Source organism: Streptomyces sp. NPDC024698 (assembly GCF_055559015.1).
Map to the genome: position 1 here is coordinate 340,069 of NZ_JBVHLK010000001.1, position 228,152 is coordinate 568,220.

A 228,152-nucleotide genomic window follows, 5' to 3' on the forward strand; every position below is an offset into this window, starting at 1 on the left:
ACAGCGGCAGCAGGAGGGCGGAGAGGGTGATCGCGCCCACGACGGAACAACCGCGGCTTAAGTTCTTCGGTGTCACTGGTGATTCTCCTTGCTCCCCGGTCGGACTCCAGGGAAGAGAATCTTTACATGTCCCACTCAACTGTGCGGAATCCGGGGGGAGTTCGCGACGGGTGCAACCAAGTCCTTTATGTCGCAGGTAAGTTGATCTCAACGCGCGGTCGCGGGGCCGACGGAGCGGCGTCGAGCCCCTACTTCACCACGGTCGACCAGTCCGGTGACTGGGCGGGGTCCAGGCCGCGCAGGCGTTCCAGGGTCTCGGGCTTCTGCACGTCGAGCCAGTTGGTCAGCTCTTGGAAGGACACACAGCGAACGCCCTTCTTCGTGCACACGTTCTTGATGACCTGGTCGATGGCCTTCATGTAGATGCCGCCGTTCCAGTCCTCGAAGTGGTTGCCGATGAACAGCGGTGCCCGGCTGCCGTAGTAGACACGGTTGAAACCGGCCATGTACGAGTTGACGGTCTCCCCCTGCCACTGCGGGTACTGGGCCGGATTTCCCTCGGTCTCACCGTCGGACTGGTTGTAGAGGAAGTTGAAGTCCATGGACAGGCCTTGGTACTTGCCGTTCTCGTAGGGGAGCATCTGGAGCGGGAAGTCCCACACGCCCTCCTTCTTCTTCGGCCAGATCTGGAAGTCGCCCGCGGAGCTGGCGTCGTAGCGCCAGTTGTACTTCTTGGCGGTGGCCTTCATGGCCAGGAGCAGGTTCTTCTGGCCTTCGAGGCAGGGCGCGCGTCCGCCGCTGATGGCACGGGTCGCGTCGAAGGGGAGCGGCGGCAGGTCGGTGTAGCCGGTGTTGGTCTTCCACTTCTCCACGAAGGAGAAGAACTGGTCGATCTCGCTCTCCCACTCCGTGACGCTCCAGTCCCCGCCGCCCTTGTCGCCGCAGAAGTGGCCGTTGAAGTGGGTGCCGATCTCGTTGCCCTGCTTCCACGCCTTGCCGAGTTCCGCCAGCGTGGTGCGGATGTGCTCGTCGGTGGCGTAGCTGATGGCCGCCGATCCCGGCGCGTGCATGGGCGGTTCGTAGAGGTCCTTCTTGTCCTTGGGCAGCAGATAGATGCCGGTCAGGAAGAAGGTCATGTGGGCGTTGTACTGCTGGGCCAGCTCCCGGTAGTGCGAGAAGAGCTGGTCGTCGCCCTGGAGGGCGCCGTCCCAGGAGAAGACGACGAACTGGGGCGGCTTCTCACCGGGCTTGAGCGGTACGGCCTTCAACTCGCCCTGCTGCGGGCCCGTGTAGGACGTGGAGCCGTCGCCCAGCACATGGGTCTTGCCGTCCCACGCGGGTTCCTTCTTCACCTTGGCGGCGCCGGGACCGTGCGCGCGGGCCGACGCGGCCGGCGCGGTGTGGTCGGTGTTGAGCGCCAGGTAGGTGGCGGCCATGGACGTGACGACCAGGAAGGCCGTCATGGCCGCGAAGCCCTGGCGCGCGGAAGCGGCGGCGGACACGGGTTCGGACTCACGGCGTCGGCGCCGGCTGTGCTTCGAGTTCATACGGGGCACATTCTGCGAGGAGGACGGAAGGAGCGTGGCGCGGCCACCGGGTGGCCGTCGGCGGGGGCCGGACCGTACGGCCGGCCGACGGGATCAGCGAAGCGGGCTCATCGCACCGGACCAGATGCCGTACGGCACGTCGGCGACGGGCGCGCCGGCGATCCCCTTGAGCGGCAGCGGTTCCAGGCTCTTGGTCAGGTCGATGCGGTACAGGACCACGGCCGTCGACACGGAGTTGTTGGAGCCCACGAACCAGGCGGCCTTGTCGTCCAGCGTGGCGCCCCGCTTGGCGGCGACCTTCGCCGTCAGGGGGGCCGCGCCCGGGTGTCCGGTGCGGAAGGAGTCGGAGAGCGCGTCGGTGACCTGGCGGGCCACTTCGGCGCTCATCGCGTGGTGGGGCGCGGGCATGTCGAGCCGGACGGCGGAGCCGTTGCGGGTGATGCGGTGGACCGAGTACGGCTCGTAGTGCGTTCCGTCGGCGTCGAAGGTCGCGTAGGCGCTGGCCATGCGGATCGCGCTGGGTGTGGCGGCGCCGAGGGACATGTTCGGCACCTGCGGTCCGATGCTGGAGGAGAGCAGGCCCGACGCCTCGGCGGTCTCGCGGACCTTGTCCAGGCCGGCGTCCATGCCGAGCTGCATGAACGGGGTGTTCACGTTCGAGGCGAGGGCCGAACGCAGGCTGATCTGGCCGTAGTTCTTGTTGCCCTCGTTGTGGGCGGCGACCTTCTTGCCGCCGCGGTCCCAGTAGGGGCCCTCGGGTGTGCTGACCGGGACGCCGTCGTTGCCGTCGTACAGGGACTCGGGGGTGACCGGTGTGGCCGGGCCCTCGCGGGTCTTGTGGACGCCGTTCTCCAGGGCGGCCGCGTACACGAAGGGCAGGAAGGCCGAACCGGCCGGGACGGTGGTCGCGTTGGACTCGTTGTACCCCTGTCGGCGGTGGTCGGGGCCGCCGTAGACGGCGAGGATGCGGCCGTCGTCGGCGATCGAGGCGGCGCCGTAGTGGGCGGCCTTCGCGTTGGCCGGGTCCTTCTTCGCCGCCGCCTTGCGGGCCTTGGTCACGGCGTCGGTGAGCGCGGTCTCGCGGTCACGGTCGAAGGTCGTGTAGATCTGGTAGCCGCCGAGGTCGAAGTCGCGGTCGGAGATGTGTCCGGCCTTCTTGGCGTACTGGGTCGCCAGCTGGACCAGATAGTCGCTCTGCTTACCGGTGTCGTAGCTGCCGGACTGCTTGATCGGCTCGGGGAACTTCGTGTACGTGGCCCGCTCGGAGGCCGAGAGCTTGCCGGTCTTGACCATGCGGTCGAGGATCCAGGACCAGCGTTCCACGGCGCGCTTGTGGTTGGCCTTGCTCAGGGTGGGGTCGTACAGGCCCGCGCCCTTGAGGAGCGAGGCGAGGAAGGCGCCCTCGCTGGCGTTGAGCTTGCTGACGTCCTTTCCGTAGTAGGCCTGCGAGGCGCGCTGGAGGCCGTAGGTGCCCCGGCCGAACCAGCTGGTGTTGAGATAGCCCTCAAGGATCTTGTCCTTGCTCATCCTGTTGTCGAGCTTGAGGGCGATCATGGCCTCGGTGAACTTACGGGTCACCGAACGGTTCTGGGTCAGGTAGACGTTCTTGACGTACTGCTGTGTGATCGTGGAGCCGCCCTGGGTGTCCCCCTCGCCTACCGTCTTCACGAGGGCGCGGGCCAGACCCTTGGCGGAGATGCCGGGGTCGCTGTAGAAGCTCTCGTTCTCCGCCGCGAGGACGGCCGAACGCACGTCCACGGGTATGTCCTTCAGCGGCATGGCCTGGCGCCGCACCCAGCCGGTACGGGCCATCGGGGTGCCGTCGGACCAGAAGTAGACGTTGTCCTGCTGTGTGGCATACGTGTTGAGGTTCTGGGGTATGTCCGTTGCGGCGTAGGCGATGACGAGCAGCGAGCCGCTCAAGCCGATGGACAGCGCGAAGGCGCCGAGCCACTGCCGCCAGGAGGGGATCCAGCGCCGCGCACCGGTGCGTCCCGGGCGCGGGTAGGCGGGTTTGAGGCGGCGGGCGAACGGCGCGAGCCTTGTGGCCAGCCGGGACAGCTTGGAGGGCTCCGCGGGCTTGCGGCGGCTGCCGCGACCGCGCTGCGGTCCGGATATGTCAGCCACGGCGCGCCCCCGCGCACGGGCGGCCCAACGACAGGGGATTCGGGGCACCGATGCGATGCCAAGTCCTGGTCACGACTGCGTCTCCCTCCGCACTTCAAAATTGCGCGCGCGGGTAGTTGCAGCGGCCGCTTTCGCGGCTGCGAGCCCCCCTCCCCGACCTTGCGGCTCGTCGCGGCCCTACTAAATTATCAGCGACCAATGCAATCCCTTCGATCAGCAACGAGACAAAAAAGCTCAGAGGTCAACGACCGCCCCTCACCTGCCCTCTTGGAGCGCCCGTCACCCCCGCCCCGGCGGCCCCACCGCGCCACGTCGGGCGAAGGCGCCGGAGCCCTCCGGACGGCAGCACGTTCCGGCTAACCTGTGCGCATGCCTCGCTACGAGTACCGCTGCCGGACCTGCGGCGACACCTTCGAACTGAGCCGTCCCATGGCCGAATCGGCCGCTCCCGCGGCCTGCCCCGCCGGGCACGGGGACACCGTCAAACTGCTGTCGACGGTCGCCGTCGCCCGGGGCGGTTCCGCCTCCGCGCCGGCCCCCGCGCCGCGTTCGAGCGGCGGCGGAGGCGGGTGCTGCGGCGGCGGCTGCTGCGGCTGACGGCGGGGATTTCTTACCAACTCTTCAGCCGTGCACGCCTCGGACCCGGCGTGTCGCGACAGAACGGCCCCGGCCGTCCCCAACGGGACCGCACCGGGGCCAAGTCACCCACATCCCCCAAACCGCACCGAGCCGGGTGCCGGGGTCGTTCAGGTCTGTACCTGAACGACCTCGATTCCGGCTTCGGTCCCGGTACCGGATCGGGTACCGGCACTGACGAACTCGCGCAGGATCCGCTCCCCGGCCAGGACGCCCCGCTCCGGCAGCGCGGTGATCGCCGGTGCCGTCCAGTCCGCCTCGGCGAGTTCACCGTGGCCCGGACGCCAACCGCGGTCGGCGGCGAGCAGCAGGTCGGCGTCGAGGAGCGAGTCCCCCGCGGCGAGGGTGAGGACGGCCCCGGTGCGGCGGGCGACCTCGCGCACGGCCGAGCTCTTGGTGAGCGGCCTCGGCACGGCGTAGATCTTGCGGCCCTGCAACGAGACGGTCCAGCCGCGGCTCTCCGCCCACACGGCCAGGTTCTTGACCCACTCCTCGGGGAGCAGTTCCCGCTCCACCACCAGATAGACGAACAGGTCCTCGGCGACGCGGTGTTTGCGCACCCAGGCCGGGTCCGCGGTCCGCTCCAGGTGCTCCCGCACCTCGTCGAGCGGCGCGCACTCGGAGGCGAGCCGCTCCTTGACGCCCTCGTGCCAGTCCAGGTCGGAGACACCGTCGACGAGCAGGTGCCCGCCGTTGGCGCAGATCGCGTACTCGGGGGCCGGACCGGGCAGGTTGATGCGCTGGTACTGCTTGCGGGTGCGGGTCGTGGTCGGCACGAAGTACGCGATGTCACCGAGTTCGGTGAGCAGCGCGCCGGCCCGCTCCGTCATGTAGGAGAGCGGTTTGTTCTCGTGCACCTCGACGCAGAGCAGCCGGGGCGCGCGTGCGTCCGGCATGGTGAGCGCGAGGGCTGCGGCGGAGTAGATGAGGGTGCGGTCGAGGTCGCTGGCGACGAGGGTCTTGGGCACGGACATCAGAGGGTCACCGCCTTGCCGTCGGCACCGGTCGCGCCCCGCGTGTACTTCGGGTGGATCAACCCCACGCAGGTGTACGGGAGTTCCTCGACCTCCTCGACGGGTACCCCGCGCTGCCCGGCGAGCAGCCGGACGTGGTCGAGGTCGGCGCCCGCTCCGGCGCGCGCCAGGATCTTCCAGGGGACCCTGCGCAGCAGCACCCGGGTGGTCTCGCCGACGCCCGGCTTGACGAGGTTCACGTCGTGGATCTCGTACTCCTCGCTGATGCGCTCGACCGCGGCCCAGCCCTCCCAGGTGGGGGTCCGGTCGGCCGCGAGGAGTTCCTTCGCGCGGTCGCGGGCCGACTCGGCGACCTCGGGGAAGTGGGCGGCGACGGCGTCCAGGAACTCGACGGAGACGTCGGAGCCGGCGAGCTCGCGGTAGAACTTCGCGCCGTGGAAGTCGTGTTCGCCGACCAGGTCGGAGCGCAGGACCGTCCGCGAGATCAGGCCGGAGACGGTCGAGTTGAGGCAGGCCGAGGGGATGAGGAAGTCCTCGCGGGTGCCGTAGGTGCGCACGCAGGAGCCCGGGTCGGCGAGCACCGCTATCTCCGGGTCGAAGCCGGTGATGCCCTCGGCCTCCTCGAACTCCGCTATGGCGTCGGCGAGTTCGCGGGTGATGGCGCCCTTGCCCGTCCAGCCGTCGACGAAGACGACGTCGGCCGGGTCGTGGTGGGCGGCGAGCCAGCGCAGCGCGTTGGCGTCGATGCCGCGGCCGCGGACGATGGAGACGGCGTAGTGCGGCAGGTCGAGGCCGTGCTGGTGCTGGGCCCAGCGGCGCATCAGGACGCCGACGGGGGTGCCGGCGCGGGCCAGGGACACCAGGACGGGGCGCGGGGAGCGGTCGGCGAGCACGAGCTCGGTCACGGCGCCGACGGCCTCGGCGATCCGGGCGGCGGAGGCGGTGAGGGCCGCCTGGAAGAGCTCCTGGTACTCGGGGCTCGGCTGGTACTCGACCGGCAGCGACTCGGCGTAGTGGGCGCCGCCGCTCTGGATGGCCTCCTCGCGCTCCTCGGTGGGCGCCTCCAGCGTCACGTCCGACAGGTCCCGCAACAGCCAGCCGACCTCGTCGGGGGCGTACGAGGAGAAGGCGGGGCCGCGGAGGGGCTCGGGCAGCATGGAGGGCCTTTCGGTGGACGGCCGTGCGGGCGCGTACGAGGGCACGACGGCGATCAGGACATGCGGGGTGTGTGCCGCCAATTGTGCCAACAGGCCTTCGGGGGCGTGCAGTTCGGAGGTGTCGGCGGTGGAGTCGACCACCGCCACGACGGCGTCGAAGCCGGCGCCCGCGACGTTGTAGGCGTAGCGCTCCCCCGGCCCGTCGTCCGGGTCGTCGTGGGCGGGGAAGGCGATGCGGCTGCGGATGGCGTAGCCGGGGTCGTCGAGGGCGAGCACCGGGGAGCGGGTCGTGGTGGAGAAGCGCACCTCGGCGGGGAGCGTCCGCTCCAGTTCCAGGGCCAGGCGCAGCGGCGCGTACATCAGCTCCTCGAAGCCGAGGACCAGGACGCGCCCCGCAGCGTCGGGCAGGGCGTCGGCGAGGCGCCCCGCCATGGCGGGCAGGGCCGCCTCCAGGCGTATTCGGTCTCCGGGCGTGAACCCGTGCCGCCCCCCGTCGGGCAGCCCGTGCGGCCAGCCGAGACCGACACGGACGGCCGCACCGGTGTCCGGGGCGGCGGGGGTGCCGGGCGCCGCCGTCTCGTGGCGGGCGACCAGGGCCGTTCCCTTGGCCAGGACGTCCTCGGGCAGGCGCACCGTGCCCGAGGCGGCCGCGACCAGGTCCACGCGGGCGCCGATGTCCCCCGCGAACTTCTCGAAGCGGGCGTGGTCGGCCGGTGAGCGCATGTCGACCAGCGCCACGACGACGTACCGCTCGCGCGGATAGCGCCGGTGCAGGTCGCGGATCGTGTTGAGGACGGTGTTGCCGGTGGAGAACTCGTCGTCGACGAGGACCAGCGGGCCGGAGCCCGCGAGCAGTCCCGGGTCCTCGGGAAGCAGGAGGTGCGAGGTGGCGTGCGAGTGGGACTCCTCGAAGCCGCCCGCCGGCCGGACCCCGAGGACCGGGCGGCGGGTGGAGTGGAGGTAGGGGGCGACGCCGATCCCGTCCGCGACCGAGTGGCCGAGCCCGGTGGCCGTCTCGGCGTACCCGAGGACGACGGCCGCGCGGGCGTCCTCGGTACCCAGCAGTTCCCGCACCCGGCGCCCGAGCTCGACGCCGTACCCGTGGACGACCGCGGGCGACTGCGGCACGTGCTTGCCGAGGACGTTCGAGACGAGCAGGTGGGCCCGCTTGGGGTTGCGCCGCAGCGCGAGCCCCAGCAGGCCGCTCAGGCCCTCGTCTCCGAGGAGCTCGACGCCGAGCCGCTCGGCGACCCAGGTCCCCGTCCACACCGGCTCCTGCGCGGCCTCGGCGTGATCAGGGCCGATCACGCCGTCCGGGCCGCTTCCGCCGCCGGAGTGGTTCGGGTCGTGTGCTGGGGTGTTCATCGGTTCCTTGCTGTCGGGGGTGCGCTTCGCTCGGCCGGGCCGGCTCACGCCAGGATTCCGGCGGTGAGCAGCTCGACGAAGCCGATGTCCTCGTGGGCGACCCCGAAGACCTCGGCGCGCAGCAGGGTGCGCTCGGCCCAGGCGCGATGCGGCTTCACCTCGTTCATTTTGTTCGTGTACGCCGATCTCAGTACACCCCCGCCGCCGCGCTCCGGCCTCAGGATGTCCTGGGCGTCGCTGTACTCCTCGTGGCTGACCACGGACAGTGCGTGGACGGGCGGCACGTGCGAGGGGTGGATGCAGGTCTTGCCCATGAGCCCGTTGGCCTGGTCGAGCGCGATCTCGCGCAGCAGGCCGTCCATGGCGTGTTCGAGCAGCTTCTCGCGCAGTTTCTCCGCCTCGCCCTCCAGGAAGGGGCTGCGGCGCAGCTGGGGCTTGAACATGCGCTCCTGGACGCGGAAGTACTCCCACACGGGACCGGTGACGGTGAAGCCGGTGCCGTCGGCCCGCCCGAGCATGTTCACCACGTCGGCGATCACGGAGGCGACCACCTGGACGTCGTAGGCGGTCATGTCGGGGGCGCGGCGCAGCCCGTAGGAGGAGCAGAAGTCCGTCACGCCGAGGCGCAGCGCGAGCACGCGGTCGCGGTACTTGTCGACGGCGCGGGAGATGCCCTCCAGGGTCTCCACGCGCGATTCGCGGTAGAGCAGTTCGGGCGACTCCAGGACGGGCATGGCGAAGAGCCGTCTGCCGCTCTCCGCCTCCGCGGTGGTGAGGGCCTCCAGGAAGGGGGTGCCGCGTTCCTCGGTGAACTTCGGCATGACGAATCCGGACAGCAGCCGGACGGCGGGGCCCAGACGTCGTACGAGGTCGGGGATCTGCTCGGGGAAGCGGACCCGTACGAACAGCAGGGGCAGTTCACCGGTGTCCGGGCGGGCGGCGAGCTCCTCGAACTGGCGGACCAGGTTCGCCTCGGCGCCCACGACCTCGGCGTCGTCGATCGAGTCCTCCAGGCACAGGACCATCGAGACGACACCGCGTGTGGTCTGTTTGACGATGTCGGCGGCCAGGGTGGGCCGGGTCGCCGGGCTGTAGAGCGTCGCCCCGAGGGCCGCGGCCAGCACTCTGGCCGGAGAGTCGGACGTGAAGACGCCGGGCTCCCGGTGGAAGAGGCGCTGCCGCTCCTCAGGGGTGACGTGACCGAAATGACGCATGGGACTCCCCCGCGGCGGCTAGGTGGCCGAATGTGATGTGGCCGGTAATAGTACGTACGGATCCATGTCCGGGATTCCCACCGGGCGTGAAGTTCAGGTAACTCCACCATGTCCATCACCGGCCGGTTCCGGAACGACCCCACATTGTCGTGACCAGGACCGACAGGGCAGGATGACCGCATGACGCACGCGATGCTGAAAGGGTCGAACGTCCCGCTGGACGCTACAGCGGTGCGCGCCGTCCTGCGCTGGACGCCCGGTCAGGGTGTCCCCGATGTCGATGCCTCGGCGCTGCTCCTCGGTCCCGACGGTCGTGTGCGATCCGACGAGGACTTCGTCTTCTACAACCAGCCCCGCCATCCGTCGGGCAAGGTGTGGCGGCTCGGCAAGAAGCGCGGCGCCGAAGGCCTCACCGACACGATCCAGACGGATCTGACCGGTGTCGAGCCCGGCGTCGGACAGATTCTCCTGGTCGCATCGGCCGACGACGTCACCTTCGATCACGTACGCGATCTGCGCATTCTGCTGTATGACGCGGCCGTCGCGGACGGTGAACCTCTGGCGTACTTCGACATCAAGCCGGAGACCGGCGCGGAGACCGCGCTGATCTGCGGCGAGCTGTACCGGCGCGGTGACGGCTGGAAGTTCCGGGCGCTCGGCGAGGGCTACTCCAACGGTCTGGTGGGCCTCGCGACCGATTTCGGGATCTCGGTGGACGAGTCCGAGGGCGCCGCCGCCGTGCCGGCTTCGGGTACCGCGCCCGACCAGGCCGCCTGGGCCTCGCCGGCCACGGCTCCGGAGACCTCGCAGCCGCTGCCGCCGGAGCATTCCGCCCCGGTCACGCAGCAGGCGCCCGTCCCGCAGCAGCCCGCGTACGGCTATCCGGGGCCCGCCGCGGCCGCGACCGGCCCCGCGTACGGCTATCCGCAGCCCGCCGGGCGGCAGGCGGATCCTTCCGCCTACGGCTATCCGCAGCCGCAGAGCGCCCCGGCCACGCAGCCCGCGTACGGCTTCCCGCAGGCGGTGGGCACCGGACCGGACCCGGACTTCCGGCTGCCGCCGCAGGGACCGCAGTTCATCGGCCGCTGAGGCCAACGGGACCGGCTGGGCCGGCTGGGCCGCTGAGGCTGCCAGGGCCGGTGCGGCCGGTGGCTCCGGCGGGGCCGCCGGGACGGTCGAGGCCCGGGGCTCCGGTAAGCGCGCGCACCGGTGGCCGGGCGGGCCCGGGCGGGCGCTAACGGTCGGCCTTCGACTTGTATCCGCGGCCCCACTGGAGTCCCCAGCCGTAGAGCCGGTCGAGTTCGGCCTGGAAGCCGTACACGAACCTGACCTCGCGGCGCACGGTCACCTCGCCCTTGTTGCACTCGATCATGACGACGGCGCAGGAACGGGCCTGCGGATGGCGTTCCTCCAGGCCGATCTCGATGCGCGGGCCGTTGCTCGGGTAGAGCGTGATGACGGCGTGCGTACGGTCGAAGGCCGGGGTCGCGTCGTAGATGTAGACGAAGACCAGCAGGCGTTTGATGTCGTCGCGGTGGTCGAGGTTGACGTAGGCCGTCTCACCCGAGCCGGAGCCGAAGCGGTCGTCGCCGCTGAGCTTGACGAACGGCGGGGCGTTGAGCTCCCCGAAGAAGCTGCCGAGCGGCTGGACGACGCCCTTGGTGCCGTCCGTCAGCTCGTACATGACACCGAGGTCGAGGTCGACGTTGACCATGCTCTGGGTGTGCGCCTGGACCACTTCGGGCTTGAAGGTGCGGAACGGGTGGCGCAGCAGGCTGCCGCGCTGCGGGCCGCCGATGTCGGAGGTGCGCATCCGCCAGGACAGGTTGATGCGCAGGTTGCCGCTGGCGGCGCCCTGTTTGGTGAGCGAGACCGTGTGGTTGCGCTTGGTCATTTCGATGGAGTTGGACGCCGCGCTGCCGGAGTCGAAATCCGCCGAGCGGCCGCGCCACAGGTCCTGCCAGATGCCCATTCGGCCCCCCACGTCTGTCGGTGTGCGGCGGGGCGGCCGCGGAGGACTCGTCCTCGGCGACCGCCCCGCTCAGAGCGTTCCTCAGTCGGAGGGGTGTCACACCCCGGACGAGACCTCAGCCTTCTCGTCCGAGGCCGGGGCTTTTCCCTCGGCCTCGGCGAGTGTCTTGTTGCGGCGCACGGAGGACCAGAAGGACAGGGCGATCAGGACGACGCCGACGAGTCCGGTGATGACCTCGTTGATCTCGTACTGGATGGTGACCATGAGGATCACGGCCAGGGCGCCGATCGCGTAGTGGGCGCCGTGCTCCAGGTAGACGTAGTCGTCGAGGGTGCCCTGGCGGACCAGGTAGACGGTGAGCGAGCGGACGTACATGGCCCCGATGCCCAGGCCGAGCGCCATCAGCACGATGTCGTTGGTGATGGCGAAGGCGCCGATGACTCCGTCGAAGGAGAACGAGGCGTCCAGGACCTCCAGGTAGAGGAACATGAAGAACGCGGCCTGGCCGGCGAGGACGACGGCCGGCTTCTTCTTGCCGGTGCGCTCCGCCTCCTCCTCGGCCTCGTGCTCCCGCTCCTCGTCTTCCTCGAGCCTGTCCTCGAAGTAGCCGGAGAGTCCGCCGACGATCATGTACGTGATCAGGCCGGCGATGCCGGAGACCAGAACCGTCTGTGCCTTGTCGACGTGGCCGCCGCCGTGCTGGTGGGCGTGGACCGCGAAGGTCATGGAGGTGATCAGCAGGACGATCAGGGCGACGCAGACGGACAGCATGTCGACCTTGCCGAGCTTGGCCAGCGGCCGCTCGATCCAGCGCAGCCACTGGATGTCCCGGTCCTCGAAGATGAAGTCGAGGAAGATCATGAGCAGGAACATGCCACCGAAGGCGGCGATCGACGGGTGGGCGTCGGTCACCAGCTGCTGGTACTTGTCCTTGTCGTTCAGCGCCAGATCGACCGCGTCGATCGGGCCGATCTTGGCGCTGATGGCGACGATCACGACCGGGAAGACCAGGCGCATGCCGAAGACGGCGATCAGCACGCCGACCGTGAGGAAGATCTTCTGCCAGAAGGCACTCATCTTCTTCAGGATTCCGGCGTTGACCACCGCGTTGTCGAAGGACAGCGAGATCTCCAGGACGGCCAGGATCGCCACGATGCCGAAGGCGGTCCACCCCCCGTAGACGGCCGCCGCGGCCAGACCTAGCGCGGTGATCGCGAACGACCAGCCGAAGGTTTTCAGAAGCACTGGCTACCCAATCATCGTGTGGTGGGGGCACCCCCAAGCGCAGACTCGGGGGGTGTGCAACCCCCGCGCCGTACTCGGCTTTACCTACTGTTGACCACGAAGTCTAAGGGGCCGCCTTCGGCCGATACAGGTGGGTCTAGGAAACATTGACCCCGAAGTCGAGTGCGATGCCCCGCAGTCCCGACGCGTACCCCTGGCCGACCGCACGGAACTTCCATTCCGCGTTGTAGCGGTAGACCTCGCCGAAGATCATCGCCGTCTCGGTGGAGGCGTCCTCGGAAAGGTCATAACGGGCGAGTTCCTGGCCGTCGGCCTGGTTGACGACCCGGATGTAGGCGTTGCTGACCTGGCCGAAGGTCTGGCCCCGGTTGTCCGCGTCATGGATGGAGACCGGAAAGACGATCTTGTCGACCACGGCGGGGACCTTGGCGAGGTCGATCAGGATCGACTCGTCGTCGCCCTCGCCCTCACCCGTGAGGTTGTCGCCGGTGTGCTCCACGGAGCCGTCCGGGCTCGTGAGCTGGTTGTAGAAGATGAACCACTCGTCCCCGAGCACCCGGCCGCCGCTGCACAGCAGCGCGCTGGCGTCGAGGTCGAAGTCGGCTCCGGTGGTGGAGCGCGCGTCCCAGCCGAGCCCGATCATGACGTTCGTGAGGTTCGGTGCGGCCTTCGAGAGGGAGACATTGCCCCCCTTGGCGAGCGTGACGCCCATGATGCTGGTCCTCCCCGAGGTTCGATCTTCACTTGGTACGGCCGGTCCGGTGCCGCACCGAGGCGGTGCGGCACCGGACCGGGATGCCCGAGGGCTGCGGCTCAGACGTTGACGCCGAAGTCCTGCGCGATGCCGCGCAGGCCCGAGGCGTAGCCCTGGCCGATGGCGCGGAACTTCCACTCGGCGCCGTTGCGGTAGAGCTCGCCGAAGACCATCGCGGTCTCCGTCGAGGCGTCCTCAGAGAGGTCGTAGCGCGCGATCTCCGCCTCGCCGGCCTGGTTCACCACGCGGATGTACGCGTTGCGGACCTGTCCGAAGGACTGCTGGCGGCCCTCGGCCTCGTAGATGGAGACCGGGAACACGATCTTCGTGACGTCGGCGGGGACGGCGGCGAGGTTGACCTTGATCTGCTCGTCGTCGCCCTCGCCCTCACCGGTGATGTTGTCGCCGGTGTGCTCCACCGAGCCGTCCGGGCTCTTCAGGTTGTTGAAGAACACGAAGTTCTGGTCGGAGCTGACCTTGCCGTCCGCGTTCGTGAGGATGGCGCTGGCGTCGAGGTCGAAGTCCACGCCGGTGGTGGTACGGGCGTCCCATCCCAGGCCGACGATGACCGCGGTCAGTCCCGGGGCCTCCTTCGACAGCGATACGTTGCCGCCCTTGCTGAGGCTGACTCCCACGAGTCCTCCCAATGGTGTTCAGGGGCGGGGAGCCCCGTAGGTGCGTTGGTATCGGATCAACGGTTCGATCCTAGTGACGGGTTCCCGTGCCTCGCAGGGCTTGGAACCGAAGAATCACAGGGTGTCGAGCGCCTTGACGTACTCGTTCAGGTCACGCGCGTCCGGCAGCGCGTTGACGACGGTCCAGCGGACGACGCCCTCCTTGTCGATGATGAACGTGCCGCGCACGGCGCAGCCCTTGTCCTCGTCGAAGACGCCGTAGGCGCGCGAAATGTTGCCGTGCGGCCAGAAGTCGGAGAGCAGCGGGTACTCCAGGCCCTCCTGCTCGGCGAAGACGCGCAGGGTGTGGATGGAGTCGTTGGAGACCGCGAGGAGCTGGGTGTCGCGGTCGGCGAACTGCGGCAGGTTGTCGCGCAGGGAGCACAGCTCGCCGGTGCACACGCCGGTGAAGGCGAAGGGGTAGAAGAGCAGGACGACGTTCTTCTCGCCACGGAAGTCGGACAGCTTCACGGTGGCGCCGTGGTTGTCCTTCAGCTCGAAGTCCGGGGCCTTGGTGCCGACCTCGACGGCCATAGTCACTCGCTTCCCTTCCAAGGGTCTGTTCGGGTGACGACCAGCGTACGCAGTGATCGCCTTCCGGCGGCCGCGCGACCCCCGCGAGGTCCGCCGGCGCGGCTCGGGGCATGCGTGAGGCCCCCGCCGAGGTGGCTCGGCGGGGGCCTCACGGATTGTTCTGGCTGGCAGACGGGGCGCAGCTCAGCGCTTCGACTTGGGGGTGGCCAGGCGGGTGCCCGACCACTCCTTGGCGACGGAGATGCTCTTCGTCTGGGAGAGGCCGGCTGTCTGTGCGGCATCGCTGATGTCGCTGGGCTCGACGTAACCGTCCCTGCCGGTCTTCGGGGTCAGCAGCCAGATGTTGCCGCCGTCCTCAAGGAAACCGATGACGTCCACCAGCGCGTCCGTGAGATCGCCGTCCTCGTCCCGGAACCACAACAGCACCACGTCGGCGACGTCGTCGTAGTCCTCGTCGACCAGATCCTGGCCGATCAGAGATTCGATGCTTTCACGGAGCTCGTGGTCAACGTCGTCGTCGAAGCCGATCTCCTGGACCACCTGTCCGGGCTCGAACCCCAGCCTGGCGGCCGGGTTGGTCCGCTCCTCCGCGTGGTCCGCGGTCGCGCTCACGGCTTGCCTCCTGATCATGTTTCGGAATGGGGGTCTCCCTCTGCTCGTCCAGAGCCGGGGGATGTCAGCCACGCGCGTACGCGAAGCGTTGGCCGTAGTCCACACGGGCGGAGCGGATCGCGCAAGTACCCGGCCGTCGAGACCGCCGAAACGGTGACGATCCTGGCAGTGCCGACGCAACTCCCGGCGGGCCATCATGACGCCGCGTGACGGGCACCACACACTTCTGCCCCATTTATCCACTTCGGAACCCTTGGGGCGTGCGAAAGCCGAACGGCTTTGCGGAACGCGTCACGCCCTGAGCGTATCGTTACGTTTTGGTCGAGACCGCCCCAACGGTCCGGACGAGCGTCTCGGTTACCCCCAGGTAGAGATGACGAAGGCGTTCGCGGGGTACACGATGGGGATCGGTGCAGACGCGGGGAAAACCCACCGAAGACAGCCCTCTGACAGTGAAGGAACAGCGTGGCTCCCGGATCCGATCGCAACCCGATCATCATTGGCGGCCTTCCCAGCCAGGTCCCGGACTTCGATCCTGAGGAGACTCAGGAGTGGCTCGACTCCCTCGACGCCGCCGTCGACGAGCGCGGCCGCGAGCGGGCCCGCTATCTGATGCTGCGGCTGATCGAGCGGGCCCGTGAGAAGCGCGTGGCCGTACCCGAGATGCGCAGCACGGACTACGTCAACACGATCGCCACCAAGGACGAGCCGTTCTTCCCCGGCAACGAGGAGATCGAGCGCAAGGTCCTCAACGCGACCCGCTGGAACGCGGCCGTGATGGTCTCCAGGGCGCAGCGCCCCGGGATCGGCGTCGGCGGCCACATCGCGACCTTCGCCTCCTCGGCCTCTCTTTACGACGTCGGCTTCAACCACTTCTTCCGCGGCAAGGACGAGGGCGACGGCGGCGACCAGATCTTCTTCCAGGGGCACGCCTCGCCGGGCATCTACGCCCGCGCCTTCCTCCTGGACCGGCTCTCCGAGCAGCAGCTCGACGCGTTCCGCCAGGAGAAGTCGAAGGCGCCCCACGGACTGTCCTCGTACCCGCACCCGCGGCTGATGCCGGACTTCTGGGAGTTCCCGACCGTCTCGATGGGCCTCGGCCCGCTCGGCGCGATCTTCCAGGCGCGGATGAACCGCTACATGGAGGCGCGCGGGATCGCGGACACCTCCAAGTCCCACGTCTGGGCATTCCTCGGCGACGGCGAGATGGACGAGCCGGAGTCGCTCGGCCAGCTGTCGATCGCCGCGCGCGAGGGCCTGGACAACCTGACCTTCGTCGTGAACTGCAACCTCCAGCGCCTCGACGGCCCGGTGCGCGGCAACGGGAAGATCATCCAGGAGCTGGAGTCGCAGTTCCGGGGCGCCGGCTGGAACGTGATCAAGCTGGTCTGGGACCGCACCTGGGACCCGCTGCTCGCGCAGGACCGCGACGGGGTGCTCGTCAACCGGCTGAACACCACGCCCGACGGCCAGTTCCAGACGTACGCCACGGAGACGGGCGCGTACATCCGCGACCACTTCTTCGGCGACGACCACCGGCTGCGGGCGATGGTCGAAGGCATGAGCGACGACCAGATCCTGCACCTGGGGCGCGGCGGCCACGACCACAAGAAGATCTTCGCGGCGTTCTCGGCGGCCAAGGCGCACGCGGGCCAGCCGACGGTGATCCTGGCGCAGACGGTCAAGGGCTGGACGCTCGGCCCGAACTTCGAGGGCCGCAACGCCACGCACCAGATGAAGAAGCTGACGGTCGCCGACCTCAAGGGGTTCCGCGACCGGCTGCACCTGCCGATCACGGACCGGGAGCTGGAGGACGGCGCGCCGCCGTACTACCACCCGGGCCGGAACTCGGAGGAGATCCAGTACATGCACGACCGCCGCAAGGGCCTCGGCGGGTACGTCCCCACGCGTGTCGTGCGGTCCAAGCCGCTGGTCCTGCCCGAGGACAAGACGTACGCGAGTGTGAAGAAGGGTTCGGGTCAGCAGTCCATCGCCACGACCATGGCGTTCGTCCGGCTGCTGAAGGACCTCATGCGGGACAAGGAGATCGGCAAGCGGTTCGTGCTGATCGCGCCGGACGAGTACCGCACGTTCGGCATGGACTCGTTCTTCCCGAGCGCGAAGATCTACAACCCGCTCGGCCAGCAGTACGAGTCGGTGGACCGGGAACTGCTGCTCGCGTACAAGGAGTCGCCGACCGGGCAGATGCTGCACGACGGCATCTCCGAGGCGGGCTGCACGGCCTCGCTGATCGCCGCGGGTTCGGCGTACGCCACGCACGGCGAGCCGCTGATCCCGGTCTACGTCTTCTACTCGATGTTCGGTTTCCAGCGAACGGGTGACCAGTTCTGGCAGATGGCCGACCAGCTGGCGCGCGGTTTCGTGCTGGGCGCGACCGCCGGGCGGACGACGCTGACCGGTGAGGGTCTCCAGCACGCGGACGGCCACTCGCAGCTGCTCGCCTCCACGAACCCGGGCTGTGTCGCCTACGACCCGGCGTTCGGCTTCGAGATCGCGCACATCGTCCAGGACGGTCTGCGCCGTATGTACGGCTCGTCCGAGGAGCACCCGCACGGCGAGGACGTCTTCTACTACCTCACCGTCTACAACGAGCCGCTCCAGCACCCGGCGGAGCCGGAGAACGTGGACGCCGAGGGCATCCTGAAGGGCCTCTACCGCTTCAGCGAGGGCACCTCGGGCACGATCCCCGCGCAGATCATGGCGTCCGGCATCGGCGTCACCTGGGCGCTGGAGGCGCAGCGGATCCTCGCCGAGGAGTGGAACGTACGGGCCGACGTCTGGTCGGCGACCTCCTGGAACGAGCTGCGGCGCGAGGCCGTCGAGGTGGAGCGGCACAACCTGCTGCACCCGGAGGAGGAACAGCGCGTCCCGTACGTGACGCGGAAACTGTCCTCCGCCAAGGGTCCGTTCGTGGCCGTGTCCGACTGGATGCGATCGGTTCCCGACCAGATCTCCCGGTGGGTGCCCGGCACCTACCAGTCGCTCGGGGCGGACGGCTTCGGCTTCGCGGACACGCGGGGCGCGGCCCGGCGCTTCTTCCACATCGACGCGCAGTCGATCGTGGTCGCGGTGCTGACCGAGCTGGCCCGCGAGGGCAAGGTGGACCGGTCGGTGCTGAAGCAGGCGGTCGACCGCTACCAGCTGCTCGACGTGCGGGCGGCCGACCCGGGCGCGGCGGGCGGCGACGCGTAGGGCCCCTCCGGCGGATCGGGCCGCGGGAGATCCACGGTGCCGTGCGGCCCGCCTCTCCGGCGCGATCCGGCGGGAGGGCCCCGGGCGAGAGCGGGAAGGGCAGGGGGCGGTGGGCCGTGGGCCCGCCGCCCCCTCGCCGTTTTCTTTCTACGATGCGGACATGAGCGATGAATCGGCGCAGGCCCGTTGGGAGCTGGTGACGCAGCGGCCCCTGCTCGTCCTCGCGGTGGCGTTCGCCCTCGGGTACGCCGTGCCGATCGTGGACAGCGACGCCGGCCGTCCGGTGACCCTGACCTGCACGCTGGTGGAGTGGGTCGTGTGGGGGGCCTTCGCCATCGACTATCTGGTGCGGTTCGCCCTGGCCCGGGAGCGGCGCGTCTTCGTCCGCGGCCACTGGCTGGACCTGTGCGCCGTGATCCTGCCGATCCTTCAGCCGCTGCGGCTGCTGCGGCTGGTCTCCACCTTGATGCTGGTGGGGCGGCGCGCCCGGATGGCCTCGCAGATCCGGCTGACGACGTACGTCGGCGGCGCGGTCGTCGGTCTGCTGATGTTCGGCTCGCTCGCCGTGCTGTCGGTGGAACGCGACTCGCCGAACGGGAACATCAAGACGCTGGGTGACGCGGTGTGGTGGTCGTTCACGACGATGACGACCGTGGGGTACGGCGATCACGCCCCGACGACGGGGATGGGCCGCGTCATCGCGGTCGGCCTGATGCTGTCGGGGATCGCCCTCCTCGGCGTGGTCACCGCGAACATCGCCGCCTGGTTCATCTCCCGGTTCGAGAAGGACGACGTGGAGGAGCGGCGGCAGACCGCGGCGATCGAGGAGCTCGCGGCGCAGGTGCAGGCACTGCGGGCCGAGGTCGCCGCGCTCGCCTGCGGCCCGGGAATCCTGCCGCACCCGCTGTCGGCGGGGTCGGAGGAACACTCCCCCACCTGACAGCCGGAGGAACACTCCCCCTCCTGACGGCCGTGGGCCCGCGCACCGCTCGGAGCGGCGCGCGGGCCCACGGGTGCCGGCCTCGGCGACGGGTCGGCGTCACGGCCGGTGTCAGAGCAGGCCGTTGCCCGGTCCGCCACCCAGCCAGATGACCGCCAGGAGGGTGTCGATCGCTCCCAGCACGAGGGCTATCAGGGCCGGCACCGGCCCCGACCCGGTCCAGCGGCGGCCCATGGAGAGCCATCCGCAGACCATCGCGGCCGGTCCGAGAACGATGCCCAGCGTGAAGAAGCCGGCCACCGCGCACACCACACCGATGATCCCCAGGGTCGCGCTGTCCGGCCCGGTCCGTGATCCGCTACGGCCACGTGAACGGGGGTACCTGCGCGTACCGTTTCCGAAGCCCGCCATCATCAACTCCTGAACTCCCGTGACCTGTCGGTCGGTTCGGGTCGATGGACCGGGTACCCCCGTTTCACGCCGGCAGACCCGCCCGTGCTCGGGCGGGTCTGCCGGAGGCGAGAGGGTCAGATGTGACCGACGCCCGCGCCGGCTTCGGCGTTCTCACCGCGCTTGGTGAGCAGCGCGACGAAGACGGCGACCACGGCGACCACGGCGGCGACGAGGCACGCGAGGCTCATGCCGGAGATGAACGTGTCGTGCGCGACCACGGAGATCTTCGCCGCGATGGCCTCCGGGGTGCCCTTGGCCACCGGCGCCGCGCCCTGCTGCACGGCCTGCGAGGCCAGGGCCTCCTGCGCGCCGGTGAGCTTGGGCAGACCGGCCGCGACCCAGTTGCCCGCGAGGTCGTTGTCGACCTTGGAGGCCATCACGGCGCCCAGGACGGCCGTGCCGAGGCTGCCGCCGATCTGCATGGCCGCCTGCTGGAGACCGCCGGCGACACCGGAGAGCTCCATCGGGGCGTTGCCGACGATGACCTCGGTGGCACCGACCATGACCGGCGCGAGGCCGAAGCCGAGGAGGGCGAACCAGATGGACATCAGACCGCTGGAGGTGTCGGCCTTCAGCGTCGACATGCCGTACATGGCGATCGCGGTGGCCGCCATGCCGCTGGCGAGCGGGATGCGCGGGCCGAGCTTGGTGATGGCCAGACCCGCGAGCGGGGAGCCGACGATCATCATGCCGGTGAGCGGGAGCAGGTGCAGGCCCGCGTCGACCGGGCTCATGCCGTGCACGTTCTGGAGGTAGAACGTCACGAAGAACAGGCCGCCCATGAAGGCGATGGCCATGAGCACCATCAGCACCACACCCGCGGAGAGCGGGACGGAGCGGAAGAGGCCGAGCGGGATCAGCGGTTCCTTCACGCGGGTCTCCCAGAAGGAGAACAGCGCGAAGCCGAGGACGGACAGACCGAGGAAGAGCCAGGTCTTGCCGTCGCCCCAGCCCCAGGCCGGGGCCTTGATCAGGGCCCACACCAGGCAGAACATCGCGCCGGACAGCAGCACGATGCCGAGGATGTCGAAGGAGCGCGGGGCGTTCTCGGCGCGGTGGTCGAGCAGGATCAGGATGCCCAGGGTGAGGGCGATCAGGCCGACCGGCACGTTGATGAAGAACACCGACTGCCAGCTGACGTGCTGGACGAGCAGACCACCGAGGATCGGGCCGCCCGCCGTGGAGGCGCCGATGACCATGCCCCAGATGCCGATCGCCATGTTCAGCTTCTCGGCCGGGAAGGTCGCGCGCAGCAGGCCGAGCGCGGCCGGCATCAGCAGCGCGCCGAACAGGCCCTGGAAGACACGGAAGGTGACCACCAGGGCGATGCTGTGCGACAGGCCGATCGCGCCGGACGCGGCGGCGAAGCCGGTCACGCCGATGAGGAAGGTCTGGCGGTGGCCGAAGCGGTCGCCGAGCTTGCCCGCGGTGATGAGGGAGACCGCGAGGGCGAGGAAGTAGGCGTTGGTGATCCACTGGACGTCGGCGAAGGTCGCGCCGAGGTCCTTGGCGATGGCCGGGTTGGCGATGGCCACGATGGTGCCGTCCAGGGCCACCATCATGACCCCGACGGCCACGGTGATGAGGGTGAACCACGGATGGCCGCGCAGGCCCGTGGACGGAGCCTGGTCGGACGGGGAGTCCGGAGTCTTGTCCTCCGGGCCCGTCTTCTCGATGGTGGTCTGACTAGTCATTTTTCGAGGCTAGTGACAGCGGCTGACAATTGACAAACCGATTCACAAGTCGGTAACTGTCACGTCACTCACAGATAGGCTGAACTGGGCGAACTGTTGGCGAAGGAGAGCGCGGCACCATGACAGACACGGTCCCCCCGGCGCACGCGCCACGCCCCGGGCTGCGGGAGCGCAAGAAACAGCGCACCCGGGACGCGCTGCTGCGGGCCGCCCTCGAACTGTTCACCTCGCAGGGGTACGAGCGGACCACCGTCGACGAGATCGCCGAGGCCGTCGACGTCTCCCAGCGCACCTTCTTCCGCTACTTCGCCGGCAAGGAGGACGCCGCCCTGTTCCTCCAGCGGCTCACCGAGTCGCATTTCATCGCCGCGGTGCGCGAACGACCGGCCCACGAGGCTCCGTTGGAGGCGCTGCGCCGTGCGGTCCTGGAGAGCTGGGACACCATCGGCGAGGCGATCGAAGAGGTGGTGCCCATCGAACTGCACATGCGCACCTACCGATTGATCGAGTCGACGCCCGCGCTGCTCGCCGTGCATCTGCGCCGCTCGGAGGAGATCGAGGAGGAGATCGCGCGGCTCATCGCCGAGCGCGAGGGCCTCGACGTGGACACCGATCCGCGCCCGCGCATCGCGGTCGCCGTGTTCGGCGGGGTGATGCGGGTCACGGGCCGGATGTGGGGCGCGGGCGAGGACACCAGCGTCGAGGCGATCCGCGAGCTGACCGCGACCTATCTCGACCATGTGGGGCCCGCGTTGGCGGAGAAGTGGGGCAGCGCGCCGCGGTGACAACAGGTGACGTCTCGTGACGTCACGTCACCGTCAGGGACTTCCGCGGCTCCCGCATGGAACCCCGTACCCGCCCGCGCCCGTTGTTACCGATGACACCCGGCGGACCCTTCCGCGAAAGACGTCAGGGAATCACAACACCCCCATACGCAGCGTCACATATCGCACACGCGTAGCGGGAATGTCCGTACAGAGTGTCACCATTTAACTCAAACTGAACCCGGTTTGCCCCAATCACCCCATCAGAAACGTGATCCCAGTCACTCGTTTAACGGGAGGCTCCCCACTTCTCCTAGGGTGTCCTCTCAGTGACTTCCTTCGACACCACCCCCCAACTCAACGTCTGGCGCGCACTGCTCGCGCTGGCCGTGGTGTTCGTGATGCTGGCCACCAGTGGCTGGACCGCGATCCACAGCCACCGTGCGGCCTCGGCGCTCCAGGCGTCCCGCTCCGCGTGGGCGCACGGCAGCCTGGCCGGACACAGACTGCCCGCCCCCGACTCCGATCCCGGTCTGCTGTCCCAGTTCTTCAGCACGCTCGATGCGCAGCAGCGTTCACGGCTCGTCCACCGTTATCCGCTCGCGGTCGGCAACATGAACGGTGCGCCGGTGACCCTGCGCTACGCGGCGAACCGTGTCGCGCTCCGACACGAGCGCACGGTCGAGCGCGAGCGCATGCACGACGACCGGCTCTCCTCCGCGGGCCACTACGACGCTGGCCGCCGGATGCACCGCTACGAAGCGCTGCTGGACAAGGGCCGCGAGATCCTCGCCTTCGACCCCAACGGCTCGGGCCGGGTCGCCGAGGTCTTCGGCGACCTCGACACGGCCCGCCGTGTCTCGGTCGTGGTCCCCGGTGTCGACACCGACCTGCTCACCTTCCAGCGCACGTACAAGCAGTACTCGGCGCCCGTGGGCATGGCCGACGCGCTGTACAAGGAGGAGCGCTCGGCGGACCCGGCCGCGCGGACGGCCGTGATCGCGTGGGCGGACTACACCGCGCCCAGCGGACTCGGCATCGACTCGGCCACCGCCATGCGGGCCGAGGAGGGCGCGGTGCGGCTGAACGCGCTGGTACGGGCGCTGCCGGGCGGCTCGCAGGTGGCGCTGTACTGCCACAGCTACGGCTCGGTCCTGTGCGGGGTGGCCGCTTCCTCACTGCCCTCGCGGGTCTCCGACATAGCCGTGGCGGGCAGCCCCGGCATGCGGGCGGCGAACGCGGCGAACCTGCACACCACCGCCCGGGTCTGGGCGATGCGTGACGCGGACGACTGGATCCAGGACGTGCCGCACCTGGAGGTCGGAGGCCTCGGGCACGGAGCGGACCCGGTCTCGAAGGGGTTCGGGGCACGCCTGCTGTCCGCCGAGGGGGCGAAGGGCCACGCCGGCTACTTCCAGCCGGGCACGGAGAGTCTCCGCAACTTCGCGGAGATCGGGATCGGCGCGTACCGCTCCGTCAGCTGCGCGCGCGACGACGACGCCTGCCGGACGGGTTTGTCCGCCGGTACGTCGGCCTGACGCGCGTAGAGGACGAAAAACTGCGGTCCGCCCAGAGAGGCGACGGAGGCTTGCGTGCCGCATACGATGGCCCGCATGGGTGACGTACTGGCCGGTTTTCATGCCGCCTGGGAGTTCGAGTCCGACTCCGTGCTCATCCGCTTCGAACGGGGGATCCGTACACCGAAGCTGTTCCAGGCGCTCGGTGAACGCCGTATCCCCCTGGCGGCGATCGCGGCGGTGACGCTGACGCCCGGGAAGCGAGGCACGGTCGTTCTGCGTGTGGTGCCGAGGCCCGGCGCCGATCCGCTGATGGAGGCGGCCGCGGGACAGCTCAAGGAGGGGTGCGACCCGTACCGGCTGGTGCTGCCGGCCGACCGCGAGACGCTCGCGGAGTACTACGCGGACGAGCTGCGCGGCCGGCTCACGGCGGACGACGAGCCCGCCGAGCGTTTTCTCGTGAAGCCGCCCGAGGGGCCGCTGGTCTTCAAGGCCTACGACGGGAAGGCGTCCTTCGACGGCAAGACGGTGTCCTTCCGGTGGTTCTGGACGGGCGCGTCCTCGGCGAAGTGGAAGGCCGGCGACCAGACCTTCCCCGTCTCCGCGCTGTGCGGGGTCGAGTGGCGCTCCCCCGAGGTGTTCGAGGGCCATCTGCGGCTGCTGCGCCGGGATCCCGCGCCGGCGCATCCCGCCCAGGCGGACCAGGACCCCGCGGCGGTCGTCTTCGGGCTCGGGTACGGGCCCGTCCACGAGTCGCTGCCGTTCGCGGCGGCCGTGCTCGCCGCCACGCGCTCCGGGAGTCCCGCGCCCGTCGTCGCGGCTCCCGCGCCGCACCGCGACCCGGCCGACATCGCCGACCGGATCCGGCATCTCGGCGAACTGCACGAGGCCGGGCTGGTCACGGACGAGGAGTTCTCGGTCAAGAAGGCGGAACTGCTCGCCCAGCTGTAGCGGGCCGGCACCCCTGGGGTGCCGGCCACACCCGTCCGCCGGCCGGACCGCCCCTGTCAGGGCTGTCCGCCGTCAGGGATCCGCCGTCAGGAACGCTCCGAGGCGAGGGCGCGGCTCGCGTCCCCGTAGAAGCCGATCTTCCGGTCCAGCACGGCCAGCGTGTCCTGGAGCTCCGCGATCCGGGCCCTGACGTCGCGGCGCGTGGCCTCCAGGAGCTCGTAGCGGTCCGTGTACGTGTGATCGCCGGCGCGCACCATCTCCGCGTAGCGGACCATGTCGGCGACCGGCATCCCGGTGAGCCGGAGCTTGCCGACGAGGCCGAGCCAGTCCAGGTCGCGGTTGCTGTAGCGGCGCTGGCCGGTGTGCGAGCGGTCGATGTGCGGCATGAGCCCGATGCGCTCGTACCAGCGCAGGGTGTGCGCGCTGAGGCCGGTGAAGGCGACGACCTCGCTGATCGTGTAGTTGTCGCGGCCGTCGGGGCGCCGCGGCTCCCGCTCGGGGGGCTCGGCGCAGCTGTCGGTCCCGGTGGCCTCGGCTGTGGTCTCCATCACCGTCATGCCCCCACGCTAAAACCTTCGAGCGCACTCCAGGCAAGCCGAACCGGCGGAAAATGCCAGGACATGGCCGGGAGGTGGTGGATACCGTGCCGATCATGAGTCTCGTACGCCGTGCCACGCCCGAGGACGGCCCGGAAGTGCTGCGCCTGCGCCAGGTGATGATCCACGCGCTGTTCGACGCCGGCTCGTCCAGTTCCTGGCACGCCGCCTCGCTGCCGACCGTCCGCGCGAAGCTCGCCGACACCGAGGGCTCCTTCGCCGCGTTCGTGATCGACCACCCGGACCGGCCGGGAGCCCTCGCGTCCCTCGTCGCGGGGACGATCGACTACCGGATCGGGCGGGAGGACAATCCGCACGGCGCGGTCGGGCACGTCTTCAGCGTCGCCACCGATCCGGACGCCCGGCACCGCGGCTATGCCCGCGCCTGCATGGAGGCCCTGCTCGACTGGTTCCGCGCGCGCGGGGTCGCCCAGGTCGACCTGAACGCCTCCGCCGAGGCCGAGCCGCTCTACACGGCCCTCGGCTTCGTCCACAAGCGCGACCCCTCGATGCGGCTGACGCTCTGACCGCCTTAGGCTCGGGGCATGTCCTTGCAGAGTCTGGCGCTGATCTCGAACTGGCCCGTTCCCACCGCCGCCGCGGCGGTCGTCCGCGCGGACGGCACCGTGGCCGGATCGCACGGGCCCGGCGGGCACCGGTTCGCGCTGGCCTCCGTCACCAAGCCGCTCGCCGCCTACGCCGCGCTCGTCGCGTACGAGGAGGGGGCCATCGAGCTCGACGAACCCGCCGGTCCCGCCGGTTCGACCGTCCGCCATCTGCTCGCGCACACCTCGGGCCTGGCCTTCGACGAGCACCGGGCGACCTTCACCCCCGGGCAGCGGCGGCTGTACTCCAACGCCGGCTTCGAGGTGCTCGGGGACCACATCGCCAAGGCGGCGGACATGCCCTTCGCGGAGTATCTGCGCCAGGCGGTCCTCGAACCGCTCGGCATGACCGGCACGACGCTGGACGGCTCTCCCGCCAGGGACGGTGTCTCGACCGTGGACGACCTCGTGCGCTTCGCCGCCGAGCTCCAGGCGCCGCGCCTCCTCGACCCGCGCACGCTCGCGGAGGCGATGACCGTGCAGTACCCCGGGACCAAGGGCGTGCTGCCCGGCTACGGCCACCAGAACCCCAACGACTGGGGGCTCGGCTTCGAGATCCGCGACTCCAAGTCGCCCCACTGGACGGGGAGTTCGTCCTCGCCGCGCACCTTCGGCCACTTCGGTCAGGCCGGTACGTTCCTGTGGGTCGACCCGGCCGCGGGCGCCGCCTGCGTCGCGCTGACCGACCGGAACTTCGGTCCCTGGGCGATCGAGGCGTGGACGCCGTTCACGGACGCGGTGCTGGCCGAACTCGCCTCCTGACCCGGGCCGGGCGCCGGCCCCGGCGACCGCAGGGGCCGGATGCCGCGCCCCGGCGTCAGCCGAGCGTCATCTCCCACACCAGCAGCTCCGCCGGTGCACCCGCGACCAGTTCCAGGTCCTTGGCGTCGGTGATCCGGGCCGCGTCCCCCTCCCCCAGCTCCACGCCGTCCAGCCGGACCTCGCCGCGCACGACGTGCACGTAGACGCAGGGCGCGTCGGGGACGGCCGTGCGCTCGCCCGCCGTCAGCCGGCGCACATGGAGCATGGCCCCCGCCTCGGGGACGGCGTACGGGGTGGAGTCGGCGATGCCGCGGACGGTCTCGTACGCCGGGTCGCCGCCCGGCTCGATCGGCGCGAGCCACATCTGGACGAAGACCAGCGGCAGTTCGCCGTCGTTGCGCTCGACGTGGCGGACGCCGCCCGCGGAGCTGAGCCGCTGGACGTCGCCGTGCCGCAGCACCGACTCGTTCCCCGACGAGTCGCGGTGGGTCAGCTCGCCCTCCACCACCCAGGTGACGATCTCGGTGTGGCTGTGCGGGTGCTCGTCGAAGCCTGCGCCGGGGGCCAGCCGCTCCTCGTTGCAGGCGATCACCGCGCCGAAGCGGAGGTTGTCGGGGTCGTAGTGCGGGCCGAAGGAAAAGGCGTGGAGCGAGGAGATCCCGGCCGCCGGGTCCCCTCCGCGGTAGCGCTCGTCGGCGCGGCGGACGTCCATCACCCCACCACGGTAGCTCCGGCCCGGCACACACCCCCGCTTACTTGCGACCCGCCGCCGCACGGCTCCGTCCGGATAAGGCAGTCTTGTCCCGTGCCCGAACCCGAAGCCAGCAACACCGAGCGCCCAGCCCACGACGTCGACGCGCACACCGCGACCCTCAAGCGGCTGGAGAAGTCGGCCGGCAGTCTCGCCGCCCAGGCCATCACGAGGATGGACGAGACGCTGCCGTGGTACCGGGCCATGCCACCGGAGAACCGGTCGTGGATCGGTCTGGTGGCCCAGGCCGGTATCGCGGCCTTCACCGAGTGGTTCCGTCATCCGGACGCCCCGCAGGCCATCTCCACCGATGTCTTCGGCACCGCGCCACGCGAGCTGACCAGGGCCATCACGCTGCGCCAGACGGTGGAGATGGTGCGGACGACAATCGAGGTCATGGAATCGGCCATCGACGAGGTGGCGGCCCCCGGCGACGAGTCCGTGCTGCGCGAGGCGCTGCTGGTCTACGCCCGCGAGATCGCCTTCGCCACCGCCCAGGTGTACGCGCAGGCGGCGGAGGCGCGCGGCGCGTGGGACGCCCGCCTGGAGTCGCTCGTGGTGAACGCGGTTCTCTCCGGCGAGGCCGACGAGGGCGCCGTCTCCCGGGCCGCCGCGCTCGGGTGGAACTCGCCCGAACATGTCTGCGTGGTGCTGGGCACGGCACCCGACGGTGACAGTGAGCTGACGGTCGAGGCGATCCGGCGGGCGGCACGGCACGCCAAGCTCCAGGTGCTGACGGGGGTGCTCGGGGACCGGCTGGTCGTCATCGCGGGCGGCAGCGACAACCCGCTCGCCGTCGCCAAGTCGCTGATCGGTCCGTACGCCGCCGGATCGGTCGTCGCCGGGCCGATCGTGCCCGACCTGCTGGCCGCGACCCGGTCCGCGCAGGCCGCCGCGGCGGGACTCAAGGCCTGTTTCGCCTGGCAGGACGCCCCGCGTCCGGTTCTGGCGGACGATCTGCTGCCGGAGCGCGCGATCGCCGGAGACCCGGCTGCCCGCGACCAGTTGGTGGAGGAGATCTACAGACCGCTGGAGGAGGCGGGCTCGGCGCTCCTGGAGACGCTCAGCGTCTATCTGGAGCAGGCGAGCAGCCTCGAAGGCGCGGCCCGGATGCTGTTCGTCCATCCCAACACCGTGCGCTACCGGCTGCGACGTGTGACTGACGTCACCGGCTGGTCGCCCTCGGATGTTCGGTCGGCGTTCACGCTGCGGATCGCGCTGATCCTGGGGCGTCTGGCCGATGGAGATCCACAAACCTAGGCTTTTGTCGGGGCCCTACAATTCCCCCTCGTGTTCTTCGTCCCTGTCCCCACGGGCGGTCGTGGCCGTCCACAAGAGAGAGTGTGAGAGTGCTCGTACTCGTCGCTCCCGGCCAGGGCGCTCAGACGCCCGGCTTCCTGACTCCTTGGCTCGACCTCCCCGGCGCCGCCGAACGCCTCGCCGCGTGGTCGGACGCCATCGAGCTGGACCTTGCCCACTACGGCACGCAGGCCGACGCGGACGCGATCCGTGACACGGCCGTCGCGCAGCCGCTCCTGGTCGCCGCCGGGCTGCTGTCCGCCGCCGCGCTCGGTGACGTCACCCCCGGAGCCGTCGCCGGCCACAGCGTCGGCGAGATCACCGCCGCCGCGTTCGCGGGAGTGCTCGACGACACCGCCGCGCTGACCCTCGTGCGCAGGCGCGGCCTCGCGATGGCCGAGGCCGCCGCCATCACACGGACCGGCATGTCGGCGCTGCTCGGCGGGGACCCCGACACGACGGTCGCGCACCTGGAGAAGCTGGGGCTGACCCCGGCGAACGTGAACGGCGCCGGCCAGATCGTGGCCGCGGGCACGCTGGAGCAGCTGGCCGCGCTGGAGGCGGACAAGCCCGAGGGTGTCCGGCGGGTCGTGGCCCTGAAGGTGGCGGGCGCGTTCCACACGCACCACATGGCCCCCGCGGTCGACGCGCTGGCGAAGGCCGCCGAGGAACTGACTCCGGCCGACCCGCGGGTCACGTACGTCTCGAACCGTGACGGCCAGGCAGTGGCCTCCGGTACCGAGGTCGTCTCCCGCCTGGTCGGCCAGGTCGCCAACCCGGTCCGCTGGGACCTGTGCATGGAGACCTTCCGGGAACTCGGCGCGACCGCGCTGATCGAGGTGTGCCCCGGCGGCACGCTGACCGGTCTGGCCAAGCGCGCGCTGCCCGGCGTCCCGACGCTGGCATTGAAGACCCCCGACGACCTGGACGCGGCTCGCGAACTCATCGCCGAGCACGGCGCCGGCTGAGGAGCCCGAGAGCATGTCGAAGATCAAGGCACCCAAGGGCGCTCCGTTCGCGCGCATCCTCGGCGTCGGCGGTTACCGTCCCGTCCGGGTGGTGCCCAACGAGGTGATCCTGGAGACGATCGACTCGTCCGACGAGTGGATCCGTTCGCGCTCGGGCATCGAGACGCGGCACTGGGCCTCCGACGAGGAGACCGTCGCCGCGATGTCGATCGAGGCGTCCGGCAAGGCCATCGCCGACGCCGGGATCAACGCCGACCAGATCGGCGCCGTGGTGGTCTCCACCGTGTCGCACTTCTCCCAGACCCCGGCCATCGCCACCGAGATCGCCGACAAGCTCGGCACGAACAAGGCCGCGGCCTTCGACATCTCGGCCGGCTGTGCGGGCTTCGGCTACGGTCTGACCCTCGCCAAGGGCATGATCGTCGAGGGTTCGGCGGAGTACGTCCTCGTCATCGGCGTGGAGCGGCTGTCCGACCTGACCGACCTGGAGGACCGTGCGACGGCCTTCCTGTTCGGCGACGGCGCGGGCGCGGTCGTCGTGGGCCCCTCCGAGGAGCCGCACATCGGCCCCACCGTCTGGGGCAGCGAGGGCGACAAGGCCGGCACGATCAAGCAGACCGTGCCGTGGGACCGCTTCAAGGTCGGCGACGTCTCCAACCTCCCGCTCGACTCCAAGGGCGAGATCAAGTTCCCTGCCATCACGCAGGAGGGCCAGGCGGTCTTCCGCTGGGCCGTGTTCGAGATGGCGAAGGTCGCACAGCAGGCGCTGGACGCGGCCGGGATCAGCTCGGACGACCTGGATGTCTTCATTCCCCACCAGGCCAACGAGCGGATCATCGACTCGATGGTGAAGACGCTGAAACTGCCGGGACACGTCACGGTCGCGCGTGATGTGCGCACCACCGGCAACACCTCGGCCGCCTCGATCCCGCTCGCGATGGAGCGGCTCCTGGCGACCGGTGAGGCGAAGAGCGGCGACACCGCGCTCGTCATCGGCTTCGGGGCGGGTCTCGTGTACGCCGCGACCGTCGTTACCCTCCCCTAGGCACTCCGTACCGGATCATCCGGTCCGTACGGAACATCGCCACCCCTCTGGAAACACACCGAAGGAGCGCCTGACATGGCCGCCACTCAGGAAGAGATCGTCGAAGGTCTCGCCGAGATCGTCAACGAGATCGCCGGGATCCCCACCGAGGACGTCCAGCTGGACAAGTCCTTCACCGACGACCTGGACGTCGACTCGCTGTCCATGGTCGAGGTCGTCGTCGCCGCCGAAGAGCGCTTCGACGTCAAGATCCCGGACGACGACGTCAAGAACCTCAAGACCGTCGGCGACGCGACCGCCTACATCCTCGAGCACCAGGCCTGACCTTCCGGTCACCTGGGCCGACCGTCCGGGTGACCGGGGCCGCGTGCCCCGGTTCGCCCTGGCTGATGCCCCGCCACCCGGCGGTGGCGCCGCTGAATCCTCGTATCCGTTGGAGAAAGAATTCCCGTGAGCCCGACCAATCGCACCGTGGTCGTCACCGGTATCGGCGCAACCACACCGCTGGGTGGCGACGCAGCCTCTACCTGGGAGGGCCTGATCGCCGGACGTTCCGGCGTCCGCCCCCTCGAACAGGAGTGGGCCGCCGACCAGGCCGTCCGTATCGCGGCGCAGATCGCCGTGGAGCCGGGCGAGGTCATCCCCCGCCCGCAGGCCCGCCGTCTCGACCGCTCGGCGCAGTTCGCGCTGATCGCGGCCAAGGAGGCCTGGGCCGACGCCGGTTTCACCGACAAGGCGGGCGAGGACCCGAGTGTCGACCCCGACCGGCTGGGCACGGTCATCGCCTCCGGCATCGGTGGTGTGACCACTCTGCTCGACCAGTACGACGTGCTGAAGGAGAAGGGCGTTCGCCGCGTCTCCCCGCACACCGTTCCGATGCTGATGCCGAACGGTCCCTCCGCCAACGTGGGTCTCGCCGTGGGCGCCCGCGCCGGTGTGCACACCCCGGTCTCCGCCTGCGCCTCCGGCGCCGAGGCCATCGGCTACGCCATCGAGATGATCCGCACGGGCCGCGCCGACGTCGTCGTCGCCGGTGGCACCGAGGCGGCCATCCACCCGCTTCCCATCGCCGCGTTCGGCAACATGATGGCGATGTCCAAGAACAACGACGACCCCGAGGGTGCCTCGCGCCCCTACGACGTCGCCCGTGACGGCTTCGTCCTCGGCGAGGGCGCAGGCGTCATCGTCCTGGAGTCCGCCGAGCACGCCGCCAAGCGCGGCGCCCGCGTCTACGCGGAGGCGGTCGGCCAGGGCATCTCGGCCGACAGCCACGACATCGTGCAGCCGGAGCCGGAGGGCCGCGGCATCGCGCACGCCCTCCAGAGCCTGCTCGACAACACCGACCTGGACCCGGCCGAGATCGTGCACGTGAACGCGCACGCCACCTCGACGCCCGCCGGTGACGTGGCCGAGCTCAAGGCGCTGCGCAAGGTGTTCGGCGACCACGCGGACCACTTCGCGGTCTCCGCCACCAAGTCGATGACCGGTCACCTCCTCGGTGGCGCCGGCGGTGTCGAGTCGGTCGCGGCCGTGCTCGCCCTGTACCACCGGCTCGCCCCGCCGACCATCAACGTCGAGAACCTCGACCCCGAGGCCGAGGCCGCCGCCGACATCGTGCGCGGCGAGGCCCGCAAGCTGCCCGTCGAGGGCCGTATCGCCGCGCTGAACGACTCGTTCGGCTTCGGCGGGCACAACGTGGTCCTGGCGTTCCGCTCCGTCTGACGCCGGTTGCGCGGCTCCGTACGGCGTGTGGCCCGTACCCCTGGTTCACGGGGTACGGGCCACACGCCGTACGTGTTTGCTGTTCGCGTTCGGGCGCCCTTGACGGAGCGTCACGTCGCGGGGTCACACCACCTGGTGCAGCCAGCGGACCGGGGCGCCCTCGCCCGCGTAGCGGAAGGGCTCCAGCTCGTCGTCCCAGGGCTTGCCGAGAAGCTTGGCGAGGTCGGCCTCCAGGTCGCTCTCGCCGCGCTGGGAGCGCAGCAGCGCGGCGCGCAGCCGGTCCTCGGGGATGAGGATGTCGCCGTGGATCCCGGTGACCGCGTGGAAGATGCCGAGCTGAGGGGTGCAGCTGTAGCGCTCGCCCTCGGCGGTGGGGCAGGGCTCGGCGGTGACCTCGAAGCGCAGCAGGTGCCAGCCGCGCAGCGCGGAGGCGAGCTTGGAGGCGGTGCCGGCCTCGGCCTTCCAGGAGAACTCGGATCTCCAGGTGCCCGGCGCGGCGGGCTGCCGGATCCAGTCGAGGTTGACGCGTGTGCCGAGCACCCCGGCGACCGCCCACTCGACATGCGGACACAACGCGCGGGGCGCGGAGTGCACGTAGAGAACTCCACGTGTCGTCACTGGGGCCTCCGGACAGAGCGAGACATCTTGTAACTTAGCGGAACGGCAGTGGCAGGGCGGCCACGTGGCGAGGCTACCCTGCGGCGGCGCAAGGAGTGTGACGTACCGTCGGTCCAAGCGCCGTGAACCGCCGAGGTTTCACCCGGCGGGACGTGTCCGGACTCCCCTGCCGGGGATCCGGGTCCGCCTCCCGGGTGGAGACGGCCGCACCAGGGAAACGCGGCGCGACCGACCGTGTACGACGTGGTGCGACCGACCGCGCGGAGCGGATGCCGACCAACCCTGTACAACGAACGAGGAGACCAGGGGATGCGGAATCGCAGCCACCGTTCGCGGGCCGTCCTCGCCGTCGCCGCGGCGGCGGCTCTCCTGGGCACCGCCGCCTGCGACTCCTCGGCTCCCCGCGGGACCGCGAAGCCGCGGCCTTCGGCGAAGCCCACGCCGGTCTGGGACCGCAGCCCGGACTCCATGGCCGCGGTCGGCGACTCGATCACGCGCGGTTTCGACGCGTGCAGCGTGCTGTCCGACTGCCCCGAGGTGTCGTGGGCGACGGGCAGCGATCCGCGGGTCGACTCGCTCGCCGTACGGCTGCTCGGCCCCACCGGCGCGGCCGAGCGGAGCTGGAACTACGCGGTGACCGGCGCACGGATGGCCGACCTCCCCGGCCAGATGGAACAGGCGGCGGCGCGCGGCCCCGAGCTGGTGACGGTGATGGCGGGCGCGAACGACGCCTGCCGCTCCTCCGCCTCGGCGATGACGCCCGTCGCCGACTTCCGCGGCGAGTTCCAGGAGGCGATGAGCACGCTGCGCCGGGCCCTGCCCAAGACCCAGGTGTACGTGTCGAGCGTGCCGGATCTGAAGCGGCTCTGGTCCGAGGGGCGCGGCAATCCGCTGGGCAAGCAGGTGTGGAAACTGGGCATCTGCCCGTCGATGCTCGGTGACGCGGACTCGCTGGGCTCGGCGGCGACGCTGCGGCGCGGCCAGGTGTGGGACCGGGTGAAGGAGTACAACCAGGTGCTGCGCGAGGTGTGCGCCAAGGACCGGCGCTGCCGCTTCGACGGGAACGCGGTCTTCGACTACCGCTTCGGCACCGACCAGCTGAGCCACTGGGACTGGTTCCACCCGAGCAGGGACGGCCAGGCCCGACTCGCGGAGATCGCCTACCGCACAGTCACGTCACGCGAACCCGTCACCTAGGTCCTGTCGTCAAATCCCCGCCTGCGCGGGGACGCCATGCACGCTCCCCCAAGCTCTTCGAGCAGGGGGCACCCCCACTCGGCGCACCGGCCCCAAACCCGAGTACGTCCCGTACGCAGGCCTGGGGCCGGCACGCCGAGAGCACGCACTTGACGCCACCGCGCCCGCCCTTCGGGCGGACGACGGGGATTTGACGACAGGACCTAGGGTTTCTCCCATGAGCGAACTTTTCGGCACACTTTCCGACGGCACCCCGGTCCACCGCTGGACGCTGGAGCGCGGTGGAGTCCGGGTGCGTGTGCTCACGTACGGCGGGATCGTGCAGTCGGCCGAGGTGCCGGACCGGGACGGGCGGGCCGTGGACGTGACCCTGGGCTTCCCGGCCCTTGAGGGGTACACGGCCCATCCCGAGCCGTACCTCGGCGCGCTGGTCGGACGGTACGCGAACCGCATCGGCGGAGCGCGTTTCCCGCTGGACGGGGTGACGTACCGCCTGGAGGCGAACAACGGGCCCAACTCGCTGCACGGCGGCGACGGCGGTTTCGACAAGCGCGTGTGGGACGCGGAGCCGCTCGAACACGGGCTCAGGCTCTCCCGGGTCAGCCCGGACGGCGAGGAGGGCTTCCCGGGCCGTCTGGAGGTCTCGGCGACGTACACGCTGGACGAGCGGGGCGCGCTGCGGATCGCCTACGAGGCGGTCACCGACGCGCCGACCGTGGTGAACCTGACGAACCACACGTACTGGAACCTCGGCGGCTCCGGCAGCGCGCTCGGGCACGAACTCCGGCTCGACGCCTCGCGGTTGACGCGGGTGGACGGGACCCTGATCCCGACCGGGGAGCTCGACCCGGTCGAGGGCACCCGCTTCGACTTCCGCGAACCCCGCAAGACCGGAGCGGGCTACGACCACAACTACGTCCTGGACAAGGGGACCACCGGCGCTCCCGTGGAGGTCGCCGAGCTGTACCACCCGGAGTCCGGGCGGGTGCTGACGGTCGCGACCACCGAACCCGGCCTCCAGCTCTACACCGCCGACCACCTGAGCGACCCCTTCGCCCCGAACGACGGCATCGCGCTGGAGACCCAGCACTTCCCCGACTCCCCGAACCGGCCGGACTTCCCGAGCACCGAGCTGCGGCCGGGCGGGGTGTACCGCTCCGAGACGGTGTACGGGTTCTCGGTGCGGTCCTAGGTCGTATCCGCGGGGCAAACGGCGGGCCCCGGGCCGGAGGTCAGGTTCCGGGCCGGGGCCGGCCGAAGGCGGGCGCGTTGTTCACGCCTCGATGATCGTGCGCAGGCGAGGGTCCGTGAGGGAACGGCCTGCCTGAATCTCGTACGAACCCTTCACAAACGCCCACGTGTCCGTGGCCGTGTCCCAGATCTCGAAAGCGCGGCGCGGGAGTTCCACGACGGCCTCGACGCTCTCGCCCGGCGCGGCCTCGACACCGGCGAATCCGGCGAGCGCCCGGACGGGCCGCTCGGTGCCCGCTCCGGCGGGGGCGAGGTAGACCTGGACGACCTCGCGCCCGGCGCGCTCACCGCGGTTGCGGACCCGGACGGTGACTCTCGTGCCCTCGACCTCGATGGACTCGTACGCCCAGTCGGTGTAGCCGAGGCCGTGCCCGAAGGCGTACGAGGGGGTCCTGCCCTCCTTCTCCCAGGCGCGGTAGCCGATGAAGAGGTCCTCGGTGTACGGGAGTTCGCCGCCCTCGGGGCGTACCCGGGTGACCGGGGCGTCGGCGAGGGAGCCCCAGGTGGTGGGGAGCCGGCCGCCCGGCTCGTGGGCGCCGGTGAGGACGTCGGCGAGGGCCGCGCCGCCCTCCTGGCCCGGGAACCAGCTCAGGAGCACGGCGGCGACCTCGTCGCGCCACGGGAGTTCCACCGGGGAGCCGGAGTTGACGACCACGACGGTGTTCGGGTTGGCGGCGGCGACGGCGTGGACCAGCTCGTCCTGACGGCCGGGGAGCCCGAGATCCGCGCGGTCGAAGCCCTCGGACTCGACGCGTTCGGTGGTGGCGACCACGACGACGGCGGTGTCGGCGGCGCGGGCCGCCGCGACCGCCTCGGCGATCAGTTCGTCCGCGTCGCGCACGGGCTCCTGGTGGGCGAGCGAGAAGCCGACGACCCTCATCGGGACGTCCTCGGGGAACACGACGACGTGGGTGAGGGAGACCTCCACCGGTTCTCCCGCGGCGAGTTCGGCCCGGCCGCGGGCGACGGGGGCGCCGAAGAACGTCACGAAGGGGTCGTCCTTGGGGGCGCCCTGGACGTCGTCGAAGTACGTCGTGCCGTCGACGGTGAGGGTGAACGCGCCCAGGCCCTTGATGCCGAAGGTGTGCGTTCCCGACGCCCGCGGGGTGAAGGTGCCGGTGAGTTCGACGCTGTGCAGGTTCGTGGGGGTACCCCCTGCTCGAGCGGAGTCGGGAGCTTGGGGGAGGGTGACCCCCTCGGGCAGGTCGTCGCCCATCCACTGGATCTGGCCGTTCGGGGCGGAGGCGGTGGCGATGACCCGGCCGGAGCTGTCGCGGCAGACCGCGCGCAGCTCGAACCCCTTGTCGGCGACGGGGAGTTCGACGGCGAGGTCGGCGCCCACGGCGTAGGTCACCGCGCCCTCGGGCAGTGCGGCGGTGAGGCCGTCGAGGGGCGAGACGATCGAGGCGGGGAACACGGTCGCGGAACCGCCGCCGAGCACGCGCGCGTCGCGGGCCGCGGCGCCGATGAGGGCGACCCGATGCCCCTCGGGGAGCGGCAGGGCGCCTTCGTTGCGGACGAGGACGAAGCCCCGGCGGGCCACCTCGCGGGCCAGCGCCGGTCCGTCGACGGCCGCGGGCGGTTCGCTCACGACGGGTTCGGCGCCCTCCAGCGCGCCGACGCGCGCGGCGAGCCGGAGCACGTTGCGGACGGCCGCGTCGACCGCGGACTGCGCCACCTCGCCGGCCCGCACGGCGGCGGCGAGCGGTTCCCCGTAGACGGTCCGGGGGCCGGGCATGGCGACGTCGAGGCCGCCCTCGATCGCGGCCCTGGTGTCGCGGGCCGCCATCCAGTCGGAGACGTTGAAGCCGTCGAAGCCCCATTCGCCGCGCAGGACGTCGTTCACGAGCCGGCGGTGCTCGCTCATCGTCGTGCCGTTGACGGAGTTGTAGGCGGTCATGACGCCCCAGGGGCGGGCCTTGTCGACGATGGTCTCGAAGGGCGCCAGGTACAGCTCGCGCAGGGCGCGTTCGGAGACGAGGTTGTTCACGGTGAAGCGGTCGGTCTCGGCGTCGTTGGCGACGAAGTGCTTGACGGTGGTGGCGACCCCGCCGGACTGCACGCCCCGGACGTAACCGCTGCCGATCGCGCCGGTCAGGAGCGGGTCCTCGCTGTAGGCCTCGAAGTGGCGGCCGCCGAGCGGTGAGCGGTGGAGGTTGACGGTCGGGGCGAGCAGGACGTGGACGCCCTTGCGGCGGGCCTCCTGGGCGAGCAGCACGCCGGCGCGGCGGGCCAGCTCCGGGTCCCAGCTCGCGGCGAGCGCGGTGGGCGAGGGGAGCGCGACGGAGGGGTCGTCGGCGCTCCAGCGGACACCGCGGACGCCGATGGGGCCGTCGGACATGACGAGGGAGCTCAGCCCGATCTCGGGGAGCGCGGGCAGGGCCCACATGTTCCGTCCGGACAGCAGCCGGGCCTTCGCGTCCGGGCCGAGCCGGCCCAGGGCCTCCTCGACGACGGCCTCGCGGGCCGCGTCCGCCGTCCCTTCCGCGTCCTGTCGGCCGTTCCCCGTCCCCACCGCAGTCTCCGCCATGGCGGCACCTCCTCGTCGAAAGCCGTCGCTCTCCCCACATCGTGCCTCCGGCGGGCCCCGCCCGTGGCCGTGACGGACAGGCTCGGTACCGGTGACGTGCCGGACGCGGAGGCGGTGGACGGCCGCGTTCGGGCGGCTCCGGAGGTCAAGCCGGCCGGCGCGACGCCCGTGCGGAACTCCCGCCGTACGGCGCCGGATTCGCCCGGCCCGAGGGTTGCGGAACGCCGGTCAGGAGGTGGTGCTCCGCTCCTCGGGCGCCCCGTCGGAGTCCGTCTCCGGGGCGGCCTCGGTGGCCTCGTCCGTCTCGCCCTCGCGGATCTCCTCGCCGAGCAGGTCGCGGGCCATCAGCGTGGCGCCCGCGACGGCCCCCGGCATCAGGAACACGGCGACGAACGGAACGAGGAAGGCCAGGCCCAGCGGGGTGCCGAAGCCCCAGACCAGGCTCTTGCGGGAGCGGAGCAGCGCGAGGCGCTCGCGGAGGTCGACATCGCGGCGCTGGAGGGCGACGGCGACGAGTTCCTCGGCGAGGAAGAAGCCCGTGACGAGGAAGCCGAGCACCGGGACGACGGTCTGGCCGACGAAGGGAACGAAGCCGAGCGCGAAGAGGAGCACCCCCCAGAGGAGGGCCCGCACGAGGACACGGAGGCTGTCGCGTGCGGAGATCCACAGCTCGTGCCAGAGCGGCCGCCCCGACTCGGGGGCCGTGCCGTCGGGCGAGACGTCGCGGTCGACCTTCTCCGAGAGGCTCTCGTAGAAGGGCTGGCCTATGAGCAGGGTGACCGCGGTGAAGGTGAGGACGGCGAGCAGGAGCGCGAGCGCGAAGAGGACGGCGGTGAGGAAGCCGCGGAAGAGGCCGGCCCAGGGGCTGGACCAGCCGTCCGCGAACGGCGTCGCCCAGGTGACGAAGCCCTCTCCGTACACGCCGAGGGCGACGAGCGCCGCCGCGTAGAGCACGAGCGTGATGAGCCCCGGCAGCAGTCCGAACCCGAAACTCTTCCCGTGCCGGACCACCCACCGCTGGCCGCGCAGCAGATAGCCGAAACCCACCCCAAGATCGCGCATGGGGAGACCCTATCGGGGTGCCGTGGCGGACCACGAGACAGGAGACGGAGGGCGCCTCCCCCGGGCCGGGGACACGGGCGGAGGCCGTCTGGCCCCGACCGCGGGATGCGCACGAAGACCGCCTCCCCGGTGTCGGGGAGACGGCCTCGGTCTGGTGCGGGCGCAAGGCGCCGCCGGGCGGGCGTCGGCGCCGCGTCGCCGGGGGTCAGAGCTTGACGATCATCTTTCCGATGTTGTCGCCGCGCAGGACGCCGAGGAACGCCTCCAGGTTGTTCTCGATGCCCTCGACGACCGTCTCGGCGTACTTCAGCTCACCGGAGCGGATCCAGGCACCGACCTCCTGGACGAACTCCGGCTGGAGGTCGTAGTGGTCGCCGACGAGCAGGCCCTGGATGCGGCCGCGCGTCTGGATCAGCCGGGCCAGGTTCCTCGGGCCGGGGGCGGGCTCGGTGCGGTTGTAGACGGAGATCATGCCGCAGATCGCGATGCGGCCGTCCCGGTTCAGGGAGCCGATGGCCGCCTCCAGGTGGTCACCGCCCACGTTGTCGAAGTAGACGTCCACGCCGTCGGGCGCGGCCTCGCGCAGCTGCTGGGAGACCGGGCCGTTCTTGTAGTTGAAGGCCGCGTCGAAGCCGTACTCCTCGACCAGCAGTTTGACCTTCTCGTCGGACCCGGCGGAGCCGATGACGCGCGAGGCTCCCTTGAGCCGGGCGATCTGGCCCACCTGGCTGCCGACGGCGCCGGCGGCCCCGGACACGAAGACGGAGTCGCCCTCCTTGAAGGAGGCGGTGCGCAGGAGCCCGGCGTACGCGGTGAGGCCGGTCATGCCGAGGACGCCGAGGTACGTCGACAGCGGCGCGGCCTCGGGGTCCACCTTGACGGCCTGCTTGGCGTCCACGACGGCGTACTCGCGCCAGCCGAGGAAGTGCAGCACGTGGTCGCCGACCTCGATGCCCTCGGCGTCGGAGGCGATGACCTCGCCGACCGCGCCGCCCTGCATGGTCTCGCCGAGCTCGAAGGGGGCGACGTAGGACTTGGCGGCGCTCATCCGGCCGCGCATGTACGGGTCGACGGAGACGTACGCGTTCCGTACCAGGACCTCGCCCGGACCCGGCTGCCGGACCTCGGCCTCGACCAGGGCGAAGTCGGAGGGCTGGGGCGAGCCGACCGGGCGGCTGGCCAGATGCCATTCACGGCCGGTGGAGGGGAGCTGGGGGGTCTCGGACATGAGGGTGCGCCTTTCACGGTGACGGGCGGGCGGTCAAATACTTCAGTACCTCAAACAACCATGCGCCTGAATATTTCATGATGTCAAGTAACCCGGTAGACTCGTCGGCATGGCCACCCACAAGAGACCACGGATCGACCCCTTGACCATGGAGGTCGTCGAGTTGATCGGCACGGTCGTGGCCCGCTACCACGACGAGTACGAGGACGCGGCCGCCGAACACGCCCTCACCGGCGCGCAGGCGCGGCTGCTGAGCCTGCTCTCGCTGGAGCCGCTGCCGATGCGCCGACTGGCCCAGAAGCTGAGGTGCGAGCCGTCGAACGTCACGGGGATCGTGGACCGGCTGGAGACCAGGGGTCTGGTGGAGCGCCGCCCCGACCCGGCGGACCGGCGGGTGAAACTGGCGGCGGCCACCACCGAGGGCCTCAGCATCGCCGGGGGGCTGCGCGACTCGCTCGACTTCGCCCGCGAACCCCTGGCGGAGCTCTCGGACGAGGAGCGGCTGGCCCTGCGCGACCTGCTGCGCCGCATGCTGGGCGAGACCCCGGGCACCGGGAGCGCCTGAGCGCGCGGGGCGTCTCGCGAACGGACGGCGCCCGCTCGCAGCACCATGACGCGGCGGGTGCGGAACACCCCGCGTCACGGGAACCGGAACACCGTGCGCCACGGAAACCGGAACCGTTCACGGCGGCGGGACCGGCACGCCGGCCAGGCGGCGCCTCCGTCGGCGCCGGGGGGCGGGCGGAATCGCCGGGGACCTCCCGGAACGGGGTCACCTCCCGGCGGGCGACAGGCCTAGGTACACCACCACAGGAAGCGATTGCAGCCGGACGAGGTCGAAGGTGCCGGGGCGGGGGCCGACGGGGCCGGGGACGTGGTGGCGGGGGCCGTCGTCCGGGGTGCCGAGGTGACGGTCGCCGGGGCCGAGGCGGACCGGCCGGGGAGCGGGCCGGCGCTCGCCGATCCGTCGGCCCCGGCGACCGTCCCGTTCGTCGCCGCCGGAGATACGGAGCGGGAGGCGGAGGCGGATCCGGAGGCCGTTGAACCGGGCGTGCGGCCGGCCGACGGGGAGCGGGAGGCGGAGCTCTTCGGGAGCGCGGACGCCGCGGGCGAGGCCGAGCCGTCGGGTGATTCGGCCGCCGCCGGACTCGGGCCGAGGCCGGGCGCGTCGACGCCGAGTTCGGCAAGACTCAGACCGCCGGCCGCGAGGACGAAGCCCACGGCTATGTACAGGGTGCGGCGGCGCTTGCGGCGGTGCGCCGCGGCCTTGCGGTCACGGCGGCTGACTCCGGCCGGCGCCTTCCGGCCCCCAGGGTCGTCCTGTCCCGCCCCGTCGTCCGGGACACCGGCCCCACGTCGGCGCGCGGCGCGCCGGGAGCGCCACTCGACGTCGCCGTCCTCGGCGTGGCGCGGGTCGGCGCCGGCCCCCGGGCGCGCACCGGTCCCCTCGGCGTCCGCTCCGAGTTCGTCGACCGGGGTGCCGCACCCGGGACAGGCGAGCGCGCCGTTGAGGTGCCTGCGGCACACGTGGCAGTAGTCCATGACGCGGGAAGACTAGGGTCACCGCCGGTAACGTTCCTAGGCGCAGTTGTGAAGATGTTGTGCGGAATTGATTATTCCGGTCCGTTGGGTCCGGGTAACCCCGACCATTCCCCGCCATCCTGCGCCCATCGCGTCGAAACCGTTATGCGCGCGACCCATTGACACCCCCCGGGCGGCGTCCTTACTGTCACGCCAACATTTCGAACATGTGACGAAATTTCGAACAGAGCTGAAAGCACAGGGGGCATCTGCCGTGCGCATCACGGGAATCACCACACACGTGGTCGGGACACCCTGGCGGAACCTGACCTACGTCCAGGTGCACACCGACGAGGGCGTCACCGGGGTCGGCGAGACCCGCATGCTGGGCCACACCGACGCGCTGATCGGCTATCTGCACGAGGCGCAGGCCAACCATATTCTCGGCTCCGACCCGTTCGCGGTCGAGGACCTGGTCCGCCGGATGAAGTACGGCGACTACGGGCGGGCCGGCGAGATCGTGATGTCCGGCATCGCGGTCATCGAGATGGCCTGCTGGGACATCAAGGGCAAGGCGCTCGGGGTGCCGGTCTGGCAGCTGCTCGGCGGCAAGGTCACCGACAGGGTCAAGGCCTACGCCAACGGCTGGTACACCACCGAGCGCACCCCGGAGGCCTACCACAAGGCGGCTCAGGAGGTCGTCGCGCGCGGCTACCGGGCCCTCAAGATCGACCCCTTCGGCACCGGGCACTTCGAGCTCGACCACGAGGCCACGCTGTACTCGGTGTCGCTCATCGAGGCGGTGCGCGACGCGATCGGGCCCGAGACCGAGCTGATGCTGGAGATGCACGGCCGCTTCTCGCCGTCCACCGCCGTCCGGCTCGCCCACGAGCTCGCCCCCTTCAAGCCCGCGTGGCTGGAGGAGCCGGTGCCGCCGGAGAACCTCAAGGCGCTGGAGAAGGTGGCCGCCAAGGTCGACATGCCCCTGGCCACGGGGGAACGCATCCACGACCGCATCGAGTTCCGCGAGCTCTTCGAGAGCCAGGCGGTCGACATCATCCAGCCCGACGTCGGCCACATCGGCGGCATCTGGGAGACCCGCAAGCTGGCCGCGACCGCCGAGACCCACTACATGCTGGTCGCCCCGCACAACGTCGGCGGTCCGGTCCTGACCGCCGCCTCCCTCCAGGTCGGCTTCACCTCGCCGAACTTCAAGATCCTGGAGCACTTCAACGACTTCGCCGACGCGGAGATCAAGAAGGTCGTCAAGGGTGCCCCGCAGGTCGTGGACGGCTACTTCGAGCTGTCCCACGAGCCGGGACTCGGCGTCGAGCTGGACGTCGACGCGGCGGCCGAGTTCCCGCAGCAGCAGGCCCGGTTCGACCTGTGGGCCGACGGCTGGGAGCAGCGCAGGCCGAAGGGGGCGCGGTGAGCACCGCGGTCCTCGTCGAGGGTCCGGGCGAGCACCGGCTGATCCCGCACGAGCCGGTCCGGCCCGCGGCGGGCGAGGCGCTCGTGCGGGTGCACGCGGTCGGCATCTGCGGCAGCGACCGCGAGGTCTACCAGGGCAACCGGCCCGAGGGGTACGTCCGTTACCCCCTGATCCCGGGGCACGAGTGGTCCGGGACCGTCGAGGAGGTCGGCGCCGGTGTCCCGGCGGCGCTCGTCGGCCGCAAGGTCGTCGGTGAGGGCTTCCGCAACTGCCAGGTCTGCGACCGCTGCCACGCGGGCGAGACGACGTTGTGCACGGCCGGGTACGAGGAGACGGGTTTCACCGTCGCGGGGGCGATGGCGAGCACGCTGACGCTGCCGGCCAGGCTGCTGCACGTCCTGCCCGACGCCTCCGATCTGAGCGCCGCCGCCCTGCTGGAGCCGGCCGCCTGCATCGCGGCCGCCGCGCTCAAGGCGAACGCGCGGCCCGGTGAACGGGTGGCGGTGGTGGGCACCGGGACGCTCGGGATGTTCGCCGTGCAGTTCCTGAGGGCGGGCTCCCCGGCCGAGCTGCTCGTGGTGGGCACCCGCCCCGACCGGGCCGCGCTGTCACGGGAGTTCGGTGCCACGGACTTCCGCACCAGGGACCAGGAGCTCCCCGACGACTTCGACGTCGTCATCGAGACCGCCGGGTCCGCGTCCGCCGCGCGCACCGCCGCCTCCCTGCTGCGGCGCGGCGGGCGCCTGGTCCTCACGGGGATCCCGGCGCCGGGTGCCGAGGGTCTCGACCCGACGGATCTCGTCGTACGGCAGCTGGAGGTGCACACCGTGTTCGGGGCACCGCCCGAGGCCTGGGCGCACACCGTGCGGGTCTTCGGCGCGGGTCTGCTGACCCCGTCCCCGCTGGTGACCCACGAACTGCCGCTCGCCGCGTTCCCGGAGGCCATCGAACTGGTGGGTTCCGGCGATCCCGAGGTCGGCAAGGTCCTGCTGAAGCCGTGACCACCCCAGCCGTACGCCGGTACGGGGTTCCTGACGGCCCCGTACCGGCGTGCACCGGACCCGGCGCACCCAAGGTCGCGAACCATGACCGAAATATCGAACGATGAAGGACAGCTTGTGACCGACGCCTCTCTCACGGCGCCCCGTCGACCCGGCGAGCCGGCCCTGGCCGCGCTCGGCCTGGCCGCGCCCGCCCTCTCCCCCGCCGACGCCTCGCCGCACACCTTCCCCGGAGGCGGTCGCTGGCGCACCGAGGTTCCCTCCGTCGAGGGGCCCGAAGCGCTCGCGGTGGTCCTCAAGGAGGCCTCGCGGCTCGATGTGCCGATCCACCGGATCAGCCAGGGCAGCGGTGTCTGGATGCTGACCGACGCCGAGATCACCGAGATGGTCGAGGCCACCGGTGAACGCGACATCGAGCTCTGCCTGTTCACCGGCCCGCGCGGCATCTGGGACATCGGCGCCTCGGCGCGCACCGACTCGCGCGGCGGCGGGCTGCGCGCCCGCGGCCACGACGCGGTGGCCGGCTGTGTCGAGGACGCCGTACGGGCGACGGAGCTGGGCGTCATGTGCCTGCTCGTCGCCGACGAGGGCGTGCTGTGGACGCTGCACCGGGCGCGGGCCGCCGGGATCCTGCCGGCCGACACGACGCTCAAGGTCTCGGCGCTGATCGGTCCGGTCAACCCGGCCTCGTACGCCGTGTACGAGAGGCTCGGCGCCGACTCGCTGAACGTGCCCAGCGATCTGACGCTCGATCACCTCACAGAGATCCGGCGGGTCTCCGCCGCTCCCATGGACATGTACATCGAGGCCCCCGACGATCTCGGCGGGTACATCCGGATGTACGAGGTCGCCGAGCTGATCCGGCGCGGCGCGCCGCTGTACCTGAAGTTCGGGCTGTCCAAGACCCCGGGGATCTATCCGTACGGACACCATCTGCGGGACCTGACCCTGAGCACGGCCCGGGAGCGGGTGCGGCGCGGCCGGCTGGCCCTCGACCTGCTGGCACGGCACGGCGCGGGCCACGACATGGCACCCCTCGGCTCCCGTCTGCCCGGCACCCTCTCGCGATTCGACACTCCCTCATAACGTTCGCACAAACCCCCTTCACAGAAGTAGACACAGTCGCGCACAATCCAACACACCTTCTCGGCCTCACCTGTAACACTCCCGGAACGTCCCCGCTCCGTGAGACTCAGCCCGGTCCAAGACATCAAGGATGATGATCATGCGTAACCGCAGAGCCGCCCTCACCGCCATAGCCGGAGCCGCCTCCCTCGCCCTCGCCCTCAGCGCCTGCGGCCAGAGCGGCGAAGGCGGCAGCAAGGAGAAGGCGGGAAGCAGCAAGGGCGGGACGATCGGCATCGCGATGCCGACCAAGTCGTCCGAGCGCTGGATCGCCGACGGCAACAACGTCGTCAAGAACCTGGAGTCCAAGGGCTACAAGACCAAGCTGGTCTACGGCGAGGACGACCCCCAGCAGCAGGTCTCCCAGATCGAGAACCTGATCACGCAGAACGTCAAGGCGCTGATCGTCGCGGCCATCGACAACAAGTCGCTGGACAACGTTCTCCAGGAGGCCGCGGACGCCCACATCCCGGTCATCGCCTACGACCGTCTGATCCTCGGCTCGAAGAACGTCGACTACTACGCGTCCTTCGACAACTCGAAGGTCGGCGAGCTCCAGGGCAACTACATCCTCCAGAAGCTCGGTCTCGCGGACGGCTCCAAGAAGGGCCCGTTCAACATCGAGCTCTTCGCCGGCTCGAACGACGACAACAACACGAAGTACTTCTTCGGCGGCGCGATGAAGGTGCTCCAGCCCTACATCGACAAGAAGCAGCTCGTCGTCCAGTCCGGCCAGACCGCGCTCAACCAGGTCACCACCCTGCGCTGGGACGGCGCCACCGCCCAGAAGCGCATGGACGACATCCTCACCAAGTCGTACGCCAGCAAGAAGGTCGACGCGGTCCTCTCGCCGTACGACGGCATCTCCATCGGCATCCTGTCGGCGCTGAAGTCGGACGACTACGGCTCCAAGAGCAAGCCGCTGCCGGTCCTCACGGGTCAGGACGCCGAGCTGGCGTCGGTGAAGTCGATCATCGCGGGCGACCAGACGCAGACCGTCTACAAGGACACCCGCCAGCTGGCCAAGATCGCCTCGACCATGGTCGACGACGCCCTCAAGGGCAAGAAGCCGCAGACCAACGACACCACGACGTACGACAACGGCGCGAAGGTCGTCCCCGCCTACCTCCTCCAGCCGGTGAGCGTCGACAAGTCCAACTACCAGTCGGTCCTGGTCGACGGCGGCTACTACACGGCCGACCAGCTCAAGTAACCGTCGAACCTCACGGATTGGAAGGCACGACCATGGCGGGACCCGTCCTGGAAATGCGCTCGATCGTCAAGACCTTTCCCGGCGTCAAGGCGCTGTCGGACGTCACTCTGACTGTCCAGCAGGGCGAGGTCCACGCCATCTGCGGTGAGAACGGCGCCGGCAAGTCGACCTTGATGAAGGTCCTCTCCGGCGTCCACCCGCACGGGAGTTACGAGGGCGAGATCCTCTTCGAGGGAGAGGTCTGCGGCTTCAAGGACATCCGGGCGAGCGAGCACCACGGCATCGTCATCATCCACCAGGAACTGGCGCTGTCGCCCTACCTCTCCCTCGCGGAGAACATCTTCCTCGGCAACGAGCACGCCAAGCGCGGCTTCATCAACTGGAACACGACCCTGCGGCACGCCACCGAGCTGCTGCGCCGGGTCGGACTGAGCGATCACCCCGAGACCCGCGTCGCCGACATCGGCGTGGGCAAGCAGCAGCTCGTGGAGATCGCCAAGGCGCTCTCGAAGAAGGTGAAGCTGCTCATCCTCGACGAGCCGACCGCGGCGCTCAACGACGAGGACAGCGACAAGCTCCTGGACCTGATCCTGGAGCTGAAGAAGCAGGGCATCACCTCGATCATCATCTCCCACAAGCTCAACGAGATCCGCAAGGTCGCCGACTCGGTGACGATCCTGCGGGACGGCCGGACCATCGAGACGCTCGATGTGAAGGCGGCGGAGACGACCGAGGACCGGATCATCAGCGGAATGGTCGGCCGGGACCTCGACCACCGCTTCCCCGAGCGCACCCCGCACCACGCCGAGGAGGGCGCCGCCCCGGCGCTGGAGATCCGCGACTGGACCGTGCACCACCCGATCGACCAGCAGCGCAAGGTGGCCGACGACGTGTCACTACAGGTGCGGCGCGGGGAGATCGTCGGGATCGCGGGCCTCATGGGCGCCGGCCGCACCGAGCTCGCGATGAGCGTCTTCGGGCGGTCGTACGGCCGCTACGCGGGCGGGACGGTCCTCAAGGACGGCGAGGAGATCCGTACCAGGACCGTCGCGGAGGCGGTCGGCCACGGCATCGCGTACGTCACCGAGGACCGCAAGCACTACGGCCTCAACCTCATCGACACGATCAACCGCAACATCTCGTTGTCCGCTCTCGGCAAGGTGGCCAGGCGCGGGATCGTCGACGAGCACGAGGAGCGCCAGGTCGCCGAGCGCTACCGCACGTCGATGAACATCAAGGCGCCGACCGTCTTCGAGCCGGTGGGCAAGCTCTCCGGCGGCAACCAGCAGAAGGTCGTCCTCAGCAAGTGGATCTTCGCGGGTCCGGACGTGCTGATCCTGGACGAGCCGACCCGCGGCATCGACGTGGGAGCCAAGTTCGAGATCTACACGGTCATCGACAAGCTGGCGGCCGAGGGCAAGGCGATCGTCTTCATCTCCTCCGAGCTGCCCGAACTGCTCGGCATGTGCGACCGCATCTACACCATGGCCGCCGGGCGGCTGACCGGTGAGTTCTCACGGGCCGAGGCCACGCAGGAAGTGCTGATGCGTCAGATGACGAAGGACAAAGAGGTAACGCGATGAGCACCGATGTGACCAACACCCCGGCCGAGGCACCGCCCGGCAAGGGCGGCAGCGGCGACACCGGGGAGAACCTGGTACGGCTGATGCTCGACGGCATGCGCAGCAACATGCGCCAGTACGGCATGCTGATCGCCCTCGGCCTGATCGTGGCCCTCTTCGCGGTCTGGACCGACGGAAGCCTGCTGCTGCCGCACAACATCTCCAACCTGGTCCTCCAGAACAGCTACATCCTGATCCTCGCGATCGGCATGATGCTGGTGATCATCGCGGGCCACATCGACCTGTCGGTCGGTTCGCTGACGGCGTTCGTGGGCGCGTTCGCGGCCGTGCTGACGGTGCAGCACGGTGTGTCGTGGCCCCTCGCCCTGGTGCTGAGCCTGGTGGTGGGCGCCGTGGCGGGCTCGGTCCAGGGATTCCTGATCGCCTATCTCGGCATACCGTCCTTCATCGTCACCCTCGCCGGCATGCTGATCTTCCGCGGTCTGACCGAGATCCTGCTCAAGGGGCAGACGCTCGGGCCGTTCCCGGGCGGGCTCCAGAAGATGGGCAACGGCTTCCTGCCGGAAGTCGGCCCGACCACCAACTACCACAACATCACGCTGCTGCTGGGCCTGGCCGTGATCGTCTTCGTGGTGCTCCAGGAGGTCCGTGACCGCAAGCGCCAGCAGGAGTTCTCGCTGGACGTGCTGCCGGCCAAGCTGTTCCTGCTCAAGCTGGTGGCGCTGGTCGCCGCGGTGCTCACCGTCACGATGATGCTCGCCAGCTACAAGGGCGCGCCGATCGTGCTGCTGATCCTCGGCGCGCTGGTCGTCGGCTACGGCTACATGATGCGCAACGCCGTCTTCGGCCGCCACATCTACGCGATCGGCGGCAACCTCCCGGCGGCGAAGCTGTCCGGCGTCAAGGACAAGAAGGTCACCTTCTATGTCTTCCTGAACATGGGCATGCTCGCGGCCCTGGCGGGTCTGGTGGTAGCCGCCCGCCTGAACGCGGCCTCTCCGAAGGCCGGCCTGAGCTTCGAGCTGGAAGCCATCGCCTCGTCGTTCATCGGTGGCGCGTCCATGAGCGGCGGTGTCGGTACCGTCCTCGGCGCGATCATCGGCGGTCTGGTCCTCGGTGTGCTGAACAACGGTATGAACCTCCTCAGTGTCGGCACCGACTGGCAACAGGTCATCAAGGGCCTGGCCCTGCTGGCCGCGGTCGGCTTCGACGTGTGGAACAAGCGCAAGGTCGGTTCGTAAGTCGGCCGGGGCCCCGTCGAACGGCGGGGCCCCCTCCATTGGGCAGGAGCCGCAAAATGGAAACGAGCAGACGTACGGTCATCGCAGCGGCGGCAGCGGGATTAACCGCGGCCACCATCGGCACGGCGCACGCGGCGGGCGGAAAGAAGCCCGCGAGGGAACTGTTCGGCAAGCTCGCCGACGGGACGAAGGTCCACCGGTGGTCGCTGGAGAACGGCGGGACACGGCTCAAGGTCCTGTCGTACGGCGGAATCGTCCAGTCCCTGGAGATCCCCGACCGGCACGGCAGGCACCGCAACGTCGCCCTGGGCTTCGGCGACCTCGACTCCTACGTCGCCTCCAGCCCCTACTTCGGCGCCCTGATCGGCCGGTACGGAAACCGCATCGGCAAGGGGCGGTTCACCCTCGACGGCACGGCCTACCAGCTCTCCGTCAACGACGGCGTCAACAGCCTGCACGGGGGCGCCAAGGGCTTCGACAAGCGCGTCTGGGACGTCGAGGGCTTCACCTCGGGCTCCGACGTCGGACTCGTCCTGCACTACACCGGCGTCGACGGCGAGATGGGCTACCCCGGCACCCTCAGGGCCAAGGTCACCTACACCCTGACCCGGCACGGCGACTGGCGCATCGACTACGAGGCCACCACCGACAGAGCCACCGTCGTCAACCTCACCAGCCATGTGTACTGGAACCTCGCCGGTGAGGGCAGCGGCTCGGTCTACGACCACGAACTCGCGATCGCGGCCTCCCGCTACACCCCCGTCGACTCGGGCCTGATCCCCACCGGGGAACTCGCGAAGGTCGCCGGCACCCCCTTCGACTTCCGCCGGACCAAGACGGTCGGCCGGGACATCCGGGTCGCCCACCAGCAGCTCCTGTACGGCAAGGGCATCGACCACAACTGGGTCCTCGACAAGGGGATCACGGCGAAGCCCGAGCATGTCGCGACGCTCCGCGACCCGTCGTCCGGCCGGACCCTGACGATCGCGTCGAACGAGCCCGGCCTCCAGTTCTACTCGGGCAACTTCCTGGACGGCACCCTGGTCGGCACCGGCGGTCACATCTACCGCCAGGGCGACGCCCTGTGCCTGGAGACCCAGCACTTCCCGGACTCCCCGAACCACCCGTCGTTCCCCTCGACGGTGCTGCGGCCGGGGCAGACCTACCGGACCAGCACGGTCCACTCGTTCGGCGCGTGACCGTACCTCACAGCCGGTTCACACGATCCGCACGGCATCACGACGATTGAACAGCGCCCCATCCGTATCCGTATGAGAGGGCGGCCCGTGCTCCCCCGCGCGGGCCACCCAGAAACGGGGGCCCGTCCTCCCCAACGGGCTCGCCCTATACGGAGGTTCCATGGCCGGCAATGTCACCTCGCTCTTTCGCGGCACCGCGGCGCACAGCCCGTCGATGGCCGCACTGACGCGGGAGGGCGACGGAGCCGGCCCGGTGGACTTCTGCATCCCCTGCAATCCCTACTTCCCCACCCCCGCGATGTTCGACGAACTCGCGGGCAGGCTCCGCGAGATCATCACCTACTACCCGAGCAGTGCCGACACGATCACCAGCGAGCTGTGCTCGCTGCTCCAACTCCCGCCGCAGTGCGTCGCGATGGGCAACGGCTCGACCGAACTCATCACCTGGATCGACCATCTGCTGGTCCGGGAGTCCCTCGCGATCCCCGTCCCCACGTTCGGCCGCTGGACCGACCAGCCGATGGAGACCGGCAAGCGGGTCGACATGTTCCCGCTCCAGGAGTCCACCGGCTTCGCGCTCGACCTCGCCGCGTACGCCAAGTTCATCCGCCAGCGCGGCACCAAGGTCGCCGTCATCTGCAACCCGAACAACCCCGACGGCGGCTTCCTGCCGCGCCAGTCGGTCATCCAGTTCATGGACGCGATGGCCGACCTGGACCTGATCGTCATCGACGAGTCGTTCCTGGAGTTCGCCGACTCCGAGTCGGAGCCCAGCGTGGTCGAGGACGCGGTGATGAGACCCAATGTCATCGTGCTGCGCAGCCTCGGCAAGAACTTCGGCCTGCACGGCATCCGCTTCGGCTACATGGTCGCCAACCCCAGTCTTGCGGGCAAGGTCCGCTCGATGCTGCCGAAGTGGAACCTCAACTCCTTCGCGGAGACCGTGGTGTTCATGCTGAAGAACCACGGCAAGGAGTACATGGAGAGCCTGCACATGGTCCGCCGGGACCGGCTCGACATGGCCCGCCAGCTCTCCGCGCTGCCCGGTCTGACGATCTACCCCTCGCAGGGCAACTTCCTGTTCGTCCGCCTTCCCGTCGGCGCCGAGGGCACGGTGGTCCGGGACCGGCTGCTCACCGAGCACCGCATCCTGGTCCGCGAGTGCGGCAACAAGGTCGGCTCCTCCAGCCGCTTCCTGAGACTCGTGGTCCGTCCGCAGACGGACGTACGCCGTCTGGTGGCCGGCCTGGAGCAGGTGCTGTTCGGGTCCAGGAAGGAGACCGCCGTACCCGAGCTGAGCAACGGGACCGGCTACGGCTCGGGTACGGCCATGGTGGACCGCCTCGTCGGCTCGACCAACGGAGCGGGCATGCAGGGGCTGGCCGCGCAGGCGAACGCCTGGCCCGGACAGCCCGCGCAGATGCCCCAGCCGCTCGCCGCCCCGGCGCCGCAGCCGGTGGCCGCCGCCGCTCCGCAGCCCAGCCTGCCCTCCGTCCCGCAGCCGCGTCCCGCCGCGGCCTCGCCCTACCCGGTCCAGCAGCCCGTCCCGGCCCCGGTCTATCCCGCCGCGCAGCAGCCCGTGGCGGCCCAGGCCTACCCCACCCCGCAGCCCTCCAGCTGGCCGGCCGCGGCGCAGAGCCCCGGTGCGATGCCCGCCCAGATGCCGCCCGTGGCCATGCAGGCGCCGCCCCAGCCGCCGCCCGGTCTCCGGCCGGCCGCCGCCCAGACCGGTGTGCCCGGCATGGCGGGCGCGGGTTCCATGGGCGCGCAGGGCGGCCTGACGGCGGCCCAGGTCCGCGGCAGGACACAGCCCGAACCGCCTCCGCCCGAGCCGGCGAACAGCGGCTGGGGAGCCGTCGGCGCCCTCCTGTACAACCAGGCCGGTTAGGCCGCGTCCGCAACGTCTCGTCCGTCCGGCGATTCCGGCCCGCCTTCCGGGCGGACGACGCGACTTTGCGGACACGGCCCAGGGCCTGTCCGGCAGTTCGCGTCATCGCCCGCCGGGCGGACCGGAATAGCCGGACAGGCCCTGGGCCACCCGACCGCCGCGCGCCCACCCCGCGCGGCCGGCCTCCCCACAGGCCGGGCGGGACCCCCGCGGAACCGGCCTCCCCACAGGCCGGCCGCGGGGACCCGCCCACGACCGACGCCCGCCCGCTCCGCCCGCCCGCCCCGCCCCGCGGGGCGCCCGGCCGCGGCGGGGTGCCGGGCAGCGTGTCCGGCAAGACACTTGACGGGCTGCCGCTTTGCGGAACTGACAGCCGGCCGACAGCAACCGCTTCTACGGTGCCGTGTCCATGACAGACACCCCCACGAACGCGATGTCAGAGGCACCCGTCGGGCGCCGGGCCGTACTGATCGCCACGGGCGCCTCGGCCGCGGCCCTGGCCGTGGCCGCCGCGGCACCCGTCGCCCCCTCTCCCTCCCCCTCATCCGCCGCCGACCCGGCCGACGCCGCTCCCGTCGCGGCGGCCGTCTGCGTCCTGACCAAGGAGATGACCGAAGGCCCCTACTACCTCGACGGACAGCTCGTCCGCTCCGACGTCACCGAGGGCAAGGCGGGCGCACCCCTCAAGCTGGCCCTCACCGTCGTCGACTCCGCCTGCGCGCCGCTCGGCGACGCCCTCGTGGAGATCTGGCACTGCGACGCGCTCGGCGAGTACTCCGGGTACGTCGGCAACAACGGCCACAGCGAGCCCGACGACGGCACCTTCCTGCGCGGCGGCGTGCTGACGAACGCCTCCGGCGTCGCGGCACTCACCACCGTCTACCCCGGCTGGTACCGGGGCCGTTGTGTGCACATCCACGTCAAGGTGCACACCGGCGTCACCCTCACTTCCGACGGCTCCTTCACCGGCGGCCGGGAACTCCACACCGGCCAGCTCTTCTTCAGCGAGACGATCACCACGGCGATGGCCAAGGTGACCCCGTACTCCACCAACAAGGTCACCCGCACCACCCTCACCCAGGACTCGGTCTACGACGGCGGAGGCGCCTCCTCGGGCCTGCTGACCCTGACGGCCCTGGGCAGCACCGCCTCCGCCGGCTACACCGGCACCCTCACGCTCGGCGTCGGGACGAGCTGACCCGGGCCTTCCCCCCACGGAGGCCGGGGCCGGTCCGCGAACCGCGGGCCGGCCCCGGCCGCGCCCATACCGCGTAATCCCCCGCGCCGGGACCGTCGTACGGCCATCGAACGACCCGCTCCTGTGGAGAATGGCCCTCCCCCCGGTTCTCGGGCTCGGACCGAACGAGGGGGGAGCACCCGTCGCCGTCCCCCCGGGAGAACCCGCATGGTGTTGAGCAGACGTACCTTCAGCGCACTCGCCGGTACCACCGCACTCGGCCTCTCGCTGAGCGGCAGCGGGAGCGACGTGGCCTGCGCGGCCGGAAGGACGGTCCTCGCACCCACCGGACCCGCGCCCGCACCGCCCGCCGCCGACGGCCGCGGGCACACCGTCGGCTTCGACCGCTACTCGATGATCGTCGACGGCAGACGCCTGGTGATCTGGTCCGGCGAGTTCCACCCCTTCCGGCTGCCGAGCCCGTCCCTGTGGCGGGACGTCCTCCAGAAGATGCGCGCCCACGGCTACAACACGGTCAGCATCTACGTCGCCTGGAACTACCACTCCCCCGCGCCCGGGCAGCACGACTTCACCGGGGTCCGCGACCTCGACCTGTTCCTGCGGACCGCCGCCGAGACCGGGCTGTACGTCATCCTGCGCCCCGGCCCGTACATCAACGCCGAGGTCGACGCGGGCGGCTTCCCCGGCTGGCTGACGGCCGCCCCGGGAGTGGCCCGCACCTCCGACCCCGCCTATCTGGAGCACGCCGACCAGTGGCTGACCGCCGTCGACCGCATCGCGTCCCGGCACCTCTACACCGACGGCGGGGGCACGATCGTCCTCTACCAACTGGAGAACGAGTACGACAACCACGTGACCGAACCCGCCGGGCGTGACTACATGGCGCACCTGTACGCCAAGGTGCGCGCCGACGGCATCGACGTCCCGCTGTTCCACAACGACAAGGGCAGGAACGGCCATTGGGCCCCCGGCACCTTCGACACGGGCGGTGAGCGCGGGCGTTACCTGTACGGCTTCGACGGCTACCCCTCCCCCTTCAAGACCCCTCCGGACTGGGGGCACTTCGGCCCCGGCGGCCTGCGGGGCGGATCGACCGCGAGCCCGGACACCCCGGGATTCATCCCCGAGTTCGGCGGCGGCTGGTTCGATCCCTGGGGCGGGGCGGAGTTCGACGGCCTCGGGTACGCCGAGTCCCGCCGCACCCGCGACGCGGCCTACGAACGGCGCTTCTACCTCACCAACCTCGCCAACGGCATCACCGTCCACAACGTCTACATGACCTTCGGCGGCACGTCCTGGGGCTGGCTGCCCGCGCCGATCGTCTACACCTCGTACGACTACGGCGCCGCCATCGACGAGGCCCGGCAGCCCACCGAGAAGCTCGTCCCGATGCGGCAGATCGGCCGGCTGCTCCAGTCGGTGCCCGACCTGGCCAAGCTCGACCGCGCCGACCCTCCCCCCGGCGACGACGCGGAGCCGGGCCCCGGCATCAAGGCGTACCACCTGGTCAATCCGGACACGAAGGCGCGCTTCCTGGTCCTGCGCAACGACACGCCCTCCGAGTCCGTCGCCACCGTCACGCTCGGCGGGGCGCGGGCCGAGGTGCCGGTGCCCGGCCTCGACGCGCGACTGCTCGCCTCCGGGATCGCCCTGGGGCGCCGGAAGCTGAGCTGGTCCACCGCCCAGCCGATGCTGTGGCTGGCCGCCGGACGGCAGGACGTCGCCGTGTTCACGGGCCGTGCGGGCGAATCGACCCGCACCTGTCTGGAGGCCGCGAGCGAACCGAAGGTCACCGTGCTGGACGGCGACGCCGGGTACGCCTACGCGGACGGGGTCCTGCGGATCGACGCCGTGCTCGGCGGCATCACCCGGGTCCGGGTGGAGGGGGGCGGGGTCCTGGCTCCCCTCCTGCTGCTGTTCGCCGACGACGAGAGCTCGCGTCTGCTGTGGCGCCACGACACCCCCTCGGGTCCGGTGCTGGTCCGCGGCCCGGCGCTGCTGCGCACCGCCGCCGTGCGCGGCACGACCGCGTATCTCACCGGCGACACCACACAGGCGGCGGACCTGGAGGTGTGGGGGCCGCGCGGGATCGGCGAACTCGTCTGGAACCAGAGCGCGTTGACGTCCCGCCTCACGTCGTCGGGGAGCCTGCGGGCCGAACGCCGGCTGCCCGGCGCGGGCCGGGTGCGGCTGCCCGCGCTGACCGGCTGGCGCCGGGCCGAGGGGAACCCCGAGTCGGCCCCCGGTCACGACGACACCGCGTGGCGCGTGACCGACAGGACGTCCTCGTACAGCATCACCGCGGTGCCCGAGGGACAGCCCGTGCTGTTCGCCGACGACTACGGCTTCCACTACGGGGACGTCTGGTACCGGGGGCACTTCGCGGACGCGGGCGGCGCGGACTCCGTGTCGCTGTCCTATGTCGCCGGTACCCAGGGGCTGTTGATGGCCTGGCTGGACGGAGAGCCGCTGGGCACCCACCGGATGCCGGTGCCGGACGAGAAGACCGTGCGCAAGGGCACCTGGACGGCCACCGCCACCTTCCCCGTCCGGCCGCGGGAGGGACGCTCGCACGTGCTGTCCGTCCTGGTCCGGCCGATGCAGCACGACGAGGACGGCCGGGCCGACGACACGCACAAGGCGGCCCGGGGGCTGACGGCCGCCACCTTCACCGGGGCCGCTCCGGCGGTCCGCTGGCGCGTCCGGGGCGCGGCGACCCCCGACCCGGTGCGCGGGCCGCTCAACACCGGCGGTCTGCACGGGGAGTTGCACGGCTGGCATCTGCCGGGCTTCGCGGACGGCGGCTGGAGGGCCGTCGCCTTCCCGCGCGCCGAGCGGCGCCAGGGGGTCACCTGGTACCGCACCGGCTTCCGGCTCGCCGTGGACAGCGGGCTGGACGCCTCGATCGGGCTGACCCTCACGGACGACCCGGCCCGCGCCTATCGCGTCCAGATCTTCCTGAACGGCTGGAACATGGGCCAGTACATCAACGACGTGGGCCCGCAGCACACGTTCGTCCTGCCCAACGGGGTGCTGCGCACCCGGGGGCACAACACGCTGGCCCTCGCGGTGCTGTCCGACGGGACCACCCCGGCAGGGCCCGGCCGGGTGGAACTGACGCTGCTGGGCAGCGCGGCCGGAGGAGTAGCGGTGGCCCCGGTTCCCTCCCCCGGCCCCGCGGGTGCGTAGGCCGCACGGGGTGTCGGACAGGCCCTAACCGGCGAACTCCGGCTGCGGCAGGCCCTTGCCCGCGCCGGGGACGACCAGGAGGGAGCCGGACATCGGGTGCGGTGCCGTGAGGCCCGTACGCGCGGTGGTGACGTACAGATCGGTGAGGTCGGCGCCGCCGAACGCGCAGGCGGTGGGGCGGCGGACCGGGAGGGTGAGCACCCGGTCCAGGGCGCCGTCCGGGGTGTAGCGGTGGACCGCTCCGCCGTCCCAGAGGGCCACCCACACCCCGCCCTCCGCGTCCACCGTCAGACCGTCGGGGAATCCGTCCTCCACGGTGGCGAACGGACGTCTGTCGACGGGGAGTCCGTCGTCCCCGAGGTCGAACACGTCGATGCGGCGGGTCGGCGAGTCGATGTAGTGGACCCGGCGGCCGTCGGGGCTCCAGCCCGTGCCGTTGCTGACGCTCACGTCGTCGAGGATCGCGCGGACGGTGCCGTCCGGGGTGATCCGCGAGAGAGTGCCCCCGCCCGGTGCCTCGTCGTAGCGCATGGTGCCGAACCACAGCGAACCGTCGGGCGCGACGGCCGCGTCGTTGGCGCGGCGGCCGGGCACGGGGTCCCGGTGCAACCAGCGGAACGAGCGGCCGGCCCGGACGGCTCCGGCCACGGCTCCGACTCCGGCTCCCTCCGCGGCTCCGGTGGTGGACTCGCCGGAGCCGGGCGGCCCGTAGAGGCCCACGCCGTCACGGAGGTTGACCACAAGGCCGCCGCCCGCGCGCGGCTTGGCCGCGCCCACGTGCTGCTCGGTGGCCAGCAGCGTACGGCGGCCCGAGACGGGGTCGTAGGTGTGGATCCGGGAGCCGAGGATGTCGACCCAGAGGAGCCGTCCGGCCCGGGCGTCCCAGGTCGGGCCCTCGCCCAGCGCCGCGTGCGCGTGGACCGCGACCTCGACGGCGGTCACCCGACGTTCCGGTGACCGAGCCGCTCGGACAGCTCCGCGGCGCCCTTCGCCGCGAGCTGCTCCAGCTCGACGCGCCGCTCGTCGCTCCAGCGGATCATCGGTACGGAGATCGAGAGCGCGGCGACGACGTGTCCCGCGCGGTCGCGCACCGGAGCGGCGACACAGCTGACGTCCGGGTTGGACTCACGGCTCTCGACGGCGATCCCGCGACTGCGGATCTCGGCGAGGGCCTCGCGCAGGGCGCCCGGCTCGGTGATGCTGTTCGGGGTCATCGCGACGAGCTCGGCGTCGTCGGGGACGCGAGAGGTCAGCTCCGGCTCGGAGAGGGAGGCGAGCAGCATCTTGCCGACGGAGGTGCAGTGAGCGGGAAGCCGGCGGCCGGCCGCCGAGACCATGCGCACGGCGTGCGTGGAGTCGACCTTGGCGATGTAGATGACGTCGGTGCCTTCGAGGATCGCCACGTGCACGGTCTCGTCGCAGGTCTCGGCGACGGAACGGGCGACCTGCTGGCCCTCGGCGGCGAGGTCGAGCTGCTCGGCGTAGCGGCTGCCGAGCTGGTACGGGCGGACGCCGAGCCGGTAGCGTCCCGGCTGGCCCGGCACCTGCACGATGTATGAGCGGGCGGCGAGCGTGGTCACCAGTTCGTGCACGGTCGTGCGCGGCAGCTGGAGCCTGCGCACGATGTCGGGGGCGGAGAGAGTCCCGTCCCCGTCGAGAAAGAGCTCCAGTATGTCCAGAGCCCGGGTCACGGCAGGTACGAGGCGTCCCACAACCGGCCCCCTCTCTATTGTTCGAAATTTCAACAGACGATCGGGATGACGAACACAGGCTAGTCATTCACCCGGGGGCGGGCAATGGGTCCGGTGCCCCGTACCGCCCGCCCGGCGAGGGCCGGGTGCGGGATCATGGGCCCATGCCGGCCAAACGCCCCGCCGCCCCCTTCACCCCGCTCGACTTCCACCTGGTCCTGCTGCGCCGCATGGCCGACCACAACCCCGGCCTGGTCGAGGACGCCCGTCACGGGCTGGGGGCGTCGATCGCGGACATGCGCGAGGCCAACCGGCGCTGGCAGGCGATGCTGCGCGCGCCCCGCTCCCGGTCCGCCGCCTCCCGCTACCGCTCGGTCCTCGGCGCCCCGGAGTCCGCGCGCGAACGCCGGATCGGCGATCTGACCTGCGAGGCCCTGCGCTGGCCTGTGCCGCTGTGGCCCGGTCTGCGCTTCGAGGTCCTGCTCGCCCCGAACGGCGTCGTCTGGAACGAATGGCTGGTACGGGCCCCGGGCGCGCCCGCCCCCGTGCTGGAGACCCTGGAGGATCTGGCCCCCTGGTCCTGCACGGTCGACGAGGCCGCCCGCGCCTTCGCCCCCGCCCGGCCCCTGGAGGGCACCGCCCCGACCCGGTGGGGTCTGGCGTTCACCGCTCCCGACACCGCGGGGGTGCCGCACGCGTGCGCGGCGGAGTTCACCTGGGGCCTGCTCCAACGGGTGGGCGTCAAGGGACCCGTCGCAGAGCACCCCGGGCACCCCGGCCCGTAGACCGCGGACGGTACCGCCGCCGGAGCCGGGGCGAGCCCGCGCTCAGCGGGCGGCGGCCTCGATGATCCGGGCCACGACGACGGGCAGCGACCCGGGGTGGAGCCACAGGAAGAGGTTCGGCTCGACGAGTTCGAGCTCCATCAGCCGGGGCCCGCCGTCGTCACCGTCGACCAGGTCGACCCGGGCGTAGAGCACACCGTCCGGACCGCCCGGCACGGCGGCCAACGCCTTCTCGGCGACCGCCAGTTCGGCAGCTGTCGGCTCCCAGACCTCCAGGCGCGGATGGGGTGTCTTGTCGCCGTCGTACGGCGTCCCCGGCTCCAGCACGGCCCCCTTGCGGCTGGCGTGCAGCAGCCGCCCGCCGAAGAACTGGAGCGCCCGCTCGCCCCGGGTGTCGATGTCCTTCACATACGGCTGGACCATGGCGGTCAGCCCCTCGGCGTGCATCCGCGCGAGCTGCCCGAGGGCCGTCCCGGCCTCCTCGGGTGTGTACCGGGCGGCGTAGCGCGCGCCGGCCCCCGCCGTGGGCTTCACCACGAACTCGTGGTCGCGGGGCAGTTCGACCGCGTCCCCCGGAGCCACATAGCGGGTCGGCACGACCGGCACCCCCGCCGCCGCCAGGTCCCCGAGGTACCGCTTGTCCGTGTTCCACCGCACGACCGGCGCCGGATTCGACAGCCGGGTGAGCCCCGCGCAGCGCTCGGCCCACGCCACGAACTCCGGCACGCGCCGGCTGTAGTCCCAGGTCGACCGGATCAGCGCCAGGTCGAACCCCGCCCAGTCGACCGCGGGATCGTCCCAGTGCACGATGTCCGCCTCCGCCCCGGCGTCCTCAAGGGCTCCCCGCAGCGCGGGCAGATCCCGGTCCAGGCCGGGCTCCTCGCCCGGGTCGTAAGTGACGAGCGCGATACGGGCCACGACGGACTCCAACCTCGTACGGCGCCGGTGCGGACACCGGCGCCCTGCCTCCGGCGCACCCCATCGGTACGCCGTCCCTGGAACATCGCCGCAGGCTAACAACCCGCTCGCTCCCGGTCCGGGCCACACTTGACCTTCACCAAGGGGCAGGGCCCAGCATCGGTGACGGAACGAGGAACCAGAACCAGGACCGGGGCCGGTACCGGCTGCGGTCCGGGCAGGGGAGCGACGGGGTGGACACGTGGACATGCTGACGATCGGAGCCTTCGCCAAGGCCTCGCGGCTGTCGCCCAAGGCGCTGCGGCTCTACGACGAACTGGAGCTGCTGCGTCCCGCACGGGTCGACCCCGGCACCGGCTACCGCTACTACGCGGCGGAGCAGCTCGAACAGGCGCGGCTCGTGGCCTGGTTGCGGCGGCTCGGCATGCCGCTCGCCCGGATCCGCAGGGTGTGCGCCCTGGAACCGGGCCCCGCCGCGCGGGAGATCGGCGCGTACTGGGCCGGGGTCGAGGCCGAGACGTCCGCCCGCCGGGATCTGGCGGCGTTCCTCGTGGACCATCTGTCACCGTCCCCAGGGAAGGACACCAGCATGCTGGAACTCCGCTACTCCGCCCTCTCCGACACCGGCCTGGTCCGTACGGCCAACCAGGACAGCGTCCACGCGGGGGCCCGCGTCCTCGCGGTCGCCGACGGCTGCGGGCCGGGCGGCGCACCCGCGAGCACGGCGGCCGTACGGGCCCTGACGTTCCTGGACGACGAACCGCTGTCGGCCGGTGGCGTGCTCAACCTGCTGGAGGACGCCGTGGAGGGCGCGGCGCGAGCGGTGGCGGACCTGGTGCCGCGGCACGCCGCGGCGGGGGCCCCGGACGGCACCGGCACCGGCAGCACGCTCACGGCCCTGGTGTGGACCGGCTCGCAGCTCGCGCTCGTCCACATCGGGGACTCCCGTGCCTATGTGCTCCGCGACGGCGGGCTGTTCCGGATCACCCACGACCACACGGTGGTCCAGTCGATGATCGACGAGGGCCGCCTCACCCCGGAGGAGGCGACCGCGCATCCCCAGCGGGCCATGCTGCTCAAGGCACTGGGCTCCCCCGCCGACGTACCCGATCTGCGGCTCCAGGACGTCCGGCCGGGCGACCGCTATCTGCTGTGCTCCGACGGCCTGTCCACCGTCGTGCCGGAGGAGGGGATCGAGCGGCTTCTCACGTCGGCGCCCGATCCGGACACGGCCGTACGGGCGCTGGTCGCGGCGGCGAACGACGCCGGCGGCCCGGACAACGTCAGTTGCGTGGTCGCGGACGTGGTCGAGGCGACCGACCGCCCGAGGGGCCTCCGGTTTACCTAGGTCGTGTCCGCGAAGTCGCGTCCGCCCGGCGACGCCTGGCACACCCTAGGGCCTGCGGTCCTCGGGCCTGCGGTAGCCGAGGGAGGCCTCGATGGCGCGGCCGACCGGGTCGACGGCGGCGGCGCCTGCGGGGCCGGTCACCCAGGAGCGGAAGACGCTCGCCAGTTGCAGGCCGAAGGCCTCGGCCTGCGCCTCGTCCGCCTGACGTGATCCGTCGCGGGCGGCGACGGTACGGGCGACCTCTTGCCGCAAGGGCGCCCGCGGTCCGGGATCACGCCAGCCGGGCCGGTCCGAGAGGGACGCCCGCGCGACGGCCGTGGCGCCGTCCACGTGGTGGTCGCGGTGGCCTTCCTTCATGTGCCACAACTCGTGCCCGAGGATGACGAGTTGCTGCACGGTCTCGGCACGCTCCTCGACGACGACGAGGTCGAAGTCGCTGAACTCCATCCACAGACCGGTGACTTCGATCTCGTCCGGGAAGCGTTCGAAGCGGAGCCGCACCGGACGACCGCCCCGGCGCCGGCTCATCTCCTCGCAGAGGGCCTGCGCCAGCTCCCTCAGGTCGACGGGCGTATCGATCCTTCTCCGCAGTACCCGGCCGAGCTCCACCGCCAGCGCCCGCATCTCGGAGCGGGACCCGCGCGGACGCAGCGCCGCCACGAATCGTCCGACGGAGCCGGCCGGCTTCGTCGTCATCGCTCCGCCTCCTCGCCGTCCGGCAGGACCTCGGGAAGGTGCGGCGGGGACTCACTCACCAAAGGTCTCCCGGCAGTTGACTCGTCAAGTTGTGACGCGAGCCCGACCCTACGGGTCCGGGTCCGTCCACGCCACGGTTCCCGAACGATCGTTCCCGGTTTCCGGACGATCCTTACGGCGCCTGCGCTCCCCCTCCACGTCCCCGGCGCGATCGGGCCGCCGACCACCCGGTCCCCGGTCCGGATCGTGTAGGAAGAGGCTGTCCCTCCCGGTGAAGTCCTCTCGGCAAGGAGTCCTCGTGTTCTCCCTCTTCCCGGCCCTGGTGGGCGGTTCGGTCGCGGACCGGTCCGCGCTGCGCTTCGGCGACCGGTCCCTGACGTACGCGGAACTGGCCGCCTCCGCGGGCGCGCTGGCCGCACGGCTCGACGGTGCCGGGAGGGTCGCCGTCTGGGCGACGCCGACCCTGGAGACGGCCGTCGGTGTCGTCGCCGCGCTGCTCGCCGGGGTGCCGGCCGTGCCGCTGAACCCGAGGTCGGGAGAGGCCGAACTCGGTCACATCCTGGGCGACAGCGCGCCGTCCCTGGTGCTCGCGGCCCCGGGGGACCCGCTGCCGGCCGCGCTCGGGGCGCTGGACCGCGTCGACGTCCGGGTGACGAGGGAGACGGCGGCGGAGACAGGAGCCGAGGCGGGAGAGGATGCGGAGGGAGGGGCCGAGGTGGTGGTGTCCGCGCAGGCGCCGGTCACCGACCCCTCCTCCCCCGCCCTGATCGTCTACACCTCCGGCACCACCGGTCCGCCCAAGGGCGCGGTCATCCCGCGCCGGGCGATCGCCGCGACCCTGGACGCGCTGGCGGACGCCTGGCAGTGGACCGGCGACGACGTGCTGGTGCACGGCCTGCCGCTGTTCCATGTGCACGGACTGATCATCGGCGTCCTCGGTCCGCTGCGGCGCGGCGGTTCCGTCCGTCATCTGGGCCGGTTCAGCGCCGAGGGCGTGGCGCGGGAGCTGGGCGCGGGGGCGACGATGCTGTTCGGGGTGCCGACGATGTACCACCGGCTCGCCGAGACGCTCGGTGAGGACCCCGGGCTCGCCGAGGCTCTCGGCGGGGCGCGGCTGCTCGTGTCGGGCTCCGCCGCGCTGCCCCCGCACGACCACGAGCGGATCAGGGCGGCGACCGGACGCGGGGTCGTCGAGCGGTACGGCATGACGGAGACGCTGATGAACACGAGCGTGCGGGCCGACGGGGAGGTCAGGCCCGGCACGGTCGGGGTGCCGCTGCCGGGTGTCGGTCTGCGGCTCGTCGAGGAGGACGGCACGGCGATCGCCTGGTACGAGGCCGACGGCGCCCCGGCCGGGGCGTTCGACGGCGAGAGCGTCGGCGAGATCCAGGTGCGCGGCCCGAACCTCTTCACCGAGTATCTGAACCGGCCCGACGCCACCGCCGCCGCGTACACCGCCGACGGCTGGTTCCGTACGGGCGACATGGCGGTCCTCGACCCCGACGGTTCGGTCCGTATCGTCGGCCGCAAGGCCACCGACCTGATCAAGAGCGGCGGTTACAAGATCGGCGCGGGCGAGATCGAGAACGCGCTCCTCGAACACCCCGGGGTGCGCGAGGCCGCCGTGGCCGGGGAGCCGGACGCCGACCTCGGCGAGCGCGTCGCGGCCTGGATCGTCCCGCTCGATCTCCAGGCGCCGCCGTCCGCCGAGGAGTTGGCCGACCACGTGGCCCGGCGGCTCGCCCCGCACAAACGGCCCCGTACCGTGCGCTTCCTCAAGGAGCTGCCCCGCAACGACATGGGCAAGATCCTGAAGCGGGAGCTGCCGCGTGACTGACCGGATCTCGGCCCGCGAGGCCATCGCCCTGGTCACCGACAGCTTCGCCGAACTCCCTTCCCCCGAAAAAGAGTTCCCGCCCGACGGTCCGCTCGCCTGGCAGGGGTACGGCGACGCGCGGGCGCGCGCCGCGGCCCGTACCGGCGAGGAGGAGTCCGTCGTCTGCGGCACGGCGACCTTCGGGACGGCGAGCTTCGGCACCACGACCGACGGCCGGGCTCCGCTCGGACCGGTCACCGCCGTCCTGGTCGCCTTCGAGTTCGGGTTCCTCGGCGGTTCCCTCGGCGAACGCACCGGTGACCGTCTGGAGGCCGCCCACGACCACGCCCGGACCCACCGGCTGCCCGTCGTCTCGCTCGTGGCCACGGGCGGCAGCCGGATGCAGGAGGGCATGCTCGCCCTGACCCAGCTCCAGCGGGTGGCACGGCAGTCGGCGCTGACCAGGGACGCCGGGCTCCCGCAGGTCGCGGTCCTGCGGGACCCGACGACGGGCGGCGGCTGGGCCACGCTCGGCGCGGGCGCCGATGTGACGTTGGCGCTGGCGGGCGCCCAGGTCGCCTTCGCGGGATCCCGGGTCCGTCCGCCCGGCGCTGATCCGGCCGCGTACACGGCCGAGGCACAGGTCGCGGCGGGCTCGGTCGACGCCCTCGTACCGAAGGACGGGCTGCGGGAGACGCTCGCCCTGTGGCTGGACCTGCTCACCCGGCCCGCCGCCGGGGCGGCGCCCGTCCCGGCGGCGCTGGGGGACGTCACGGAACTGCCCGCGACCGGCTGGGATGCGGTGCGGCGCGCCCGTTCCGCCGGACGACCGCGCGCCGAGGCCTACTTGGACGCCTGCTTCACCCGGCGGGCGGCGATCGGCGGGGACCGCTGCGGCGGCACCGACGACGGTGTGCTGTGCGGCTTCGGCCGGGCGCACGACGGGCGGACCGTCGCGTACGCGGCCCAGCGCGGGACGGCGACCCGTCCCGCCGGATACCGCACGGCGGCCCGGCTGGTCCGGACGGCGGGCCGGCTCGGCATCCCGGTCCTGACGCTGGTGGACACCCCGGGCGCGGCGAACGACGCGGATGCCGAACGGCAGGGGGCGGGCCCGGCGATCGCGGACCTGTTCGCGGCGATCGCCGGTGCCAGGACACCCGTCACCACCCTGGTGATCGGCGAGGGCGGCTCGGGCGGTGCGCTGGCGCTGGCCGCTCCCGGCAACACCTGGGCCACGCCGGACAGTTACTTCTCGGTCATCGCGCCGGAGTCGGCGGCGGCGATCCTGAAGCGGCCCGAGGGCGAGATCCGGGCGACGGCCGATCAGCTCCGGCTCCGGCCGCAGGACCTGCTGGACCTGGGAGTGATCCGGGGCATCTCGCCACACCGATCCTGAGCCCGGACGGACGGCGGCCGTCGGCTCCTCCCTCCCAAGAGGACCCGACGGCCGCCTGCTCACGCGGGCGCCGCGGTGGCCGCCCGTTCTCCGGGCCGCCGACGGGGTGGCGGCGTGCCGGAGGGAGTGGACCGGGTGGCGGGCTCCCGCCCCGGGCGGCCCGCCACCCGGCGACCGGTCACCGGACACCCACCGCCCGGATGATCTCCTGGCTGACCGAACCGCCCCGGTCGTCGTGGGCGAAGGCCCGGAGCGACACGTACGCGGCGCCGCGCGGAACGTCCAGCGTGCCCTTCCAGCGGGCCTTGCCCCCACCGGTCAGCGGCACCGCCTTCCAGGTCCTGCCGTCGTCGTACGACACCTGGAGCCTGCCGCCGGAGATGCTGCCGGTGTCCGGAGCCCCCTTGACGTACTCGGCGTACACGCTCACCGGGACCTTGTGACCGCGCACATCGCCCGCGAGGTCGGTGTCGACGTCGTAGCCGAGGTTGACGAGCGGGAGGAAGGTCCAGTGGTCGTCGGGGGTGGCCGCCGAGCGGACGGTCCACTCGGTGTGGCTCTTGGTGGAGAGCTTCCAGCGATCGGGGTCGAGGGTCGTGTCCGTGACCACCTTGTAGGTGTGCTCGTCGGCGGGCGCGTCCCAGACGTATCCCGCGGAGCTCTGCCGCCGGGCGAGCAGGACGCCGTCCTGGTAGACCGAGGTGAACTGGGTCATCCCGGTGTCGTCGCTCCACACGTCGCCGAACCCGGTGTGGTCGGGCCCGGAGTCGCCCCAGCCGGGCGTGTTGAACTCGATGACGTTGCCCGCGCGCTGCTGGCCCCAGCCGAGTCCGGTGCCGAGCCAGGGGTGCCAGACGGGCTTGAACCAGTTCAGGCCCTGGTGGGTGCCGCCCCGGTAGGCGACCAGGCCGCTGCGCTCCTCCAGCGTGCCCGCCCCGACGTTCACGGACTCCGACCAGGTCTGTCCGGTGCCGGTGGAGACGTAGTCGGTGCGCTCGGCCGGGTAGTCGATCCGCTCCTGGAAGCCGAGCCCGATGGGGAAGGGGTCGACGATCGAGTAGCGGTACTCGCTGCCCGAGACGGGCTTCACCGCGTGGAACCTCGTGTCCAGCACGGCCAGTTCACCGCGGCCGGGCTCATAGGCGAGGCTCCGGTCCGGGACGGCTCCCTTGTATCCGCGCGAAAGGTCGTACACGTACGGAGAGTTGCGGGTGCCGGTCATGTCGACGGTCCGCTTCGCGCGCAGCCGTGCCGCGTCCGCCACGTCGACCGTGGCGACCTGGAGCGGCCGGTCCTCGTAGGCGTCGGTGCCGAACCAGGCGTTGAGGCGTCCCGCCGTGTCGTCGGTGACGAACAGGGCCTTGGCGCCCGCGTCCTGGGCCGCCTGCGCGAGCGCGGCCGGTGAGCCGCCGTCGGTGAGCTTCGCGAGCACGGCCTTGCCGCCCACACCGGTGAACGGTCCGCTTCCGACGTCGACCAGCGGCAGTCGCGTACGGCCCTCGGTCAGCGTGGTGCCCGGCTGGACGATCGCCTCCTTGACCCCCGTGACCTGGAGCAGCGGTTTCCCGAGGCGCCAGACGGTGCGGTAGTCGAAGGTGCCCTCGGTGACCTTCTCGGTCGGGGCGGCGAAGACACTGTCGTACTTGACGGGCACCTGGACGGCGCCGAACAGGTCCGAACCGCCACCCGCCCGGTCGTACTCCATGATCAGCTGCCGGGTCTCGGCGCGCCGGTCGACCTTGGCGCTGACCTCCCTCAACGTGCGTGCGTCCAGGGTGACTTCGCGGTCCTGGTCGAGCGCGATCTGGGGTGCGGCGAGGAAGCCGAGGCCGAGCGAGTCGGCGCCGCGGCCGCCGCGCACGTCGAGGAACGACGTGAGGCTGTACGTGCCGGGCCGCAGGCGCAGCTTCAGGGTGCCGGAGTCACCGACGGCCGCCGGGTAGGCGTCGGTGTCCTGGGCGAGCTGCTGGACGGCGAGGTCGGCGGCGGCCGGTGCGCCGTCCCGGTCCTTCACATGGACGGTGAGCGTGTACCGCTCCTCCTCCTTGACCAGCCCGAACGCGGTGTGCGCGACGGGAGTGCCGTCCACCGAGGCGACGATCCGCCCCGAGGTCCGGCCCACGGGTGCCTTCGAGCCGTGGCCGGTGAGCGTGGTGGACGCGATGCCGTGCGCGGGCACCGTGAGCGTGGTGTCGGCGAGGGTGGCGACACCCTCGCCGGCCCCCTCCGCGGCGAGGCTCAACCGCACCGCCGCGTCGGAGGAGTTGGTGTAGGTGATCGTCTTCGTGACGGGCTTGTCGTCCTCGTAGGGCCAGCGGTGGAAGCCGAGGTCGGCGCTGCCCGTGGCGGTGATCCTCGCCTCGACCGCGTCCGGGACGCTCACTCTGCCCGCGCCCAACTGGTAGGCGGAGGCGTCGAGTTCCTTGGAGGTGGACATCAGCGCGTCCTTCAGCTGAGCGCCGGTCCAGTCCGGGTGCTCCTGGGCGAGCAGCGCGGCCACGCCCGCGACATGGGGTGTCGCCATCGACGTGCCGCTCATGGACGTGTAGTAGCCGCTGCCGTCCACGAGTTGGGAGCGGGCGGCGAGGATGTCGACGCCCGGCGCGGACAGGTCGGGCTTGAGCGCGTTGTCCCCGTAGCGCGGTCCTGCGCTGGTGAAGTACGCGGCCTGGTCGGCGGAGTCCACCGCGCCGACGGTCAGCGCGGAGTCGGCGGCGCCGGGCGAGCCGATGGAGGAGGGGGCGCCGGTATTGCCTGCGGCTATGACGAAGAGGGCTCCGGTCTCCTTCGAGAGGGTGTCGACGGCGGCGGCCATGGGGTCGGTGCCGTCGCTGGGCTCGGTGGAGCCGAGGCTCATGGAGATCACCTTGGCGTGCACGTCCCGCGCGGCCCACTCCATGCCCGCGATGATCTGCGACTCGCTGCCCGAACCCTGGTCGCTGAGCACCTTTCCGACGGCGAGCGTGGCCTCGGGCGCGACGCCCTTCTCCTTGCCCTCGGAGGCGGCGCCGGTGCCGCCCACGGTGGAGGTGACGTGCGTGCCGTGCCCGTTGCGGTCGGCGACCTCCTCGCCGTCGATGAAGCTCCTGGTCTGCGAGACCCGGCCCGCCAGGTCGGGGTGGCTCGTGTCGACGCCGGTGTCGAGCACGGCGACGGTCACGCCCTTGCCGGTGAGCCCCGCCTCCCAGGCCTTCGGCGTGCCGATCTGCGCGTTGCTCTCGGCCATGTCGGCCTTGACGCGCCCGTCGAGCCAGACCTTGCCGATCCCCGCCGTCCCGGTCAGCTGCCGGGTCATCGCCTTCCAGAACGTCCGGCCCTTGTCCGCGTCGAGTGCGGCGCCGCGGATGCTCGGCAGCGACCGTGTGCGCTCCGCGCCTCCCGGGACGGCCGCGCGGGCCTTCGGGTCGTAGGTCACGATCAGCGGCAGCTCACCGGTCTGCCGGTCGGTCAGTCCCTGCCGTATCAGCTCGCTCACGTCGAACAGCCGCCGGTCGAGGGTGCCGGCCCGCAGATAGGGCAGCGCCTCGTCCGGTACGACGGTGACGGTGCCGTCGGCGACCTGGGTGCGCACGGCTCCGGTGGCGCCCCGGGGACGTACGACGGACACGGTCTTCTTCCCGCCGCCGACGTCGGTCACGGTGACCTTGTCGCCGGTCACGAGGGTGACGGTGGAGGCGGTGCCGGCGGCTCTCGCCTGCGCCGGGACGGCGGCGGCCCCGGTGTCCGCCGTGTCCTGCTCGGCGGCGGCCGCGCCCGCCCGCGCCGTGGGCAGCAGGGCGAGCACGAGCCCGGCCGACAGCAGCGCCGCCGGACGGCTCAGTGGTCCTCTGGTCATTCATGGCCTCTCTTCGTCGGCCGTGCGCACGCCGGACAGGGGGTGGCGTCCGGTGCTTGCGAAGAGTCTCGGGGGATCACGCCGTCAGGAAGCCGACGGAGCCTGGCGGGAAGGCGCCCTGGCGGCTTCCCGCCAGGACATGCCGGTACGAGCGGCAGAAACCGGGCCGCTTCCAACTGGCTTTCAGGGCAAGGATGTTGTCGACGCGGGTCCAACCCGTGCGGCGAGTGACCGCACGGCGGAAGCCCGCCTCCGGCTTCTCCCGGCCCGGACCGGGGGCCCTTCGGAGGCCGTCCGGAGGCCGTCCTGGTGCGGTCCGGAGCCCGCCCGAGTGCGGCCCGAGTGCGGCCGGGTGTGACCCGGAGTGCGACCCGGACCGCGACCCGAGTGCGGTCCGGGGAAGCTCCCGGGGGGGGCCGCTCGGGAGGGCGCCCGGCAGGCCGCCCAGGTGCCGAACTCACCGCAGGTCCAGGCGCGCACCGGTCTCGCCACCCGTCCGGCGGCACCTCGCCCGGCCGTCCAAAAGGGGCGGCCCGCCTGCCACGCGCGCAGGATGTTCAGAGAGGACCGCCGCCCGGCGGAGCCCCACGTTCTGCGCCTCGGGAGGGCCTGCCATGACCGCCAGTCTGGAGCAGCTGCGCCGCTGTCACTTCGCCGTCGACCTGGGCGCGTCGAGGACCCGAGTGTGGGTGCGGGGCGCGGGCCTGGTCGTCGACCAGCCGAGCGTCGCGGCCATCAACACGAAGACGGGCGCGCTGATCGCGGTCGGGGAGTTCGCCGAGCGGATGACGGGCCGTACGCCCGACTACATCCGGGTGGTGCGTCCGGTGTCCGGCGGCACCGTCGTCGACATCGACATGGCGCAGCGGATGCTGCGCAATCTGCTGGGCGACAAGGTCCGGCGCACACTGCGCCGCAAGCCCCGGCTGCGGGCCGCGGCCTGCACCCCTCACGACGCTGACCCGCTGGCGCAGCGCGCCACGATCGAGACGCTGGTCGGTCTCGGGGCGCGGCGGGTCGAGCTCGTCGACACCCTGATCGCGGCGGCGGTCGGCTGCGGACTGCCCGTCGAGCGTCCCGAGGCCACCATGATCATGGTGTGCGGTGCCGCCGCGACCCAGCTCGCCGTGCTGTCGCTGGGCTCGATCGTCACGGCCGAGCGCATCCCGGTCGGGGGTGAGGCGGTCGACCACGCGATCGTGCAGCACCTGCGCCACCAGCACGAGCTGATGCTGCCGAGCCAGGCCGTACGACCGCTGCAACTCGCCCTCTCCGGCAACGGGCTGAGCCCGCACGGACCGGCCCTGACCGAGATCCACGGGCGGGACGTGGCGACCGGTCTCGCCCGCTCGGTGAAGGTCGACACCGCCGCCGTGCGCCTGGCGATCGCGACGCCGCTGACCGCCGTACTGGACGGCGTCGGCAAGGTGCTGCGGTCGTGCCCGCCCGATCTGGTGGCCGACGTCGCCGACCGCGGGATCATGATGGTCGGCGGCAGCGCGCTGCTTCCCGGGCTCGACCAGATGCTCCGCCAGGCGACCGGTGTGCCCGTCCACATCGCCGAGCGGCCCGATGTCTGCGCCGTGCAGGGCCTCGGCTACATGCTGGAGGGCAAGATCGAGCCGCTGATCCTGAACCCGCTGGCCGGCTGACGGTCCCGCGGCCCGGCGAACCCGCGTCCGGGAGCCTCGTATGACCGATCCCGTGCCCGGGCTCCCGCCGCTCCTGGAGGCGGTCCTCAGCGTCGGCACCGAACTGGAACTGCGGGCGACCCTCCAGCGGATCGTGGACGCGGCCGCGGAGCTGACCGGGGCCCGGTACGCGACGCTGGGGATGAGGGACCCGGGGCGGGACGGACTGCTGCACATCCGCACGGCGCGACCGCCCGCCCCGGAGACCGGCCTCCCGCCCGAGGACGCGTCGGGGACTCCCGGCCCCGACGACTCCCCCGAGTCCGACGACTCCCCCGGGTCCGACATCTGTCTGGACGTTCCCATCCGGGTCGAGGGCGAGGTGTTCGGCCGTCTCCGCCTCGCGGACAAGCCCACCGGTCCCGTGACGCGTGAGGACGAGGAACTGGTGCGTCTGCTCGCCACGCAGGCCGGGATCGCGATCGCCAACGCCCGGCTGTACGAGACGGCCCGGCAGCGGGAACGCTGGATCGAGGGCGCCGCCGCCGTCACCACCGCCCTGCTCAGCGGCGGGACCGGAGCGGACGCGCTGGCGACGGTCGCCGAACGCGCCAGGATCCTCGCGGGAGCCTCGGCCGGGATCATCCTCAAGCCCACGGACGAGGGCGGCATGGAGATCGTGGTCGCCTCCACGCCCGAGGACCCGACCGGGATCGTGGGCACCACCATCGCGCCCGGCAGCCCCGTCCTCGAACAACTCCTGGGCGGGGAACCGGTGTTCATCGAGGACTCGGCGACCGACCCCCGGATGACGACCCCCGTGCGGTTCCGGTTCGGGCCCAGCATGATGCTGCCCCTCCGGGCCGAGGGCCGGCTCGTCGGGACGCTGGCCCTGCCGCGCGGGCGGGGCGAGCGCCCGTACACGCAGACCGAACGCCTGCTCGCCGTCCAGTTCGCCTCGCAGGCCGCGCTCGCCCTGGTCCTCGCCGACGCCCGGAACCGCCGTGAACTCCTCGCGGTGTACGAGGACCGGGACCGCATCGCGCGTGACCTGCACGATCTGGTCGTACAGCGCCTCTTCGCGACCGGCATGATGCTGGAGTCGACGCAGCGCAGGAACGCCGCGCACGGGGACGGCAAGGAGGACGGCGCGGACGAGGACGGCGAGATCGCTGCCGTGTCCGCGGCTCTCGGCCGGGCGGTCGACGAGCTGGAGGGCACGGTCCAGGAGGTACGCACCGCGATCTTCGCGCTCCAGCAGCCGCCGGCCGACGCCCCCACCACGTTCCGCGGCAAGGTGCTGCGCGAGACGGCGGGCGCGGCGGCTGTCCTCGGCGTCCAGCCGTCCACCCGGTTCAACGGCCCGGTGGAGAACCGGATCACCGATGCCGTGGCCGGCCGGCTGCTCGCCGCGCTGCGGCGCGCGCTGGCCGCCGCCTCACGGCGCCCGGGGGTGTCGCGGATCGAGGTCGCCGTCGATGTGACGGTGCCTCTGCCGGACGGCCGCCCCGGCGTCCGGCTGACCGTCCACGACGACGGCGGCGAAGGCCCGGCCGGCGAAGACCCCGGCGCCGACGGCACGGACGTGCTCTGGCAGTCGCCCCTGTAGCGGCCGCGGTGGTCCGCCGCGGGTCCGGGTGGGTCAGTAGGGCAGCAGACGCCCCGACGGGGTCCTGCGGTCGATGGGCGTCTCGCGCGGAGCGGCGGGCCGGCGGTTGACGCGAATCCGGATCTGACGGTTCATGACCCCTCCTCATGACTGATGAGACCGGCGTCCTCGTCGACGCGCATAGACGCATGGTGCCCACGGATGCGCCTCTCCTACCCTCCGAGCAGCATGTTCCGGCGCCGGCCCGCGCGCGGGGCCAACGCGCCCGGCCGCGGTCCCTGCCTCCCGGGTTCGCCCGTGGTCACCTGGGACGCATGAACAGCAGACACGAAGCGCGCGTCGCGCAGTGGTGGGAAGCGCTGGATCCCTCGGCGCGAAAGGCTCTCCTCGATCTCCATCTGGTCGAGGGCGACCGGCTGCCCGAGCAGTTCGTGCGGGGACTCGCGGACCACGGCATCCACCCCGTCCAGTGGGAGGAGCCGGAGGCCGGGCATCTCGTGCCCGGGGAACTGGTGGAGTTCCTCGCCGGGAAGCGGGCCGCGGGCACCTGAGCGTCCCGGAACCCGCCGTACCCCCTGATGCCGGTCCCCCGGCGGGTTCCGGCACCGGGCCGGTGTCCCATCTCCGTCCCAGCGGTGGCGCGTTCGCGCAGGTCACGGGCGTGGGACCGTCCCGGCGTCCCGGGGCGGGCCGACAGGCTCCACCGTGGGCCGGGCGCTGCCAGCATGGCGGCGGCCGGGGGTTCCCGGCGACTGACCAAAGGGGGAACACCAGATGGGAACAAGGACGCTTCTGCGGGGTCTGACCCTCGCCGTGGCAGCGGTCCTGCCCCTGTACGGGCCCGTGTCGGCGCAGGCGACGGGAGCCGCGGCCGCCGCGGTCGCCGTCTGCGGGCACACGAGCGCGCAGCCCACGCTGCAACAGGGGTCGACGGGGGACGCGACGGTCGAGGCGCAGTGCGAACTCGACCTGGCGACGAAGCCGAGCCGGTACACGCCGATCGCGGCGGACGGCTCGTTCGGATCGGGGACGGAGACGCGGGTCAAGGAGTTCCAGCGGTGCGCCGGGCTGAGCGCGGACGGCGTGCTCGGCCCGAACACGTGGGCGGCGCTGAACACCTGGGCCGCACAGCCGCACACCTGCGCGACCCAGGGCACGGCTGACACGGCGCAGGCGACCGTGTGCGGCCACACCGACACGCGCCCGACTCTGAAGCAGGGCGCGAAGGGCGACGAGGTCAAGGAGGTTCAGTGCCGGCTGAACCTGGCCATGGAGCCCTTCCACTATCCGCCGCTGACCATCGACGGCGACTTCGGGGGCGGCACCGCGGACCGGGTGATCGAGCTCCAGCACTGCGCCAACCTCAGCGCCGACGGCACGGTCGGCCCCAACACCTGGGCCAAGCTCGTGGACTGGTCCGGCCGTAACGCGTACTGCGCCCCGCCTCACCCGGCCGGCCGGCCGATCGACGGGCTGGACACGGCCAAGTACCAGCACCCGGGCGGCGCCCCGATCGACTGGAAGGCCGTACGCGCCTCGGGCGCCGAGTTCGCGACGGTCAAGGCCACCCGGGGGCTGAACGTCACCGACGAATACCTCGCCACCGACCTCGAAGGGGCCAGGGCGGCGGGGCTGGCCGTGGCGCCTTACCACTTCTACACGGGGACGGCGGCCGACACGGGTGCCGCGCAGGCCGACCGGTTCATCGCCGCCGTGCGGGCGACCGGTTACACCGGGAAGCGTGCCGGTGATCTGCCGCCGATCTTCGACCTGGAGCGCATGGACGACGGCAGCGGACGCTGCCCCACGTACGGCACGGTGACCGACGCCAAGGCCTGGCTGGACCGGGTGGAGTCCGCCTTCGGCCGGGTCCCGATGATCTACACCCAGAAGTCCTTCCTGGACGACTGCATGGGCTCGACCACCGCCTTCGCCCGGTATCCGCTCCAGCTCGCGGACTACCGCCAGTCGATCACCCAGCCGCCACTGCCGAACGGCTCGACGACCTGGGCGATGTGGCAGTACACCGACGCCGCGATCTTCCCGGGCGTCCGGGCTCCGGCGACCGGGGACGTCTTCAACGGCACCCAGGCCGATCTGGACCGGCTGGCCAACCGGTGACCCCGGCCGCAGCCCCCGCCGCACCCAGGAGGACCTCCATGACCGGCCGGATCGCCCGCGCGTCCCTCGTCGCGCTGCTCCTCGCCCTCGGCTTCGGCGTCCCGGCGCCCGCATCGGCCGCCACGGCCGGCGCCGCCGCCACGAGCTGTTACGGCGGGGCCGTCACGGTGCACTACGGGGAGGTGCGCGACTTCGGCCCGTACGTGACCACGAGTCGCTGTACCGACATCAACATGCGCATGACCGGCGGCGACGCGGAGTACGTCGTCGCCTGCGTGAAGTTCGAGAAGACCGGCGTCTGCAACCGCTGGACCCGAGTCGGCCGGAGCTGGACCACCATCGCCACCGACGTCCTGAACGGCACCAGGTTCACGGTGCCCAACGGCGTCGACCTGGAAGGCAGTTCCGCCACCCTCCAGATCGCCTTCTGACCCCCTCACCCGAACGGAGACCACCATGATCAGGAGCAAGGCGCTCGCCTCTGTTCTGTTCACCGCGGCCGCGCTGCTGGGCGTGGGCGTCGCGCCCGCCTCGGCACAGCCCTCGGCCGCCGCCACGAGCTGCTACGGCGGGGCCAAGACCCTGACCTACCACTATCAGGCGGCCGCCAAGGAGTACGGCACCTACACCACGTCCTCGCGATGCGGTGACATCAACATCCGGCTCAACTCGGACACGCCGGAAGGGTGGTACCTGGACGCCTGCGTGGTGTTCGTCGACCACACCACCAAGTGCAACAACGGCGACGCGTACACCACCCACGGCACCGAGTGGGGGACGGTCGCCACGGACGTGAAGGACGGCACGCACTTCGTCCTGCGCATCCACGCCTACGACCAGGACGCGCAGAACGTGACGTTCCAGCTCGCCTACTGACCTCGGTCCGCATCTCCTTCCGCACTTCGCATCTCCTTCCGCACTTCCGCACTTCCGTTCCGACGTTCCGACGTTCCGAAAGGACGACGATGACTTCCTTCTTCCGCTCCGCCGACGGCCGCTCCGCCGGCATCCGTTCCGTGGGCAGCCGCTCCCTCGACCGCCGCAGCATGCTGCGCGGCACGCTGGCGGTCGGCGCCGGCGTCGCGTTCGGCCAGCTCCTCTTCTCCGGTGTCGCGCAGGCCTATTCGTGGTCGCGCACCCTGAAGCAGGGGGACAACGGCGCCGACGTGCTGGAACTCCAGATCCGGGTCTCGGGCTGGGCGGCCGACAGCGCCAGCCACTCCCGGGTCGGCCTCGACGGCGACTTCGGCCCCGGCACGGCCGCGGCCGTGAAGCGGTTCCAGGCGGCGTACGGTCTCGACGACGACGGGGTCGCCGGTCCCAACACCCAGGCCAAGCTCAACGCGCTGGAGCAGTCGGACGGCTCCACGGCCCACTTCAACTGGAGCGAGTTCGTCGACCAGTCCAACGGCACCTTCGAAGGCGGCAAGCTGAGCGTGGCGGCCACCAAGGAGAACGCCCGGCGCTGCATGTACAAGCTGGAGGCGCTGCGCAAGAAGCTCGGCGACAAGCCGATCACGGTCAACTCCGGCTTCCGCAGCATCGCGCACAACGCCGACATAGGCGGGGCCAGCGACAGCATGCACCTGTACGGCACGGCGGCCGATCTCGACGTGCCCGGCGTGGCCACCAAGACCGTCTACCAGAAGGCGGAGACCTGCGGGTTCTCCGGTCTGGAGCGGTACACCGTCGACCACCAGCACGTCGACAGCCGGGCCGACCTCGGCCGCGACTGGTGGTGGGAGAGCGGCACGGTCTGACGCCGTCCCGGGTGACCACACGGGGGGCCGAGGGCTCCGGGTACCGCGGCGGCGGCACCCGGGGCCTTCCGGGCTTCAGCCCTTCGGCTCGTCCTTGCGCGCCGCCTCGCAGGAGGGCCAGTCGTGGAAGTCGTGCCGGGCGCGCCACAGCCGGTGGGCGGCCTGGATGTTCCACTCCGGGTCGAACGCCCGCAGCGGTGTGCCGCCGAGCTCGCGCAGGCGGACGTCGGAGATCTGGAACACGCCCCAGTTGCGGCTGCCGTTGGTGTTGGGCAGCACCCACAGCGGGTCGAGGAACGAGGCGCAGCGGGCGATGGCCACGGCGGTGCGGGGATCCTCGGTGAACACCTCGCGGATCCGCTTCGCCACCCGGTCCGGGGACCAGGTCGCCATGCTCACCTTCCGCGCGTAGAGCGCCTTCTTGGTGGGCTCGTCGACGGTGCTGCTGGCCGGCATGCCCGCGAGCACCTGGAACGCGGTGAGCCGGCGCAGGGTCTCGGGTCCGAAGTCCCCGTCGACGGCGAGTCTGCCCTTGGCCCGCACCAGCAGGGTCTGGACCTCGCGCACGCACTCGTCGTGCTGTCCCATGCTGATCGTCTTGCAGGCGGAGGAGTACAGCACCCCGTCCCGGGCCGGCGCCGAGTCGTCGGCGGGCATCCACACGAACCCGGCCACGAGCCCCGTCACGGCCACGACCGCGACGGCCAGCACCGCGAACCGGGAGGACAGCTTCTCGGGCAGCCGGAGCCGTCGCGGGCCGCCGGCCCCGGCGGGGGCGTTCTCCGACGGGTCGGCGTCCCGTGGACGGGGGCCGGTCGGCTCGGGCACGGCGGCGGCGCCCGCCTCCGGCCCCGGTTCACGCCCCGCCTCCGGGTCCGGATCCCTCACCGGCTCCGGTTCCTGCTCCGGTTCCTGCCGCGGTTGCGGATCCGGCTCCCGCCGCGACCCGTCCTCGGCAGTCGCCGGGGCCGCGGCCGGCGCGTCCCGGTCCGTGTCCGCCAGGGCCCACAGCCGGTGGAGTTCACGGAGCTCCTCCGGACTGGCGCCGCACACCTTGCCGAAGGAATGCACCACCCGGTAGTCCGCCGGGACGCTGAGGCCGGAGCAGTAGCGGTGCAGACTGGAACCGCTGACGCCCGCCTCCTTGCCGAGGCGGTCGTAGCCCCTGCCGCTGCGGTCCTTCAGCATCCGAAGGCAGGCGGCGAACTTCTCGGTCTGCGAAGGGGCAGCCACGTCTCCACCCTTGCTCAAGCCTCTACTGACGGGTAGAAGCTACACCGCCGAAACCTGTGCGCGCCCTTTGAGCGCCGGAATGCGACCGTCAACTCCCTTATGAACAGCGGTATTTGAAAAAGAGTCAGCAGTAGGCGCTTGAGTGCGGTGGTGCGGTCGCGGGTGACCGCGTACCGTTTTCCGCCGTTCGGACCCGGCTTCAGCCGGAGCGCGGCGACGACCCGAAGGTCCCCGACGTGCCGCAGGACCGCCAGGGGGCCCGGCTTCGCGCCCGCGGGCCGGGCGGCGGGGCAGCGGGCGGGCGGGCCGTCAGGGGGCGGGCAGGCGGCCTCCTGACACAAAGAAGCCCCCTCTCGCTGGAGGGGGCTGCCGTACCGTCCCTGGCCGCGTCACGCCTTCTCGCGTAGCCAGTGGTGGGGCGGGTGGGACTCGAACCCACGGCCGACGGATTATGAGTCCGCTGCTCTAACCGGCTGAGCTACCGCCCCGTTACGGCGCGCCGCGCACATGTGTGCGCGCCGTCTGCCGCAGCATAGCCGCTCATACGATCTCCTGCTCCGGCTGGTCGGCTTCGCGCGACCATGGCGCCTTCGGCATGCCCCGAGCAGTTCCCGCGGACATGAAAAAGGACCCCGAAGGGCCCTCTTTCGTTGCTCTCCCGACTGGACTCGAACCAGTAACCTGCCGGTTAACAGCCGGCTGCTCTGCCAATTGAGCTACAGGAGATCGAGCTCCCCCGACTGGACTCGAACCAGTAACCTGCCGGTTAACAGCCGGCTGCTCTGCCAATTGAGCTACAGGGGATTGATCTTTGCATCGAACGCACCCACCTGGGTATTCGCCAGGGGGCGTGCGCTTGCTGCGACACATACATTAGCGCAAGCAGGGGGGTGCTCCGCCAATCGGTTCCCTCCGCACCGATGCCGACGCAAGGGAAGGGTGGCCGTCATGCGCTACCGGCTCACGTTCGTCGCCGGACTGGCCCTGGGTTACGTGCTCGGCACGAGAGCCGGGCGCGAGCGCTACGAACAGCTGAAGAAGTCCATGCGCCAGGTCGCGCAGAACCCGGCGGTGCGCAACACCGCCGAGACCGCGGCGCAGCAGAGCCGCGAGATCGCGGGCAAGGCGCTGCACACCGTGAGCGAGAAGGTGGGCGACCGCGTCCCCGACTCGGTCTCGGACCGGGTCCGGTCCCTGCGGGAGCGGAGCGCGTCCGGCCCCACCGAGGACGACTGGGGCACCAGCAACACCTAGCGGCGGTCCGTTCGGATCGTGCCGTGCGGCGCCGGGTGAGGCCTGTGGGCCGGCCCGGCGTCGGCGGGGCTCGCGGTACGGCAGAATTTCCGCCATGGGGATAGTCGCCGGGTTGGACAGTGCGCCCGATTTCACTCGCATCGTCGTCTGCGACACGGACACGGGTGCCGTGCTGAGGCAGGGGTATGCGCCGCATCCGATCGACGGCGGCGAGGGCGGCGGCCGCCCCTCCGACGTGGATCCGCAGGCCTGGCTGCTGTCCCTGGGCGAGGCCGCCGCGGGCGGGCTGCTCGAAGGCGTCCAGGCCATCGGCGTGTCGGCCCAGCAGAACGGGCTCGTCCCGCTGGACGCGCAGGGCGGCACCGTGCGCCCCGCGATGGTCGGCGGCGACAAGCGGGCCCAGGTCGCCGCGGCCGATCTGATCGACGCGCTCGGCGGCCGGGAGGCCTGGGCGCAGGCGGTGGGCAGCGTCCCGCAGGCCGCGCAGCCGGTGACCAAGCTGCGCTGGCTGAGCAAGACCGAGCCGGAGGCCGCGCGGCGCACCGCCATGCTGCTCCAGGCCCACGACTGGCTGGTGTGGCAGCTTCTGGGGCGGCCGGTGCGCAGGACCACGGACCGGGGCGGCGCCTCGGCGACCGGCTACTGGTCCGCGGCGACCGGCGCCTACCGGCAGGATCTCGTCGAGCTGGCGCTCGGCCACCAGGCCGGGCTGCCGGACGTGCTCGGCCCCTCGGAGGCCGCCGGGACCACGCCCGAGGGGCTGCTGATATCCGCCGGCACGGGCGAGACGATGGCGGCGGCGTTCGGGCTCGGCATCGGGCTCGGTGACGCGGTGGTGTCGCTGGGCGCCTCCGGGTCGGTGATGGCCGTCCACCCCGAGGCGCTGGCGGACTCCAGCGGCATGATCACCTCGCTGGCGGACGCGACCGGCATGCACCTTCCGGTCGTCACCACGCTCAACGCCGTACGGGCCCTGCGCGGGGCCGCCGAGCTCCTCGGCGTGCCCGACCTGGAGGGGCTGTCCGAGCTGGCGATGAAGTCGACGCCGGGCTCGCACGGGCTCGTCCTGCTCCCGTACCTGGAGGGCGAGCGCACCCCGAACCTGCCGCACACGGCGGGCACCCTGGCCGGTCTGCGTCGGGAGTCGATGAAGCCCGAGCACCTGGCGCGGGCCGCCTTCGAAGGCATGCTGTGCGGGCTGGCGGACGCGCTGGACGTGCTGCGCGGCCGGGGTGTCGACGTACGCCGGATCTTCCTGCTCGGCCAGGCCGCCGAGCTGCCCGCCGTCCAGGCCGTGGCGCCGGCGCTGTTCGGCGCGCAGGTCGTCGTGCCGCAGCCCGCGGACTACGCGGCCCTCGGCGCCGCACGTCAGGCGGCCTGGGCCCTCGGCGTCTCGCGGGGCACGCTCGACCCGCGGACCCCGCCGATGTGGCAGGGCCCGGTCGCCCAGGTGCTGGAGCCCGGCGACGAACTCGCGGTGGGGCAGGCCGTGCGGCAGCAGTACGTCTCCGTGCGCGAACAGACACATCCCGGGGCGTTCCGGGTGTAACCCTCGTGTGGACGTACGACCGAAGACGGAGGCGGTGTCCTTTTTTGGACCGCACTTGGGTTAATCGGTTGAGGTAACGCGGGGGGAGTGTCCGACGATAGGGGGTGGTGCGTGCATCATGCACAACTCGTCGGTCACCCCCGCCGTCCACGATTCCGAGAGACCCCGCGTGCTCATACGACTCCTGCGGACCCACCTCAGTCCGTACAAGAAACCCATCGCCCTGCTGGTGCTGCTCCAGTTCCTCCAGACCTGCGCCACGCTCTACCTGCCCACCCTCAACGCGCACATCATCGACAACGGTGTCGTGAAGGGGGACACGGGTTACATCCTGGCCTTCGGCGCCCTGATGATCGGCATCTCGCTGACCCAGGTCGTCTGCAACATCGGGGCCGTCTACTACGGAGCCCGAACGGCGTCCGCCGTGGGCCGGGACATCCGTGCCGCCGTCTTCGACCGCGTGCAGTCGTTCTCGGCACGCGAGGTGGGCCAGTTCGGCGCCCCGTCGCTGATCACCCGCACTACCAATGACGTCCAGCAGGTGCAGATGCTGACGCTGATGACGTTCACCCTGCTGGTGTCGGCCCCGATCATGTGTGTGGGCGGCATCGTCCTGGCCCTCGGCCTTGACGTGCCGCTGTCCGCGGTGCTCGTCGCGGTCGTGCCGACCCTCGGCATCTGCGTGACGCTCATCGTGCGCCGGCTGCGTCCGCTGTTCCGCACCATGCAGGTGCGCCTGGACACCGTGAACCGGGTGCTGCGCGAGCAGATCACCGGCAACCGCGTGATCCGCGCGTTCGTGCGCGACGGCTACGAGAAGGACCGCTTCAGGGGCGCCAACACCGACCTCACCGAGACGTCGCTGGCCACCGGCCGGATGCTGGCCCTGATGTTCCCGATCGTCATGACGGTGGTGAACGTGTCCTCCATCGCGGTGGTCTGGTTCGGCGCCCACCGCATCGACAGCGGCCAGATGCAGATCGGCGACCTGACCGCGTTCCTCGCCTATCTGATGCAGATCGTGATGTCCGTGATGATGGCCACCTTCATGTTCATGATGGTGCCGCGCGCGGAGGTCTGCGCCGAGCGCATCCAGGAGGTCCTGGACACCGAGAGCAGCGTGGTCCCGCCCGTCGCGCCGGTCCTGGAGCTGCGCCGCCACGGCCATCTGGAGATCCGCGAGGCCGGGTTCCGCTACCCGGGCGCCGAGGAGCCGGTCCTGAAGTCCGTCGACCTGGTCGCCCGCCCCGGCGAGGTGACCGCGGTCATCGGTTCGACGGGCAGCGGCAAGTCGACGCTGCTCGGCATGATCCCCCGCCTGTTCGACGCCACCGACGGCCAGGTACTCGTCGACGGTGTGGACGTCGCCACCATCGACGCGAAGCTGCTGGCCAGGACGGTCGGACTGGTCCCGCAGAAGCCCTACCTGTTCGCGGGGACCGTCGCCACGAACCTGCGGTACGGCAATCCTCAGGCGACCGACGAGGAGCTGTGGCACGCGCTGGAGGTGGCGCAGGCCAAGGGCTTCGTCCAGGCTCTGGAGAACGGTCTCGACTCGCCGATCGCGCAGGGCGGCACGAACGTGTCCGGCGGCCAGCGCCAGCGTCTGGCCATCGCCCGCACGCTGGTGCAGCGCCCCGAGATCTATCTGTTCGACGACTCCTTCTCGGCCCTCGACTACGCGACCGACGCGGCGCTGCGCGCGGCCCTGACCGAGGAGACCGCGGAGGCGACCGTGGTGATCGTCGCCCAGCGGGTGTCGACCATCAGGGAGGCCGACCGGATCGTGGTCCTCGACGAGGGCCGGGTCGTCGGCACCGGACGGCATCACGAACTGATGGCGGACAACGAGACCTACCGGGAGATCGTGCTCTCCCAGCTGACGGAAGCGGAGGCCGCCTGATGGCCGGGCCCATGGGACGCATGATGGCCGGGAGCGGCCCTGACCAGCGCTCGATGGATTTCAAGGTGTCGAGCCGGCGGCTCCTCGCCCAGTTCAAGCCCGAGCGTTCCACGCTGTACGTGATGCTCGTCGCCGTCGTCATGAGCGTCGGGCTCTCGGTGGTCGGCCCGAAGATCCTCGGCCGGGCCACCGACCTGGTCTTCGCGGGGATCGTCGGGCGCCAGATGCCGGCCGGGGCCACCAAGGCGCAGGCCCTCGACTCGCTGCGCGCGCACGGCAAGGGCGCCGTCGCGGACATGCTCTCGGGGACGGACTTCACCCCGGGCAAGGGCATCGACTTCACCGCGGTCGGACACGTCCTGCTGTTCGCGCTCGGTACGTTCCTGCTGGCCGGCCTGCTGATGGCGGTGGCGACGCGGCTGGTGAACCGGGCCGTCAACAAGACCGTCTACCGCATGCGCGAGGACCTCCAGGCGAAGCTGTCGCGGCTGCCGCTGTCGTACTTCGACAAGCGCCAGCGCGGTGAGGTGCTCAGCCGCGCGACGAACGACATGGACAACATCCAGCAGACCCTCCAGCAGTCGATGGGCCAGCTGGTCAACTCGCTGCTGACCATCGTGGGCGTCCTCGCGATGATGTTCTGGGTGTCGCCGCTGCTCGCGCTCGTCGCGCTGGTCACGGTGCCGCTGTCGTTCGTCGTGGCCACCCGGATCGGCAAGCGCTCGCAGCCGCACTTCGTGCAGCAGTGGCGCACCACCGGCAAGCTCAACGCCCACATCGAGGAGATGTACACCGGCCACAACCTGGTGAAGGTGTTCGGGCGGGCGGACGAGTCGGCGGCGCAGTTCGCCGAGCAGAACGAGAAGCTGTACGAGGCCGGGTTCAAGGCGCAGTTCAACAGCGGTGTCATGCAGCCGCTGATGATGTTCGTGTCGAACCTGAACTATGTGCTGGTGGCCGTGGTCGGCGGTCTGCGGGTGGCCTCGGGCTCCCTGTCGATCGGTGACGTGCAGGCCTTCATCCAGTACTCCCGCCAGTTCTCGATGCCGCTGACGCAGGTCGCGTCGATGGCCAACCTGGTGCAGTCGGGTGTCGCGTCGGCGGAGCGGGTCTTCGAGGTCCTGGACGCCGACGAGCAGGAGGCGGACCCGGCGGTGTCGGCCCGTCCCGAGGAACTGCGCGGGCGCGTGGCGCTGGAGCACGTCTCCTTCCGCTACGAGCCGGAGAAGCCGCTCATCGAGGATCTCTCGCTGAAGGTGGAGCCGGGCCACACCGTGGCCATCGTCGGCCCGACCGGCGCCGGCAAGACGACCCTGGTGAACCTGCTCATGCGGTTCTACGACGTCACGGGCGGCCGGATCACCCTCGACGGGATCGACGTGGCCGCGATGTCCCGGGACGAGCTGAGGTCCGGGATAGGGATGGTGCTCCAGGACACCTGGCTGTTCGGGGGCTCGATCGCCGACAACATCGCGTACGGCGCCTCGCGCGAGGTCACGCGCGGGGAGATCGAGGAGGCGGCGCGCGCCGCCCATGCCGACCGGTTCATCCGTACGCTGCCCGAGGGCTACGACACGGTGATCGACGACGAGGGGACGGGGGTCAGCGCGGGTGAGAAGCAGCTGATCACCATCGCGCGGGCGTTCCTGTCGGACCCGGTGATCCTGGTGCTCGACGAGGCGACCAGCTCCGTGGACACCCGCACCGAGGTGCTGATCCAGAAGGCGATGGCGAAGCTGGCGCACGGACGCACGTCGTTCGTGATCGCCCACCGTCTGTCGACCATCCGGGACGCGGACACCATCCTCGTGATGGAGGACGGCGCCATCGTGGAGCAGGGCACCCACACGGACCTGCTGGAGTCCGGCGGGGCCTACGCCCGCCTCTACCAGGCCCAGTTCGCCCAGGCGGTCGCCGAGGTCGATTAGAGCCGACCTCCCCCGGCCCCCGCTGCAATCGCCCGAGAATTCAGCCCCTCCGGCGATCGAGGAGCGGGGGCCCGGGGGCAGCGCCCCCGACACGATGGGGGTCCCCCCTGGTCGAGCGAAGCCGAGACCTTGGGAGAGGGAAGGGGCGGAGGGGGCGAAGAAGCCGTTGCCCCGGTCGGCCCCCTCAGTCGAGGTAACCCCGGAGCTGGTCCGCGAAGGCATGGTCGCGCAGCTTGTTCAGCGTCTTGGACTCGATCTGCCGGATCCGCTCGCGCGTGACCCCGAAGATCCGCCCGATCTCCTCCAGCGTCCGCGGACGCCCGTCCGCGAGCCCGTACCGGAGCTGGACCACCTTCCGCTCCCGCTCCCCGAGCGTGGACAGCACCGCCTCCAGATGCTGCCGCAGCAGCAGGAACGCCGCGGACTCCACCGGGGAGGCGGCGTCCCCGTCCTCGATGAGGTCACCGAGGGCCACGTCGTCCTCCTCGCCCACGGGGGCGTGCAGGGACACCGGCTCCTGGGCCAGCCGCAGGACCTCGCTCACCCGTTCGCCGGACAGGTCGAGCTGCGCCGCGACCTCCTCGGGTGTGGGCTCGTAGCCGCGCTCCTGGAGCATCCTGCGCTGGACCCGGACCACCCGGTTGATCAGCTCGACCACGTGCACGGGGACGCGGATGGTGCGGGCCTGGTCGGCGAGCGCCCTCGACATGGCCTGCCGGATCCACCAGGTGGCGTACGTGGAGAACTTGTAGCCGCGGGCGTAGTCGAACTTCTCGACCGCCCTGATCAGGCCGAGGTTGCCCTCCTGGACCAGGTCGAGCATCGTCAGGCCGCGGCCCACGTAGCGCTTGGCCACGGAGACGACGAGCCGCAGGTTCGCCTCGATGAGCCGCCGCTTGGCCATCCGGCCCATGACGACGATCTTGTCCAGGTCCAGGGCGAGCCGGTCGTCCAGGCCGGGGGTCAGCCGCAGCTTCTCCTCGGCGAACAGCCCGGCCTCGACGCGGCGGGCGAGCTCGACCTCCTCGGCCGCCGAGAGCAGCGGGATCCGCCCGATCTCGCGCAGATACTGCCGGAACAGGTCGGACGAGGGGCCACCGGTGTCGGCGGCACGGCTCCTGGCCGGCTCCACGGGTTCGGGGGCCTCTGTCTCCACCTCGGTCTCCGCCTCCGCCCGGGGACCCTCTCCGAGGGCTTCAGGAGGGCTCTCGGGCTCGCCCTCGGGGTGGTGCGCGGCTCGGCGCTGGGTGGGGACCGCCCCGACGACGCCGGGTTCCGCGTCCGTGGCGGTGGTGTTGTCGGTCTGGGCGAGGGTCTGGGTCTGCACGGGGGCGACCTCCAGGGATGTCGCTGCTGAGACGTGCGGCAGCGGTACGTCGGGGATGGGGTCGACGGCCTCGCCGCTGTCCATCCCGCAGTCGTTTGACGGAACCGCGGGGATGGGGAACCCGTCGCGTGCGGGTCGGCCGCGCTCCGAGGACTCAGGCACCGGAACCCAGTGTGGAGTACGACACATCGCCGCCACGAGGGGCGTGCGGTGACTTTTTGCGTATGGTCCGTGACCGCGTGGTTACCGTCCTGGACGAGTGCGCAGTTCAGCGGCGGCCAAACCCGCGAAGACGGACACGGGATTGGCATGTGCGCCCGCCGCTTGCGCGACCCTTCGTGTCCCGACGGCCCCTCGGGTGCGCTCCCGGAACGTCCCGGGCGGGCCCGTGGCAAGGCCTCAGAGGGCTTCGGCGCCCCGCTCGCGCAGCGCCTGACCGTACTGCTGGAGCACCCACAACTCGTTCTGTACGGCGGCCAGCTGGGCCGGGTCGCCGCCCGCGCTGAGCCGGGACAGGGAGCCCTGGACGTCCCGGATGCGGCGCTCGACGGCGCGGCGGCGGACCGCGACGAGCTGGTCGCCCGCGTAGGTCTCGTCGACGGTCTTGCGCAGGATCGCCTCGACGGCCAGCTCGGTGACCATCGCGCGCACGGTGTCGTCCGGGGCCGCGTCACGGACCCGGATCAGATACTCCTGGGGGTCCTGGACCCCGAAGTCGGCGCCGCCCGCGTCCATCACGGCCTGGCGCACGGCGGCGTAGGGCGGTGCGGTGAACTCGTCCATGCCGTACGCGTCGAACGCCGGGGAGACCAACTCGGGCCGCTGGAGCGCGAGTTTGAGCAGCTCGCGTTCGGTGGCGAAGACGGGGTTGCGCAGGGTGAGGGCCGGGCCCGCGCCGCCGGGCGCCCGGGAGACTGCGGCGTAGGCCTGCTGGGGGCGGCCGGCGGTGGGCGCGGGACCCGCGCCGCCCCGGTCACGGGCCCAACGGGCCAGCTGGGCGACCCTCTTGACGACGAACTGGGTGTCGAGGATGCCGAGCATGCCGGCGAGCTGCACGGCGACCTCGTGCTGCGCGCCGCTGTTCTTGATGCGGGCGACGACCGGGGCGGCCTCGTCCAGTGCGGCCGCGCGTCCCGCCGGGGTCTCCAGGTCGTAGCGCAGGACGATCTGGCGCAGTGCGAACTCGAAGAGGGGGGTGCGGGGTTCGACGAGGTCGGCGACGGCCTCGTCGCCCTTGGCCAGGCGCAGTTCGCAGGGGTCCATGCCGTCGGGCGCGATGGCGATGTAGGTCTCGGCGGCGAACTTCTGGTCGTCCTCGAAGGCGCGCAGGGCGGCCTTCTGGCCGGCCGCGTCGCCGTCGAAGGTGAAGATCACCCGGGCCGAGCCGTTGTCCATCAGCAGCCGGCGCAGGATCTTGATGTGGTCCCCGCCGAAGGCCGTGCCGCAGGTCGCGATGGCCGTGGTGATCCCGGCCAGGTGGCAGGCCATGACGTCGGTGTAGCCCTCGACGACGACGGCCCGGCTGCTCTTGGCGATGTCCTTCTTGGCGAGGTCGATGCCGTACAGGACCTGGGACTTCTTGTAGATCGCGGTGTCGGGCGTGTTCAGGTACTTCGGTCCGTTGTCGGACTCGTACAGCTTGCGGGCGCCGAAGCCGACGACCTCGCCGCCGATGTCGCGGATGGGCCACATGAGGCGGCCGCGGAAGCGGTCGATGGGGCCGCGCCGGCCCTCCTGGGCGAGGCCGGAGAGGACGAGTTCCTTGTCGGTGAAGCCCTGACCGCGCAGATGGCGGGTGAGGTGGTCCCAGCCCTGGGGGCTGTAGCCGACCCCGAAGTGGGCGGCGGCGGCCTGGTCGAAGCCGCGGTCGGCGAGGAAGGCGCGGCCCGTGTCGGCCTCGGGGCTGGTGTCGAGCTGCTCGGTGTAGAACCGCGCGGCCGCCTTGTGCGCCTCGACCAGCCGGATGCGCTCACCGCGCTGGTGGGCCGGGTTGTACCCGCCCTCCTCGTAGCGCAGGGTGATGCCGGCCTGGGCGGCGAGGCGCTCGACGGACTCGGAGAAGGTGAGGTGGTCGACCTTCATCACGAACGTGATGGTGTCGCCGCCCTCCTGGCAGCCGAAGCAGTGGAAGAGGCCCTTGCTGGGGCTGACCTGGAACGACGGTGACTTCTCGTCGTGGAAGGGGCACAGGCCCTTGAGGTTTCCGCCGCCCGCGTTGCGCAGCTGGAGGTACTCGGACACCACGGCGTCGATCGGGACCGCGTCCCGAACAGCCTTCACGTCCTCGTCATTGATCCTGCCTGCCACGAGGTGATTCTACGGGGCCGCACCGACACTCCCGGGGCAGGTGGACGGCCACCGTGCCGGGGTCCCGGGGCGCACCCCGGAAATCCCCGGCACGACGGACGGCGCGGGACGGTGCCGTCACGGGCCGGGCCGTCAGGGAACCAGGCTCTCCAGCGGCACGTGCGGGTCGGCGAGCGCCTCGGTGTCCACCCGGGTCCGGGAGCGGATCAGCTGCTGGATCGGGTCGGTGACGTCCCACACGTTCACGTTCATCCCGGCCAGCAGTCTCCCCTCCTTCACCCAGAGGGCGATGAACTCCCGCTTGCCCGCGTCACCGCGGATCACCACCTGGTCGTACGTCCCCGGGGGCGCCCAGCCCGAGTACTCCAGGCCCACGTCGTACTGGTCGGAGAAGAAGTAGGGCACCCGGTCGTACGTCGCCCCGCGGCCCAGCATCGCGCGGGCGGCGGCCGGTCCGCCGTTGAGGGCGTTGGCCCAGTGCTCGACGCGCAGCCGGGTGCCGAAGAGGCCGTGGTGGAAGGAGGCCACGTCACCTGCGGCGTACACGTCGGGGTCGGAGGTGCGCAGCTGCTCGTCGACCGCGATGCCGCCGCCGTGCGCGCGATCGGCCAGCTCCAGGCCGGCGGCCTCGGCGAGGCCGGTGCGCGGGGCGGCGCCGATGGCCGCGAGGACGTCGTGGGCGGGGTGTTCCTCGCCGTCGTCGGTGCGGGCGGCGAGCACCATGCCGTCCTGGCCGACGATCTCGGTGAGCCGGGCCCCGAAGTGGAAGCGCACGCCGTGCTCGCGGTGCAGTTCGGCGAAGAGCTCGCCGAGCTCGGGGCCGAGCACGTTGTGCAGCGGGGTCGCCGCGGGTTCGACGACGGTGACCTCCGCGCCGTACTCGCGGGCCGCGGCGGCGACCTCCAGGCCGATCCAGCCGGCTCCGGCGATCACCAGGTGGCCGTTGTCCCGGCCGAGCGCCGCGAGGACGCCCTTGAGGCGCTCGGCGTGGGCGAGGCGGCGCAGATGGTGGACGCCGGCGAGGCCGGTGCCCGGGACGTCGAGGCGGCGCGGCTCGGCGCCGGTCACCAGGAGCAGTTTGTCGTAGTGGACCAGGGTGCCGTCGTCGCCGAAGCGGACGGTCCTGGCCGTGCGGTCGATCGCGTCGACGGTCTGGCCCAGGTGCAGCTCGATGTCGTTCTGCGCGTACCACGCGGGTTCGTGCACGAAGACGCTGTCGCGCTCCTCCTTGCCGAGGAGGTAGCCCTTGGACAGCGGCGGACGTTCGTAGGGGTGGTCGCGTTCGTCGCAGATCAGTATCACGCGGCCGGTGAAGCCCTCCGCTCGGAGCGTCTCGGCCGCCTTGGCGCCTGCCAGGCCTCCCCCGACGATGACGAATGTCTGATCCGCGTCGACCACTTGATGCCTCCTCGTAAGGATGTCGCCATATGCGAGCGTCCCGCACGGAGCGTGATGCGGGAAGGGGTGGTGGCCCGATCAGGCCACGCAGGGTCACACCTGCCCGCTCCCATGGGAACGCGTGGTGAGTCTGAGGTGCAGGGAACGCGCCGAGGCGTCGGTGAGAGATGCGATCTGGTCGACGATCACGCGTTTGCGGGCGCGGTCGTCGGCCGCGTTCTCGAACAGTGCCCGAAACTGCGGATCCAACACCTCGGGGGCGCGTGCGGTGAGGGCCTCGGCCAGTTCGGCGACGACGATCCGCTGGTCGGCGCGGAGCAGTTCCTGTTCGGCGCGCTGCATCACGTACCGGTCGGCGACCGCCTTGAGGACGGCGCACTCCAGGCGGGCGGTGCGCGGGACGACCAGTTCCGCCGCGTACCGGGTGAGCCGTCCGCTGCCGTACCGGGCGCGGGTGGCACCCTCCGCGGCCAGGCAGAAGCGGCCGATGAGCTGGCTGGTCGCGTCCTTGAGGCGGGCCTGGGCCACCCCCGATCCGTCGTACCCGTGCGGCCACCACTCCTGGCCGAGGAGCCGGTCGAGGGCCTCGGCCAGCTCGGCCGGATCGGTGTCCTCGGGCACGTACCGCCCCACGGCCACGGCGAAGATCGCGTCGCGTTCGGGTCCTGCGTGCAGGCTGGCGGGGGCGATGTGGCCCGCGTGCAGGCCGTCCTCGATGTCGTGCACCGAGTACGCCACGTCGTCGGCCCAGTCCATCACCTGGGCCTCGAAGCAGGTCCGCGTGCCGGGGGCGCCCGCGCGGATCCAGTCGAACACCGGGCGGTCGTCCTCGTAGACCCCGAATTTCGGCGACTTCGGGTCGTCGGGACGGGCGCCCCTCGGCCACGGGTACTTGGTGGCGGCGTCGAGGGCGGCCCGGGTGAGGTTGAGGCCGACGCTGACGAGGTCGTCGCCCGCGCCGACCGAGGCCGAGGTCACCAGGTCGCTGCGCACGAAGCGCTTGGGCTCGATCCGGGTGAGCAGGCGCAGCGACTGGGCGTTGCCCTCGAACCCGCCGCAGTCCTCGGCGAACGCGTTGAGCGCCTGTTCGCCGTTGTGTCCGAAGGGCGGGTGGCCCAGGTCGTGCGAGAGACAGGCCGCCTCGACCAGATCGGGGTCGCAGCCGAGGGCGGCGCCCAGCTCGCGGCCGACCTGGGCGCACTCCAGGGAGTGGGTCAGCCGGGTCCGCGGGCTGGCGTCCCACACCTGGATGGGCGCCCCGCCCGATCCGGCGGCGCCGAGCACCTGGGGAAGCGTTCCGGGGGTGACGACCTGGGTCTTGCCCGCGAGACGGCGCAGGGCCGCGGAGTGCAGCACGCGCGCGCGGTCGCGCTGGAAGGCGGTGCGGCCCGGCCGTTTGTCGGGCTCGGCGGCCCAGCGCTCGACGGCGGACAGGTCGTACGCGTCATGGGCCGTGTGGTTCTCGTGAGCTGTGTGGTTCTCGTGAGCTGTGTGGTTCTCGTGAGCCGACCGGCTCTCGTGGGCCGTGTGGTTCTCGTGTGCCTGCGGTGCGGTGTCTTCGGTCCTCGGTGCCATGCCTTCCATGCCCCGACAGTAGACGCAGGCGGTGACAATCGGGGCGGGGCGCCGGTGGCGCGGTGCCGGGCACGGCGGGGAGGACCGGGTTCGGGCCGGGATCAGGCCGGGATCAGGGTGCGTTCCTGGGCGGACTCGGGGGCGGCGAGGGCCTGGTCGTAGCGGTGCAGGACGAGGCGGGCCATCGCCGGGTGGTCGCCGAGCGGCTCGGCGCAGATCCAGGGGGCCTCCTCGGCGACCTGCGTGGCGAAGCGGCCGGGGGCGGTGAAGTACGAGGCGACGGCGATCCGGTGGCGGCCCCGGGCGGCGAGGGAGCGCACGGCGGCGGTGACGGTGGGCGCGGCGGCGGAGGCGTACGCCGGGACGACCGGGACCCCGAGGCGTTCGGCGAGCAACTGGGCGGTGCGGCGGGTGTCGGCGGCCGAGTCCGGGGCGCGGGACCCGGCGGACGCGAGGACGACGGCACTCGCGCGGCGGACGGAGTCGCTCGTCCGGGTGCGCCATCCGGCCTCGACGAGCCGTGCGTACAGGGTTTCCACGAGCAGCGGGTGCGGGCCGAGCGGGGCCGCGACACGGGCGCGCAGCGCGGGGACGGCGGCGACGGCCTCGGGGATGTCACGCCGTACGTGGTAGCCGCGGCCGAGCAGCAGCGGTACGAGGACGGCGTCCTGACGGCCGGCCAGGGCGGCGAGGGTGTCGCCGAGGAGCGGCTCGTTCAGCTCGATGTGGCCGAGGCCCACGGACAGGTGCGGGCGCAGCTCGCGGACGCGTTCGATCAGGCTGCGTACGGTGGCGAGGGCGCGCGGGTCGCGGCTGCCGTGGGCGACCAGGACGAGCGAGGGCGGCGGCGGGCGGCGGGTGCCGTCCGGCGCGACGAGACCGAGCCGGCTGCCGAGCTGCCCGGCGATCCGGTTCATGAGCTGCGCCGCACTGTCGAGGTGGCCTACGGGGTGGCCTTCGAGGCCGGCGTCGCCGGGCGGCGGACCGCCGGGGCGGTGGGAGAACGCGTCGCGAGCGGGGTTCGGGGCCGTCATGGGTCGATCCTGGCGGGAGGAGGTTGCCGAGCCGTTGCGTGGGTATGACGGGCGTTTTCCGGTGCTTCACCACGCGGAGGCGGCCCGGTGTGAGGGTTCCGACCTGCGGCTCTCTCGCACAGGACGGTCGGGGTCGGCGCGTCGGGGCGAACCGGACGAGCTTACGATGCGTCTTCATCCGTCGAGGGGGACGCGGGATCCGGCGCCGTGTCCGGCACGAGTGCGCCGGACGTACGGATCCGCGCACCGTCGCGAGTGACGACACCTGGGGGACATCGATCATGCCGCGTCTGCCGCGCCCGAAGCGCCCGAGCTTCCGCAGGCCCCGCCTGCTCCGCCTCCCGGCGCTGCCGCGTACGCGCACGGGGCAACGGCGGGCCGTGCAGGCGCTGATGACGCTGTGTTTGCTGGCCCTGCTCCCGATGACCTGGCTGTACGCGTCGACGGGTGACCGGCTGCGGACGACGGCGGACGCCCCGCGCACCCAGGTCGCGATCGTCTTCGGCGCGGGTCTGTCGGCCGGGGGGCCGTCCCTGTATCTCGCCCACCGTCTGGACGCCGCCGCGAAGCTGTACCGGGCGGGCCGGATCCAGGTCGTCCTCGTCACCGGCGACAACAGCCGCAAGGACTACGACGAGCCCGACGCGATGCGCTCCTACCTCACCGCCCACGGGGTACCGGACCGGCGGATCGTCAGCGACTACGCCGGTTTCGACACCTGGGACTCCTGCGTCCGGGCCCGGAAGATCTTCGGTGTCCACGAGGCCGTCCTGATCAGCCAGGGCTTCCACATCCGCCGTGCCCTGGCCCTGTGCCGGGCGGCGGGCGTCCGCTCGTACGGCATCGGTGTGGACGCACGACACGATGTCACCTGGTACTACGGCGGCACCCGGGAGATCTTCGCCGCGGGGAAGGCCGCGCTGGACGTGCTGTTCGAACCGAACCCGCATTTCCTGGGCCCGAAGGAACACGGAGTGACCCGCGCACTGGCGGCGGCCCGCTAGGGCGCGTCCGCCCCGTCGCAGGATGTGCGTCGTCGGAGGATGCGCCTCACCGGCCAATGCGCCTCACCGGCGGATGCGCGTCGTCAGCGGCCGTCCCGGTCCTGCGGGCCGGGGTGCCCTGGGGACGCGGGCACGTCCTGCGGGCCGGAGCCCCGCTGCCCGCCCGGCTCGGGGGCGTCGGCCGAGCAGGAGCTGATTCCGATGCCCAGGGCGGCACCGGCGGCCGCCCCGCTGAGCGCGAGGACACGTCGTCTGGTCAGGTCGCGGTCGGTCATGGCCGGACCCTAGGCGCGGCGGGGGCCACGGCCCCGGGGGCGCACGGAGCGGCCACCCGCACGGCCGCACCGGATCACGGCGGCGGCCGCCCGGAACCCTCCCGCGCCCGGCGGCGACTCCCCCGCCAGTCCCCGTCCCCGATCGGCGTGCCGTGCGACCGCAGGCGGGCCGCCACCGCGGGCGCGGCGACGTACACCCAGGTCCGGACGACCGTGACGCCGTCGGCCCGAACGGCGTCGCGCGCCACCCGTTCGTACAGGCTGCGCGGGTCGCCCGGCACGTACTCCTCCAACGCGTCCAGTTCCACCAGGAGTTCCCGGTACGCGCCGGGCCTCGCGGTGACGATCTCGCCGCACACCGTGCCGCCGGGGTCCTCGACGGCGTACGGGTATCCGGGTCCCGCGTAGAGCACGAGCCCGCGCATCCGTCCCGGCTCCTCGGAGCGGGTGCGGCCGCGCAGGAAGAGGTCGTGGTTGTGCTCGCCGGGGCGCAGGGTGCCGTAGACGAAGAAGGGCAGTCCGGCCTCGGGAGGGGCATCCGGGGGGCTGTCGTGGGGGTCCCGGTGACTCACGGGGCGGTCTCCTCCTCGAGCCAGCGCAGATAGTCCGGGCTTCCCGCCACGACCGGGGTCGCGATGATCTCGGGGGTGTCGTAGTCGTGCGCCTCCAGGAGATAGGCCTCCAGCGCCGGATAGCGCGCCGCGGTCGTCTTGAACTGGATCCGCCACTCGAAGGCCGTCTCCACGGCGCCCTCCCAGCGGTAGACGGAGGTGACCGGCCCCGAGATCTGCGCACAGGCCGCGACCCGCGCCGCCACCGCGCCCCGGGCCAGGGCCTCGGCCTTCTCCACCGCGTCCGTCGTGGTCAGGACGGCCAGGCAGACCGGCAGTTCCATGAGCGCCTCCATTCGTGGGGGTACGGAAACGATTCTCGCCGCATCCCGTACGCACCATGCGGGCGCTATGGACATGACATGTCATGCACCTTTAAATCGGATCCAGCTCTCAGCACCTCCCCCCACGGGCCCCACCCCCCACACGCCATCCCCAAGGCACCTTTCCAAGGAGACCGATGAGTCGAATACGGCACATCCGAGGTTCCTCTCTCGCCACCGCGGGAGCGGCCGTCACCACGGCCACCCTGCTGGCGGCCGCGCTCGCCCCGGCCGCGAACGCCGACAGCCGGCCGACCCGGGCGACCGCCGTCGAGAACGCGGCCTCGGCGCTGGCGGCCCAGGCCGCGAACCTGGGTCTCACGCCCGCCCAGCACACGACCGTCCGGGACGTCGTCGTCGACAAGGACGGCACCCAGCACGTCCGTTACGACCGGACCTACCGTCAGCTTCCCGTGCTCGGCGGCGACTTCGTGGTCCATCTGGCACCCGGCGGCGCCTACCGGGGCGCCGACCGCGCGACCCGGAAGGCCATCTCCCTGACCAGCGTCACCCCGCTGCTCTCCGGCGCGAAGGCGGCCGGTCTGGCGGTGGACGCGCTGCGCGCCGCCAACCCCGGTGAGGCGCTGAAGAAGGTGACGGCGAGGCCGCGGCTGATCGTCGACGCCCTGCACGGAGCCCCGCGGCTCGCCTGGCGGACCGACGCGGTGGCCCAGGACTCGCTCGGCAACCCGGTCGCCCGCACGGTCCTGACCGACGCCCGCACCGGCGCGCGGATCGACGCGTGGGACAGCGTCGAGACGGCGGCGGGCGACGGTGGCTCGCTCTACAGCGGCACGGTTCCGCTGGAGACCACGGCGTCCGGATCGGCGTACCAGCTGAAGGACCCGACGCGCGGGAACACGTACACGGGCGACGCGGCGAACAAGACGGACCTGTGCATCTTCGGCATCTGCATCAGCCGGGCGCCCGCGACGCTCTTCACCGACGCGGACAACCACTGGGGCACGGGCACGTCCTCGGACCGCTCCTCCGCGGCGGTGGACGCGCAGTACGGCACGAACGCGACCTGGGACTACTACAAGAACGTCCACGGCCGCAACGGCATCGCGGGCGACGGCAAGGGCTCGTACAACCGCGTCCACTACGGCAAGAACTACAACAACGCCTTCTGGGACGACAGTTGCTTCTGCATGACGTACGGCGACGGTGACGGCTCGACGTTCGGGCCGCTGGTCGCGCTGGACGTCGCCGGGCACGAGATGTCGCACGGGGTGACCTCGAAGACGGCCGCGCTGACGTACTCGGGCGAGTCCGGCGGCCTGAACGAGGCCACGTCCGACATCTTCGGGACCATGGTGGAGTGGTACGCGGACAACGCCTCGGACCCCGGCGACTACCTGATCGGCGAGAAGATCGTCCGTCCGGGCTTCGGCAAACCCGCCCTCCGCTTCATGGACAAGCCCTCCAAGGACGGCAACTCGGCTGACTGCTGGAGCAGTTCGGTCGGCAACCTCGACGTCCACTACTCCTCGGGCGTCGCCAACCACTTCGCCTATCTGCTCTCGGAGGGCAGCGGGGCCAAGACCGTCAACGGCGTCGCGTACGACTCCCCCACCTGCAACGGCGCCACCGTGACCGGCATCGGCCACGACAAGGTCGGCAAGATCTGGTACCGCGCGCTGACGGTCTACATGACCTCGTCGACGAACTACGCCGGAGCGCGTACCGCCACGCTGAACGCGGCCAAGGACCTGTACGGAGCGGGCAGCACCGAGTACAACGCCGTGGCGGCGGCCTGGTCCGCGGTCTCCGTGGGCTGACCGGCGGCAGGGCGAGGACACCGTGTCGCCGTGGGCAGGCGCCGTCAGGTTCGTCTGCCCACGGCTCGCCATGAGCATGTCCACCCCGGGCAGGTGCTAGTCCTCCCACGCCGGCGGTACGCGCGTTTCCGGCCGCCCCGCGGACCCGGGTCACCCATTCACACCCCCGGCGCGGCCGCTTCGGGTTCCCGTGTGCCGTACACCAGGTCCACACCGGTGACCTGCCGGAATGCCGGGGCCCCGGCTCCGTCCGGGTTCCGGCCTGACACCCGTTCATATCATTTCTGACGCTCCATCAGAGAGCGGTCGCGGTCGTGTGCCCGTTACCTCGGAAGGGCAGGGGCACGACCTACGCTGCGGCACTTGAGGGTGCCGCGGGCCGCGCCCCCTCGGAGGAGCTGGCACGATGCGACGTACCGCCCGTCTGCTGACCGGTACCGCGCTGGCCGTCGCCGTCGCGGGGCTGGCCGCCGCGCCCGTGTACGGCGGGGACACCGGGACGCTGGAGGTGTTCCCCTCCAGCGTCGTGCCGGGCGCCGACGTCACCGTCAACACGGCCGCGTGCGGCTCGGACGGCACCGCGAGCGGGGACGCCGGAGCGGTGGGCGGGGGCTCCTTCACGCTCGCCGCCAGCGCGCACGAGCACGAGGCGATCGGCCAGTTCCAGGTGCCGCCGAGCGCGCAGCCGGGGACGTACGAGATCGTCGCCTCGTGCTCCCACGGCCGCCGGGTCACCGGCGACCTCCTGGTGACCCTCACCGCCGCGCGCGAGGTCGAACCGCGCGGGCATGTGGACACGGGTGTCGGCGGCGCGCTGGGCCCCGACCCCGTAGAGACCGCGGCGGGAATGGCGGCGCTGGCCGTCGCCGCCGCGGGCGGTACCTGGCTCCTGCATCGCCGGGCGAGAGGCGACGGGATCTGACGGGCACCCTCCGCTGTCCGTCCGCCGGTACCGCCGTCCCTCCCCCTCCGTGGCCCGACGCCCCTCGCGGCCCGGAGGGGGAAGGGACCGGCACTGTCAGCACACTCCCGGCCGCGTCGCGGGCGCCGGCCGGTCCCGCTTCGGAAGGGAACCCGTGAGGAGGCTCGTGTGTCCCGGGTCAGCAACGCCGTCATAACGTCGGTCACGGTCGTCGCCCTGTGCTCGGGCGCCTGGCTGCTGGGCAGCGGCTCCGAGGCGCACCCGCCGCCCCAGCCGTCCGCGGCGCAGGCGACGGCGTCCGGGAGACCGGCGCGGTCCGTGGCCCCCTCGATGCCGCACTCCGCGCCGGACCGCATCCGCATCCCCGCGATCGGCGTGGACGCCCCGCTGATCGGTCTGGGCCTGACCCCTCAGGGCAGCCTGGACGTGCCGCCGGCGCAGAAGAAGAACCTGGCGGGCTGGTACAAGGCCGGGACCAGCCCCGGTGAGCGCGGGACGGCGATCGTGGCCGGACACGTCGACAACGCGGAGGGCCCCGCCGTCTTCTACGACCTCGGCTCGCTCCGCAAGGGCAGCACGGTCGAGGTGGACCGGCTCGACGGCAGGACGGCCGTCTTCACCGTCGACGCGGTCGCGGTCTACGACTCCCGTTCCTTCCCCGACGCGAAGGTGTACGGCGCCGCGCACCGGCCCGAGCTGCGGGTCATCACCTGCGGCGGCGGCTACTCGCGGACCACGGGCTACCAGGGGAACGTGGTCGTCTTCGCCCATCTCACCGGCAGCAGCCGGTAGTCCGCGCGGGTCGCGGACCCCGCGGAGGGGTCAGGCGAGCCACTGCTGGTACGCCAGGTTGGCCACCAGCGCGAACACCACGGTCAGCAGCACCGCCCGGACGAACCCGCTGCCCTTCTTGAGCGCGGTCCGCGCCCCGACCATGCCGCCCGCCAGGTTGAACACGGCCATCAGGGCGGCCAGCTGCCAGAACACCGTGCCCTTCCAGGCGAAGGTCGCGAGGGCGCCCGCGTTGGTGCAGCAGTTGACGATCTTGGCGGTGGCTGAGGCCGTCACCAGGTCGAGGTGGAGCAGGGCGGTGAGGGCGAGCACGAGGAACGTGCCCGTGCCGGGGCCGATGAGCCCGTCGTAGAAGCCGATGCCGAGGCCCGCGAGACCGATCGCGGCGAGGACGCGGCGGGCGCCGACCGGGGTGGCCGGCGGCGCCGTGCCGAACGCGGGCCGCAGGATCACGAAGGCGCCGACGGCGAGCAGGACGACCATGACGACGGGCTTGAGCACCTCGGTGCTCAGCCCGGCCGCGACGAACGCGCCCGCCGTGGACCCGGCGAGGGCCGCGAGTCCGATCCGCACGGCGAGCCGCACGTCCACGGTCGTCTTGCGCGCGTACGTCACCGCGGCGCCGGTGGTGCCGACGATCGCGACCGCCTTGTTGGTGCCGAGCGCGTAGGCCGCGGGGGTGCCGGCGGGCAGCCCGAGCAGCATGGCGGGCAGCAGGAGCAGCCCGCCGCCGCCGACCACGGCGTCGATCCAGCCGGCCGCCAGCGCGGCGGCACAGAGCACAAGAACCATGGTCAGCGATATGTCGGGCATGATCGCGACCCTATGGGACGGATCGGTGCGCTCTGCACGGACCCCGGAAGGCTTGAGCGATTCCAGAGGTTCGCCGGCGGCGGCCGTACCCGCCCGCGGGGGGCCTCACAGCAGCGCCCCGCCCCCGCTGAGGGCAGCGTTCCTCCCGGGAAACAGGTGTGATGCCACCGGGTAACACCGGCGCCGCACGGTGTGGTCATGACCTCGCACCCGCGGGTGGCGGTGATCGGCGCCGGCCCCGCGGGCGGGCGGCCCGCCCGGCGGCCCGGCGCGCTCGCGCCGCTCCTCGGCGCGGAGGAACACCGGCTCCACCTGCTCACCCACCACGGAGGCTCCTGATGACTGCCGCCCCGGGGGCCATCCCCACGATCGTGCTCGTCGGCCACGGCATGGTCGGCCAGCGCTTCCTCGAAGCGCTCGCCGAACGCGGTCTGACCGCCTCGCACCGTGTGGTCGTCCTGTGCGAGGAGCCGCGCCCCGCGTACGACCGTGTCGCCCTCACCTCGTACTTCTCCGGGAAGAGTCCCGACGAACTCTCCCTGACCGACATGGAGTTCATCCGCGCGCACGGCATCGAGCTGCGCCTGGGCGACCCGGCGGTCACGGTCGACCGCGCGGCGCGCGAGGTGACGGCCCGCTCCGGCCTCGTCGTCGGCTACGACACGCTCGTCCTGGCGACCGGCTCCTTCCCCTTCGTCCCGCCGGTCCCCGGCAAGGACGCCGAGGGCTGTTTCGTCTACCGCACGATCGAGGACCTGCTCGCCATCGAGGAGTACGCGCGGTCGCGGGCCACGACGGGAGCCGTCGTCGGCGGCGGTCTGCTGGGCCTGGAGGCCGCGGGTGCGCTGAAGGGTCTCGGACTCACCAGTCACATCGTCGAGTTCGCGCCCCGGCTGATGCCGGTGCAGGTCGACGCGGGCGGCGGGGCGGCGCTTCTGCGCACCATCGAGGAGATGGGCCTGGCCGTCCACACGGGGGTCGGCACGCAGGAGATCCTGGTCGGCGACGACGGCGCGGTCACCGGTATGAGGCTCTCCGACGGCTCCGAACTCGCCGCCGATCTGGTGGTGTTCTCCGCCGGGGTCCGTCCCCGCGACCAACTGGCCCGGGACTGCGGCCTGACGGTCGGCGAGCGCGGCGGCATCACCGTCGACGAGCAGTGCCGTACGGTCGGCGATCCTCGGGTGTTCGCGATCGGCGAGTGCGCGCTGGCGGTGGACGGCCGGGTCTACGGCCTGGTGGCGCCCGGCTACGAGCAGGCGGAGACCGCCGCGGCGACCATCGCCGAGAACGAGAGGGCGTTCACGGGCGCGGACCTTTCCACCAAGCTCAAGCTGCTGGGCGTCGACGTGGCCTCCTTCGGCGACGCGCACGGCACCACCGAGGACTGCGTGGACGTCGTCTACTCCGACTCCCGCGCGGGCCTGTACAAGAAGCTGGTCATCAGCCGGGACGGCACGCTGCTCGGCGGCATCCTGGTCGGCGACGCGGAGGCGTACGGCACGCTGCGGGCGTTCACCGGCTCGATCCCGCCCGTGGCGCCGGAGTCCCTGGTCCTGCCGGCGGGCGCGGGCGCACCCGCGCAGCTGGGCCCCTCCGCCCTTCCCGACGAGGCGGTCGTCTGCTCCTGCCACAACGTGTCGAAGGGCACGATCCGCGGCGCGGTGACGGAGCACTCCTGCACCGGTGTGGCCGAGGTCAAGAAGTGCACCAAGGCCGGTACGGGCTGCGGCAGTTGCGTCAAGGTGCTCGGCCAGCTGGTCACCGCCGAGCTGGAGGCGGGCGGCGTCGAGGTCGACAAGGGCCTGTGCGGCTGCTTCGGGCAGACCCGCGAGGAGCTGTACGAGATCGTCCTGGCGCTGCGGATCACCTCGTACCGGACCCTGCTGGACCGGTACGGGCGCGAGGAGGCCCGGGGCGGTGACGGCTGCGAGGTCTGCAAGCCCGCCGTCGGCTCGGTCATCGCCTCGCTCGCCCCGACGATCGGTGCCGACGGCCATGTCCTGGGGGGCGAACAGGCCGCGCTCCAGGACACCAACGACCACTTCCTCGCCAACCTCCAGAAGAACGGCTCGTACTCCATCGTGCCGCGCATCCCCGGCGGCGAGATCACCCCCGAGAAGCTCATCGTGATCGGCGAGGTGGCCCGGGACTTCGGGCTCTACACGAAGATCACCGGCGGTCAGCGGATCGACCTGTTCGGCGCGCGGGTGGAGCAGCTCCCGCTGATCTGGGCGCGGCTGGTGGACGCCGGCTTCGAGTCCGGGCACGCGTACGGCAAGTCGCTGCGCACGGTGAAGTCCTGTGTCGGGCGGGCCTGGTGCCGGTACGGCGTGCAGGACTCGGTGCGGATGGCGATCGACCTGGAGCTGCGCTACCGGGGTCTGCGGTCCCCGCACAAGCTGAAGTCGGCGGTCTCCGGCTGTGCCCGCGAGTGCGCCGAGGCGCAGTCGAAGGACTTCGGCGTCATCGCCACGTCCAACGGCTGGAACCTGTACGTCGGCGGCAACGGCGGCGCGACCCCGCGGCACGCGGACCTGCTGGCCCAGGACCTGTCGGACGCCGAACTGGTCCGTCTCATCGACCGGTTCCTGATGTTCTACATCCGCACCGCTGACCGCCTGGAGCGCACCTCGACCTGGCTGGAGCGGATTCCCGGGGGCCTCGGCCATGTCCGCGAGGTGGTCGTGGAGGACGCGCTCGGCATCTGCGAGGAGCTGGAGTCGCTGATGACCGCGCATGTCGCGAACTACCGGGACGAGTGGGCCGAGACCATCAACGACCCGGAGAAGCTGGGCCGGTTCGTGTCGTTCGTGAACGCCCCCGACACCCCGGACCCGGTCGTCGGCTTCGTCCCCGAGCGTGACCAGATCAAGCCCGACCTGCCGCTGCTGACCATCGGACACCGTCCCCTGCCCGCCCTGGAAGGAAGTGCCCAGCGATGACCCTGGCACCCGAGACGCCCCGCACCACGACGGCCCTGACGGTCCAACTCCTGCTGGAGGACGACTGGTTCACGGTCTGCGAACTGTCCCTGCTGACCCCGGGCCGGGGAGTCGCGGCGCTCCTCCCGGACGGCCGTCAGGTCGCCGTGTTCACCGACCGCGCGGGACGGGCGTACGCGATCGACAACCGTGATCCCTTCAGCGGGGCGGCGGTGCTCTCCCGCGGGCTGACCGGCACCCACCGGGGCCGCCCGTTCGTCGCCTCGCCGCTGCTCAAGCAGCGCTTCGACCTGGAGTCCGGGCGGTGCCTGGACGACGAGGAGGTCCGGGTGGCGACGTACGAGGTGCGGGCGGCCTGATCCCCGCCGGGCCCCGGGCCCCGGGAACGGGACACCGCGCCGTGGCGCCGGACCGGAACACGGGACCGGGGCACGCGGCGTCCGTCAGTCGGCGAGTCCCTCGTAGACGACGCCCGTCATCCGCTCGGATGCGGCCCAGAGCAGCCCGGACCGGGTGTCGTCGCGGGTGCGGCGGGCCCGCCAGGACGTAGCGGGCGAGCCGCGCCACATCGCGAAGGACGGTCCGACGAAGGTGTCGGGCCGCACGCCGGGCGCGGTGGCCGCGTACAGCGTCGGCAGGGCCCCGGCCTCGGCGCTCTGGCCGAGGACGCGGTTGCCGACCTCCATCAGCCGCTCCGTGCCCTTGCGCCCCTCCAGCCGGGGCCCGGCGGCCTGGAGGTTGGTGGAGGCGTACCCGGGGTGCGCCGCCGCGGCGACGACCTCGGATCCTGAGCCGGACAGCCGCCGCGCGAGCTCGTGCGTGAAGAGGAGGTTGGCGCTCTTGGACCGGCCGTAGGCGATCCACTTGCGGTAGGTCCCCTTCTCGCTGCCGAGATCCTCGGGGTCGAGGTCGGCCAGGGCGTGCAACATGCTCGACACGGTGACGATCCGCGCGCCGGGGGTTCTCGCGATCACCGGGAAGAGCAGTCCCGTGAGCGCGAAGTGGCCGAGGTGGTTCACACCGAACTGTGTCTCGAAGCCGTCCGCCGTCGTCCGGTACGGCAGCGCCATCACGCCCGCGTTGTTGACGAGCAGGTCGAGACGGTCGTGGGGGAAGGAGCCCGCGAACTTCCGCACGGAGGCCAGGTCGCCCAGGTCGAGACGGGCGAACTCCACCTCGGCACCCGGCACTTCGGCGGCGATCCGCTCGGCCGCCGCACCGCCGCGGGCCTCGTCGCGGCAGGCGAGCACCACCCGGGCCCCGTTGCGCGCCAGTTCCCGCGCGGTGACGAGCCCCAGCCCGCTGTTGGCCCCGGTGACGACGGCGACCCGCCCCCGCTGCCCGGGTATGTCCTGCGCGCTCCAGCCACCCATGACCGCTCCTCCCACTGCCTCGCCCCCACCCTACGAGCGCCGGTCCACCCGGCACGTCACCCGGGTCCCCCCACGGGGCACGGGGGCCGGCGCGCCCGCCCCGGACGAACCCGAGAGGGCGACACCCCCGCACAAGGGTGTCGCCCTCTCTCGTGAGCCGGAGCCGCCGCCCATCGGTCTTGAGGGTCGGGGACAGGCGGCGGCCCCGGGGTCTTCTCCCGCCGGGGTCTAGCGGTGGTCGCTGCCCGTCGAGCTGGAGGCCGCTCGGCCCGCTTCCAGGCGGGCGACCGGGATCCGGAACGGGGAGCAGGAGACGTAGTCGAGTCCGACCTCGTGGAAGAAGTGGACCGACTCGGGGTCGCCGCCGTGCTCGCCGCAGACGCCGAGCTTCAGGTCGGGGCGGGTCGCGCGGCCGGCCTTGACCGCGGACTTCACCAGGGAGCCGACGCCGTCCTTGTCGATCGTCTCGAACGGGCTGACGCCGAAGATGCCCTTCTCCAGGTACGCCGTGAAGAAGGAGGCCTCCACGTCGTCGCGGCTGAAGCCCCACACCGTCTGGGTCAGGTCGTTCGTGCCGAAGGAGAAGAACTCCGCCGCCTCGGCGATCTGCCCGGCCGTCAGCGCGGCGCGCGGCAGCTCGATCATCGTGCCGATCGCCAGCTTCAGCCGCACGCCGGTCGCCGCCTCGACCTCCGCGATGACCTGGTCGGCCTCCTCGCGGACGATCTCCAGCTCCTGGACCGTGCCGACGAGCGGGATCATGATCTCCGCGCGCGGGTCGCCCTTGGCGTTCTTGCGCTCGGCGGCCGCCTCGGCGATGGCCCGTACCTGCATGGTGAACAGGCCGGGGATGACGAGGCCGAGACGCACCCCGCGCAGGCCCAGCATCGGGTTCGACTCGTGCAGGCGGTGGACCGCCTGGAGCAGGCGCAGGTCGTTCTCGTTGGCGTCCTTGCGGGACTCGGCGAGCGCGACGCGCACCGACAGTTCGGTGATGTCCGGCAGGAACTCGTGCAGCGGCGGGTCCAGGAGACGGACGGTGACCGGGAGGCCGTCCATCGCCGAGAACAGCTCCACGAAGTCCTTCTTCTGGAGCGGCAGGAGCGCCTTGAGCGACTCCTCGCGCTCGGTGTCCGTGTCCGCGAGGATCAGACGCTCGACCAGCTCGCGGCGGTCGCCCAGGAACATGTGCTCGGTGCGGCACAGACCGATGCCCTGGGCGCCGAAGCGGCGGGCGCGCAGCGCGTCCTCGGCGTTGTCGGCGTTGGCGCGCACCCGCAGGCTGCGCTTGCGGTCGGCGAAGGCCATGATCCGGTGGACGGCCTCGACCAGTTCGTCGGCGTCGTCGGCGCCGGCGTGCATCCGGCCCTCGAAGTACTCGACGACCGGCGACGGGACGACGGGGACCTCACCGAGGTACACCTTGCCGCTGGAGCCGTCGATCGAGATGAGGTCGCCCTCCTCGACGACGTGCCCGCCGGGCACGGTCATCCGGCGGCGCTTGGTGTCGACCTCCAGCTCCTCGGCGCCGCAGACACAGGTCTTGCCCATGCCGCGGGCGACGACGGCCGCGTGGGAGGTCTTGCCGCCGCGCGAGGTGAGGATGCCCTCGGCCGCGATCATGCCGTCCAGGTCGTCGGGGTTGGTCTCCCGGCGGACCAGGATGACCTTCTCGCCGGAGCGGGACCACTTGACGGCGGTGTACGAGTCGAAGACCGCCTTGCCGACCGCGGCGCCCGGCGAGGCGGCGATGCCCCGGCCGACCTGCGCGACCTTCGCGTCCTCGTCGAAGCGCGGGAACATCAGCTGCGCGAGCTGGGCGCCCGTCACCCGCTGGAGCGCCTCGGCCTCGTCGATCAGGCCCTGGTCCACCAGCTGCGTGGCGATGCGGAAGGCCGCGCCCGCGGTGCGCTTGCCGACACGCGTCTGGAGCATCCAGAGCTGGCCGCGCTCGATGGTGAACTCGATGTCGCAGAGATCCTTGTAGTGGTTCTCCAGGGTCTCCATGATCTGCATGAGCTGGTCGTACGACTTCTTGTCGATCGACTCCAGCTCCGCGAGCGGGACCGTGTTGCGGATACCGGCGACGACGTCCTCGCCCTGGGCGTTCTGGAGGTAGTCGCCGTAGACGCCCTGGTGGCCGGAGGCGGGGTCGCGGGTGAAGGCGACGCCGGTGCCGGAGTCGGGGCCGAGGTTGCCGAAGACCATCGAACAGACGTTGACGGCGGTGCCGAGGTCGCCGGGGATGCGCTCCTGGCGGCGGTAGAGCTTGGCGCGGTCGGTGTTCCAGGAGTCGAAGACCGCGTGGATGGCGAGGTCCATCTGCTCGCGCGCGTCCTGCGGGAAGTCCCGGCCGGCCTCGGTCTTGACGATCTTCTTGAACCTGGTGACGAGCTTCTTGAGGTCGGCCGCCTCCAGGTCCGTGTCGACGGTGACCTTCTTGAGGGCCTTCGCCTCCTCCAGGGCCTCCTCGAAGAGCTCGCCGTCCACGCCGAGGACCGTCTTGCCGAACATCTGGATCAGGCGGCGGTAGGAGTCCCACGCGAAGCGGTCGTCGCCGGCCTGCTTGGCGAGGCCCTGCACGGACTTGTCGGAGAGCCCGATGTTCAGGACGGTGTCCATCATGCCGGGCATGGAGAACTTCGCCCCGGAGCGGACGGAGACGAGCAGCGGGTCGTCGGCCTGGCCGAGCTTCTTGCCCATCGTGGCCTGGAGGGCTTCGAGGTGCGCACTCACCTCGTCACGCAGTGCCGCGGGCTCCTCGCCACTGTCGAGGTAGGTCTTGCACGCCTCGGTGGTGATGGTGAAGCCGGGCGGGACGGGAAGCCCCAGGTTGGTCATTTCGGCGAGGTTGGCACCCTTGCCGCCGAGCAGGTCCTTGAGGTCCCTGTTTCCCTCGGTGAAGTCATAAACGAACTTCGCTCCGCCAACGCCGCTTCCGGCTACGTGGGGATCTTTGTTTTCCGACACGAGTCTGACTCCTCGACGTCGCGGTGGCTGCCCTGACGACGGGGAACATACCCAGATCGAAGGCGTCTGGGTACGTCCACTTGTGCGTCATGCGCCTGTAACCAGTCGTCCGCCACCGGATCCAAAGTCAAGCCTTGGCAAGTCATCGGGGGTGGATGTTTTCACTTCTTGAACGAATCGGCCCGCACAGACCGCGCAAGCCGCTCAGCTGAGCACGCTTCGCCACGTCTGAGTTTAATCGATGAACGATCAGAGGGTGGCACTCAGTGCCACCCCTTAGGGAAGTGCAATCGCGCAAGATCCGCTCATCTGAGCGTGACCCTTATCAAGGGTGGCGAGAATCACGCCACCGGAGGGGCCCAGATTTCATCATGCGGACCGTGATCCGGACGCGACACACGGACGTCGTCCACCGATACCCCGCACGGGTGACCCCCTCACACACCTAGCGCCGCCAGCCGCTCCTCGGCCCGCTCCGGCGCGTACAGGTGCTCCACGACGAGCGCCGCCGCGCCCACGAGCCCGGCCCGCTCACCGAGCCGGGAGGTCACCACGTCCAGATGAGCGGTGGAGCGGGGCAGCGCCCGCTGGTACAGCAGTTCGCGGACGCCGGTGAGGAAGGGGGTTCCGGCCAGATCCCCGGCGATCATCAGCACGCCCGGGTTCAGCAGGGTCACCACGGTCGCCAGGACGTCCCCCACCCGCCGGCCCGCCTCCCGCGCGAGGGCCGTCGCCTCGGGGTGCCCGGCCGCCAGCAGTTCGCGCACGTCCGAGCCGGACGCGGCCGGGACCCCGGACTCCGCGAGCCGGCGCGCCACCGCGCCACCACTGGCCACCGCGGCCAGACAGCCGTACGAGCCACACCGGCACAGCGCGTCCGCGCCCACCCGGATGTGACCGATGTCCCCGGCCCCGCCGTCGATCCCGCGGTAGACGGTGCCGCCGACGACCATGCCCGCCCCGATCCCGGTGGAGACCTTGACCAGCGCGAACGCCGAGCAGTCGGGAAAGCCGGCGCGCTGCTCCCCGTACGCCATGAGGTTGGCGTCGTTGTCCACGAGCACGGGGACGCGCGCGGAGCCGGTGCCCGCGTGCTCGGCGAAGGCGCGGCCCAGCCGGCCGCGTATGTCGTAGCCGTCCCAGCCCGGCATGATCGGCGGCTGGACCACGCGGCCGGTCTCGCTGTCGACCGGGCCCGGCACCGCGAGCCCGATGCCGCAGACGGCGTCCGCGCCCCGGCCGGACTTGGCGGCCAGTTCGGCGAACCAGCGCCCGAGTTCGCCGAGGACCGCCTCGGGACCGTCGTCGATCACCAGGGGGCCCGCGTGCTCGGCCAGGATCTCGCCGGTCAGGGTGAGGACGGCGGCCCTGCCGTGCCGGGTGTCGAGGTCGGCGGCGAGGACGACGGCGTGCTCGTCGTCGAACTCCAGCGTGATGGAGGGGCGCCCGCCGAGCGGCGAGTCGACCGGGCCGCCCGCTCCCTCGCGGAGCCAGCCCGCGCGGAACAGCCGTTCGAGGCGCTGGCCGACCGTGGCCCGTGACAGACCCGTGGCCCGCTGGAGCGCACCGCGCGTGGTGGCCCGGCCGCTGCGGACCAGTTCGAGCAGATCTCCGGCACTTGCCTGGTTCCCGGTCTTCACGGTCCTCCCCGCCCTTTCCGTCATGCGCACCCTCTTGCGTTCCCCAACTCTGCATTACATATTGAGTTTTGCGTGTTAAATAGACGTAACCCTACGGCAGATACTGCCGAACCGGCCGACCGGACGTCTTCGGGGAGACCTGAGTGGACAGCACAACCCAGCTCACCGCACCGCACCGGGGACCCATGGCCCCCGTGAGCACCACGGGCACTCCCGCGCACGCCTCCGGACCGCCCCCCGCGTCCCGTGCGGACGGCGTCGTCCGGGACGGACCACCCGTATACGATCCCGGCGGCCCGTCCGCGTCGCTGCACCTCAGGGCGTCGCGGGTGCTGGACGACAACTGGACCGGAACGTCCACGGTGCCCTCGCGCGGCCTGTATCCGCACCAGTGGTCCTGGGACTCCGCGTTCATCGCGATCGGCCTGCGCCATCTGTCCCCCCTGCGGGCGCAGACGGAGCTGGAGACCCTGTTCGGCGCGCAGTGGGCCGACGGGCGTGTCCCGCACATCGTGTTCAACCCCTCCGTCCCGCTCGACGCGTACTTCCCGAGCCCCGACTTCTGGCGCTCCTCGACCGCCGGGCGCGCGGCGGGCGCCCCGCGCACGGTACAGACGTCGGGCATCGTGCAGCCACCCGTGCACGCGCTCGCGGTGTGGCTGGTGCACCGGGCGGACCCCGGGCTGTCCCGGGCCCGTTCGTTCCTCTCCCGGATGTATCCCCGCCTCGCGGCCTGGCACCGCTATCTCCTGCACCGCCGGGACCTCGGCGGCGCGGGCCTGGCCAGCGTGGTCCACCCCTGGGAGCAGGGCATGGACAACAGCCCCTGCTGGGACGCCCCGCTGAGCCGTGTCGCGCCGGCGCCGGCCCGCTCCTTCCGGCGCGCCGACCTCGACCACGGCGCCGCCGAGGACCGGCCGACGGATCTCGACTACGGGCGGTACGTACGGCTGGCCGCGGACTACCGGGACCGTGGATACACCGACGGCGGCGGCGAGTTCGCCGTCGAGGACCCCCTGTTCAACGCCCTGCTGATCGCCTCGGAGCACGCGCTGGCCGAGATCGCGCGGGAACTGGGCGCGACGGGGACGGCGCGCCACGCCCGCGCGGAGCGGCTGACGGCGGCGCTGGTGGATCGGCTGTGGGACCCGGCGGAGGGCATGTTCCTCTGTCGCGACGAGCGGGCCGGCGGGCGCGGTGCTCCGATGCGCGAGCGCAGTGTCGCCGGGCTGCTGCCCCTCATCCTGCCCGCGCTGCCGCGCTCCATCGCCGCCACGCTCGTCCGCACGGCGGGCGGGCCGCACTTCGGGCTGGGCGACACGACCCGTCTCGCGCCCAGTTACGACCTGACGGGCGAGGCCTTCGATCCGCACCGCTACTGGCGCGGGCCCGCCTGGTTCAACACCAACTGGCTGCTGGTGCGCGGGCTTCGGCTGCACGGGGAGCACGGAAGGGCGGACGCGCTGCGGACCGCCCTGCTGGAGACGGCCGGGGAATCCGGGTTCGCGGAATATGTGGACCCGTTCACCGGCGAGGCCTGCGGAGCACTCGGATTCAGCTGGACGGCGGCGCTGACGCTCGACCTGCTGCACGAGCCCTCCGGGGCGGAACCGGTCGTGTCCCCGTGGGGGCGCGAGACGTCGACCGACACGGCACCCGGCGCCGACGCCGGCGGTGACCACCGCGTCGACGGTGCGGGACAGCGCGCAGGCGCTTGGGGAACGGACGCCAAGGGAGGGGACCGGGAATGACGGACCGGCATCATCTGCTCGTGCACGGTGGGACGTTCGCCGCCGTGGGGGACGGCGGGGACATCAGCGGAGTGCGGGGCGGCGGCTCCCCGGACGGGTTGTTCGTGCGCGACGCCCGTCATCTCAGCCGCTGGCAGCTGACGGTGGACGGCGCGGTGCCCGAGGCGCTCACGCCGGTCGCGGACGGCGACACGGCACGCTGCGTGCTGGTGCCGCGCGGTGGCCGCAACGAACCGCCCGCCTACACGCTCTTCCGTGAACAGGCCGTCGCCGAGGGCTCGTTCGTGGAGGCGCTGCGCGTCACCAGCAATCGCCCGACGGCCACCACGGTCCGCATCGCGGTCACCGCGGACGCCGACTTCACGGACCAGTTCGAACTACGCTCCGACCACCGCACGTATGCCAAGACCGGTGTCGTGCGCCAGCGTCAGATCCTCGACGACGGGGTCGAGTTCAGCTATCGGCGCGGGGACTGGCGGTCCCGTACGACGGTCACCGCCGAGCCCGCGCCGGACGGCGTGGAGGAGACGGGCACGGGGGCCCGCCGGCTCGTATGGACCCTCGGCCTCGAACCGCACGGCTCGGCGGAGCTGGCGCTGCGCGTCGCGGCACGTCCGCACGGCTCCCCGCAGGAGCCGCGCGTCCCCGCCTCGCCCGCCGCGGCCGGCGAGCGACTCCTCGCCCTGGAGGACGAGTTCGCGCAGGGGGTGCCGTTCCCGACCGGCTGGCCCGAGCTGGCCGCGGCCTGCGCGCGCGGACTGTCCGACCTCGCCGTCCTCCAGGTCCCGGCGACGGGCCTGGACGGCGAGGAGCTGCGGGTGCCCGCGGCCGGGGTCCCCTGGTTCCTCACCCTGCTGGGCCGCGACGCGCTGCTCACCTCGCTCTTCGCGCTGCCCTACCGGCCCGGCCTCGCCGCCGCCACCCTGCCCGCGCTGGCCGCCACCCAGGCGGTCGAGGTCGGGGCGGGCGCGGTCGCCCAGCCCGGCAAGATCGTGCACGAGGTGCGGCACGGCGAGCTCGCGCACTTCGGGCAGGTGCCGTACGGGCGTTACTACGGTTCGGTGGACGCGACACCGCTGTTCCTGGTGCTGCTCGGCGCCTACACCGAGCAGACCGGGGACCTCGCCCTGGCCCGCCGTCTCGAACCCAACGCCCGTGCGGCGGTGGGCTGGATGCTGGACCACGGCGGGCTGACCTCACGCGGCTATCTCGTCTACCGCGCGGACGGCGGCGGCCTCGCGAACCAGAACTGGAAGGACTCCCCGGGCGCCATCTGTTCGGCCGACGGCAGCCGCCCGAGCGGTCCGGTGATGGCCGCGGGCGCGCAGGGATACGCCTACGACGCGCTGCGCCGCACCGCCCAGCTGGCCCGTACGGTCTGGGACGACGAGGTCTACGCGGCGCTCCTTGAACAGGCCGCCGCCGACCTGCGGGACCGATTCCAGCGGGACTTCTGGATGAGGGACCACGCCTTCCCGGCGCTGGCGCTCGACGGCGACGGCCGCCATGTCGACGCGCTCGCCTCGGACGCGGGTCATCTGCTGTGGTCCGGTCTGCTGGACAAGGAGTACGGCGAACTGGTCGGCCGCCGGCTCCTCGAACCGGACTTCTTCTCCGGCTGGGGTGTGCGCACGCTCGCCTCGGGTCAGGACGCCTACCACCCGCTGTCGTATCACCGCGGTTCCGTCTGGCCCCACGACAACGCCCTGATCACCCTGGGTCTCGCGCGGTACGGACTGCACGACGAGGCCCGCACGGTGGCGCACGCGCTCGTGGACGCGGCCACGGCCACCGGTCACCGCCTGCCCGAGGTCATCGCGGGCTACGGCCGCGACACCCACGCCCAGCCGGTGCCCTACCCGCACGCCTGCGTACGGGAGTCCCGTTCGGCGGCGGCACCGCTGGCACTGCTCGCGGCGGTGGGAGGGGCCTAGGCCGTGTCCGGTCCGGGTGGTCCGAGGACAGGTCCGGTGTGCGCGCGGGGCGGCGCGTGCACCGGACCGCCGGCGGATCAGCCGCCCGAGGTGTCCAGTTCGGCGTCCTCGGAGATGCCCGCGCAGTCGTAGGGGTCCTTCAGCCAGCCGTCCGGCAGGACGACCCGGTTGTTGCCCGAGGTACGTCCGCGGGGCCCGTCGGCACCCGTCGGCCACGGCTGGTCGAGGTCCAACTCGGCGAGTCCGTCGGACAGTTCGGCGAGCGAGGAGGTGATCGCGAGGCGCTTACGCATCTCGGAGCCGACCGAGAAGCCCTTGAGGTACCAGGCGACGTGCTTGCGGAAGTCGATGACACCGCGCGTCTCGTCGCCGATCCACTCGCCGAGCAGCGTGGCGTGGCGGACCATGACGGCCGCGACCTCGCGCAGCGTGGGCCGCGCGTAGTCGTCGGGGCGGCCCTCGAAGGCGGCGACCAGGTCGCCGAAGAGCCACGGCCGGCCGAGGCAGCCGCGTCCGACGACGACCCCGTCGCAGCCGGTCTCGCGCACCATCCGCAGCGCGTCGTCCGCCGACCAGATGTCGCCGTTGCCGAGGACGGGGATCTCCGGCACGTGTTCCTTCAGCCGGGCGATGGCCTCCCAGTCGGCGGTGCCGCCGTAGTGCTGGGCCGCCGTCCTGCCGTGCAGGGCGATGGCCGTCACGCCCTCCTCGACCGCGATCCGTCCAGCGTCCAGGAAGGTGATGTGGTCGTCGTCGATGCCCTTGCGCATCTTCATGGTGACGGGCAGGTCGCCGGCGCCGCCGACGGCCTCGCGCAGGATCGCGCGCAGCAGGTTGCGCTTGTACGGGAGGGCGGACCCGCCGCCCTTGCGGGTGACCTTGGGGACCGGGCAGCCGAAGTTGAGGTCGATGTGGTCGGCCAGGCCCTCCTCCGCGATCATGCGGACGGCCTTGCCGACGGTCGCGGGGTCGACTCCGTACAGCTGGATCGAGCGCGGCTTCTCGGTCGCGTCGAAGTGGATCAGCTGCATGGTCTTCTCGTTGCGCTCGACCAGCGCCCGCGTGGTGATCATCTCGCTGACGAACAGGCCCTTGCCGCCGCTGAACTCGCGGCACAGCGTGCGGAACGGCGCGTTCGTGATCCCGGCCATGGGGGCCAGGACGACGGGCGGCCGGGCCGTGTGGGGGCCGATCGCGAGCGAGGAGGTCAGCGTGGGGTCCACCGTGGACGTGGGCGTGGGCATTCCCCCATTGTGGCGTACGGCGCCGGATGCTCGCACGAAAGATCGTGTAGCAGTCATTAGTTAGACACACTATCGACAACGACGTACGCTGACTCCATGCCTGAGCTCAGCCACCGTCACCGGATGCTGGTGCTCGCGATCTGCTGCATGAGTCTGCTGATCGTGAGCCTCGACGTCACGGTTCTGAACGTCGCCCTGCCCTCCATGCAGCGGGAGCTGCACGCGAGCGTCGCGGGCATGCAGTGGACCATCGACGCCTACACCCTGGTGCTGGCCTCGCTGCTGATGCTGGCGGGCTCCACCGCCGACCGCATCGGCCGGCGCAAGGTGTTCATGGCGGGCCTGGTCCTGTTCACCATCGGCTCGGTGCTCTGCTCCCTGGCCCCCGACCTCAACACCCTCATCGTCTTCCGGATGGTCCAGGCCGTCGGCGGCTCGATGCTGAACCCGGTGGCGATGTCGATCATCACCAACACCTTCACGGACCCCCGTGAGCGGGCCCGCGCGATCGGCGTCTGGGGCGCCGTGGTCGGTATCTCGATGGCCGCGGGACCGATGGTCGGCGGGCTGCTCGTCGACTCCGTCGGCTGGCGGTCGATCTTCTGGATCAACCTCCCCGTCGGCCTCGCGGCCTTCCTGCTGACCCTGCGGTTCGTCCCCGAGTCCCGCGCCCCGAAGGCCCGCCGCCCCGACCCGGTCGGCCAGCTCCTCGTCATCGCCCTGCTCGGCTCCCTGACCTACGCGATCATCGAGGCGCCCACCTCCGGGATCGCCCACACCCTGACCTTCGGCACCATCGCCCTCGCCGCGCTCCTGGGACTCCTGTGGTACGAGCCCCGGCGCGACGAACCCCTCATCGACCTGCGCTTCTTCCGGTCGGTGCCGTTCAGCGGGGCCACCGTCATCGCGGTGAGCGCGTTCGCCGCGCTCAGCGGCTTCCTGTTCCTGTCGACGCTGTACCTCCAGAACGTGCGCGGTCTGAACGCCCTGCACGCGGGCCTGTGGATGCTGCCCATGGCGGTCCTGTGCTTCGTCTGCGCGCCCGTCTCGGGACGTCTGGTCGGCAGTCGCGGTCCCCGGCCGTCACTGCTGATCGCCGGGGTCGCGATGACCGTGAGCGGTGTGCTGTTCGCCGCCTTCGAGGCGGAGACCTCGAACGTGACGCTCGTCATCGGCTACATCTTCTTCGGCATCGGCTTCGGCTTCGTGAACGCGCCCATCACCAACACCGCCGTCTCCGGCATGCCCCGCTCGCAGGCGGGCGTCGCCGCCGCCGTCGCCTCCACCAGCCGCCAGATCGGCGGCACCCTCGGAGTCGCCGTCATCGGCGCGGCCCTCGCCTCGGGCATCCAGGCCTCCGCCTACCGGGAGACGTTCGTCGCGGCCTCACGCCCCGGCTGGTGGATCATCACCGCCTGCGGTGTCGCGGTCCTGGCGATCGGCCTGCTGAGCAGCGGACTGCGGGCCCGCGCCTCGGCCGAACGCACGGCCCTCCTGCTGGAGTCCCCGGAGATCAGGGACGCGGCGGGCGTACGGGCCCAGGACCCCTCGGCCGCCTGAGGGACCGGGGGCCGCCGAGGAAGCGGGGCGTCCCGGCGGCCGGGCGGGGCGCGTCCGGGTCAGAGCGCTCCCGCCGTCTCCGCCCGGGAGGCCGCCCCGGCCCGGTCCAGGACCTCCGTCCCGGGCGCCTCCGCCACCGCCTCCGCCTCCAGTGCGATCATGTGCAGCTTCTCCAGCCGTCCGCGGCTCTCCTCGTCGTGGGGCGGGTACGTCACCATGCGGGCGCCCAGGTCGGGGGCGAGCCACAGATCCGTGTGGTCGACGGTGACCAGACCGACGTAGGGGTTCATGAACTTCTTGGTCTTGCCGCGGGTCGCGGCCACCTCGTACCGGTCCCAGTTCTCGCGGAACTCGGCCGACTCGGCCCGCAGCCGCTTCAGCAGGGTCTTCCAGGCGGGCTCCCCCAGGTGCCCGGCCATCGACGCGCGCAGCTTCGCGGCCATCAGCCGCGTGGTCTCGTCGAGCAGCACGATCGACTCGCGCCACTCCGCGTTCGTGTAGGCGAGCAGGACGCAGTTGCGGTCGGCGGGCGGGACCCCGCCGAGGTCGCGCATCATCAGCCGCGCGTAGGTGCGGTTGTACGCCAGGATGTCGTAGCGGCTGTTCTGGATGCAGGCCGGGACCGGCTCCAGCTGCGTCAGGATCCGGCGCAGCGCCGGGGTGATCACGGGGCAGTGCGCGGCGGGCGTGGGGTCGACCGCTCCGGCCAGCTGGAAGAGGTGGGCACGCTCGCTGGCGTCCAGCAGCAGGGTGCGGGCCAGTGCGTCGAGGACCTGTTCGGAGACCTGGATGTCGCGGGCCTGCTCCAGCCAGGTGTACCAGGTGACGCCCACGGCGGAGAGCTGGGCGACCTCCTCGCGGCGCAGGCCCGGTGTGCGGCGCCGGCGGCCACGGGGCAGCTCGACCTGCTCGGGCGTGATGCGTTCGCGGCGGCTGCGCAGGAAGGTGGCCAGCTCGTGCCGGCGGATCTCCCCCGCCCGGGGGCCGGACGCCGTCGCCGGTGCGGGGCGGTTCCCGGCGGTCGTCTCCTGTGCCATCGTCGTCATTCCTCCAGCCTGCCGCTCGCCGCAGCCTGTTGCCAGGTAGCGCTTGTACCAGGATAAGGAGACTCTGGTACCCGTCTGCGCCGGGGAGAAGTCTGGGGACGTGACCGAAACCGGAACGCTCAAGACCACCGTCCGTGCCCCCACGGCGCCACCCGCGCTCGGCGGCCTCGGACTCTTCACCGTGCTGCTCGGCGCGGCCCTGCCCCTGATCGACTTCTTCATCGTCAACGTGGCCCTTCCGACCATCGGCAAGGACCTGGACGCGAGCGAGGCCGTCCTCGAACTCGTCGTCGCCGGCTACGGAGTCGCGTACGCCGTCCTGCTGGTCCTCGGAGGGCGTCTCGGCGACCTCTTCGGGCGCCGCCGGCTCTTCCTCGGCGGCATGGCGGCCTTCGGCCTGACCTCGCTCGCCTGCGGCCTCGCGCCCACCGCCTGGACCCTGGTCGCGGCGCGCGTCGCCCAGGGCGCGGCGTCCGCGGCGATGCTGCCGCAGGTCCTGGCCACGATCCAGTCCGCGACCTCCGGGCAGCGCCGCGCCAAAGCGATGGGCCTGTACGGCGCCACGGCCGGTCTGTCGATGGTGGCCGGGCAGATCCTCGGCGGCCTGCTGGTCGCCGCCGACATCGCGGGCACCGGCTGGCGTTCGGTGTTCCTCGTGAACGTGCCCGTCGTCGTGCTCGGCCTGGTCCTGGCCCGCCGCGCGGTCCCCGAGACCCGCTCGCAGCGCCCGGAGCCGGTCGACGCCCCCGGCACGGTCCTGCTCGCGGTCGCGCTGCTGGCCCTGCTGGTCCCGCTCACCGAGGGCCGGGCGGCGGGCTGGCCGCTGTGGACCCGGGTGTCCCTCGCCCTGTTCCCGCTCGCGGCCGCCGCGTTCTACCTCGTCGAACGTCACGCGGACCGGCACGGCCGCACCCCTCTGGTCCCGCCGAGCCTGTTCGAGCTGACCTCGCTGCGCCGGGGCCTGATCATGATCGTGCCGTTCTCCATCGGGTTCAGCGGCTTCATGTTCGTGATCGCGGTGGCCCTCCAGCGCGGCGAGGGACTCGGTCCCGTCCCGGCGGGGCTGGCCCTCGCGCCCATGGCCGTCGTCTTCTTCGCCACCTCCCTGTGCGGACCGCGGCTGATCGCCCGCTTCGGCACCCGGGTCGTCACCGCGGGCGGACTGCTCCAGGCGGCGGGCCTCGCCCTGATCGTGCTGGCCGCGTGGCGCTCCTGGCCCGACCTCGGGTTGGTGCGGCTGCTGCCCGGAGCGGCCCTCGCGGGCGCGGGACAGGCGCTCCAGCTGCCCGTCCTCATCCGGATCATCCTCTCCGAGGTGCCCGCGGCGCGGGCGGGCGTGGGCAGCGGCGTGATGGCCACCACCCAGCAGGCGGCGCTCGCCGTCGGTGTGGCCACCCTCGGCACCCTGTTCCTGTCGCTGGTCCCGTCCCACGGCATGCGTGACGCCCTGGTGACGACCCTCCTGGTCCAGTTGGCCGGCGTGGCCCTGACCACCGCGCTGAGCCTGCGGCTGCCGCGCACGGTCAGCTGAGGGACCGGCCGGGCAGCCGGGCTCCAACTCCCGTGCGGCCACCGGCATATGCCCTGGCTATGAGCCTGCCGCCCGACCCCCAGGGGCTGTTGACACCAGTGGTGCGCCATGTCGTACTGAGTCGCACCGAAGTCGAACGGGGCGTGCCCGGCGTTGGTCCGGCGCGTTCCGTCCGGCCGACCCGCGACCGGCGATCCACGATCCGAGGAGACTCCGTGGCCGAGATCAAGATCCGCGCGCTGGACCGGAGAAGGACCCGGGACGACAGCGGTTCCGGACACTGAGCTATCCCACACCCGACGACGTCACCCGCACCGCCGAGGCCCTGACCGCCCGGTATCCCGGCCTGTGCCGGCTGAGCACGATCGGCCACTCCCGGCACGGCGTCCCGCTGCGCATGCTCAGCGTCGGGAAAGGGCCACGGCACGCCCTCGTGGTCGCGGGCGCACACCCCAACGAGTACGTCGGCGGGGGCACCCTTCTGGCGCTGGCCCACCGGGCACTGGGCGGCGAACGGCCCGGCACCGTATGGCACTTGGTGCTGTGCCTCGACCCGGACGGAGCGCGCCTCAACGAGGGCGGGCACCGGGCGGACACGCTCTTCGGCCACTACCGGTCCTTCTTCCGGCCCACCGCCGACGAACAGCCCGAGTGGGCGCCCGCCCTGCCGCGCCCACGGGTCCTGCCGGAGAGCCGCGCGCTGCTCGACGTCATCCAGCGGCTGCGGCCCTACATCCAGATCTCCCTGCACAGCACGGACATCGGCGGCACCTTCGCCCAGCTCACCCGGGACGTCCCGGGTCTCGACCGGACCCTCGCGGCCTCCGCCGAACGGCTCGGCATCCCGGTCGAGCGGGCCCCGCTGGACGCCCTGCACTGGCCCACGAGCGCTCCCGGCGTCTTCGTCCTGCCGCCGCCCGGAGCGCCCGAACGCCCCGCCGCCTTCCCGGAGAACGCCCACCGCTCGACCTGGCTCGCCCCGCACGCCCACGGTGGCGTCACCGCGGTCCTTGAGGTGCCGGTCTGGGCCGCGGAGGGATTCGCCGACCTCGCTCCGCACCCCGATCCCGAACAGCGGCTGCGGCACTGGGCGGAACGACTGCGGGACTACGCCCACACCGTGCGCGTCCACTACGAGCGGGCCCGCCCCCACCTCCCCGCGCCCGGTCCCGACCCCGGATTCAGCATGCGCAGGGCCGTGGTCGAGACGTTGCGCGTGTGCGGTCCGCTGGCCGACGGCTGGGATCCCGCGCACCCGTCGTTCACCCCGCTGCCCGGGCTCACCCTCGCCCGCACCGCCAGCATCGAGGGCTTCGCCCGCCGCACCCCGCTGCGGGCCGCCGCCATGCTGCTGCGCCTCCTGGAGGAGTACGCGCCCGCCCCGGGGACCGCGTCCCAGCGGGCCGAACTGGAAGCCCTCGTGGCGGGGTGGTGCGCCGCCTACTCGGCCAGTTTCACGGCGACCTGGGTACCGGTGGACCGGCAGATAGAACACCAGGTCAACGTGACCACGGCCGCCGTCGAGGCCGCCGAGGGACATCTCGCCCCGTCCTGACCCCGCTCGGCCCCGCGCCGGACTTCACGCCGAACTCCGCGCCGGACTCCGCGAACTCACCTCCCGAGAATCCCCGTTGATCTTCACCATGCTGCACACTCCTTGCTGCGCAGGCGAAGCGGGAGAACCAGGAGGCGTCATGCTTCAGATCAACACGAGCAAAGTGAGCCGCTGGGACCAGCACGGCCGCGAACACACCGTCCGCGTGGAGCGGTCGGGCGTCCAGCGGACCATCCGGTGCGAGACGTGCGGCTGGCGCAAGAACACCCAGTTCCTCCCCTGGCTGAAGGCGGAGGAACATCTGGCCGAGAAGCACCAGGCGACGGTCGACCCCAAGGAGGCCTGAGCCCGTCTCCGGACGGCCGGCGGGGCGCGCCCGTGCCGCCGGCGCCCGGAGAGCCCCTGGCCCGGGACGACGCGAAGCCCCCGGCTCCCTGTTCGGGAGCCGGGGGCTTCGTGCGTGCCTGGGGCTTCGTGCGTGCCTGGGGCTTCGTGCGTGCCCGGGTCAGCAGCCGACGAGGCGGCCGGCCAGGTAGCCCTCGATCTGGTCGAGCGAGACACGCTCCTGCTTCATGGAGTCGCGCTCGCGCACCGTGACGGCGTTGTCGTCGAGGGTGTCGAAGTCGACGGTGACGCAGTACGGGGTGCCGATCTCGTCCTGACGGCGATAGCGGCGGCCGATGGCGCCGGCGTCGTCGAACTCGATGTTCCAGTGCTGGCGCAGCGCGGCGGCCAGGCCCTTGGCCTTCGGGGACAGCTCCGGGTTGCGGGACAGCGGCAGGACCGCGACCTTCACCGGGGCGAGACGGTGGTCGAGGCGCAGCACCGTGCGCTTCTCCATCTTGCCCTTGGCGTTCGGGGCCTCGTCCTCGACGTAGGCGTCGAGCAGGAAGGCGAGCATGGCGCGGCCGACACCGGCGGCGGGCTCGATGACGTACGGGGTCCAGCGCTCTCCGGCTTCCTGGTCGAAGAAGGAGAGGTCCTGGCCGGAGGCCTTGGAGTGCGCGCCGAGGTCGTAGTCGGTGCGGTTGGCGACGCCCTCCAGCTCACCCCACTCGTTGCCGCCGAACTGGAAGCGGTACTCGATGTCGGCGGTGCGCTTGGAGTAGTGGGAGAGCTTCTCCTTGGGGTGGTCGTACCACCGCATGTTCTCCTCGCGCAGGCCGAGACCGGTGTACCAGTTCCAGCGCTGCTCCATCCAGTACTCCTGCCACTGCTCGTCCTCGCCCGGCTTGACGAAGAACTCCATCTCCATCTGCTCGAACTCGCGGGTGCGGAAGATGAAGTTGCCGGGCGTGATCTCGTTGCGGAAGGACTTGCCCATCTGGGCGATACCGAACGGCGGCTTCTTGCGCGAGGCGACCTGCACCTGGGCGAAGTTGGTGAAGATGCCCTGGGCGGTCTCGGGGCGCAGGTAGGCGACGGAGCCGCTGTCCTGGGTCGGGCCGAGGTGGGTGGAGAGCAGGCCCGAGAACTGCTTGGGCTCGGTGAAGGTGCCCTTGTTGCCGCAGTTGGGGCAGTTGAGGTCGGTGAGGCCGTTCTCCGGGAGGCGGCCGTGCTTGGCCTCGTAGTGCTCCTCCAGGTGGTCGGCGCGGAACCGCTTGTGGCACGAGGTGCACTCGGTCAGCGGGTCCGTGAAGGTGGCGACGTGACCGGAGGCGACCCACACCTCGGGGGCCAGGATCACGGACGAGTCCAGACCGACCACGTCCTCGCGCGACGTGACCATGTAGCGCCACCACTGGCGCTTCAGGTTCTCCTTGAGCTCGACACCGAGCGGGCCGTAGTCCCAGGCGGCCCGCTGTCCGCCGTAGATCTCACTACAGGGGAAAACGAAGCCACGGCGCTTGCTCAGGCTGACGATGGAATCGATCTTGTCGGCGGCCACGGTGCTCTCTTCATTACGAACGGACGGCAGCGAATGCTTCAGGTTACCGGCGTCGGCCACCCCCGCATCAAATCGGTTCCCGCGGGAGGCCGCTTCCTGCCGATTGGATCCACTTGATACCCGTTGCCGCGAGCCGGGCGGGCGCCCGCCCGAGGGCTTGTTGACAATCGTTTCCAGATTTGTTGAAAATGACTGTCATGAACGTACGACGACGCCTCATACCGGGGTCCGCGGTCGTGGCGGCCACCGCCCTCGGCCTCGGCTCGCTCACCGCCTGCTCGGGTTCCGCCTCGGCCGATGCCCGCGACGACGGCAGACTCGACGTGGTCGCGTCGTTCTACCCGCTCCAGTACCTCGCCGAGGAGATCGGCGGGAACCACGTGGACGTCACGAACCTGACCCGGCCGGGCCAGGAGCCGCACGACCTGGAGATCAGCGCCCGGGAGACCGCGCGGCTCCAGGACGCGGACGCGGTGCTCTACCTCAGGAACCTCCAGCCGGCCGTCGACGACGCGGTGGCCCAGTCCGGCGTGCGGACCAAGGTCGACGCGGCCTCGCTGACGACGCTGGAGAAGCACGGCAACGAGGTCGGCGGACACGCCGCCGCCCACGACAGCGGCGAGGGCGAGGACACCGGCGCCACCGACCCGCACATCTGGCTCGATCCCGTGCGCTTCGCCCAGGTCGCCGAGGGCGTGTCGGCCGCGCTGAAGAAGGCCGACCCGCAGGACGCCGCGGACTACGACGAGAACATGGCCGCGCTGCGGAAGAAGTTCGCCGCGCTCGACACCGAGTTCCGCGACGGACTCGCGAACACGAGGACCAAGACCTTCATCACCACCCACGCCGCGTTCGGCTATCTCGCCGAGCGCTACGGGCTCACCGAGGAGGCCGTCAACGGCCTCGACCCCGAGTCGGAGCCCAGCGCGAACCGGGTGAAGGGGCTGGAGAACCTGGCGAAGGCCGACGGCGTCACGACGGTGTTCTACGAGACGCTCGTCAGCGACAGGACGGCCGGCACGATCGCCCGGGACGTGGGGCTGCGGACGGATGTCCTCGACCCCCTCGAAGGCATCACGGACAAGTCCAGGGGCAGCGACTACATGCAGGTCATGCGGTCGAACCTGAAGGCACTCCAGACCGCTCTCGGGACCAGGTGATCACTGTGGAGGACGTCATGAGCGAAGCCGTCGTGTCCCTGCGGGGCGTCCGCGCGGAGCTGGGCACGCGCCCGGTCCTGCGCGGCATGGACCTGACCGTGCGGCGCGGGGAGGTCGTGGCGCTGCTCGGCGCGAACGGCTCCGGCAAGTCGACCGCCGTGCGCAGCATCATCGGCCAGGTGGCCGTCAGCTCCGGCGAGATCGAGATCTTCGGCGTTCCGCGCCGCCGCTTCCGCGACTGGCACCGGCTGGGCTACGTCCCGCAGCGGACCACGGCCGCGGGCGGTGTGCCGGCGACGGTCACCGAGATCGTCGCCTCGGGACGGCTCTCCCGCGCCCGCTTCGGCATCCTGCGCAAGGCCGATCACGCGGCCGTACGGCGGTCGCTCGAGCTCGTCGGGATGGCCGACCGCGCCAAGGACTCCGTGAACGCCCTGTCGGGCGGACAGCACCAGCGGGTCCTCATCGCCCGCGCGCTGGCCTCGGAACCCGAACTGCTGATCATGGACGAGCCGATGGCCGGCGTGGACCTGGCCAGCCAGGAGGTGCTGGCCGCGACCCTGCGCGACCAGGTCGCCCAGGGCACGTCCGTACTGCTCGTCCTGCACGAGCTGGGCCCGCTGGAGCCGCTGATCGACCGCGCCGTCGTGCTGCGGGACGGCTGCGTCCTGCACGACGGCCCGCCGCCGAGAGCCGTCGGCCAGCACGCCCTGCCCGGCCACGACCACGTACACCCGCACGCGGCCCACGACGCCGAACCCCTCAGGACGGGACTGCTCAGCTGATGGACATCCTCGACTACGCCTTCATGCAGCGGGCGCTGCTCGCCGCCGTCCTGGTGGGCGTCATCGCCCCCGCGGTCGGCATCTACCTGGTCCAGCGCCGTCAGGCCCTGATGGGCGACGGCATCGGCCATGTGGCGATGACGGGCGTCGGCCTCGGCTTCCTGCTCAACACGTCACCCGTGTGGATGGCCACGGCCGTCTCCGTGCTGGGCGCCGTGCTCATGGAGCTGATCCGCTGGTACGGCAGGACGCGCGGGGACATCGCCCTGGCCATGCTCTTCTACGGGGGCATGGCGGGCGGCGTCATGTTCATCAACCTCGCGCCGGGCGGCTCGAACGCCAACCTGACCTCGTACCTCTTCGGCTCGCTGTCGACGGTGAGCGAGTCCGACGTGACGGCGATCTGCCTGCTGGCCGCCTTCGTCATGGCGGTCACGCTGGGCCTGCGCCGCCAGCTGTTCGCGGTCAGCCAGGACGAGGAGTTCGCCCGGGTGACCGGTCTGCCGGTGCGGGCGCTGAACCTGCTGACGGCGGTCACGGCGGCCGTCACGGTCACCGTCGCGATGCGGGTGGTCGGCCTGCTGCTGGTGAGCGCGCTGATGGTGGTGCCGGTCGCGGCGGCCCAGCAGCTCACCCGGAGCTTCGCGGCGACCTTCGCCATCGCGGTGGCGATCGGGGTGAGCGTGACGATCGGCGGCACGGTGACGTCGTTCTACCAGGACGTTCCGCCCGGCTCGACGATCGTCCTGCTGACGATCGGCGCCTTCGTCGCCCTGACGGCGCTGGCCTCGCCGCTGGCCCGGCGCCGGGCCCGCGCCCTGGCCGCCGCGCAGACCGCGGGAGACCCGGCGGAGTGCGCGATTCCGGCCACCCGTGGCCCGGAGAGCACCGTCGGCGTCTGACCACGTCCCGCCCGGACTGGCACAATGGCCGGGCAAGGGCAGACGCGAGGAGGCAACGGTGACAACCGCTGGATCGCCCGTCCGGGGCCGCTCCACCCGGCAGCGTGCCGCCGTGGCGGCGGCGCTCGACGAGGTGACCGAGTTCCGCAGCGCGCAGGAGCTCCACGACATGCTCAAGCACAAGGGCGACTCGGTCGGGCTCACCACCGTCTACCGCACGCTCCAGTCCCTCGCCGACGCCGGCGAGGTCGACGTGCTGCGCACCTCGGAGGGCGAGTCCGTCTACCGGCGCTGCTCCACCGGCGAGCACCACCACCACCTCGTCTGCCGCGTCTGCGGCAAGGCGGTGGAGGTGGAGGGCCCGGCGGTCGAGAAGTGGGCGGAGGCCATCGCCGCGGAGCACGGCTATGTGAACGTGGCCCACACGGTGGAGATCTTCGGCACGTGCGCGGAGTGCGCCACGGCCGGCGCCTGAAGCCCGGAGCGGATCGGACGCGCGTCGGATCGCGGTCGAGGATCGCCCGCGGCCGGTCGACGTCCCCGGGAGCGCGGACGGCCCGCTCGGGCGGCTCGGCCGCGGGTGGCGGGGGTCAGGAGCCGTCGCCCCTCATGTCCCGCTCCATCGCGAGCAGTTGCTCGTTGGGGACGGCCCCGCCGAAGCGGCGGTCGCGCTGGGCGTACTCGACGCAGGCCCGCCACAGGTCGCGCCGGTCGAAGTCGGGCCACAGGACGTCCTGGAAGACCATCTCGGCGTAGGCGCTCTGCCAGAGAAGGTAGTTCGAGGTGCGCTGCTCGCCGCTCGGGCGCAGGAACAGGTCCACGTCCGGCATGTCCGGGTAGTACATGTACTTCTGGATGGTCTTCTCGTTGACCTTGGACGGGTCCAGGAGGCCGGCCTTCACGTCCTCGGCCATCGCCTGCGCCGCGTCGGCGATCTCGGCACGGCCTCCGTAGTTCATGCAGAAGTACAGGGTGAGCCGGTCGTTGTCCTTGGTCTGCTCCTGGGCGATCTGGAGCTCCTTGGCGACCGACTTCCACAGCTTGGGCATGCGTCCCACCCAGCGGACCCGGATGCCGAGCTCGTCGAGCTGGTCGCGGGTCTTGCGGATGAAGTCGCGGTTGAAGTTCATCAGGAAGCGCACCTCGTCGGGCGAGCGCTTCCAGTTCTCGGTGGAGAAGGCGTACAGGGAGATGCTCCCGACACCGACCTCGATCGAGCCCTGGAGGACGTCGAGGACGCGCTCGGCGCCGACCTTGTGGCCCTCGGTGCGGGGCAGCCCGCGCTCCTTGGCCCAGCGGCCGTTCCCGTCCATGACGATCGCCACATGCTCCGGGACGAGCTCGCCGGGGAGTTTGGGCGCGCGGGCACCGGAGGGGTGCGGTTCCGGCGCCTTGTACTCGCGGCGCCTGCGGCCCAGGATCCCGCGTACGACCATGTGTCTCTCGTCTCCCTCTGACGTGCTCGCGTGCGCCGGGCGCTCGCCTCGCTCTGCCTGCTTTTTTCCGTGCTGTTCTCGCGCGCTCGTGCCGAGCCCGCGCGTTGTCGCCGCCCCGGCCCCCCGGGTCGGCGCTACTTCTCCACGTACCGCAGGGAGCGCAGTCCGCGCTCCAGATGCCAGTGGAGATAGGCCGACACCAGCCCGCTGCCCTCCCGGACGTGCCGCGGCTCGGACGCGTCCGCGGTCTCCCAGTCTCCCGTGAGCAGCGCGCCGAGGAGTTCGAGGGCCTGAGGCGAGGGTACGACGCTGCCGGGCACCCGGCAGTCGGCGCAGACGGTTCCTCCCGCCGCGACCGAGAAGAAGCGGTTCGGTCCCGGCATGCCGCATTTGGCACAGTCGCTGAAGCTGGGCGCGTAGCCGTTGACCGCGAGGGAGCGCAGCAGGAAGGCGTCGAGGACGAGGTGCGGTTCGTGCTCACCGCGGGCGAGGGTACGAAGCCCGCCGACCAGCAGCAGATACTGCTGCACCGCGGGCTCCCCCTCGTGGTCGGTGAAGCGCTCGGCGGTCTCCAGCATCGCGGTGCCGGCGGTGTAGCGGGGGTAGTCGGTGACGATGCCGCCACCGTACGGAGCGATCGTCTCGCTCTGGGTGCACAGGGGCAGCCCGCGGCCGATCAGTTCACTGCCCCGCGCGAAGAACTGCACGTCCACGTGGGAGAAGGGTTCGAGGCGCGCCCCGAACTTCGACTTGGTGCGCCGGACCCCGCGTGCGACCGCCCGTACCCGGCCGTGACCGCGTGTGAGCAGCGTGATGATCCGGTCCGCCTCACCCAGCTTCTGGGTGCGCAGCACGATGCCGTCGTCGCGGAACAGACTCATGCGGCCATTCTCGCCTACGACGCGGTCAGCCAGGCCCGGACGGTTCGTACGGTGTCCGGGACCTCTCCGGCCCGGGTGGCACCCGGCCCCTCAGGTCGCCTCGCCGCGGGTGCGCGCGTCGGCGTACGCGGCCGCCGCGCCGGTCCGCTCCGCCGTGGTGGCCTGCCGCACGGCCTCGGGCAGGCAGTCCCACTCCCTGCCGCCGCCGAGCGGTCTCAGCTGCACGTACGGCCCCTCGTGCCCCATGACCACGCCGATCCTCCCCGTGCGGGTGTCGACGGCGCAGGAGCCGGCCGGCGGCGCCGCGGCCTTCATCGCGGGGCCGCCGCGAGCCGGGTGGCTGCCTCGGCGGAGCAGCCGCCCAGGGTGACCGGTGGAGCGGGGGTCTCGCGCGCCACGCTCGCCGGACCGGCCCGCAGGGACGGCGAGGTGATTCCGGCCCGTGCGAGCGTCGTCCGTAAGTCCTGCACAGTTTCCTCCGCCTCTTCGACGCGGTGCGCCGAGTGCCGGAATTCTTCGGTCCAGTAACTGGAACGACGCAGGAGGACGCGGGTTTCACCCAAGTGAGGCCGGGGGCGCGGGTTTTCGTCTCCGGGGGCGCCGTATCGGCCAGTTCGAACGGGTCCTGGACAGCGAGCCGCCGGGCTCAGGGCGTTCGCGTCGGCCGGGTCACCGACACCAGCCCAGCCTCGTACGCGATGATCACCAGGTGAACGCGGTCGCGCGCGTCCAGCTTCGAGAGCAGCCGGGTGAGATACGTCTTCGCCGTGGCCACGCTGATGAAGAGCCGCTCGGCGATCTCGGTGTTGGACAGCCCGCTGCCGACCAGCGTGAGGACCTCGCGCTCCCGCTCGGTAATCCCCTTCAACTCGGAGCTCCCCCGGGTCAGTTCGGGGCGGGCGGCGGTGAAGTCCTGGATGAGCCGCCGGGTGACTCCGGGGGCGATGAGGGCGTCCCCTTCCGCCACCACCCGCACGGCCGCGAGGATGTCGTCCAGGCCCATGTCCTTGACCAGGAATCCGGACGCGCCGGCGCGCAGCGCCCCGTAGACGTAGTCGTCGTCGTCGAAGGTGGTGAGGACGACGATCCTGGTCGGGCTCGCCGGTGCTCCGGTGTCCGCCGTGATGCGGCGGGTCGCCTCGATGCCGTTCATGCCGGGCATGCGGATGTCCATGACGACGACGTCGGGGCGCAGTTCTCCGGCGAGCGCCACCGCCTCCTCGCCGTTCTCGGCCTCGCCGACCACCTCGATGTCGGCGATGTCGGCGATGACCATGCGCAGGGCCGTGCGAATGAGCTGCTGGTCGTCGGCGAGGACCACGCGTACCGTCATCGGGCGTCCGCCCCACCGGTGGCCGGGAGCGGAAGGCGGGCGCTCACCCGGAATCCGCCCTCGGGGCGCGGGCCCGCGGTGAACTCGCCGTGCAGCAGGGCGGCCCGCTCGCGCATGCCGATGAGGCCGAATCCGGTGTCCGTGGCGCTGCCCCTGCCCCGGCCCTCGTCGGTGATCTCGACCGCGACCTCGGTGTCCCGGTGGTCGACGGTCACCCGGCAGACGGTCGTCGCCGCGTGGCGTAAGACGTTGGTGATGGACTCCTGGACGATCCGGAACGCCGACAGGTCGACGTCCGCCGGGAGTTGACGCCGTTCGCCGGTCCAGTGGATGTCCACGCGGACCCCGGCCGCGGTCGCTGCGGCGGCGAGGCGGTCGAGGTCGGCCAGCCCCTCGGCGGGGTGCGCCGGCACGGACCGCGCGGTGCCGAAGCGGTCGTCGTCGGCGGCCCCGGTGAGGTCCGTCGCCGCGGGTCCGCGGGCCGGGCCCGGCGTGGCCGATTCGCTGTCCTCGCCCGGACCGTCAAGTCCGTTGGACGCAACGGAGGTTCGGTCGCCCGGGTCTGCGGACGAGCCGGGCCGCCCGTCCGGGTCCGTCCGGACGGACCGGTCCTGTCCGTCCCCCTGGTCCGCCGCCCGCAGCGCGACGAGCATGCGGCGCAGCCCGGCGAGGGTCTCCCGGCCCGCCGTCTCGACCGCGGCCATCGCCTCCCGGGCGGCGTCCGGCTGGGTGTGCGCGACCCGGGCGGCCGCGCCCGCCTGGAGGGCGATGATGCCGATGCTGTGGGCGACCATGTCGTGCATCTCACGGGCGATGCGCAGACGTTCGTCGGTGACGGCCTGGCCGGCGGCCCGGACGCGCAGCTGCTCGGCGTGGACCCGGGTACGGCGGGAGGCGTCCCCGAGCAGCCAGGCGACGACGACCGTCAGCGCCACGGTCAGCTCGACGAGCGTGCCGATCCCCCAGCCCTGCACCAGCCGTCCCGACAGCCACGCGACCAGGACGGCGAGCGCCATCGCGAGCCCGGTCACTCCGGTGCGGCGGGAGCGGCCGGCCGCGATGAAGTACAGGGCGACGTCGACGGCGAGGTACTGGGCGAGCTGGATCGCCGCGACGGCGAGGTTGGTGGTGAACAGGGCGCCCGCCGCCAGCAGCAGGGTCAGCGCGGCCAGGGGCCGGCGGCCGAGCCAGGCGCTGCCGGCCAGGGCCAGGACGCAGGCCACGGTGAAGAACAGCAGGCCGTCCCAGCGGTAGAACTGGGCGGCGGCCATCTCGTTCGGCCCGTTCTGGCCGGGCAGCCTGATCCGGGCAAGGACCGTGAACACGGTGCTGGCGCACCAGGCCAGGGCCACCCAGGCGCCGGGCGGAACACGCTTGAGCGGGGGAAGCGACGGCGTGACATGCATGAGCCCGATCGTAGGCAGACGGCCCGGAGCGGGCATCGGACCGGGGACGTACGACCGGGGTCGACACCGCCGGCCGGTCGGCCGGGGTGAGAGGGGTTTCCGGTCAGCTCACGCCGCGGGAGCCCTGGGCGGCCCGTGCCTCGATGCCCCGGAAGTGGTCGGCCATCGCGCGCCGTGCGCCCTCGACGTCGCGGACCCGCAGGGCGGTGAGGATGTCGCGGTGGCGGCGGGCCGTCACCTCCGGGGTGATGTCCTCGCTCCAGCCGCGCACCGCGGCGACCCGCCGGAAGACGGTCCAGAACGCGCCGAGCAGCTGGGGGACGAGCGGGTTGCCGAGCGAGGCGTACAGCAACTCGTGGAACTCGCTGTCGAGTTCGGGGAAGGAGCGGCCGTCGTCGCCCGCCATCTCCATCTCCGTGACGACGGCTTCGAGCCGGTCGAGCTCCTCTTCGGTCAGCACCTCGGCCACCCGGCTGATCAGCCCCTCCTCCAGCACCTCCCGGACCTGGAGGATCTCGGCCAGCGCCGCCGTCGGATCGTCCGGACGGGCGAGGGTGCGGAAGGTCAGTCCGTCGACGAACGGCGTCATGGACGCCTCACCCACATAGGTGCCGTAGCCGTGCCGGATCTCGACTATGTCGAGCGCCTGAAGGGCCTTGAGCGCCTCACGGACCGAGTTGCGGCTCACCCCGAGATCGTTCATCAGCTCGGTCTCGGTGGGCAGCGGCGCACCGGCCGGAAGTCCCTGGTCGAGGATCAGCTGCATGACCTCGCGCTGGATCTGACTGCTCACCCGGCGCTCGGGCCGGCGCCGGTTCCCGGTCTCCTCAGGCATGCGCCGCATCGTACGCTCGCTGGACATCGGACGTCCCACCTCCGGGCTGATTAAACGCCAAGTTCGGCCAACTGCCCCTGATTCTTACCGCCATTGGTCGCGCCAGTGGAAGATACGCCATTCGCGTGCGGGCCCTTGACCCCCTCCGCGGCCTTTCCTATGGTCGCGCTGCCCCCTATGACGTAGGACGTCGTATCTCCTGTGTCCCGGGCCCACCGCACCGACCGCTCCACCACCTCACCGGACCGTTCAACTGGACCACTCCTTGCTGGAGGAACCGTGCGCGACGTGAACCCCACTCCGACGCCGCACCGCCGTTCGTTCCTGAAGTACACCGGGGCCCTGGGCGCGGCCGCCGCCCTCTCCTCGACGCTCGGCGCCTGCTCGTCGGGACCGGAGTCGACGAACGACACCGGTGGTTCGGGCAGCGGGCGCGACGCCACGCTGACGGCCGTGATCGGCTACGGGAACGACGGCAGCTGGGACCCGACGCAGACCGCGTCCGCCTTCTCCATGGCCGCCAACAACCACATCTACGAGGGCCTGCTCGACACCGACCCGATCTCCCGCGAGCCCTATGCCGCGCTCGCCACCCAGGTGCCCGCCGACCTCACCGGCACCTCCTGGAAGTTCACGCTGCGGGCCGGTGCCACCTTCCACGACGGGAAGCCGGTCACCGCCGACGACGTGGTCTTCGTCTTCGACCGGATCCTCGATCCGAAGACCCAGACGCTCGCCAAGGGCTTCTTCGCCCCCTGGCTGAAGGACGTGCGCAAGATCGACGCGCGGAACGTCGAACTGGTCCTCAAGTTCCCCTTCCCCGAGGGGATCTCCCGGCTCACCCTGGCGAAGATCATGCCCCAGCACGTCTTCTCCCTGCCGGGCGCCTGGGACGACGCGATCAAGGGCAAGGCGGTCGGTTCGGGCCCCTACCGGCAGACCGCGCACCACCCGAAGTCCAACACGACCTTCGAGGCGTTCGCCGCCTACAACGGGCCGCGCAGGGCCGCCTTCAAGAAGATGAACTGGCTGACCATAGTGGACGCCGCGCCCCGCGTCGCGCGGATCTCCGGGGCGAGCGCGGGTGCCCAGATCGCCGACAACATCCCGTACGCCAACATCGCGCGGCTGCGGCAGGGCGGCATGACCGTCCAGGGCGGCGCGGGCATGAACAACCTGTTCCTGATGTTCAACACCCGGCACAAGCCGTTCGACGACGTCCGGGTCCGGCAGGCGCTGCACTACGCGATCGACACCGGCAAGATGGTCGAGGTCGCCCTCAGGGGACACGGGAAGCCGTCGAGTTCCTTCCTCAACGAGGCCAACCCCTCCTACCGGCCCGCGAAGACCGTCTACTCCTACGACCCGGAGAAGGCGAAGAAGCTCCTGAAGGCGGCCGGGGTCAAGGGCCTGAAGGTCGAGATCCTGTCGGTGAACGTCAGCTGGATCGTCGACTGCCTGCCGACCGTCAAGGCGTCCTGGGACGCGATCGGTGTCGAGACGACGCTGTCCCCGCAGGAGACCACGGCCGTGTTCACCAAGATGGACCAGAAGCAGGACTACCAGGTCGTCGCCGCCGCCTCGAACCCCAACCAGTTCGGCCTCGACGCCGACCTGATCATGCACTACAACTACGGCACCCAGAACCACTGGATGGGCTATGCCCGCTGGGCCGGCGACCCGGTCGCCAGGCAGCTCTTCAAGGACATGGACCGGGCGACCCGGGAACCGGACGCCGACAGGAAGAAGACGATGATCCAGGACTACATCGACGTCGTCGCCGAACAGGCCGTCCTCTACCCGGTCGTGCACAACGAGCTGATGACGGCGTGGAATCCGCGCCGCCTCTCGGGGATAAGGCCCCAGCCCTACCCGGGCATCAACCTGCTGCAAGCCAAGTGGGTCTAGGCGACGGGGAGTTCGTACGTGGTCGCCATCGTCAGGATCCTGCTGCGCCGGATCGCGCTGCTCGTACCGCTGATGCTCGGGATCGTCCTGTTCGTGTTCCTGGTGATGCGGTTCTCGGACGTCGACCCGGCGTCCGCGTTCTTCCAGGGCGCCAACCCGACCCCCGGGCAGCTGCACGACTTCAGAGAGCGGAACGGGCTGCTCGATCCGCTGCCGGTGCGGTACTTCCACTTCGTGGGTGACCTGCTGCACGGCGACCTGGGCACCAGCGCGCTGACCAGGGCGCCGGTCGTCGACCAGGTCACCACCGCGCTGCCGCTCACCCTCCAGCTCACCTTCCTGGGGCTCGGCATCGCGGTGGTGCTGGCGCTGCTCGGCGGGGTGACGGCCGCGATCCACCGCGACCGGCTGCCCGACCAGATCATCCGGGTGGTGTCCCTGACCGGGGTCGCGGCACCCGGATTCTGGCTGGCCCTGCTGATGATCCAGTACCTCGCCGTCGGCCAGGGCTGGTTCCCGACCGGCGGCTACGTCAACCCGGCCGACTCGCTGACCGGCTGGCTGAAGACCATGGCGCTTCCGGCACTCGCGCTGTCCCTGCCGGTCGCCGCCCAGCTCACCCGGATCGTCCGGACCTCCGTGGTCGAGGAGCTCGACAAGGACTACGTCCGCACCGCGATCGGCAGCGGACTGCCGCCCCGGGTGGTCGTCGGCCGCAACGTCCTGCGCAACGCCCTGATGAATCCGCTCACCGTGCTGGGGCTGCGCGTCGGCTATCTGCTGGGCGGGGCGGTCGTCATCGAGACGATCTTCTCGCTGCCCGGCATGGGCAAGCTGATGATCGACGCCGTGCAGAACGGGGACCCGGCGGTCGTGCAGGGCGTCGTCCTCACCACGGCCATCGGCTTCGTGGTCGTGAACCTCGTCATCGACATCCTGTATCTGCTGGTCAACCCACGACTGAGGGAAGCGACCCGATGATCACGCGGAAGGAACTGGCAGAGGCCCTGGCCCGGCCCGGTGTCCGGCTGCGCGGCCTGCGCAGACTGCCGCCGCTGTCCAGGATCGCGGTCTGCTTCCTGGCCGTGGTCCTGGTGGTGGCGGTGTTCGCCCCGCTGCTCGCGCCGGACGACCCGCTCGACCAGCAGCCCCAGACCGACGGCACCGGGCATCCCACGACCGCACACTGGATGGGGCAGGACAGCCTCGGCCGGGACATCCTCAGCCGCCTGATGTACGGGGCGCGCTGGTCCCTGGCCATCGGTCTCGGCGCCACCGCGCTCGCCCTGGTCGTGGGCGCGCTGCTCGGCGCGCTCGCCGCGACCTCGCGCAAGGAGGTCGACGAGACGCTGATGCGCTCCCTGGACGTGGTGATGGCGTTCCCCGGGATCGCGCTCGCCGCAGTGCTCGTCGCGGTGTTCGGCGGCGGGATCACCGTCCTGATCTGCGCGATCGCCTTCCTGTTCACCCCGCCCGTCGCCCGCGTCGTACGGGCGAACGTCCTGGCCCAGTACGGGGAGGACTACGTCACCGCCGAGCAGGTGATCGGCGCCCGCACCCCGCACATCGTCCTGCGGCACGTGGCCGTCAACTGCGCGGCCCCGGTCCTGGTGTTCTGCACCGTGCAGGTCGCCGAGGCCATCGTGTTCGAGGCCTCGCTGTCCTTCATCGGCGCGGGGGTACGGCCCCCCGACCCGTCCTGGGGCAGTGTCATCGCGGACGGCAAGAACATGGTGCTGACCGGCGGCTGGTGGGCCACCGTCTTCCCGGGCCTGCTGATGCTCCTCACCGTGCTGTCGCTGAACATCCTCTCCGAGGGCGTCTCCGACGCGTGGGCCGCGCCGGCCGCCCGCGAGGTGTCCGTGCCGCCCGCCGAGGACCGGCTCGAAGCCCCGGAGCCAGGCAGCGGCACGGTGGTCGAACTGCCCGGTCTGGCGCGGGCCGCGGCCCGGCTGCGCGCACGGGCCCGGCCGCCGGTCACGGGCGGGCAGCCCGTGCTGGCCGTCGAACGGCTGGCCATCGGCTTCGCGGACCGGCACGCCGGAGTGGACATCGTCGACGGCATCAGCTTCGAGGTGTACCCCGGTGAAGTCCTGGGCCTGGTCGGCGAGTCGGGCTGCGGGAAGTCGCTGACGGCCCTGACCGTGATGGGCCTGGAGCCGAAGGGCGCGCGGGTACGCGGCCAGGTCCGCTTCCGGCAGCGGCAGCTGGTCGGCGAGCCGATGCGGGTACGGCGCCGGCTGCTCGGCCACGAGATGGCGATGGTGTACCAGGACGCCCTGTCGTCCCTGAACCCGGCGATGACGATCAGGGCGCAGCTCAAGCAGGTGATACGGCGGGGCGGCCGGCGCACGGCGGGCGAACTCCTCGTCCTGGTCGGCCTCGATCCCGAGCGCACCCTGCGCAGCTACCCCCACGAGCTGTCCGGGGGCCAGCGCCAGCGGGTGCTGATCGCGATGGCGCTGTCCCGGGAGCCCGCGCTGATCGTCGCGGACGAACCGACCACGGCGCTGGACGTGACGGTCCAGGCTCAGGTCATGGAGCTGCTGCTGAGGCTGCGGGCGGAACTGGACTTCGCCCTGGTCCTGGTCTCGCACGATCTGGCGCTGATCTCGGCGGTCACCGACCGGGTGGTCGTGATGTACGGCGGCCAGATCGTCGAGACGGGGGTGACGGCGGACCTGGTGGAGTCCCCGGCGCACCACTACACCCGCGGGCTGCTCGGCAGCGTCCTGTCCCTGGAGTCGGCGGCGGAGCGCATGACGCAGATCAGGGGGGTCGTCCCCTCCCCCGCGGATTTCCCGGCCGGCTGCCGGTTCGCGAACCGGTGCCCGATGGCGGACGAGACGTGCCGGAGGACGGCGCCCGACCTCGTCGGCCCCCGCACCCACACGGCAGCCTGCCACCATCCGGCCGTCGACCTGGTGACCACGGAGAGCGAGGCCGTGACGTGATGATCCTCCCGGCGGCGGCCGGAGCCGTCGCATGACCGGGCCGCTTCCCGGGGCCGCCGTCCGTCCGGCGGACGCGCTCGTGCGGCTCACCGACACGCACGTCGTCCACAAGGCGCGCAGTGGCGGTGTGTTCACCCGGGACCGGGTGTACGCCCTGACCGGCGCCGATCTCACCGTCGCGCCCGGCGAGACGATCGGGGTCGTCGGCGAGTCGGGCTGCGGCAAGTCGACGCTCGCGAAGGTGCTGGTGGGGGTGCAGCGGCCGACGTCCGGCACGGTGACGTTCGGTGGCCGTGATCTGTGGTCCCTGCGACCGGACGAGCGGCGCACGGCTGTCGGGGCCGGCACGGGCATGATCTTCCAGGACCCGTCGACGGCCCTGAACCGCCGGCTGCCCGTGCACCGGATCCTGCGCGACCCGCTGGATGTGCACCGGCGCGGCAGCGCCGTCGAACGCGCCGACCGGGTGCGGGAGTTGATGTCCCTGGTCGGTCTGCCCTGGGCCCTCGCGGACGCGCTGCCCGGCCAGCTCTCCGGCGGTCAGCGCCAGCGCGTGGCGATCGCCCGCGCACTGGCGCTGGACCCCGGCCTGGTGGTGGCCGACGAGCCGACGAGCGCGCTGGACGTGTCGGTGCGCGCGCAGATCCTCAACCTGCTCCTCGATCTGAGGGAACGTCTGGGCCTGGCCCTGGTGTTCGTGTCCCACGACATCCAGACGGTGCGACGGATGAGCGACCGGGTGATCACGATGTACCTCGGGCGGATCGTCGAGGAGTGCCCGGCGGGGGAGGTCACCGAGGGGTCCCGTCACCCGTACACCCGGGCGCTGTTCTCGGCGACGCCCGGCCTGCTCGACCCGGTCGAGCCGATCCCGCTGACGGGGCCCGTCCCCTCGGCGACGCGCCCGCCGAGCGGCTGCCCCTTCCGTACCCGGTGCTGGCGGGCGGACGAGGAGTGCGCGACCCGGATGCCGGAGTTCACGGCCACGTCGGCCCCCGGGCACCGCTTCCGGTGCCACCATCCTGTGGAGGAGGGCCGGCCCACGCGCACCCTCGTCGCGCAGGCGGAGTCCGCGCGGACCGGGTCCGCCGCGGAGGCCGCCACGGGGGCCGCCGCCCCGGCCGACGTTCCGCCCCAGCAGCACATCAGGGAGTCTTCATGACCTTGCCCGCCCCGCTGACCGGTGTCGTACCGCCCGTCTGCACGCCCCTGACACCGGACCGCGAGGTGGACGTCCCGTCGCTCACCCGGCTGATCGACCACCTCGTGAACGCCGGGGTGCACGGTCTGTTCGTCCTCGGCTCGACGTCCGAGGTGGCCTATCTGACCGACGCGCAGCGCAGGCTGGTGGTGGAGACGGCGGCGGGGCACGTCGGCGGTCAGCTCCCCGTCCTGGCCGGCGCCATCGACATGACGACGCCCCGCGTCCTGGACCACGCGCGCACCGCCCGGGCCGCGGGCGCGGACGCGATCGTCGTCACGGCCCCCTTCTACACCCGCACCCATCCCGTGGAGATCGCCCGCCACTTCCGTCTCGTCGCCGCCCGCGCGGGGCTGCCCGTCTTCGCTTACGACCTGCCGGCCTCCGTCCACAGCAAGCTGAGCCCCGACGTGGTCCTCGAACTCGCCGCCGACGGCGTCCTCGCGGGCCTCAAGGACTCCAGCGGCGACCTCGGCGGCTTCCGCACGGTCGTCACCGGTGCCCGTACGCGGCCCGGCATCGACGGCTTCACCGCGCTGACCGGCTCCGAGGTGGTCGTCGACGCGGCGCTGGCCCTAGGCGCGGACGGCGTCGTCCCCGGTCTGGCCAACGTGGACCCGGTGGGCTACGTCCGGCTCTACGAACTGTGCGCGGCGGGTGACTGGGCGCGGGCGCGGGCCGAACAGGAGCGGCTGTGCGAGCTGTTCGGTCTGGTGGGCGTCGGCGACCCGGCCCGGATGGGCGGCAGCTCCTCGGCGCTCGGGGCCTTCAAGGCCGCGCTGCGCCTGCGGGGCGTCATCGACTGCCCCGCGACGGCGGAACCCCAGGTGCCGCTGTCGCCGGGCGAGGTCGAGCTCGTCGGGAAGTATCTGGCGTCGGCGGGACTGCTCTGAGCTACCCGAGGAGACCGCCGACCGGCAGGCGCCGGAACGCGATGGACTCGTACGGGCCCGTGTCACCGGTCTCGTAGAGGATGCCGACCCGGGAGGAGCCGAGCTGGACCAGGTCCGAGTAGGCGGCCGGCCGCGTCGAGAGGGTGGTGGCCTTCACGAAGTCGGCGCCGGCGCTCGTGCTGCGCCAGACGGCCATGGACCGGCGGGCGGTGGGGACGGAGGGGCCCGAGAAGAGGAGCGGGGCGCGGCGGCCCGTCGGCTGGAGGACACTTCCCTGGACGACGGGGACGTCGTCCAGGGCTGACTGGACGGTGAACGGACGGTCCAGCGTCTCGCCGCCGTCGCCGGAGTACGCGTCGAGGCGGTTGCCCGGACGGGTGCCGTTCTGGTCGCGCGAGGTGAAGTAGAGCCGCCCGTCGGGGAGTTCGGCAACCGAGCTCTCGTTGGCGTTGTCGAGTCCGTCGTAGGTGTCGTCGACGAAGCCGAGCCGCCAGGTGCGCCCGCCGTCGTCGCTGTAGAGCGCGTGCGCCCCGTAGTACCTGGCCTCCTGGCCGGTGTCGGAGGAACCGGCGGGCGGGGCCGCGGAGTGGTCGGCGGGCACGACCAGGCGCCCCGCGTGCGGTCCGTGGCGCAGGGCGATCGCGTGGCCCGGCCCGGTGGCGTACCAGCGCCAGCCAGGCCGCTTCACCTCGCCGGTGATCTCCCGCGGGTCGGTGAAGTGCCGCCCGTCGTCACGGCTGGTCTGGACGAAGACGCGCCGGCCCCGTTCCGCCGTCACCTCGCCCCGCATGATCTGCGCCTCGGTCACGGCACCGCCGTTGTAGCACGTGAGCAGGACGATCCGGCCGGTTCCGGGGTCCACCACGGGCGCCGGGTTGCCGCGGGTGTCCCCGTCCCCCGAGGCGACGACCCGCAGCGGGCCCCAGGTGCAGCCGCCGTCGGAGGAGCGCCTGAGGACGACGTCGATGTTCCCGGTGTCGCCCGCCCCGCTGTGCCGCCCCTCGGCGAAGGCGAGCAGCGTGCCGGCCCCGGTCGTGACGGTCGCGGGGATGCGGTAGGTGTCGTAGCCGTCCTGGCCCGCGGTGTACGGGACCGAGGAGGCGCAGCCCCCGCCGCCGCCCCGGGGCGCGGCGGAGGCGGTGCCGCCGGTGGCGACGAGGGCGGTGAGGAGTCCGGTGGCGGCGGCGAACGCGAGCGTCTGGCTCCTGCTGGTCATGGCGCTCCCTGGACTGCGTCGGCCGTGTCGGCCGTGTCGGCTGCGTCGGGCATCGATCGTGAACATGGGACGTGGGATGTCCGTGCGTCTAATGTGCCCCGGGGCCCACGGCGATACCCATGGCCACAGCACCCGGTGGTGGATCGTCAGGCCCCCGGGGTCACCAGGCCCGACTCGTACGCCACGATGACCAGCTGGGTCCGGTCGCGGGCGCCCAGTTTGCCCATGATGCGGCTGACGTGGGTCTTGGCGGTGAGCGGGCTGAGCCCCAACGCGGCCGCGATCTCGGTGTTGTTGAGGCCGCGGGCGACCAGGGTGAGCACCTCGCGCTCGCGGTCGGAGAGCCCCTCGGGACCGCCCGGCGTGAGCGCGGGGGCGGACGGGGCGCGCAGGAAGCGGGCCACCAGACGGGCGGTGGGCCCCGGCGAGAGCAGGGCGTCCCCGGCGGCCACCGTGCGGATCGCGTCGAGGAGTTCGGCGGGCCTGGTGTCCTTCACCAGGAAGCCGGAGGCACCCGCGCGCAGCGCCTCCACGACGTGCTCGTCGGTGTCGTACGTGGTGAGCACGAGCACCCTGACCCGGGCGAGGTCCTCATCGGCGGCGATGAGCCGGGTCGCCTCGATGCCGTCCAGGTCGGGCATGCGGATGTCCATCACGACCAGGTCGGCGCGCCCGGAGCGGGCCAGCTCGACGGCCTCCCGGCCGGTGGCCGCCTGTCCGACCACCTCCATGTCCCGCGCCGACTCCACGAGCATGGCGAACGCGGCCCGTACGAGGTGCTGGTCGTCGGCGAGGACCACGCGGATGGTCATCGCGTCCCGCCCTGAAGGGGCAGTACCGCCACCACGGCGAATCCCCCCTCCTCCCGTGTCCCGGTCTCCAGCGTGCCGCCCACGCTGCGGGCCCGCTCCCGCATGCCCACCAGGCCGAAGCCGGGCGGACCGCCCGTGTCGCCGAGGCCGTCGTCCGTGACCCGCACCCGCAGCGCCAGGCCGTCCGTGCCCAGGTCCACGCGGACGCTCGCCCCGGGGCCCGCGTGCCGTACCGCGTTGGTCAGCGCCTCCTGGACGATGCGATAGGCGGCGGCGCCCACGGCGGAGGGAACGCCGTCGGCTCCCACCGCGGCCGGCGGCTCCACCTCCGTACCCGCCGCGCGGGCCGCCGCCACCAGGTCGGGGACCCCGTCGAGGCCGGGCAGCGGCCCCCGGCCGTCGCCGGCGCCGTGTTCGGAGTCGCGCAGCACCTCCAGGGTGGTCCGCAGTTCGCCGCGGGCGCTGCGGCAGGTCCCGGAGATGTCGTCGAGGGCCTTGGCGACGGCCGTCCGGTCGAGCCGGTCGGGGTCTGCGGTCAGGACGTGGGCGGCGACGGAGGTCTGCACCCCGATGAGGGTGATGCTGTGGGCGAGCAGATCGTGCAGGTCCCGGGCGATGCGCAGCCGTTCCTCGGCGACCCGGCGGCGGGCCTCCTCCTCGCGGGTGCGTTCGGCGCGCTCGGCCCGTTCGACGACCGAGGCGACGTACTGCCCGTGCACCCGGACGTACACCCCGAGCACGATGAACGCGACGATCCAGCCGGCGACGCGCAGTGCCTGTGTGCCCTCGGCGGTGCCCTGCGCGAACTTGACCGTGAGCATGATGCCGATGACCCCGCAGCCGATGACCAGGGAGCGCGGCGGGCTCCCGGTGACGGCGACGGTGAACAGCGCGGTCATCGAGACGAGCAGCGGCGCGCTGTGGTCGAAGTCGAGCGCGTGGTACGGGGCGACGCAGGCGACGAGGGCGAGGAACGCGGCGAGCGGGGCACGCCGCCGGAAGATCACCGCGAGGTGCGCGCCGGTCAGCAGGGTCCAGCCGAGCGCGTCGGCGTGCCGGCCGCCGGTGTGCACGGTGAGCTCCACGGTGGCGTCGGCGGCGAGCAGCACGGCGGCGAGCAGCGCGTCCTCGCGCAGGACCCGCGCCGGGTCGGTGTTCCCCCGGTGTCCGAGACCGGTGAGGTGCAGCATGCGTTCGACGTCCACCGCTTCATCTTCCGTGAGGGGGCGCCCCGCCGGGAGGCGGGGGCGCCCGTTGCCGGTCGTCCGGTGTGCGGCTCAGCCGACGGGGAGGGGGTCCGGCCGTCCGGCCGCCTCGGGGTCCGGTTCGCGGGAGAGGCCTCCCGGCCACCACATCGTCCGTCCCAGTGCCACGCTCGCGCTGGTCACCAGGTACGTACGGACGAGGAAGGTGTCGAGGAGCACCCCGGCCGAGATGACGAAGCCGAGCTCGACCAGTTGGAGGAGGCCCATGTTCGTGAGCACCGCGAAGGTGGCCGCGAGGACGAGGCCGGCCGAGGCGATCACGCCCCCGGTGGTGCGCAGCGCGGTCAGCGCGGCGGCGGCCGGTTCGGCGCCGGAGAGGGACTCCTCGCGCATCCGGTGCATGAGGAAGATCCCGTAGTCGACGCCGAGGGCGACCAGGAACACGAAGGACAGCAGGCCGAGGCCGGGGTCGGTGCCCGCGAACCCGAGCAGGGGGCCGAAGACGAGACCGCCGATGCCCAGGGCCGCGCCCCACACCGCGATGACGGCGGCGACGAGCAGCAGGGGCGCCACGAGGGAGCGCAGCAGCAGGACGAGGATCAGCAGCACCGAGACGAGCACGATCGGTACGACGACGAGCCGGTCGCGGGCGTCTGTGTCCTGGAGGTCGATCTGCTGGGCGCTCGGGCCGCCCACGTACGATCCGCCGAGGTCCGCGCGCAGGGCCCTGATCGTGGCGGTCTCGGCCGCCGACTGCGGGGCGCCGCGCGCGATGACGGAGATCTCCGTCCAGCCCCCGCCGCTGCGTCCGCGCACCGCGCTCGCGACCCCGGTGTGGCCGCGTACGGCAGACAGCGTCGCGTCGGCCCGTCCGGTGGGGGTGATCACGGTGATCGGCCGGGTGCCCCGCCCGGGGTAGGCGCGGGCGAGGGTCTCCATCGCGGTGACCGAGTCGGGCCGGTGGGCGAAGGAGTCCTGCTGCTTGAGCGGTCCCGGCAGGTTCAGTGTGCCGAGGGCGAGGGCCCCGAGCAGGGCGGCTCCGCTCGCCAGGACGACCAGTGGCCTGCGGCCCGCGGAGGACCCCATGGCGGCGAACAGGCTCCGCCGCTGCCGGGGTTCGCTGCCGTGGGCCGGGACGAGCGGCCAGAACACCCGCCGCCCGAGCAGGACGAGCACGGCGGGCAGGAGGGTCAGCATGGCCAGGAGAGCGCAGAGCACGCCGACGGTGCCGGTCGGGCCCATGCCCCGGCTGCTGTTGAGGTCGGCGGCGAACAGGCAGAGCAGTCCGGCCGCGACGGTCCCTGAGGAGGCGAGCACGGCGGGTCCGCAGCCACGCAGAGCCTCCTTCATGGCGTCGTAGGGGCGCTCCACGCGCCGCAGTTCCTCCCGGTAGCGGGAGATGATCAGCAGGGCGTAGTCGGTTCCCGCGCCGAAGACGAGGATCGTCATCACGCCCGTGCTCTGGCCGGAGACGCTGGTGCCGAACGCCTGGTGCAGGCCGTAGGTGACGCCCATCGACAGGTAGTCGGCCACACCCGCGACGGCGAGCGGGACGAGCCAGAGCAGCGGGCTGCGGTAGATGAGGATCAGCAGGAGGGCGACGACCGCGACGGTGGTGTAGAGCAGCGGTCCGCCGAGGGAGTCGTAGACCTCGCCCGCGTCGGTGGCCAGGGCCCCGGGCCCGCCGACGACGACGTTCATCCCGGCGGAGTCCCGGGCGAGGTCACGGACGCCGTTCACGAACGCGTCGCGCTTCTTCTCGTCGGTGCCCGGCGCGGTGGAGGCGAGGGGATACATCAGGGTGGTGCCGTCGGGGGACGGCACGGCCCTCGGGGTGGCGGTGAGCGGGTTCGCCCGGGTGATCGCGGCGACCTGGCGGGCCGCGGTGTCCCGGTCGGCCGGTCGCAGGCCCCCGTCGCGGTGGTAGACGAGCACCAGCTCGGTGACCTCCCCGCCGGGCAGCCGGTCCTCGATCCGCGCGGCCCGGGTCGAGTCGGCGCTCGACGGCAGATAGTCGACGGCGCCGTCGTGCCGCACGTCCGACAGCTTCGCCGCGAACGGCCCGACGGCGGCGAGCAGCCCGACCCACAGGGCGAGCACCGCCCACGGCACGGCCCGCCATCGCGTACGTGTTCCTCCGGGCCCCATGGACAGGGCCTCCCTTCGGTCCGGATGTCTGTTTCCCGTTCCAGACTTCCGGTCCGGCGGCCGCCTTTCGTCGCCCGCGGGAGCGAGCCGGGCCCTACTGCGCCGGGTGTGCAGCGGCGGCCGTTACTCCCCGGGGAGTACCGCGGCGGTGCGCGGCGGGGCCGCTACGACGGGGTGCGGGCCGTGGCCAGGAGGCGGGTCACGTCGTCCGAGCAGATCGTCAGGGCCGCGCCCACGGTGGCGAGGGCGTCCCGCTCGGCCGGGGTGTACGGGCCGTCGGCGAGGGCGATGCGGGCGCCCTGGAGGAGGATCGCCTCGCGGCCGGTCGCGGCGAGGTGCGGGGCCAGCGGGTCCAGGGCCTCGTGGAGCTCTATGGCAAGGCTCGCTCCGCAGGGCTCGCCGAGGAAGCGGCCCGTGTCGGCGGCGAGGGCGTCGACGAGGGCGCCCAGCTGGTCCTCGGTGCAGTCCTCGAAGCCCGCCGAGCGGACGGTCGCGGCGGCGGTCTCCAGGGACGAGCGGGCGCAGCAGCCGCCCGCGGCGAGGACCGCGAGGGCGACGGTGTGGACGGCGTCGCGGAGCATCGCGGAGAAGCGGGTGGTGGTGGGGTGGTCCAGGACGTCGGCGCCGTAGTGGCTGCGGCAGGCCGCGCATTCGACGACGGGCCCCGTCTCCCCGCGCGGGAGGACGGGAACACCCAGAAGGGTGAAGCGGCGCCGGCCGGTGAGCCGCTCGTAGTTGCGGTCGCCGCCGCAGCCGGGGCAGAAGAACTCCCCGTCGCCCACGGTGCTCCACGCCGTACGGGTGCCCAGGATGCGGGGAACCTGAACTGCACGACCGTTTCGTCCCCATCCTGGCAGCACGTCGCACACCTCCGTAACGCCACGGCAACATCGCCGCGCTGGCGTGATGTTAGCCACATTGTTGAGGTGTAGTCAGTACCTGCGACGAGACCTGCTTGTGACCTGCACACGAATTGGCCGGGACACGACCCGGCCCCGCCCGCCTCGAAAGGCGGACGGGGCCGGAAAGGACCAGGTGGGAGAGGTCAGCGGGCAGCGCGGTTGACCGCGGAGACGACGGCCTTCAGCGAGGCGCGTGTCGTGTTCGCGTCGATGCCGATTCCCCACAGAACCTTGTCGCCGATCGCGCACTCGATGTAGGACGCGGCCTGCGCGGAGGCGCCCTCGCTCATCGTGTGCTCCTGGTAGTCCAGCAGGCGTACGTCGATGCCGATGGACTGGAGGGCGTCGAAGAAGGCGGAGATGGGACCGTTGCCGGTACCGGTCAGGACGGTGTCCCGGCCGTCGACGGTGGCCTCGACCTTCAGCGTGTCCACGCCGTCGGTGTCGGTGGTCGACTGGCCCGTGCGGACCTGGATGCGGCCCCAGGCGTTGTCCGGGTTCGGCAGGTACTCGTCCTCGAAGGTCGCCCAGATGTCCTTCGGGGTGACCTCGCCGCCCTCGGCGTCGGTCTTCGCCTGGATGATCTTCGAGAACTCGATCTGCATCCGGCGCGGCAGGTCCAGCTTGTGGTCGTTCTTCAGGACGTACGCGATACCGCCCTTGCCGGACTGCGAGTTGACCCGGATGACGGCCTCGTAGGAGCGGCCGACGTCCTTGGGGTCGATGGGCAGGTACGGGACGGCCCACTCGATGTCGTCGACGGTGACGCCCTTGGCCTTCGCCTCGGCCTCCATCGCGTCGAAGCCCTTCTTGATGGCGTCCTGGTGGGAGCCGGAGAAGGACGTGTAGACCAGGTCGCCCGCGTACGGGTGGCGCGGGTGGACCTCCATCTGGTTGCAGTACTCCCACGTACGACGGATCTCGTCGATGTCGGAGAAGTCGATCTGCGGGTCGACGCCCTGGGAGAACAGGTTCATGCCCAGGGTGACCAGGTCGACGTTGCCGGTGCGCTCGCCCTGGCCGAACAGGCAGCCCTCGACCCGGTCGGCGCCGGCCATCAGCGCCAGTTCGGCGGCGGCGACGGCGGTGCCGCGGTCGTTGTGGGGGTGGATCGACAGGCAGACGTACGCGCGGCGGGACAGGTGGCGGCCCATCCACTCGAAGCGGTCCGCGTGCGTGGAGGGGGTCGAACGCTCCACCGTGGCGGGCAGGTTGAGGATGATCTCGCGGCCCGGGCCGGGCTGCCAGACGTCCATGACCGCCTCGCAGACCTCCAGGGCGAAGTCCAGCTCGGTGTCGGTGAAGATCTCGGGGCTGTACTGGTACCCGAACTCGGTCTCGGGGCCCAGCAGTTTCTCCGCGTACTCGACGACCAGACGCGTGCCGTCGACCGCGATCTGCTTGATGTCGTCCTTGGAACCGCGGAAGACCACGCGGCGGAAGACCGGGGCGGTGGCGTTGTACAGGTGCACGTTGGCGCGCTTGGCGCCCTTCAGCGACTCGACGGTCCGCTCGATCAGGTCCTCGCGGGCCTGGGTCAGTACGGAGATCGTCACGTCGTCCGGGATCGCGGTCTCGTCCTCGATGATCGAGCGGACGAAGTCGAAGTCCGTCTGGCCCGACGCCGGGAAGCCGACCTCGATTTCCTTGTAACCCATCTTCACCAGCAGGTCGAACATCTCACGCTTGCGCGCGGGCGACATGGGGTCGATCAGGGCCTGGTTGCCGTCGCGCAGGTCCGTGGAGAGCCAGCGGGGGGCGACGGTGATCCGGTTGTCCGGCCAGTTCCGGTCGGGGATGTCGACCTGGTCGTACCGGCCGTACTTGTGGACCGGCATCGACGTGGGCCGCTGACGGTTGATACGGGCGTGCTGGCTTGTCTGGCTGTCCGCCATGATGCGTAGGCTCCTCAGGATGTCCGGAAGGACGGCCGACGGCGCAACGCCAGACTCCGCGGGGAGGGGGTCGGCCTCGACTACAGGCCCTCGCCGCGGCAGCTAAGGAGAAGCAGCCCGAAACGCATGATGCTCCGCAGCCTAGCGGAGCCTCGCTCCGTGCGGAGGGCCGTATCAGTATGCGGGATCGCATGCCCCGAAAGGGACAAAAAGTGCGCCATACCACTTCCATGCGGAACCGCAGGCTCCTTATCGCCCCATTTCACCAATCATGGTTGCACGTAGTGACAACGAGATCACGCAGTGCAAGGGTGCCGGGCATGACGACCAACGGGGGCTTCGAGCCCGTCCACTGCACCATCGTGCCGCCCCACGTCCTCGACAAGCTCGCCCAGCACGAGGACCCCGCGCTCTCCGGTCCCGCGCGCCAGACCCTGGAGCGCGACGCGTACGAGCGCACCCACCGCCGGCTGACCACCGTCATCGGCGCGCCCGCCGTCGCCGCGCCCGCGGGGACCGGCGCCCCCGCGCCGCACCGCACGATCTACGACGCCCGCCACCGTCAGGACCTCCCCGGCAAGAAGGTCAGGGCCGAGGGCGACAAGCCGGGCAAGGACGCGACCGTCAACCGCGCCTACGCCGGCCTCGGGGCGACCTTCGACCTGTACCTGAACGCGTATCAGCGCACCTCGATCGACGGCGAGGGCCTGCCGCTGGACGCCAGCGTGCACTTCGACACGCACTACAACAACGCCTTCTGGAACGGCGAGCAGATGGTGTTCGGCGACGGGGACGGCGAGATCTTCCTCGACTTCACCATCCCGGTCGACGTCATCGGGCACGAACTGACCCACGGCGTCACGCAGTACACGGCGAACCTCACCTACTACGGCCAGTCCGGCGCCCTGAACGAGTCCATGTCGGACGTCTTCGGCTCGCTGATCAAGCAGTACACGCTCGGCCAGACCGCCGCCGAGGCCGACTGGCTGATCGGCGCCGGACTGCTCGCCCCGCGGGTCACCGGCACCGCCCTGCGTTCCATGAAGGCTCCCGGCACCGCGTACGACGACGACGCGCTCGGCAAGGACCCGCAGCCCGGGACCATGGACGGCTATGTGAGGACCGACCGCGACAACGGCGGCGTCCACATCAACTCGGGCATCCCCAACCACGCCTTCTACCTCGTCGCCGGCGCCCTCGGCGGCCACGCCTGGGAGCGGGCCGGACAGATCTGGTACGACGTGCTGACCGGTGGCGAACTCCCGCAGCAGGCCCTCTTCTCGGACTTCGCGCGGCTCACCCTCGCCGCGGCGAGGACCCGGTACAACGACGGGGAGGAACTCCTGGCCGTGACGAAGGCCTGGGAACAGGTCGGGGTGCCGTCCGCGTAGGCCCGGCGGAAAGCGCCATAGCCCCCGGCGCCCGACTCGTACTAGACAGGACCCCATGCATATCGAAGTGCGGCGTACGGGCGGGTTCGCGGGCATCGAGCGCCGTGCCGAGGTGGACACCTCGGCACGGCCCGACGCCCCCGAGTGGCGCGCCCTGGCCGAACGGGCGCTCGCCGCCGGACACAGCACGCCCCCGGCCGGCGTCCCGGACGGCTTCAGCTACGAGATCACCGTGGACGGCAGGACCGTCCACGCCGCCGACCCGAGGCTCACGGACGACCAGCGCGAGCTGATCTCCCGGGTGCTGAAGGAGGGGGCTTGAGGCAGGGGCCCGAGGGAGGCGTGTGAGCTGGGCCCGAAGGCGGGGTGCCGAAGGCCCCCGGCCACGGGTTCACGCCGCACCGTTGACTTCCGTTACCGCAGGTACGGATGATCGCGCATGGCGACGATCCCTCTCCCCCAGTTCCCCTCCGGCTTCCTCTGGGGCGTGTCCACCTCGGCCCATCAGATCGAGGGCGCGGTGGACGAACGCGGTCCCTCGGTGTGGGACACCTTCACGGCCGCGCCCGGACACATCAAGGACGGCTCCACGGCGGCGGTGGCCTGCGACCACGTCCACCGCTACCCCGAGGACGTGGCGCTGCTGGCCGGCCTCGGCGTGGACGCGTACCGCTTCTCCGTCTCCTGGCCCCGGGTGAACTCCCCCGGCGGCCTCGACTTCTACGACCGCCTGGTCGACGCGCTGTGCGCGGCGGGCGTACGGCCCGTGCCGACCCTCTTCCACTGGGACCTTCCGGCGGAACTGGACTGGATGGACCGGGACACCGCCGAGCGGTTCGCGGAGTACACCTCGGTCGTCGCCGGACGCCTCGGCGACCGCGTCAAGAAGTGGATCACCCTCAACGAGCCCGCCGAGCACACCCTGCTGGGGCACGCGCTCGGCGCCCACGCCCCCGGCAGACAGCTCCTGTTCGACGCTCTGCCGGTGGCCCACCACCAGCTCCTGGCCCACGGTCTGGCCGTACGGGCCCTGCGCGCGGCCGGGGCGGGCGACATCGGGATCGCCAACTCGCACGGCCCGACCTGGGCGGCCTCGGACCGCACCGAGGACGTCGAGGCTGCCGACTTCTACGACCTGCTGCTCAACCGGCTCTTCGCCGACCCCGTCCTGCTGGGCCGCTACCCCGACGGCATCGCCGAACTGATGCCCGGTGACGTCGAGTCGGACCTGAAGATCATCGGCGAGCCGGTCGACTGGTACGGGATCAACTACTACCAGCCGACGAAGGTGGGCGCCCCCGAGGGCGCGGAGATCGAGTTCGGCGGACTCACCCTGCCCGCCGAACTGCCGTTCACCGTCAAGGAACTGGAGGGGTACCCGGTCACCGACTTCGGCTGGCCGGTCGTGCCCGAGGCCCTCACCGAGCTGCTCACCGGCTTCCGCGAGCGCTACGGCGACAGGCTCCCGCCGGTCGTCATCACCGAGAACGGCTGCTCGTACGAGGGCGTCGACGACCAGGAGCGGATCACCTTCCTGGACGGTCATATACGGGCGCTGCACGGGGCGTTGGAGCAGGGCGTCGACGTCCGCGGCTACTTCGTGTGGTCCCTGATGGACAACTTCGAGTGGGCGGAGGGGTACCAGCGCCGCTTCGGCCTCGTGCACGTGGACTACGACACCCTGGAACGGACCCCGAAGGCCTCGTACGCCTGGCTGCGGGACGCCCTGCGGGCACAGAGATGACCGCGGCCGACGCCGCCGTTCCCCTGCCCGCGTCCGCGCTCGCCGAGCCCGTCGAACGGGTAGGCCGGGGCTGGACGTCCGCGCTCTCGCTCGCCAACGGGGCGATCTGGGTGGGCTGGTACGGCCCCCTCCAGATCCTCCTCGCCTCCCAGGCGGAGGACTTCGCGACCGGCTCCGGCATGTCCAAGGAGACGATGCTGGCCTGGGTGACGGGCGCGGGCGCGGTCGTCTCGCTGGTCGCCAACCCGCTCTTCGGCGCGCTGTCCGACCGGACGACCGCGCGATGGGGCCGACGGACTCCGTGGATCGTGGCCGGAGCGGCCGGCGGCGCGCTGTCCCTGCTGCTGCTCGCGGGCGCGGGCGGCGTGTGGACGATGGCGGCGGGCTGGTGCCTGGTCCAGCTGACCCTGAACGCCGCGTTCGCCGCGGTCACCGCGGCGGTGCCCGACCGGGTGCCGCGGCTCCAGCGCGGCAGCGTCGGCGGCTGGCTGGGCGCGGCGCAGATCCTCGGCGTGGTCGGCGGCACCGGGCTCGCGACGGTGGCCGGGGGCACCGGCGGCGGCTACGCGGCGTGCGCGGTGTTCACCCTGGTCGGCGTCCTGCCGTACGTCGTGCGCTTCGAGGACCTGCGGCTGCCCGCGTCGGCCCGGCCGCCCTGGTCGGGGCGGGAGTTCCTCGCCTCCTTCCGGCTGAGTCCGCGCGAGCACCCCGACCTGGCCTGGGCCTGGCTGACCCGCTTCCTGATCAACCTCAGCAACGCCCTCGTGCTGCTGTACCTGCTCTACTACCTGCGCGACCGGCTCCACCTCGACGACCCCGAGCAGGGGGTTCTCGTCCTCACCGCCGTGAACGGGATCACGCTGCTCGCCACGGTCGTGGTGGGCGGAGTGTGGTCGGACCGGCTGGGGCGCCGCAAGCCGTTCGTGATCTGGTCCGGCGTGCTGATGGCGGTGGCCACGGCGGCACTGGCCGGCTGGCAGACCTGGCCCGGCGCGATCGCCGCCGCCGCCGTCCTCGGCATCGGCTTCGGGGTCTTCACCTCCGTGGACTTCGCCCTGATGACCGACGTCCTGCCCAAGGCCCTCGACCGCGGCAAGGACCTCGGCGTCATCAACATCGCCAACGCCCTCCCCCAGGTCGCGGCCCCGGTCCTGGCCGCCCCGATCGTGACGTATCTGGGCGGGTACCGGGTCCTGTACCTGATCTCGGCGGTGATCGGGCTCGCGGGGGCGGTGCTCGTGGTGCGGATCAAGGGGGTGGACTGAACCGGCGGCGGCCCGAACCGGCGGCGCTCCCGGGCAGGCTCCGGGAGAGGGCCGCCGGGCAGGTCACAGGGCGCCGGCGTCGCGAGCCGTCCACAGGGACGGGTACACCGGGCGGAAGCCCAGGTCGTGCCGGATGCGGTCGGTGGACACGATGCCGTTCCAGGGGTCGGGGTCGGTGCGCTCGTACAGGGCGGGCGGCACCTCGACGCCGTTGATCCGGTGCAGGTCGACGGTGGTGACGGGGGCGTCGTCGGCGATGTTGTAGACCGGGGTGCCGCCCACGGCGGGGGCGTGGAGCAGCCGGAGCAGGCCCTGGGCGACGTCCGCGTGGTGGACCATCTGAAGCCGCTGGGTGGCGGCCCACCGCCCGGCCCACCGCAGTGAGGCGGCGAGGTGCGGGTCGCCCTCCCCGTACACGAAGGGCAGGCGGCCGATCCGGACCTCCATGTCCGTGTCCAGGGCGAGCAGGCCGAGCTCGGCCTCCGCCTTGGAGGCCGGATAGGCACCCCACATCTCGCCGCCGGGCACGCTCGGGTCGTCCTCGGTGAGCGGGCGGCCCCGGCCGGTCCCGTACACCAGGTTGGTGCTGACCTGGACGAACCTGCGCACCCCCGCGGAGGCGGCGGCGCGGCCCAGTTCCAGCGCCGCGTCGCGGTTGACCGCCCAGGCCTCGTCGTCCGGAACGCCGCGGAAGGCGGCCGCGATGTTCACCACCGCGTCCACTCCCACCAGGGCCTTTCCCAGCGTCTCCGGGTCGCGCAGGTCCCCGACGGCGATCTCGGGACCGAGGCCGGTCGGACCGGTGAGCCCGGCCAGGGCCGCCGCCCTGGACTCGTCGCGGACCAGGATCCTCGCCCGGTCACCGGCGGGCGCCGCTCGCAGCAGGCGGGGGACGAATCGGCGTCCGACCTCGCCGGTGGTTCCGGTCACCAGTGTCAGCATGATGTGTTCCTCTCGTCGGCCTCCACCGTCCCCCCGTGCCGGACGGGGCGGGAGAGACCTCCTGATCCAGGGATCGGCGGTCCCTGGATAAGACCGGCGGGACGCGTCACCCTGGAGAGGTGGACCGACCCGGGACAGCCGACTTCCTGCGCCGTGGCCGAGCCCGTCTGGAGCCCTCCGACGTGGGGCTCCCGGCCGGCTCCCGGCGCCGCACCCCCGGCCTGCGCCGCGAGGAGGTGGCGGCGCTCGCGGGCATGTCCGTGGACTACTACACCCGGCTGGAGCAGTCCCGCGGACCCCGCCCCTCCCGTCAGATGCTGGGCGCCCTGGCGCGGGCGCTGCGGCTCACCGGCGACGAGCGGGACCATCTCTTCCATCTGGCCGGCGAGGAACCGCCCCGCGCCCCGGGCGCCTCCTCGCACGTGCGCCCGGGGCTGCTGCTGATCCTCGACCGGCTGCACGACGCGCCCGCCCAGGTCGTGACCGACTTCGGCGAGCTGCTCGCGCAGAACGCGATGGCGGCGGCGCTGACGGGCCAGGCCGAACCGGGGCGCAATCTCGTACGCCGGTTCTTCACCGACCCGGCCGCCCGGTCCCTCTTCCCGCCCGAGGACCGCGCCGGGCACGCCCGCTCCCATGTCGCCAACCTGCGCGCGGTCACCGCGGCCCGCCCCACCGACCCGGCCCCGGCCGCGCTGGTGGCCGAACTCCGCGCCACGAGCGAGGAGTTCGCCGAGCTCTGGGAGTCCCACGAGGTCGCCGTGCGGCGCTCCGCGACGAAGCGGTTCCTGAACCCCACGGTCGGCCTGCTGGAACTCGACTGCGAGATCCTGCTCAGCTCCGGGGACAACCAACTCCTGGTCGTCCACACGGCACGCCCCGGCACCGAGTCCCACGAGCGTCTGCGGCTGCTGCGCGTGGTGGGCCTCCAGGACCTCGCTCCCGCCACCGGCCGGCGGTGACCTCCCGGGCCGGGGCGCCCGATCACCAGAGGCCCGGCTACCCGGGTCCAACTTCGGCCATTCTTCAGCACCGTCGAAGGGGCCGGCCCGCTTCTCTTGTCATCGCAAGGCACCCGCGCCTCAATGGAACCGCACATTCCGACGGACCGTCGGACACGCCTCCGCACGGCGTGCCGCACCCCACGAGCGGACGGTCCGCGTACACGTCTCCCCGCACCCTCACCGGCACGAAGGTGAGGAGCCCGTGTGCCCGGACCAGGGCGGACGGCTCCGTCCCGACCATCCCCACATGGCAATTCCCCACAAGGGAAGGGATTTCGATGAGAGGCAAGCGACTCGCAACGGTCTCGGCGTTAGCCGCCGGCACCCTCGCCGCGGCCGGTCTGGCCTTCGCGCCGGCCGCCGCGGCCGTCACTCCCCAGACGGCCACCGTCAACGCGACCTGCACCATCGGTGGCGGCGGCGCGGCCACCCTCACGGCCACCCAGAACGGCACGGCCGCGACCATCACCCTCAGCTCCACCGCCATCACGGCACCGATCCCGATCGCCGCGAACTCGGTCACCTCGACGCTCTCCCTGGTGAACGCGAGCGGCGGGACCACCGCCTTCACCGGCAAGAAGAACCCCGCGATGGCCATCGGCGGCGGGGTGTCGGTGGGCCCCCTCGACGGCACCGTCGCCTCCGGCGACAGCCTGGAGTTCTACGGCGGCTCCCTGAAGATGACCATCTTCGGCATCACGATCACCTGTACGGCGGACGCACCGCAGTCCCCGGGTCCGTTCGTGTTCGACTGATCCACCCCGCCCCGACGTGAAGAGGGCCGGTGCCGCCCGCGCGCAGCGACACCGGCCCGGCTCCCCCGCAGTCTCGACACCGGCGACAACTCCGCCCCCTGCAAGCCGAGTTGCCGACCATGACAGAAACTGATGGGCCATCAGTCGCTGCGCCGGGACTCCCTTGACTTCTCGCACGACCGGCACATCAATGTCCCCCTGGCGGCGCAGACGAGCCGCTGCGCCCGCATCCCTCAGGAGGGGGCAACAGCCATGTCAACCACGGGTCCGACAACCCGAAGACGCCGCCTCGCGGCACTGCTCGGGGCGACCGTGCTCGCGCTCACCGCGGGAGGTGCGCTGGCCTCCCCGGCCGGCGCCGCTGCCGTGAACGTGGACTTCGCCACGCACTGTATTCCGCCGGCGATCGCGGGCCTCCCCCCGATCGACGGCACCACCACCGCGAAGATCACGGTGGACAACGCGAGCCCCAAGGTCGGCGACACCGTCACCGTGACCTACACGGTGGTCACACCCGCCGCGAGCAACCCCACCGACCTCGCCCTGCCGGCCGACATCATGACGCCGACCGGCAAGGTCACCGTCGGTGGTGCGCAGACGGGCAGTGTCACGGTCGCGGGGCCGAAGAAGAACGACCCGGTGCCGGGACGGGGCGCCTTCCCGTCGTTCTCCATGACCGGCACGTTCACGGTCACCGCTCCCGGCGCGATCACCCTCTCGCCGGGCGACTACAACATCCACACCAGCTACATCCTGGAACTGGACACCCCGTGCACGGTCACCAACCCGCCCGCCCCGGTGTCGGAGACCGTCACCGCGACCGGCGGAGGACAGACCAACACCCGGGCCATCCAGCTAGGTTCGGCCTCCGGCAACCCCGGTGACAGCGTGACCGTCACCGGCAGCGACTTCACCCCGGGTGCCAGCGTCACCCTCGCCGGACGGTCCGGGTCCACCCAGACCGCCGACACGGCGACCGTGACCGCGAACGCCCAGGGCTCCTTCAGCGGCTCGCTCGTCGTCAACGACAAGACGACGACCGGCGTGGTCGCGTACGAGGGAGGAAGCTGGAACGCGGACACCGGAGCGGGTCCCGCGGCGTACGTCGTCATCGACAACACGCCCGTCCCCGACGGCAGTCAGAAACTCACCACCACGGTGAGGGCGGGAACGCTGTCGATGACCCAGGCCGGGGACGCCGTCGCGCTGTCGGCGGTCGACTACGGCAAGGGCGGCGCCTCCACGGGCGCGCTCCAGACGGTGACGGTAAAGGACTTCCGCGGCGGACCCGCGGGCTGGTCCCTGACCGGCAAGGTCACCGACTTCACCGGCCCCGGCGCGAAGATCGGCGCCGGTGCCCTGAGCTGGACCCCGGCCTGCTCCACCAAGGCCGGCAGCCCGAGCACCTGCCAGGCCGGCTCGTCCGGCACGGTGGGCACCTCGGGGGCGACGCTGGCGTCCACCCCCAACGGGGCGCTCACCGGCGGTGAGTTCACCGTCGACGCCGGACTGTCGCTGAACGTGCCGGAGTTCACGCCCCCGGGCACCTACTCCGGTGTGCTCACGCTGACGCTCAGCTGACCGGTCCGCCACTCGACCGGTCTTCCGCACCCCGGTGGCCGGGCGCGCACCCGCCCGTCCACGCAGGGGCTGTCACGACGACAGCCATCAGTCCGCCGATGCCGTCCGCGGGGGTCCGCACCCATGCGCAAGCCGTACGCCCTCCTCCTGAGCGTGTTCCTGGTCCTGCCCGCCTTCCTGGCCCTCGTGGCCACGCCCTCGTACGCGGCCGACAACGGCAGTTGGTCGGTCTACCCCGTCTCCTCGCGCATCGCCGCGCGGCCCTACTTCTATCTCTCCGCCGACCCCGGCCAGACGCTCCGGGACAAGGTCACCGTCGCCAACAGGACCGGCGCGCCGATGACGTTCCGGCTGTACGCGGCCGACGCCTACAACACCGCCCGCGACGGCGGTTTCGCCGTCCGCACCCTGGCCGAGAAGCAGCGCGGGGTGGGAGCGTGGGCCCGGCCCGCGCGTTCCCGGGTCACCGTGCCCGCGCACGGCAGGGTGACCGTGCCGTTCACGCTGCGGGTCCCGGAGCGGGCCGAGCCCGGCGACCATCCGGGCGCGCTGGTGGCGCTCGACGAACGGATCGAGAAGGGCTCGGGCTCCCTGTCCGTCGGGGTGCGGCGCGCCGTCGCCGCCCGGGTCTATCTCCGGGTCGGCGGGCCCGCCGTCCCCGCCCTGGCCGTGGAGAAGGTGCGCCTCACCCACCACCAGCCGCTGATCCCCGGCACGGGCTCCGCCGCGGCCACCGTCTCGTACACCCTCCACAACACGGGCAACGTGACGCTCGATCCCAGGGTGCGGCTGAGGGCCGAGGGCCTCTTCGGGCGCACGCTGCTGTCCCGCGAGCTCGCGGGCGTTCCCTCGGAACTGCTCCCCGGCCAGCGGGTGCGACTCAGCGCCCCCTGGCACGGGGCTCCCCAACTCGACTGGGGCGACGTGACGTTGACCGCGAGCGCGCCGGGGACCAAGGAGTCGGCGCGGGTGTCGTTCCTCGCGCTGCCCTGGCTGGTGGCCGTGCTCATCGCGGTCGCGGGCGCGGGGGTGGTGGTGACGCTCAGAGTGCGTCGGGCCCGCGTTCGCCCGTCCGTACCCGTACGACCGTCTCCACGGGTACGGACCACACCTTTCCGTCCCCGATCTTCCCGGTCTGCGCGGCCCTGACCACCGCGTCGATGACCGCGTCGGCCTCCGTGTCCCCGACGACGACCTCGATCCGGACCTTGGGCACCAGGTCCACGCGGTACTCGGCGCCGCGGTACACCTCGGTGTGCCCGCGCTGGCGTCCGTAGCCGCTGGCCTCGGTGACGGTCATGCCGTGCACGCCGAGCTCCTGGAGGGCGGTCTTGACCTCGTCGAGCCGGTGGGGTTTGACGATCGCGGTGATGAGTTTCATGCCTGGGGCTTGGCCTTCTGCGCGACGGGGAGGGACGAGGACACCGGGGCGCCGTGGCCCAGGACCCCGTGATCGTAGGCGCTCTCGGCGTGCACCGTAAGGTCCAGGCCGGTCCGCTCCTGCTCCTCGTCCGCGCGCAGCCCGACGAACCGGTCGATCACGGTGCCGATGCCGTACGTGGCGCCGAACGCGTACGCGCCGACGGCCAGGACGGCGACCAGCTGCCGGCCGAGCTGCGCGAGCCCTCCGCCGTAGAGCAGCCCCTCCGGTCCGCCGGTCATCCCGTGGACGGCGAAGACGCCGATGAGCAGCGTGCCGATGACACCGCCGACCAGGTGGACGCCGACGACGTCCAGCGAGTCGTCGTAGTTCAGCCTGAACTTCCAGCCCACGGCGTACGAGCAGACGACACCGGCGGCGAGCCCGACGACGAGCGCCCCCAGCAGGGAGACCACCCCGCACGAGGGGGTGATGGCCACCAGACCGGCGACCGCGCCCGAGGCCGCACCCAGCGTGGTCGGGTGGCCGTCGCGGCGCTGCTCGACGAGGAGCCAGCCGAGCAGGCCCGTGCAGCCGGCGGCGAGGGTGTTGAGGAAGGCCGCGGCGGCCAGACCGTTGGCGCCGAGGGCGGACCCGGCGTTGAAGCCGAACCAGCCGAACCACAGGAGACCGGCGCCGAGCACGACCATGGGGAGGTTGTGGGGCCGCATGGCGTCCTTCTTGAAGCCGAGACGCGGTCCGAGCACCAGGCACAGCGCGAGCCCGGAGGCCCCGGAGGCGATCTCGACCGGCATGCCGCCCGCGAAGTCGAGCGCGCCGAGGCCGTCGTGGATCCAGCCGCCCGGGCCCCACACCCAGTGGGCGACGGGAACGTATACGAGCAGGGCCCAGACGGGCACGAACACGAGCCAGGCCCCGAACCTCGTCCGGTCGGCGACCGCGCCGCTGATCAGCGCTGCGGTGATGATCGCGAAGGTGAGCTGGAAGGTGGCGAAGAGCAGGGTGGGGACGGTGCCCCGGACGCTGTCCGGCCCTATTCCGGCCATTCCGGCGTGATCGAGACCGCCGACGAGCCCGCCGAAGGCGTCCTGGCCGAAGGCGAGGGAGTAGCCGGCGGTCAGCCACACCACCGTGACCAGCGCGATCGACACGAAGCTCATCATCAGCATGTTGAGCACGCTCTTCGCGCGGACCATGCCGCCGTAGAACAGGGCGAGGCCGGGGGTCATCAGGAGGACGAGCGCGGTGGCGGCGAGCAGCCAGGCGGTGTCGCCGGTGTCGATCCGGGAAGCGGCCAGAGTCACGGTCTCTCCAACGGAGTGGGGGCACGAGTGGGGGCGTCGTCAGAGCGTCGTGGCCTCGCGTTTCCGGTTGCGCACGCCCGCGTTTCCGCCGTGTTTCATTGCGCCCCGATTACCGAATCCTCACCGGGGAGGCACGCGGTCCGCGCCCGTGGCACGCTCCGCGCGGGGGTAGCGGAACGAGGACTTCGAGGGCGCCGGGGCGACCGCGGCGAGGGTGCCGGGGCGACCGCTTCCCGGCTGTCGAACAGCTTGGTACGGCGGGCCCCCGACGATCAGGGACAATGGGCGCCATGAGCGTTCGCAACCAGTCATCCGAGCCGTCCGAGGGCGGGGGCACCTCTCACGCCCCCGAGGCGATGGGGAACCACCGCGCCGGCTTCGCCTGTTTCGTGGGCCGCCCCAACGCGGGCAAGTCCACCCTCACGAACGCTCTGGTCGGCCAGAAGGTGGCGATCACCGCGAACCAGCCGCAGACCACGCGGCACACCGTGCGGGGCATCGTCCACCGGCCCGAGGCCCAGCTGATCCTGGTCGACACCCCTGGCCTGCACAAACCGCGCACCCTGCTGGGCGAGCGGCTCAACGACATCGTGCGCACCACCTGGGCCGAGGTCGACGTGATCGGCTTCTGCCTGCCCGCGAACGAGAAGCTCGGCCCGGGCGACCGGTTCATCGCGAAGGAGCTGGCGTCGATCAAGAAGACGCCGAAGATCGCGATCATCACGAAGACCGACCTGGTCGACAGCAAGACGCTGGCCGAACAGCTCATCGCGATCGACCAGCTCGGCCGTGAGCTCGGGTTCGAGTGGGCCGAGATCGTCCCGGTGTCGGCGGTCGGCGACAAGCAGGTGGGTCTGCTGGCCGATCTGATCGTCCCGCTGCTTCCGGAGGGGCCGGCCCTCTATCCCGAGGGCGACCTGACGGACGAGCCGGAGCAGGTCATGATCGCGGAGCTGATCCGCGAGGCCGCCCTGGAGGGCGTCCGCGACGAGCTTCCGCACTCCATCGCCGTCGTGGTCGAGGAGATGCTGCCGCGCGAGGACCGTCCCGCGGACAAGCCGCTCCTGGACATCCACGCCTTCCTCTACATCGAGCGCCCCAGCCAGAAGGGGATCATCATCGGTCCCAAGGGCAAGCGTCTGAAGGACGTCGGCATCAAGTCCCGCAAGCAGATCGAGGCCCTGCTGGGCACGCCGGTCTTCCTCGACCTGCACGTGAAGGTCGCCAAGGACTGGCAGCGCGACCCCCGGCAGCTGCGCAAGCTCGGCTTCTGAGGCCACCGCGAGAAGTCTCCCGGGGCGGCCAGGACAAGGCTCCTGGGCGCCCGGTGAAGTACGGCACCGCCCCGGGGGGAGATCGGTCCCCCGGGGCGCGGTCGTGCTCGGCCCGCGGTGACCGTGCTCAGCCCGCGGTGACCGTCGAGTGCACGGCGCCGTCGGGCCCGGCCAGCAGCACCGGCGTGGCGGGCCCGCCGAGATCCCGTACGGCCGCGCGGTCGTCGTCGGCGACGGCGGCGGCCTCGGACACCACGGCCGCCGCCTCCAGGGACTTCGCCCCGGACGCCACGGCCATCGCCACGGCCGTCCGCAGGGCGCTCAGCCGCAGGGACTCCAGCTCCACGGTCCCGGCGACGTACGTACGTCCCGTCTCGTCGCGTACGGCCGCGCCCTCGGGCACACCGTTGCGGGCCCGCGCGGAGCGGGCCAGGGTGACGATCTTGCGGTCCTCGGGGTCGAGCGCGCTGCTGTCGGTCATGACCAGAGCATACGAAGTACCGGCACCGTCTCCGGCCGACGGGTCACCCGGCCACCGGGTACATCGAGCCCCGGCGGCCCTCGGGCGAGGCGAGCCACTCCAGCTTCGCGGCCGTGTTCTCCTCCGGCAGCGGTGTGTGCAGCACGATCGTGAGGTCGGGTCGCGCCGGCACCTTCATCGCGGTGGACTCGACGGCGAGCAGCCCCACGAGGGGATGGTCGAGCTCCTTGCGGATCTGCCCGGCGTCCTCGATGTCCCGCCGGTCCCACAGCTCCGCGAACTCCGGGCTGGCCGCGGTCAGTTCGGCCAGCAGTTCACGGAATCCCTCGTCGTCAGGGGCGGCGGCGCACGAGGCGCGGAACTGGGCCACGACGGTCTGGGCGTTGGTCTCCCAGGTGCGCGAACGGCCGCGGTAGAGCGGGTCGGTGAAGAAGTCGACGACGCAGTTCTGGGTGTTCTCCGGACGCATGCCGAGGACCACCGCGGCGGCGTCGTTGTACAGGACGCAGTTGTAGTACGGGTCCATGATGTGCGCCGGATACGGCATCCACGTGTCGATCAGCCGCCGCAGCCCCTCGCACATGTCCCGGTCCCCGGGAGCGACTTCGGGCGCGGGCGGGTTCAGTCCGGCCAGGGTGTACAGATGGCGCCGCTCGGTGTTGCTGAGCCGCAGCACGCGGGCGACGGAGTCCAGGACCTGCGACGACACGGAGATGTCCCGGCCCTGTTCGAGCCACTGGTACCAGGAGGCGCCCACGCCCGCGAGGACGGCGACCTCCTCGCGGCGCAGCCCGGGGGTGCGGCGGCGGGCGCCGCCGTCCGGGAGCCCGGCCTCGGCCGGCGAGACCCGCGCCCTGCGGCTCATCAGGAACTCGCGGATCTCCGGGCGTCGTTGGGTCTTCGGCGCGTCCTCCGTCACGTGTCTCCCCCTTCGGTGACTGGTGGTGCGGCCACCAGCATAAGTTCCGGCTCCCCACGGATATTCCGGCCGCCGCACGCTCTTCCCATGACCACCGAAGCGACCACCGAGACGGCCACCGGGTCCACCACCCGCACCCCGGGCGACGCCACGCCGGGCATCGATCCGTCCACCACGAACGGCCCCCGGGCCGAGACCTCCTCCGCTCGTCCGGCCCCGGCCGACCGCCCCGGGGACGGCCGGCCCGCACGCGCCGGCCGGCTCTCCGGGCGCGACGCCCTCGTGCTCTTCGTGCTGTGCGCCGCCCAGTTCATGGTCGCGCTGGACTTCTCGGTCCTGAACGTGGCGCTGCCCGTCCTCGGCCGCGACCTCGGCATGAGCCCGTCCGCGCTCCAGTGGGCCGTCACCGCCTTCGCGCTGCCCTCGGGCGGCTTCCTGCTCCTCTTCGGCCGGATCGGCGACCTGTTCGGCCGCCGGGCCCTCTTCCTCGCCGGGCTGACCCTGTTCGGGGCGGCCTCGCTGCTCGCGACCCTGGCCTGGGACCCGGCCTCGTTCCTGGCCGGACGGGCCCTGCAAGGGCTCGCCGCGGCGGCGATCGTGCCGACCGGCATGTCACTGCTGACCACGACGTTCCCCGAAGGCCCCGCGCGCGACCGCGCGCTCGGCATCTCCGGCACGCTCCTCTCGCTCGGCTTCACGATCGGCATGGTGGCGGGAGGCGTCCTGACCGACGTACTGAGCTGGCGTTCGACGATGGGCCTGCTGTCGCTGTTCGCGCTGATCGTGCTGCCGCTCGCGACCGTTCTGCTGCCCGCGTCCCGGACGCGGCACGCCGACGCCGGCCCGGCCGCCGCCCAGGGCCGCCCCCGTCTGGACGTCCCCGGCGCGGTCACCGTCACCGGTGGCCTGCTGTCGCTGATCTACGCGCTGTCGACGGCGGCCGAGCGCGGCTTCGGCGGGGCGGACGTCGTCACGACACTCGCCCTGGGCTCGCTGCTGCTCGGCGCGTTCGTCCGGATCGAGTCCCGTGCCGCCGCCCCGCTCGTCAGCCTGAGGATGCTGCGCCGTCCCACCGTGGCATGGGGCAACCTGGGCGGCCTGGTCACCTTCTCGATGATGTCGACGGTCGTGTTCGCGCTGACCCTCTACCTCCAGGAGACGCTCGGCCTCTCGGCCTTCGAGACCGGTCTGGTCTTCGGCGTACAGGGTCTGCTGTCGGCCGTCGCCGGGATGTACGCGCCGAAGGTCATCGGCCGCTTCGGCGCCCGGCGCACGCTGGCCGGTTCACTGGCGGGACAGGGGGTGTTCGTGGCGGGGATGCTGCTGCTGGACGCGCACACCCGGTCCGTCTGGATCGCCGTCGCCGGGGTGTCGCTGGCCAGCATGTTCCACCTGGGCGCGATCATCTCGTACGGCCTGACCGTCACCTCGGGCGTCCCCGACGAGGAGCAGGGGCTGGCCACCGGCCTGGTGACCTCCACCCAGCAGGTGGGCATCACCGTCGGCATCCCGCTCCTCGGTGTCCTCGCGACCACCTCGGGCGACCTGCTGAGCGGCGTCCACACGGTCCTCGCCCTGGACGCGGCGATCGTGCTCGCGGCGGCGGCGCTGATCGCGGTGGGACTCGGGCGGCGGGGCGCGGCACGCACCCGCTGAGGCGGCGCGGGACCGCCCGCCCCAGGCCGGGGGCGGGTCGGCCCCGGGTCAGGGGCGGTCGAGACGCAGGCGCTCGGCGCGCGGCAGACCGGCCACGACGAGATCGTAGGAATCCTCGACGAGCTCCCGGACCAGAGAGTCCGGGAGCCCGCCGTCGACGGTCACCGTGTTCCAGTGCCGCTTGTTCATGTGATAGCCGGGGACGATCAGCCCCGGGTGCTGCTCGCGCAGCCGGATCGCGTCGTCCGGGTCGCACTTCAGGTTGACCGTGAGCGGACGCCCGTCCAGGTGCGTCAGCGCGAAGAGCTTGCCCAGCACCTTGAAGACCGAGGTCTCGGGGTTGAAGGGGAAGTCCTCGACGGCCGCGTTGAAGGACAGGCAGAACGCGCGCAGCTGCTGCGGGGTCACTCCGGCTTCTCCTGCCTCGGGGAGCCCGCCGGGCCGACCGGCTCGACGAGGACCGTGACGATCTTGTTCCGGCGGCCGGCGGCGGCCTCCGCGGTGAGCCGCAGCTCGCGCCCGTCGGGCAGTTCGACCGCCGAGGAGGCCCCGGCGATCGGGACCCGTCCCAGCGCCTTGGCCAGCAGCCCTCCGACGGTCTCCACGTCCTCGTCGTCATAGGCCTCGAAGCCGTACAGCTCGCCGAGGTCGCCGATGTCGAGGCGGGCGGTCACCCGGAAGCGGTCGTCGCCGAGCTTCTGGACGGGCGGCAGCTCGCGGTCGTACTCGTCGGTGATCTCGCCGACGATCTCCTCGAGGATGTCCTCGATGGTGACGATGCCGGCCGTGCCGCCGTACTCGTCGATGACGACGGCGACGTGATTGCGCTCCTGCTGCATCTCGCGCAGCAGATCGCCGGCGTTCTTGGTGTCGGGCACGAACGTGGCGGGCCGCATGGCCGTGGAGACCAGCTCGGACTCGGCCTCGCGGCTGATGTGCGTCTTGCGGGCCAGGTCCTTGAGATAGACGATCCCGACGATGTCGTCCTCGTTCTCGCCGGTCACGGGTATGCGCGAGAAGCCCGAGCGCAGGGCCAGGGTGAGGGCCTGCCGGATGGTCTTGTAGCGCTCGATGGCGACCAGGTCGGTGCGGGGCACCATGACCTCGCGCACGAGGGTGTCGCCGAGCTCGAAGACGGAGTGGACCATGCGGCGCTCCTCGTCCTCGATGAGCGACTCCTTCTCGGCGAGGTCGACCATCGCCCGCAGTTCCGCCTCGGAGGCGAACGGGCCGCGCCTGAACCCCTTGCCGGGGGTGAGCGCGTTGCCGATGAGGATGAGCAGCGGCGGGATCGGGCCCATGATCCGGGCCAGCGGCAACAGGACGTACGCGGCCGCGGTGGCGGTGTTCAGCGGGTGCTGGCGGCCGATGGTGCGCGGCGAGACCCCCACCGCGACGTACGACACGAGGACCATGACGGCGATCGCGACCGCGAGGGCCTGCCAGGTCTTGTCGAACTCCTTGAGGCAGGCGTAGACGACGAGCGCGGCGGCCGCCATCTCGCAGGCCACGCGGACCAGCAGCGCCACGTTCAGATAGCGCGTCGGGTCCGCGGTGACCTGGGCGAGCTTGGCGCTGCCGCGCCGGCCGCCGCGGACCGCCTCCTCGGCGCGGAAGCTGGAGACGCGCGCCAGGCCCGCCTCCGCGCACGCGGCGAGCCAGGCGACGACGACCAGGACGATGGCACCGATGACCAGCTGTGGACTCATGACACGGTCGGGGCCGGAGACGGACCCGTGATGCCCTTCTCCGCACGCCAGCCGTCCACGATGGCGGCCTGGAGGCCGAACATCTCGGCCTTCTCGTCGGCTTCCTCGTGGTCGTAGCCGAGCAGGTGCAGCACACCGTGGACGGTGAGCAGCTGGAGCTCCTCGTCCATGGAGTGCTCGGTCGGGGCCTCCTTGCCCTGGCGCTCGGCGACCTCGGGGCAGAGCACGATGTCGCCGAGCAGGCCCTGCGGCGGCTCGTCGTCGTCCTTCGACGGCGGGCGCAGCTCGTCCATCGGGAAGGACATGACGTCCGTCGGGCCCGGCAGGTCCATCCACTGGATGTGGAGCTGCTCCATGGCGTCGGTGTCCACGACGATCACCGAGAGCTCGGAGAGCGGGTGGATGCGCATCCGTGCGAGCGCGTAGCGGGCGATGTCGAGGATCGCCTGCTCGTCGACCTCGGTTCCGGACTCGTTGTTGACGTCGATCGACATGGCTGTGCTGGTCTACTTCCCTTTGTGGCCCCGGCTCTTGTGGGAGCCGTTCTCGGTGCCGTTCTCGCTGTCGTACTTCTCGTACGCGTCGACGATACGGCCGACCAGCTTGTGCCGGACGACATCCTGGGACGTGAGCCGCGAGAAGTGGACGTCGTCGAGGCCCTCCAGGATGTCCTGGACCTGCCGCAGACCCGACTTCGTGCCGCTCGGGAGGTCGACCTGCGTCACGTCACCCGTGATCACGATCTTCGACTCGAAGCCGAGCCGGGTGAGGAACATCTTCATCTGCTCGGGGCTCGTGTTCTGGGCCTCGTCCAGGATGATGAAGGCGTCGTTCAGGGTCCTGCCGCGCATGTACGCGAGCGGCGCCACCTCGATCGTCCCCGAGGCCATCAGCTTCGGGATCGAGTCCGGGTCGAGCATGTCGTGCAGCGCGTCGTACAGGGGGCGCAGGTACGGGTCGATCTTCTCGTAGAGCGTGCCGGGCAGGAAGCCCAGACGCTCGCCGGCCTCGACCGCCGGGCGGGTCAGGATGATCCTGTTGACCTGCTTGGACTGGAGCGCCTGGACGGCCTTCGCCATGGCGAGGTAGGTCTTGCCGGTGCCCGCGGGTCCGATGCCGAACACGATCGTGTGCTTGTCGATGGCGTCGACGTAGCGCTTCTGGTTGAGCGTCTTGGGGCGGATCGTGCGGCCTCGCGAGGACAGGATGTTCTGCGTGAGCACCTCGGCCGGAGTCTCCTGGCCGTCGCCCTCCCCGTTCCCGCTCGCCCTGAGCATGGCGATCGAGCGTTCCACTGCGTCCTCCGTCATGGGCTGCCCCGTGCGGAGCACCAGCATCATCTCGTCGAACAGGCGCTGGACGAGCGCGACTTCACCGGCATCGCCCACCGCACTGATCTCGTTCCCCCGGACGTGGATGTCGGCCGCCGGGAAGGCCTTCTCGATCACGCGCAGCAGGGAGTCGCCGGAACCCAGAACGGTCACCATGGGGTGCTTGGCCGGGACGGTGAAGTGCGCGCGTGCCTGCCCCTGGGCGGGGCCGTGAGCTGTGGGTGTCTGAGTCATGGGCCGGCTCTGTAGGCCTGCGTTACCTCCTAGGTCGGCACGCTTGCCACACGGGCAGCCTTGCGGTTCCCAGCGTACGTCGCGGCGTACACGGACCCGTAGGGCTTTTCCCGCGGTGACGAGGTCGTGACCTGAGGAGGCCCCTCGGCCTCTCGGACCCGCAAGCCGTCAGACCCGCAAGCACTCAGCCCCCGAGCCCTCAAGCCGTCAGCCTCCGAGCCCGCAAGCCCTCAGCCCTCAGCCCTCAGCCCTCAAGCCTTCAGGCCCTCAGGCCGAGCGGCCGAAGCCGATCGTGGGGACCGCCCGGCGCAGCGGCCAGGGGCGGGTGACCTCCGGGAGCAGTCCCTCCAGGAAGGCGTAGCGGCTCAGGGCCGCCGGGTCCTGGTCGGCGACGGAGTGGACCCGGCGCCACCAGGCGGCGATCTCCGACCAGCCGGGCGCCGACAGCGAGCCGCCGAACTCCTGGACGGAGAGCGCGGCGGTCAGCCCGGCGAAGGCGAGCCGGTCGGCCAGCGGCCACCCGGCCAGGGTCCCCGTGACGAAGCCGGCGACGAAGACGTCCCCGGCGCCGGTTGGATCCAGCGCCTCGACGGCGATCGCCGGGACCTCGGCGCTCTCCCCGGTGCGTCCGTCCACGGCGTAGGCCCCGTCGGAGCCGAGGGTGACGACCGCCAGCGGCACATGGTCGGCCAGCGCGTGCGCGGCCGCGCGGGGCGAGGCGGCACCCGTGTACCGCATGGCCTCCTCGGCGTTCGGCAGGAACGCCTCGCAGTGCGCCAGATCGGCCAGGCCCGCCAGGTCCCAGCGGCCGGTGTCGTCCCAGCCGACGTCCGCGAAGATCCGGGTGCCCCGGCTCGCGGCCTGCTCGATCCAGGGCGCGCGGACTCCCGGGGTCAGCGACGCGACGGCGGCACGCGCGCGCGGCGGGTGGTCCGGGGCGGGCTCCTCGTGCGGCGGCGGCTCGTGCCCATGGCTGACCATGGTCCGCTCGCCCTCGTACGCCATCGACACGGTGACCGGCGAGTGCCAGCCGGGCACCGTCCGCGAGGGCGTCAGATCGATGTTCTCGCCCTGCTCCAGGGCGTCCCAGCAGTACTCCCCGTAGTGGTCGTCGCCGAAGGCGGCGGCCAGGGAGGTCCGCAGGCCGAGCCGGGCGAGGGCGGTCGCCATGTTCGCGACGCCGCCGGGGCTCGACCCCATGCCGCGCGCCCAGGACTCGGTGCCGCGCACGGGAGCGGAGTCGAGCCCGGTGAAGATGATGTCCAGGAAGACCGTGCCGGTCAGATAGACGTCCCAGGGCGGGTCGTCGGCCGTGCGCAGCCCGGCGAGCGGGTCGACATGGGCCGGGCTGAACGGTCCCTCGCCGTTGATCACGGTGCGCTCCCTGGGGTGGTCCGGATCTGGCCAGTGTGCACCACACCGGCCACAGGGACCGCTGATCACGCCGGGGCGTCCGCTGTCCGTGGGACGGAAGGACCCGTCCCGGCCCCGGCCCCGCCGGGTCTCGGCTCCACGCCCGGCGGCCGGAAGGAGGCGCCTGTACCCCTGGTCCCCCACGGCAAACAAAGAGTGCCCCAGATCACACCGTCACGCCTTCTTCGCGGACCCCCCACCTTGATACAAATTGCCCGCGCGTTCCTGTCCTTCGACGGCCGCCCCTCCCCCCTCTCCTCGTGAGCCGCCCTCGCCTGCCCTGGGAACGCCCGTGTCCGCCCGCACCCCCACGCCCTGGCCCCTCGTCGCCCTTTTCACGGCCGGGTACCTCGCCGCCTATCTGCTCCCCACCACCGTCGGCCGCCTCGACGCGGGACTCCCGCTGTCGGCCACCCAGGCGGGAGCCGTCGGCAGTGTCCTGCTGCTGAGCTCGGCCTCGGCCGGCTTCCTGCTCGCCTCCCGCGTCGACCGCTTCGGCCCGCGCGCGCTGGCCCGCGCCGGGCTGCTCCTCGCGGCCGCCGGCTTCGGCACCGCGGCCCTGTCGTCGGCGCTGCCCCTCGTGGTCGGCGGCGCGATCGCCGGCGGCTTCGGCTCCGGCACGGCCACCACGGTCGCCGCGACCGGGATCGCCGGCCGGCCCGATGCCCACCGGGTCACCACCCTGGGCCTGTTCGGCGTCTCCGGCCTGGCGGGCGCGCTGTATCTGACCATCCCCCACCTGGGCCCGGGTCACGGTTACCCGCTCGCCGCGATCGCCTGCACCGCGCTGCTGGCGCTGTCCCTCACGGGACGGCTTCCCGCGCGCACCCCGGCCGCCCACACCCGGCACACCGCCGCCCCGCTCCCGCACCGCCGCTCGGGTCTGCTCCTCGCCGGCGCGCTGCTCTTCTGGTCCCTGGCGCAGAACTCCCTGTGGGGGGTCAGCGGCCGGATCGGGCTGACCCAGGCCGGGCTCTCCGAGGTCGAGGTCGGCGCGGTGTTCGCGGTGGCGCTCGGCGCGGGACTGCTCGGGACCGTCGGCGCGGGCGCCCTCGGTTCGCGGCTCGGCCGGGCGCTTCCGATCGGCCTGGGCACGGCGCTGATAGCCGGCTGCATCGCGCTGAGCGCGGCGGCCACCGATCTGACGTCCTTCGCTTCGGGCGAGATCGCCTGGAACGCGCTGTACCCGGTCGTGCTCTCGTACGTGATCGGCCTCGCCGCGTCCATGGACCCGCGCGGCCGGTGGGCGGTCCTCGTCGGCTCCGCCTCCTCGCTCGGCACGGCGTGCGGCCCGCTCACCGGCAGCCTGTTGTCCGCGCGGGAGGGCTACCCGGCGATGGGCACGGTCCTGGCGGCGGCCCTGCTGCTGATCGGCGTCCCGATGACGCTCGTGGCCCTGCGCCCGCGGCAGACCACCCAGATCGTGGCACCCGCCGCGGCCGAGACGACCGTGGCGGACCTCCCGGTCGTGGAGATTCCCGTGCCGGAGATCCCCGGCCTGAACACCCCGGTCGTGGACACCTCGGTCATGGACATCCCGGTCGCGGACATCCCGGTCATGGACGTCCCGGTCGTGGAGATCGCCGTGCCGGAGATCTCCTTCGCCGAGATCCCGCTGGGCGCCGTGCCCACGCAGCGGGAGGCGTACGGGACCGCGGGGCCGCGGCGCACGGTGGCCTCGCCCGTACCCGGTCCCGTGCGCGCCTGACTCCCGCGAGCGCCCGCCCGCCCATCGGAGGGGAGGGTGGGCGGGCGTTCGACGGGTTACAGGGGTTACGGGAACACGTACGCCTCGACCTCGGCGATGTACCGCGCCCTGCGCTCCTCGTCGTGCTCCAGGAAGGACGCCTCGAACGAGTTGCGCGCCAGCTCCCGCAGCCGCTCCTCGCCGAGACCGAGGGCCTCGCGCACCGCGCCGAAGTTGTCCCCGGCGTAACCGCCGAAGTAGGCCGGGTCGTCGGAGTTGACCGTGCACAGCAGACCGGCGTCCATCATGGCGGGCAGCGGGTGCTCCGCCAGGACGTCCACGGCGCGCAGCCGTACGTTCGACAGCGGGCACAGGGTCAGCGGCACCCGCTCACGGACCAGCCGTTCGACCAGCTCGGGGTCCTCCATGCAGCGCAGCCCGTGGTCGACGCGCTCGACCCCGAGGATGTCGAGGGCCTCGGTGATGTACGCGGGCGGCCCCTCCTCACCGGCGTGCGCGACGCGCCGCAGACCCAGCTCGGCGGCGGCCTCGTACACCGCGCGGAACTTGACGGGCGGGTGGCCGACCTCGGCGGAGTCCAGACCGACGCCCGTGATCCGGTCGAGGTGGGGCTTCGCGGCCTCCAGGGTCCGCATCGCGGACTCGGCGGACTCGTCGCGCAGGAAGCACATGATCAGCTGGGTGGAGACGCCGTGGGTCTCCTCGCTGCGCCCGAGCGCCCGCCACAGCCCCTCGACGACCGTCCCCATCGGCACGCCCCGGGCGATGTGGGCCTGCGGGTCGAAGAAGATCTCCGCGTGCCGTACGCCCTGCGCGGCGGCGCGGGCGAGATAGGCGTCGGCCAGGTCGGCGAAGTCCGCCTCGGTCCGCAGGACGGCCATGAGCTCGTAGTACAGGTTCAGAAAGGTCTGGAGGTCCTCGAAGAGGTACGCCTTGCGCAGGTCCTCGGTGTTCGCGTACGGCAGGGTGACGCCGTTGCGCGCCGCGAGGGCGAAGGCCAGCTCGGGTTCGAGGGTGCCTTCGATGTGGAGGTGCAGTTCAGCCTTGGGGAGGGACATCGAAGCATCGTACGGTTCCTCCCCCGACGTACCGAAAACGGCACCTTCCCGGCAGCGGCGTCCCGGTCCCGGTCCGCCGCGTCCTCAGTGCCGCTTCGGGACCGGGACCCTCACCAGGTCCTGCGCCACCGTGAGCTCCCCGTCGAACCCCGCCGCGCGGGCCTCGCGCTCGAACTCCCCGGCGTCGGGGTAGCGCTGGCTGAAGTGGGTGAGCACGAGGTGCCGCACCCTCGCCTCCTTGGCCACCCGGCCGGCCTGACCGGCCGTCAGATGGCCGTGATCGGATGCCAACTGATGGTCGCCGTCGAGGAAGGTCGACTCGATGACCAGCAGGTCGCAGTCCTCGGCGAGCGCGTCCACGCCCTCGCACAGCCGGGTGTCCATGACGAACGCGAACTTCTGTCCCCGCCGTACCTCGCTGACGTCGTCCAGCGTGACGCCCCGCAGGGAGCCGTCCCGTTGCAGCACCCCGACGTCGGGCCCCTTGATCCCGTGTTCCGCGAGCAGCTCCGGCAGCATCCGCCGGCCGTCCGGCTCGACCAGCCGGTAGCCGAAGGACTCGACGGGGTGCGAGAGCCTGCGGGCCTGAAGGGTGTACGCGGGGGTCGTCGCGAGGACGCCGTCGTCCTCGACCGGCACCTCGGTCAGCGGCACGGTCTCGCGGTAGGCGGTGGCGTACCGCAGCCGCTCGAAGAAGTGCGCTCCGGAGGCCGGGTAGTGCGCGGTCACCTCGTGCGGGACGCGGTCGAGGTTGATGCGCTGGATCACCCCGCCGAGTCCGAGCGCGTGGTCGCCGTGGAAGTGGGTGACACAGATGCGGTTCAGATCGTGCGCGGCGACCCCGGCCCGCAGCATCTGGCGCTGGGTGCCTTCTCCGGGGTCGAAGAGGAGACCCTCGCCGTCCCAGCGGAGCAGGTAGCCGTTGTGGTTGCGGTGCCGGGTCGGGACCTGGCTGGCGGTGCCGAGGACCACCAGTTCACGGGCGGACAAGGCCGGTTATCCCGGGGGCCACTGCATGCCACGGCCGCCCAGGAGGTGGGCGTGCGCGTGGAAGACGGTCTGGCCGGCGCCGCTGCCCGTGTTGAACACGACGCGGTAGCTATCCAGCTTCTCCTCGGCCGCGACCTCGCCCGCCTCGCGCAGGACGTCCGCCGCGACGGCGGGCTCGGCGGCGGCCAGCGACGCGGCGTCGGGGTAGTGCAGCTTGGGGATGACCAGGACGTGCGTCGGTGCCTGCGGGTTGATGTCGCGGAACGCCACGGTCGTGTCGCTCTCGCGCACCAGCGTCGCCGGGATCTGCCCCGCCACGATCCTGCAGAACAGGCAGTCGTCCTGCGGTTCCCCGCCCGCGTCCCGCCTCGGCTCCTGCGCCATGCGTGTGCCTCCTCACGCCAGCCGGTCATCTACCGATCGCATGCTAGCCGCCCGGCGGGCCGGACGGCTCGCGTGCGGCTCGCGCCGCCGCCGTCCGCCCCGCCGGGCGGAGGTCACAGCGGCGGCAGCGTGGGCGCGGTCTTCGCCGGGTTCTCCTCCAGCGCGGCCAGCGCGATCCTGACCGCCTCGTCGAGCTGGGTGTCACGCCCGGCCGCGTGGTCCTGCGGCGTCTGGACGACCTCGACGTCGGGATCCACGCCGTGGTTCTCGACGTTCCACCCGTAACCCTCCATCCAGAAGGCGTACTTGGGCTGGGTGACGCTGGTGCCGTCGACGAGGCGGTAGCGGCTGTCGATGCCGATGACACCGCCCCAGGTGCGGGTGCCGACCACGGGCCCGATGCCGAGCGCCTTGATCGCCGCGTTGACGATGTCGCCGTCGGAGCCGGAGAACTCGTTGGCGACGGCGACGACGGGACCGCGCGGCGCGTCCTCCGGGTAGCTGTAGGGCCGCAGCCCGCGGGGCAGGTCCCAGCCGACGATCCGCCGGGCGAGTTTCTCCACGACGAGCTGCGAGGTGTGGCCGCCCCGGTTCTCGCGGACGTCCACGACCAGGCCCTCCCTGGCCACCTCGACCCGCAGATCGCGGTGCAGTTGCGCCCACCCGGCGCCGACCATGTCCGGCACGTGCAGATAGCCGAGGCGTCCGCCGGACCGCTCGTGGACGTAGGCGCGCCGGTCGGCGACCCACGCGTGGTAGCGCAGCGGCTCCTCGTCGGCGAGCGGGACGACGACCGCGTGCCGCGGATCGCCGCCGCCGGAGGGCGAGACCGTCAGCTCGACGGGCTTGCCCGCCGTGCCGACGAGCAGCGGCGCGGGCCCGGCCACCGGGTCCACCGGCCTGCCGCCGACGGCGACGATCGTGTCCCCGGCACGCACCGCGACACCCGGCGCGGCGAGCGGGGCCCGCGCGTCCGGGTCGGAGGTCTCCGAGGGGAGGATCCGGTCGATGCGCCAACTGCCGTCCTCGTGACGGGAGATGTCCGCGCCCAGAAGGCCCTGCGCCCGGTCGCCGGCGCCCCAGCCACCGCGCGGGGTGACGTACGCGTGCGAGGTGCCGAGTTCGCCCTGCACCTCCCACAGCAGGTCGACGAGGTCGTCGTGGGTGGCGACCCGTTCCAGGACCGGCCGGTACCGGTCGAGGACGCCGTCCCAGTCGACGCCGCCGAGGTCGGCCCGCCAGAAGTTGTCCCGCATGAGGCGGCCGGTCTCGTCGTACATCTGGCGCCACTCGGCGGCCGGGTCGACGCTCTGGCGCACCCGTGAGAGGTCGACGGTGATGTTCGTGTCGCTCTCGTCGTCGTTCGAGGCGCGCCGGTCGCTGGGGACGACCTTGAGCTTGCCGTCGGTCCACAGCAGGACCCGCTTGCCGTCGCCGGTGACGGTGAAGTGGTCGGCGTCGGCGGCGAGATGCTCGATCCGCTGCTGGGCGAGGTCGTAGCGTTCCAGTTCGGTCTTGGGGTCCGGGTCGTCCGGGGTGGCGCGGGAGGAGCCGAGGACGCCGCGCAGCGGGTGGCGCAGCCAGAGCAGTCCGTCCTTGGCGGCGCGCAGCGTGGAGTAGCGGGCGGCCTCGACGGGGAACGGCACGATCCGGTCGGCGAGTCCGTCCAGGTCGATACGGGTGCTGGGGGCGCCCTCGCTGTCGGGTGTCTCGTCCTTGTCGGGGGCCTCGAAGGGCCTGCCGTGCCGCTGCGGTCCGAAGGGGGACGGGGTCGTGGCGGCCAGGGTGATCAGATACGGCCGGGAGCCGCCGACGAAGGCCAGGTCGAAGACGTGCTCGTCGTAGACGGGGTCGAAGGCGCGGGCCGACAGGAAGGCGAGGTGCTTGCCGTCGAGGGTGAACGCCGGCGCGTAGTCCCGGAAGCGCAGCGGGGTCGCCTCGGTGACCGACAGGTCGGTGGTGTTGGCGAGCTTGAGGTGGCGCAGCGGGCGGGGGCCGGGGTGGGACCAGGCGAGCCAGGCCGAGTCGGGCGAGAAGACGAGTCCGGTGACCTCGCCGTCCTCGCTGCGGTCGACCTCGCGGACCTCGCCGCTCTCGCGCTCGACGAGCAGCACGCGCCCGTCGTGCGAGGCGACGGCGGCGCGGCTTCCGTCGGGTGCCACGGCGATGCCGAGGACCCGGCCGAGCGCGCCGGCGGCGAGCCGTCGCGGGGTGGCTCCGGGGGCGGCTCCGGTGGCGGGGGCGAATTCGAGGGCGTCGTCGCCCTCGGCGTCGGTCACCCACACCACGTGTTCCTCGCCCTCGGCGCGGAAGGTGCGGGGCAGCCGGGCGCGGACACCCTGTTCCGCGGCGAGGGCGCGGGTGGGTCCCGAGCGGTGGGTGACCCAGTGGACGGCTCCGCGCACGGAGACCGCGCTGCCGCGTCCGGTGTGGTCGGGCGCGGCGGCGGAGAACCAGCGCGCGGCGCTCACGGGGTAGGGCTGCTGGTCGACGCGCTGGCCGCCGAGCCGGATGCCGGGGCGGCGCGGCTCGGCGCCGTCGAGGTCGTCCAGGAGCCAGAGTTCACCGGCGGACGTGTACACGACGCGGGTGCCGTCGGTGGCCGCGTGACGGGCGTAGAACCCGTCGAGAGGGGTGTGGCGGCGCAGGTCGGCGCCGTCGGCGAGGGAGGAGTACAGGGCGCCGACGCCTTCGTGGTCCGACAGGAAGGCGATCCGCTCGCCCACCCACAGGGGGTGTTCGAGGTTGCCGTCGAGGTCCTCGTGCAGCCGGACGAACTCGCCGTCGCCTTCCCGGTCGATCCACAGCTTGCCGGCCGTGCCGCCCCGGTAGCGCTTCCACCAGGCGGCCTCGCGTCCCATCGGGGCGGACAGCAGGACGACGCCGCCCTCGCCGTGGGCGACGTCGCCGACGGGCCCGTACGGCAGGGTCGTCGCGGGGCCGCCGTCGAGCGGGACGGCACGGGCCCAGGTGCGGCGCAGGCTGGCCTGGCCGTGGGTGCTCAGGGCGAGCACCTGTCCGTCGGGGGTCCAGCCGCGTACCTGGGTCTTGACGCTGCCCCAGTACGTCAGCCGTTTCGCGGGCCCGCCCTCCAGGGAGGCGGCGTGGACCTCGGGGGCTCCGTCGCGCGTCGACGTCCAGGCCACGGTGGTGCCGTCCGGGGAGATGCGCGGATGGCTGACCGGTGCGTTGTCGGCGCTGACCCGCCAGGCGCGGCCGCCCCCGTCGAGCGGCGCGGCCCAGATGTCGTCCTCGGCCGTGAAGACGGCCAACTCGCCGTGCAGATGCGGGAACCGGATGTACGCGGAGGCTGCGGACTCAGTCACCCGATCACCCTATGCAGCGCACGCGCGGCCCGACAGGGGTTTGGATCCCTTGATCCGTGGACGACCCGGCAGGTCACTTGCCCTGCGAGGGCCAGCAGGTGGGGTCGCCCTTGCACCACATCGTCCTGGTCACGGTGACGGTGACGGTGGGGTCGGGCTGCCCGTTGGTGGGGTGGTAGGTGACCGGCGGGGTGGGTCCGGCGTCGCAGTCGCCGAGGCCCTTCACGTGGAAGACCTGCCGGCCGCCGACGGTGGCGCGCAGATCCCCGCGTACGCAGGCGCCGTTGACGGCGCGGGTGACCTTGCCCTTGACGACGACGGCGCGGCCGTCGCCGGTCTGGCCCCGGCAGTCGACGCTCGCCACGGTGTTCTCGCCCGGCGAGGACGCCTTTCCCGGGGCGGACGTCCCGCCCGCGCCGCCCAGGCGGGCGGTGCAGGTGAGCCAGCGCACGTCCACGTGCTGCCGTTCGAGTTCCTTGGTCGCCGTCTGGTCGGTCGTGTAGGCCACCGTCGCGGTGCTGAGTCCGTCCAAGGGCCGGCACCCGGTCACCGCGATCACTCCGGCCGCGCCCAGTCCGAGGGCCATCACGGCCCGCCCGCGCCTCGTCCGGCGCCTGAAATACCTCAAAGCCCCCATGGACGGCAGCGTCCCACCGCACGGCGACGCGCGGTAGACCGCATGCGGCCATCGGGGACACAACCACTCGAAGGAGTCGCCGTCAGCCGAACATCAGCAGCCATTCCTGGAGTTCCACCAGGTTGCCCTCGGGGTCCTTGAGGTGGGCGACCCGCATGCGGTCCGTCATGGGCGCCGGGCCGTGCAGCAGGGTGGCACCACGCGCGACGACCTGCTCGCAGTAGTCGTCGAGGTCGTCCACCCGCAGCACGACCAGCGACCGGTGCCCGGTCACGGTGTCGCCGAGCTCTCCGAGGATCTCGGCCATCATGGCGCGGTCCTGGAGGGCGATGCCCGCCGATCCGACGACGGGACTGAACTTCTCGTACGGGCCCTCGGCGGCGCCCGACTGGGGCTTGAGGCCGAGGACTTCGGCGTAGAAGCGGTAGCAGGCGGCGAAGTCGGAGACGAGCAGTCGTACCTGAGCGAGTTCCATGGATTCCCCGGTGGAGTGCGGTCGGTGGGGCCGGTCCCGAGTGCGGCGGTCAGGCGGTCGGGCGGTCAGGACCAGCGGCCGGTGCGAGCCAGCAGCAGGGCCGTGGCCACGGTCCCGGCCGTCGAGGTGCGCAGCACCGTGCGCCCCAGGTGGAAGGTCCTCGCGCCGGCCCCGGTGAAGAGGGCGACCTCGTCGGCGGAGATCCCGCCCTCGGGGCCGACCACGAGGACGATCTCTCCGGAGGCGGGCAGCGCGGCGGTCGCGAAGGGCTCGGTGCCCAGGGCGGTGTCCTCGTGGAGCACGGCGGCGAGATCGGCTTTGGCGAGAAGTGCGGCAACCTGCTTGGTCGTCATCGCGTCCGCGACCTCGGGGAAGCGCGCCCGCCGGGACTGCTTGCCGGCCTCACGGGCGGTGGCGCGCCACTTGCCGAGCGCCTTCAGGCCCCGCTCGCCCTTCCACTGCGTGATGCAGCGGGAGGCGGCCCAGGGGACGATCGCGTCGACGCCGGTCTCGGTCATGGTCTCGACGGCCAGCTCGCCCCGGTCGCCCTTGGGCAGTGCCTGGACGACCGTGATGCGCGGCTCCTCGGCCGCCTCCTCGGTGACCGCCCCCATCCGTACGATCAGCCGGTCCTTGCCCTCGGTTCCGAGGACCACGCAGTCCGCCCGGCGTCCGGCCCCGTCGGTGAGCACCACGTCCTCGCCGCTGTGCAGCCGTTTCACGGAGACGGCGTGCCGTCCCTCGGGTCCGTCGAGGACATGACGTCCCTCGCCGTCCGTGTCGAAGTGCTCGACCAGGAACACCGGTGCCGTCATCGGGGCGCACCCTCTTCCGGGATCTCGGCGGCGGCCGACAACGCTGTCTCGGCGGCCGTGATTTCTGCGTTCAGTACCTCCACCAGCTGCCCGGCGGGCAGGTCACGCGCCATGCGGTGCCCCTGCCCCGCCCACAGTGCCATGCCCTGCGCGTCGCCCGCCTTCCCGGCCGCCTTGCGCAGCGGCACGGTCAGATGGTGGATCTCGGGGTAGGCGGCGGGCGCGTACGGGCCGTGCTCGCGCATGAAGCGGTTGGCCAGCGCGCGTGCCGGGCGTCCGGTGAAGGCGCGGGTGAGCTCCGTGCGTACGTAGAGGGGGTCGGTCAGCGCCTGCTTGTGCACGGTGCTCGCCCCGGACTCGGGGGTGGCGAGGAAGGCCGTGCCGAGCTGGGCGGCGTTCGCGCCCGCGGCGAGGACGGCCGCGATCTGGCTTCCACGCATGAGACCGCCCGCAGCGACGACCGGGATGCTCACGGTCTCGCGGGCCTGCGCGACCAGGGTGAGCAGGCCGACGCCCGTGCCGTCCGTCTCCGGGTTGTCCCGGTGGGTGCCGTGGTGTCCCCCGGCCTCGATGCCCTGCACGATCACCACGTCGGCGCCGGCCCGCTGCACGGCCAGGGCCTCCTCGGTGGTGGTGGCGGTGACCAGGGTGAGGGTGCCGGCGCGGCGCAGCGACTCCAGCGTCTCCGGCTTGGGGACACCGAAGTGGAAGGAGACGGCCGCCACCGGCTTGTCGAGGAGGACGGCGAGTTTGGCGTCGTAGCCGTCGTCGCGGCCGCTGTCCGGATCACCGAGCTCGGTCTCGTACCAGGCGGCCTCGCCGGCCAGCTGGTGGGCGTACACCTCGACGGAGGCCGCGTCCGCGTGCTCGGGCTGCGGGAGGAACAGGTTGACGCCGAAGGGACGGCCGGTCAGCCCGCGCAGCTGCTTGATCTCCTGGTACATGCCGTCGGCGGTCTTGTACCCGGCGGCGAGGAAGCCGAGCCCGCCGGCCTCGGACACGGCGGCCGCGAGCTGCGGGACGGAGACGCCGCCCGCCATGGGGGCCTGCACGATCGGGTGAGGGAAGAGATCGGTCAGCGCGGTGGACATGACGGCATGTTGTCACGTCCCTCGGGCAAGTCCGAATCCGGTCGTCCGCCCGGATTCCGGTCTTCGGAGCGAAGGACACGGGGCGGTTTCCCGCCCCGTGCCGTTCGTTCGTCAGCGGCCGTTGAAGGCGTCCTTCAGACGGGAGAAGAGCCCCTGCTGACCGGGCTGGAACTGACCCGTGGGCCGCTCCTCGCCGCGCAGCTTGGCGAGCTCGCGCAGCACCCGCTCCATCTCCGGGTCGAGCTTGGTCGGCGTCATGACCTCGACGTGCACGATGAGGTCGCCGCGACCGCCGCCGCGCAGATGCGTGACACCCCGGCCGTGCAGCGGGATCGACTGACCGGACTGCGTGCCCGGACGGATGTCGACCTCCTCCATGCCGTCGAGGGTCTCCAGCGGCACCTTGGTGCCGAGGGCCGCCGCGGTCATCGGAAGGGTGACCGTGCAGTGCAGGTCGTCGCCACGCCGCTGGAACATCGAGTGCGGCAGTTCGTGGATCTCCACGTACAGGTCGCCGGCGGGGCCGCCGCCGGGGCCGACCTCGCCCTCGCCCGCGAGCTGGATGCGGGTGCCGTTGTCCACACCGGCCGGGATCTTGACCGTGAGGGTGCGGCGGGAGCGGACCCGGCCGTCGCCCGCGCACTCGTGGCACGGGGTCGGGACGACGGTGCCGAAGCCCTGGCACTGCGGACAGGGCCGCGAGGTCATGACCTGGCCGAGGAAGGACCGCGTCACCTGGGACACCTCGCCGCGGCCGCGGCACATGTCACAGGTCTGCGCGGAGGTCCCGGGCGCGGCGCCCTCGCCGTTGCAGGTGCCGCAGACGACGGCCGTGTCGACCTGGATGTCCTTCGTGGTGCCGAAGGCCGCCTCGTCGAGCTCGATCTCCAGACGGATCATGGCGTCCTGGCCGCGGCGGGTGCGCGAGCGCGGTCCGCGCTGCGACGCCGTGCCGAAGAACGCGTCCATGATGTCCGAGAAGTTCCCGAAGCCGCCCTGGCCGAAGCCACCGGCGCCACCGCCGCCCTGCTGGGACAGCGGGTCGCCGCCGAGGTCGTAGACCTGCTTCTTCTGCGGGTCCGACAACACCTCGTACGCGGCGTTGATCTCTTTGAACCGCTCCTGCGTCTTCGGATCGGGATTGACGTCCGGGTGCAGCTCGCGAGCGAGCCTCCGGAACGCCTTCTTGATCTCGTCCTGGGACGCGTCGCGGCGCACGCCGAGTACGGCGTAGTAGTCCGTGGCCACTTAAGACTCCGCCAGGATCTGTCCGACGTACCGTGCCACCGCTCGTACCGCTCCCATCGTTCCCGGGTAATCCATGCGGGTCGGGCCGACCACGCCGAGTTTGGCTACTGCCTCGCCGCCCGAACCGTAGCCGACGGAGACCACGGACGTGGAGTTGAGTCCCTCGTAAGCGTTCTCGTGCCCGATTCGCACGGTCATGCTCGAATCCCCGGCCTCTCCAAGCAACTTGAGGAGCACGACCTGCTCCTCCAGCGCTTCGAGCACCGGACGGATGGTGAGAGGGAAGTCATGTCCGAAGCGCGTGAGATTGGCGGTACCGCCGATCATCAGACGCTCCTCGGTCTCCTCGACGAGTGTCTCCAGCAGTGTGGAGAGCACCGTCGAGACCGTACCCCGGTCCTCCGCCTCGAAGGCGTCCGGGAGGTCCTGGACGAGCTGCGGGACGTCCGCGAAGGGGCGTCCCGCGACCCGGCTGTTGAGCCGGGCCCGCAGGTCCGCGAGCAACGTCTCGCCGAACGGCGCCGGGCAGTTGATCATGCGCTGTTCGACCCGGCCGGTGTCCGTGATCAGCACGAGCATCACCCGCGCGGGGGCGAGTGAGAGCAGCTCCACATGACGCACGGTCGAGCGGGTCAGCGAGGGGTACTGCACGACGGCGACCTGCCGGGTGAGCTGCGCGAGCAGCCGCACCGTCCGTCCGACGACGTCGTCCAGGTCGACCGCGCCGTCCAGGAAGTTCTGGATGGCGCGGCGCTCGGGCGCGGTCATCGGCTTGACGCCGGCGAGCTTGTCGACGAAGAGGCGGTAGCCCTTGTCCGTGGGGATGCGTCCGGCGCTGGTGTGCGGCTGGGCGATGTAGCCCTCGTCCTCCAGGACCGCCATGTCGTTGCGGACGGTCGCGGGCGAGACGCCCAGGCGGTGCCGCTCGGTGAGCGCCTTGGAGCCGACCGGCTCCTCGGTGCCCACGTAGTCCTGGACGATGGCGCGCAGTACCTCGAGCCTGCGTTCGCTGAGCATCGCGCACCTCCAGAAGTCGACTCGGTGGTCTTCGTGGCCTTCGTGGCATTCGCCTGGCACTCAGCGCACACGAGTGCCAACGTTCCCCGGCCCAGTGTACGGCGGTGAGGCACGGCCCGGGCAAGGGCGGGCCTGCGATGTCGTCCACGGCGCCCCGTCACCGTTAGCGTCGCCGCATGAGGCTGACTTGGGAAGAGCTCGGGTGGGAAAGGGTGGCGCCCGGGGTGGGGCGGCGGCGGCTTCCGGACTGGGACTGCACGGCCGGGCTCGTCGTCGGCGAGGGGGCGGCGCTGATGATCGACGCCGGGTCGAGCCTCGCGGAGGGCGCCCGGCTGCGCGTCGAGGCGCGGGCCCTCACCGGCGCGCGTGTGACGCATGTCGCGCTCACCCACCCGCATTTCGACCATGTCTTCGGCGCGGCCGCCTTCGCGGGCGTGGAGATCCTCGCCGCCTGCGGCTCGTCGGAGGTGTACGAGCACGGCCGCGAGGAGCTGTGCGCGGACGCGGTGCGCAACGGGCTGGACCCCCGGGCGGCGGAGGAGGCGGCCGACACCCTCGTACGGCCCCACCGGCTCGTCCGCGGCGCCTGGGACCTGGACCTCGAAGGCGGCGTCACGGTCCGGCTGGTGCGGACGGGTGAGGGCCACACCGCCCACGACCTCGTGGTCGTCGTGCCGGGCGACCCGGCGGTGGTGTTCTGCGGGGACCTGGTCGAGGAGTCGGGCGAGCCGCAGGCGGGCCCTGACGCCGTGCCGTCGCGCTGGCCCGCGGCTCTCGACCGGCTGCTCGCGCTCGGCGGCGAGGACGCGCTGTACGTCCCCGGGCACGGGGCGGTGGTGGACGCCGCGTTCGTACGGGCCCAGCGGGACGCCCTGGCCGCGCGTTTCGGCGTGTCGCTGTGAGCCCCGGCCGGCTTCTCCTATCGTCATCCGAATGCGCCAGTACTCTCCGGACCTGACTCCGCCGTGGAAGAAGCCCCGGTCCGTACCCGAGGTCCCGGCGGACCCGGGTCTGGTCGTCGAGGAGGCGGGCACCGGCTTCTGCGGCGCGGTGATCCGCTGCGAGGCGGGCACGGTGACCCTGGAGGACCGCTTCGGCAAGCACCGGGTCTTCCCGCTGGAGCCGAGCGGCTTCCTCCTGGAGGGCAGGCCGGTGACCCTGGTCCGCCCGGCCGCGGCGGCACCGGTCCGCCCCGGCCGTACGGCTTCCGGCTCGATGGCGGTCCCCGGCGCCCGGGCCCGGGTGGCGCGCGCCGGGCGCATCTACGTCGAGGGGCGCCACGACGCCGAGCTGGTCGAGCGGGTCTGGGGCGACGACCTGCGCGTCGAGGGGGTCGTCGTGGAGTACCTGGAGGGCGTCGACGACCTCCCCGCGGTCGTCGAGACGTTCGCCCCGGGCCCGGACGCCCGGCTCGGCGTCCTCGTGGACCACCTGGTCCCGGGTTCGAAGGAGTCCCGGATCGCGGAGGCGGTCACGAGCGAGTACGCCCTGGTCCTCGGCCACCCGTACATCGACGTCTGGGAGGCCGTGAAGCCGTCCTCCGTCGGCATTGCGTCCTGGCCCCGCGTCCCGCGCGGCCAGGACTGGAAGACGGGCGTGTGCCGGGCCCTGGGCTGGCCGGAGAACACCGGCGCGGCCTGGCAGCGCGTCCTGGCCGGGGTCCGCTCCTACAAGGACCTGGAACCGGCCCTCCTGGGCCGCGTGGAGGAACTGATCGACTTCGTCACCGCCCCGGAATGACCGGCGTCGCGGTGCCCGCGCCCGGCCCCGGCGGTGTTCAGTCCACCAGATCCCGGACGACGGCGTCCGCGAGGAGGCGGCCGCGCAGGGTGAGGACGGCGCGGCCCGCGTCGTAGGGGCCGGCTTCGAGGAGGCCCTCGGACAGCGCGCGACGGGAGGCCGCGAGGCCGTCGGGGCGGAGCAGGGAGAGCGGGCAGCCCTCGCGCAGCCTCAGTTCGAGCAGGATCCGCTCGACCCTGCGGTCCTCTTCGGACAGCAGCTCACGCCCCGCGCCCGGCGACCGGCCCGCGGCCAGCGCGGCCGCGTAGGCCCCCGGATGCTTCACGTTCCACCAGCGAACGCCGCCCACGTGGCTGTGCGCGCCGGGGCCCGCGCCCCACCAGTCGGCGCCCCGCCAGTAGAGCTCGTTGTGCAGACAGCGTCCGGCCTCGGAAGCGGCCCAGTTCGACACCTCGTACCAGTCGAGGCCCGCCGCCGACATCACCTCGTCCGCGATGAGATAGCGGTCCGCGTGCACGTCGTCGTCCGTCATCGGGACCTCGCCGCGGCGGATGCGGCGGGCGAGCTGCGTGCCCTCCTCGACGATGAGCGCGTAGGCGGAGATGTGGTCGGGGCCCGCGCCGAGGGCCGCGTCGAGCGAGGCCCGCCAGTCGTCGTCCGACTCTCCGGGCGTGCCGTAGATCAGATCAAGGTTCACATGTGCGAATCCGGCCGCGCGGGCCTCGGCGACACAGGCCTCGGGGCGGCCCGGCGTGTGCGTGCGGTCGAGCACCTTCAGGACGTGCTGCCGGGCGCTCTGCATGCCGAAGGAGATCCGGTTGAAGCCGCCGGCGCGCAGGGTCGCGAGGTACTCCGGGCCGACCGACTCGGGGTTCGCCTCGGTCGTGATCTCCGCGTCGTCCGCGAGCCCGAACTCGTCCCGGATCGCGCCCAGCATCCGTACGAGATCGTCGGCGGCCAGCAGCGTGGGCGTACCGCCGCCGACGAAGACCGTGCGGACCCGGCGGGGGTCGTCGCCGAGGACCTTGCGGGCGAGCCGGATCTCGTCCGTCAGGGTGTCCGCGTAGTTGTCGCGGGAGGCGAGCACACCTCCGCTGCCCCGCAGCTCGGTCGCCGTGTAGGTGTTGAAGTCGCAGTAGCCGCAGCGGGTCGCGCAGTACGGGACGTGGAGATAGAACCCGAGGGGCCGCTCGGCCGCCCCGGCCAGGGCGTGCGCGGGCAGCGCCCCGTCGTCGGGGACGGGCTCACCGTCGGGAAGTGCGGAAGGCATGCGTTCCATTGTCCAGCACGGACGGGGTCCGGCGGCCCCGGTCCGGGTGAGTCCCGTTACTCCGCCTGAAGCACCAGCAGGGCCATGTCGTCCTCCGGCGGGCGGGGGCCGAACGCGTGGACCAGCGCGCGGATGCGTTCCGCGATCAGCTCGGCGTTCAGGCCGGCGCAGCCCGCGAGGGCGTGCGCGAGACCGTCGTCGTCGTCGAACTGACGGGATCCGTCGCGCCGCTCCGTCACCCCGTCGGTGACGCACAGCAGGGTGTCGCCGGGGTAGAGCTCGAAGGACTCGGAGAGGTATTCGGGGTCCTCGAAGACGCCCAGCAGGGTCTGCGGCCTGGCCATCTCCCGCACCGAGCCGTCGGGCCCCAGAAGCAGCGGCAGCGGGTGTCCGGCCGAGGCGAGCGTGCAGCGCACTCCGCCGTCGAAGGGGACGAGCTCGCCGTAGAGCATGGAAAGGAAACGTGTCTGCGGGCCGAGGTCGGCGCCGAGTCCGGGTCCGCCGGCGGCCACGAGCGCGCGGGCCGCCGCGTCCGCGGCCTCCGTCGCGTCGTCCAGGAGGAGCTGGTTGAGGCGGTCGAGGACGTCCGCGACGTCGTAGCCCTCGCGGGCCAGCAGCCGCAGCCAGGGCCGGGCCAGGCCGATCACGACGGCGGCCTCCGGGCCCTTGCCCTGGACGTCGCCGACCGCGAAGCACCAGCGTCCGTCGCCCGCCGGGAACACGTCGTAGAAGTCACCGCTCGGCCCGCCCTTGTCGAGCGGCTCGTAGACGAGGGCGCTGCGCACTCCGGGGATCTCGGCGACCGCGCCCGGCAGCAGTCCGCGCTGGAGGACCCGGCTGATGGTGGCCTGGCGCGCGTACTGCCGGGCCGCGCCGATGGCCAGGGCGATCCTGCGGCTGAGGTCCTCGACGAGTCCGGTGACCTCGTCGGGGAAGTCGGGCGGTCCCGCCCTGCCGATGACGAGCGTGCCCAGGGGACGGCCGCCCGCGATCAGCCGGTACGCCAGGGCCGCCCCGCTCGCCCCGCGGGCGCCCAGCGCCTCGCCGGGCCAGGGCACCGCGACGGCACGGGAGCGCACCGCGTCGGGCAGCCGCGGCGGGTCCTTCTCCAGGGCGTGGCGCAGCCCCTCGATGAGGTTCTCGCTGCCGTGCCAGACGCGGGCGAGGCGGGGTCCGAGCGCGAGACCGAGGCCACCGGCACGGTCGGTGGCCTCGTCCTCCAGCCATACGGCGCACCAGTCGGCGAGGCGCGGGACGAGGAGCTGTCCGGCCAGTGCGGCGACCAGGTCCTCGTCGAGCTGTCCGGCGAGCAGGTCCGAGGCCTCGGCGAGGAAGGAGAGGGCACCGCGGTCGAGCCAGTTGTGGCCCCGCGCGGCGCTCAGGTCCGGTCCACGGGCGGACACGGGACCGTACGGCGCGCCGCCGGGCCCCGGCACCAGCCCCTCGGTGTACCCGGTGGCCCCGGCCAGCCCGGAACCGCCCGGGGGACCGGCGAACCCGTCGGCCCCCTCGAATCCGTCCGGTCCCGGGAACCCGCTCGTCCCCGCGAAGGCGCCGGTTCCCACGAGACAGTCGGCGTCCTCGCAATCTCCCGGTCCGCCGAGCGGGCCCGCGGCCGCGAACGCTCCCGGTCCGGAACGGTCTTCGCCGTCCCCGAGCAGGCCGGCCCCCGCGAACCCGCCCGGCTCCGGGAGCCCGTCCGTGTCGTCGAAGGGGCCCGGACGGCGCGGGGCGCCGATGCCGGTGAACACGTCCGCCGCCGGCCGGGCGCCGGCCGTCCCGTCGACCAGCAGCCGCGACCACACCGTCTTGACGCCCGGACGGTAGGTGATCCCCCAGGCCTCGGAGAGCGCGGAGACCAGACGCAGGCCCCGGCCGTACTCCGGTGTCCCGTAGGGCGGTTCGGTGCTGTCCTCCCGTATGGCGCGCGAGGGATGGTGGTCGGAGACCTCGACGACCAGGGTGCCCGGCGGTCCGTCGGCCGGGCTGTTCTCCAGACGGCACAGCAGCTCGACGTCGGTGCCCGCGTGCACGACCGCGTTGGTGACGAGCTCGCTGACCACCACGACCGCGTCCTCGGTGAGCCGGTCGTCGATGATCCCGGCACCGGGCAGGGCGAGGTCGGTCCAGCTCAGGAGCGCGTCGCGGAGGAACCGGCGCGCGGCGGCGGGGGCGAGCGGAGTGCCCGGCAGCGATGTGCGGGACACGGCGTCCCGGCCTGCGTGGTGGTGCGCGAGCGTGTCCGGTGCGCACGCCGTGGACTCCCGTTGCGTCGGAATGGCCCCCACTGTGCGGCTCCCTGGGCAGTTCGGACGAATACACCTCGGACGATGCGGCCAGGGTGACAGACTGGCGGCACTCATAAGCGCCGAGTCACCGAACTGGACCGCCACGAGTGAGATCAGTGGTATGGATGTGTTCGAAGTCGGACAGAATCGAGCATCCGGTGCGGGCCGGTCGCCGGGCCGCGGGGAACGGGAAACCACGGACCGAGTGAGGCACCGTCATCATGAGCGCCGGGACGAGGACCGACGAGGGCGCGAGCATCCTCCTGGTCGACGACATGGAAGACAACCTGGTCGCGCTGGAAGCCGTCCTGCGCTCCCTCAACGAACCGCTGGTGCGGGCGCGTTCGGGCGAGGAGGCGATGGAGGCACTGCTGCGGCGGCGGTTCGCGGTCGTCCTGCTCGACATCCGGATGCCGGGCATGGACGGATTCGAGACGGCCGCGAACATCAAGCGGCTCGACCGGACCAAGGACGTGCCCATCATCTTCCTGACGGGCACGGACGCCGAAGCGGGCTACGCCTTTCGCGGGTACGCGACGGGCGCCGCCGACTATCTGACGAAGCCCTTCGACCCCTGGGTCCTGCGCGCCAAGGTCACCGTCTTCCTCGACCTGCACCGCAAGAACCGCCGGCTGGAGTGCCTGCTGGCCCGCGAGCAGGAACAGATCGACGAACTCGCCGCCCGCCTGGGCAGGATGGACGCCCAGCTGGCGGCCGGCACCACCCAGGACATACCCGAACTCCGCTGCCAGATACGGCAGATGGACGAGCTGCTGGGCCGGATGCGGCAGAGGCGGGACGGATAGACCTAGAGCACCCGGCTTCCGGCCCGCACGGAGCTGGGCCGGAAGCCGGGTGCCGATACCGGTCTACGCCTCGCGGGTACCCGCGTACATCTCGTCGATCAGGTGCTTGTACGCCTTCTCGACGACCGGGCGCTTCAGCTTGAGGCTCGGCGTGATCTCACCGTGCTCGACGTCCAGGTCGCGGGGCAGCAGACGGAACTTCTTGATGGTCTGCCAGCGCTGGAGACCGCCGTTGAGCTCCTTCACATAGCCCTCGACGAGGGCGATCGTGGTCGGCGCCGCGACGACCTCCGCGTACGACTTGCCCTCCAGGCCGTTGTCCTTGGCCCAGTCGAGGATGGACGGCTCGTCGAGCGCGATGAGCGCGGTGCAGAAGTTCCGGTCGGCGCCGTGCACGAGGATGTTGGAGACGTACGGGCAGACGGCCTTGAACTGGCCCTCGACCTCGGCGGGCGCGATGTACTTGCCGCCCGAGGTCTTGATGAGGTCCTTCTTGCGGTCGGTGATCCGCAGGTAGCCGTCCGCGGACAGCTCGCCGATGTCACCGGTGTGGAACCAGCCGTCGGCCTCCAGGACCTCGGCGGTCTTCTCCGGCAGCCCGTGGTAGCCCTCCATGATGCCGGGGCCGCGCAGCAGGATCTCGCCGTCGTCCGCGATGCGCACCTCGGTGCCGGGCAGCGGCTTGCCGACCGTGCCGGTGCGGTAGGCCTCGCCCGGGTTCACGAAGGAGGCGGCGGAGGACTCGGTGAGTCCGTAGCCCTCCAGGATGTGGATGCCGGCGCCGGCGAAGAAGTAGCCGATCTCCGGCGCGAGCGCGGCGGAGCCGGAGATGCAGGCCCGCAGGTTGCCGCCGAAGGCCTCGCGGATCTTGGCGAAGACGAGCGCGTCGGCGACCTTGTGCTTGGCACCGAGCGCGAACGGCACCGAGGCCGAGCCGGTGCGGCGGAAGTTGTCCTGGCTGGCCTTCGCGTACTCGCGGGAGACCTCGGCGGCCCACTGGAAGATCTTGTACTTGGCGCCGCCGGCGGCCCGCGCCTTGGCCGCGACCCCGTTGTAGACCTTCTCGAAGATGCGGGGCACGGCCGCCATGTACGTCGGCCGCACCACCGGAAGGTTTTCGATGATCTTGTCCACGCGGCCGTCGACGGCGGTGACGTGCCCGACCGCGATCTGTCCGGAGGTCAGGACCTTGCCGAAGACGTGCGCGAGCGGCAGCCACAGGTACTGGACGTCCGCCTGGGTGACCAGTCCGGTCCCGGAGATCGCCTTGGCCATGTAGGACCAGTTGTCGTGCGGCAGCCGGACACCCTTGGGGCGGCCGGTGGTGCCGGAGGTGTAGATGAGCGTCGCGAGCTGGTCGGCGGTGATCGCGCCGACCCGCTCCTTGATCAGCTCGGGATGCTTCTCCAGGTACGCGGCACCCCGCGCCTCCAGCTCGGCGAGCGTCAGGATCCAGTCCTCGCTCTCCACGCCCTCCGCGTCGATGACCACGACATGCGTGAGCTCGGGGAGCTCCGCGCGCTTCTCGCGGGCCTTGGCGAGCTGGGCCGCGTCCTCGGCGATGAGGACCCGGCTCATGGAGTCGGAGAGGATGAACGCCGACTCCTCGGCGTTGGTCTGCGGATACACGGTCGTGGTGGCCGCGCCCGCGCAGAGGATGCCGAGGTCGGCCAGGATCCATTCGACCCGGGTCGAGGAGGCGAGCGCGACGCGCTGCTCCGGCTGGACGCCGAGTTCGATGAGACCGGCCGCGATGGCGTAGACCCGCTCCGCGGCCTGCGCCCAGGTCAGCGACTTCCACTGGTCCGGCCCGCCCGAGGCCGGTACCGGGTAGCGGTATGCCTCGGCGTCGGGTGTGGCCGCCACGCGCTCAAGGAAGAGGGCGGCGACGGACGGCGGACGGTTCTCGATCAGGGTCTGTGTGTCGCTCACGACATCCTCCGGGGCCCGCGGCAGTGCGGCTGGCTCAATTGCGGCTGTTGTTTAACTCGCGAGTAACTACCGAGCAGAGATCAGACTAGAGCGCGTCCGGCCGGTGCGTAAGAGGCGATGGCCGGTCACTTCTTGCAGGACACATCCATGAGACAAGCACAGGGCCCGCCGCGCCGAAGCGCGACGGGCCCTGATTTTCCGGGATTCGGCGGGACTACTTCTTGCCCTTGGCCGAACCGCCGCTGTCGTCGCTGGACAGCACGGCGATGAAGGCCTCTTGCGGAACCTCCACAGAGCCCACCATCTTCATCCGCTTCTTGCCTTCCTTCTGCTTCTCCAGCAGCTTCCGCTTACGGGAGATGTCACCGCCGTAGCACTTGGCGAGGACGTCCTTTCGGATGGCGCGGATGGTCTCGCGGGCGATGACACGGGAGCCGATGGCCGCCTGGATGGGCACCTCGAAGGCCTGCCGCGGGATCAGCTCGCGCAGCTTGGCGACCAGCCGGACGCCGTACGCGTACGCCGCGTCCTTGTGCGTGACCGCCGAGAAGGCGTCGACCTTGTCGCCGTGCAGCAGGATGTCGACCTTGACCAGGCTGGAGGCCTGCTCGCCGGTGGGCTCGTAGTCCAGCGAGGCGTAGCCGCGGGTCTTGGACTTGAGCTGGTCGAAGAAGTCGAAGACGATCTCCGCGAGCGGCAGGGTGTAGCGGATCTCGACCCGGTCCTCGGAGAGGTAGTCCATGCCGAGCAGGGTGCCGCGCCGGGTCTGGCACAGCTCCATGATCGCGCCGATGAACTCCGAGGGGGCGAGGATGGTCGCCCGCACGACCGGCTCGTACACCTTGTCGATCTTGCCCTCGGGGAACTCGCTCGGGTTGGTGACCGTGTGCTCGCTGCGGTCCTCCATCTCGACGCGGTAGACCACGTTCGGGGCGGTCGCGATCAGGTCGAGCCCGAACTCGCGCTCCAGCCGCTCACGGATCACGTCGAGGTGCAGCAGTCCGAGGAAGCCGACACGGAAGCCGAAGCCGAGCGCCGCCGAGGTCTCCGGCTCGTACACCAGCGCAGCGTCGTTGAGCTGGAGCTTGTCCAGGGCGTCGCGCAGCTCGGGGTAGTCGGAGCCGTCCAGCGGATACAGGCCCGAGAAGACCATGGGCCGGGGATCCTTGTACCCGCCGAGCGCCTCGGTGGCGCCCTTGTGCAGGGTGGTGATCGTGTCACCGACCTTGGACTGGCGGACGTCCTTCACGCCGGTGATGAGGTAACCCACCTCACCGACACCGAGCCCGTCGGCCGCCTTCATCTCGGGGGACGAGACGCCGATCTCCAGCAGCTCGTGCGTGGCGCCGGTGGACATCATCCTGATGCGCTCACGCTTGTTGAGCTGCCCGTCGATGACACGCACGTACGTCACGACACCGCGGTACGAGTCGTAGACCGAGTCGAAGATCATCGCGCGCGCGGGGGCGTCCTGGACGCCGACCGGGGCGGGGATCTCGGCGACGACCTTGTCGAGCAGCGCCTCGACGCCCAGGCCCGTCTTGGCCGAGACCTTGAGCACGTCCGCGGGGTCGCAGCCGATGAGGTTCGCGAGCTCCTCGGAGAACTTCTCCGGCTGGGCGGCCGGCAGGTCGATCTTGTTCAGTACGGGGATGATCTTGAGGTCGTTCTCCATCGCCAGGTAGAGGTTGGCGAGGGTCTGCGCCTCGATCCCCTGGGCGGCGTCGACGAGCAGGACCGTGCCCTCGCAGGCCGCCAGGGACCGCGACACCTCGTACGTGAAGTCGACGTGCCCGGGGGTGTCGATCATGTTGAGGATGTGGGTGCGTCCCGGATCCTCGGACGGGGCCCAGGGCAGCCGGACCGCCTGGGACTTGATCGTGATGCCGCGCTCGCGCTCGATGTCCATACGGTCGAGGTACTGAGCGCGCATCTGCCGCTGATCAACCACCCCGGTCAGCTGGAGCATGCGGTCGGCGAGCGTGGACTTGCCGTGGTCGATGTGCGCGATGATGCAGAAATTGCGGATCAGAGCCGGGTCGGTACGGCTCGGCTCGGGCACATTGTTAGGGGTCGCGGGCACGCAGGGTCCTGTCTCTTGAGGCGCCTGTCGCCTCGGGTCGGATCGATACGTAGGCTCCATGGTCCCACGCGCGGCGGGCTGCGACCGGTTCGGGCCACGGGAGCGAAACGGCGGCGCCCGGCCCGAAGGCCCTGACCAGGACTTCGGCGACCGGCCGCGGGAGCGGGGACGTACGGCCGGTTTGGGCCGGTCGGGCGGGGGCTGGTAGCCTGGGTGGCTGTGTCTCATGCCCTCTCAGCACGAGACGCACCCAAGAAAATCAAACGGCGGGTGAGGCATGACGTCTCACACGCCTGAACCTGTAAAGGCTCATTCGTGGCGAACATCAAGTCCCAGATCAAGCGGATCAAGACCAACGAGAAGGCCCGGCTGCGCAACAAGGCCGTCAAGTCCTCTCTGAAGACCGCGATCCGCAAGGCCCGCGAGGCTGCTGCCGCGGGTGACGTCGAGAAGGCCACCGTCGCGGCGCGCGAGGCTTCGCGCAAGCTCGACAAGGCCGTCTCGAAGGGCGTCATCCACAAGAACCAGGCCGCCAACAAGAAGTCGGCGCTTGCTTCGAAGGTCTCCGCGCTCCAGGGCTGAGTCGGCTGAGCTCTTTCGGGCTCAACCCCTGACTTGACCGTCGGCCGGACTTGAGCGGGCCCTCTCTCCCGCTCCCGACCGACGTACCGGATTCACGCACGATCTGCGTTCGCCACGCGGGCGTGAGTCCACCGGCTTGAACCGAAGGCCCCGCTCCCCTCCCTTCCCCGGGAGAACGAGCGGGGCCTTCGGTGTACCCCCGGGCGGGTCTTCGGTGTGCCAGCCACAGCGTCTTCGGTGTACCGCTGGGCCTTCGGGCGCGACACCCTGGCGGGTCAGCGGCGGGCTGAGCCCGGCCTCCGGGACGCCGCCACGGTCACGGGCGGGCCCGGGCGGGCGTGCCGGGCGTCCCCGGGCGTGCTTGCCGGGCGGGCCCAGGCGTGCCGGGCGTCCCCGGGCAGGCGAGACTTCGCGGCACGGTCAGTGGCGGCCGGAGCGGGCCGCGCGGGCTACGGCCACGACCGCTTTCTCCAGGGCGTACTCGGGATCGTCCCCGCCGCCCTTGACGCCGGCGTCCGCCTCGGCGACGGCCGTGAGCGCCATGGCGACCCCGTCCGGGGTCCAGCCGCGCATCTGCTGCCGCACGCGATCGATCTTCCACGGCGGCATCCCCAGCTCACGGGCCAGGTCGGCGGGCCTGCCACCCCGCGCGGAGGACAGCTTCCCGATCGCCCGCACTCCCTGCGCGAGCGCGCTGGTGATCAGGACGGGGGCCACCCCGGTCGACAGCGACCAGCGCAACGCCTCCAGCGCCTCCGCCGCCCGCCCCTCCACGGCCCGGTCCGCGACGGTGAAGCTGGACGCCTCGGCCCGCCCGGTGTAGTACCTCCCGACGACGGCCTCGTCGATCGTCCCCTCGACGTCCGCGGTCAGCTGCGACGCGGCCGACGCCAGCTCCCGCAGATCACTGCCGATGGAGTCCACCAGCGCCTGGCAGGCCTCCGCGGTGGCCGCCCGGCCGAGCGTGCGGAACTCGCCGCGCACGAAGGCCAGCCGGTCCGCCGGCTTGGTCATCTTGGGGCAGGCCACCTCCCGCGCGCCCGCCTTGCGCGCGGCGTCGAGCAGCGCCTTGCCCTTGGCGCCGCCCGCGTGCAGGAGCACCAGGGTGATCTCCTCGGCGGGAGCCCCCAGATACGCCTTGACGTCCTTGATCGTGTCCGCGGACAGATCCTGGGCGTTGCGTACGACCACGACCTTGCGCTCGGCGAAGAGCGAGGGACTGGTCAGCTCGGCGAGCGTGCCCGGCTGCAACTGGTCCGGGGTGAGATCCCGTACGTCCGTGTCGGCGTCGGAGGCCCTGGCGGCGGCCACCACCTCCTGCACGGCACGGTCGAGCAGGAGATCCTCCTGGCCCACTGCCAGCGTGACAGGGGCGAGAGGGTCGTCTTGTGCGGTCTTCTTGGCCATCCCCGAAAGCATCCCACGCGCCACCGACAACCCACCCCCAAAGCCACGACAGGGGGCGGGCCCGTAGGGCTCGGTCGAGGCCACTCCCGTGGGGTCCGACCGGGGTCAGGCCCGGGGGCCCGGCCGGGTCGGGTTACGGCTCCTCGTGCCAGCCGTCCCACTCGGACGCGAACTCGTCCAGTTCCTTCGGGTCCAGCCGTGCCTCGGGGTCCGTCAGGACCACCAGCCACTGCGCGTCCTCGGCGTCGTCCTCACCCGCGAGTGCGTCCCTCACGAGCTGCGGCTCCTCATGCAGTCCGAAGCGGTCACCGGCGGCCTCCGCCGCCTCCCGCGCCGCGTCACGGTCGGGCAGCACCAGTACATGTCTCACATCGCTCACCCCGACATTTTCCGGCACACCCGACGCCGCCGACGCCGGGATCGGGCTCCGGAGCGTGTGATCTACGCGGCTCCTGACCCGCTACCGGCGTTCCCCGACCTCCGGCACCCGGTCCAGCTCGATCCCGAACCGCTCCCGGTAGACGGCCAGCACCTCCTCGTCCGTCGCCAGTTCCGTCACCTCCTTGGTCCCCTCGGCCGTCGACACGGTGAACCTGCGTCCGCCGAGCGTGATCCGGCCTCCGTCCTCGGTGACCCGCGAGCACACCAGCGACCGGGTGAAATGCGACTGCGGCGAGGTGCCGTGCCACCAGGCCCCGGCGACGAAGTCCCCGAGCACACGCGGCCGTACCTCCAGCCGGTACTGACGCTTGTCCCCCAGGATGACGTCGAGGTCCTCGTGCTCCCGCGAACCTCCGGCTCCCCGCACCCCCGCCGCGTCCGGCGCCGACTCCACGACCCTGAACATCCCGCCGGGATCCCGCTGTTCACCCCGCTCGGTGAACGACAGCGGATAGTGGCTGTGCGCCCCGAACCCGACATCGGTCAGCCAGTCGCCCCCGTCCACCGTCCTCACCCGCAGCGCGAGATGGTCGTAAGGGATCCCCGGCTTCCCCTCGTCCCCGTACACCCGCGCCGCGAGAAGCGTCACGTCGAAGCCCAGCGCACTCAGCAACGCCCCGAACGCGCCGTTCAGTTCGTAGCAGAAGCCCCCTCTGCGGGCGCCCACGACCTTGTCCAACAGCCGCTCCTCCTCCAGCACGATCTCCTCGCCGAGGTGGATCGACAGGTTCTCGAACGGCACCGTCCGCAGATGGCACAGCTGAAGCTCACGGAGCACATCGGACGTGGGCCATGCCGGGTGCTGGGCCCCGATACGGCGAAGGTAGGCGTCTGCCTGTGCGGAATTCATGCATTCAGTGTCGCGCCACCGCCGACCCTCCGCCCGCACCGGTCACGGCGAGATCACCGTCCTCGTCCGTACGCAGCACCATCGCGCCCCGCGCCCGCAGGTCCGCGACCGTACTCGGAGCCGGATGTCCGTACGGGTTGTCCCGGCCCACCGAGATGAGCGCGAGCCGCGGCGCGACCCGGCGCATGAGCTCCGGATCCTGGTACGCCGAACCATGATGCGCGACCTTCAGCACGTCCACACCGTCCAGTTCAGCGGCCGCCGTCGATCTCGCCAAGGCCCGCTGCGCGGGCGGCTCCAGGTCGCCGAGCAACAGCAGCCGCAGCCCCGAGGACCGCACGAGCAGCGTGACACTGGCGTCGTTCGGGTCGTCCGGCGGCACGGCCGGATCCGGCGGCGGCCACAGCACCCGCCAGTCCAGGCGTCCCACGCGCCTCCTCTCCCCCGCGACGGCCCGGGTCACGGGAATGTGCCATGCGGCCGCCTCCCTTCGTACCGACTCGGCCTGCTCCAGCGGCTCTTCGAAGCCGGTCGTCTCGATGGCGCCCACCGAACGCCCCCGGAGCACACCGGGCAGACCCGCGACATGGTCCGCGTGGAAGTGCGTCAGGACGACGAGCGGGATTCTGGTGACGCCGAGTGTGCTCAGACAGCGGTCGGCCAGCGCCGGATCGGGCCCCGCGTCCACCACCACCGCGCTGCCGTCCCCCACCGCGAGCACCCCCGCGTCGCCCTGCCCCACATCGCACATCACGAATCTCCAGCCGGGCGGCGGCCACCCCGTGATCACCCTGGTGAGCGGTGGCGGCTGCACCACGAACAGCAGGAGCAGCACCGCACCGACACCGCTGGCCAACGGATGTCTCAGCAGCCGCCGGCCCACAACCACACCGGCGACCGTGACGAGTGCCAGCAGCAGAGCGCCCGTCCAGCTGTCCGCCCAGTCCACTCCCCCACCGGGCTGGGCCGCCCCCGCACGCGCGATGCCGGCGATCCAACGTGCGGGCCAACTCGCCCACCAGGCAAGCACCTTGGCCACGGGCATCGCCCAGGAGGAGGTCACCAGCGTCGCGAACCCCAGCACCGTGGCCGGTGTGACCGCGAACTCCGCGAGGAGATTGCACGGCACCGCCACCAGGCTCACCCGGGCCGACAGCACGGCGACCACCGGAGCGCACAAGGCCTGCGCCGCGGCGGCCGCGGCCAGCGCCTCGGCGAGCCGCGCGGGCACACGACGCCGTTGGAGTGCCGTACTCCAGCGCGGGGCGAGCGTGAGCAGCGCCGCGGTCGCGAGGACGGAGAGCAGGAATCCGTAACTGCGGGCGAGCCAGGGGTCGTAGAGCACCAGCAGCAGGACCGCGGCGGCCAGCGCCGGGATCAGTGATCTGCGGCGCCCGGTCGCGATGGCGAGCAGGGAGATCGCTCCACAGGCCGCCGCCCGCAGCACGCTCGGGTCCGGTCGGCACACGATCACGAAGGCGAGCGTGAGCACTCCGCCGAGCAGCGCGGTCGCCCGGAGCGGCACCCCGAGCCGGGACGCGAGGCCCCGGCGCTCCACCCGCTGGGCGAGGCCCGGCGGCCCGATGAACAACGCGAGGACGATGACGAGGTTGCCCCCGCTGACGGCCAGGAGGTGGGTGAGATCGGTGGCTCTGAAGGCCTCGTCCAGCTCCGGCGTGACCCGTGAGGTGTCCCCCACGACCAGCCCCGGCAGCAGCGCCCGGGCGTCGGCGTCCAGGCCGTCGGTCGCCTTCCGCAGTCCTTCGCGCAGCCGGCCCGCGAACCGCTGCGGACCGGACGGCGCTCCCACCACCCGCGGCGGCGCGCTCCCCCGTACCCGCAGCACCGCCGCGATGTCGTCCCCGTCCGACAGTGCGGGCACGACCCGTGCCGCGATCCGCAGCCGGGTCGACGGCAGCAGCGACGACCAGGCCGAACGCCCACCGGCGTCCTGGAGCACCCCCCGTCGCACCCGCCCGTCCGCTCCCCGGGGCGCGCCCCGTCGCGAGTGGGTGTCGACGAACACCAGCACCGGCGTCCGGGTGGCCAGCACCGTGCCGTCCGCCCGGACGACCCGCGTGACGTCGGCGTCGAACAGCAGTGCCGCCGGAGCGACGTGATCCCCGTTGATCCGGGGCCGGGTGAGCCGGGGATCGGAGGTGATCTCCACCTCGACGGTCACGTCGGCGAACTTCTCCGCGAGCGCGGGGAGGGGGCCGCGTCTCAGGTCCGCCGCGTGCAGCCCCGCCGAGGCCGCGGCCGCCCCGACACAGAGGAGGACCGCGGCGACGGACACCCACAACCCCGGCCGCCCCGTCCCTCGCCCCACCCGTCGCCCCACCGTTCGCCCTTGACCCGTGCCGGTCCCTCGCCTCCCCGTGCTCCGGTCCTCCGTGCTCCCGTCCTCCGTGCTCCCGTCCTCCGTGCTCGGTGTCCGTGCCGGGCCGCGCCCCGCCCGCGGCCCGCAGGGCGTCCTCGACCCGGGACCCGGCGGGCAATCGCTGGAGTCCGGGGGCGCGCACCTTGCCGCCCACGTCCACGACGACCACGGTCCCTCCGGCGCTCGCAGCTCCGCTCGGGGCGCCGGAGCCCGCTCCCGGCCGGTCACCCTGCTCCTCACCCGGCGCGCGCTTCCCGCCGAAGGGCGCCGCGGCGCCCACCACCTCGGGAGCCCGGACCGGCCGCGTCCGCCCCGCCCAGAAGTGCTGCACGGCGAAGACGGCGGCGACGGCCAGCAGCACGGTCAGCGCGGCCACGCTCCTGCGTTCCAGTCCGCACCTCGACTGGAGCCACATCGGGAGCCGCTCCCGCACGGCGAGCCCGGCCCGGTCCCGCCAGGCCCCCGCCTCCTCGGCCGGCTCGCGCGGAACCGGGTCGTGCGGAGCCGGGTCGTGCGGAACCGGGTCGTGCGGAACCGGCTCATGCGGGCCCGGCTCATACGTGACCGCCCCGTGTGTGACGGGCTCATCCGGGGCCAACCCGTGCATGACCCGTCCGTGCGCGACCGCCCCATCCGCGACCGGCCCACGTGAAACCGGCTCAACCGTGACCCGATCACTCGCCGGCCGCGCCCTCACAACCGACGGCGAACCCGCCCCCGTATCCACCCCGGAGCCGGCCCGGGCGTCGCGGCCGGTCCCGGACGGCCCGACCCCCGGTGCCCCGCCCTCCGGCGGCCCGCTCCCCGACTCCCGCCGCTCTTCGGCGTGTTCGGTGAAGAGCGCGTCGGCGCGCAGGCGGAGGGCGGCGGCCGAGGCCTCCTGGCGGCGGGTCCAGGTCCGCCCCTCGCGACGGGTCGCGGTCCGCCGGTCTCGACGGTGCGGGCGGCTGCGGCTGCGGCTGTCGGACAGGGGTCCTCGACCCGGGCCGCTGGTCGGTGTAGCGGTGCGTGTGCTCGATCGAAGTGCCATGCGGCGAGAATGCGACAACCCGGCACCCTCGCGATGATCTTGCTCAATTCCGGTGGAGGGCACCCCGGTTGTGGACAACCCCGTCACCCGCACGAGCTACGCGAGCGCCACCGAGAGCCGCCGGGCGGCTCCTCAGCGGTGTGACACGACCGCGGCCAGCAGACCGGGACCGGTGTGGGCTCCGATCACCGCACCCACCTCGCTGACGTGCAGCTCGGCGAGTCCCGGTACGCGTGCCCGCAGACGGTCCGCGAGGGCCGACGCCCGCTCCGGGGCCGCCAGATGGTGAACGGCGATGTCGACCTGTGCGCTGCCCGCCCGTTCGGCGACGATCTCCTCAAGGCGCGCGATCGCCTTGGACGACGTCCGGACCTTTTCGAGGAGTTCGATGCGGCCGTCGTGGAGTTGCAGGATCGGCTTCACCGCGAGCGCGGAGCCCAGCAGGGCCTGCGCGGTCCCGATCCTGCCGCCACGGCGCAGATAGTCGAGCGTGTCGACGTAGAAGTGGGCGGACATGCCCGCGGCCCGCTTCTCGGCGGCCGTGACCGCGTCGTCGACGGATCCGCCCGCCTCCGCGGACTCGGCGGCGGCCAGCGCGCAGAACCCGAGGGCCATGGCGACCATCCCGGTGTCGACGACGCGCACCGGGACGGGGGCCTCGCGCGCCGCGAGCACCGCGGCGTCGTAGGTGCCCGAGAACTCGGAGGACAGGTGCAGCGAGACGATGCCTGTGGCCCCGGACTCGGCGACCTGGCGGTAGGTCGCGGCGAACGTCTCGGGGCTGGGCCGGGACGTCGTGACGGGGCGCCGCTTCTGGAGTGCCTGGGCGAGGGAGCGGGCCGAGATCTCGGTGCCCTCTTCGAGCGCCTGGTCCCCGAGGACCACGGTCAGGGGAACCGATGTGATGCCGTGGCGCTCCATCGTCCACGGCGGCAGGTAGGCCGTTGAATCGGTGACGATCGCGACATGGCGGGACATGAGCTGGAGATTACCTGGCGGGGCGGGTGCGCGGCAGCCCGGCCCCTTCCACCTGCGGCGGGAACGGCCGGATCATGTCGTGCTCTCGGGGCGGGGCTTCTTCTGCCAAGGGTAGGTGGGCCGTTGGCCGGGGGGTGTGATCGCCGAACGCCCGGGCCGGTCCTCGGGACGGGACCGAGGGCTCGCCGGCCCGGTCCGCCCCTCGGGGACGCCCGTGTCCGTGGCGGGAGCGTCCGGCCAGGACGTGGCGGGACCCGGCTCCTTGGTCCAGTGGCGCAGCGCGCCGGCCTCCACGTCGATCTGGGCGCTCAGGGTGTCCAGGTCGTCGCCCGCGAAGCGGTGGGCCCGGTCGCGGGCCGCCCAGCGCAGCGAGTCCGCCGACCGCGTGATCCGCTGGGTGCGCTCGCGCAGGCCGGGCAGCCGGGTGGCCAGGGTGCCGCGGTCGGGCTCGGCCTCCAGGCGCTTGAGTTCGGCGTCCAGCTCGTGGCCGTGCGTGCTGAGCCGCTCGAAGAGGTTCAGGGACTCCTTGAGGGACTCGTCCTCCACGGCGCACGCCTGGAGCGCTTCCTGGGTGGCGCGCATCGAGGTGCGCAGTGCCAGTCTGAGCTGGGCGAGCTCGCCCTGGGGGCCGGGCTGGGCGAAGGTCTTGGCGCGCAGGGTGGTGTCCTCCACCGTGCGGCGTGCCTGCGAGATGGTGCGGTCCACACCGCGTTTGGCGGCGCCGACCACCTTCACCGTCGCGTACGCGCCGAACACCACGAACAGCAGGAAGAGCAAGGCGATTACGGTGATCACGGTCCCCATCACACTCCTCCTCCGACCGGCCGCGGCTCCTGGTGCCGCGCTCTCAACGGTAAACGCTGCGGGCAGGTCCGGAGTTCCGAAAGAACCCCGAACCTGCCCGTAGGGGACTACCCCGAGCCGTCACACGGACCGGTCCGTGCCGCGGCGGCTACGCGGTGACGATGTTCACGAGCTTCGGCGCGCGCACGATCACCTTGCGGATCCCGGCGCCGTCCAGCGCGGCGACGACCTTCTCGTCGGCCAGCGCCACCTTCTCCAGCTCCGCGTCGGTGATCGACGGGGAGACCTCCAGGCGGGCCTTGACCTTGCCCTTGATCTGCACGACGCAGGTCACGGCCTCGTCGATGACATACGCGGGGTCGGCGACGGGGAAGTCCTGGTGGACGACCGAGTCGGCGTGGCCCAGCTTGCTCCACAGCTCCTCGGCGATGTGCGGGGCCAGCGGCGCGACCATCAGCACCAGCGCCTCGGCGACGGGGCGCGCCAGCGGGCCGCCCACCTTGGTCAGGTGGTTGTTCAGCTCGGTGACCTTGGCGATGGCGGTGTTGAACCGCATGCCCTCCAGGTCCTGGCGGACACCGTCGATGGCCTTGTGCAGGGCGCGCAGCGTGTCCTCGTCCGGCTCGGCGGAGACGACCGTGACCTCGCCGGTGGCCTCGTCGACGACATTGCGCCACAGCCGCTGGAGCAGGCGGTACTGGCCCACGACCGCGCGCGTGTCCCACGGGCGGGACACGTCCAGGGGACCCATCGCCATCTCGTACAGGCGCAGGGTGTCCGCTCCGTACTCGGCGCAGATCTCGTCCGGGGTGACGGCGTTCTTCAGGGACTTGCCCATCTTGCCCAGCAGCCGGGAGACCTTCTCGCCCTGGTGGTAGTACGCGCCGTCGCGCTCCTCCACCTCGGCGGCCGGTACGGCGATGCCGCGGCTGTCGCGGTACACGTAGGCCTGGATCATGCCCTGGTTGAACAGCTTGTGGAACGGTTCGGCCGAGGAGACGTGGCCCAGGTCGAACAGGACCTTGGACCAGAAGCGCGCGTACAGCAGGTGCAGCACGGCGTGCTCGGCGCCGCCGACGTACAGGTCGACGCCGCCCGTGGGCTGACCCTCGCGCGGGCCCATCCAGTACTGCTCGATGGCCGGGTCGACCAGGGCGTCGTCGTTGTGCGGGTCCAGGTAGCGCAGTTCGTACCAGCAGGAACCGGCCCAGTTGGGCATGGTGTTGGTCTCGCGGCGGTACTTCCGGGGGCCGCGGCCGTCCTCCAGGTCCAGGGTGACGTTCACCCAGTCCTCGTTGCGGGACAGCGGGGTCTCGGGGGAGGTGTTCGCGTCGTCCGGGTCGAAGGTGCGCGGGGAGTAGTCCTCGACCTCCGGCAGCTCCAGCGGCAGCATCGACTCGGGCAGCGAGTGGGCGACGCCGTCCTCGTCGTAGACGATCGGGAAGGGCTCGCCCCAGTAGCGCTGGCGGCTGAACAGCCAGTCGCGCAGCCGGAAGTTGACCGTGCCCTCGCCGATGCCCCGGCGCGCCAGCCACTCCGTGATGCGCGCCTTGGCGTCGACGACGCCCAGACCGTCCAGGGAGATGTCCTCGCCGGCGGAGTTGACGATCTTCGCGTCGTACGAGGCGAAGGCGTCGTCCCAGGTGGAGGCGTCGGTGCCGCGGTCGTCCGAGGGCTCGACCACGCAGCGCATGGGCAGCTCGAAGGCGCGCGCGAACGCGAAGTCGCGGCTGTCGTGCGCCGGGACGGCCATGATCGCGCCGGTGCCGTAGCCCATCAGCACGTAGTCGGCGATGAAGACCGGGACCTTCTCGCCGTTGACCGGGTTGGTGGCGAACGTGCCGGTGAAGACGCCGGTCTTGTCCTTGGCCTCGGCCTGGCGCTCGACGTCGGACTTCGAGGCGGCCTGCGCGCGGTAGGCGGCGACGGCCTCGGCCGGCGTCGCGTGACCGCCGGTCCACACGTCGTGGGTGCCCTCGGGCCAGGCGTCCGGGGTGAACTTCTCGACCAGCGGGTGTTCCGGCGCCAGCACCATGTAGGTGGCGCCGAACAGGGTGTCCTGCCGGGTGGTGAAGACCGTGATCGCTTCGCCGTCGATCGGGAAGTCGACGCGGGCGCCCTCGGAGCGGCCGATCCAGTTGCGCTGCTGGAGCTTGATGGCCTCGGGCCAGTCCAGCGCGTCCAGGTCGTCCAGCAGGCGGTCCGCGTAGGCGGTGATCCGCATGTTCCACTGGCGCAGCTTGGCCTTGAAGACAGGGAAGTTGCCGCGCTCGCTGCGGCCGTCGGAGGTGACCTCCTCGTTGGCCAGGACGGTGCCCAGACCGGGGCACCAGTTGACCGGCGCTTCGGAGGCGTACGCCAGGCGGTAGCCGCTCAGGACCTCGGCGCGCTCTCCCGCGCTCAGTTCGTTCCACGCGCGCGTGGTGCCGCCGACGGCGGGGACGGCACGCTCACCGCTCTCGAACTGGGCGACCAGGGCGGAGACGGGGCGGGCCTTGTCGGCCTCGTCGTCGTACCAGGAGTTGAAGATCCGCAGGAAGATCCACTGGGTCCACTTGTAGTACTCCGGGTCGATCGTGGCGAACGACCGGCGCTTGTCGTGGCCCAGGCCCAGCGCGCGCAGCTGGACCTTCATGTTCTCCATGTTGGCCTCGGTGGACACGCGCGGGTGCGTACCGGTCTGCACGGCGTACTGCTCGGCGGGCAGGCCGAAGGCGTCGAAGCCCAGGGTGTGCAGGACGTTGTGGCCGGTCATCCGCTGGAACCGGGCGTACACGTCGGTGGCGATGTAACCCAGGGGGTGGCCCACGTGCAGACCCGCGCCCGAGGGGTACGGGAACATGTCCATGATGAACTTCTTGGGCCGGGCGGCCAGCTCGGGGTCCCCGCCCAGGTCGCCGGTGGGGTTCGGGGCCTCGTACGTCCCCTCGGCGTCCCAGAAGTCCTGCCAGCGTGCCTCGATGTCGGCGGCCAGGGCTGCCGTGTAGCGGTGCGGCGCGGCCGACTCTGCGGTGGCGGCAGCGGTGTTCGTCTCGCTCATGTCCTCAAAGCTCCATCGATCGTCTCTGCCAGCAGAAATGAAAAAACCCCTCGCACAGGAGGGGACGCCGCGCTGATGCCGACCACGATGCGTCAGCGGTCGGGACTGATCAGCGCGGCTCGCTAAGCAGAAGGCGTACGGCACGCATGGCGTCAGGGTACCGCAGCGCCCGCGCGGGCCGCGACGAGCTTCCGGGCGCTCCTGATACCCGGAACGGCCCCCGGTACCCGTGAAGATCGTTGACCGATGTTCAAATTTTACTTCGCTTAACGGACGCTTGCGGACAACACAAAGACCTCATTGCCCTTTGGTAACAACGCAATAACTCAAACGTTGAGCTCGGGGCCGTTTCTCGACCTAGAGTGCGCCTTCGGGACCGCTTCCCCGAACCGTAGGGAGTACCCCTCATGAACCCTCGCCGTACCAACAGCTCGCTTCCCCGGATGGGCCGTTCGGCCTACGGGGCGGCGTCGGCTGCCGCCCTGATCCTCATACCCGCGATCGTGCTGGTGGGAGGCAACGCAGTCCAGGACTTCCTGAACTTCGGTGCCGGCGTCCTGTCGCTGGTCTCCCTGACCTGCTCGGTGATCTGGGGCCTGGTCGCCCAGGACCGGCTCCTCCTCGACACACGTCAGCGGATCGTCGCGCAGGGCGTGCACCGTGTGACCGCCGTCGCCTCGATCGCGTTCCTCCTGGTGCACATCACCGTCAAGCTGGCACTGGACCACACCGTCCTGATCGCCGCGCTGATCCCCTTCAGCCTGGGCGTCACGGGCCTCGGAGGGCTCATCGGCCTCGGCTCGCTGGCCGGCCTCCTCATGATCTTCGTAGGCATCACCGGCGCGCTGCGCAACCAGTTCGCCGGGCAGGGCGTGGTCGCCGCCCGCTGGCGCGCGATGCACATGCTGGCCTACCCCGCACTGTGCGCCGCCCTCGTCCACGGCTTGTTCGCGGGCCGGGCGGCGAAGCCCTTCTTCATGATCTCGTACGAGCTGTGCCTGGTCGGCGTCATGGGCGCCCTCCTGCTGCGGGCTGCCCCGAACGCCTTCAAGCACAAGGTCGCGGCGCGGATCCTGGCGCTCACCGGCGGCGGCGGCGCCCGCGACTTCCGCGAGGAGCTGGACGCGTCCCGCGCCGCCGCGATGGGGTCGCCGCAGGGTCCTGGAGGCCGCGCCGAGCGGCGCTCCGCAGCCGAGGACGGCGTCCCGTCCCCGCGCAAGGAGCGCAAGGAGTCCTCGTCCACGCTGTTCGGCGGCGCGCAGGCCGCCGCGGACACGGCCGGCTTCGCCGCGGCCTACCGGACCACCGCGACGCCCGGCAACGCACCGGCCATGCCGGGGACGCAGCAGTTCCCCATGCCCGTGAACGCGCAGCCCACAGAGACGTTTCCCCTCGCCGGCAACAGCGCCGCGCAGGGTTCCTGGCCGGCCCCCCAGGCGGCCCCCGTGGGCGAGGCCCCGGCATCGGCGTACGACCCGCTCCAGGACACCGGATACACCACCCCCGTCTACGGCAATCCGGCCGCCGGAAGCTACGGCACGAGTGATGTGTACAACACCGGTGAGACGAACGCGTCCTACCGCACGTACAACACCAACGACACGTACGACAGCGGTCCCGCGACTGACGTACTGCCGGGCGCCTTCGACGCTCCTGGCTCCGGTGAATCATGGAATGCCCCTTCCGGAGGCTTTTAGTGAACGAGGCCCTGCCCGACGTCCCGGAAGTCCGCGTGGTCGGACTTCCGCAGCTCACGTCGGGTTTCGACCTGGTTGAACGCCTTGATCTGCCCATGCACCTCAAGGTGCACGGTCCGCTCGAACCCCTGGGGGGAGAAGACCTCGCCAGCCTCGCCGAGGACATCAATCTGAAGGGACGCGGCGGGGCGGGCTTCCCGTTCGGCAAGAAACTCCGCTCGGTGGCCGAATCGGCCATCAAGAAGGGCATCCGCCCGGTCGTGGTCGTCAACGGAAGCGAGGACGAACCGGCCTGCCGCAAGGACACGGTGCTCATCAACCGTGCCCCGCACCTCATCCTCGACGGCGCCCTCCTGGTCGCGGAGGCCATGGGCGCCCGCACGCTCGTGATCGGCGTGACCCGCGAGTCCACGCAGCGCTCCATGGAGGCGGCGCTGGCCGAGCGGGGGCTGAGCAACCGCAGGGGCTCGCCCCTGCGCGCGCGCGTGCAGCGCAACCCCGTGCGCATGGTGACCGGCGCGGCCGCGTCGCTGATCCGCTCGATCGACGGCGGCCCCGCGGTGCCGCCCGGCCGCAAGGTCAGCGCGTCCCAGTCGGGCGTCGGGGGCGCACCCACCCTCCTGTCGAACGCCGAGACGTTCGCGCAGCTGGCCATCGCCGCCCGCATCGGCCCCGACCGCTACCGCAACACGGGTCTGTACGACGAGCCCGGCACCGTCCTGCTCACCGTCTCGGGCGCGGTCGCGCGCCCCATGGTGATCGAGGTCCCCACCGGCGTACCCCTGCGTTACGTGCTCCAGCTGGCCGGTGCCCCGGCGATGCCCCAGGGCGTCCTGACCGGCGGCTACCACGGCAAGTGGCTCGACGCGGCGACGGTCAACGAGGCGATCGTCTCGCGGGACTCCCTGGCCGCGGTGGGCGGCGCGCTCGGCGCCGGCGCGATCCTCCCCATCACCCAGGAGACCTGTCCCCTCGGCGAGTCGCTGCGCGTGGCGCAGTGGCTGGCCGACGAGAGCGCGGGCCAGTGCGGTCCCTGCTATCTCGGTCTGCCCGCCGCGGCACGCGGCCTGGCGGACATCCTCAACGGCGGCGGCCCGGCCGCGCTGGAGGCGGTGAAGCAGGTCGCCAAGTCGGTGAAGCGACGCGGTGCCTGCTCCCACCCGGACGGTTCGGCGATGTTCATCGAGTCGACCCTGAAGGCGTTCACGGACGACCTGGCCGCGCATGTCCTCGGAAACGGCTGCGGAAGGCCCGTGGAGGGCGTTCTGCCGCTCTTCGAGGACGGTCAGGTTCCCATGGGCGTCCTGACCGGTCCCGGTGAGCAGGAGGCGGGTCCCAGCCGCCAGAAGATCTTCGTCGACTGGACCCTGTGCCGTGGGCACGGTCTGTGCGCCGACCTTCTCCCCGAGGTCTTCGAACTGGGCGCCGACGGCTTCCCGACCGTGGCGCAGGCCTCGGTGCCGCGGTTCGCCGAGGCCAAGGCCCTGCGTGCGGTGCGGCGCTGCCCGGCGCTCGCGCTGCGCATCGAGGAGGACACCAGGGGGGCGTCGTCGTCGCGCAACAACCTGCCGGTCCTCTCCCAGGGACGCGGGCGCCGCGCGCTCGGCAGCGGCCGCTGACACGAAGGAGCGGGCCACCGGTTGCCGGTGGCCCGCCTTCGGCGTGTTCCGCCCGGTCGCCCTACCTCGTTCCGGCCCGGTCGCCACACCTGTTCCGTCGGAGGCGCGACCGCGGGGCGGGAGTTACCGCGGGAATGCCCGGGAAACGAAGAAGCGGACCACCCTGTTCGGATGATCCGCTTTCAACGTCTGTGGAGCTAAGGAGAATTGAACTCCTGACCTCCTGCATGCCATGCAGGCGCTCTACCAACTGAGCTATAGCCCCTTGTGGCCACGCGGTCGAACCGCGTTTTCACCGTGTCGCCCGGTTTCCCCGGCGGCGACGCCAACATTACACGGTTCCCCAGGTGAACCACCAAATCGTTTCCCGTGTGTACCGATTCGGGCGCCATGTCGCATTTTCTGGAGGTGCGGGCATGAACACCGGGCGGACGGCCGGGGCCGAAGAGGGGCGCAGGACCCCTGGGTGCCCGCCGGGCCGCCGGGCCGCCGCCCGCCGGCGTTCACGGGCTCTCGCGGGCTTCCACGGGCCTCACGGCGGCCCGTTCGGCTCCAGGGGCCCTGAGGGAGCCCGGGGTCCGCTCCGGGGCGGCCAGGCCTCCCGCTCGGGCGCGGCCGGGAGGAGCGGGGCCAGGAACCAGAAGACCCCCGGGGCAGAAGCCTCCCGGGGGTCACGCGGTCCAGGGGGTCGTACGGTCCTGGGGTCAGGCCGTGGCGAACGAGTAGAACCGCTTGAGCGTGCAGTGCTCGTCGAGGAGCCGCGCGTAGATCGGCTCGCCCTCGAGCTCCCGATACGTCTCGATCGGGTCGCCTTTTATGATCAGCGCCCGTGCGCATTCCTCGCACCAGTACTGGTAGTCGTGGTTGACCGGCTCCATGTCGCGGACGATCGGCGTACCACTGCCGCACCAATCGCATTTCCGCCTGTGCGCACCCATCAATCAGCTCCAGCTGTGGCCGCAGGCCGTGCACACGTAGGAGATTCCACCGTTGTCACCGAGAACCTGGGCAACGTGGACCGATCCACAGGAAGGGCAGTCGAGGAGGGTGACTTTCTTACGGTTCAGTGCCACTTCGAGGAGATCGTCGACCTCCTCGAGGATGCTGGCAGGCATCGCTACTCCCTCCCGTCGGGCCGCGCCCCCTTCCGGCCGTTTGATTCTGCCACGGCCGGAGCAATACGGTCAGCGACGCCTGCGTACCAGTCCGGACACGGGCACCCGGCAGGGCTGTGGCGGGCGGCGCATACGAGCACGCCGGGAGCGCGTCCGCAGAGGTATACGCCCCAGAGACCCCAAGTGACTCAAGCGGGTTCCCGATGAATGTGCCGAAGACCACGGCGTCCACGGGACGGGAGCGGGCTTGGCCGCCGCCGGCCGCCTGTCGCTGGTCGGTGATGTCGGCTGCCCCGTCCACCGATCAGGTCCGTCGCCCGCATCCTCGTCCGCGCCCTCATCGGCCGACCGCGGTCGCCAACTGCGCCCGCCTCGCCGCCTTCTCCGAAGGCGAGGCCTCAACTCGGGGACGGACAAAGAAAGATCCCGCTCCCTGACGGGAACGGGATCTTTCATCACTCTCTCGACGACTCCGGAGAGTCTGTCCGTGGAGCTAAGGAGAATTGAACTCCTGACCTCCTGCATGCCATGCAGGCGCTCTACCAACTGAGCTATAGCCCCTTGCGTTCTTCCCGCCCTGCGGGCCGAACAAGAAGAACTTTAGCCTGCGACCAGCCGGAAAGTGAAATCCGGTCCCGGCGGGCCCGGGCGACCGGACGGGGAGCCGTCCGGCACCCCTCAGTCGTCGTCGCCGAGGACCGGCTCCGGCAGTGTGCCGGCGTTGTGCTCCAGGAGCCGCCAGCCGCGCGCGCCCTCACCGAGGACGGACCAGCAGCAGTTCGACAGACCGCCGAGGCCCTCCCAGTGCGGGGACTCAAGACCGAGCAGACGGCCGATGGTGGTGCGGATCGTGCCGCCGTGACTGACGACCACGAGGGTGCCGTCGTCCGGGAGCTTGTCCGCGTGCCGCAGCACCACGGGGGCGGCGCGGTCGGCGACCTCGGTCTCCAGCTCGCCCCCGCCGCGCCGCACCGGCTCACCGCGCTTCCACGCGGCGTACTGCTCACCGTGGCGGGCGATGATCTCCTCGTGCGTCAGGCCCTGCCAGACGCCCGCGTAGGTCTCGCGCAGGCCCTCGTCGTGGGTGACGTCGAGGCCGGTGAGAGCGGCCAGTTCGGCGGCCGTGGCCGCGGCGCGCCGGAGGTCCGAGGCGACGATGGCGTCGGGCTTCAGCGAGGCGAGTAGCCGGGCGGCGCGACGTGCCTGCCCGATGCCCGTCTCGGTCAGCTCGACATCGGTCGAGCCCTGGAAGCGGCGGTCCACGTTCCAGGAGGTCTGGCCGTGGCGCCACAGGATGACGCGACGGCCCCGGCCCGGCTTGCGCTCGTCGGCCGAGGCCCCTCGGGCCTCGGCGCTCACCGCAGTTCCCCCAGGCCGGCGGAGTCCTCCTCGGTCTGGAACTTGGCGTGCTCGGCGGCCTTGCCGCGGGTGGCCTTGGCCTCCTCGGGCAGGTCCAGCTCCGGGCAGTCCTTCCACAGGCGCTCCAGGGCGTAGAAGACCCGCTCCTCGCTGTGCTGGACGTGCACCACGATGTCGACGTAGTCGAGCAGCACCCAGCGTGCCTCGCGGTCGCCCTCGCGGCGCACCGGCTTGGCACCGAGCTCCTTGTTCAGGCGCTCCTCGATCTCGTCGACGATCGCCTTGACCTGGCGGTCGTTGGGCGCGGACGCCAGCAGGAAGGCGTCGGTGATGGAGAGAACATCGCTGACGTCGTAGGCGATGATGTCGTGCGCGAGCTTGTCTGCTGCCGCCTGTGCGGCGGTCTTGATGAGCTCGATGGAGCGGTCCGTGGCGGTCACTACGCGGCTTTCCGTCGGCGGTCGGTTACGACTCAAGGGTCTCACGGACCGCCGAGGACACCCCACGCGTTTCTCCGGCCACGCCCCGGGCCGTCCCCGGGGCGTGACGCCGGCCACCCGTGGGTCACCCCGTCGGGGTACTGATGATCTTGTAGTCCTGGCCGAGGACGACGGACACGTCCGCGTTGCCACCGGCCTTGCCCTTGGTCACGGCGCTGGTCGGCAGGCCCAGGGTCTTGGCGACCTCGACGGCGTCCGCCTTCCTGGCCGGATCGCCGTACGTGATCCGGGACACGCTCTGGGCGGCGGAGGTGCCGGAGTCCAGGAACGTGTAGCCGCCGTTGACGAGGACGACTCGGGCCTGGCTGGTGGCCGTCTTCAGTCCGGTGGCGTTCTCGATGCCGACGCGGACCGCGGAGCCGGCGTCGGGGCTCTTGGCCGTGCCGCCGAGTACGTCCTTGATCACGCTGCTGGAGGCGCTCGCGCTCAAGGTGCCGTCCTGCTGCACGGGCAGCAGCGCGGTCTTGTAGTCGCCGCCCTTGGCGAGGTCGGCGAGCTTGGCGAGGAAGGCGCCGAGGTCCTGGTCGGTCAGGGACGGGTCGAGGATCTGGGCCAGGGTCTGCACGGTGGTGGTCGCGGCCTGCTTGTCCGAGGACAGCTTGCGCATCACGCCCTGCATGACCTGTCCGAACCGCTCCAGCTGCGCGTTCTGGGCCTCGCCGGGGGCACGGTAGGTGGCGTAGGCGACGGCCGTCTTGCCCGTGAGGGTCTGGTCCTCGCCCTTCTTGACGAGCGGTTCCTCGCCCTTCTTCTTGGCGGCGGGGTCGGGCACCGCGATGTTCGTGGTGACCTCGATGTTGCCGACGAGTTCGACGAGGTTGTTCAGGTACGGGGTGTCGAGCCGCCAGGTTCCCTGGATGTTGGTGCCCAGCACGGTGTCCAGCGCGTCCCGCGTACCGGAGGAGCCGTCGTTGTCGACGGACTTGGCGAGCGTGGTCGTCGAGCTGTCGTCGTCCGTCAGGGCCAGGGAGTTGGGCAGCAGGACGGTGGTGCCCTGCTTGGTGGTGGTGTTGTCGACGAGTAGGGCCGTCGAGGTGCCGCCGCCCTTGGTGTTGTGCAGATGGACGACGATCACGTCGCGCTTCTGCGCGGCGACGGGCGTCGAGGCGCCCGGCTTGGCGGCCGCGGCGGCGCCGGGCAGCTTGCCCGCGTACCAGAGGTAGCCCGCCCCGCCGACCACGGCCAGCGCCGCGACCACGACGAGGGCGACGACCCGGCTGCGGGCGCGGCGCTTGGCCTCCTCGCGGCGCTCGGTGCGGTTCTCCGTGAACTTCAGCCAGTCGATGACGTCCTCGGACTCGGCTTCCTGCTCCTCGACGAACGCGAACTGCTCGGTGCGGTAGTCGCGGTCGCTCCCGGGGGCGCCGTCCTCGGCCGGTCGGGCCTGCTGCGGGATGCGGGCGGCCTGCTCGGCGACCCGGGGCTGCCGGCCGGTGCTCGCGGCGCCCGCCGTGTCGGCGCCGCGCCCCTGTCCGTCGTACGGCGCCTGGACGGTCCCCGCCGCGCCGCCGCGGGGCGCACCCGTGCCGAACGGGTCGAAGGAGTCGTACGAGGAGACGGCCGGCTGCTGACCGGTGTCGTAGGGCGACACGGTCTCCTGTCGGCCGGTGTCATAGGGCGACACCGTTTCGTGGCGACCGGTGTCATAGGGCGACACGGTTTCGTGCTGGCCCGTGTCATAGGACGACGCGGTTTCTTGCTGGCCCGTGCCGTAGGGCCGGACAGGTTCCTGACGGCCCGTCGCATAGGGGTCGTAGCCGTAGCCCTGCTGCTGCCCGGCGTCGTAGCCCGCGTACCCCTGGGCGGGCTGCTGCGGGACCGGCCGGTACACCGGCTGTCCGTACTCGTCGTAGCCGACGAGCTCGTACTGCTGGTCGCCGCCCGCGTATCCGTCGTATCGGTCGTTCACCGGGTGCCCCTCTCGGCTCACTGGCCGCGGTACAGCTCACGCTTGTCGATGTAGCGCACCACACCGTCCGGCACCAGGTACCAGACGGGGTCGCCCTTGGCGACTCTCGCACGGCAGTCTGTGGACGAGATGGCGAGCGCGGGAACCTCGACCAGCGAGACACCGCCCTCCGGGAGTCCCGGGTCGGTCAGGGTGTGACCGGGCCGGGTGACCCCGATGAAGTGCGCGAGGGAGAACAGTTCTTCCGTGTAGCGCCAGGTGAGGATCTGGCCGAGCGCGTCCGCGCCGGTGATGAAGAAGAGATCCGCGTCGGGGTTGAGCGAGCGCAGGTCGCGCAGGGTGTCCGTCGTGTAGGTCGGGCCGCCGCGGTCGATGTCGATCCGGCTGACCGAGAACTGCGGGTTCTCGGCCGTGGCGATGACCGTCATCAGATAGCGGTCCTCGGCCGGGGTGACCGTGCGGTCGGTCTTCTGCCACGGCTGCCCGGTCGGCACGAACACCACCTGGTCGAGGTGGAACTGCGCGGCGACCTCGCTGGCCGCGACCAGGTGTCCGTGGTGGATCGGGTCGAAGGTGCCGCCCATGACTCCGAGCCGGCGCTTGCCCGGATTCGAGGGGGCGTTGCCGGGGCCGATCACCAGGCGCTTCGAGCCGCCGGCCGCCGCGCCCGCGCCGCCCGTGGCGTCGCCGACGGCGCCGCTCTCCGTGTCATTCGCCGGACCGGTAGGCATGTCCTGCTCTCCCATGCGTGCAGACCCTACCGGCCCGGCCGAGGGGCTCCGGCCGACAGGGGCCCCGTGCGGGCCCTCGGGGCTCAGCGGTCGCGGTTGAAGCGCGTCGTGATCCACAGCAGCAGAAGCAGGATGAACAGGGCCCCGCCGCCGGTCAGGTACGGGCTGAGGCTCTCGTGGTTGCCGCCGTTCTCGCCCTCGGCGACGACGGTGGCCAACTGTGCGGCGGTGTGCTGGATGCTCATCTCGGCAAGACCTATCCGATGAGGGTCCCCCCGCTCGACCTGGATCGAGAGGTGGGGAGGGCGGGATGAAGATGTCGGCCCATCGTATGCGGGCGCCTACGCCGCGAACACGCCGACTCCGCCGTTGGGTACGGCGCTCCGGCGCCGTCGGGTACGGCGCTCCGGCCGCGGGGCTCCGGCCGGCCGTCAGTCGTCGCGCTTGTAGCCGCGCAGCAGGAACCAGGCGGCCAGGACCACGCCGATGATCATGACGATCAGCACGACGCGGAGCAGATTGCCCGGACCCTGCTTGTCTGCGGCCGCGGCGGCCTCGGTGAACCACGCGGCTGCGGGGATGTGCTCCATGTCGTACGACTCCTTCTCTGTACTGCCCGTCAAAGGTATCTCCGCCTAGGCTGGGCCCTGCCTTGGGGGCACATAGGGCACTCGGACGCGCATGGGGGAACACATGTCAGACGGCGGCCACGAACGGAACGGGCACGAGAAGGTGCCGAGCAGGCAGCGCAGGCGCTTCGCGGGGATCTCCTCGCGGGCCTACGAACACCCGGCGGACCGCTCGGCCCTGGTGGCCCTGCGCAGGCTCAGCGGCTTCGACACGGTCTTCAAGGCACTGAGCGGGCTGCTGCCCGAGCGCAGCCTGCGGCTGCTCTTCCTGTCCGACTCGGTGCGCGTCTCGGACGCCCAGTTCGCGCACCTGAACGACATGCTGCGGGACGCCTGTTACATCCTGGACCTGGAGAAGGTCCCGCCGATGTACGTGAACCAGGACCCGCAGCCGAACGCGATGTGCATCGGCCTGGACGATCCGATCATCGTGGTGACGACCGGGCTCGTCGAGCTGCTCGACGAGGAGGAGATGCGGGCGGTCGTCGGCCACGAGGTCGGACACGCGCTGTCCGGTCACGCGGTCTACCGCACGATCCTGCTGTTCCTCACCAGCCTCGCGGTCCGGGTCGCCTGGATCCCGCTGGGCAATCTCGCGATCATGACGATCGTGACGGCGCTGCGCGAGTGGTTCCGCAAGTCGGAGCTGTCCGCGGACCGGGCCGGACTGCTGGCCGGCCAGGACCTGCGGGCCTCGATGCGCGGTCTGATGAAGATCGCGGGCGGCAATCATCTGCACGAGATGAACGTGGACGCGTTCCTGGAGCAGGCCGAGGAGTACGAGTCGGCGGGCGACCTGCGGGATTCCGTGCTCAAGATCCTGAACGTGCTGCCGCGCACGCATCCCTTCACCGCGGTCCGGGCGGCCGAGCTGAAGAAGTGGGCGGAGTCCCGTGACTACCAGCGGATCATGGACGGCCACTACCCGCGGCGCGAGGAGGACAAGGACACCTCGGTGTCGGACTCCTTCCGGCAGTCGGCGGCCAGTTACGCGAGCGATGTGAAGAGCTCGAAGGACCCGCTGATGAAGCTGGTCAGCGACATCGCGGGCGGCGCGGGAGACCTCGGGGGCCGGGTACGGCGCGGCTTCGGGGGCTTCGCGGGCGGCACGACCAAGGACGGCACGGCCGACGCGTCCGACGGGAAGGCCGAGGGCGACGGCGCCGGACGGACCCCGCGCGAGGACCGCCCCGGCGACGGGGACACGGACTCGGACGCGGGCAAGGACGGGAACGGGAACGGCCGGGACTGATGCGCCGGGCGGGGCGGGGTCCCGAGGACGGCTCGCACCGCGGAGCGCGGTCGAGCCACCGGACGGAGAAGCCCCGCCCGGCTGTCCGGGCCTTCCGGGCTGTCCGGATCGTCGGGTCACACCTTCGGCTGCGCGCTCCGGGCCAGTGAGCCGCACACGGCGGTGGCGCTGCCGGTGGCGTACGGGTCGGTGCCGGCCGGACCGCCCGCCTTCGCCGTCTCGCCCGCGAGCAGCGGCCGCAGCCGGCTCACCGAGTCGTCGGAGCAGGCGAGCGGACCGGCCTGGACGTAGGAGGTGACCAGTTCGGCCTGGTGCATGCGCAGGTCGTCCCGGTCGAAGCGGAAGGTCAGCTCGCGCCGGACGGTGAACAGGGAGGCCTTGGCCTGCGCGTTCGCACCCGTCGGCTTCAGCGCGTAGACGAAGGTGTGGTCGGCGACGACCTCCAGGGTGTTCGTGTCGGACTCGGCGGCCTGGAGGGTGCCCTGCACCCGGATCCCCTTGTCGGCGAGCTGCGTACGGGCCGCGTCGAAGCGGATCAGCCAGCCGGTCGGGGTGTGCCGTCCGTCGGCGGCCGGCTGGTCGAAGCTCTGGTCGAACTGGTCGAGCTGGCGCGGGTCGAGCAGGATCCGTACGGGCCGGGTGGCGCCTCCGGTCAGGACGCTCGGGTCGAGGGACGACTCCACGAGGTAGTCCTTGGCGGTGGTCAGGGCGGTGACGACCTGGTCCTCGGAGAAGTGGGCGGTGCGCCGGACGGCCGGCATGGTGATGCCCTCGGCGCCGATGCGGAACTGGGCGGCGGGGCTGTTCCGGTACAGCTGGTCGGTGCCGGCGGCGCCGGGGACGGCGGTCTGCGGGGCGAGCGGGATCACCGTCATCCGCAGCGGCTCGGCCGTCTGGGTGACGGTGGTCGGGTACGGGTGCCGTACGCCCAGGTAGATCGCGGTGCCGAAGGCCATGGCTATCAGCAGGACGAGGATCAGTGCCTGCCGGGACAGCCCGCGTTGCAGGGGCGGCCGGCGGCGTACGGCCGGGCTGTGGTCGGCCATCCGTTCCTGGGCGGAGAACTCCTGGAGGCGGGCAGCGCGGACGAACGACTCGTCGAAGACGACGGATCGGTACTCGTCCTCGCCACCGGCGGGAGCACCCTCGGGTGTCCCCTCAGGTGGGTCTCCAGGCCCGCCCATACCTTCAGAGTAGGTCTCCGGAGGCTCCGGTAAACGCTGTGGTGCGCGACAAGTTCTGACAGGTTCCCACCAGGCCGGTCACGCTGTGCGACGGACGCGGGCGCCCCGGCGTGAACACCCGCGTCAGGGTGTCCGCGGTACCGCCGACACCGTCGCCCGGGGAAGGGCCGGGGAGGAGGACGGGCCCGGGCCGGTGATCTTCTCCTGGCCCTGTTCGAGACCGGAGGAGGCGGGTGAGGGGACCTGGTCCCGGCCGCCGGAGGAGGCACCGCGGTAGACCGCGGTGAAGGCGAGGGCGACCATGCCGATGCCCATGACGAGCGCGAGGATCCAGGCCACGGGGCGGTGCCAGCGGATCTGCTTGCCGTAGGGCCGGCCGTACAGCCCCGGGAAGCCGTGGCGGCCCTCCAGGACCTCGGAGTCGTCCGGGTCGTCCAGGTCGGGATCGTGGGCGAAGTCGGGGCCGAAGGCGTCCTCGTAGCGCTCGTCGTCGCCGCGTGCGCCGCGGGCGTGCGCCCGGCGGGCCTCGGCCTCGGAGGCCTCGGCACGGGCCTGGGCCGCCGCGAGCAGCCTCTCCACGGCGGTCGGTTCGTGGAACGTCGCCGCCCGTACGAAGTCCTCGTCGAAGACCACGGAGGCGAACTCTTCGTCCGCACCCCCGCGGTCGTGGTCGTCGTCGGGCTCCCAGCCGTCAGGGAACGGCGTGCCCCCCACGTCCTCCGGCACGGATCCAGAGTAGACCTGAGGGGTCAATTTGGGCAGACGGTACGGAAATTCGTCTTCCCGGGTGACCGCGCCCGAGTGGACCGAGAGCCGTGAGCCGTCCGCCGCGCGCCCCGCGCCCGTCATCGCGCCGCCCGTACGTCCGGCACGCGCCCCGGAAGCCTCGTACGCCCGTACGAGGCCGTCTCCGGGCCCGCCGGGGCGGTTGCGGGACCCGCGCGCCCCGGCCGGGGGATCTCAGCGGCGGATGTGGCCGTCGCCCGTGACGATGTACTTGGTGCTCGTCAGCTCCGGCAGTCCCATCGGGCCGCGCGCGTGGAGCTTCTGCGTGGAGATGCCGATCTCGGCGCCGAAGCCGAACTGGCCGCCGTCGGTGAAGCGGGTCGAGGCGTTCACGGCGACGGTCGTGGAGTCGACGAGCTGGGTGAAGCGACGGGCGGCCTGCTGCGAGGTGGTGACGATGGCCTCGGTGTGGCCGGAACTCCACAGCCGGATGTGGGACACGGCCCTGTCGAGCGAGTCGACGACCGCCGCGGCGATGTCGTAGGAGAGGTACTCGGTGTCCCAGTCCTCGGCCGTGGCCTCCACGACGGTGGCCTTGGAGTCCTTGGCGAAGGCGAGGACCCGCTCGTCGGCGTGCACGGTGACCCCGGCGTCCGCGAGAGCGTCCAGCGCGCGCGGCAGGAACGCGGCGGCGATGTCCTGGTGGACCAGGAGGGTCTCGGCCGAGTTGCAGACGCTGGGGCGCTGGGCCTTGGAGTTGATCAGGATGTCGACGGCCATGTCGAGGTCGGCCTGGGCGTCGACGTACACGTGGCAGTTGCCGGTGCCGGTCTCGATGACCGGGACGGTGGACTCCTGGACGACCGTGCGGATCAGGGAGGCGCCGCCGCGCGGGATGAGGACGTCGACCAGACCGCGGGCGCGCATCAGCTCACGGACCGACTCGCGGCCCTCTCCGGGGACGAGCTGGATCGCGTCGGCGGGCAGTCCGGCACCGCCGACGGCGTCGCGCAGCACGCGTACGAGGGCCGTGTTCGACTCGTAGGCGGAGGACGAGCCGCGCAGCAGGACCGCGTTGCCCGACTTCAGGCACAGGGCGGCCGCGTCGACGGTCACGTTCGGGCGGGCCTCGTAGATGATCCCGACGACGCCGAGGGGGACGCGGACCTGGCGCAGGTCGATGCCGTTCGGAAGGGTGGAGCCGCGAACGACCTCGCCGACCGGGTCGGGCAGCGCCACGACGTCACGGACGTCGGAGGCGATCGCGCGCACCCGCTCGGGGGCGAGCGTGAGCCGGTCGATGATGCTCTCGCTCGTCCCGGCCTCACGGGCCTTGGCGATGTCCTTCGCGTTGGCGGCGACGATCTCGCTCGTACGGACCTCCAGCGCGTCCGCGATCGCGAGCAGCGCGTCGTCCTTCTCGGCCCGCGGCAGCGGCGCCAGGTCGGCGGCAGCGGACTTCGCGCGATAGGCGGCCTGGGCCACCGGGGACATGGAGTCGTACGGCGAGAGCGTGGTCATGGGGGAAGGGTAGTGCGCCCGGCGGGCCGTTTCGGCGGTTGTCCCATTCGGCGAGACGGGCTCAAAAGGGATGAACTCCCACAGGGGTGGCGGGCAGTGGTCCGTACCCCTCGGCGATCCGCTGGTGGTAGGTCTCGCGGTCGATGACCTCCAGGCCGACGATCTCCCAGGGCGGGAGCTGGGCGGTCTGGCGGTGCTCGCCCCACAGGCGCAGGGCGACGGCCGCCGCGTCGTGCAGGTCGCGGGCCTCTTCCCAGTAGCGGATCTCCGCGTGGTCGTTGGCGTACCGGCTGGTGAGCAGGAAGGGGTGGTCGTGGGCGAGCTGTTCGAGGCCGCGCCGCACCTCGGTCAGCGGGGCCTCGCCGCCTGACACGCTCAGCGTGACGTGCCACAGCCGGGGCTGGTCCGCGGGCCGCTCTCCGCCGTAGGTGTCGCCGGCCGCGACGCTGGTCAGGGCCCGCTCCTCACCCACCGGGCGGGAGGCGGGACCACCGCGGGACGCCGCCGCCCCAGGGCGTACTCGTCTCACGACGGCCTCCTTTACCCGATGGTCGTACCCGATCCCGCGGACTCTCCCTGCCACAAAGTTGAGCAGGTGAGAAGCCGCCGTGTGGCGGTTTTACGGAACGTCCACCGCTGGGGGCGGGGGATTCGGCCGTTTACGGGTGTACCGGACAGCGGATTCGGTGGTGTGTCCGGGACGCCGGTGCCGACGGCGGACGGATGGGGTCACCGTGACGTCCACCGTCCGGGACGCGGACCCCGCCGACGCGCGCACGGGCAGGGGCGCGAGCGGACGGGCAGGACGCGACAGGCGCGACAGGCGCGACAGGCGCGACAGGACGGGACCCGTGTCCTACGGGTTCAGCAGGACGAGGTCGTCGCGGTGCACGACCTCGCGCTCGTACGCCGGACCCAGCTCGCGCGCCAGCTCCCGGGTGGAGCGTCCGATCAGCTGGGGGATCTCCTTGGCGTCGAAGTTCACCAGCCCCCGCGCGACGGCCCGGCCGGCGCCGTCGCGCAGTTCGACCGGGTCTCCCGCGGTGAAGTCGCCCTCGACGCCCGCGATGCCCGCGGGCAGCAGCGAGGTGCGCCGCTCGACGACCGCGCGCACGGCCCCGTCGTCCAGGACGAGCGCGCCCTGCGGTGTGGAGGCGTGCTGGAGCCACAGCAGCCGGTCGGCCGAGCGCTTGCCCGTGGCGTGGAAGAAGGTGCCGGTGTCCCGGCCCGCGAAGGCGTCGGCGGCGTGGACGGCACTGGTCAGCACCACCGGGATGCCGGCGGCGGCGGCGATCCTGGCCGCCTCGACCTTGGTGACCATGCCACCGGTACCGACACCGGCCTTGCCCGAGCTGCCGATCTCGATGCCGGCGAGGTCCGCGGGCTCGCGCACCTGGGCGATCCGTGCGGTGCCGGGCCTGCTGGGGTCGCCGTCGTAGACCCCGTCGACGTCGGAGAGCAGGATCAGCAGATCGGCGCGTACGAGATGGGCGACGAGGGCGGCGAGACGGTCGTTGTCGCCGAAGCGGATCTCGTCCGTGGCCACCGTGTCGTTCTCGTTGACGACCGGCAGGGCGCCCATGGCGAGGAGCTTGTCCAGGGTGCGTGAGGCGTTGCGGTGGTGGGCGCGCCTGCTGGTGTCGTCGGAGGTGAGGAGCACCTGTCCGACGCGGATGCCGTAGCGGGCGAACGAGGCGGTGTAGCGGGCCATCAGGAGGCCCTGGCCGACGCTCGCGGCCGCCTGCTGGCGGGCGAGGTCCTTGGGGCGGCGGCGCAGCCCGAGCGGGGCGAGGCCTGCGGCGATGGCCCCGGAGGAGACGAGGACGATCTCCTTCTGGCCTCCGTCACGGGCCTTGGCGAGGACGTCGACGAGAGCGTCGACCCGGTCCGCGTCGAGCCCGCCGGAGGCGGTGGTGAGCGACGAGGAGCCCACTTTGACGATGATCCTGCGGGCTTCGTTCACGGCCTGCCTTGCCCTGGCCACCTTGTTTTCGTCCCCCTCGCGTCGGTTCCGGCTGCTGCGGCCGAATCTACGCGAAGAGGGACTCTGCACGCCGCGTCGGTCCGCCCTACGGACGCGCAGCGCTGAGGGCCGGGTAGCGACAGTCCGTCAGGTACCCAGGAACAGAGCTACCGCGAACGCCACCAGCAGGACTCCCACCACGAGCAGCACCGTTCCGAAGATGCGTACCTGCGCGACGTTCGGAAGGTCTTCGGCTCCCGCTCCGGTTTGCGCGCGCAGTTCCCGCGCGAAGTCGGCCACGCTCCGACTTCTGGAGACGAGTACCGTGCCGAATATCAGGAAACCGAGGCCGCAAACTCCGGCGAAAACCTTCGCGGCTGTTGGCGGGCTGGCGGCAGCTGATGCCAGAAATTCCATCTCATGTCCTCTGAAGTGCGGCGGCCACCAAACCGGCGAGCCGCCGCACTCTATATCAACACTCAGCTGAAGGGCCAGAGGAACGTGTATCCGACGCCGGCCGTGAGGTTCGCCGGCACAGCGGGCGGAATCCAGTTCAAGCCCCCTCCGAATCCGACCTGCGCGCCGTACACGAGTGCACCGGCAGCGTTGTGAGCTCCTCCCGTGCCGATCGAGCCGTGGCCCGTCACCCCTTCACCCACGCTGGCATCGAGCTGACCTCCCCACCCTGTCAGCTGGCTCAGGTCGTCTGCGTTCGAGTAGAACTCATCGATGCTGTAGTTGGCCTCCACCCCGCCCAGACCGATACTGGGCGTGATCGTCGTGCCTTCGGAATCCTTGCCTGCGAAGTCGAACAGGTGACAGGCGCTGACCGAGAGGGCGATTCCGAAAGAGATGGAAACCGTCCCGCAGGTGCCCGTGGCCTTCGGGACATACCCCTTCAGCAACTTCAGCACATTGGAACCGGAGCGCGAACGGGCCGTAGTGCCAGCGATATCCGAGAACGGGACGTTGATCACAGGAATAGCCTTGGCAACAGCCTGGATCGCCTTCTGCGTCTGGTAGACCTTCTCCATCTGGTCGTAGTACGCATCCCAGTCGAAGCCCGGCTTCGTGGCCTTGTCGAGCGGAGGGGCCGTGTACTTGTCCGCCTTCTCCGCGCTGTCCGAGCAGTCCTTGCCCATCTGGCACTTGATCTGATTGCTCAGGCCCGTGGGGTCGGTGGAGTTGACGGGGTTGTTGTCGGAGTAGCTGTAGGCGCTCAATGCCTGCGGCGTGTACGGCTCGATCAGTTCGTCCGGACTGATGAACCGGCCGAGCGTCGGGTCGTACATGCGCGCGCCGAGCAGCGACAGTGACGTGCTGTCGTCCTCCGGCTTGCCGAGGAATCCGCGGTCGAGGCCGGAGGGCAGGTCGCCGCTCCCGACATTGCGCTGCTTGCCGAACGGGGTGTAGCGGCGTCGGGTGAACACTCCACCCATGGTGATCAGCAGGGCCGTCGACGCCTGGGTGTCGTTCATGAGCCAGCTCAGCTTGCCGTTGGCCGAGCCGTCCCCCTGACGCATGGCGACCGCGGTACCGGCGGCGTTGTACAGACGCGTCGCCTTGACGCCGTCGCCGGTGGCCTTGTGCAGTTCCTGGCCGTCGAGGTATAGGACGTTCTCGGTCTTCGACGTGCGCAGCAGGATGTTGCCGTCCGTGTCGTACACGTAGGCCGAGACCTCGGTGCCACCGGCCTTGCGGGTGGTGGTGATCTGGCTGACCCGGTTCTGGGCGTTCCAGTCGATCGTCGAGCTGTCGCCGTTCACCGTGCGGGTGTGCATCTGGCCCGCCGCGTTGTAGGTGAAGCTGTCGGATCCGGCCTGGGTCACCGCGTGCGGGTGGGCCTGGCCCGCCGTGTACGTGGAGCCGTCGGCGCTGTACCCGGGGTAGGTGTACTTCTTCGTCGTCGATCCCGCGGCGGTGGTGTCCTTGACGGACATCAGGTTGCCGAGATCGTCGTAGGAATACGACTGGTCGTACGGGTCGAGACTGCTGCTCAGATCCGATGCGGCCGCGCCCGTACAGCCGTCGGTGGCCTCGGTGGTCCACGCCCGGCTGAGGCGGTTCAGCTCGTCGTACCTGAAGCACTCGCTCTGCTTGGCCACGGCGTCCGTGACACCGGTGATCTGGCCACCGAGGTCACGCGTATAGCTGTCGTTCTGTGCGGTCTTGGTGGTCGCGCCCGTCGTCACCGTCGTCTGGACGGTGGAGAGCTTCCCGCTGCCGTCGGAGTCGTTGTAGGTGTAGGCACGGCTCGCCGTGGCGTCCGAACCTCCACTCGCGCCGAACGCACGGGCGTTGAGCCGTCCCAGGCGGTCGAAGCCGATGTTCGACTGGTAGGTGGCCAGCGGCGAGGAGACCTTGGACGGGAGCCCCTGGGCCGTGTAGGAGGTGGTCACCTTCTCAGCCGGCAGTCGGCCGGCTGACGGGTCACCGGTCTCGGGGTAGCTGATCGACGTCATGTGGTTGGCGAGGTCGTAGCCGTAACCGACCGTGTAGCTGCCCGCCAGCCCGGAGCCGTCGTCCGGGATCGTGTACGACCTGCCCGTCACCCGTCCGCGCTCGTCGTATCCGGCAACCGCCTCCGTGTACGCCTTGCCGTTCACGTACGACGTCGCCGCGGCGAGCTGACCGACTCCGCCGGTCGCGGTGTCGTAGTCCAGCTGCGACAGGAGCGTGCCGCCCTGCGAAACGGTCTTCTGGCGCTGGAGGTTGTCGTACTGGTACGTCAGTGTCGTGCCGTTGTCGGTCTTGGTGCTCAGCTTGCCGTTCTCGTCGTACTTGGTGGAGGACGAACCGGCGTCGGGGTCGGCCACCGAGGTCTCGTCACCGGCCCAGTTGTAGCCGTAGGTGGTGACGTTGCCCTTGCTGTCCTTGATCGTCAGCAGCTTGCCACTGCGCGTGTAGCCGTACGACGTGGTGCTCGCATTGGCCGGTCCGTGCTCGACGACCTTCGTGGTCTGCCCGAAGACGTCCGTGTAGGTGTCGGTGCGCTCGCCGGTGGCCGGGACCGTGGTGGTGTAGTCGCCGTAGTAGTAGGTACGGGTGTTGCCCGCAGCCTGGGGCGTGCCGTTGACCAGGGTCCGCGTCTGCGCGGTCCGGCCTGCCCAGTCGATCACCGGGTCGGTGTAGGAGGGCAGGTCGTCGACCGTCGGCAGCACCATGCCCGAGCCGGCCGCGCTCGCGTTGTAGAAGGTGGCGGAGGTGCCGGTGACGTTGCCCGAGGTGTCGTAGCGGGTGGAGACGACGTCCCGGCCGACGCCGTCAGGTGCCGTCGACTGGGTCTCGCGAGTACGGCCGAGACCGTCGAGGTACGTGGTGGAGGCGACGTACGTGGTTTCTGACTGTAGGACGCTGGAGGTGACCTTGGGCGCCCCGGTCACCATGTCGGGCACACCGTCACTGTTGGTCCCGGTCGGGATGGAGTAGGTGAACTTCATCGACGGGTCGCCGGCAGGGTAGTTGCCGATCTCCGTCGCCTTGAACACCTGGCTGGAGCGGCCCACGGAGTCGAGGACGATCCGCGTGGTGTGGCCGTTGGCATCGAGGATCCGGTACGGAGCACCCCAAAGGCGGGAGTACCAGGTCGTGGTGGATTCCGCCGCGGCGGGGCCGCCGTCGTCGGGATCCGGAGTGGTGACCTTGACACCGTCGGTCGGCCAGGTCGTGTCCGGCGAGTAGGTCGTGGTGGTCTTCTTGTTCCTGCCGTCGTAGCTGGCGATGAGGCGACCCGCGCCGTCGTAGTCGGACCGGGTGGAACGGAAGGTCGCCGCGTCCGTGTAGACGCGCTCCTCCGTGGCATTGCCATCCGTCAGGGCAGCGTCGTTGTCCGTGACGGATCCCGACCCGTCGTACAGCGTCACCTGGTACGCGTCCTGGTTGGCCGCCGCCCGGTCGGCGCAGTCGGCGGCGTAGTGACGCTTCTCGTCCTGGAAGACCATCCAGCGCTTGACGTCGGAACTGGGGAAGTTCGACGTGTTGTAGGCGCGGCCGTAGGTGGTGCAGCGGTTGTCGTCGGTGTCGACCTGGCCCCAGTCGTTGGTGCGCAGGGGCAGGCCGTAGGTGGTGCTGGTGGAGCTGGTGTCGTCGTACTCGTCCTTGACGACACTCTCGCGCCAGCCCGTGGACGTCAGGTTGTCGGTCGTGGTCTGGCTGTCGCGCACGAAGCGGGCGTCCGGCAGGCCGTCGTAGTGGGCCGTGTCGTGGACCCAGTACTCCTTGCGGACGCGCTGGTGGGAGGTGCCGGCGCCGTCGCGCTTCGAGTACTCGAGGGTCTTGCTCGCCAGCCAGGCGGAGTCGGTCCGGGAGGTGCCGAAACCATCCACGGCCGTGACGCTGCGGGTCGCGGAGGTGTCCGTCTTGGAGGTGCGGTCGCCGTCCAGGCCCCGGTAGAGCCAGTAGTAGGTGGAGGCAGCGTTGCTCTTGGTGCCGGTGAAGACCTCGACCTGCTGGTAGCCGCGCCAGTCCGACCATGTCTCGTCGGAGTCCGAGACCAGAGGGTCGTTGGTGAACCGCCAGCCCGCGCCGCCGTGGTACTCGTAGCGGGTCGTCTGGACGGGGTCGCCGTCATCGCCGGCGCCCTTGCCGACTCCCGGGTCCACGGACACCTGGGTGACCACGTACTTCTTGAACCAGCCCGAATGCGTGGTGGAGTCGCCCTCGGGTGACCATTTCTGCCAGAAGCAGTCCTGTGTGTTGCTGGACTCCGTTGGCAGGCTGTTGATGTCGCAGGCGTCGGGCTGGCCGTAGGTGACGCTGGTCACCGAGCCGAGGTCGCCGTACACCTTGTTCACACGGCGGAAGTTGAGCGTGGACGAGCCGACCTGGTTGTCCAGCCACTCACCGTTGAAGTTGATCACCGGCAGGCGCAGGTCGGCGCCGTCGCCGTACCCCTTGCGCTGGACGTAGTCGAGCCAGAGCGTCTTGCCCACCGTGCCGTCGGGGTTGGGGAGCCCGTACTTCATCTGGTACTGCATCGCCGGGTCCCACGTCGTGCCGTCGTCACTGACGTAGGTCTTGATGTCCCACAGCATGTCGGTGGTGAAGAACGTGGGGTAGTACGTCTTGCCCTTGCAGTCGTCGCCGTTGTCGGGGCCACGGCAGATCAGGTCGGTGGGGACGTCGGGATAGGAAGCGGGCTTATCGGACAGCGCCGGGCAGGCCGGGGGCTCCTTGCCGAGCGGGTCGTCGTAGCTCATCCGCTCCACGCAGCGGCCCACGTGGGACAGCTCGACCTTCGCCGGCAGCTTCGCGCCGGGGATCTGGGAGGCCCAGCCGTACTCGATCCGCGTCAGGTAGCTCGCCGCGTCGTACTGACGGGCCTTGTCGGTGTTGACGACCGAGCGGTAGTAGTTCGTGTCCTTGTCGTAGAAGTACGCGTTCTCGACCTCGTTGGGGTCGACCACGCGGTCCAGGTTCCAGCGCCAGGCCTGGGTGCAGGGCTCCGGGGACTGGGCGTGGCAGGGCTCCCCGGCGTCGTCACCGACCACCGGGACGGTCAGCACGGAGTGCGTCGCGTCACCGGTGCGCTCGGCGCGGCCCCAGCCGAAGTAGTAGCGCATGCCGTCCTGGGTGGAGATCACCCAGTACTCGTCGTCCGCGCCGTGCCCGTTGGTCAGGTGCTGTACACGCCAGCCCGGGTCGTCCTGCACGTGGTAGGAACCGGTGCCGTTGCCGTCCTGGATCAGGGCCGAGTCGACACCGTTGAGGCTGATGGTGTATTCGGCGCCGTCCGGTTCGGTGCCGTGGTTCGGTGACTGCCAGCACAGGTCGCCGACCGTGTTGTTGATGTCCTGGGAACAGTTCTTGTAGCGCCGCTCGATGGAGCCGGTGCTCAGGTCCCAGCCCATGCCCGCCCAGGACGCCTGGTTGTTGGTCGCGGAGGTACGGCCGTCGACCGACTGGGAGTTGTAGGAAAGGGACAGGTCCGGCGTCGTGCCGAACGGCGCCTTCGGCACGGTGATCGGCAGGTCGTAGGTGAAGGCACCCGAACCGGTCGACACGTCCCACTTGCCGCTCGGGCTGAGCGTGGAGGCCCGGTAGTCACCGGCGTCCGAGGACGAACTGGTCGTGAGCGTGGTCACCGTGGCGGTCGTGACGGCCGCGGACATCAGGGCGCCGGACAGTTTCGCGGCCGGGGCCTCGGTCCCGGACAGCTGCGAGGTCGGGGTCTCGGTCCCGACCGTCGTAGCGGGGTCCGCGTCGGCGTACACCGTCGCCGTCAGCCTGCCCGTCTTCAGGTCGTTGTGGACGGGGACGTAGTGGCGGGTGTCCGGGGTGCAGCCGCGCGCCTCCGGCGTGGTGAGCGCGCACGCGGGCATCTGCACCAGCCGCAGCCGGGAGGCGAAGTCACCGCCGTAGGCGTTCTTGAAGGCGGAGTAGTCGATGGTGACGCCGACCGGCCCGGGCGCGACCTTCCTGTCCTTGCGGGTCAGGCGCAGTCCCATGCCGATGCCGCCGAGCTTCTCGACCTTGGCCCGGTCGAGGACCTGGAGGTCCAGGTCCTTGGGCGCCTGGGCCGACGGGACCAGGCCGGGGCCGCCCCTGTCCGAGGTGACGGCGCCCTTCCGGGCGCGGGTGAACGCGGACTGCGGAGGCACTCCCGCGCTCATGATCTGCGCGGCCGTCGGGGTCTGGACCGAGACGACGGCGGACTCGGCCGCGGCGCTGCCGGCCGAGGCGTCGACCACGGCACCGGAGGGAGCCACGGCCCTGGGCTTTCCGGGCTTGACGGCCGAGAGATCGACCCTGGCCGTCACCCCCTTCGGCCAGGACACCTTCGGCGCCCTGGTCATCGTCGGCTCCGCCTGCTGCCCGGGCACCTTCGCGCCCTTGCGTGCGGACACACTGACGGTCGTGTCCTTCGGCTTTGCCGCGCCGACGACCACGGCGAACGCCGGCGCGGACACCAGACCTGACAACAGCACGCTGGAAACCGCTACGACGAAGCCGCGTCTGTATGACGCACGCATCACGAAACCCCACCCCTGGTCGAATATCGACCATAAACGGTCAAAATGACGGGTTCATGACATGAGGGCACGCAAAGCCAACATGTCACGAACACACGTGGACCAGAGGTTAACCAGAATCTTAACCGGATCAATTCCGACAAAGCGCGATGCAGGCCGCGAACCCCGCAGACCCCTTGGTGAAGAATTTGCGCCTCCATGACCAAGGGGAAATCGCGCCACCATCATCTCTGCCGCACCGGATTTCTCAGGTGCTTTAATGGCCCGTCGGTAATCCAGCCAGCTCCCCTTTGGCGCAGCATGTCCCATTTGCGCGTCAAAGGCGCGAACCGTGGCGCTTTTCTCTTTTCCTCAGGGGGTCAATTACCATGCTCGATCGCAGACGCTTTCTGCGTACGGCTGGAATCGTCGCCGGCGCGGCCGCCGTTCCGGCCGTCTCCATCGGGGTGGCTCAGGGCCTCGCGCGTTCCCGCGGCGCCGCGCAGGACGACGCCGCACCCGGTTCCGTGGCCGCCAGTAAGCGGTTCGACCTCACCGCCGCGTCCACCGCGCTGCTGCGCGAGGTGCAGCTGGGCGGCACCCGCGTACTGCAGTCCTTCGCCTTCGACAACACCAACGGGCACCTCTTCACGGTGCAGTTGGTCGACGGCGGACTCCAACTGCCCGGCGAGACACAGACCTACTCGGGCGCGGACCGCGAGGCCAACGGCGACCTCTGCCTGACCCGCCTGGACACGTCCGGCAACATCCTCGGCACCATGTATCTGCGCGGCTTCGGTCACGGTGTGCAGATCGGCGTCGAGGCCACCGGTTCCGGCGCCTACGTCTGGACCGAGACGCACAATGTCCGCAGCCTGAATTCCGACGGCACCACCTACACAGGCTGGGGCGACCGGCTCGCCCGGTTCGAATTCGCCAACGGAACGGTGCTCACCGCCGACTCCCCCGCACTGACCCAATACACCCTGGAAAACGGCGTCGACCGCACCACCTGCGCCATCGACCCGGTCAACAACCGGCTCGCGGTCCGCTGCCGGGTGAGCGGCGCCTTCCGGTTCCGCCTGTACGACCTCGCTGCCTTCAAGTCCGGCAGCCGGACCGCCCTCGCCGACGTCGCCCAGCCCGCCGATCTCCAGCCCGGCTACACCGACACCTTCCAGGGCTTCGCGAGCTACGGCGGCTACCTCTACCTCCTGGCCGGCTCGCCGTACGGAACGAACGGATCCGTGTCACCGAACGGCAACACCTACATCACATCTGTGGACTGGAACACCGGTACCGTCACCGAGCAGAAACTCAGCAAGGCCGGGTACACGCTCTCCTACCGCGAGCCCGAAGGGATGGCCATCCAGATCCCCGACCCGAGCAACCCGCAGGCACTGCGCCTGTGCAGCGGTTTCAGCTCCTTCACATCCGACACGGACCAGAGCAAGAAGACGAGCGTCTACTACAAGGAGGTCCTGGTCTGACCGCCGCGAGGGCATCGGTGAGGCTCACCACACCCCCATTGACCTGGAACGGATGGGCCTATGGTGGGACCGATCCGCGAGGCCGCGTACGGTAGACTTCAGCAAACGTTAATGTTGCCGTCCTTGCGCCTCTTGCGCCCTGCACCGTAGCCCCGGTAGCGGGGCGCAGTTCAGTTTGACCGACAGTCCGGGAGTCCCAAGCATGACCGTTGCGAATGGAAACGCTTCGCCGAAAATAAGCGTCGTAGTTCCTGTCTACAAAGTTCAGGGATATCTGCGTGCATGCTTGGATTCCATTCTTTCCCAGTCTTTCGGGGACTTCGAAATAGTCGTTATCGACGACCATTCCCCCGACGCTTGCGGCCGGATCATCGATGAATACGCCGCCCTGGACAGCCGCGTCATACCCGTGCACTTCGAGCAGAACCAGGGCATCGGAAAGGCGCGGGACGCCGGTGCTCTGAAGTCGCGCGGTGAGTACATCCTGTTCCTGGACAGCGACGACACCCTCGGCGAGGGCGCGCTCCAGGCGATAGCCGACCGCCTCGAAGTCACGGGCGACCCCGACATCCTGCTGCTGAACCACGTCCGCACCTACTGGAACAACCGCGTCCAGGAAAGCGCCGCCGGTGAACTCCTCGCGGGCGCGGGAACCGACGTCTTCACCGCGCTGGAGCGTCCCGAGTTCCTCACCATGTTCGCCGTCGTCTGGAACCGGGCCTACCGCCGCGAGTTCTACGTCGGCAACAACTTCATCTTCACCGACGGCATCTACGAAGACGCGCTCATGGTCTACAAGACCATGCTGACCGCGGAACGCATCGCCGCCACCGACCACGTCTGTGTCGAGTACCGCCAGCGCCGCCAGGGCAATTCCATGCGCACGCCCGGCCGCAAGCACTTCGGGATCTTCGAACAGTACGCCCGCCTCTTCGAGTTCCTCGACGAACGCCCTCATCTCGAGTCGGTGCGCGCGATGCTGTTCGAGCGCACGGCCAGCCACTTCCTGTTCACCCTCGCCCGCGAGGACCGCATCGTCCCCAAGGACCGGGCGGAATTCTTCAAGCTCTCGGCGACGCACTACAAGCGTTTCAAGCCGAAGGGCTTCGTTCTCCCCGAGGGCTCGCAGGGCGTCAGGTTCCAGCTGCTGGAGCGCGGTTCCTACACCGCGTACGCGGCCGTGACGACCGCCGCCAGCACCCGGCACCAGGTGATCCAGCGCGCGGTCAAGGTCAAGACGAAGCTCGGCAAGAGCGCGTACAACCGGCTGTACCGGCTGCACCTGCGCCGCCCCATCGACGAGAACCTCGCGGTCTACACGGCCTACTGGAACCGCGGTGTCGCCTGCAACCCGGCGGCCGTCTACCACAAGGCGAAGGAACTCGCCCCGAACGTCCACGGCGTCTGGGTCGTGCGGCCCGACGCGGTGGACAACATGCCCGAGGGCGTCGACTACGTGGTGGCCAACTCGCCGCGGTACTGGGAGGTCATGGCCCGGGCCAAGTACCTCGTCAACAACGTCAACTTCCCGAACAACATCGTCAAGCGCCCCGGCCAGGTATTCCTTCAGACCCATCACGGCACTCCGCTGAAGGAGATGGGCATCGACCAGCAGAAGTACCCGGCCGCCGCCAAGAACATGAGCTTCGCCAAGATGCTCGAGCGGGCCGACAAGTGGGACCTCAGCCTGACCTCCAACCAGCACTCCACGGAGACCTGGGAGCGGGTGTACCCCTGCGCCTTCGAGGCGGTCGAGTACGGCTACCCGCGCAACGACGTCTTCTTCCGGGCCACCGCCGAGGACGTCCTGCGCATCCGCGGTGAACTCGGTATCGAGGAGGGCAAGACCGCCGTCCTGTACTGCCCGACGGTGCGCGACTACCAGAAGGGCTACGTGCCCCGGATCGACCTGGAGCGCTTCTGCCGTGAGCTGGGGCCCGACTACGTCGTCCTCGTGCGCACGCACTACTTCTACGGTGCCGACCCCCAGCTGAAGGCGTTGCAGGAGCGGGGCCTGATCAGGGACGTGTCGAACTACCCGGTGGTGGAGGACCTCTGCCTGGCGTCCGACGCGCTGATCACCGACTACTCCTCCATCATGTTCGACTACGCGAGCCTCGACCGCCCGATCGTCACGTACGCGGACGACTGGGAGGTCTACCGCCGGGCCCGTGGCGTCTACTTCAACATTCTCTCCGGCGAGCCGGGCGAGACCCCGGGAGCGACCGCGACCAACGAGGACGAGCTGATCGAGGCCTTCCGTTCGGGAGCCTGGAACGGCGCCAAGGCCGCCGAGCTGCGTGCCGCGTTCCGCGAGCGGTTCGTCCAGTTCGACGACGGGAACGCGGCGGAGCGCGTCGTGCGCCACCTGTTCCTCGGCCAGGAGCCCTCGCCCGCCGTACTGCCCCTGGACGAGCGGACGCCCGCGCCCGCCCCCGCCTCTGTCGCCAAGGCGCGCATTCCGTTGCAGCCGACCGGCGAGCGCGGCCTCATCGGCGCCTGACGTGCGGAACGAGAGAGAAGAGCACCACGTGATGTCCCGGCCCACCAAGGCTGTCATTCCCGCGGCCGGCCTCGGAACCCGGTTCCTGCCGGCCACCAAGGCCACTCCCAAGGAGATGCTGCCGGTCGTCGACAAGCCGGCGATCCAGTACGTGGTCGAGGAGGCCGCCTCGGCCGGCCTCGACGACGTCCTGATGATCACCGGCCGCAACAAGCGCCCCCTCGAGGACCACTTCGACCGCAACTACGAGCTCGAATCCGCCCTCCAGAAGAAGGGCGACGCGAGCCGGCTCGCCAAGGTCCAGGAATCCAGCGACCTCGCCACCATGCACTACGTCCGCCAGGGCGACCCCAAGGGCCTCGGCCACGCGGTCCTGTGCGCCGCCCCGCACGTCGGCAACGAGCCCTTCGCCGTCCTCCTCGGCGACGACCTGATCGACCCCCGCGACCCCCTGCTCGCCCGCATGGTCGAGGTCCAGGAACAGCACGGCGGCAGCGTCATCGCGCTGATGGAGGTCGCGCCCGAGCAGATCCACCTCTACGGCTGCGCCGCCGTCGAGGCCACCGCCGAGGGCGACCTGGTCAAGGTCACCGGCCTGGTCGAGAAGCCGGACACCGCCGACGCGCCCAGCAGTTACGCCGTCATCGGACGCTACGTCCTCGACCCGCACATCTTCGACATACTGCGCACCACCGAGCCCGGCCGCGGCGGCGAGATCCAGCTCACCGACGCCCTCCAGCAGCTCGCCACGGACGAGAAGATCGGCGGCCCCGTGCACGGCGTCGTCTTCAAGGGCCGCCGCTACGACACCGGCGACCGCGGCGACTACCTGCGTGCCATCGTCAGACTCGCATGCGAACGTGAAGACCTGGGCCCGGACTTCCGGACCTGGCTCCGCAGTTACGTAGCCGAGGAGATCCAGGGCGACGAGAGCTGATCGCGTCCCACGGAACATGAAAGGGCGGGCCGGAGGATGTCCTCCGGCCCGCCCTTTCATGTCGTCACCCCGATACCGGGCGAGCCGAGCGCTCCCTAGAAGGGCTCGAAGTCGTCGTACTCCTTCTGCGACTCGTCCCGCTCGGCCTGCTGGTCACGGCGGCGCTGCGCGGCGGGACGCGGAGCCTCGAAGCGGTGGTCCTCACCACGGCGGCCCAGCATCTCGGCGCCGGCCATGACGGTGGGCTCCCAGTCGAAGACGACCGCGTTGTCCTCGGGGCCGATCGCGACGCCGTCGCCGGAGCGGGCGCCCGCCTTCATCAGCTTCTCCTCGACGCCGAGGCGCGCGAGCCGGTCGGCGAGGTAGCCGACGGCCTCGTCGTTGCTGAAGTCGGTCTGGCGCACCCAGCGTTCGGGCTTCTCGCCCCGCACGCGGTAGAGGCCGTCCTCTTCCTGCACCACGGTGAAGCCGGCGTCGTCGACCGCCTTCGGACGGATGACGATGCGGGTCGCCTCCTCCTTGGGCTTCGCGGCACGCGCGGCGGCGACCATCTCGGCGAGCGCGAAGGACAGCTCCCTCAGACCCATGTGGGCGACCGCGGACACCTCGAAGACGCGGTAGCCGCGCGACTCCAGGTCGGGGCGGACCATCTCCGCGAGGTCCTTGCCGTCCGGTACGTCGATCTTGTTGAGGACGACCATGCGAGGACGCTTGTCCAGACCGCCGTACTGCTTCAGCTCCTCCTCGATGATGTCGAGGTCGGAGATCGGGTCGCGCTCGGATTCCAGGGTGGCGGTGTCCAGGATGTGGACGAGCACGCTGCACCGCTCGACGTGGCGCAGGAACTCAAGGCCGAGGCCCTTGCCCTGGCTGGCGCCGGGGATGAGGCCGGGCACGTCCGCGATCGTGTAGACGGTCTCGCCCGCGGTGACCACGCCCAGGTTCGGGACGAGGGTCGTGAAGGGGTAGTCCGCGATCTTCGGCTTGGCGGCGGAGAGGACCGAGATGAGCGAGGACTTGCCGGCGCTCGGGTAGCCGACGAGCGCCACGTCGGCGACGGTCTTCAGCTCCAGGACGATGTCCTGCATGCCTCCGGGCACGCCGAGCAGCGCGAAGCCGGGCGCCTTGCGGCGGGCCGAGGACAGCGCCGCGTTGCCGAGGCCGCCGCGGCCGCCTTCAGCCGCGACGTACGTGGTCCCCTGGCCGACGAGGTCCGCGAGGACGTTGCCCGCCTTGTCGAGCACGACGGTGCCGTCCGGCACGGCCAGGACCAGGTCCTGGCCGTCCTTGCCGGAGCGGTTGCCGCCCTCGCCGGGCTTGCCGCTGGTCGCCTTGCGGTGCGGTGAGTGGTGATAGTCGAGCAGCGTGGTGACGGACTGGTCGACGACCAGGATCACGTCACCGCCACGGCCGCCGTTGCCGCCGTCCGGGCCGCCGAGCGGCTTGAACTTCTCCCGGTGAACGGAGGCACAGCCGTGACCTCCGCTACCCGCGGCGACGTGCAGCTCGACGCGGTCCACGAAGGTGGTCATGTGGGGTGCCTCCAGCACTTCGGTTACATCGGATACTTCAGTACGTACGCGCCTCGGATGCCTCGGCACCTACGGAATGTCTCTTACGTAAACACGCGAAAGGCGGACCCACTTCCCGTGGGGGAAGTGAGGTCCGCCTCGCGAAGAACTTCTGTTCTACGGAGCCTGGGCCCCGAGGCCTTCGATCCGGTCCGCGTGGAACCGGATCAGCCTCGACAGGTCGGTCAGGCGACCGGAACGATGTTCACGACCTTGCG

Annotated in this window: 188 protein-coding genes, 5 tRNA genes and 1 pseudogene (2 of these 194 only partly in view); 85 read left to right on the forward strand and 109 right to left on the reverse strand. The window is 71.5% G+C overall.

Annotated features, from left to right (window positions below; translation table 11 throughout):
* The 3 genes from ACZ4AA_RS01510 to ACZ4AA_RS01520 form a co-directional block, all read right to left on the reverse strand.
* On the reverse strand, positions 1 to 40 hold the 5' end (the start) of the coding sequence (locus ACZ4AA_RS01510; protein WP_467593491.1) for an amidase domain-containing protein. It extends 1,067 nt beyond the left edge of the window; the window shows 40 of its 1,107 coding nt (coding positions 1-40); it begins with the start codon at positions 38 to 40; its stop codon lies beyond the left edge, outside the window.
* A 208-nt stretch (positions 41 to 248) separates the two neighbouring features.
* On the reverse strand, positions 249 to 1,547 hold the full coding sequence (locus ACZ4AA_RS01515; protein WP_467593493.1) for a polysaccharide deacetylase family protein: 1,299 nt from the start codon (positions 1,545 to 1,547) through the stop codon (positions 249 to 251).
* Between the two features lie 93 nt (positions 1,548 to 1,640).
* Complete coding sequence (locus ACZ4AA_RS01520; protein WP_467593496.1) at positions 1,641 to 3,674, reverse strand: transglycosylase domain-containing protein; 2,034 nt, start codon at positions 3,672 to 3,674, stop codon at positions 1,641 to 1,643.
* A gap of 369 nt (positions 3,675 to 4,043) precedes the next feature.
* Between ACZ4AA_RS01520 and ACZ4AA_RS01525 the strand changes: the two genes are divergently transcribed.
* The gene (locus ACZ4AA_RS01525) at positions 4,044 to 4,271 is read left to right on the forward strand and encodes an FmdB family zinc ribbon protein (protein ID WP_467593500.1); all 228 of its coding nucleotides are present in this window, start codon (positions 4,044 to 4,046) and stop codon (positions 4,269 to 4,271) included.
* Positions 4,272 to 4,420: 149 nt separating this feature from the next.
* Here ACZ4AA_RS01525 and ACZ4AA_RS01530 read toward each other — a convergent pair whose 3' ends face one another.
* Genes ACZ4AA_RS01530 through ACZ4AA_RS01540 form a run of 3 tightly spaced genes read right to left on the reverse strand, consistent with a single transcriptional unit; the run spans position 4,421 to position 9,020 of the window.
* Positions 4,421 to 5,284, reverse strand: coding sequence for an HAD family hydrolase (locus ACZ4AA_RS01530; protein WP_467593504.1), 864 nt, complete (start codon positions 5,282 to 5,284; stop codon positions 4,421 to 4,423).
* Complete coding sequence (locus ACZ4AA_RS01535) at positions 5,284 to 7,806, reverse strand: phosphoribosyltransferase (RefSeq protein ID WP_467593506.1); 2,523 nt, start codon at positions 7,804 to 7,806, stop codon at positions 5,284 to 5,286. Before ACZ4AA_RS01535 ends, ACZ4AA_RS01530 begins: the two co-directional genes overlap by 1 nt.
* A 44-nt stretch (positions 7,807 to 7,850) precedes the next feature.
* Positions 7,851 to 9,020: an HpcH/HpaI aldolase/citrate lyase family protein gene (locus ACZ4AA_RS01540; RefSeq protein WP_467593508.1), complete on the reverse strand. Its 1,170-nt coding sequence runs from the start codon at positions 9,018 to 9,020 to the stop codon at positions 7,851 to 7,853.
* A 180-nt stretch (positions 9,021 to 9,200) separates the two neighbouring features.
* Between ACZ4AA_RS01540 and ACZ4AA_RS01545 the strand changes: the two genes are divergently transcribed.
* Positions 9,201 to 10,109: a TerD family protein gene (locus tag ACZ4AA_RS01545; RefSeq protein WP_467593511.1), complete on the forward strand. Its 909-nt coding sequence runs from the start codon at positions 9,201 to 9,203 to the stop codon at positions 10,107 to 10,109.
* 145 nt (positions 10,110 to 10,254) lie between these two features.
* Here the strand turns inward: ACZ4AA_RS01545 and ACZ4AA_RS01550 are convergent, their stop codons facing one another.
* The 6 genes from ACZ4AA_RS01550 to ACZ4AA_RS01575 all read right to left on the reverse strand — a co-directional run bounded on the left by ACZ4AA_RS01550 (position 10,255) and on the right by ACZ4AA_RS01575 (position 14,811).
* Complete coding sequence (locus tag ACZ4AA_RS01550) at positions 10,255 to 10,992, reverse strand: TerD family protein (RefSeq protein ID WP_467593513.1); 738 nt, start codon at positions 10,990 to 10,992, stop codon at positions 10,255 to 10,257.
* A 96-nt stretch (positions 10,993 to 11,088) separates the two neighbouring features.
* Complete coding sequence (locus ACZ4AA_RS01555) at positions 11,089 to 12,237, reverse strand: DUF475 domain-containing protein (protein ID WP_389401353.1); 1,149 nt, start codon at positions 12,235 to 12,237, stop codon at positions 11,089 to 11,091.
* A gap of 136 nt (positions 12,238 to 12,373) precedes the next feature.
* The gene (locus tag ACZ4AA_RS01560) at positions 12,374 to 12,949 is read right to left on the reverse strand and encodes a TerD family protein (RefSeq protein ID WP_467593516.1); all 576 of its coding nucleotides are present in this window, start codon (positions 12,947 to 12,949) and stop codon (positions 12,374 to 12,376) included.
* A 101-nt stretch (positions 12,950 to 13,050) separates the two neighbouring features.
* A complete protein-coding gene (locus tag ACZ4AA_RS01565; protein ID WP_467593519.1) occupies positions 13,051 to 13,626 on the reverse strand; it encodes a TerD family protein in 576 nt (191 codons plus the stop codon).
* 114 nt (positions 13,627 to 13,740) lie between these two features.
* Positions 13,741 to 14,199, reverse strand: a complete 459-nt coding sequence (locus ACZ4AA_RS01570; RefSeq protein ID WP_467593521.1) for a peroxiredoxin — start codon at positions 14,197 to 14,199, stop codon at positions 13,741 to 13,743.
* Positions 14,200 to 14,382: 183 nt separating this feature from the next.
* Positions 14,383 to 14,811, reverse strand: a complete 429-nt coding sequence (locus ACZ4AA_RS01575) for a DUF3052 domain-containing protein (protein ID WP_467593523.1) — start codon at positions 14,809 to 14,811, stop codon at positions 14,383 to 14,385.
* A 465-nt stretch (positions 14,812 to 15,276) separates the two neighbouring features.
* Between ACZ4AA_RS01575 and aceE the strand changes: the two genes are divergently transcribed.
* The gene (gene aceE, locus ACZ4AA_RS01580; RefSeq protein ID WP_467593526.1) at positions 15,277 to 18,024 is read left to right on the forward strand and encodes a pyruvate dehydrogenase (acetyl-transferring), homodimeric type; all 2,748 of its coding nucleotides are present in this window, start codon (positions 15,277 to 15,279) and stop codon (positions 18,022 to 18,024) included.
* Between the two features lie 160 nt (positions 18,025 to 18,184).
* Positions 18,185 to 18,964: a potassium channel family protein gene (locus tag ACZ4AA_RS01585; protein WP_467593528.1), complete on the forward strand. Its 780-nt coding sequence runs from the start codon at positions 18,185 to 18,187 to the stop codon at positions 18,962 to 18,964.
* Positions 18,965 to 19,075: 111 nt separating this feature from the next.
* On the opposite strand, the gene ACZ4AA_RS01590 is transcribed toward ACZ4AA_RS01585, so the two are convergent.
* Complete coding sequence (locus ACZ4AA_RS01590) at positions 19,076 to 19,378, reverse strand: small hydrophobic protein (RefSeq protein ID WP_467593531.1); 303 nt, start codon at positions 19,376 to 19,378, stop codon at positions 19,076 to 19,078.
* A gap of 113 nt (positions 19,379 to 19,491) precedes the next feature.
* Positions 19,492 to 21,111 carry an MFS transporter gene (locus tag ACZ4AA_RS01595; RefSeq protein WP_467593534.1) on the reverse strand — a complete coding sequence of 540 codons (1,620 nt, stop codon included), beginning with the start codon at positions 21,109 to 21,111 and terminating at the stop codon, positions 19,492 to 19,494.
* 119 nt (positions 21,112 to 21,230) lie between these two features.
* On the opposite strand from ACZ4AA_RS01595, the gene ACZ4AA_RS01600 reads away from it, so the two are divergent.
* The 3 genes from ACZ4AA_RS01600 (at position 21,231) to ACZ4AA_RS01610 (ending at position 24,343) form a co-directional block, all read left to right on the forward strand.
* Positions 21,231 to 21,896 carry a TetR family transcriptional regulator gene (locus ACZ4AA_RS01600; RefSeq protein ID WP_467593537.1) on the forward strand — a complete coding sequence of 222 codons (666 nt, stop codon included), beginning with the start codon at positions 21,231 to 21,233 and terminating at the stop codon, positions 21,894 to 21,896.
* Positions 21,897 to 22,204: 308 nt separating this feature from the next.
* The gene (locus tag ACZ4AA_RS01605) at positions 22,205 to 23,413 is read left to right on the forward strand and encodes an alpha/beta hydrolase (RefSeq protein ID WP_467593540.1); all 1,209 of its coding nucleotides are present in this window, start codon (positions 22,205 to 22,207) and stop codon (positions 23,411 to 23,413) included.
* 75 nt (positions 23,414 to 23,488) lie between these two features.
* Positions 23,489 to 24,343: a DUF4429 domain-containing protein gene (locus tag ACZ4AA_RS01610; RefSeq protein ID WP_467593543.1), complete on the forward strand. Its 855-nt coding sequence runs from the start codon at positions 23,489 to 23,491 to the stop codon at positions 24,341 to 24,343.
* 86 nt (positions 24,344 to 24,429) lie between these two features.
* Here the strand turns inward: ACZ4AA_RS01610 and ACZ4AA_RS01615 are convergent, their stop codons facing one another.
* On the reverse strand, positions 24,430 to 24,900 hold the full coding sequence (locus tag ACZ4AA_RS01615) for a MerR family transcriptional regulator (RefSeq protein WP_467593548.1): 471 nt from the start codon (positions 24,898 to 24,900) through the stop codon (positions 24,430 to 24,432).
* 95 nt (positions 24,901 to 24,995) lie between these two features.
* Here ACZ4AA_RS01615 and ACZ4AA_RS01620 point away from each other — a divergent pair, with 95 nt between their 5' ends.
* The gene (locus ACZ4AA_RS01620; RefSeq protein ID WP_467593551.1) at positions 24,996 to 25,466 is read left to right on the forward strand and encodes a GNAT family N-acetyltransferase; all 471 of its coding nucleotides are present in this window, start codon (positions 24,996 to 24,998) and stop codon (positions 25,464 to 25,466) included.
* Positions 25,467 to 25,484: 18 nt separating this feature from the next.
* Positions 25,485 to 26,306 carry a serine hydrolase domain-containing protein gene (locus tag ACZ4AA_RS01625; RefSeq protein WP_467593554.1) on the forward strand — a complete coding sequence of 274 codons (822 nt, stop codon included), beginning with the start codon at positions 25,485 to 25,487 and terminating at the stop codon, positions 26,304 to 26,306.
* 55 nt (positions 26,307 to 26,361) lie between these two features.
* Here ACZ4AA_RS01625 and ACZ4AA_RS01630 read toward each other — a convergent pair whose 3' ends face one another.
* The gene (locus tag ACZ4AA_RS01630; protein WP_467595081.1) at positions 26,362 to 27,018 is read right to left on the reverse strand and encodes a pirin family protein; all 657 of its coding nucleotides are present in this window, start codon (positions 27,016 to 27,018) and stop codon (positions 26,362 to 26,364) included.
* 93 nt (positions 27,019 to 27,111) lie between these two features.
* On the opposite strand from ACZ4AA_RS01630, the gene ACZ4AA_RS01635 reads away from it, so the two are divergent.
* From ACZ4AA_RS01635 to fabF, 5 genes are all read left to right on the forward strand, one after another.
* On the forward strand, positions 27,112 to 28,317 hold the full coding sequence (locus ACZ4AA_RS01635) for a PucR family transcriptional regulator (RefSeq protein ID WP_467593556.1): 1,206 nt from the start codon (positions 27,112 to 27,114) through the stop codon (positions 28,315 to 28,317).
* Positions 28,318 to 28,406: 89 nt separating this feature from the next.
* Positions 28,407 to 29,324, forward strand: a complete 918-nt coding sequence (locus ACZ4AA_RS01640) for an ACP S-malonyltransferase (protein ID WP_467593559.1) — start codon at positions 28,407 to 28,409, stop codon at positions 29,322 to 29,324.
* A gap of 13 nt (positions 29,325 to 29,337) precedes the next feature.
* On the forward strand, positions 29,338 to 30,369 hold the full coding sequence (locus ACZ4AA_RS01645; RefSeq protein ID WP_467593561.1) for a beta-ketoacyl-ACP synthase 3: 1,032 nt from the start codon (positions 29,338 to 29,340) through the stop codon (positions 30,367 to 30,369).
* 75 nt (positions 30,370 to 30,444) lie between these two features.
* Positions 30,445 to 30,693: an acyl carrier protein gene (locus ACZ4AA_RS01650; RefSeq protein ID WP_339129164.1), complete on the forward strand. Its 249-nt coding sequence runs from the start codon at positions 30,445 to 30,447 to the stop codon at positions 30,691 to 30,693.
* A gap of 126 nt (positions 30,694 to 30,819) precedes the next feature.
* A complete protein-coding gene (gene fabF, locus ACZ4AA_RS01655; protein ID WP_467593564.1) occupies positions 30,820 to 32,091 on the forward strand; it encodes a beta-ketoacyl-ACP synthase II in 1,272 nt (423 codons plus the stop codon).
* Positions 32,092 to 32,214: 123 nt separating this feature from the next.
* Here fabF and ACZ4AA_RS01660 read toward each other — a convergent pair whose 3' ends face one another.
* Positions 32,215 to 32,709 (reverse strand): DUF3145 domain-containing protein, encoded by a 495-nt coding sequence (locus tag ACZ4AA_RS01660; RefSeq protein WP_467593567.1) that lies wholly within the window; start codon positions 32,707 to 32,709, stop codon positions 32,215 to 32,217.
* Positions 32,710 to 33,018: 309 nt separating this feature from the next.
* Here ACZ4AA_RS01660 and ACZ4AA_RS01665 point away from each other — a divergent pair, with 309 nt between their 5' ends.
* Positions 33,019 to 33,906 carry an SGNH/GDSL hydrolase family protein gene (locus tag ACZ4AA_RS01665; protein ID WP_467593569.1) on the forward strand — a complete coding sequence of 296 codons (888 nt, stop codon included), beginning with the start codon at positions 33,019 to 33,021 and terminating at the stop codon, positions 33,904 to 33,906.
* Positions 33,907 to 34,123: 217 nt separating this feature from the next.
* A complete protein-coding gene (locus ACZ4AA_RS01670) occupies positions 34,124 to 35,098 on the forward strand; it encodes an aldose epimerase family protein (RefSeq protein ID WP_467593572.1) in 975 nt (324 codons plus the stop codon).
* Positions 35,099 to 35,179: 81 nt separating this feature from the next.
* Here ACZ4AA_RS01670 and ACZ4AA_RS01675 read toward each other — a convergent pair whose 3' ends face one another.
* From ACZ4AA_RS01675 to ACZ4AA_RS01685, 3 genes are all read right to left on the reverse strand, one after another.
* Positions 35,180 to 37,687 (reverse strand): glycoside hydrolase family 3 protein, encoded by a 2,508-nt coding sequence (locus ACZ4AA_RS01675; protein WP_467593575.1) that lies wholly within the window; start codon positions 37,685 to 37,687, stop codon positions 35,180 to 35,182.
* 228 nt (positions 37,688 to 37,915) lie between these two features.
* Entirely contained in the window at positions 37,916 to 38,749 is an 834-nt protein-coding gene (locus tag ACZ4AA_RS01680) for an EI24 domain-containing protein (protein ID WP_467593579.1), read from the reverse strand.
* Positions 38,750 to 38,954: 205 nt separating this feature from the next.
* Positions 38,955 to 39,977 (reverse strand): NADP-dependent oxidoreductase, encoded by a 1,023-nt coding sequence (locus ACZ4AA_RS01685; protein ID WP_467593581.1) that lies wholly within the window; start codon positions 39,975 to 39,977, stop codon positions 38,955 to 38,957.
* A gap of 109 nt (positions 39,978 to 40,086) precedes the next feature.
* Between ACZ4AA_RS01685 and ACZ4AA_RS01690 the strand changes: the two genes are divergently transcribed.
* Positions 40,087 to 40,542, forward strand: coding sequence for a MarR family winged helix-turn-helix transcriptional regulator (locus tag ACZ4AA_RS01690; protein WP_467593584.1), 456 nt, complete (start codon positions 40,087 to 40,089; stop codon positions 40,540 to 40,542).
* A 230-nt stretch (positions 40,543 to 40,772) separates the two neighbouring features.
* Here ACZ4AA_RS01690 and ACZ4AA_RS01695 read toward each other — a convergent pair whose 3' ends face one another.
* A complete protein-coding gene (locus ACZ4AA_RS01695) occupies positions 40,773 to 41,519 on the reverse strand; it encodes an SCO2400 family protein (protein ID WP_467593587.1) in 747 nt (248 codons plus the stop codon).
* Between the two features lie 253 nt (positions 41,520 to 41,772).
* On the opposite strand from ACZ4AA_RS01695, the gene ACZ4AA_RS01700 reads away from it, so the two are divergent.
* From ACZ4AA_RS01700 to ACZ4AA_RS01745, 10 genes are all read left to right on the forward strand, one after another.
* Entirely contained in the window at positions 41,773 to 42,930 is a 1,158-nt protein-coding gene (locus tag ACZ4AA_RS01700) for a mandelate racemase/muconate lactonizing enzyme family protein (protein ID WP_467593591.1), read from the forward strand.
* On the forward strand, positions 42,927 to 43,931 hold the full coding sequence (locus ACZ4AA_RS01705; RefSeq protein ID WP_467593594.1) for a zinc-dependent alcohol dehydrogenase: 1,005 nt from the start codon (positions 42,927 to 42,929) through the stop codon (positions 43,929 to 43,931). Before ACZ4AA_RS01700 ends, ACZ4AA_RS01705 begins: the two co-directional genes overlap by 4 nt.
* Positions 43,932 to 44,048: 117 nt before the next feature.
* On the forward strand, positions 44,049 to 45,017 hold the full coding sequence (locus ACZ4AA_RS01710) for a hypothetical protein (RefSeq protein WP_467593598.1): 969 nt from the start codon (positions 44,049 to 44,051) through the stop codon (positions 45,015 to 45,017).
* A gap of 139 nt (positions 45,018 to 45,156) precedes the next feature.
* Positions 45,157 to 46,269, forward strand: coding sequence for a multiple monosaccharide ABC transporter substrate-binding protein (chvE, locus tag ACZ4AA_RS01715; protein ID WP_467593600.1), 1,113 nt, complete (start codon positions 45,157 to 45,159; stop codon positions 46,267 to 46,269).
* Positions 46,270 to 46,301: 32 nt separating this feature from the next.
* Complete coding sequence (mmsA, locus tag ACZ4AA_RS01720; RefSeq protein WP_467593603.1) at positions 46,302 to 47,852, forward strand: multiple monosaccharide ABC transporter ATP-binding protein; 1,551 nt, start codon at positions 46,302 to 46,304, stop codon at positions 47,850 to 47,852.
* Entirely contained in the window at positions 47,849 to 49,093 is a 1,245-nt protein-coding gene (gene mmsB / locus ACZ4AA_RS01725) for a multiple monosaccharide ABC transporter permease (protein WP_467593607.1), read from the forward strand. Before mmsA ends, mmsB begins: the two co-directional genes overlap by 4 nt.
* A 56-nt stretch (positions 49,094 to 49,149) precedes the next feature.
* Positions 49,150 to 50,292, forward strand: a complete 1,143-nt coding sequence (locus tag ACZ4AA_RS01730) for an aldose epimerase family protein (protein ID WP_467593609.1) — start codon at positions 49,150 to 49,152, stop codon at positions 50,290 to 50,292.
* A 160-nt stretch (positions 50,293 to 50,452) separates the two neighbouring features.
* Entirely contained in the window at positions 50,453 to 52,180 is a 1,728-nt protein-coding gene (locus tag ACZ4AA_RS01735; protein ID WP_467593611.1) for a pyridoxal phosphate-dependent aminotransferase, read from the forward strand.
* Between the two features lie 409 nt (positions 52,181 to 52,589).
* Positions 52,590 to 53,378, forward strand: a complete 789-nt coding sequence (locus ACZ4AA_RS01740; RefSeq protein WP_467593614.1) for an intradiol ring-cleavage dioxygenase — start codon at positions 52,590 to 52,592, stop codon at positions 53,376 to 53,378.
* 207 nt (positions 53,379 to 53,585) lie between these two features.
* Entirely contained in the window at positions 53,586 to 56,567 is a 2,982-nt protein-coding gene (locus tag ACZ4AA_RS01745) for a beta-galactosidase (RefSeq protein ID WP_467593616.1), read from the forward strand.
* 24 nt (positions 56,568 to 56,591) lie between these two features.
* Here the strand turns inward: ACZ4AA_RS01745 and ACZ4AA_RS01750 are convergent, their stop codons facing one another.
* A complete protein-coding gene (locus tag ACZ4AA_RS01750) occupies positions 56,592 to 57,509 on the reverse strand; it encodes an SMP-30/gluconolactonase/LRE family protein (RefSeq protein ID WP_467593618.1) in 918 nt (305 codons plus the stop codon).
* Positions 57,506 to 58,279, reverse strand: coding sequence for an IclR family transcriptional regulator (locus tag ACZ4AA_RS01755; protein ID WP_467593621.1), 774 nt, complete (start codon positions 58,277 to 58,279; stop codon positions 57,506 to 57,508). Before ACZ4AA_RS01755 ends, ACZ4AA_RS01750 begins: the two co-directional genes overlap by 4 nt.
* A gap of 143 nt (positions 58,280 to 58,422) precedes the next feature.
* Here ACZ4AA_RS01755 and ACZ4AA_RS01760 point away from each other — a divergent pair, with 143 nt between their 5' ends.
* Positions 58,423 to 59,043, forward strand: a complete 621-nt coding sequence (locus ACZ4AA_RS01760) for a hypothetical protein (RefSeq protein ID WP_467593624.1) — start codon at positions 58,423 to 58,425, stop codon at positions 59,041 to 59,043.
* Between the two features lie 42 nt (positions 59,044 to 59,085).
* Here ACZ4AA_RS01760 and ACZ4AA_RS01765 read toward each other — a convergent pair whose 3' ends face one another.
* Positions 59,086 to 59,961, reverse strand: a complete 876-nt coding sequence (locus ACZ4AA_RS01765) for an ATP-grasp domain-containing protein (protein ID WP_467593626.1) — start codon at positions 59,959 to 59,961, stop codon at positions 59,086 to 59,088.
* Between the two features lie 247 nt (positions 59,962 to 60,208).
* On the opposite strand from ACZ4AA_RS01765, the gene ACZ4AA_RS01770 reads away from it, so the two are divergent.
* Complete coding sequence (locus ACZ4AA_RS01770; protein WP_467593629.1) at positions 60,209 to 61,309, forward strand: MerR family transcriptional regulator; 1,101 nt, start codon at positions 60,209 to 60,211, stop codon at positions 61,307 to 61,309.
* Between the two features lie 45 nt (positions 61,310 to 61,354).
* On the opposite strand, the gene ACZ4AA_RS01775 is transcribed toward ACZ4AA_RS01770, so the two are convergent.
* Complete coding sequence (locus ACZ4AA_RS01775) at positions 61,355 to 62,005, reverse strand: toxin-antitoxin system, toxin component (RefSeq protein WP_467593631.1); 651 nt, start codon at positions 62,003 to 62,005, stop codon at positions 61,355 to 61,357.
* 298 nt (positions 62,006 to 62,303) lie between these two features.
* On the opposite strand from ACZ4AA_RS01775, the gene ACZ4AA_RS01780 reads away from it, so the two are divergent.
* Positions 62,304 to 63,842 carry an acyl-CoA synthetase gene (locus tag ACZ4AA_RS01780; protein WP_467593633.1) on the forward strand — a complete coding sequence of 513 codons (1,539 nt, stop codon included), beginning with the start codon at positions 62,304 to 62,306 and terminating at the stop codon, positions 63,840 to 63,842.
* The gene (locus tag ACZ4AA_RS01785) at positions 63,835 to 65,220 is read left to right on the forward strand and encodes a carboxyl transferase domain-containing protein (RefSeq protein WP_467593636.1); all 1,386 of its coding nucleotides are present in this window, start codon (positions 63,835 to 63,837) and stop codon (positions 65,218 to 65,220) included. Before ACZ4AA_RS01780 ends, ACZ4AA_RS01785 begins: the two co-directional genes overlap by 8 nt.
* 178 nt (positions 65,221 to 65,398) lie before the next feature.
* On the opposite strand, the gene ACZ4AA_RS01790 is transcribed toward ACZ4AA_RS01785, so the two are convergent.
* Complete coding sequence (locus ACZ4AA_RS01790) at positions 65,399 to 69,055, reverse strand: S8 family serine peptidase (protein WP_467593638.1); 3,657 nt, start codon at positions 69,053 to 69,055, stop codon at positions 65,399 to 65,401.
* Between the two features lie 614 nt (positions 69,056 to 69,669).
* Here ACZ4AA_RS01790 and ACZ4AA_RS01795 point away from each other — a divergent pair.
* The 7 genes from ACZ4AA_RS01795 (at position 69,670) to ACZ4AA_RS01825 (ending at position 76,176) form a co-directional block, all read left to right on the forward strand.
* On the forward strand, positions 69,670 to 70,707 hold the full coding sequence (locus tag ACZ4AA_RS01795) for a rod shape-determining protein (RefSeq protein WP_467593641.1): 1,038 nt from the start codon (positions 69,670 to 69,672) through the stop codon (positions 70,705 to 70,707).
* Positions 70,708 to 70,747: 40 nt separating this feature from the next.
* Complete coding sequence (locus ACZ4AA_RS01800) at positions 70,748 to 72,295, forward strand: GAF domain-containing protein (protein WP_467593644.1); 1,548 nt, start codon at positions 70,748 to 70,750, stop codon at positions 72,293 to 72,295.
* Between the two features lie 314 nt (positions 72,296 to 72,609).
* On the forward strand, positions 72,610 to 72,846 hold the full coding sequence (locus ACZ4AA_RS01805) for a hypothetical protein (RefSeq protein ID WP_467593647.1): 237 nt from the start codon (positions 72,610 to 72,612) through the stop codon (positions 72,844 to 72,846).
* 223 nt (positions 72,847 to 73,069) lie between these two features.
* Positions 73,070 to 74,416 carry a GH25 family lysozyme gene (locus ACZ4AA_RS01810; RefSeq protein WP_467593650.1) on the forward strand — a complete coding sequence of 449 codons (1,347 nt, stop codon included), beginning with the start codon at positions 73,070 to 73,072 and terminating at the stop codon, positions 74,414 to 74,416.
* Between the two features lie 38 nt (positions 74,417 to 74,454).
* Positions 74,455 to 74,847: a hypothetical protein gene (locus tag ACZ4AA_RS01815; RefSeq protein WP_467593653.1), complete on the forward strand. Its 393-nt coding sequence runs from the start codon at positions 74,455 to 74,457 to the stop codon at positions 74,845 to 74,847.
* Positions 74,848 to 74,872: 25 nt separating this feature from the next.
* Positions 74,873 to 75,292 carry a hypothetical protein gene (locus ACZ4AA_RS01820; RefSeq protein WP_467593656.1) on the forward strand — a complete coding sequence of 140 codons (420 nt, stop codon included), beginning with the start codon at positions 74,873 to 74,875 and terminating at the stop codon, positions 75,290 to 75,292.
* Positions 75,293 to 75,381: 89 nt separating this feature from the next.
* Positions 75,382 to 76,176 carry a D-Ala-D-Ala carboxypeptidase family metallohydrolase gene (locus ACZ4AA_RS01825; RefSeq protein ID WP_467593659.1) on the forward strand — a complete coding sequence of 265 codons (795 nt, stop codon included), beginning with the start codon at positions 75,382 to 75,384 and terminating at the stop codon, positions 76,174 to 76,176.
* Positions 76,177 to 76,251: 75 nt separating this feature from the next.
* Here the strand turns inward: ACZ4AA_RS01825 and ACZ4AA_RS01830 are convergent, their stop codons facing one another.
* From ACZ4AA_RS01830 to ACZ4AA_RS01845, 4 genes are all read right to left on the reverse strand, one after another.
* Positions 76,252 to 77,409, reverse strand: a complete 1,158-nt coding sequence (locus ACZ4AA_RS01830) for a helix-turn-helix domain-containing protein (RefSeq protein ID WP_467593661.1) — start codon at positions 77,407 to 77,409, stop codon at positions 76,252 to 76,254.
* 411 nt (positions 77,410 to 77,820) lie between these two features.
* Positions 77,821 to 77,897 (reverse strand) — tRNA-Ile (locus ACZ4AA_RS01835).
* A 165-nt stretch (positions 77,898 to 78,062) separates the two neighbouring features.
* Positions 78,063 to 78,135: transfer RNA gene (locus tag ACZ4AA_RS01840), tRNA-Asn, on the reverse strand.
* Positions 78,136 to 78,140: 5 nt separating this feature from the next.
* A tRNA-Asn gene (locus ACZ4AA_RS01845) sits at positions 78,141 to 78,213 on the reverse strand.
* Positions 78,214 to 78,357: 144 nt separating this feature from the next.
* Between ACZ4AA_RS01845 and ACZ4AA_RS01850 the strand changes: the two genes are divergently transcribed.
* The 4 genes from ACZ4AA_RS01850 (at position 78,358) to ACZ4AA_RS01865 (ending at position 84,043) form a co-directional block, all read left to right on the forward strand.
* Positions 78,358 to 78,663 carry a YtxH domain-containing protein gene (locus ACZ4AA_RS01850; RefSeq protein WP_467593664.1) on the forward strand — a complete coding sequence of 102 codons (306 nt, stop codon included), beginning with the start codon at positions 78,358 to 78,360 and terminating at the stop codon, positions 78,661 to 78,663.
* A 94-nt stretch (positions 78,664 to 78,757) separates the two neighbouring features.
* Positions 78,758 to 80,212, forward strand: coding sequence for an FGGY family carbohydrate kinase (locus ACZ4AA_RS01855; protein ID WP_467593667.1), 1,455 nt, complete (start codon positions 78,758 to 78,760; stop codon positions 80,210 to 80,212).
* A gap of 169 nt (positions 80,213 to 80,381) precedes the next feature.
* Positions 80,382 to 82,115: an ABC transporter ATP-binding protein gene (locus ACZ4AA_RS01860; protein WP_467593670.1), complete on the forward strand. Its 1,734-nt coding sequence runs from the start codon at positions 80,382 to 80,384 to the stop codon at positions 82,113 to 82,115.
* Complete coding sequence (locus tag ACZ4AA_RS01865; protein ID WP_467593674.1) at positions 82,115 to 84,043, forward strand: ABC transporter ATP-binding protein; 1,929 nt, start codon at positions 82,115 to 82,117, stop codon at positions 84,041 to 84,043. Before ACZ4AA_RS01860 ends, ACZ4AA_RS01865 begins: the two co-directional genes overlap by 1 nt.
* A 184-nt stretch (positions 84,044 to 84,227) precedes the next feature.
* Here the strand turns inward: ACZ4AA_RS01865 and ACZ4AA_RS01870 are convergent, their stop codons facing one another.
* The 5 genes from ACZ4AA_RS01870 to ACZ4AA_RS01890 form a co-directional block, all read right to left on the reverse strand.
* Positions 84,228 to 85,532, reverse strand: a complete 1,305-nt coding sequence (locus ACZ4AA_RS01870) for an RNA polymerase sigma factor (RefSeq protein ID WP_467593677.1) — start codon at positions 85,530 to 85,532, stop codon at positions 84,228 to 84,230.
* 237 nt (positions 85,533 to 85,769) lie between these two features.
* Positions 85,770 to 87,677: a DNA primase gene (dnaG, locus tag ACZ4AA_RS01875; protein WP_467593679.1), complete on the reverse strand. Its 1,908-nt coding sequence runs from the start codon at positions 87,675 to 87,677 to the stop codon at positions 85,770 to 85,772.
* A gap of 132 nt (positions 87,678 to 87,809) precedes the next feature.
* On the reverse strand, positions 87,810 to 89,075 hold the full coding sequence (locus ACZ4AA_RS01880; RefSeq protein ID WP_467593682.1) for an NAD(P)/FAD-dependent oxidoreductase: 1,266 nt from the start codon (positions 89,073 to 89,075) through the stop codon (positions 87,810 to 87,812).
* Between the two features lie 93 nt (positions 89,076 to 89,168).
* Positions 89,169 to 90,659: a deoxyguanosinetriphosphate triphosphohydrolase gene (locus ACZ4AA_RS01885; RefSeq protein ID WP_467593684.1), complete on the reverse strand. Its 1,491-nt coding sequence runs from the start codon at positions 90,657 to 90,659 to the stop codon at positions 89,169 to 89,171.
* Between the two features lie 92 nt (positions 90,660 to 90,751).
* Complete coding sequence (locus tag ACZ4AA_RS01890; RefSeq protein WP_467595085.1) at positions 90,752 to 91,567, reverse strand: sirohydrochlorin chelatase; 816 nt, start codon at positions 91,565 to 91,567, stop codon at positions 90,752 to 90,754.
* 398 nt (positions 91,568 to 91,965) lie between these two features.
* On the opposite strand from ACZ4AA_RS01890, the gene ACZ4AA_RS01895 reads away from it, so the two are divergent.
* The gene (locus tag ACZ4AA_RS01895; RefSeq protein ID WP_467593686.1) at positions 91,966 to 92,688 is read left to right on the forward strand and encodes a SanA/YdcF family protein; all 723 of its coding nucleotides are present in this window, start codon (positions 91,966 to 91,968) and stop codon (positions 92,686 to 92,688) included.
* Between the two features lie 83 nt (positions 92,689 to 92,771).
* On the opposite strand, the gene ACZ4AA_RS01900 is transcribed toward ACZ4AA_RS01895, so the two are convergent.
* From ACZ4AA_RS01900 to cutA, 3 genes are all read right to left on the reverse strand, one after another.
* Positions 92,772 to 92,963, reverse strand: a complete 192-nt coding sequence (locus ACZ4AA_RS01900; RefSeq protein ID WP_467593689.1) for a twin-arginine translocation signal domain-containing protein — start codon at positions 92,961 to 92,963, stop codon at positions 92,772 to 92,774.
* A gap of 74 nt (positions 92,964 to 93,037) precedes the next feature.
* Entirely contained in the window at positions 93,038 to 93,535 is a 498-nt protein-coding gene (locus ACZ4AA_RS01905; protein WP_467593691.1) for a gamma-glutamylcyclotransferase family protein, read from the reverse strand.
* The gene (gene cutA, locus ACZ4AA_RS01910; protein WP_467593694.1) at positions 93,532 to 93,858 is read right to left on the reverse strand and encodes a divalent-cation tolerance protein CutA; all 327 of its coding nucleotides are present in this window, start codon (positions 93,856 to 93,858) and stop codon (positions 93,532 to 93,534) included. The genes ACZ4AA_RS01905 and cutA overlap by 4 nt, the downstream gene beginning before the upstream one ends.
* A 176-nt stretch (positions 93,859 to 94,034) precedes the next feature.
* Here cutA and ACZ4AA_RS01915 point away from each other — a divergent pair, with 176 nt between their 5' ends.
* The 3 genes from ACZ4AA_RS01915 to ACZ4AA_RS01925 all read left to right on the forward strand — a co-directional run bounded on the left by ACZ4AA_RS01915 (position 94,035) and on the right by ACZ4AA_RS01925 (position 97,392).
* The gene (locus tag ACZ4AA_RS01915) at positions 94,035 to 95,678 is read left to right on the forward strand and encodes a M4 family metallopeptidase (protein WP_467593697.1); all 1,644 of its coding nucleotides are present in this window, start codon (positions 94,035 to 94,037) and stop codon (positions 95,676 to 95,678) included.
* 406 nt (positions 95,679 to 96,084) lie between these two features.
* The gene (locus ACZ4AA_RS01920) at positions 96,085 to 96,600 is read left to right on the forward strand and encodes a hypothetical protein (protein ID WP_467593700.1); all 516 of its coding nucleotides are present in this window, start codon (positions 96,085 to 96,087) and stop codon (positions 96,598 to 96,600) included.
* Between the two features lie 168 nt (positions 96,601 to 96,768).
* The gene (locus ACZ4AA_RS01925; RefSeq protein WP_467593703.1) at positions 96,769 to 97,392 is read left to right on the forward strand and encodes a class F sortase; all 624 of its coding nucleotides are present in this window, start codon (positions 96,769 to 96,771) and stop codon (positions 97,390 to 97,392) included.
* A gap of 30 nt (positions 97,393 to 97,422) precedes the next feature.
* On the opposite strand, the gene ACZ4AA_RS01930 is transcribed toward ACZ4AA_RS01925, so the two are convergent.
* Positions 97,423 to 98,205 (reverse strand): sulfite exporter TauE/SafE family protein, encoded by a 783-nt coding sequence (locus tag ACZ4AA_RS01930; protein WP_467593705.1) that lies wholly within the window; start codon positions 98,203 to 98,205, stop codon positions 97,423 to 97,425.
* A gap of 198 nt (positions 98,206 to 98,403) precedes the next feature.
* On the opposite strand from ACZ4AA_RS01930, the gene ACZ4AA_RS01935 reads away from it, so the two are divergent.
* The 3 genes from ACZ4AA_RS01935 to nirD are packed head-to-tail and all read left to right on the forward strand — an operon-like array spanning position 98,404 to position 101,509.
* Positions 98,404 to 98,544 (forward strand): hypothetical protein, encoded by a 141-nt coding sequence (locus tag ACZ4AA_RS01935; protein ID WP_467593707.1) that lies wholly within the window; start codon positions 98,404 to 98,406, stop codon positions 98,542 to 98,544.
* Positions 98,544 to 101,150 carry a nitrite reductase large subunit NirB gene (gene nirB, locus ACZ4AA_RS01940; RefSeq protein ID WP_467593710.1) on the forward strand — a complete coding sequence of 869 codons (2,607 nt, stop codon included), beginning with the start codon at positions 98,544 to 98,546 and terminating at the stop codon, positions 101,148 to 101,150. The genes ACZ4AA_RS01935 and nirB overlap by 1 nt, the downstream gene beginning before the upstream one ends.
* Entirely contained in the window at positions 101,147 to 101,509 is a 363-nt protein-coding gene (nirD, locus tag ACZ4AA_RS01945; RefSeq protein WP_467593711.1) for a nitrite reductase small subunit NirD, read from the forward strand. The genes nirB and nirD overlap by 4 nt, the downstream gene beginning before the upstream one ends.
* 84 nt (positions 101,510 to 101,593) lie before the next feature.
* On the opposite strand, the gene ACZ4AA_RS01950 is transcribed toward nirD, so the two are convergent.
* The 3 genes from ACZ4AA_RS01950 to ACZ4AA_RS01960 form a co-directional block, all read right to left on the reverse strand.
* The gene (locus ACZ4AA_RS01950; protein WP_467593714.1) at positions 101,594 to 102,523 is read right to left on the reverse strand and encodes an oxidoreductase; all 930 of its coding nucleotides are present in this window, start codon (positions 102,521 to 102,523) and stop codon (positions 101,594 to 101,596) included.
* 228 nt (positions 102,524 to 102,751) lie between these two features.
* Positions 102,752 to 105,493: a pyruvate, phosphate dikinase gene (gene ppdK / locus ACZ4AA_RS01955; RefSeq protein WP_467593716.1), complete on the reverse strand. Its 2,742-nt coding sequence runs from the start codon at positions 105,491 to 105,493 to the stop codon at positions 102,752 to 102,754.
* Positions 105,494 to 105,930: 437 nt separating this feature from the next.
* Complete coding sequence (locus ACZ4AA_RS01960; RefSeq protein ID WP_467593719.1) at positions 105,931 to 107,157, reverse strand: ROK family protein; 1,227 nt, start codon at positions 107,155 to 107,157, stop codon at positions 105,931 to 105,933.
* A gap of 119 nt (positions 107,158 to 107,276) precedes the next feature.
* Between ACZ4AA_RS01960 and ACZ4AA_RS01965 the strand changes: the two genes are divergently transcribed.
* On the forward strand, positions 107,277 to 108,884 hold the full coding sequence (locus ACZ4AA_RS01965) for an MGH1-like glycoside hydrolase domain-containing protein (RefSeq protein WP_467593721.1): 1,608 nt from the start codon (positions 107,277 to 107,279) through the stop codon (positions 108,882 to 108,884).
* Positions 108,881 to 110,818, forward strand: coding sequence for an amylo-alpha-1,6-glucosidase (locus ACZ4AA_RS01970; protein ID WP_467593724.1), 1,938 nt, complete (start codon positions 108,881 to 108,883; stop codon positions 110,816 to 110,818). The genes ACZ4AA_RS01965 and ACZ4AA_RS01970 overlap by 4 nt, the downstream gene beginning before the upstream one ends.
* A 77-nt stretch (positions 110,819 to 110,895) precedes the next feature.
* Here the strand turns inward: ACZ4AA_RS01970 and dusB are convergent, their stop codons facing one another.
* Positions 110,896 to 112,062: a tRNA dihydrouridine synthase DusB gene (gene dusB / locus ACZ4AA_RS01975; RefSeq protein WP_467593726.1), complete on the reverse strand. Its 1,167-nt coding sequence runs from the start codon at positions 112,060 to 112,062 to the stop codon at positions 110,896 to 110,898.
* A 96-nt stretch (positions 112,063 to 112,158) separates the two neighbouring features.
* On the opposite strand from dusB, the gene ACZ4AA_RS01980 reads away from it, so the two are divergent.
* Entirely contained in the window at positions 112,159 to 113,622 is a 1,464-nt protein-coding gene (locus ACZ4AA_RS01980; RefSeq protein WP_467593729.1) for an MFS transporter, read from the forward strand.
* Positions 113,623 to 113,681: 59 nt separating this feature from the next.
* Here the strand turns inward: ACZ4AA_RS01980 and ACZ4AA_RS01985 are convergent, their stop codons facing one another.
* On the reverse strand, positions 113,682 to 114,668 hold the full coding sequence (locus tag ACZ4AA_RS01985) for a helix-turn-helix transcriptional regulator (RefSeq protein WP_467593730.1): 987 nt from the start codon (positions 114,666 to 114,668) through the stop codon (positions 113,682 to 113,684).
* 100 nt (positions 114,669 to 114,768) lie between these two features.
* Between ACZ4AA_RS01985 and ACZ4AA_RS01990 the strand changes: the two genes are divergently transcribed.
* From ACZ4AA_RS01990 to ACZ4AA_RS02000, 3 genes are all read left to right on the forward strand, one after another.
* Positions 114,769 to 116,199, forward strand: coding sequence for an MFS transporter (locus ACZ4AA_RS01990; protein ID WP_467593733.1), 1,431 nt, complete (start codon positions 114,769 to 114,771; stop codon positions 116,197 to 116,199).
* 325 nt (positions 116,200 to 116,524) lie between these two features.
* Positions 116,525 to 117,754: a M14 family zinc carboxypeptidase gene (locus ACZ4AA_RS01995; RefSeq protein ID WP_467595088.1), complete on the forward strand. Its 1,230-nt coding sequence runs from the start codon at positions 116,525 to 116,527 to the stop codon at positions 117,752 to 117,754.
* A 139-nt stretch (positions 117,755 to 117,893) separates the two neighbouring features.
* A complete protein-coding gene (locus ACZ4AA_RS02000; protein ID WP_451405180.1) occupies positions 117,894 to 118,100 on the forward strand; it encodes a hypothetical protein in 207 nt (68 codons plus the stop codon).
* A 159-nt stretch (positions 118,101 to 118,259) separates the two neighbouring features.
* Here the strand turns inward: ACZ4AA_RS02000 and ACZ4AA_RS02005 are convergent, their stop codons facing one another.
* Complete coding sequence (locus tag ACZ4AA_RS02005) at positions 118,260 to 119,642, reverse strand: glycine--tRNA ligase (protein ID WP_467593736.1); 1,383 nt, start codon at positions 119,640 to 119,642, stop codon at positions 118,260 to 118,262.
* A 197-nt stretch (positions 119,643 to 119,839) separates the two neighbouring features.
* On the opposite strand from ACZ4AA_RS02005, the gene ACZ4AA_RS02010 reads away from it, so the two are divergent.
* Genes ACZ4AA_RS02010 through ACZ4AA_RS02025 form a run of 4 tightly spaced genes read left to right on the forward strand, consistent with a single transcriptional unit; the run spans position 119,840 to position 122,964 of the window.
* The gene (locus ACZ4AA_RS02010; RefSeq protein WP_467593739.1) at positions 119,840 to 120,802 is read left to right on the forward strand and encodes a metal ABC transporter substrate-binding protein; all 963 of its coding nucleotides are present in this window, start codon (positions 119,840 to 119,842) and stop codon (positions 120,800 to 120,802) included.
* 17 nt (positions 120,803 to 120,819) lie between these two features.
* Positions 120,820 to 121,587 carry a metal ABC transporter ATP-binding protein gene (locus ACZ4AA_RS02015; protein ID WP_467593741.1) on the forward strand — a complete coding sequence of 256 codons (768 nt, stop codon included), beginning with the start codon at positions 120,820 to 120,822 and terminating at the stop codon, positions 121,585 to 121,587.
* Positions 121,587 to 122,489, forward strand: coding sequence for a metal ABC transporter permease (locus tag ACZ4AA_RS02020; RefSeq protein ID WP_467593744.1), 903 nt, complete (start codon positions 121,587 to 121,589; stop codon positions 122,487 to 122,489). Before ACZ4AA_RS02015 ends, ACZ4AA_RS02020 begins: the two co-directional genes overlap by 1 nt.
* Before the next feature lie 58 nt (positions 122,490 to 122,547).
* A complete protein-coding gene (locus ACZ4AA_RS02025) occupies positions 122,548 to 122,964 on the forward strand; it encodes a Fur family transcriptional regulator (RefSeq protein ID WP_467593746.1) in 417 nt (138 codons plus the stop codon).
* A gap of 115 nt (positions 122,965 to 123,079) precedes the next feature.
* Here the strand turns inward: ACZ4AA_RS02025 and ACZ4AA_RS02030 are convergent, their stop codons facing one another.
* The 7 genes from ACZ4AA_RS02030 to ACZ4AA_RS02060 form a co-directional block, all read right to left on the reverse strand.
* Positions 123,080 to 123,925: an isoprenyl transferase gene (locus ACZ4AA_RS02030; protein ID WP_467593749.1), complete on the reverse strand. Its 846-nt coding sequence runs from the start codon at positions 123,923 to 123,925 to the stop codon at positions 123,080 to 123,082.
* A 134-nt stretch (positions 123,926 to 124,059) separates the two neighbouring features.
* Positions 124,060 to 124,806, reverse strand: a complete 747-nt coding sequence (gene recO, locus ACZ4AA_RS02035) for a DNA repair protein RecO (protein WP_467593752.1) — start codon at positions 124,804 to 124,806, stop codon at positions 124,060 to 124,062.
* 90 nt (positions 124,807 to 124,896) lie between these two features.
* On the reverse strand, positions 124,897 to 125,121 hold the full coding sequence (locus tag ACZ4AA_RS02040) for a hypothetical protein (protein WP_467593755.1): 225 nt from the start codon (positions 125,119 to 125,121) through the stop codon (positions 124,897 to 124,899).
* Positions 125,118 to 125,276 (reverse strand): hypothetical protein, encoded by a 159-nt coding sequence (locus ACZ4AA_RS02045; RefSeq protein ID WP_467593758.1) that lies wholly within the window; start codon positions 125,274 to 125,276, stop codon positions 125,118 to 125,120. The genes ACZ4AA_RS02040 and ACZ4AA_RS02045 overlap by 4 nt, the downstream gene beginning before the upstream one ends.
* A 176-nt stretch (positions 125,277 to 125,452) precedes the next feature.
* Entirely contained in the window at positions 125,453 to 126,139 is a 687-nt protein-coding gene (locus ACZ4AA_RS02050; protein WP_467593761.1) for a response regulator, read from the reverse strand.
* The gene (locus tag ACZ4AA_RS02055) at positions 126,136 to 127,545 is read right to left on the reverse strand and encodes a sensor histidine kinase (protein ID WP_467593764.1); all 1,410 of its coding nucleotides are present in this window, start codon (positions 127,543 to 127,545) and stop codon (positions 126,136 to 126,138) included. Before ACZ4AA_RS02055 ends, ACZ4AA_RS02050 begins: the two co-directional genes overlap by 4 nt.
* Positions 127,546 to 127,648: 103 nt before the next feature.
* Positions 127,649 to 128,389, reverse strand: coding sequence for a FadR/GntR family transcriptional regulator (locus tag ACZ4AA_RS02060; protein ID WP_467595092.1), 741 nt, complete (start codon positions 128,387 to 128,389; stop codon positions 127,649 to 127,651).
* A gap of 270 nt (positions 128,390 to 128,659) precedes the next feature.
* On the opposite strand from ACZ4AA_RS02060, the gene ACZ4AA_RS02065 reads away from it, so the two are divergent.
* From ACZ4AA_RS02065 to ACZ4AA_RS02085, 5 genes are read left to right on the forward strand one after another with little or no spacing between them, the layout of a single operon-like run.
* Positions 128,660 to 130,288, forward strand: a complete 1,629-nt coding sequence (locus ACZ4AA_RS02065; protein WP_467593767.1) for an ABC transporter substrate-binding protein — start codon at positions 128,660 to 128,662, stop codon at positions 130,286 to 130,288.
* Positions 130,289 to 130,306: 18 nt separating this feature from the next.
* Positions 130,307 to 131,269: an ABC transporter permease gene (locus tag ACZ4AA_RS02070; protein WP_467593770.1), complete on the forward strand. Its 963-nt coding sequence runs from the start codon at positions 130,307 to 130,309 to the stop codon at positions 131,267 to 131,269.
* Positions 131,266 to 133,242, forward strand: coding sequence for a dipeptide/oligopeptide/nickel ABC transporter permease/ATP-binding protein (locus ACZ4AA_RS02075; protein ID WP_467593772.1), 1,977 nt, complete (start codon positions 131,266 to 131,268; stop codon positions 133,240 to 133,242). Before ACZ4AA_RS02070 ends, ACZ4AA_RS02075 begins: the two co-directional genes overlap by 4 nt.
* Positions 133,243 to 133,273: 31 nt before the next feature.
* Complete coding sequence (locus tag ACZ4AA_RS02080; RefSeq protein ID WP_467593774.1) at positions 133,274 to 134,404, forward strand: oligopeptide/dipeptide ABC transporter ATP-binding protein; 1,131 nt, start codon at positions 133,274 to 133,276, stop codon at positions 134,402 to 134,404.
* Entirely contained in the window at positions 134,401 to 135,336 is a 936-nt protein-coding gene (locus ACZ4AA_RS02085; protein WP_467593777.1) for a dihydrodipicolinate synthase family protein, read from the forward strand. Before ACZ4AA_RS02080 ends, ACZ4AA_RS02085 begins: the two co-directional genes overlap by 4 nt.
* 1 nt (position 135,337) lies before the next feature.
* Here ACZ4AA_RS02085 and ACZ4AA_RS02090 read toward each other — a convergent pair whose 3' ends face one another.
* The 6 genes from ACZ4AA_RS02090 to leuA all read right to left on the reverse strand — a co-directional run bounded on the left by ACZ4AA_RS02090 (position 135,338) and on the right by leuA (position 143,514).
* A complete protein-coding gene (locus ACZ4AA_RS02090) occupies positions 135,338 to 136,552 on the reverse strand; it encodes a sialidase family protein (protein WP_467593779.1) in 1,215 nt (404 codons plus the stop codon).
* A gap of 146 nt (positions 136,553 to 136,698) precedes the next feature.
* Positions 136,699 to 137,364, reverse strand: coding sequence for a response regulator transcription factor (locus ACZ4AA_RS02095; RefSeq protein ID WP_467593782.1), 666 nt, complete (start codon positions 137,362 to 137,364; stop codon positions 136,699 to 136,701).
* Positions 137,361 to 138,554 (reverse strand): sensor histidine kinase, encoded by a 1,194-nt coding sequence (locus ACZ4AA_RS02100; RefSeq protein WP_467595095.1) that lies wholly within the window; start codon positions 138,552 to 138,554, stop codon positions 137,361 to 137,363. Before ACZ4AA_RS02100 ends, ACZ4AA_RS02095 begins: the two co-directional genes overlap by 4 nt.
* Positions 138,555 to 138,641: 87 nt before the next feature.
* The gene (locus ACZ4AA_RS02105; RefSeq protein ID WP_467593783.1) at positions 138,642 to 140,717 is read right to left on the reverse strand and encodes an MMPL family transporter; all 2,076 of its coding nucleotides are present in this window, start codon (positions 140,715 to 140,717) and stop codon (positions 138,642 to 138,644) included.
* Between the two features lie 164 nt (positions 140,718 to 140,881).
* Positions 140,882 to 141,577 (reverse strand): TerB family tellurite resistance protein, encoded by a 696-nt coding sequence (locus tag ACZ4AA_RS02110; RefSeq protein WP_467593785.1) that lies wholly within the window; start codon positions 141,575 to 141,577, stop codon positions 140,882 to 140,884.
* 185 nt (positions 141,578 to 141,762) lie between these two features.
* Positions 141,763 to 143,514 carry a 2-isopropylmalate synthase gene (leuA, locus tag ACZ4AA_RS02115; protein ID WP_467593787.1) on the reverse strand — a complete coding sequence of 584 codons (1,752 nt, stop codon included), beginning with the start codon at positions 143,512 to 143,514 and terminating at the stop codon, positions 141,763 to 141,765.
* 320 nt (positions 143,515 to 143,834) lie between these two features.
* On the opposite strand from leuA, the gene ACZ4AA_RS02120 reads away from it, so the two are divergent.
* The 4 genes from ACZ4AA_RS02120 to ACZ4AA_RS02135 all read left to right on the forward strand — a co-directional run bounded on the left by ACZ4AA_RS02120 (position 143,835) and on the right by ACZ4AA_RS02135 (position 147,914).
* Positions 143,835 to 144,905: a M4 family metallopeptidase gene (locus tag ACZ4AA_RS02120; protein WP_467593793.1), complete on the forward strand. Its 1,071-nt coding sequence runs from the start codon at positions 143,835 to 143,837 to the stop codon at positions 144,903 to 144,905.
* A gap of 55 nt (positions 144,906 to 144,960) precedes the next feature.
* Complete coding sequence (locus ACZ4AA_RS02125; protein WP_467593796.1) at positions 144,961 to 145,227, forward strand: protealysin inhibitor emfourin; 267 nt, start codon at positions 144,961 to 144,963, stop codon at positions 145,225 to 145,227.
* A 117-nt stretch (positions 145,228 to 145,344) separates the two neighbouring features.
* Complete coding sequence (locus ACZ4AA_RS02130; protein WP_467593798.1) at positions 145,345 to 146,649, forward strand: GH1 family beta-glucosidase; 1,305 nt, start codon at positions 145,345 to 145,347, stop codon at positions 146,647 to 146,649.
* Complete coding sequence (locus ACZ4AA_RS02135) at positions 146,646 to 147,914, forward strand: MFS transporter (RefSeq protein ID WP_467593801.1); 1,269 nt, start codon at positions 146,646 to 146,648, stop codon at positions 147,912 to 147,914. The genes ACZ4AA_RS02130 and ACZ4AA_RS02135 overlap by 4 nt, the downstream gene beginning before the upstream one ends.
* Before the next feature lie 63 nt (positions 147,915 to 147,977).
* Here the strand turns inward: ACZ4AA_RS02135 and ACZ4AA_RS02140 are convergent, their stop codons facing one another.
* Positions 147,978 to 148,856 carry an NAD-dependent epimerase/dehydratase family protein gene (locus tag ACZ4AA_RS02140; RefSeq protein WP_467593804.1) on the reverse strand — a complete coding sequence of 293 codons (879 nt, stop codon included), beginning with the start codon at positions 148,854 to 148,856 and terminating at the stop codon, positions 147,978 to 147,980.
* Between the two features lie 119 nt (positions 148,857 to 148,975).
* Between ACZ4AA_RS02140 and ACZ4AA_RS02145 the strand changes: the two genes are divergently transcribed.
* From ACZ4AA_RS02145 to ACZ4AA_RS02160, 4 genes are all read left to right on the forward strand, one after another.
* Positions 148,976 to 149,818 (forward strand): helix-turn-helix transcriptional regulator, encoded by an 843-nt coding sequence (locus ACZ4AA_RS02145; protein WP_467593805.1) that lies wholly within the window; start codon positions 148,976 to 148,978, stop codon positions 149,816 to 149,818.
* 320 nt (positions 149,819 to 150,138) lie between these two features.
* Positions 150,139 to 150,615 carry a hypothetical protein gene (locus ACZ4AA_RS02150; RefSeq protein WP_467593808.1) on the forward strand — a complete coding sequence of 159 codons (477 nt, stop codon included), beginning with the start codon at positions 150,139 to 150,141 and terminating at the stop codon, positions 150,613 to 150,615.
* A gap of 252 nt (positions 150,616 to 150,867) precedes the next feature.
* Complete coding sequence (locus ACZ4AA_RS02155; RefSeq protein ID WP_467593810.1) at positions 150,868 to 152,196, forward strand: beta-xylosidase; 1,329 nt, start codon at positions 150,868 to 150,870, stop codon at positions 152,194 to 152,196.
* A 123-nt stretch (positions 152,197 to 152,319) separates the two neighbouring features.
* Positions 152,320 to 153,345 carry a DUF916 domain-containing protein gene (locus ACZ4AA_RS02160; RefSeq protein WP_467593813.1) on the forward strand — a complete coding sequence of 342 codons (1,026 nt, stop codon included), beginning with the start codon at positions 152,320 to 152,322 and terminating at the stop codon, positions 153,343 to 153,345.
* Here the strand turns inward: ACZ4AA_RS02160 and ACZ4AA_RS02165 are convergent.
* Positions 153,239 to 153,577: a P-II family nitrogen regulator gene (locus ACZ4AA_RS02165; protein ID WP_385397140.1), complete on the reverse strand. Its 339-nt coding sequence runs from the start codon at positions 153,575 to 153,577 to the stop codon at positions 153,239 to 153,241. The genes ACZ4AA_RS02160 and ACZ4AA_RS02165 overlap by 107 nt on opposite strands.
* Positions 153,574 to 154,881, reverse strand: coding sequence for an ammonium transporter (locus ACZ4AA_RS02170; RefSeq protein ID WP_467593816.1), 1,308 nt, complete (start codon positions 154,879 to 154,881; stop codon positions 153,574 to 153,576). Before ACZ4AA_RS02170 ends, ACZ4AA_RS02165 begins: the two co-directional genes overlap by 4 nt.
* Before the next feature lie 281 nt (positions 154,882 to 155,162).
* Here ACZ4AA_RS02170 and era point away from each other — a divergent pair, with 281 nt between their 5' ends.
* Positions 155,163 to 156,155 (forward strand): GTPase Era, encoded by a 993-nt coding sequence (era, locus tag ACZ4AA_RS02175; RefSeq protein ID WP_467593818.1) that lies wholly within the window; start codon positions 155,163 to 155,165, stop codon positions 156,153 to 156,155.
* A 127-nt stretch (positions 156,156 to 156,282) separates the two neighbouring features.
* Here the strand turns inward: era and ACZ4AA_RS02180 are convergent, their stop codons facing one another.
* Together ACZ4AA_RS02180 and ACZ4AA_RS02185 are read right to left on the reverse strand one after the other, a co-directional pair.
* Entirely contained in the window at positions 156,283 to 156,636 is a 354-nt protein-coding gene (locus ACZ4AA_RS02180; RefSeq protein ID WP_467593820.1) for a cytidine deaminase, read from the reverse strand.
* Between the two features lie 43 nt (positions 156,637 to 156,679).
* Positions 156,680 to 157,501: a helix-turn-helix transcriptional regulator gene (locus ACZ4AA_RS02185; RefSeq protein ID WP_467595100.1), complete on the reverse strand. Its 822-nt coding sequence runs from the start codon at positions 157,499 to 157,501 to the stop codon at positions 156,680 to 156,682.
* A gap of 141 nt (positions 157,502 to 157,642) precedes the next feature.
* On the opposite strand from ACZ4AA_RS02185, the gene ACZ4AA_RS02190 reads away from it, so the two are divergent.
* Entirely contained in the window at positions 157,643 to 159,211 is a 1,569-nt protein-coding gene (locus ACZ4AA_RS02190; RefSeq protein WP_467593823.1) for an MFS transporter, read from the forward strand.
* A gap of 48 nt (positions 159,212 to 159,259) precedes the next feature.
* On the opposite strand, the gene ACZ4AA_RS02195 is transcribed toward ACZ4AA_RS02190, so the two are convergent.
* The 5 genes from ACZ4AA_RS02195 to ACZ4AA_RS02215 all read right to left on the reverse strand — a co-directional run bounded on the left by ACZ4AA_RS02195 (position 159,260) and on the right by ACZ4AA_RS02215 (position 163,859).
* Entirely contained in the window at positions 159,260 to 159,619 is a 360-nt protein-coding gene (locus ACZ4AA_RS02195) for an MmcQ/YjbR family DNA-binding protein (RefSeq protein ID WP_467593825.1), read from the reverse strand.
* Entirely contained in the window at positions 159,616 to 160,920 is a 1,305-nt protein-coding gene (locus ACZ4AA_RS02200; RefSeq protein WP_467593827.1) for a hemolysin family protein, read from the reverse strand. The genes ACZ4AA_RS02195 and ACZ4AA_RS02200 overlap by 4 nt, the downstream gene beginning before the upstream one ends.
* Positions 160,917 to 161,414 carry an rRNA maturation RNase YbeY gene (ybeY, locus tag ACZ4AA_RS02205; protein WP_387711558.1) on the reverse strand — a complete coding sequence of 166 codons (498 nt, stop codon included), beginning with the start codon at positions 161,412 to 161,414 and terminating at the stop codon, positions 160,917 to 160,919. Before ybeY ends, ACZ4AA_RS02200 begins: the two co-directional genes overlap by 4 nt.
* Positions 161,415 to 161,426: 12 nt before the next feature.
* On the reverse strand, positions 161,427 to 162,485 hold the full coding sequence (locus ACZ4AA_RS02210; RefSeq protein WP_467593830.1) for a PhoH family protein: 1,059 nt from the start codon (positions 162,483 to 162,485) through the stop codon (positions 161,427 to 161,429).
* A 267-nt stretch (positions 162,486 to 162,752) separates the two neighbouring features.
* Positions 162,753 to 163,859, reverse strand: a complete 1,107-nt coding sequence (locus tag ACZ4AA_RS02215) for a carbohydrate kinase family protein (RefSeq protein WP_467593833.1) — start codon at positions 163,857 to 163,859, stop codon at positions 162,753 to 162,755.
* Between the two features lie 331 nt (positions 163,860 to 164,190).
* Here ACZ4AA_RS02215 and ACZ4AA_RS02220 point away from each other — a divergent pair, with 331 nt between their 5' ends.
* Entirely contained in the window at positions 164,191 to 165,606 is a 1,416-nt protein-coding gene (locus tag ACZ4AA_RS02220; RefSeq protein WP_467593836.1) for an MFS transporter, read from the forward strand.
* Between the two features lie 65 nt (positions 165,607 to 165,671).
* Here the strand turns inward: ACZ4AA_RS02220 and ACZ4AA_RS02225 are convergent, their stop codons facing one another.
* The 10 genes from ACZ4AA_RS02225 to hrcA form a co-directional block, all read right to left on the reverse strand.
* Positions 165,672 to 166,664 carry an adenosine deaminase gene (locus ACZ4AA_RS02225; RefSeq protein WP_467593840.1) on the reverse strand — a complete coding sequence of 331 codons (993 nt, stop codon included), beginning with the start codon at positions 166,662 to 166,664 and terminating at the stop codon, positions 165,672 to 165,674.
* An 84-nt stretch (positions 166,665 to 166,748) separates the two neighbouring features.
* Entirely contained in the window at positions 166,749 to 167,654 is a 906-nt protein-coding gene (locus ACZ4AA_RS02230) for a ribonuclease Z (RefSeq protein WP_467593843.1), read from the reverse strand.
* Between the two features lie 6 nt (positions 167,655 to 167,660).
* Positions 167,661 to 168,038: a histidine triad nucleotide-binding protein gene (locus tag ACZ4AA_RS02235; RefSeq protein WP_467593846.1), complete on the reverse strand. Its 378-nt coding sequence runs from the start codon at positions 168,036 to 168,038 to the stop codon at positions 167,661 to 167,663.
* Between the two features lie 113 nt (positions 168,039 to 168,151).
* A complete protein-coding gene (locus ACZ4AA_RS02240; protein ID WP_467593849.1) occupies positions 168,152 to 171,364 on the reverse strand; it encodes a S41 family peptidase in 3,213 nt (1,070 codons plus the stop codon).
* A 73-nt stretch (positions 171,365 to 171,437) separates the two neighbouring features.
* Positions 171,438 to 171,950 (reverse strand): hypothetical protein, encoded by a 513-nt coding sequence (locus tag ACZ4AA_RS02245; RefSeq protein WP_467593852.1) that lies wholly within the window; start codon positions 171,948 to 171,950, stop codon positions 171,438 to 171,440.
* Between the two features lie 133 nt (positions 171,951 to 172,083).
* The gene (locus ACZ4AA_RS02250) at positions 172,084 to 172,476 is read right to left on the reverse strand and encodes a VOC family protein (protein WP_467593854.1); all 393 of its coding nucleotides are present in this window, start codon (positions 172,474 to 172,476) and stop codon (positions 172,084 to 172,086) included.
* Between the two features lie 65 nt (positions 172,477 to 172,541).
* Positions 172,542 to 173,291, reverse strand: coding sequence for a 16S rRNA (uracil(1498)-N(3))-methyltransferase (locus ACZ4AA_RS02255; RefSeq protein WP_467593858.1), 750 nt, complete (start codon positions 173,289 to 173,291; stop codon positions 172,542 to 172,544).
* Positions 173,288 to 174,382, reverse strand: coding sequence for a nitronate monooxygenase (locus ACZ4AA_RS02260; protein ID WP_467593861.1), 1,095 nt, complete (start codon positions 174,380 to 174,382; stop codon positions 173,288 to 173,290). Before ACZ4AA_RS02260 ends, ACZ4AA_RS02255 begins: the two co-directional genes overlap by 4 nt.
* Before the next feature lie 111 nt (positions 174,383 to 174,493).
* Positions 174,494 to 175,630: a molecular chaperone DnaJ gene (gene dnaJ, locus ACZ4AA_RS02265; protein WP_467593863.1), complete on the reverse strand. Its 1,137-nt coding sequence runs from the start codon at positions 175,628 to 175,630 to the stop codon at positions 174,494 to 174,496.
* Positions 175,631 to 176,647: a heat-inducible transcriptional repressor HrcA gene (gene hrcA / locus ACZ4AA_RS02270; protein ID WP_467593866.1), complete on the reverse strand. Its 1,017-nt coding sequence runs from the start codon at positions 176,645 to 176,647 to the stop codon at positions 175,631 to 175,633.
* Positions 176,648 to 176,823: 176 nt separating this feature from the next.
* On the opposite strand from hrcA, the gene ACZ4AA_RS02275 reads away from it, so the two are divergent.
* Positions 176,824 to 177,549: an MBL fold metallo-hydrolase gene (locus ACZ4AA_RS02275; protein WP_467593869.1), complete on the forward strand. Its 726-nt coding sequence runs from the start codon at positions 176,824 to 176,826 to the stop codon at positions 177,547 to 177,549.
* Between the two features lie 31 nt (positions 177,550 to 177,580).
* Positions 177,581 to 178,387, forward strand: coding sequence for a DUF3097 domain-containing protein (locus tag ACZ4AA_RS02280; RefSeq protein ID WP_467593871.1), 807 nt, complete (start codon positions 177,581 to 177,583; stop codon positions 178,385 to 178,387).
* 37 nt (positions 178,388 to 178,424) lie between these two features.
* Here the strand turns inward: ACZ4AA_RS02280 and hemW are convergent, their stop codons facing one another.
* Positions 178,425 to 179,657: a radical SAM family heme chaperone HemW gene (gene hemW / locus ACZ4AA_RS02285; protein ID WP_467593874.1), complete on the reverse strand. Its 1,233-nt coding sequence runs from the start codon at positions 179,655 to 179,657 to the stop codon at positions 178,425 to 178,427.
* 56 nt (positions 179,658 to 179,713) lie between these two features.
* Positions 179,714 to 181,945, reverse strand: a complete 2,232-nt coding sequence (locus ACZ4AA_RS02290) for a SpoIIE family protein phosphatase (RefSeq protein WP_467593877.1) — start codon at positions 181,943 to 181,945, stop codon at positions 179,714 to 179,716.
* Between the two features lie 221 nt (positions 181,946 to 182,166).
* Between ACZ4AA_RS02290 and ACZ4AA_RS02295 the strand changes: the two genes are divergently transcribed.
* Complete coding sequence (locus ACZ4AA_RS02295; RefSeq protein ID WP_467593880.1) at positions 182,167 to 182,751, forward strand: response regulator; 585 nt, start codon at positions 182,167 to 182,169, stop codon at positions 182,749 to 182,751.
* A 63-nt stretch (positions 182,752 to 182,814) separates the two neighbouring features.
* On the opposite strand, the gene ACZ4AA_RS02300 is transcribed toward ACZ4AA_RS02295, so the two are convergent.
* Entirely contained in the window at positions 182,815 to 184,683 is a 1,869-nt protein-coding gene (locus ACZ4AA_RS02300) for an AMP-dependent synthetase/ligase (protein ID WP_467593883.1), read from the reverse strand.
* 214 nt (positions 184,684 to 184,897) lie between these two features.
* Positions 184,898 to 186,766 carry a translation elongation factor 4 gene (lepA, locus tag ACZ4AA_RS02305; protein WP_467593885.1) on the reverse strand — a complete coding sequence of 623 codons (1,869 nt, stop codon included), beginning with the start codon at positions 186,764 to 186,766 and terminating at the stop codon, positions 184,898 to 184,900.
* 315 nt (positions 186,767 to 187,081) lie between these two features.
* Between lepA and rpsT the strand changes: the two genes are divergently transcribed.
* A complete protein-coding gene (rpsT, locus tag ACZ4AA_RS02310; RefSeq protein ID WP_339129287.1) occupies positions 187,082 to 187,348 on the forward strand; it encodes a 30S ribosomal protein S20 in 267 nt (88 codons plus the stop codon).
* A gap of 420 nt (positions 187,349 to 187,768) precedes the next feature.
* Here the strand turns inward: rpsT and holA are convergent, their stop codons facing one another.
* The 8 genes and pseudogenes from holA to leuS form a co-directional block, all read right to left on the reverse strand.
* Complete coding sequence (gene holA, locus ACZ4AA_RS02315) at positions 187,769 to 188,755, reverse strand: DNA polymerase III subunit delta (RefSeq protein WP_467593888.1); 987 nt, start codon at positions 188,753 to 188,755, stop codon at positions 187,769 to 187,771.
* A gap of 133 nt (positions 188,756 to 188,888) precedes the next feature.
* A complete protein-coding gene (locus ACZ4AA_RS02320; RefSeq protein WP_467593891.1) occupies positions 188,889 to 189,134 on the reverse strand; it encodes a hypothetical protein in 246 nt (81 codons plus the stop codon).
* Positions 189,135 to 189,215: 81 nt separating this feature from the next.
* A complete protein-coding gene (locus tag ACZ4AA_RS02325) occupies positions 189,216 to 190,046 on the reverse strand; it encodes an arylamine N-acetyltransferase family protein (protein WP_467593894.1) in 831 nt (276 codons plus the stop codon).
* Between the two features lie 4 nt (positions 190,047 to 190,050).
* Positions 190,051 to 192,348, reverse strand: a complete 2,298-nt coding sequence (locus tag ACZ4AA_RS02330; RefSeq protein ID WP_467595103.1) for a ComEC/Rec2 family competence protein — start codon at positions 192,346 to 192,348, stop codon at positions 190,051 to 190,053.
* A gap of 181 nt (positions 192,349 to 192,529) precedes the next feature.
* Positions 192,530 to 193,456: pseudogene (locus ACZ4AA_RS02335) on the reverse strand (hypothetical protein); the annotation flags it as partial.
* Positions 193,457 to 193,588: 132 nt separating this feature from the next.
* Entirely contained in the window at positions 193,589 to 194,434 is an 846-nt protein-coding gene (locus tag ACZ4AA_RS02340) for a DegV family protein (RefSeq protein ID WP_467593896.1), read from the reverse strand.
* A 72-nt stretch (positions 194,435 to 194,506) separates the two neighbouring features.
* Positions 194,507 to 195,238, reverse strand: a complete 732-nt coding sequence (locus tag ACZ4AA_RS02345; RefSeq protein WP_467593899.1) for a hypothetical protein — start codon at positions 195,236 to 195,238, stop codon at positions 194,507 to 194,509.
* A gap of 148 nt (positions 195,239 to 195,386) precedes the next feature.
* The gene (gene leuS / locus ACZ4AA_RS02350) at positions 195,387 to 198,278 is read right to left on the reverse strand and encodes a leucine--tRNA ligase (RefSeq protein ID WP_467593902.1); all 2,892 of its coding nucleotides are present in this window, start codon (positions 198,276 to 198,278) and stop codon (positions 195,387 to 195,389) included.
* Positions 198,279 to 198,685: 407 nt separating this feature from the next.
* Here leuS and ACZ4AA_RS02355 point away from each other — a divergent pair, with 407 nt between their 5' ends.
* Positions 198,686 to 199,975: a cytochrome b/b6 domain-containing protein gene (locus ACZ4AA_RS02355; RefSeq protein ID WP_467593905.1), complete on the forward strand. Its 1,290-nt coding sequence runs from the start codon at positions 198,686 to 198,688 to the stop codon at positions 199,973 to 199,975.
* Positions 199,975 to 201,594 carry an NADH-ubiquinone oxidoreductase-F iron-sulfur binding region domain-containing protein gene (locus ACZ4AA_RS02360; RefSeq protein WP_467593908.1) on the forward strand — a complete coding sequence of 540 codons (1,620 nt, stop codon included), beginning with the start codon at positions 199,975 to 199,977 and terminating at the stop codon, positions 201,592 to 201,594. Before ACZ4AA_RS02355 ends, ACZ4AA_RS02360 begins: the two co-directional genes overlap by 1 nt.
* Before the next feature lie 192 nt (positions 201,595 to 201,786).
* Here the strand turns inward: ACZ4AA_RS02360 and ACZ4AA_RS02365 are convergent.
* The 10 genes from ACZ4AA_RS02365 to ACZ4AA_RS02410 form a co-directional block, all read right to left on the reverse strand.
* Positions 201,787 to 201,859, reverse strand: a tRNA-Ala gene (locus tag ACZ4AA_RS02365).
* 439 nt (positions 201,860 to 202,298) lie between these two features.
* Entirely contained in the window at positions 202,299 to 202,532 is a 234-nt protein-coding gene (locus tag ACZ4AA_RS02370; RefSeq protein ID WP_037618755.1) for a DEAD/DEAH box helicase family protein, read from the reverse strand.
* Positions 202,533 to 202,535: 3 nt separating this feature from the next.
* Positions 202,536 to 202,709, reverse strand: a complete 174-nt coding sequence (locus ACZ4AA_RS02375) for a hypothetical protein (RefSeq protein ID WP_467593910.1) — start codon at positions 202,707 to 202,709, stop codon at positions 202,536 to 202,538.
* A 488-nt stretch (positions 202,710 to 203,197) separates the two neighbouring features.
* Positions 203,198 to 203,270 (reverse strand) — tRNA-Ala (locus ACZ4AA_RS02380).
* 117 nt (positions 203,271 to 203,387) lie between these two features.
* Positions 203,388 to 204,068 (reverse strand): histidine phosphatase family protein, encoded by a 681-nt coding sequence (locus ACZ4AA_RS02385; protein WP_467593912.1) that lies wholly within the window; start codon positions 204,066 to 204,068, stop codon positions 203,388 to 203,390.
* Positions 204,065 to 204,508 carry a ribosome silencing factor gene (gene rsfS, locus ACZ4AA_RS02390; RefSeq protein ID WP_467593915.1) on the reverse strand — a complete coding sequence of 148 codons (444 nt, stop codon included), beginning with the start codon at positions 204,506 to 204,508 and terminating at the stop codon, positions 204,065 to 204,067. The genes ACZ4AA_RS02385 and rsfS overlap by 4 nt, the downstream gene beginning before the upstream one ends.
* A 124-nt stretch (positions 204,509 to 204,632) precedes the next feature.
* Positions 204,633 to 206,477: an LCP family protein gene (locus tag ACZ4AA_RS02395; protein WP_467593917.1), complete on the reverse strand. Its 1,845-nt coding sequence runs from the start codon at positions 206,475 to 206,477 to the stop codon at positions 204,633 to 204,635.
* A gap of 17 nt (positions 206,478 to 206,494) precedes the next feature.
* Positions 206,495 to 207,223 carry a nicotinate-nucleotide adenylyltransferase gene (gene nadD / locus ACZ4AA_RS02400; protein ID WP_467593920.1) on the reverse strand — a complete coding sequence of 243 codons (729 nt, stop codon included), beginning with the start codon at positions 207,221 to 207,223 and terminating at the stop codon, positions 206,495 to 206,497.
* A 68-nt stretch (positions 207,224 to 207,291) separates the two neighbouring features.
* A complete protein-coding gene (locus ACZ4AA_RS02405) occupies positions 207,292 to 207,453 on the reverse strand; it encodes a hypothetical protein (protein ID WP_339129309.1) in 162 nt (53 codons plus the stop codon).
* A gap of 186 nt (positions 207,454 to 207,639) precedes the next feature.
* Positions 207,640 to 207,831: a hypothetical protein gene (locus tag ACZ4AA_RS02410; RefSeq protein WP_467595166.1), complete on the reverse strand. Its 192-nt coding sequence runs from the start codon at positions 207,829 to 207,831 to the stop codon at positions 207,640 to 207,642.
* 70 nt (positions 207,832 to 207,901) lie between these two features.
* Here ACZ4AA_RS02410 and ACZ4AA_RS02415 point away from each other — a divergent pair, with 70 nt between their 5' ends.
* A complete protein-coding gene (locus tag ACZ4AA_RS02415; protein ID WP_467593923.1) occupies positions 207,902 to 209,089 on the forward strand; it encodes a M48 family metallopeptidase in 1,188 nt (395 codons plus the stop codon).
* Between the two features lie 116 nt (positions 209,090 to 209,205).
* On the opposite strand, the gene ACZ4AA_RS02420 is transcribed toward ACZ4AA_RS02415, so the two are convergent.
* The 7 genes from ACZ4AA_RS02420 to ACZ4AA_RS02450 all read right to left on the reverse strand — a co-directional run bounded on the left by ACZ4AA_RS02420 (position 209,206) and on the right by ACZ4AA_RS02450 (position 221,454).
* Positions 209,206 to 210,273, reverse strand: coding sequence for an SCO2583 family membrane protein (locus tag ACZ4AA_RS02420; protein WP_467593926.1), 1,068 nt, complete (start codon positions 210,271 to 210,273; stop codon positions 209,206 to 209,208).
* A gap of 123 nt (positions 210,274 to 210,396) precedes the next feature.
* The gene (locus tag ACZ4AA_RS02425) at positions 210,397 to 210,999 is read right to left on the reverse strand and encodes an SCO2584 family spore wall biosynthesis protein (RefSeq protein WP_467593928.1); all 603 of its coding nucleotides are present in this window, start codon (positions 210,997 to 210,999) and stop codon (positions 210,397 to 210,399) included.
* 234 nt (positions 211,000 to 211,233) lie between these two features.
* Positions 211,234 to 212,520 (reverse strand): glutamate-5-semialdehyde dehydrogenase, encoded by a 1,287-nt coding sequence (locus ACZ4AA_RS02430; RefSeq protein ID WP_467593930.1) that lies wholly within the window; start codon positions 212,518 to 212,520, stop codon positions 211,234 to 211,236.
* A 61-nt stretch (positions 212,521 to 212,581) separates the two neighbouring features.
* The gene (locus ACZ4AA_RS02435) at positions 212,582 to 213,049 is read right to left on the reverse strand and encodes a hypothetical protein (protein ID WP_467593932.1); all 468 of its coding nucleotides are present in this window, start codon (positions 213,047 to 213,049) and stop codon (positions 212,582 to 212,584) included.
* A 327-nt stretch (positions 213,050 to 213,376) separates the two neighbouring features.
* Entirely contained in the window at positions 213,377 to 214,483 is a 1,107-nt protein-coding gene (proB, locus tag ACZ4AA_RS02440; RefSeq protein WP_467593934.1) for a glutamate 5-kinase, read from the reverse strand.
* Between the two features lie 147 nt (positions 214,484 to 214,630).
* Complete coding sequence (locus tag ACZ4AA_RS02445; RefSeq protein WP_467593937.1) at positions 214,631 to 214,900, reverse strand: hypothetical protein; 270 nt, start codon at positions 214,898 to 214,900, stop codon at positions 214,631 to 214,633.
* A gap of 62 nt (positions 214,901 to 214,962) precedes the next feature.
* Positions 214,963 to 221,454 carry an RHS repeat-associated core domain-containing protein gene (locus tag ACZ4AA_RS02450; protein WP_467593939.1) on the reverse strand — a complete coding sequence of 2,164 codons (6,492 nt, stop codon included), beginning with the start codon at positions 221,452 to 221,454 and terminating at the stop codon, positions 214,963 to 214,965.
* A gap of 368 nt (positions 221,455 to 221,822) precedes the next feature.
* On the opposite strand from ACZ4AA_RS02450, the gene ACZ4AA_RS02455 reads away from it, so the two are divergent.
* From ACZ4AA_RS02455 to galU, 3 genes are all read left to right on the forward strand, one after another.
* Positions 221,823 to 222,923 (forward strand): phage baseplate protein, encoded by a 1,101-nt coding sequence (locus ACZ4AA_RS02455; RefSeq protein ID WP_467593943.1) that lies wholly within the window; start codon positions 221,823 to 221,825, stop codon positions 222,921 to 222,923.
* A gap of 202 nt (positions 222,924 to 223,125) precedes the next feature.
* Entirely contained in the window at positions 223,126 to 225,426 is a 2,301-nt protein-coding gene (locus ACZ4AA_RS02460; protein WP_467593946.1) for a bifunctional glycosyltransferase/CDP-glycerol:glycerophosphate glycerophosphotransferase, read from the forward strand.
* Positions 225,427 to 225,457: 31 nt separating this feature from the next.
* Positions 225,458 to 226,363, forward strand: a complete 906-nt coding sequence (gene galU, locus ACZ4AA_RS02465; RefSeq protein WP_467593949.1) for a UTP--glucose-1-phosphate uridylyltransferase GalU — start codon at positions 225,458 to 225,460, stop codon at positions 226,361 to 226,363.
* Positions 226,364 to 226,458: 95 nt separating this feature from the next.
* Here galU and obgE read toward each other — a convergent pair whose 3' ends face one another.
* Together obgE and rpmA are read right to left on the reverse strand one after the other, a co-directional pair.
* Positions 226,459 to 227,895, reverse strand: a complete 1,437-nt coding sequence (gene obgE / locus ACZ4AA_RS02470) for a GTPase ObgE (protein WP_467593952.1) — start codon at positions 227,893 to 227,895, stop codon at positions 226,459 to 226,461.
* Between the two features lie 224 nt (positions 227,896 to 228,119).
* Positions 228,120 to 228,152, reverse strand: partial view of a 50S ribosomal protein L27 gene (rpmA, locus tag ACZ4AA_RS02475; RefSeq protein ID WP_037618784.1) — the end only. The gene runs 222 nt beyond the window's last position; only the last 33 of its 255 coding nucleotides appear in the window; its start codon lies off the right edge, out of view — the gene reads right to left on this strand; its stop codon occupies positions 228,120 to 228,122.

What these genes read in the sequence shown, in the direction of transcription:
- ACZ4AA_RS01515 (WP_467593493.1), bottom strand. Translation starts at nt 1,547, where the DNA reads ATGAACTCGAAGCACAGCCGGCGCCGACGCCGTGAGTCCGAACCCGTG.
- ACZ4AA_RS01525 (WP_467593500.1), top strand. Translation starts at nt 4,044, where the DNA reads ATGCCTCGCTACGAGTACCGCTGCCGGACCTGCGGCGACACCTTCGAA.
- ACZ4AA_RS01530 (WP_467593504.1), bottom strand. Translation starts at nt 5,284, where the DNA reads ATGTCCGTGCCCAAGACCCTCGTCGCCAGCGACCTCGACCGCACCCTC.
- ACZ4AA_RS01535 (WP_467593506.1), bottom strand. Translation starts at nt 7,806, where the DNA reads ATGAACACCCCAGCACACGACCCGAACCACTCCGGCGGCGGAAGCGGC.
- ACZ4AA_RS01540 (WP_467593508.1), bottom strand. Translation starts at nt 9,020, where the DNA reads ATGCGTCATTTCGGTCACGTCACCCCTGAGGAGCGGCAGCGCCTCTTC.
- ACZ4AA_RS01545 (WP_467593511.1), top strand. Translation starts at nt 9,201, where the DNA reads ATGACGCACGCGATGCTGAAAGGGTCGAACGTCCCGCTGGACGCTACA.
- ACZ4AA_RS01550 (WP_467593513.1), bottom strand. Translation starts at nt 10,992, where the DNA reads ATGGGCATCTGGCAGGACCTGTGGCGCGGCCGCTCGGCGGATTTCGAC.
- ACZ4AA_RS01560 (WP_467593516.1), bottom strand. Translation starts at nt 12,949, where the DNA reads ATGGGCGTCACGCTCGCCAAGGGGGGCAATGTCTCCCTCTCGAAGGCC.
- ACZ4AA_RS01570 (WP_467593521.1), bottom strand. Translation starts at nt 14,199, where the DNA reads ATGGCCGTCGAGGTCGGCACCAAGGCCCCGGACTTCGAGCTGAAGGAC.
- ACZ4AA_RS01585 (WP_467593528.1), top strand. Translation starts at nt 18,185, where the DNA reads ATGAGCGATGAATCGGCGCAGGCCCGTTGGGAGCTGGTGACGCAGCGG.
- ACZ4AA_RS01590 (WP_467593531.1), bottom strand. Translation starts at nt 19,378, where the DNA reads ATGATGGCGGGCTTCGGAAACGGTACGCGCAGGTACCCCCGTTCACGT.
- ACZ4AA_RS01595 (WP_467593534.1), bottom strand. Translation starts at nt 21,111, where the DNA reads ATGACTAGTCAGACCACCATCGAGAAGACGGGCCCGGAGGACAAGACT.
- ACZ4AA_RS01600 (WP_467593537.1), top strand. Translation starts at nt 21,231, where the DNA reads ATGACAGACACGGTCCCCCCGGCGCACGCGCCACGCCCCGGGCTGCGG.
- ACZ4AA_RS01610 (WP_467593543.1), top strand. Translation starts at nt 23,489, where the DNA reads ATGGGTGACGTACTGGCCGGTTTTCATGCCGCCTGGGAGTTCGAGTCC.
- ACZ4AA_RS01615 (WP_467593548.1), bottom strand. Translation starts at nt 24,900, where the DNA reads ATGACGGTGATGGAGACCACAGCCGAGGCCACCGGGACCGACAGCTGC.
- ACZ4AA_RS01620 (WP_467593551.1), top strand. Translation starts at nt 24,996, where the DNA reads ATGAGTCTCGTACGCCGTGCCACGCCCGAGGACGGCCCGGAAGTGCTG.
- ACZ4AA_RS01625 (WP_467593554.1), top strand. Translation starts at nt 25,485, where the DNA reads ATGTCCTTGCAGAGTCTGGCGCTGATCTCGAACTGGCCCGTTCCCACC.
- ACZ4AA_RS01630 (WP_467595081.1), bottom strand. Translation starts at nt 27,018, where the DNA reads ATGGACGTCCGCCGCGCCGACGAGCGCTACCGCGGAGGGGACCCGGCG.
- ACZ4AA_RS01645 (WP_467593561.1), top strand. Translation starts at nt 29,338, where the DNA reads ATGTCGAAGATCAAGGCACCCAAGGGCGCTCCGTTCGCGCGCATCCTC.
- ACZ4AA_RS01650 (WP_339129164.1), top strand. Translation starts at nt 30,445, where the DNA reads ATGGCCGCCACTCAGGAAGAGATCGTCGAAGGTCTCGCCGAGATCGTC.
- ACZ4AA_RS01665 (WP_467593569.1), top strand. Translation starts at nt 33,019, where the DNA reads ATGCGGAATCGCAGCCACCGTTCGCGGGCCGTCCTCGCCGTCGCCGCG.
- ACZ4AA_RS01670 (WP_467593572.1), top strand. Translation starts at nt 34,124, where the DNA reads ATGAGCGAACTTTTCGGCACACTTTCCGACGGCACCCCGGTCCACCGC.
- ACZ4AA_RS01675 (WP_467593575.1), bottom strand. Translation starts at nt 37,687, where the DNA reads ATGGCGGAGACTGCGGTGGGGACGGGGAACGGCCGACAGGACGCGGAA.
- ACZ4AA_RS01680 (WP_467593579.1), bottom strand. Translation starts at nt 38,749, where the DNA reads ATGCGCGATCTTGGGGTGGGTTTCGGCTATCTGCTGCGCGGCCAGCGG.
- ACZ4AA_RS01685 (WP_467593581.1), bottom strand. Translation starts at nt 39,977, where the DNA reads ATGTCCGAGACCCCCCAGCTCCCCTCCACCGGCCGTGAATGGCATCTG.
- ACZ4AA_RS01690 (WP_467593584.1), top strand. Translation starts at nt 40,087, where the DNA reads ATGGCCACCCACAAGAGACCACGGATCGACCCCTTGACCATGGAGGTC.
- ACZ4AA_RS01695 (WP_467593587.1), bottom strand. Translation starts at nt 41,519, where the DNA reads ATGGACTACTGCCACGTGTGCCGCAGGCACCTCAACGGCGCGCTCGCC.
- chvE (WP_467593600.1), top strand. Translation starts at nt 45,157, where the DNA reads ATGCGTAACCGCAGAGCCGCCCTCACCGCCATAGCCGGAGCCGCCTCC.
- mmsA (WP_467593603.1), top strand. Translation starts at nt 46,302, where the DNA reads ATGGCGGGACCCGTCCTGGAAATGCGCTCGATCGTCAAGACCTTTCCC.
- mmsB (WP_467593607.1), top strand. Translation starts at nt 47,849, where the DNA reads ATGAGCACCGATGTGACCAACACCCCGGCCGAGGCACCGCCCGGCAAG.
- ACZ4AA_RS01730 (WP_467593609.1), top strand. Translation starts at nt 49,150, where the DNA reads ATGGAAACGAGCAGACGTACGGTCATCGCAGCGGCGGCAGCGGGATTA.
- ACZ4AA_RS01735 (WP_467593611.1), top strand. Translation starts at nt 50,453, where the DNA reads ATGGCCGGCAATGTCACCTCGCTCTTTCGCGGCACCGCGGCGCACAGC.
- ACZ4AA_RS01740 (WP_467593614.1), top strand. Translation starts at nt 52,590, where the DNA reads ATGACAGACACCCCCACGAACGCGATGTCAGAGGCACCCGTCGGGCGC.
- ACZ4AA_RS01745 (WP_467593616.1), top strand. Translation starts at nt 53,586, where the DNA reads ATGGTGTTGAGCAGACGTACCTTCAGCGCACTCGCCGGTACCACCGCA.
- ACZ4AA_RS01760 (WP_467593624.1), top strand. Translation starts at nt 58,423, where the DNA reads ATGCCGGCCAAACGCCCCGCCGCCCCCTTCACCCCGCTCGACTTCCAC.
- ACZ4AA_RS01770 (WP_467593629.1), top strand. Translation starts at nt 60,209, where the DNA reads ATGCTGACGATCGGAGCCTTCGCCAAGGCCTCGCGGCTGTCGCCCAAG.
- ACZ4AA_RS01775 (WP_467593631.1), bottom strand. Translation starts at nt 62,005, where the DNA reads ATGACGACGAAGCCGGCCGGCTCCGTCGGACGATTCGTGGCGGCGCTG.
- ACZ4AA_RS01790 (WP_467593638.1), bottom strand. Translation starts at nt 69,055, where the DNA reads ATGACCAGAGGACCACTGAGCCGTCCGGCGGCGCTGCTGTCGGCCGGG.
- ACZ4AA_RS01795 (WP_467593641.1), top strand. Translation starts at nt 69,670, where the DNA reads ATGACCGCCAGTCTGGAGCAGCTGCGCCGCTGTCACTTCGCCGTCGAC.
- ACZ4AA_RS01800 (WP_467593644.1), top strand. Translation starts at nt 70,748, where the DNA reads ATGACCGATCCCGTGCCCGGGCTCCCGCCGCTCCTGGAGGCGGTCCTC.
- ACZ4AA_RS01805 (WP_467593647.1), top strand. Translation starts at nt 72,610, where the DNA reads ATGAACAGCAGACACGAAGCGCGCGTCGCGCAGTGGTGGGAAGCGCTG.
- ACZ4AA_RS01810 (WP_467593650.1), top strand. Translation starts at nt 73,070, where the DNA reads ATGGGAACAAGGACGCTTCTGCGGGGTCTGACCCTCGCCGTGGCAGCG.
- ACZ4AA_RS01815 (WP_467593653.1), top strand. Translation starts at nt 74,455, where the DNA reads ATGACCGGCCGGATCGCCCGCGCGTCCCTCGTCGCGCTGCTCCTCGCC.
- ACZ4AA_RS01820 (WP_467593656.1), top strand. Translation starts at nt 74,873, where the DNA reads ATGATCAGGAGCAAGGCGCTCGCCTCTGTTCTGTTCACCGCGGCCGCG.
- ACZ4AA_RS01825 (WP_467593659.1), top strand. Translation starts at nt 75,382, where the DNA reads ATGACTTCCTTCTTCCGCTCCGCCGACGGCCGCTCCGCCGGCATCCGT.
- ACZ4AA_RS01850 (WP_467593664.1), top strand. Translation starts at nt 78,358, where the DNA reads ATGCGCTACCGGCTCACGTTCGTCGCCGGACTGGCCCTGGGTTACGTG.
- ACZ4AA_RS01855 (WP_467593667.1), top strand. Translation starts at nt 78,758, where the DNA reads ATGGGGATAGTCGCCGGGTTGGACAGTGCGCCCGATTTCACTCGCATC.
- ACZ4AA_RS01865 (WP_467593674.1), top strand. Translation starts at nt 82,115, where the DNA reads ATGGCCGGGCCCATGGGACGCATGATGGCCGGGAGCGGCCCTGACCAG.
- ACZ4AA_RS01885 (WP_467593684.1), bottom strand. Translation starts at nt 90,659, where the DNA reads ATGGAAGGCATGGCACCGAGGACCGAAGACACCGCACCGCAGGCACAC.
- ACZ4AA_RS01890 (WP_467595085.1), bottom strand. Translation starts at nt 91,567, where the DNA reads ATGAACCGGATCGCCGGGCAGCTCGGCAGCCGGCTCGGTCTCGTCGCG.
- ACZ4AA_RS01895 (WP_467593686.1), top strand. Translation starts at nt 91,966, where the DNA reads ATGCCGCGTCTGCCGCGCCCGAAGCGCCCGAGCTTCCGCAGGCCCCGC.
- ACZ4AA_RS01900 (WP_467593689.1), bottom strand. Translation starts at nt 92,963, where the DNA reads ATGACCGACCGCGACCTGACCAGACGACGTGTCCTCGCGCTCAGCGGG.
- cutA (WP_467593694.1), bottom strand. Translation starts at nt 93,858, where the DNA reads ATGGAACTGCCGGTCTGCCTGGCCGTCCTGACCACGACGGACGCGGTG.
- ACZ4AA_RS01915 (WP_467593697.1), top strand. Translation starts at nt 94,035, where the DNA reads ATGAGTCGAATACGGCACATCCGAGGTTCCTCTCTCGCCACCGCGGGA.
- ACZ4AA_RS01920 (WP_467593700.1), top strand. Translation starts at nt 96,085, where the DNA reads ATGCGACGTACCGCCCGTCTGCTGACCGGTACCGCGCTGGCCGTCGCC.
- ACZ4AA_RS01930 (WP_467593705.1), bottom strand. Translation starts at nt 98,205, where the DNA reads ATGCCCGACATATCGCTGACCATGGTTCTTGTGCTCTGTGCCGCCGCG.
- ACZ4AA_RS01935 (WP_467593707.1), top strand. Translation starts at nt 98,404, where the DNA reads ATGACCTCGCACCCGCGGGTGGCGGTGATCGGCGCCGGCCCCGCGGGC.
- nirB (WP_467593710.1), top strand. Translation starts at nt 98,544, where the DNA reads ATGACTGCCGCCCCGGGGGCCATCCCCACGATCGTGCTCGTCGGCCAC.
- nirD (WP_467593711.1), top strand. Translation starts at nt 101,147, where the DNA reads ATGACCCTGGCACCCGAGACGCCCCGCACCACGACGGCCCTGACGGTC.
- ACZ4AA_RS01950 (WP_467593714.1), bottom strand. Translation starts at nt 102,523, where the DNA reads ATGGGTGGCTGGAGCGCGCAGGACATACCCGGGCAGCGGGGGCGGGTC.
- ACZ4AA_RS01960 (WP_467593719.1), bottom strand. Translation starts at nt 107,157, where the DNA reads ATGACGGAAAGGGCGGGGAGGACCGTGAAGACCGGGAACCAGGCAAGT.
- ACZ4AA_RS01970 (WP_467593724.1), top strand. Translation starts at nt 108,881, where the DNA reads ATGACGGACCGGCATCATCTGCTCGTGCACGGTGGGACGTTCGCCGCC.
- dusB (WP_467593726.1), bottom strand. Translation starts at nt 112,062, where the DNA reads ATGCCCACGCCCACGTCCACGGTGGACCCCACGCTGACCTCCTCGCTC.
- ACZ4AA_RS01980 (WP_467593729.1), top strand. Translation starts at nt 112,159, where the DNA reads ATGCCTGAGCTCAGCCACCGTCACCGGATGCTGGTGCTCGCGATCTGC.
- ACZ4AA_RS01985 (WP_467593730.1), bottom strand. Translation starts at nt 114,668, where the DNA reads ATGACGACGATGGCACAGGAGACGACCGCCGGGAACCGCCCCGCACCG.
- ACZ4AA_RS02000 (WP_451405180.1), top strand. Translation starts at nt 117,894, where the DNA reads ATGCTTCAGATCAACACGAGCAAAGTGAGCCGCTGGGACCAGCACGGC.
- ACZ4AA_RS02010 (WP_467593739.1), top strand. Translation starts at nt 119,840, where the DNA reads ATGAACGTACGACGACGCCTCATACCGGGGTCCGCGGTCGTGGCGGCC.
- ACZ4AA_RS02015 (WP_467593741.1), top strand. Translation starts at nt 120,820, where the DNA reads ATGAGCGAAGCCGTCGTGTCCCTGCGGGGCGTCCGCGCGGAGCTGGGC.
- ACZ4AA_RS02020 (WP_467593744.1), top strand. Translation starts at nt 121,587, where the DNA reads ATGGACATCCTCGACTACGCCTTCATGCAGCGGGCGCTGCTCGCCGCC.
- ACZ4AA_RS02030 (WP_467593749.1), bottom strand. Translation starts at nt 123,925, where the DNA reads ATGGTCGTACGCGGGATCCTGGGCCGCAGGCGCCGCGAGTACAAGGCG.
- recO (WP_467593752.1), bottom strand. Translation starts at nt 124,806, where the DNA reads ATGAGTCTGTTCCGCGACGACGGCATCGTGCTGCGCACCCAGAAGCTG.
- ACZ4AA_RS02040 (WP_467593755.1), bottom strand. Translation starts at nt 125,121, where the DNA reads ATGAAGGCCGCGGCGCCGCCGGCCGGCTCCTGCGCCGTCGACACCCGC.
- ACZ4AA_RS02050 (WP_467593761.1), bottom strand. Translation starts at nt 126,139, where the DNA reads ATGACGGTACGCGTGGTCCTCGCCGACGACCAGCAGCTCATTCGCACG.
- ACZ4AA_RS02055 (WP_467593764.1), bottom strand. Translation starts at nt 127,545, where the DNA reads ATGCATGTCACGCCGTCGCTTCCCCCGCTCAAGCGTGTTCCGCCCGGC.
- ACZ4AA_RS02060 (WP_467595092.1), bottom strand. Translation starts at nt 128,389, where the DNA reads ATGCGGCGCATGCCTGAGGAGACCGGGAACCGGCGCCGGCCCGAGCGC.
- ACZ4AA_RS02075 (WP_467593772.1), top strand. Translation starts at nt 131,266, where the DNA reads ATGATCACGCGGAAGGAACTGGCAGAGGCCCTGGCCCGGCCCGGTGTC.
- ACZ4AA_RS02080 (WP_467593774.1), top strand. Translation starts at nt 133,274, where the DNA reads ATGACCGGGCCGCTTCCCGGGGCCGCCGTCCGTCCGGCGGACGCGCTC.
- ACZ4AA_RS02085 (WP_467593777.1), top strand. Translation starts at nt 134,401, where the DNA reads ATGACCTTGCCCGCCCCGCTGACCGGTGTCGTACCGCCCGTCTGCACG.
- ACZ4AA_RS02090 (WP_467593779.1), bottom strand. Translation starts at nt 136,552, where the DNA reads ATGACCAGCAGGAGCCAGACGCTCGCGTTCGCCGCCGCCACCGGACTC.
- ACZ4AA_RS02095 (WP_467593782.1), bottom strand. Translation starts at nt 137,364, where the DNA reads ATGACCATCCGCGTGGTCCTCGCCGACGACCAGCACCTCGTACGGGCC.
- ACZ4AA_RS02100 (WP_467595095.1), bottom strand. Translation starts at nt 138,554, where the DNA reads ATGCTGCACCTCACCGGTCTCGGACACCGGGGGAACACCGACCCGGCG.
- ACZ4AA_RS02105 (WP_467593783.1), bottom strand. Translation starts at nt 140,717, where the DNA reads ATGGGGCCCGGAGGAACACGTACGCGATGGCGGGCCGTGCCGTGGGCG.
- leuA (WP_467593787.1), bottom strand. Translation starts at nt 143,514, where the DNA reads ATGGCGGACAGCCAGACAAGCCAGCACGCCCGTATCAACCGTCAGCGG.
- ACZ4AA_RS02120 (WP_467593793.1), top strand. Translation starts at nt 143,835, where the DNA reads ATGACGACCAACGGGGGCTTCGAGCCCGTCCACTGCACCATCGTGCCG.
- ACZ4AA_RS02125 (WP_467593796.1), top strand. Translation starts at nt 144,961, where the DNA reads ATGCATATCGAAGTGCGGCGTACGGGCGGGTTCGCGGGCATCGAGCGC.
- ACZ4AA_RS02130 (WP_467593798.1), top strand. Translation starts at nt 145,345, where the DNA reads ATGGCGACGATCCCTCTCCCCCAGTTCCCCTCCGGCTTCCTCTGGGGC.
- ACZ4AA_RS02135 (WP_467593801.1), top strand. Translation starts at nt 146,646, where the DNA reads ATGACCGCGGCCGACGCCGCCGTTCCCCTGCCCGCGTCCGCGCTCGCC.
- ACZ4AA_RS02140 (WP_467593804.1), bottom strand. Translation starts at nt 148,856, where the DNA reads ATGCTGACACTGGTGACCGGAACCACCGGCGAGGTCGGACGCCGATTC.
- ACZ4AA_RS02150 (WP_467593808.1), top strand. Translation starts at nt 150,139, where the DNA reads ATGAGAGGCAAGCGACTCGCAACGGTCTCGGCGTTAGCCGCCGGCACC.
- ACZ4AA_RS02155 (WP_467593810.1), top strand. Translation starts at nt 150,868, where the DNA reads ATGTCAACCACGGGTCCGACAACCCGAAGACGCCGCCTCGCGGCACTG.
- ACZ4AA_RS02160 (WP_467593813.1), top strand. Translation starts at nt 152,320, where the DNA reads ATGCGCAAGCCGTACGCCCTCCTCCTGAGCGTGTTCCTGGTCCTGCCC.
- ACZ4AA_RS02165 (WP_385397140.1), bottom strand. Translation starts at nt 153,577, where the DNA reads ATGAAACTCATCACCGCGATCGTCAAACCCCACCGGCTCGACGAGGTC.
- era (WP_467593818.1), top strand. Translation starts at nt 155,163, where the DNA reads ATGGGCGCCATGAGCGTTCGCAACCAGTCATCCGAGCCGTCCGAGGGC.
- ACZ4AA_RS02180 (WP_467593820.1), bottom strand. Translation starts at nt 156,636, where the DNA reads ATGACCGACAGCAGCGCGCTCGACCCCGAGGACCGCAAGATCGTCACC.
- ACZ4AA_RS02185 (WP_467595100.1), bottom strand. Translation starts at nt 157,501, where the DNA reads ATGAGCCGCAGGGCGCGGGTCTCGCCGGCCGAGGCCGGGCTCCCGGAC.
- ACZ4AA_RS02190 (WP_467593823.1), top strand. Translation starts at nt 157,643, where the DNA reads ATGACCACCGAAGCGACCACCGAGACGGCCACCGGGTCCACCACCCGC.
- ACZ4AA_RS02200 (WP_467593827.1), bottom strand. Translation starts at nt 160,920, where the DNA reads ATGAGTCCACAGCTGGTCATCGGTGCCATCGTCCTGGTCGTCGTCGCC.
- ybeY (WP_387711558.1), bottom strand. Translation starts at nt 161,414, where the DNA reads ATGTCGATCGACGTCAACAACGAGTCCGGAACCGAGGTCGACGAGCAG.
- ACZ4AA_RS02210 (WP_467593830.1), bottom strand. Translation starts at nt 162,485, where the DNA reads ATGACTCAGACACCCACAGCTCACGGCCCCGCCCAGGGGCAGGCACGC.
- ACZ4AA_RS02225 (WP_467593840.1), bottom strand. Translation starts at nt 166,664, where the DNA reads ATGTCCCTCCCCAAGGCTGAACTGCACCTCCACATCGAAGGCACCCTC.
- ACZ4AA_RS02235 (WP_467593846.1), bottom strand. Translation starts at nt 168,038, where the DNA reads ATGGCGCAGGAGCCGAGGCGGGACGCGGGCGGGGAACCGCAGGACGAC.
- ACZ4AA_RS02245 (WP_467593852.1), bottom strand. Translation starts at nt 171,950, where the DNA reads ATGGCCCTCGGACTGGGCGCGGCCGGAGTGATCGCGGTGACCGGGTGC.
- ACZ4AA_RS02250 (WP_467593854.1), bottom strand. Translation starts at nt 172,476, where the DNA reads ATGGAACTCGCTCAGGTACGACTGCTCGTCTCCGACTTCGCCGCCTGC.
- ACZ4AA_RS02255 (WP_467593858.1), bottom strand. Translation starts at nt 173,291, where the DNA reads ATGACGGCACCGGTGTTCCTGGTCGAGCACTTCGACACGGACGGCGAG.
- ACZ4AA_RS02260 (WP_467593861.1), bottom strand. Translation starts at nt 174,382, where the DNA reads ATGTCCACCGCGCTGACCGATCTCTTCCCTCACCCGATCGTGCAGGCC.
- hrcA (WP_467593866.1), bottom strand. Translation starts at nt 176,647, where the DNA reads ATGCTCAGCGAACGCAGGCTCGAGGTACTGCGCGCCATCGTCCAGGAC.
- ACZ4AA_RS02275 (WP_467593869.1), top strand. Translation starts at nt 176,824, where the DNA reads ATGAGGCTGACTTGGGAAGAGCTCGGGTGGGAAAGGGTGGCGCCCGGG.
- ACZ4AA_RS02280 (WP_467593871.1), top strand. Translation starts at nt 177,581, where the DNA reads ATGCGCCAGTACTCTCCGGACCTGACTCCGCCGTGGAAGAAGCCCCGG.
- hemW (WP_467593874.1), bottom strand. Translation starts at nt 179,657, where the DNA reads ATGCCTTCCGCACTTCCCGACGGTGAGCCCGTCCCCGACGACGGGGCG.
- ACZ4AA_RS02295 (WP_467593880.1), top strand. Translation starts at nt 182,167, where the DNA reads ATGAGCGCCGGGACGAGGACCGACGAGGGCGCGAGCATCCTCCTGGTC.
- holA (WP_467593888.1), bottom strand. Translation starts at nt 188,755, where the DNA reads ATGGCCAAGAAGACCGCACAAGACGACCCTCTCGCCCCTGTCACGCTG.
- ACZ4AA_RS02325 (WP_467593894.1), bottom strand. Translation starts at nt 190,046, where the DNA reads ATGAATTCCGCACAGGCAGACGCCTACCTTCGCCGTATCGGGGCCCAG.
- ACZ4AA_RS02340 (WP_467593896.1), bottom strand. Translation starts at nt 194,434, where the DNA reads ATGTCCCGCCATGTCGCGATCGTCACCGATTCAACGGCCTACCTGCCG.
- ACZ4AA_RS02345 (WP_467593899.1), bottom strand. Translation starts at nt 195,238, where the DNA reads ATGGGGACCGTGATCACCGTAATCGCCTTGCTCTTCCTGCTGTTCGTG.
- leuS (WP_467593902.1), bottom strand. Translation starts at nt 198,278, where the DNA reads ATGAGCGAGACGAACACCGCTGCCGCCACCGCAGAGTCGGCCGCGCCG.
- ACZ4AA_RS02355 (WP_467593905.1), top strand. Translation starts at nt 198,686, where the DNA reads ATGAACCCTCGCCGTACCAACAGCTCGCTTCCCCGGATGGGCCGTTCG.
- ACZ4AA_RS02370 (WP_037618755.1), bottom strand. Translation starts at nt 202,532, where the DNA reads ATGGGTGCGCACAGGCGGAAATGCGATTGGTGCGGCAGTGGTACGCCG.
- ACZ4AA_RS02375 (WP_467593910.1), bottom strand. Translation starts at nt 202,709, where the DNA reads ATGCCTGCCAGCATCCTCGAGGAGGTCGACGATCTCCTCGAAGTGGCA.
- nadD (WP_467593920.1), bottom strand. Translation starts at nt 207,223, where the DNA reads ATGGGAGAGCAGGACATGCCTACCGGTCCGGCGAATGACACGGAGAGC.
- ACZ4AA_RS02405 (WP_339129309.1), bottom strand. Translation starts at nt 207,453, where the DNA reads ATGAGCATCCAGCACACCGCCGCACAGTTGGCCACCGTCGTCGCCGAG.
- ACZ4AA_RS02415 (WP_467593923.1), top strand. Translation starts at nt 207,902, where the DNA reads ATGTCAGACGGCGGCCACGAACGGAACGGGCACGAGAAGGTGCCGAGC.
- ACZ4AA_RS02420 (WP_467593926.1), bottom strand. Translation starts at nt 210,273, where the DNA reads ATGGGCGGGCCTGGAGACCCACCTGAGGGGACACCCGAGGGTGCTCCC.
- ACZ4AA_RS02430 (WP_467593930.1), bottom strand. Translation starts at nt 212,520, where the DNA reads ATGACCACGCTCTCGCCGTACGACTCCATGTCCCCGGTGGCCCAGGCC.
- ACZ4AA_RS02445 (WP_467593937.1), bottom strand. Translation starts at nt 214,900, where the DNA reads ATGGAATTTCTGGCATCAGCTGCCGCCAGCCCGCCAACAGCCGCGAAG.
- ACZ4AA_RS02450 (WP_467593939.1), bottom strand. Translation starts at nt 221,454, where the DNA reads ATGCGTGCGTCATACAGACGCGGCTTCGTCGTAGCGGTTTCCAGCGTG.
- ACZ4AA_RS02455 (WP_467593943.1), top strand. Translation starts at nt 221,823, where the DNA reads ATGCTCGATCGCAGACGCTTTCTGCGTACGGCTGGAATCGTCGCCGGC.
- ACZ4AA_RS02460 (WP_467593946.1), top strand. Translation starts at nt 223,126, where the DNA reads ATGACCGTTGCGAATGGAAACGCTTCGCCGAAAATAAGCGTCGTAGTT.
- galU (WP_467593949.1), top strand. Translation starts at nt 225,458, where the DNA reads ATGTCCCGGCCCACCAAGGCTGTCATTCCCGCGGCCGGCCTCGGAACC.
- obgE (WP_467593952.1), bottom strand. Translation starts at nt 227,895, where the DNA reads ATGACCACCTTCGTGGACCGCGTCGAGCTGCACGTCGCCGCGGGTAGC.